At 73.1% G+C, this 185,996-nt stretch carries 185 protein-coding genes, 1 tRNA gene, 2 rRNA genes, 3 pseudogenes and 1 riboswitch (1 of these 192 running past the window's edge); of the genes and pseudogenes, 88 read left to right on the top strand and 103 right to left on the bottom strand.

Going from position 1 to position 185,996, the window contains the following annotated elements; genetic code table 11:
- From D7318_RS12300 to serC, 3 genes are all read left to right on the top strand, one after another.
- Nucleotides 1–1,170, top strand: the 3' portion of a protein-coding gene (locus D7318_RS12300) for a cytochrome P450 (RefSeq protein WP_230423669.1). The gene continues 141 nt to the left of window position 1, outside the view; the window shows 1,170 of its 1,311 coding nt (coding positions 142–1,311); its start codon lies off the left edge, out of view; it ends in the stop codon at nt 1,168–1,170.
- On the top strand, nt 1,167–2,390 hold the full coding sequence (locus D7318_RS12305) for a cytochrome P450 family protein (RefSeq protein WP_120696977.1): 1,224 nt from the start codon (nt 1,167–1,169) through the stop codon (nt 2,388–2,390). Before D7318_RS12300 ends, D7318_RS12305 begins: the two co-directional genes overlap by 4 nt.
- Before the next feature lie 68 nt (nt 2,391–2,458).
- Nucleotides 2,459–3,586, top strand: a complete 1,128-nt coding sequence (gene serC, locus D7318_RS12310; protein WP_120696978.1) for a phosphoserine transaminase — start codon at nt 2,459–2,461, stop codon at nt 3,584–3,586.
- Nucleotides 3,587–3,745: 159 nt separating this feature from the next.
- Here serC and D7318_RS12315 read toward each other — a convergent pair whose 3' ends face one another.
- Nucleotides 3,746–4,576, bottom strand: a complete 831-nt coding sequence (locus tag D7318_RS12315) for an ABC transporter permease (protein ID WP_120696979.1) — start codon at nt 4,574–4,576, stop codon at nt 3,746–3,748.
- Nucleotides 4,573–5,529, bottom strand: a complete 957-nt coding sequence (locus D7318_RS12320; protein ID WP_120696980.1) for an ATP-binding cassette domain-containing protein — start codon at nt 5,527–5,529, stop codon at nt 4,573–4,575. Before D7318_RS12320 ends, D7318_RS12315 begins: the two co-directional genes overlap by 4 nt.
- Before the next feature lie 101 nt (nt 5,530–5,630).
- On the opposite strand from D7318_RS12320, the gene D7318_RS12325 reads away from it, so the two are divergent.
- Nucleotides 5,631–6,419, top strand: coding sequence for a TetR/AcrR family transcriptional regulator (locus D7318_RS12325; protein WP_120696981.1), 789 nt, complete (start codon nt 5,631–5,633; stop codon nt 6,417–6,419).
- A gap of 49 nt (nt 6,420–6,468) precedes the next feature.
- Here the strand turns inward: D7318_RS12325 and D7318_RS12330 are convergent, their stop codons facing one another.
- Nucleotides 6,469–6,861 (bottom strand): DUF6188 family protein, encoded by a 393-nt coding sequence (locus D7318_RS12330; protein ID WP_147437672.1) that lies wholly within the window; start codon nt 6,859–6,861, stop codon nt 6,469–6,471.
- Between the two features lie 19 nt (nt 6,862–6,880).
- A complete protein-coding gene (locus tag D7318_RS12335) occupies nt 6,881–7,927 on the bottom strand; it encodes a hypothetical protein (protein WP_408055484.1) in 1,047 nt (348 codons plus the stop codon).
- Between the two features lie 304 nt (nt 7,928–8,231).
- On the opposite strand from D7318_RS12335, the gene D7318_RS12340 reads away from it, so the two are divergent.
- The 8 genes from D7318_RS12340 to D7318_RS12375 all read left to right on the top strand — a co-directional run bounded on the left by D7318_RS12340 (nt 8,232) and on the right by D7318_RS12375 (nt 13,105).
- On the top strand, nt 8,232–8,660 hold the full coding sequence (locus tag D7318_RS12340; RefSeq protein ID WP_120696983.1) for a hypothetical protein: 429 nt from the start codon (nt 8,232–8,234) through the stop codon (nt 8,658–8,660).
- Nucleotides 8,661–8,750: 90 nt separating this feature from the next.
- A complete protein-coding gene (locus D7318_RS12345; RefSeq protein WP_120696984.1) occupies nt 8,751–9,737 on the top strand; it encodes an aldo/keto reductase in 987 nt (328 codons plus the stop codon).
- A gap of 156 nt (nt 9,738–9,893) precedes the next feature.
- Nucleotides 9,894–10,418 (top strand): DUF6879 family protein, encoded by a 525-nt coding sequence (locus D7318_RS12350; protein WP_120696985.1) that lies wholly within the window; start codon nt 9,894–9,896, stop codon nt 10,416–10,418.
- A 170-nt stretch (nt 10,419–10,588) separates the two neighbouring features.
- Complete coding sequence (locus tag D7318_RS12355; protein ID WP_120696986.1) at nt 10,589–10,822, top strand: hypothetical protein; 234 nt, start codon at nt 10,589–10,591, stop codon at nt 10,820–10,822.
- Nucleotides 10,803–11,327 carry a DUF6879 family protein gene (locus D7318_RS12360; RefSeq protein ID WP_120696987.1) on the top strand — a complete coding sequence of 175 codons (525 nt, stop codon included), beginning with the start codon at nt 10,803–10,805 and terminating at the stop codon, nt 11,325–11,327. Before D7318_RS12355 ends, D7318_RS12360 begins: the two co-directional genes overlap by 20 nt.
- Nucleotides 11,328–11,345: 18 nt before the next feature.
- Nucleotides 11,346–12,194, top strand: a complete 849-nt coding sequence (locus D7318_RS12365; RefSeq protein WP_120696988.1) for a helix-turn-helix domain-containing protein — start codon at nt 11,346–11,348, stop codon at nt 12,192–12,194.
- A 142-nt stretch (nt 12,195–12,336) separates the two neighbouring features.
- Nucleotides 12,337–12,561 carry a DUF397 domain-containing protein gene (locus D7318_RS12370; protein ID WP_120696989.1) on the top strand — a complete coding sequence of 75 codons (225 nt, stop codon included), beginning with the start codon at nt 12,337–12,339 and terminating at the stop codon, nt 12,559–12,561.
- 79 nt (nt 12,562–12,640) lie between these two features.
- The gene (locus D7318_RS12375) at nt 12,641–13,105 is read left to right on the top strand and encodes a hypothetical protein (protein ID WP_120696990.1); all 465 of its coding nucleotides are present in this window, start codon (nt 12,641–12,643) and stop codon (nt 13,103–13,105) included.
- Between the two features lie 134 nt (nt 13,106–13,239).
- Here the strand turns inward: D7318_RS12375 and thpR are convergent, their stop codons facing one another.
- The 3 genes from thpR to D7318_RS12390 form a co-directional block, all read right to left on the bottom strand.
- Nucleotides 13,240–13,767 carry an RNA 2',3'-cyclic phosphodiesterase gene (gene thpR / locus D7318_RS12380; protein WP_120696991.1) on the bottom strand — a complete coding sequence of 176 codons (528 nt, stop codon included), beginning with the start codon at nt 13,765–13,767 and terminating at the stop codon, nt 13,240–13,242.
- A 125-nt stretch (nt 13,768–13,892) separates the two neighbouring features.
- Nucleotides 13,893–15,227 carry an MFS transporter gene (locus tag D7318_RS12385; protein WP_120696992.1) on the bottom strand — a complete coding sequence of 445 codons (1,335 nt, stop codon included), beginning with the start codon at nt 15,225–15,227 and terminating at the stop codon, nt 13,893–13,895.
- 104 nt (nt 15,228–15,331) lie between these two features.
- Nucleotides 15,332–15,817 carry a MarR family winged helix-turn-helix transcriptional regulator gene (locus D7318_RS12390; protein WP_120696993.1) on the bottom strand — a complete coding sequence of 162 codons (486 nt, stop codon included), beginning with the start codon at nt 15,815–15,817 and terminating at the stop codon, nt 15,332–15,334.
- 134 nt (nt 15,818–15,951) lie between these two features.
- Here D7318_RS12390 and D7318_RS12395 point away from each other — a divergent pair, with 134 nt between their 5' ends.
- Nucleotides 15,952–16,218, top strand: a complete 267-nt coding sequence (locus D7318_RS12395) for a DUF2530 domain-containing protein (RefSeq protein ID WP_120696994.1) — start codon at nt 15,952–15,954, stop codon at nt 16,216–16,218.
- A gap of 46 nt (nt 16,219–16,264) precedes the next feature.
- Here D7318_RS12395 and D7318_RS12400 read toward each other — a convergent pair whose 3' ends face one another.
- Nucleotides 16,265–19,414 carry a sacsin N-terminal ATP-binding-like domain-containing protein gene (locus D7318_RS12400; protein WP_408055479.1) on the bottom strand — a complete coding sequence of 1,050 codons (3,150 nt, stop codon included), beginning with the start codon at nt 19,412–19,414 and terminating at the stop codon, nt 16,265–16,267.
- A gap of 78 nt (nt 19,415–19,492) precedes the next feature.
- Entirely contained in the window at nt 19,493–20,200 is a 708-nt protein-coding gene (locus D7318_RS12405) for a DUF3027 domain-containing protein (protein ID WP_230423690.1), read from the bottom strand.
- A gap of 484 nt (nt 20,201–20,684) precedes the next feature.
- On the opposite strand from D7318_RS12405, the gene D7318_RS12410 reads away from it, so the two are divergent.
- From D7318_RS12410 to D7318_RS12425, 4 genes are read left to right on the top strand one after another with little or no spacing between them, the layout of a single operon-like run.
- Nucleotides 20,685–22,034, top strand: coding sequence for an MFS transporter (locus D7318_RS12410; protein ID WP_120696995.1), 1,350 nt, complete (start codon nt 20,685–20,687; stop codon nt 22,032–22,034).
- A 44-nt stretch (nt 22,035–22,078) separates the two neighbouring features.
- Nucleotides 22,079–22,675 (top strand): hypothetical protein, encoded by a 597-nt coding sequence (locus tag D7318_RS12415; RefSeq protein WP_120696996.1) that lies wholly within the window; start codon nt 22,079–22,081, stop codon nt 22,673–22,675.
- Nucleotides 22,676–22,689: 14 nt separating this feature from the next.
- Nucleotides 22,690–23,406 carry a futalosine hydrolase gene (locus D7318_RS12420; protein WP_120696997.1) on the top strand — a complete coding sequence of 239 codons (717 nt, stop codon included), beginning with the start codon at nt 22,690–22,692 and terminating at the stop codon, nt 23,404–23,406.
- Entirely contained in the window at nt 23,399–24,232 is an 834-nt protein-coding gene (locus D7318_RS12425; protein WP_120696998.1) for a 1,4-dihydroxy-6-naphthoate synthase, read from the top strand. The genes D7318_RS12420 and D7318_RS12425 overlap by 8 nt, the downstream gene beginning before the upstream one ends.
- Before the next feature lie 37 nt (nt 24,233–24,269).
- Here D7318_RS12425 and D7318_RS34785 read toward each other — a convergent pair whose 3' ends face one another.
- On the bottom strand, nt 24,270–24,653 hold the full coding sequence (locus D7318_RS34785; protein ID WP_113687260.1) for a cold-shock protein: 384 nt from the start codon (nt 24,651–24,653) through the stop codon (nt 24,270–24,272).
- A 158-nt stretch (nt 24,654–24,811) separates the two neighbouring features.
- Between D7318_RS34785 and D7318_RS12435 the strand changes: the two genes are divergently transcribed.
- Complete coding sequence (locus D7318_RS12435) at nt 24,812–25,105, top strand: hypothetical protein (protein WP_120696999.1); 294 nt, start codon at nt 24,812–24,814, stop codon at nt 25,103–25,105.
- Here D7318_RS12435 and D7318_RS12440 read toward each other — a convergent pair.
- The 7 genes from D7318_RS12440 to D7318_RS12470 form a co-directional block, all read right to left on the bottom strand.
- Entirely contained in the window at nt 25,090–25,719 is a 630-nt protein-coding gene (locus D7318_RS12440; protein WP_120697000.1) for an HAD family hydrolase, read from the bottom strand. The two genes, D7318_RS12435 and D7318_RS12440, sit on opposite strands and share 16 nt — an antisense overlap.
- Before the next feature lie 33 nt (nt 25,720–25,752).
- Entirely contained in the window at nt 25,753–26,841 is a 1,089-nt protein-coding gene (pstS, locus tag D7318_RS12445; RefSeq protein WP_120697001.1) for a phosphate ABC transporter substrate-binding protein PstS, read from the bottom strand.
- 9 nt (nt 26,842–26,850) lie between these two features.
- Nucleotides 26,851–27,630, bottom strand: a complete 780-nt coding sequence (gene pstB, locus D7318_RS12450) for a phosphate ABC transporter ATP-binding protein PstB (RefSeq protein ID WP_120697002.1) — start codon at nt 27,628–27,630, stop codon at nt 26,851–26,853.
- Nucleotides 27,631–27,659: 29 nt separating this feature from the next.
- Nucleotides 27,660–28,748, bottom strand: coding sequence for a phosphate ABC transporter permease PstA (gene pstA / locus D7318_RS12455; RefSeq protein ID WP_120697003.1), 1,089 nt, complete (start codon nt 28,746–28,748; stop codon nt 27,660–27,662).
- On the bottom strand, nt 28,748–29,725 hold the full coding sequence (gene pstC, locus D7318_RS12460) for a phosphate ABC transporter permease subunit PstC (protein WP_120697004.1): 978 nt from the start codon (nt 29,723–29,725) through the stop codon (nt 28,748–28,750). Before pstC (D7318_RS12460) ends, pstA (D7318_RS12455) begins: the two co-directional genes overlap by 1 nt.
- A 149-nt stretch (nt 29,726–29,874) precedes the next feature.
- Nucleotides 29,875–30,993, bottom strand: a complete 1,119-nt coding sequence (gene pstS / locus D7318_RS12465; RefSeq protein WP_120697005.1) for a phosphate ABC transporter substrate-binding protein PstS — start codon at nt 30,991–30,993, stop codon at nt 29,875–29,877.
- 228 nt (nt 30,994–31,221) lie between these two features.
- Nucleotides 31,222–32,007, bottom strand: coding sequence for a response regulator transcription factor (locus D7318_RS12470; protein ID WP_230423672.1), 786 nt, complete (start codon nt 32,005–32,007; stop codon nt 31,222–31,224).
- A 319-nt stretch (nt 32,008–32,326) separates the two neighbouring features.
- Here D7318_RS12470 and D7318_RS12475 point away from each other — a divergent pair, with 319 nt between their 5' ends.
- Nucleotides 32,327–33,265: a hypothetical protein gene (locus D7318_RS12475; RefSeq protein ID WP_120697139.1), complete on the top strand. Its 939-nt coding sequence runs from the start codon at nt 32,327–32,329 to the stop codon at nt 33,263–33,265.
- Between the two features lie 153 nt (nt 33,266–33,418).
- Here D7318_RS12475 and D7318_RS12480 read toward each other — a convergent pair whose 3' ends face one another.
- A complete protein-coding gene (locus D7318_RS12480) occupies nt 33,419–34,303 on the bottom strand; it encodes a helix-turn-helix domain-containing protein (RefSeq protein WP_329604574.1) in 885 nt (294 codons plus the stop codon).
- A gap of 152 nt (nt 34,304–34,455) precedes the next feature.
- Here D7318_RS12480 and D7318_RS12485 point away from each other — a divergent pair, with 152 nt between their 5' ends.
- Nucleotides 34,456–36,843 carry a helicase-associated domain-containing protein gene (locus tag D7318_RS12485; RefSeq protein WP_120697007.1) on the top strand — a complete coding sequence of 796 codons (2,388 nt, stop codon included), beginning with the start codon at nt 34,456–34,458 and terminating at the stop codon, nt 36,841–36,843.
- 22 nt (nt 36,844–36,865) lie between these two features.
- Here the strand turns inward: D7318_RS12485 and argS are convergent, their stop codons facing one another.
- Entirely contained in the window at nt 36,866–38,653 is a 1,788-nt protein-coding gene (gene argS, locus D7318_RS12490) for an arginine--tRNA ligase (RefSeq protein WP_120697008.1), read from the bottom strand.
- Nucleotides 38,654–38,962: 309 nt separating this feature from the next.
- Here argS and D7318_RS32810 point away from each other — a divergent pair, with 309 nt between their 5' ends.
- Together D7318_RS32810 and D7318_RS12495 are read left to right on the top strand one after the other, a co-directional pair.
- Nucleotides 38,963–39,127, top strand: coding sequence for a hypothetical protein (locus tag D7318_RS32810; protein WP_183091392.1), 165 nt, complete (start codon nt 38,963–38,965; stop codon nt 39,125–39,127).
- 76 nt (nt 39,128–39,203) lie between these two features.
- On the top strand, nt 39,204–40,850 hold the full coding sequence (locus D7318_RS12495; protein ID WP_120697009.1) for a DNA repair helicase XPB: 1,647 nt from the start codon (nt 39,204–39,206) through the stop codon (nt 40,848–40,850).
- Here D7318_RS12495 and D7318_RS12500 read toward each other — a convergent pair.
- Nucleotides 40,805–41,044, bottom strand: coding sequence for a hypothetical protein (locus D7318_RS12500; protein WP_147437674.1), 240 nt, complete (start codon nt 41,042–41,044; stop codon nt 40,805–40,807). The two genes, D7318_RS12495 and D7318_RS12500, sit on opposite strands and share 46 nt — an antisense overlap.
- A 453-nt stretch (nt 41,045–41,497) precedes the next feature.
- Here D7318_RS12500 and D7318_RS12505 point away from each other — a divergent pair, with 453 nt between their 5' ends.
- From D7318_RS12505 to D7318_RS12530, 6 genes are all read left to right on the top strand, one after another.
- Nucleotides 41,498–41,767: a hypothetical protein gene (locus tag D7318_RS12505; protein WP_120697011.1), complete on the top strand. Its 270-nt coding sequence runs from the start codon at nt 41,498–41,500 to the stop codon at nt 41,765–41,767.
- Nucleotides 41,760–42,389, top strand: a complete 630-nt coding sequence (locus D7318_RS12510) for a DUF6879 family protein (protein ID WP_120697012.1) — start codon at nt 41,760–41,762, stop codon at nt 42,387–42,389. The genes D7318_RS12505 and D7318_RS12510 overlap by 8 nt, the downstream gene beginning before the upstream one ends.
- A gap of 504 nt (nt 42,390–42,893) precedes the next feature.
- On the top strand, nt 42,894–44,753 hold the full coding sequence (locus D7318_RS12515) for a tetratricopeptide repeat protein (RefSeq protein ID WP_230423692.1): 1,860 nt from the start codon (nt 42,894–42,896) through the stop codon (nt 44,751–44,753).
- A gap of 166 nt (nt 44,754–44,919) precedes the next feature.
- Nucleotides 44,920–46,965, top strand: coding sequence for a HelD family protein (locus tag D7318_RS12520; protein WP_230423675.1), 2,046 nt, complete (start codon nt 44,920–44,922; stop codon nt 46,963–46,965).
- 41 nt (nt 46,966–47,006) lie between these two features.
- A complete protein-coding gene (locus tag D7318_RS12525; RefSeq protein ID WP_120697141.1) occupies nt 47,007–47,402 on the top strand; it encodes a RidA family protein in 396 nt (131 codons plus the stop codon).
- A gap of 73 nt (nt 47,403–47,475) precedes the next feature.
- Complete coding sequence (locus D7318_RS12530) at nt 47,476–48,090, top strand: HD domain-containing protein (protein ID WP_329604576.1); 615 nt, start codon at nt 47,476–47,478, stop codon at nt 48,088–48,090.
- On the opposite strand, the gene D7318_RS12535 is transcribed toward D7318_RS12530, so the two are convergent.
- The 3 genes from D7318_RS12535 to D7318_RS12545 form a co-directional block, all read right to left on the bottom strand.
- Nucleotides 48,018–49,280, bottom strand: coding sequence for a Cmx/CmrA family chloramphenicol efflux MFS transporter (locus D7318_RS12535; protein ID WP_230423694.1), 1,263 nt, complete (start codon nt 49,278–49,280; stop codon nt 48,018–48,020). The genes D7318_RS12530 and D7318_RS12535 overlap by 73 nt on opposite strands.
- A 90-nt stretch (nt 49,281–49,370) precedes the next feature.
- Nucleotides 49,371–49,631, bottom strand: a complete 261-nt coding sequence (locus tag D7318_RS12540) for a DUF4031 domain-containing protein (protein WP_120697016.1) — start codon at nt 49,629–49,631, stop codon at nt 49,371–49,373.
- Entirely contained in the window at nt 49,628–49,996 is a 369-nt protein-coding gene (locus D7318_RS12545; protein ID WP_120697142.1) for a hypothetical protein, read from the bottom strand. Before D7318_RS12545 ends, D7318_RS12540 begins: the two co-directional genes overlap by 4 nt.
- A gap of 108 nt (nt 49,997–50,104) precedes the next feature.
- On the opposite strand from D7318_RS12545, the gene D7318_RS12550 reads away from it, so the two are divergent.
- Both D7318_RS12550 and murQ read left to right on the top strand, forming a co-directional pair.
- Entirely contained in the window at nt 50,105–51,049 is a 945-nt protein-coding gene (locus D7318_RS12550; protein ID WP_230423676.1) for a MurR/RpiR family transcriptional regulator, read from the top strand.
- Between the two features lie 47 nt (nt 51,050–51,096).
- A complete protein-coding gene (murQ, locus tag D7318_RS12555) occupies nt 51,097–52,005 on the top strand; it encodes an N-acetylmuramic acid 6-phosphate etherase (protein WP_120697018.1) in 909 nt (302 codons plus the stop codon).
- A gap of 34 nt (nt 52,006–52,039) precedes the next feature.
- Here murQ and D7318_RS12560 read toward each other — a convergent pair whose 3' ends face one another.
- From D7318_RS12560 to thrC, 5 genes are all read right to left on the bottom strand, one after another.
- A complete protein-coding gene (locus tag D7318_RS12560; RefSeq protein WP_120697019.1) occupies nt 52,040–52,525 on the bottom strand; it encodes a hypothetical protein in 486 nt (161 codons plus the stop codon).
- A gap of 163 nt (nt 52,526–52,688) precedes the next feature.
- A complete protein-coding gene (gene groL, locus D7318_RS12565) occupies nt 52,689–54,317 on the bottom strand; it encodes a chaperonin GroEL (RefSeq protein WP_120697020.1) in 1,629 nt (542 codons plus the stop codon).
- A 334-nt stretch (nt 54,318–54,651) separates the two neighbouring features.
- Nucleotides 54,652–54,855 (bottom strand): cold-shock protein, encoded by a 204-nt coding sequence (locus tag D7318_RS12570; RefSeq protein WP_004986573.1) that lies wholly within the window; start codon nt 54,853–54,855, stop codon nt 54,652–54,654.
- Between the two features lie 439 nt (nt 54,856–55,294).
- Entirely contained in the window at nt 55,295–55,570 is a 276-nt protein-coding gene (locus D7318_RS12575) for a MoaD/ThiS family protein (RefSeq protein WP_120697021.1), read from the bottom strand.
- The gene (gene thrC / locus D7318_RS12580; protein ID WP_120697022.1) at nt 55,567–56,880 is read right to left on the bottom strand and encodes a threonine synthase; all 1,314 of its coding nucleotides are present in this window, start codon (nt 56,878–56,880) and stop codon (nt 55,567–55,569) included. Before thrC ends, D7318_RS12575 begins: the two co-directional genes overlap by 4 nt.
- A gap of 16 nt (nt 56,881–56,896) precedes the next feature.
- Nucleotides 56,897–57,061: riboswitch (SAM riboswitch) on the bottom strand.
- A 243-nt stretch (nt 57,062–57,304) separates the two neighbouring features.
- Here thrC and D7318_RS12585 point away from each other — a divergent pair.
- Together D7318_RS12585 and D7318_RS12590 are read left to right on the top strand one after the other, a co-directional pair.
- On the top strand, nt 57,305–58,270 hold the full coding sequence (locus tag D7318_RS12585; RefSeq protein ID WP_120697023.1) for a glucosyl-3-phosphoglycerate synthase: 966 nt from the start codon (nt 57,305–57,307) through the stop codon (nt 58,268–58,270).
- A gap of 89 nt (nt 58,271–58,359) precedes the next feature.
- Entirely contained in the window at nt 58,360–59,781 is a 1,422-nt protein-coding gene (locus D7318_RS12590) for an alpha,alpha-trehalose-phosphate synthase (UDP-forming) (protein WP_120697024.1), read from the top strand.
- A gap of 15 nt (nt 59,782–59,796) precedes the next feature.
- Here D7318_RS12590 and otsB read toward each other — a convergent pair whose 3' ends face one another.
- Nucleotides 59,797–60,618, bottom strand: a complete 822-nt coding sequence (otsB, locus tag D7318_RS12595; protein WP_120697143.1) for a trehalose-phosphatase — start codon at nt 60,616–60,618, stop codon at nt 59,797–59,799.
- 10 nt (nt 60,619–60,628) lie between these two features.
- Entirely contained in the window at nt 60,629–60,898 is a 270-nt protein-coding gene (locus D7318_RS12600; protein WP_120697025.1) for a DUF3263 domain-containing protein, read from the bottom strand.
- 23 nt (nt 60,899–60,921) lie between these two features.
- On the opposite strand from D7318_RS12600, the gene D7318_RS12605 reads away from it, so the two are divergent.
- From D7318_RS12605 to D7318_RS12620, 4 genes are all read left to right on the top strand, one after another.
- Nucleotides 60,922–61,860 (top strand): SIS domain-containing protein, encoded by a 939-nt coding sequence (locus tag D7318_RS12605; protein WP_120697026.1) that lies wholly within the window; start codon nt 60,922–60,924, stop codon nt 61,858–61,860.
- Nucleotides 61,861–61,934: 74 nt separating this feature from the next.
- Entirely contained in the window at nt 61,935–62,930 is a 996-nt protein-coding gene (locus tag D7318_RS12610; RefSeq protein WP_230423678.1) for an ROK family protein, read from the top strand.
- Nucleotides 62,927–64,084, top strand: a complete 1,158-nt coding sequence (gene nagA, locus D7318_RS12615; RefSeq protein WP_120697027.1) for an N-acetylglucosamine-6-phosphate deacetylase — start codon at nt 62,927–62,929, stop codon at nt 64,082–64,084. The genes D7318_RS12610 and nagA overlap by 4 nt, the downstream gene beginning before the upstream one ends.
- The gene (locus D7318_RS12620; RefSeq protein ID WP_120697028.1) at nt 64,081–64,950 is read left to right on the top strand and encodes a class II fructose-bisphosphate aldolase; all 870 of its coding nucleotides are present in this window, start codon (nt 64,081–64,083) and stop codon (nt 64,948–64,950) included. Before nagA ends, D7318_RS12620 begins: the two co-directional genes overlap by 4 nt.
- Here D7318_RS12620 and D7318_RS12625 read toward each other — a convergent pair.
- Both D7318_RS12625 and cdgB read right to left on the bottom strand, forming a co-directional pair.
- Entirely contained in the window at nt 64,931–65,887 is a 957-nt protein-coding gene (locus D7318_RS12625; protein WP_120697029.1) for a carbohydrate-binding protein, read from the bottom strand. The two genes, D7318_RS12620 and D7318_RS12625, sit on opposite strands and share 20 nt — an antisense overlap.
- 98 nt (nt 65,888–65,985) lie before the next feature.
- Complete coding sequence (gene cdgB / locus D7318_RS12630) at nt 65,986–67,605, bottom strand: diguanylate cyclase CdgB (RefSeq protein WP_120697030.1); 1,620 nt, start codon at nt 67,603–67,605, stop codon at nt 65,986–65,988.
- Nucleotides 67,606–67,865: 260 nt separating this feature from the next.
- Between cdgB and D7318_RS12635 the strand changes: the two genes are divergently transcribed.
- Nucleotides 67,866–68,366: a flavin reductase family protein gene (locus D7318_RS12635; RefSeq protein ID WP_408055480.1), complete on the top strand. Its 501-nt coding sequence runs from the start codon at nt 67,866–67,868 to the stop codon at nt 68,364–68,366.
- Between the two features lie 29 nt (nt 68,367–68,395).
- Here the strand turns inward: D7318_RS12635 and arfB are convergent, their stop codons facing one another.
- Nucleotides 68,396–68,836, bottom strand: coding sequence for an alternative ribosome rescue aminoacyl-tRNA hydrolase ArfB (gene arfB, locus D7318_RS12640; RefSeq protein ID WP_120697145.1), 441 nt, complete (start codon nt 68,834–68,836; stop codon nt 68,396–68,398).
- A gap of 142 nt (nt 68,837–68,978) precedes the next feature.
- Here arfB and D7318_RS12645 point away from each other — a divergent pair, with 142 nt between their 5' ends.
- Nucleotides 68,979–69,554, top strand: coding sequence for a TerD family protein (locus tag D7318_RS12645; protein WP_113687296.1), 576 nt, complete (start codon nt 68,979–68,981; stop codon nt 69,552–69,554).
- A 61-nt stretch (nt 69,555–69,615) separates the two neighbouring features.
- Here the strand turns inward: D7318_RS12645 and D7318_RS12650 are convergent, their stop codons facing one another.
- A complete protein-coding gene (locus D7318_RS12650; RefSeq protein WP_120697032.1) occupies nt 69,616–70,281 on the bottom strand; it encodes a pentapeptide repeat-containing protein in 666 nt (221 codons plus the stop codon).
- Nucleotides 70,282–70,388: 107 nt separating this feature from the next.
- Here D7318_RS12650 and D7318_RS12655 point away from each other — a divergent pair, with 107 nt between their 5' ends.
- The gene (locus tag D7318_RS12655) at nt 70,389–71,393 is read left to right on the top strand and encodes a zinc-binding dehydrogenase (RefSeq protein WP_120697033.1); all 1,005 of its coding nucleotides are present in this window, start codon (nt 70,389–70,391) and stop codon (nt 71,391–71,393) included.
- Nucleotides 71,394–71,467: 74 nt separating this feature from the next.
- Here D7318_RS12655 and D7318_RS12660 read toward each other — a convergent pair whose 3' ends face one another.
- Both D7318_RS12660 and D7318_RS12665 read right to left on the bottom strand, forming a co-directional pair.
- Complete coding sequence (locus tag D7318_RS12660; protein ID WP_120697034.1) at nt 71,468–73,606, bottom strand: alpha-galactosidase; 2,139 nt, start codon at nt 73,604–73,606, stop codon at nt 71,468–71,470.
- Between the two features lie 182 nt (nt 73,607–73,788).
- Nucleotides 73,789–73,865 (bottom strand) — tRNA-Thr (locus D7318_RS12665).
- 211 nt (nt 73,866–74,076) lie between these two features.
- Between D7318_RS12665 and D7318_RS12670 the strand changes: the two genes are divergently transcribed.
- From D7318_RS12670 to D7318_RS12680, 3 genes are all read left to right on the top strand, one after another.
- Entirely contained in the window at nt 74,077–75,216 is a 1,140-nt protein-coding gene (locus D7318_RS12670) for an ABC transporter ATP-binding protein (protein WP_120697035.1), read from the top strand.
- A gap of 199 nt (nt 75,217–75,415) precedes the next feature.
- Entirely contained in the window at nt 75,416–75,817 is a 402-nt protein-coding gene (locus D7318_RS12675) for a hypothetical protein (RefSeq protein ID WP_120697036.1), read from the top strand.
- Nucleotides 75,818–75,869: 52 nt separating this feature from the next.
- On the top strand, nt 75,870–76,619 hold the full coding sequence (locus D7318_RS12680) for a nucleotidyltransferase family protein (protein WP_120697037.1): 750 nt from the start codon (nt 75,870–75,872) through the stop codon (nt 76,617–76,619).
- 284 nt (nt 76,620–76,903) lie between these two features.
- Here D7318_RS12680 and D7318_RS12690 read toward each other — a convergent pair whose 3' ends face one another.
- From D7318_RS12690 to D7318_RS12720, 7 genes are all read right to left on the bottom strand, one after another.
- Nucleotides 76,904–78,541 (bottom strand): DoxX family membrane protein, encoded by a 1,638-nt coding sequence (locus D7318_RS12690; RefSeq protein WP_120697038.1) that lies wholly within the window; start codon nt 78,539–78,541, stop codon nt 76,904–76,906.
- Between the two features lie 86 nt (nt 78,542–78,627).
- On the bottom strand, nt 78,628–79,578 hold the full coding sequence (gene rlmB / locus D7318_RS12695; protein ID WP_120697039.1) for a 23S rRNA (guanosine(2251)-2'-O)-methyltransferase RlmB: 951 nt from the start codon (nt 79,576–79,578) through the stop codon (nt 78,628–78,630).
- 17 nt (nt 79,579–79,595) lie between these two features.
- Complete coding sequence (gene cysS / locus D7318_RS12700) at nt 79,596–80,987, bottom strand: cysteine--tRNA ligase (RefSeq protein WP_120697040.1); 1,392 nt, start codon at nt 80,985–80,987, stop codon at nt 79,596–79,598.
- Nucleotides 80,988–81,085: 98 nt separating this feature from the next.
- Nucleotides 81,086–81,496 carry a PPOX class F420-dependent oxidoreductase gene (locus D7318_RS12705; protein WP_120697041.1) on the bottom strand — a complete coding sequence of 137 codons (411 nt, stop codon included), beginning with the start codon at nt 81,494–81,496 and terminating at the stop codon, nt 81,086–81,088.
- A gap of 62 nt (nt 81,497–81,558) precedes the next feature.
- Nucleotides 81,559–82,131, bottom strand: a complete 573-nt coding sequence (ispF, locus tag D7318_RS12710; protein WP_120697042.1) for a 2-C-methyl-D-erythritol 2,4-cyclodiphosphate synthase — start codon at nt 82,129–82,131, stop codon at nt 81,559–81,561.
- Nucleotides 82,121–82,888 carry a 2-C-methyl-D-erythritol 4-phosphate cytidylyltransferase gene (ispD, locus tag D7318_RS12715; protein ID WP_120697043.1) on the bottom strand — a complete coding sequence of 256 codons (768 nt, stop codon included), beginning with the start codon at nt 82,886–82,888 and terminating at the stop codon, nt 82,121–82,123. Before ispD ends, ispF begins: the two co-directional genes overlap by 11 nt.
- 294 nt (nt 82,889–83,182) lie before the next feature.
- On the bottom strand, nt 83,183–83,665 hold the full coding sequence (locus D7318_RS12720) for a CarD family transcriptional regulator (protein ID WP_049563928.1): 483 nt from the start codon (nt 83,663–83,665) through the stop codon (nt 83,183–83,185).
- A 473-nt stretch (nt 83,666–84,138) separates the two neighbouring features.
- Between D7318_RS12720 and D7318_RS12725 the strand changes: the two genes are divergently transcribed.
- On the top strand, nt 84,139–84,882 hold the full coding sequence (locus D7318_RS12725; protein WP_120697044.1) for a prolipoprotein diacylglyceryl transferase: 744 nt from the start codon (nt 84,139–84,141) through the stop codon (nt 84,880–84,882).
- A 62-nt stretch (nt 84,883–84,944) separates the two neighbouring features.
- Here the strand turns inward: D7318_RS12725 and D7318_RS12730 are convergent, their stop codons facing one another.
- Nucleotides 84,945–85,625 (bottom strand): response regulator transcription factor, encoded by a 681-nt coding sequence (locus D7318_RS12730; protein WP_113687309.1) that lies wholly within the window; start codon nt 85,623–85,625, stop codon nt 84,945–84,947.
- Entirely contained in the window at nt 85,622–86,932 is a 1,311-nt protein-coding gene (locus D7318_RS12735) for a sensor histidine kinase (protein ID WP_120697045.1), read from the bottom strand. The genes D7318_RS12730 and D7318_RS12735 overlap by 4 nt, the downstream gene beginning before the upstream one ends.
- Before the next feature lie 195 nt (nt 86,933–87,127).
- Between D7318_RS12735 and phoU the strand changes: the two genes are divergently transcribed.
- Complete coding sequence (phoU, locus tag D7318_RS12740; protein ID WP_113687311.1) at nt 87,128–87,802, top strand: phosphate signaling complex protein PhoU; 675 nt, start codon at nt 87,128–87,130, stop codon at nt 87,800–87,802.
- A gap of 99 nt (nt 87,803–87,901) precedes the next feature.
- Nucleotides 87,902–88,060, top strand: a complete 159-nt coding sequence (locus D7318_RS32815; RefSeq protein WP_183091393.1) for a hypothetical protein — start codon at nt 87,902–87,904, stop codon at nt 88,058–88,060.
- A gap of 87 nt (nt 88,061–88,147) precedes the next feature.
- Here the strand turns inward: D7318_RS32815 and D7318_RS12745 are convergent, their stop codons facing one another.
- Together D7318_RS12745 and D7318_RS12750 are read right to left on the bottom strand one after the other, a co-directional pair.
- Complete coding sequence (locus D7318_RS12745) at nt 88,148–89,452, bottom strand: sensor histidine kinase (RefSeq protein ID WP_120697046.1); 1,305 nt, start codon at nt 89,450–89,452, stop codon at nt 88,148–88,150.
- A gap of 18 nt (nt 89,453–89,470) precedes the next feature.
- Entirely contained in the window at nt 89,471–90,229 is a 759-nt protein-coding gene (locus D7318_RS12750) for a phosphoglyceromutase (protein ID WP_120697047.1), read from the bottom strand.
- 73 nt (nt 90,230–90,302) lie between these two features.
- Between D7318_RS12750 and D7318_RS12755 the strand changes: the two genes are divergently transcribed.
- Nucleotides 90,303–92,996, top strand: a complete 2,694-nt coding sequence (locus D7318_RS12755; RefSeq protein WP_230423680.1) for a SpoIIE family protein phosphatase/ATP-binding protein — start codon at nt 90,303–90,305, stop codon at nt 92,994–92,996.
- Here D7318_RS12755 and D7318_RS12760 read toward each other — a convergent pair.
- Together D7318_RS12760 and mshA are read right to left on the bottom strand one after the other, a co-directional pair.
- On the bottom strand, nt 92,953–93,465 hold the full coding sequence (locus D7318_RS12760) for a type III secretion system chaperone family protein (RefSeq protein ID WP_120697048.1): 513 nt from the start codon (nt 93,463–93,465) through the stop codon (nt 92,953–92,955). The genes D7318_RS12755 and D7318_RS12760 overlap by 44 nt on opposite strands.
- Nucleotides 93,458–94,726 carry a D-inositol-3-phosphate glycosyltransferase gene (mshA, locus tag D7318_RS12765; RefSeq protein WP_120697147.1) on the bottom strand — a complete coding sequence of 423 codons (1,269 nt, stop codon included), beginning with the start codon at nt 94,724–94,726 and terminating at the stop codon, nt 93,458–93,460. The genes D7318_RS12760 and mshA overlap by 8 nt, the downstream gene beginning before the upstream one ends.
- A 183-nt stretch (nt 94,727–94,909) precedes the next feature.
- Between mshA and D7318_RS12770 the strand changes: the two genes are divergently transcribed.
- Nucleotides 94,910–95,695 carry a class I SAM-dependent methyltransferase gene (locus D7318_RS12770; RefSeq protein ID WP_120697049.1) on the top strand — a complete coding sequence of 262 codons (786 nt, stop codon included), beginning with the start codon at nt 94,910–94,912 and terminating at the stop codon, nt 95,693–95,695.
- Here the strand turns inward: D7318_RS12770 and D7318_RS12775 are convergent.
- The 4 genes and pseudogenes from D7318_RS12775 to mshD all read right to left on the bottom strand — a co-directional run bounded on the left by D7318_RS12775 (nt 95,655) and on the right by mshD (nt 99,582).
- Complete coding sequence (locus tag D7318_RS12775; RefSeq protein ID WP_230423681.1) at nt 95,655–96,134, bottom strand: NUDIX hydrolase; 480 nt, start codon at nt 96,132–96,134, stop codon at nt 95,655–95,657. The two genes, D7318_RS12770 and D7318_RS12775, sit on opposite strands and share 41 nt — an antisense overlap.
- The gene (locus tag D7318_RS12780; RefSeq protein ID WP_183091400.1) at nt 96,127–98,379 is read right to left on the bottom strand and encodes an RNA degradosome polyphosphate kinase; all 2,253 of its coding nucleotides are present in this window, start codon (nt 98,377–98,379) and stop codon (nt 96,127–96,129) included. Before D7318_RS12780 ends, D7318_RS12775 begins: the two co-directional genes overlap by 8 nt.
- A 45-nt stretch (nt 98,380–98,424) precedes the next feature.
- Nucleotides 98,425–98,616 (bottom strand): annotated as a pseudogene (locus D7318_RS32820) (helix-turn-helix domain-containing protein); the annotation flags it as partial.
- Between the two features lie 63 nt (nt 98,617–98,679).
- Nucleotides 98,680–99,582, bottom strand: a complete 903-nt coding sequence (gene mshD, locus D7318_RS12785; RefSeq protein WP_120697052.1) for a mycothiol synthase — start codon at nt 99,580–99,582, stop codon at nt 98,680–98,682.
- A 102-nt stretch (nt 99,583–99,684) separates the two neighbouring features.
- Between mshD and D7318_RS12790 the strand changes: the two genes are divergently transcribed.
- Complete coding sequence (locus D7318_RS12790) at nt 99,685–101,478, top strand: bifunctional metallophosphatase/5'-nucleotidase (RefSeq protein WP_183091394.1); 1,794 nt, start codon at nt 99,685–99,687, stop codon at nt 101,476–101,478.
- A 66-nt stretch (nt 101,479–101,544) separates the two neighbouring features.
- Here the strand turns inward: D7318_RS12790 and D7318_RS33890 are convergent, their stop codons facing one another.
- Both D7318_RS33890 and D7318_RS33895 read right to left on the bottom strand, forming a co-directional pair.
- Complete coding sequence (locus tag D7318_RS33890; RefSeq protein ID WP_120697149.1) at nt 101,545–102,213, bottom strand: 4'-phosphopantetheinyl transferase family protein; 669 nt, start codon at nt 102,211–102,213, stop codon at nt 101,545–101,547.
- A 44-nt stretch (nt 102,214–102,257) separates the two neighbouring features.
- Entirely contained in the window at nt 102,258–103,106 is an 849-nt protein-coding gene (locus D7318_RS33895; protein WP_120697053.1) for a metallophosphoesterase family protein, read from the bottom strand.
- 88 nt (nt 103,107–103,194) lie between these two features.
- Between D7318_RS33895 and soxR the strand changes: the two genes are divergently transcribed.
- On the top strand, nt 103,195–103,743 hold the full coding sequence (soxR, locus tag D7318_RS12805; RefSeq protein WP_120697054.1) for a redox-sensitive transcriptional activator SoxR: 549 nt from the start codon (nt 103,195–103,197) through the stop codon (nt 103,741–103,743).
- Here the strand turns inward: soxR and D7318_RS12810 are convergent.
- The 5 genes from D7318_RS12810 to D7318_RS12830 all read right to left on the bottom strand — a co-directional run bounded on the left by D7318_RS12810 (nt 103,740) and on the right by D7318_RS12830 (nt 108,910).
- Nucleotides 103,740–105,242, bottom strand: a complete 1,503-nt coding sequence (locus tag D7318_RS12810; RefSeq protein WP_120697055.1) for a sensor histidine kinase — start codon at nt 105,240–105,242, stop codon at nt 103,740–103,742. The two genes, soxR and D7318_RS12810, sit on opposite strands and share 4 nt — an antisense overlap.
- Entirely contained in the window at nt 105,239–105,928 is a 690-nt protein-coding gene (locus tag D7318_RS12815; protein WP_120697056.1) for a response regulator transcription factor, read from the bottom strand. The genes D7318_RS12810 and D7318_RS12815 overlap by 4 nt, the downstream gene beginning before the upstream one ends.
- A 15-nt stretch (nt 105,929–105,943) precedes the next feature.
- The gene (locus D7318_RS12820) at nt 105,944–106,795 is read right to left on the bottom strand and encodes a S1C family serine protease (protein ID WP_120697057.1); all 852 of its coding nucleotides are present in this window, start codon (nt 106,793–106,795) and stop codon (nt 105,944–105,946) included.
- A 234-nt stretch (nt 106,796–107,029) separates the two neighbouring features.
- Complete coding sequence (locus tag D7318_RS12825; RefSeq protein WP_120697058.1) at nt 107,030–108,052, bottom strand: LacI family DNA-binding transcriptional regulator; 1,023 nt, start codon at nt 108,050–108,052, stop codon at nt 107,030–107,032.
- A gap of 102 nt (nt 108,053–108,154) precedes the next feature.
- A complete protein-coding gene (locus D7318_RS12830; protein ID WP_113687323.1) occupies nt 108,155–108,910 on the bottom strand; it encodes a winged helix-turn-helix transcriptional regulator in 756 nt (251 codons plus the stop codon).
- A gap of 213 nt (nt 108,911–109,123) precedes the next feature.
- Between D7318_RS12830 and D7318_RS12835 the strand changes: the two genes are divergently transcribed.
- From D7318_RS12835 to D7318_RS12855, 6 genes are all read left to right on the top strand, one after another.
- Nucleotides 109,124–109,390, top strand: coding sequence for a MoaD/ThiS family protein (locus D7318_RS12835; RefSeq protein WP_120697059.1), 267 nt, complete (start codon nt 109,124–109,126; stop codon nt 109,388–109,390).
- Complete coding sequence (locus D7318_RS12840) at nt 109,387–110,175, top strand: hypothetical protein (RefSeq protein ID WP_120697060.1); 789 nt, start codon at nt 109,387–109,389, stop codon at nt 110,173–110,175. The genes D7318_RS12835 and D7318_RS12840 overlap by 4 nt, the downstream gene beginning before the upstream one ends.
- A 155-nt stretch (nt 110,176–110,330) precedes the next feature.
- Nucleotides 110,331–111,050 carry an LmeA family phospholipid-binding protein gene (locus tag D7318_RS12845; protein WP_120697061.1) on the top strand — a complete coding sequence of 240 codons (720 nt, stop codon included), beginning with the start codon at nt 110,331–110,333 and terminating at the stop codon, nt 111,048–111,050.
- Nucleotides 111,051–111,154: 104 nt separating this feature from the next.
- Nucleotides 111,155–111,253, top strand: a complete 99-nt coding sequence (locus D7318_RS34945; RefSeq protein ID WP_369008271.1) for a putative leader peptide — start codon at nt 111,155–111,157, stop codon at nt 111,251–111,253.
- A gap of 113 nt (nt 111,254–111,366) precedes the next feature.
- On the top strand, nt 111,367–112,206 hold the full coding sequence (locus D7318_RS12850; protein WP_120697062.1) for a sulfurtransferase: 840 nt from the start codon (nt 111,367–111,369) through the stop codon (nt 112,204–112,206).
- 56 nt (nt 112,207–112,262) lie between these two features.
- Nucleotides 112,263–112,550, top strand: coding sequence for a DUF1416 domain-containing protein (locus tag D7318_RS12855; protein WP_120697063.1), 288 nt, complete (start codon nt 112,263–112,265; stop codon nt 112,548–112,550).
- Between the two features lie 130 nt (nt 112,551–112,680).
- Here the strand turns inward: D7318_RS12855 and D7318_RS12860 are convergent, their stop codons facing one another.
- On the bottom strand, nt 112,681–113,043 hold the full coding sequence (locus D7318_RS12860; protein ID WP_120697064.1) for a DsrE family protein: 363 nt from the start codon (nt 113,041–113,043) through the stop codon (nt 112,681–112,683).
- Between the two features lie 410 nt (nt 113,044–113,453).
- Here D7318_RS12860 and D7318_RS12865 point away from each other — a divergent pair, with 410 nt between their 5' ends.
- Nucleotides 113,454–114,008, top strand: a complete 555-nt coding sequence (locus D7318_RS12865) for an FABP family protein (protein WP_120697065.1) — start codon at nt 113,454–113,456, stop codon at nt 114,006–114,008.
- Nucleotides 114,009–114,418: 410 nt separating this feature from the next.
- On the opposite strand, the gene D7318_RS12870 is transcribed toward D7318_RS12865, so the two are convergent.
- Complete coding sequence (locus tag D7318_RS12870) at nt 114,419–115,174, bottom strand: SDR family oxidoreductase (RefSeq protein ID WP_120697150.1); 756 nt, start codon at nt 115,172–115,174, stop codon at nt 114,419–114,421.
- Nucleotides 115,175–115,397: 223 nt separating this feature from the next.
- On the opposite strand from D7318_RS12870, the gene D7318_RS12875 reads away from it, so the two are divergent.
- Nucleotides 115,398–115,847, top strand: coding sequence for a Fur family transcriptional regulator (locus D7318_RS12875; RefSeq protein WP_120697066.1), 450 nt, complete (start codon nt 115,398–115,400; stop codon nt 115,845–115,847).
- Nucleotides 115,848–115,856: 9 nt separating this feature from the next.
- The gene (gene ygfZ, locus D7318_RS12880; RefSeq protein ID WP_120697067.1) at nt 115,857–116,831 is read left to right on the top strand and encodes a CAF17-like 4Fe-4S cluster assembly/insertion protein YgfZ; all 975 of its coding nucleotides are present in this window, start codon (nt 115,857–115,859) and stop codon (nt 116,829–116,831) included.
- Between the two features lie 44 nt (nt 116,832–116,875).
- On the opposite strand, the gene dtd is transcribed toward ygfZ, so the two are convergent.
- On the bottom strand, nt 116,876–117,301 hold the full coding sequence (gene dtd / locus D7318_RS12885; RefSeq protein ID WP_120697151.1) for a D-aminoacyl-tRNA deacylase: 426 nt from the start codon (nt 117,299–117,301) through the stop codon (nt 116,876–116,878).
- A 155-nt stretch (nt 117,302–117,456) separates the two neighbouring features.
- Between dtd and D7318_RS12890 the strand changes: the two genes are divergently transcribed.
- The 4 genes from D7318_RS12890 (at nt 117,457) to D7318_RS12905 (ending at nt 120,520) form a co-directional block, all read left to right on the top strand.
- Complete coding sequence (locus tag D7318_RS12890) at nt 117,457–117,981, top strand: RsiG family protein (protein ID WP_120697068.1); 525 nt, start codon at nt 117,457–117,459, stop codon at nt 117,979–117,981.
- An 18-nt stretch (nt 117,982–117,999) separates the two neighbouring features.
- Complete coding sequence (locus tag D7318_RS12895; protein ID WP_120697069.1) at nt 118,000–118,887, top strand: asparaginase; 888 nt, start codon at nt 118,000–118,002, stop codon at nt 118,885–118,887.
- 99 nt (nt 118,888–118,986) lie between these two features.
- A complete protein-coding gene (locus D7318_RS12900; protein WP_147437676.1) occupies nt 118,987–119,211 on the top strand; it encodes a hypothetical protein in 225 nt (74 codons plus the stop codon).
- Between the two features lie 61 nt (nt 119,212–119,272).
- Nucleotides 119,273–120,520 (top strand): GNAT family N-acetyltransferase, encoded by a 1,248-nt coding sequence (locus D7318_RS12905; RefSeq protein ID WP_120697071.1) that lies wholly within the window; start codon nt 119,273–119,275, stop codon nt 120,518–120,520.
- Nucleotides 120,521–120,624: 104 nt separating this feature from the next.
- On the opposite strand, the gene D7318_RS12910 is transcribed toward D7318_RS12905, so the two are convergent.
- The gene (locus D7318_RS12910) at nt 120,625–120,810 is read right to left on the bottom strand and encodes a hypothetical protein (protein WP_113687337.1); all 186 of its coding nucleotides are present in this window, start codon (nt 120,808–120,810) and stop codon (nt 120,625–120,627) included.
- Nucleotides 120,811–120,965: 155 nt separating this feature from the next.
- Here D7318_RS12910 and D7318_RS12915 point away from each other — a divergent pair, with 155 nt between their 5' ends.
- The 3 genes and pseudogenes from D7318_RS12915 to D7318_RS33900 all read left to right on the top strand — a co-directional run.
- A complete protein-coding gene (locus D7318_RS12915; RefSeq protein WP_230423686.1) occupies nt 120,966–121,832 on the top strand; it encodes a winged helix-turn-helix domain-containing protein in 867 nt (288 codons plus the stop codon).
- Nucleotides 121,833–122,540, top strand: coding sequence for an HAD family hydrolase (locus D7318_RS12920; protein WP_120697072.1), 708 nt, complete (start codon nt 121,833–121,835; stop codon nt 122,538–122,540).
- Between the two features lie 74 nt (nt 122,541–122,614).
- Nucleotides 122,615–123,361 (top strand): annotated as a pseudogene (locus D7318_RS33900) (phosphotransferase family protein); the annotation flags it as partial.
- A 274-nt stretch (nt 123,362–123,635) separates the two neighbouring features.
- Here the strand turns inward: D7318_RS33900 and D7318_RS12930 are convergent.
- From D7318_RS12930 to D7318_RS12940, 3 genes are all read right to left on the bottom strand, one after another.
- Entirely contained in the window at nt 123,636–125,843 is a 2,208-nt protein-coding gene (locus D7318_RS12930) for an MMPL family transporter (protein ID WP_120697074.1), read from the bottom strand.
- A gap of 361 nt (nt 125,844–126,204) precedes the next feature.
- Entirely contained in the window at nt 126,205–126,879 is a 675-nt protein-coding gene (locus D7318_RS12935; RefSeq protein ID WP_120697075.1) for a response regulator, read from the bottom strand.
- Nucleotides 126,880–127,085: 206 nt separating this feature from the next.
- Nucleotides 127,086–128,297 carry a sensor histidine kinase gene (locus D7318_RS12940; RefSeq protein ID WP_220729627.1) on the bottom strand — a complete coding sequence of 404 codons (1,212 nt, stop codon included), beginning with the start codon at nt 128,295–128,297 and terminating at the stop codon, nt 127,086–127,088.
- Between the two features lie 55 nt (nt 128,298–128,352).
- Here D7318_RS12940 and D7318_RS12945 point away from each other — a divergent pair, with 55 nt between their 5' ends.
- A complete protein-coding gene (locus tag D7318_RS12945) occupies nt 128,353–128,772 on the top strand; it encodes an ankyrin repeat domain-containing protein (RefSeq protein WP_120697077.1) in 420 nt (139 codons plus the stop codon).
- A 1,637-nt stretch (nt 128,773–130,409) separates the two neighbouring features.
- On the opposite strand, the gene D7318_RS32830 is transcribed toward D7318_RS12945, so the two are convergent.
- The 3 genes from D7318_RS32830 to D7318_RS12955 all read right to left on the bottom strand — a co-directional run bounded on the left by D7318_RS32830 (nt 130,410) and on the right by D7318_RS12955 (nt 133,106).
- Nucleotides 130,410–130,553 (bottom strand): hypothetical protein, encoded by a 144-nt coding sequence (locus D7318_RS32830; protein WP_183091395.1) that lies wholly within the window; start codon nt 130,551–130,553, stop codon nt 130,410–130,412.
- Nucleotides 130,550–131,509: an NADP-dependent oxidoreductase gene (locus D7318_RS12950; RefSeq protein WP_220729629.1), complete on the bottom strand. Its 960-nt coding sequence runs from the start codon at nt 131,507–131,509 to the stop codon at nt 130,550–130,552. The genes D7318_RS32830 and D7318_RS12950 overlap by 4 nt, the downstream gene beginning before the upstream one ends.
- A gap of 82 nt (nt 131,510–131,591) precedes the next feature.
- Nucleotides 131,592–133,106 carry an MDR family MFS transporter gene (locus D7318_RS12955; RefSeq protein WP_120697154.1) on the bottom strand — a complete coding sequence of 505 codons (1,515 nt, stop codon included), beginning with the start codon at nt 133,104–133,106 and terminating at the stop codon, nt 131,592–131,594.
- A gap of 174 nt (nt 133,107–133,280) precedes the next feature.
- On the opposite strand from D7318_RS12955, the gene D7318_RS12960 reads away from it, so the two are divergent.
- From D7318_RS12960 to D7318_RS12975, 4 genes are all read left to right on the top strand, one after another.
- The gene (locus D7318_RS12960) at nt 133,281–133,886 is read left to right on the top strand and encodes a TetR/AcrR family transcriptional regulator (RefSeq protein ID WP_120697078.1); all 606 of its coding nucleotides are present in this window, start codon (nt 133,281–133,283) and stop codon (nt 133,884–133,886) included.
- A gap of 123 nt (nt 133,887–134,009) precedes the next feature.
- The gene (locus tag D7318_RS12965; protein WP_120697079.1) at nt 134,010–135,830 is read left to right on the top strand and encodes an FAD-dependent monooxygenase; all 1,821 of its coding nucleotides are present in this window, start codon (nt 134,010–134,012) and stop codon (nt 135,828–135,830) included.
- A gap of 10 nt (nt 135,831–135,840) precedes the next feature.
- On the top strand, nt 135,841–136,500 hold the full coding sequence (locus D7318_RS12970; protein ID WP_120697080.1) for a TetR/AcrR family transcriptional regulator: 660 nt from the start codon (nt 135,841–135,843) through the stop codon (nt 136,498–136,500).
- Between the two features lie 30 nt (nt 136,501–136,530).
- Nucleotides 136,531–137,025: a GyrI-like domain-containing protein gene (locus D7318_RS12975; RefSeq protein ID WP_120697081.1), complete on the top strand. Its 495-nt coding sequence runs from the start codon at nt 136,531–136,533 to the stop codon at nt 137,023–137,025.
- 413 nt (nt 137,026–137,438) lie between these two features.
- Here D7318_RS12975 and D7318_RS12980 read toward each other — a convergent pair whose 3' ends face one another.
- Both D7318_RS12980 and D7318_RS33905 read right to left on the bottom strand, forming a co-directional pair.
- On the bottom strand, nt 137,439–137,774 hold the full coding sequence (locus D7318_RS12980) for a deoxyxylulose-5-phosphate synthase (RefSeq protein ID WP_120697082.1): 336 nt from the start codon (nt 137,772–137,774) through the stop codon (nt 137,439–137,441).
- A gap of 9 nt (nt 137,775–137,783) precedes the next feature.
- Nucleotides 137,784–138,098: pseudogene (locus D7318_RS33905) on the bottom strand (hypothetical protein); the annotation flags it as partial.
- A 175-nt stretch (nt 138,099–138,273) separates the two neighbouring features.
- On the opposite strand from D7318_RS33905, the gene D7318_RS12990 reads away from it, so the two are divergent.
- From D7318_RS12990 to D7318_RS13015, 6 genes are all read left to right on the top strand, one after another.
- Nucleotides 138,274–138,633 carry a helix-turn-helix domain-containing protein gene (locus D7318_RS12990; protein WP_120697084.1) on the top strand — a complete coding sequence of 120 codons (360 nt, stop codon included), beginning with the start codon at nt 138,274–138,276 and terminating at the stop codon, nt 138,631–138,633.
- A complete protein-coding gene (locus tag D7318_RS12995) occupies nt 138,633–139,133 on the top strand; it encodes a superantigen-like protein SSL4 (protein ID WP_120697085.1) in 501 nt (166 codons plus the stop codon). Before D7318_RS12990 ends, D7318_RS12995 begins: the two co-directional genes overlap by 1 nt.
- A 102-nt stretch (nt 139,134–139,235) precedes the next feature.
- On the top strand, nt 139,236–139,574 hold the full coding sequence (locus D7318_RS13000) for a DUF2516 family protein (protein ID WP_120697086.1): 339 nt from the start codon (nt 139,236–139,238) through the stop codon (nt 139,572–139,574).
- 108 nt (nt 139,575–139,682) lie between these two features.
- Nucleotides 139,683–140,303 (top strand): DUF47 domain-containing protein, encoded by a 621-nt coding sequence (locus D7318_RS13005; RefSeq protein WP_120697087.1) that lies wholly within the window; start codon nt 139,683–139,685, stop codon nt 140,301–140,303.
- 7 nt (nt 140,304–140,310) lie between these two features.
- A complete protein-coding gene (locus tag D7318_RS13010; RefSeq protein WP_120697088.1) occupies nt 140,311–141,309 on the top strand; it encodes an inorganic phosphate transporter in 999 nt (332 codons plus the stop codon).
- A 144-nt stretch (nt 141,310–141,453) separates the two neighbouring features.
- Nucleotides 141,454–144,852 carry a S8 family serine peptidase gene (locus D7318_RS13015; RefSeq protein WP_230423688.1) on the top strand — a complete coding sequence of 1,133 codons (3,399 nt, stop codon included), beginning with the start codon at nt 141,454–141,456 and terminating at the stop codon, nt 144,850–144,852.
- Between the two features lie 79 nt (nt 144,853–144,931).
- Here D7318_RS13015 and pstB (D7318_RS13020) read toward each other — a convergent pair whose 3' ends face one another.
- The 4 genes from pstB (D7318_RS13020) to pstS (D7318_RS13035) all read right to left on the bottom strand — a co-directional run bounded on the left by pstB (D7318_RS13020) (nt 144,932) and on the right by pstS (D7318_RS13035) (nt 148,987).
- Nucleotides 144,932–145,711 carry a phosphate ABC transporter ATP-binding protein PstB gene (gene pstB / locus D7318_RS13020; protein ID WP_120697089.1) on the bottom strand — a complete coding sequence of 260 codons (780 nt, stop codon included), beginning with the start codon at nt 145,709–145,711 and terminating at the stop codon, nt 144,932–144,934.
- A gap of 83 nt (nt 145,712–145,794) precedes the next feature.
- Nucleotides 145,795–146,880, bottom strand: a complete 1,086-nt coding sequence (gene pstA / locus D7318_RS13025; RefSeq protein WP_120697090.1) for a phosphate ABC transporter permease PstA — start codon at nt 146,878–146,880, stop codon at nt 145,795–145,797.
- Nucleotides 146,877–147,824, bottom strand: a complete 948-nt coding sequence (gene pstC, locus D7318_RS13030; RefSeq protein ID WP_230423696.1) for a phosphate ABC transporter permease subunit PstC — start codon at nt 147,822–147,824, stop codon at nt 146,877–146,879. The genes pstA (D7318_RS13025) and pstC (D7318_RS13030) overlap by 4 nt, the downstream gene beginning before the upstream one ends.
- Nucleotides 147,825–147,886: 62 nt before the next feature.
- On the bottom strand, nt 147,887–148,987 hold the full coding sequence (pstS, locus tag D7318_RS13035; protein ID WP_120697092.1) for a phosphate ABC transporter substrate-binding protein PstS: 1,101 nt from the start codon (nt 148,985–148,987) through the stop codon (nt 147,887–147,889).
- 194 nt (nt 148,988–149,181) lie between these two features.
- Between pstS (D7318_RS13035) and D7318_RS13040 the strand changes: the two genes are divergently transcribed.
- Nucleotides 149,182–149,538: a metal-sensitive transcriptional regulator gene (locus D7318_RS13040; RefSeq protein ID WP_120697093.1), complete on the top strand. Its 357-nt coding sequence runs from the start codon at nt 149,182–149,184 to the stop codon at nt 149,536–149,538.
- 25 nt (nt 149,539–149,563) lie between these two features.
- On the opposite strand, the gene D7318_RS13045 is transcribed toward D7318_RS13040, so the two are convergent.
- Nucleotides 149,564–150,349 (bottom strand): hypothetical protein, encoded by a 786-nt coding sequence (locus D7318_RS13045; protein ID WP_120697094.1) that lies wholly within the window; start codon nt 150,347–150,349, stop codon nt 149,564–149,566.
- A gap of 82 nt (nt 150,350–150,431) precedes the next feature.
- Here D7318_RS13045 and D7318_RS13050 point away from each other — a divergent pair, with 82 nt between their 5' ends.
- The gene (locus D7318_RS13050; protein ID WP_120697095.1) at nt 150,432–150,644 is read left to right on the top strand and encodes a hypothetical protein; all 213 of its coding nucleotides are present in this window, start codon (nt 150,432–150,434) and stop codon (nt 150,642–150,644) included.
- Between the two features lie 20 nt (nt 150,645–150,664).
- On the opposite strand, the gene D7318_RS13055 is transcribed toward D7318_RS13050, so the two are convergent.
- Complete coding sequence (locus D7318_RS13055; protein WP_120697096.1) at nt 150,665–151,348, bottom strand: phosphatase PAP2 family protein; 684 nt, start codon at nt 151,346–151,348, stop codon at nt 150,665–150,667.
- A 207-nt stretch (nt 151,349–151,555) separates the two neighbouring features.
- The gene (locus D7318_RS13060; RefSeq protein ID WP_120697097.1) at nt 151,556–152,539 is read right to left on the bottom strand and encodes a C40 family peptidase; all 984 of its coding nucleotides are present in this window, start codon (nt 152,537–152,539) and stop codon (nt 151,556–151,558) included.
- A gap of 207 nt (nt 152,540–152,746) precedes the next feature.
- On the opposite strand from D7318_RS13060, the gene D7318_RS13065 reads away from it, so the two are divergent.
- Nucleotides 152,747–153,058, top strand: a complete 312-nt coding sequence (locus tag D7318_RS13065) for a hypothetical protein (RefSeq protein WP_120697098.1) — start codon at nt 152,747–152,749, stop codon at nt 153,056–153,058.
- Nucleotides 153,059–153,105: 47 nt separating this feature from the next.
- Entirely contained in the window at nt 153,106–154,182 is a 1,077-nt protein-coding gene (locus tag D7318_RS13070; protein WP_120697099.1) for a PQQ-dependent sugar dehydrogenase, read from the top strand.
- Nucleotides 154,183–154,251: 69 nt separating this feature from the next.
- Here D7318_RS13070 and mqnP read toward each other — a convergent pair whose 3' ends face one another.
- Both mqnP and D7318_RS13080 read right to left on the bottom strand, forming a co-directional pair.
- Nucleotides 154,252–155,175: a menaquinone biosynthesis prenyltransferase MqnP gene (mqnP, locus tag D7318_RS13075; RefSeq protein ID WP_120697100.1), complete on the bottom strand. Its 924-nt coding sequence runs from the start codon at nt 155,173–155,175 to the stop codon at nt 154,252–154,254.
- The gene (locus D7318_RS13080) at nt 155,172–156,623 is read right to left on the bottom strand and encodes a menaquinone biosynthesis decarboxylase (protein ID WP_120697101.1); all 1,452 of its coding nucleotides are present in this window, start codon (nt 156,621–156,623) and stop codon (nt 155,172–155,174) included. The genes mqnP and D7318_RS13080 overlap by 4 nt, the downstream gene beginning before the upstream one ends.
- 85 nt (nt 156,624–156,708) lie before the next feature.
- On the opposite strand from D7318_RS13080, the gene D7318_RS13085 reads away from it, so the two are divergent.
- Nucleotides 156,709–157,149 carry a PLD nuclease N-terminal domain-containing protein gene (locus D7318_RS13085; RefSeq protein WP_120697102.1) on the top strand — a complete coding sequence of 147 codons (441 nt, stop codon included), beginning with the start codon at nt 156,709–156,711 and terminating at the stop codon, nt 157,147–157,149.
- An 85-nt stretch (nt 157,150–157,234) separates the two neighbouring features.
- Here the strand turns inward: D7318_RS13085 and ccsB are convergent, their stop codons facing one another.
- The 6 genes from ccsB to hemL all read right to left on the bottom strand — a co-directional run bounded on the left by ccsB (nt 157,235) and on the right by hemL (nt 163,756).
- Nucleotides 157,235–158,329 (bottom strand): c-type cytochrome biogenesis protein CcsB, encoded by a 1,095-nt coding sequence (ccsB, locus tag D7318_RS13090; protein WP_120697103.1) that lies wholly within the window; start codon nt 158,327–158,329, stop codon nt 157,235–157,237.
- Nucleotides 158,326–160,188 carry a cytochrome c biogenesis protein ResB gene (resB, locus tag D7318_RS13095; protein WP_120697104.1) on the bottom strand — a complete coding sequence of 621 codons (1,863 nt, stop codon included), beginning with the start codon at nt 160,186–160,188 and terminating at the stop codon, nt 158,326–158,328. The genes ccsB and resB overlap by 4 nt, the downstream gene beginning before the upstream one ends.
- A 7-nt stretch (nt 160,189–160,195) precedes the next feature.
- The gene (locus D7318_RS13100; protein WP_120697105.1) at nt 160,196–160,939 is read right to left on the bottom strand and encodes a cytochrome c biogenesis CcdA family protein; all 744 of its coding nucleotides are present in this window, start codon (nt 160,937–160,939) and stop codon (nt 160,196–160,198) included.
- 7 nt (nt 160,940–160,946) lie between these two features.
- Nucleotides 160,947–161,540, bottom strand: coding sequence for a TlpA family protein disulfide reductase (locus D7318_RS13105; RefSeq protein ID WP_120697106.1), 594 nt, complete (start codon nt 161,538–161,540; stop codon nt 160,947–160,949).
- A gap of 78 nt (nt 161,541–161,618) precedes the next feature.
- On the bottom strand, nt 161,619–162,296 hold the full coding sequence (locus D7318_RS13110) for a histidine phosphatase family protein (protein ID WP_120697107.1): 678 nt from the start codon (nt 162,294–162,296) through the stop codon (nt 161,619–161,621).
- 74 nt (nt 162,297–162,370) lie between these two features.
- Nucleotides 162,371–163,756, bottom strand: coding sequence for a glutamate-1-semialdehyde 2,1-aminomutase (gene hemL / locus D7318_RS13115; protein WP_120697108.1), 1,386 nt, complete (start codon nt 163,754–163,756; stop codon nt 162,371–162,373).
- 118 nt (nt 163,757–163,874) lie between these two features.
- Here hemL and D7318_RS13120 point away from each other — a divergent pair, with 118 nt between their 5' ends.
- The 4 genes from D7318_RS13120 to D7318_RS13140 all read left to right on the top strand — a co-directional run bounded on the left by D7318_RS13120 (nt 163,875) and on the right by D7318_RS13140 (nt 167,567).
- Nucleotides 163,875–164,450, top strand: coding sequence for a hypothetical protein (locus tag D7318_RS13120; RefSeq protein WP_120697109.1), 576 nt, complete (start codon nt 163,875–163,877; stop codon nt 164,448–164,450).
- 119 nt (nt 164,451–164,569) lie between these two features.
- On the top strand, nt 164,570–165,280 hold the full coding sequence (locus D7318_RS32840) for a DUF3558 domain-containing protein (protein WP_183091397.1): 711 nt from the start codon (nt 164,570–164,572) through the stop codon (nt 165,278–165,280).
- An 81-nt stretch (nt 165,281–165,361) separates the two neighbouring features.
- Nucleotides 165,362–166,153: a DUF3558 domain-containing protein gene (locus D7318_RS13135; protein WP_120697111.1), complete on the top strand. Its 792-nt coding sequence runs from the start codon at nt 165,362–165,364 to the stop codon at nt 166,151–166,153.
- Between the two features lie 136 nt (nt 166,154–166,289).
- On the top strand, nt 166,290–167,567 hold the full coding sequence (locus D7318_RS13140) for a DUF2637 domain-containing protein (RefSeq protein WP_120697112.1): 1,278 nt from the start codon (nt 166,290–166,292) through the stop codon (nt 167,565–167,567).
- An 11-nt stretch (nt 167,568–167,578) separates the two neighbouring features.
- Here the strand turns inward: D7318_RS13140 and lysS are convergent, their stop codons facing one another.
- The 9 genes from lysS to D7318_RS13185 form a co-directional block, all read right to left on the bottom strand.
- On the bottom strand, nt 167,579–169,348 hold the full coding sequence (gene lysS / locus D7318_RS13145; protein WP_183091398.1) for a lysine--tRNA ligase: 1,770 nt from the start codon (nt 169,346–169,348) through the stop codon (nt 167,579–167,581).
- A gap of 48 nt (nt 169,349–169,396) precedes the next feature.
- On the bottom strand, nt 169,397–170,548 hold the full coding sequence (locus D7318_RS13150) for a serine hydrolase domain-containing protein (protein WP_120697114.1): 1,152 nt from the start codon (nt 170,546–170,548) through the stop codon (nt 169,397–169,399).
- Nucleotides 170,545–171,303, bottom strand: coding sequence for an SDR family NAD(P)-dependent oxidoreductase (locus tag D7318_RS13155; RefSeq protein ID WP_120697115.1), 759 nt, complete (start codon nt 171,301–171,303; stop codon nt 170,545–170,547). Before D7318_RS13155 ends, D7318_RS13150 begins: the two co-directional genes overlap by 4 nt.
- A 112-nt stretch (nt 171,304–171,415) precedes the next feature.
- The gene (gene hemB, locus D7318_RS13160) at nt 171,416–172,423 is read right to left on the bottom strand and encodes a porphobilinogen synthase (protein ID WP_408055481.1); all 1,008 of its coding nucleotides are present in this window, start codon (nt 172,421–172,423) and stop codon (nt 171,416–171,418) included.
- On the bottom strand, nt 172,420–173,991 hold the full coding sequence (locus D7318_RS13165) for a bifunctional uroporphyrinogen-III C-methyltransferase/uroporphyrinogen-III synthase (RefSeq protein WP_230423700.1): 1,572 nt from the start codon (nt 173,989–173,991) through the stop codon (nt 172,420–172,422). Before D7318_RS13165 ends, hemB begins: the two co-directional genes overlap by 4 nt.
- 104 nt (nt 173,992–174,095) lie before the next feature.
- Nucleotides 174,096–175,058, bottom strand: coding sequence for a hydroxymethylbilane synthase (gene hemC, locus D7318_RS13170; protein ID WP_120697117.1), 963 nt, complete (start codon nt 175,056–175,058; stop codon nt 174,096–174,098).
- A complete protein-coding gene (locus tag D7318_RS13175; protein ID WP_120697118.1) occupies nt 175,055–176,422 on the bottom strand; it encodes a glutamyl-tRNA reductase in 1,368 nt (455 codons plus the stop codon). Before D7318_RS13175 ends, hemC begins: the two co-directional genes overlap by 4 nt.
- Complete coding sequence (locus D7318_RS13180) at nt 176,419–177,174, bottom strand: redox-sensing transcriptional repressor Rex (protein ID WP_120697119.1); 756 nt, start codon at nt 177,172–177,174, stop codon at nt 176,419–176,421. The genes D7318_RS13175 and D7318_RS13180 overlap by 4 nt, the downstream gene beginning before the upstream one ends.
- 230 nt (nt 177,175–177,404) lie before the next feature.
- Nucleotides 177,405–177,746, bottom strand: coding sequence for a glutaredoxin family protein (locus D7318_RS13185; protein WP_408055482.1), 342 nt, complete (start codon nt 177,744–177,746; stop codon nt 177,405–177,407).
- Nucleotides 177,747–177,820: 74 nt separating this feature from the next.
- On the opposite strand from D7318_RS13185, the gene D7318_RS13190 reads away from it, so the two are divergent.
- The 3 genes from D7318_RS13190 to D7318_RS13200 all read left to right on the top strand — a co-directional run bounded on the left by D7318_RS13190 (nt 177,821) and on the right by D7318_RS13200 (nt 181,362).
- Entirely contained in the window at nt 177,821–178,783 is a 963-nt protein-coding gene (locus tag D7318_RS13190) for an HAD family hydrolase (RefSeq protein ID WP_120697120.1), read from the top strand.
- A 250-nt stretch (nt 178,784–179,033) separates the two neighbouring features.
- Entirely contained in the window at nt 179,034–179,822 is a 789-nt protein-coding gene (locus D7318_RS13195; protein ID WP_120697121.1) for an ECF subfamily RNA polymerase sigma factor, BldN family, read from the top strand.
- A gap of 271 nt (nt 179,823–180,093) precedes the next feature.
- Nucleotides 180,094–181,362 (top strand): DUF5667 domain-containing protein, encoded by a 1,269-nt coding sequence (locus tag D7318_RS13200; RefSeq protein ID WP_120697122.1) that lies wholly within the window; start codon nt 180,094–180,096, stop codon nt 181,360–181,362.
- 13 nt (nt 181,363–181,375) lie between these two features.
- Here D7318_RS13200 and D7318_RS13205 read toward each other — a convergent pair whose 3' ends face one another.
- The 7 genes from D7318_RS13205 to D7318_RS13235 all read right to left on the bottom strand — a co-directional run.
- Nucleotides 181,376–182,332 carry a lysophospholipid acyltransferase family protein gene (locus D7318_RS13205; RefSeq protein WP_120697123.1) on the bottom strand — a complete coding sequence of 319 codons (957 nt, stop codon included), beginning with the start codon at nt 182,330–182,332 and terminating at the stop codon, nt 181,376–181,378.
- Nucleotides 182,325–183,362 carry an NAD-dependent epimerase/dehydratase family protein gene (locus D7318_RS13210; protein WP_120697124.1) on the bottom strand — a complete coding sequence of 346 codons (1,038 nt, stop codon included), beginning with the start codon at nt 183,360–183,362 and terminating at the stop codon, nt 182,325–182,327. The genes D7318_RS13205 and D7318_RS13210 overlap by 8 nt, the downstream gene beginning before the upstream one ends.
- Before the next feature lie 69 nt (nt 183,363–183,431).
- Nucleotides 183,432–183,530: a 30S ribosomal protein bS22 gene (locus tag D7318_RS13215; protein WP_003948845.1), complete on the bottom strand. Its 99-nt coding sequence runs from the start codon at nt 183,528–183,530 to the stop codon at nt 183,432–183,434.
- Nucleotides 183,531–183,658: 128 nt separating this feature from the next.
- On the bottom strand, nt 183,659–183,868 hold the full coding sequence (locus D7318_RS13220; protein WP_113687414.1) for a helix-turn-helix domain-containing protein: 210 nt from the start codon (nt 183,866–183,868) through the stop codon (nt 183,659–183,661).
- A gap of 607 nt (nt 183,869–184,475) precedes the next feature.
- Entirely contained in the window at nt 184,476–185,645 is a 1,170-nt protein-coding gene (locus D7318_RS13225; protein WP_120697125.1) for an acetoin utilization protein AcuC, read from the bottom strand.
- A 74-nt stretch (nt 185,646–185,719) separates the two neighbouring features.
- A 5S ribosomal RNA gene (gene rrf, locus D7318_RS13230) occupies nt 185,720–185,836 on the bottom strand.
- Between the two features lie 57 nt (nt 185,837–185,893).
- Nucleotides 185,894–185,996: ribosomal RNA gene (locus D7318_RS13235) — 23S ribosomal RNA — on the bottom strand; the annotation flags it as partial.

Below are 185,996 nucleotides of genomic sequence, written 5' to 3' on the forward strand. Positions count from 1 at the left end.
GTGCCCGTCGTGCTGCCGGGCGACGTCCCCGCCTGGCTCGTCATCGGCTACCGCGAGCTGCACCATGTGACGGGCGACACCAGCCTGTTCACGCGCGACATGGGCCTGTGGAACCAGTGGCCCAGGATCCCCGACGACTGGCCGCTGCTGCCCATGGTCAACCGCCGCCAGCCGTCGATCTACTACACGGTCGGCGAGGAGCACCAGCGCCATGTCGCCATGGTGGGACCGGCGTTGGAGGGCGTCGACGCGTTCGAGCTGCGCCGCAACGCCGAGCAGATCGCGGACGACCTGATCGACCGGTTCTGCGGCCAGGGCGAGGCCGAACTCATCGGCGACTACGCCAAGTTGCTGCCGATCCTGGTGCTCGGCCGCATCCTCGGCTTCCCCGACGACGAGGGCCCGGAGCTGGCCCGCGCGATCAACGCCCTCGCCGACGGCGGCGAGGACGCGATCACCAGCCACCAGTACCTCACCGCGGCGATGACGCGCCTGGTGGCCACCAAGCGCGAACGCCCTGGCGCCGATGTCACCTCCCGCATGCTGGCGCACCCGGTCCCGTTCACCGACGAGGAGTACGTCCTCGACCTCCAGGCCATCACCGCGGCGGGCCACCTCCCCACGTCGGACTGGATCGGCAACTCGCTGCGGCTGATGCTCACCGACGACCGGTTCGCCGCCTCGCTCTCCGGCGGCCGCAACAGCGTCGGCGAGGCCATGAACGAGGTCCTGTGGGAGGACACCCCCACCCAGATCCTCGCCGGGCGCTGGACCTCCCGCGACACCCACCTCGGCGGCCAGCACATCAGGGCGGGCGACATGCTGCTGCTCGGCCTCCAGGGCGCCCATGGCGACCCGCAGGTCAGCCAGAGCCCCCACGGCGGGTACGTGGGCGGGAACAACGCGCACTTCTCGTTCAGCCACGGCGAGTTCAGGTGCCCGTTCCCCGCGCAGGAGATCGCCGAGGTCATCGCGAGGACCGGGATCGAGGTGCTGCTCGACCGGCTCCCCGACACGGATCTCGCCATCCCCGCGGAGTCGCTGGTCCGCCGCCCCTCGCCGTTCCTGCGCGGCATGACCGAGCTGCCGGTCCACTTCTCCCCCACCCCCACCGTAGGAAAGACCACAGGAAGCACCGCCGGAAGACCCCCCGCTGGAGGCCCGAGATGAGCAGATGCCCCGTCCTCGCGCTCGACCCGCTGGTACGCGACCGGATCGGCGAGACCCGCCGGCTGGTCGAGGGCCCGCCGTTGACGCGCATCGAGCTGCCGGGTGAGGTCCCGGTCTGGACGGTCACCAAGCACGCCGAGGCCAGGCGCCTGCTGACCGACCCCCGCCTGGTCAAGGACATCAACCGCTGGGACCTGTGGCAGCGCGGGGTCGTCACCCGGCAGTGGCCGCTGATCGGGATGGTGGACGCGGGGCGTTCGATGTTCACCGTGGACGGCGCCGAGCACCGGCGGCTGCGCACCAAGACGGCGCAGGCGATCACCGCGCGGCGCGTGGAGTCGATGCGCCCGGTGATCGAGTCGATCACCCGCCGGCTGCTCGACGCGCTGGCGGCCGAGGGCAAGGACGGCTCGCCCGTCGACCTCAAGGCCGTCTTCGCGCTGCCGCTGCCCATGGCCGTGGTGAGCGAGCTGATGGGCGTCGACCCCGCCGAACACCCCAGGCTGCACCGGCTGTACAAGGCGTTCTTCTCGATGCTCACCCCGCAGGACGAGCGCCTGGCCGTCATCGCCGAGCTCGACGAGATCTTCGTGGCGATGGTCGCCGCCAGGAAGGCCGCCCCAGGGGACGACCTCACCAGCGCGCTCATCCTGGCCGACGAGGGCGGCGAGCCGCTGACCGACGAGGAGGTCGTCGGGAACCTCAAGGCCATGGTCGCCGCCGGGCACGAGACGACCATCAGCCTGATCTGCCACGCGGTGCGCGGCCTGCTGAACGCCCCCGACCAGCTCGCGCGCGTCCGCGCGGGCGAGATCCCGTGGGAGACGGTGGTCGAGGAGACGCTGCGCTGGTCGTCGCCGGCGACGCACCTGCTGCTGCGGTTCGCCACCGAGGACATCGACGTCGACGGCACGGTCATCGCCAAGGGCGAGGGCCTCGCCATCTCCTACTCGGCGATCGGCTGGGACCCCGAGCAGCACGGCGAGAACGCCGACCGCTTCGACGTGACGCGGCCGACCCCGATCCGGCACATCAGCTTCGGGCACGGCCCGCACATCTGCCCCGGCGCCTCGCTCTCGCGCCTCGAGGCCCGCATCGCGCTGCCCGCCCTCTTCGCGCGCTTCCCCCGCCTGTCGCTCGCCGTGGACGACTCCGAGCTGCGCAATCTTCCCATCGTCACCCAGAACGACCTGGCCGAACTCCCCGTCCGCCTGGCCTGACGCCGCACGCCGTCCGCGCCACGGCCCTGATGTGCGATACCCCCGCCCGAGGGGCTACGCTCCGGCTCGTGGCCGATATCCAGATTCCCGCTGACATCAAGCCCGCCGACGGCCGGTTCGGCTCTGGCCCGTCCAAGGTCCGCACCGAGGCGCTCGACGCCCTGGTCGCGACCGGTGGCTCCCTGCTCGGCACGTCCCATCGCCAGGCCCCCGTGCGGGACCTGGTCGGCCGGGTCCGCGAGGGCGTCTCCGCGCTGCTCTCCCTCCCCGAGGGGTACGAGGTCGTCCTGGGGAACGGCGGCTCCACGGCGTTCTGGGACGTCGCGACCCACGGGCTGATCGAGGCCAAGTCACAGCACCTGTCGTTCGGCGAGTTCTCCTCCAAGTTCGCCAAGGCGGCCAGCAAGGCGCCATGGCTGGACGAGCCCACGGTCATCACCGCGAACCCCGGCTCCCACCCCGTCCCGCGCGCGGAGCGCGGCGCCGACACCTACGCCCTGACGCACAACGAGACCTCCACCGGCGTCGCCGCGCCGATCCACCGCGTCCCCGGCGCGGACGAGGGCGCGCTCGTCCTGGTGGACGCCACGTCGGGCGCGGGCGGCCTGCCGGTGGACATCGCCGAGACCGACGTCTACTACTTCGCCCCGCAGAAGTCGTTCGCGTCGGACGGCGGCCTGTGGGTGGCGGTGTTCTCCCCCGCCGCCGTGGAGCGGGCCGAGCGGATCGCCGCGTCGGGGCGGCACATCCCTGAGTTCTTCTCGCTGCCCACCGCCATCGACAACTCCAGGAAGAACCAGACGTACAACACCCCGGCCGTCTCGACGCTGTTCCTGCTGGCCGAGCAGCTGGACTGGATCAACGGGCACGGCGGCCTCGACTGGGCCGTCGAGCGCACCGCCGACTCGGCGGCGCGGCTGTACGGCTGGGCGGACAAGGCGGAGTACGCGACGCCGTTCGTGACCGACCCGGAGCAGCGGTCGCAGGTCGTCGGCACGATCGACTTCACCGAGGGCGAGGGCGGCGTGGACGCGTCGGCCGTGGCGAAGGCCCTGCGGGCCAACGGCGTGGTGGACACCGAGCCCTACCGCAAGCTCGGCAGGAACCAACTCCGCGTCGCGATGTACCCCGCGGTGGCCCCCGACGACGTCGAGGCGCTGACGCGCTGCGTGGACTACGTGATCGAACGCCTCTGAGCCCCCGCACGGCTCGCGGCGACGCCGAGGGCCCCGCGCTCCCGTCTTGAGTTCTCGTGGTCGTCGCAACACCCCAGCTTGGGGTTTGCGGGCGGCCGCCTGGCCGGTGGTCGGTTGCGGTGGCGAACCGGACCGGGGGCCCCGCCCGGCCAGGGGGCCCTAACGCGCCAGCCGCTGGTAGCGGCGGACCGCGAGGGGGAGGAAGACCAGTGTGAGGGCGAGCGGCCAGGCGAACGCGAGCAGCATGGCGTTCTCCTCCACCCAACTGCCGCCCGTGGGCAGGGGGTTGCCGAAGAGCTCGCGGATGGCGTTGGCCGTGGAGGAGACGGGGTTCCACATGGCGATCGCGCCGAGCCAGTCGGGCATGAGCGACGGCGGCGTGAAGACGGAGCTGACCATGCCGAAGGGGAAGGCGACCGCGAAGAGGTTCCCCGCGGCCTCCTGGTTGGGGGTGACAAGGCCGATCCAGACGCCCACCCAGATGAGCGCGAACCGCAGCCACAGCAGCAGCGCGAACGCCGTCAGCGTCTCGGGCAGCGAGCCGTCCGACCGCCAGCCGATGACGAGCGCGATGGACGCCATGACCGCCAGGTCCACGCCCGCCTGAAGCACGTCGGAGACCCCGCGCCCCGCCACCACGGCCGATGGCGCCATGGGCATCGAGCGGAACCGGTCGATGACGCCGCGCTCCTTCTCGATGACCACGCCCATCGCGGTGTTCATGAAGCCGAAGGCCATCGTCATCGCGAACATGCCCGGCATCGCGAAGTCCTTGTAGTCGAGCCCTTCGCCGACGTCCATGGCGCTGCCGAAGACATAGACGAACAGCAGCACCGAGACGATCGGGAAGCCGAGCTGCCACGCGATGAGCGAGGGCTGCTTGACCAGGTGCGTCAGGTCGCGCCTGACGATCGTCCCGCAGTCGATCAACGCCCAGTACGCGCGGCGTTCGGGACCCTCTGCGTCGATGGCGATCGGTGCGGCGTTCACGCGTTCTCCTTTCCGGTCATCCGCAGGAAGACCTCGTCCAACGTGGGCCTGCGCAGCCCTATGTCGTCCACGCTCGCGCCCGCCTCCTGGAGGGCGCGCGCCACATCCGTGAGCGCCGTGACCCCGTCGGTGACGGGCCCGTGCACGCTGAGCCGTTCCTCGTCGGTCTCGGGCCCGACCCCGCGCGTCACGCGGGCCACCGCCTTGACGGCCAGCGGCAGATCGGCCGGGTCGGAGAGCACGACCTCGAGGCGGTCCCCGCCGACGGCCCGCTTGAGCGCGGCCGGGGTGTCCTCGGTGATCCTGCGCCCGTGGTCGATCAGCACGATCCGGTCGGAGAGCTTGTCCGCCTCGTCCAGGTAGTGCGTGGTCAGCAGCACGGTGGTGCCCACCGCGGCCAGCCCCCTGACGGCCTCCCACACCTCGGCCCTGCCGCGCGGGTCGAGCCCGGTGGTGGGCTCGTCGAGGAACAGCACCTCGGGCGCCAGGATCATGCTGGCCGCGAGGTCGAGGCGCCGCCGCATGCCGCCGCTGAACGTCTTGACCTGCTGGTCGGCGGCCTCCCTCAGGCTGAAGCTCTCCAGCAGCTCCTCGGCCCGCCGCCGCGCGGTCGCGCGGTCGAGGTGGAAGAGCCTGGCGAACATCCTGAGGTTCTGCCGGGCCGAGAGGATCTCGTCGACGGCCGCGGCCTGCCCGGTCATGCCGATGCGCCGCCGCACCTTGCGCGGCTCGCGCCGCACGTCGAACCCCGCCACCTCGGCCCTGCCGCCGTCCGCGCGCAGCAGCGTCGCCAGGATCCGCACCGACGTCGTCTTGCCCGCGCCGTTCGGCCCGAGCAGCCCGCACACCGTGCCGCGCCTGACGGCCAGGTCGAGCCCTTCGAGCGCCTTCTTGTCGCCGAAGGACTTGGTCAGCCCCTCGGCCACGACCGAGAACTCCGTTCGCGATGTCATGCGCCCCTCCTCCCCACAACTGAGTACGCTGTACCGAGTACACCGTACCCGACACCGCGTACGCCGTACACAGTCGTTCGCGACCCTAGGATGGGCGCACCATGAGCTCGGCACACAGTGGCGGTGACATCAGCCGCAGCCTCGAATTGATGTGGCGGGGACGGGAGCGCGCGGCCCGAGGGCCCAAGCCCGCGCTCACGCTCGAGCGCATCGTGACGGCCGCCGTCACCCTCGCCGACCGCGAGGGCCTCGCCGCGCTCTCGATGCGCCGGGTCGCCGCCGAGCTCGGCGTGGGCACGATGTCCCTGTACCGCTACGTCCCCGGCAAGGGCGAGCTGATCGACCTGATGCTCGACCACCTGGCCGCGCCCGAGGACGAGGAGGAGCGGGCGCTGCGCGAGGCGGAGTGGCGGCCCGCGTTGGAGATCATCGCGTGGTCCACCTACCGCCACTACCACGACCACCCCTGGCTGCTCCAGGTCAACCAGGCCCGTCCGCTGCTCGGCCCCAACGCGCTGCGCGGCTTCGACGTCTCGCTCGCCGTGCTCGACGGCCTCGGGCTCAGCTCCCCCGACAAGATCAGCATCATCTCGGCCGTCGACTCCTACATCACGGGCCTCGCGCGCCACTACGTCCTGCTGCGCCAGGCCAACGAGGAGTCGGGCATCACCGACGAGGAGTTCTGGGCGGCCCAGGGGCCCATCATGGCGACGGCGATGAACACCGGGGACTTCCCCCATGTCTTCGCCCTCGACGACACGGCGTTCTCCCGGAGCGCCGAGGAGTCCATCCGCTTCGGCCTCGACCGCCTGCTCGACGGCATCGAGGCGTATGTGGCGGCCAAGCACGACGACCCGGCGTATCCGCCGCCGGGCGGCTCCTGCGCCTAGCTGGCCCTGTCCGGGGGATCAGGGGCGGAACGGGGGCCGCGGGGAACGTTCAGTTCAGCAGGCGCACCGTCAGTCCGCCGCCGGGGCGGGGCGCGAAGAACGCGGTGCCCCTGACCGCGAGGGACCACGCGACGCGTTCAGCCGCCGACGGCGCGGCGAGGCGCGCGCCATCGGCGAAGCCGACGCGCAGGACGCCCTCGTCGAGGACGCGCACCCCGGCGACCACGCGGCGCAGCAGCCCGGGCGCCATGCCGAGCTCCACGGCGACCGCCGCCCCCTCCCCCGCGCCCTCGACCGCGCCCTCGACCAGCTCGGCCCCCGGCGGGCGCAGCTCGATCTCGTGCGACCCGACGCGGAGCCTGATCCGGTCGTCGAGGACCAACTGCCCCACGCCGACGCCGTTCAGCGCGGTGATGTGCCAGCCGTTCCCGGTGCGTGCCACGCCGTACGACACGGCGCGTTCAGCCGCCCTTCGCGCCGCGCAGCAGGCGGCGGACGCCGAGGACGATCAGGGCGCCGACGACCAGGGTGGTCGCGAGGCCCGCCGAGATGGTCACGTCGTCGTCCCCTTCGTCCTCGGCGGCGTCCCCGCCGTTCCCCTCCGAGGGGTCGCCCGCGGCGTCCACCTCCTCGTTCTCGCCGTCCTCGTCGGGCGCCGCGCTCTCCGGCAGCAGCTCGCCGCGCAGCTCCACCGGGTCGACCGAGCTGGCCGCGCCCTCGGCGCCGAACATGAGCGTCGCCCCATCCGGCGTGAACGTCACCGACTCGCCCTGGAGTTGACCGCCCGGCGGGATCACGCGGCGGGACAGCGGCTCGGGCAGGCCCGTCTCCGCGTCCCAGCGGTACATCCGCGCCGAGAGGTAGCCGCGCAGCAGCAGCCGCGTGCCGTCGGGCGAGAACGCCCCGTCCGTGACCCACTGGTCGATGTCGGCGACGCGCTCGAAGACGTTCGCCCCGGCGTCCGTGAGGGCCGCGGGACCCGCGTAGAGCGCGGCGCCGCCGTCCCGCTTCTTGGAGACGATGTACACGCGGCCCGTCTCCGGATGCACCATCAACGCCTCGGCGTCGCGCGGCCCGTCATCGTAGCGGACGGGGTAGACGGTCGGCGTCACGGTGGCGTCGGCCAGCTCGGCGGGCTCGGGCAGCCGGTAGATCCAGACCTCGTCCCAGCCGCCGTCGTAGTTGTCGCCGATGTCGCCCACGTAGAGGTCGCCCTCGGGACCCGCCGAGATGGCCTCGAGGTCGCGGCCCGCCACCCCGGCCAGGGTGATCGTGGCCAGCGTCTCGCCGCTCGCGCCGTCGATGGCGTAGAGGTTGGGCGCGGTGTCCTGGTCGTTGTGCGTCCAGTACACGCCCGGGTGCTGACGGCTGGCCTGGAGGCCGCTCGACTCCGTGATGCGCGGGTCGCTGATGGTGAACGACGGCGGCGTCTCGGCGACGGCCACCCCCGCGGGCGCGAGGGCGAGCAGCGCGGCCGCGCCGCCCGCCACGACACGGCGCGGCGTCATCAGGGTCGGCATCCGGGGCGACGTCCAGGTCGGCATCCAGGTCGGCATGGTGCCAAGACTGCCACCCCGGCCCTCCGGCTCGGGCCCGGAAATGAGAGATCCGCTTCCCGATGAGAACGCTTCGGGGAGGTTCACATAGGCGAAGCGAAGAAAAATGGGCTCATGTTGTCCATAGCGGGCAACGGCGTTGCCGTCGGAATCGTTGATTCCTACCTTCCTCGCCATGAGTACAAACCATCTTTCGAATCCCGCTGTGGTGCCCGCGGGGGGCTCCACAGCCGATTCTGCCGTCAAGGCGCCTCTCATGGCCGCCATCGCCGGGTCCGCGCTCGCGGTCATCGGCTCGTTCCTCCCCTGGGCCGAGGCCACCCTCGGCGAAATGACCGAGTCATCGGGCGGCATGCAGGGCGACGGCATCGTCACCCTGGTGTTCGGCGGCCTGGCGGCCGTCTTCATGGTCGTCGGCCTGGTGGCCAGGAAGGGCTGGGCACCGCTCGTTGGGGCTGTCATGGCCCTGCTGACCCTGGTGGTCGTCGCGATCAACATCGACCCGGAGCGTCAGGTCCGCGCGGACCTGGAGGGCCAGGGCCTGGCCAGCGGCGTCGAACTCGACGCCGCGGTCGCCTCCCTGGAGATGTCGACCGGCATCGGCGTCTGGATCGTCCTGGTCGGCGCGCTGGTGGCGGCGGGCGCGGGGGTGTTCGCCTTCGTCAAGGGGCGCAAGGCTGCCTGACACACAGCTGACCCGAGGGGGTGGCGCCGTTCCGGCGGGCGGCGCATCCCCTCTTGACATGGACCGCACTCCACGTCGTTGGCTTGGGCCATGGAGTACACACAGCTGGGACGCACGGGACTCAAGGTCAGCCGGATCGTTCTCGGGACCATGAACTTCGGCATGCACACCGAGGAAGCCGACAGCCACGCGATCATGGACGCGGCGCTGGCCGACGGCATCAACTTCTTCGACACCGCGAACGTGTACGGGGGCGACGCGGGCAGGGGCAGGACCGAGGAGATCGTCGGCAGCTGGTTCGCCCGCGGCGGGGGCCGCAGGGACAAGGTGGTGCTGGCCACCAAGGTATACGGCAGCATGGAGGCGGGCGGCACCCCGGCCTGGCCGAACCACGACCGCCTCTCCGCCGCCAGCATCCGGCGCGCGGTGGAGGGCAGCCTCACGCGGCTCGGCACCGACCACATCGACGTGTACCAGTTCCACCACATCGACAGGAACACCCCGTTCGACGAGATCTGGCAGGCCATCGACGTGCTGGTGCAGCAGGGCAAGATCCTGTACGCCGGTTCGTCCAACTTCGGCGGCTGGCACATCGCCAAGGCCAACGAGGCGGCGGCGCGCCGCGGTTCGCTCGGCCTGGTGAGCGAGCAGTGCCTCTACAACCTGATCGAGCGCCGGGCCGAGGCGGAGGTGATCCCCGCCTCGCGGGACTACGGCCTCGGCGTCATCCCGTGGTCGCCGCTGGCCAGCGGCCTGCTCGGCGGCGTTCTGCGCAAGGAGGCCGAGGGCGGCGACGTGAAGCGCTCGGCCCGCGCCCTAGCCGACAGCACGCTGCGCGAGCGGATCCAGGCCTACGAGGACCTGGTGGCCAAGCACGACCTGGACCCCGGCGAGGCGGCCCTCGCCTGGCTCCTGAGCCGCCCCGGCATCACGGGCCCGATCATCGGCCCCCGCGTCCAGGCCCAACTCGACGCGGCGGTACGGGCGACGAGCCTGAGCCTGAGCGAGGACCTGCTGTCGTCCCTGGACGAGATCTTCCCTCCGGTGGGTCCCTCCCCTGAGTCGTTCGCCTGGTGACACCCCTCGCCGCGCCCCTCGCCCACTCGGGCGGGGGCGCCGCTTTATGCGACAAGGCGAATATGCCCGATGCCGCATGGACGCCACCCCGCGCCCTCTCGTACGGTCATGGTCGACGGCCGAAAGGGCCGTCGGGACATCAGAAGGAGGCCGTCCATGTTCTTGGATGGTGACGAATGGGCCGCCCGATTCAAGAACTTCCGGCATGAAGCATGGCGACTTGAGGCCCTGCCGCAGTACCTCATGCCGCAGGAGGAGGAAGAGCTCCGGGCCTTCAGGGCGGGAAAGCGGATCGACCCTCACACGGTCACGAGTTCGTACGCCGATCGGCTGCGCCGACAGGCCGCGGAGGGTCGGCCCCAGGGGCGCGTACACATCGTGACGCGCCCGCTCTCGGAGTACCTGCGGTTCGAGTTCTCCCGGTACTACACGGTCCACGCGCTGGCCGGTGAGAACATCCGGATCCTCGATGTGACCGAAGGGCCGAATCCGTTGGCCGGGGTCCAGGACTTCTGGATGTTCGACCGTTCGGAAGTGGTGCTCATGAACTACGAGCCGGACGGTCGGCAGATCAACCGCCAGGTGTACGAGGGCGATCCGGCGCCGTTCATCGAGTACCAACGCATCGCCGTTGAGGCGTCCGTGCCCTTCGAGGAGTACGTGAAGGGCATTGACGTTTGAGCCGGAGAGGCTGGTCCGGTCACGTTCGGACCTGGCGGAAGTGTTGAAGGATCGACGCCAACGCGTCGATTGTCGCGTGTGACCGACGCCGACGCGGGGAAGTTCCGGGAAGTCAGCTTCAGGCGGGCTCACCAAGGGCCCGGCCGATGGCTCCGACCAGCGGAGGACAGATGACGTTACGGTTCGTCGGCAAGGACCCGGAGTCCGGCGATCACGGCTCACCGGCCGCATGGGTGGACGAGTCCACCTCCGATCTGCTGTTCCAGGGACTGAGGGTCGACGAGGAGACTGCGGCCGCCTGCGGCGGGGACGTGGCCCTGCCGACACATGAGACGATCGTAAGGATTCCACGGCGGCTGATCCCCTTGCTCAGGGAGGCACTGGATGTCGCAGAGCATCGATGACTTCGCCGCGTTGTTGCGCTCGACGAAGCACTCGGCCGCACACCTCGAGCTCCGGGACGTGTACGACATCGGCAACGAGACCGAGGGCTTCAGGGCGTGGAGAGACGGCCACCGGCTCGACCCCGGGGACCGGGCACGTTGGTGGCGCCCCTGGCTCGACCTCGTCCAGGAAGTCACCGGGCAGGGAGTGTCGCTTCGCCGGGCCCGGGTCGTGTCCGAGCCGCCATCCGAATACATTCGGTATGAGCACAGCTTCACGTTCACCAACGTGGTCGCCGGTGAGGACGTTCGCTGGCTCCCGCGTCGGGAGTCTTCCGACCTGCTGCTCCCCGGGAACGACTTCTGGCTGTTCGACGACCGGCTCCTCCAGTTCAACGTCTTTGACGGAGAAGGTCGTTGGACTTCCACGGAGCAGACGGACGACCCCGCCGTCGTGAACGCCTGCGCCACCGCCTTCGAGACGGTGTGGAAGCGGGCCGTCCCGCACGCGGAGTACCACATCTAGCCGACTGCCAGCCAGGTCATGCCCTCGTCGCCCCTCTCCACCGCCCAGGCAGCACGCGCCGAGATCGCGCGGCGCCTGGACCAGCTGCGGCAGGACGCCGGTCTGACGGGACTCGACCTGGCTGTTCGCTGCGGGTGGTCGAAATCCAAGTCCTCGCGGATCGGCCGCGGGATCACGACGCCGTCGGACGACGACATCAGGGCGTGGTGCGTCGCCTGCGACTCGGCCGACCAGGCGGACGACATCATCGTCGCCGCCCGGTCGGCCGAGTCGATGTATACGCACTGGCGACAGCTCCACCGCCGCGGGATGCGCCACGTGCACCGCAAGACGACACCGCTGTATCAAGACACCCGACTCTTCCGGGTCTACACGTCGAACCTCATCCCCGGGATGCTCCAAACCCGCGGATACGCAACGGGCGTCCTACGCGCCATCACGGATTTCCAGCAGACGCCCGACGACGTCGACCAAGCCGTCGAGGCGCGACTCACCCGGTCACGCGTCCTCTACGAGGGAGACCACCGGTTCGCTCTGCTGATCGAGGAGAGCGTTCTTCATCACCTCGTCTGTGAAGAGTCGGAAATGGTCGAGCAGTTGACCACGCTCATGTCGGTGATGAGGCGTCCGAATGTTTCCCTGGGAATCATGCCCATGCGTAAACGGCGTCCCGTCTGGCCTCTCGAAGCCTTCTACATCTTCGACGACTCTCTCGTCGCCGTGGAAACACTGACGGCCGAGATCAACGTCAAGGCCCCCGGCGAAATCCGCGCCTACCAGAGGGCGTTCGCCCAACTCTCGGAAGGAGCGGTCCGCGGCGCCCAGGCACGAGCTCTCATCTCGGAGGCGATTCGCCTCCTCGGCTGAGACCGTGCAACCGTGTGCAACATTCCTGGCTCACCGTTCCGAAGCGGCTCTACGTTGATATCCGGCGCCGGATACCCCGGAAAAGCCGAAGGGGGCCCATGACGGCCCCTCTCGGCCGTCGAGCAGATCAGGAAGGACGACGATGAGCGACCTGTACGCGCTGGACATCGACGACGCCTCTTTCTTTCCCGCGTGCGGTGGCAACACCCACCCCGACGGCGAGGCGTGCGTGACGCTCGCCGCCATCGGCCCCGGTGTCTGGGCCATGGGTGACAGCAAGCGGCCCGAGGCGGAGCCGCTGAGGTTCACCACCGCCGAGCTGGACGCGGCCGGTGTCGACCCGGCGCGGTTCGGCCTCTCCGCGTAGCCCGTACGACACCAGAGCCGACGGCCCTGCCCCGTACGCCGAGGTCAGGGCCGTCGCCATCCTCCTGAGCGGAGCGGCAGTGCACATCCACGGCTACGAATGGCTCGGCGAGAAGGCCACGTTCGACAGGGAGGGCACCCGCAGGCCGGTGGAACGGGAGCCGACGCCCCAGAGTCCGCAGGACGTCATCGAACGGTACCGCCGCGCCGCGGCCGAGTTCCCCACCAGCGAGGTGCCCCCGCTGGAGACGGCGCTCTGGCTCATGAAGCCCACCGCCGTCATCCGCGGAACGTGGACCGAGCCGAAGGAGGCGGGAGAGTGGCTTGATCTCCGGCTCGCCGAGCTCGCCCCCAGGTACGCCTCCGCGGGCGACCGGGACGCGACGCGCCTGACCGCCCGCGTGAAGGCCGCCGTGGAACGGCTGGCCCGGGGCGGTGACGTGTCGCTCGGCCACTACGTCAAGGGCACCGTCTTCCACTCCGTCGCCCTGGTGACGTGCTCCCCCAACCACACCCGCCCCACCCTGCCCTGCCCTGCCAGGTAGGCCACCCGCGCCCGGCCGTCGCCCCGTGCCGTCGCCCCGTGCCTCAGCCCAGTGCCGCGCCCAGCGCGACCGCGGCCAGGAGCAGGACGAACGCCGCCGTCACGATGCGGGTCCTCGTCTTCGCGTTCACCCCCTCACCGTACGCCCAGCTCCCACGCGCCGTGCTCGGTGTACCGCCCGTTCTCGCTGCGCATCAGCACGATCCGCTCCACCGGCCACCCCGCGCCCGAGAAGCCGGAGAGCAGCGCGGCGAACGGCGCCAGCGGGACCGGGGGGCGCGGCGCGCGGGCCAGGGTCAGGTGCGGGCGGTACTCGTCGTGCGCCTCCACGCCGGGGCCCACCGCCGCGGCCAGGCCCGCCAGGGCGACCGTCTGGCCGCCCAGCCCCACCCACAGCGTGCTGTCGCCGAACGTGCCGCCCCCCGCGAGCCGCAGCCCGAACGGCTCGCTCTCCCGCGCCACTTCCGCGAGCCGCCCCGTCAACGCCAGCACCTGGTCCGCCGCCAGGTCGCCGTAGAACGCCAGCGTCACATGCCATCCGGCGCGTTCCCGCCACCGCAGCCGCTCCGCGCCCGGCACCGCGAGCAGCGCGTCGGCCGCGCGCGCGACCTCGGCCATCGCCCCCCGCGGGGGCAGCACCGCGGCGAACAGTCTGTGTCCCATACACTCCCCAAAGCGACGATCAGACCGGCGGGCACGCTCACCCTCACGCCCCGCCCCACACCCTAGGGGGCGCCCGGCGACGGGCCCGAGATGTCCACGCACCGTCCCCGTCACCGACCGCCGCCTCACGCCGTGGCCGTCAGCTCCTCCGGGTCCCGCGGCACGAGCGCGACGCCGCGCTGCCCGGGCCGCAGGCTGATCCGCAGCCGCAGGCCGCCGATCCTGGCCAGGACGAGCGCCACCCCGAGCGAGGCCAGGGCGCACACCGACCCGCCGAAGAGCAGCCCGACCCGGGCGCCGAACTCGTCGCACAGCCAGCCCATGAGCGGCCCGCCGATGGGCGTTCCGCCGACGAAGACCATCATCATCAGGCTGAGCACGCGGCCGCGCATCGTCGGGTCGCTGTTGATCTGGAGCCCGGTGTTCGCGGTCACCTGGAACGTCATCCCGGCCAGCCCGACCACCGGCATCAGCGCCGCGAACAGCAGGAACGTCGGCGCCACCGCCGAGAGCAGCAGCATCGCGGCGAACATCCCGGCCGCGGCCACCGTGAACCGCATCCTGCGGCTGCCGCGGCGGGCGGCGAGCAGCGCGCCGACGACGGAGCCGATGGCCATGAGCGAGTTCAGCAGGCCGTAGGTGCCCGCGTCCGCGTGGAAGACGCCGTCGGTGAAGGCGACGAGCCAGATCGGGAAGTTGTAGCCGAACGTGCCGATGAACCCCATGAGCACGATAGGCCACAGCAGCTCGGGTCGGCTGCCGACGTAGCGCAGGCCCTCGCGCAGCTGTCCCTTGTGCCGGGGGGCCCGTTCGGTCGGCGTGAACTCGGAGGCGCGCATCATCAGCAGCCCGGTGATCGGGGCGATGAACGAGAGCCCGTTGTAGAGGAACGCCCACCCGCTGCCGACGGTGGTGATCACGACGCCCGCGACGGCGGGGCCGATCAGGCGGGCGGACTGGAAGTTGGCGGAGTTCAGCGAGACGGCGTTGCGCAGCAGGGCGGGGCCGACGATCTCGGAGACCATCGCCTGCCGCGCGGGGTTGTCGACGACCGTCGCCAGGCCGACGACGAGCGAGAGGGCGTACACGTGGTAGACGTTCACCACGTCGCTGAACGTGAGGACGGCCAGGGTCAGTCCGGCGAGGCCGATGACGGCCTGCGTCCCGAGCAGCAGCTTCCGCTTGTCGAGGCGGTCGGCGAGCACGCCGCCGTAGAGGCCGAACAGCAGCATCGGCAGGAACTGCAACGCCGTGGTGATGCCGACGGCGGCGGCGGAGCCGGTCAGCTCGTGGACCAGCCAGTCCTGGGCTATGCGCTGCATCCATGTGCCGATGTTCGACACGGACGAGCCGAAGAAGTGCAACCGGTAGTTGCGAACCCTGAAGGAGCTGAAGGTGGATATGGCGTCGGTCGTGGTCAGGGATGCGGGTGCGGAGTCAGCTCCGGGTCCCGGACTCAAGGGTGACTCTCCTTTGCGCGGTCTTGTCCTGTCTTTCGCATGGGTCCCCGTGGGGACGGCTCGAGGGGGTTTACGGGAAGCTCGAGGGGTTTATGGGAAGGAAGCTAGAGATGGGCGAGCTTGTGCAGCACGGGAGCGGCGGCGCGCAGCGCGGCCCACTCCTCCTCGTCGAGCTGGCCGACGAGCTGCGCCAGCCACTCGTTGCGCTGGGCCCTGCTCGCCCGCAGCATGGCCTCGGCCTCGTCCGTGGCGCCGACGACCTTCTGCCGCCGATCGCCGGGGTGGGCCTCCATGGCGACCAGGCCACGCTCCTGGAGCAGCGCGATGATGCGGGTCATCGACGGCGGCTGCACATGCTCCTTGCGGGCCAGCTCGCCCGGGGTCATCGGACCGCACCGGGCGAGGGTGCCGAGCGCGGACAGCTCGGCGAGGCTCAGCGCGCGGTCCCCGCTGATGTGCCGCATGCGACGCGAGAGCCTGAGCACGCCGATGCGCAGCGTGTTGACCGCGTCGTCATCGCCGTCGTCGCCGTCATCGGCACCGTCGACCTCGTCGACCTCGGCACCGGCGACATCGTCATCGTGGGGCATCGGGGACCGCCATCGCTCGTTAGCTTTCCTAACGAAATATAGCCGAAGATACGACGATGTACATTCCCGCTTGCGCGTTGGAGTGAACCGGAACGGGCCACGCCCGCCGCACGAGCCGCCGGTAGGCTGCGAGGATGCGCTGGGGTGACCTGACAAGCGGCAAGCGGGAGGCCCCCGAGCCTCTCGAGGGCGACGTCCCGACCACGATCCTGGTGGGGACGACCGTGTGGGCGGTGCTGTTCGTCGTCCAGATCCCGTTCTACGGCTGGTTCGCGGACCGCGGGCACACGTGGTGGCTGTGGACGTGCCTGGCGGGGGCCGCGCTCGGGCTCCTCGGCCTGGTGTATGTGCGCCGCCGCGAGGCGGCCATCGCGGCGGCGCGCGGCGAGGCGGCGGACTGATCCCCGGGGTCGCCCCCGGAGTCGCGACGTCGGTCCGCGGCGGCGCTCAGTCGAACCAGCGCGCCGTTTCCAGCTCCTCCGCCCGCGACGGGTCCTCCAGGAGCGCGGCCAGCTCGAAGCGGCGGGGCCACTGGCCCGTCGCCCAGGCGAGGCCCGCCGCCAGGCCCTCGAACGTCGCCGCGTGCAGCACGCCGCTCCGCGGCAGGCGCCAGTCGAGCTCGACGCCGTCGACGACCAGCTCGTCGTGCTCGACATAACGCGTCGGCGTGCCGGGCCCGAGCAGCTCGCGCGCCGCCTCCGGCACGTCGCGCTCGGTCCCGTCGCCCGGCGGCTCGGCCGCGAGCGCCGCGCCCAGCGGGCGGACGTCGAGCACCGTGGCGAGCGCGGCGGCCAGCGCGGGCGGCACGGGCAGCAACGCGCGCCCCGTCGCGAGCGGCAGCAGGTCGGGCGCGTCCGCGACGAGCGCCTCCGACGCGTCCACCACGCGCGGCTCGCCGTCCACCACCGCCCGCACCTGGTCGGGCAGCGTGACCTCATCGGGGTCCAGCTCGGCCAACAGGGCGTACAGGCCGTGGAGTTGGGCCGGGGTCACCGGAAGCTCGGGGTCGGCGAGGCGGCCGAGCAGGTCGGCGGCGCCCCCCGGCTCGGCGAGCAGCGCGCGCGCCGTGGTGCGCACGCCGAGCGCGTGCAGCACCTCGGCGTCCACCTCGGCGGTGTCCGCCTCCTCGTAGAGCCCGGCGAGCAGCGGGTCGCCCGAGGCGGAGCGCAGCCCCGCGGGGCGGCGCCCGTCGAGCACGGGCGCGCTCCGCAGCCACCACGCGGTGTAGGGGCGGGCGCGTTCCACCGTGCCGTCGGGCATCCGCACCCGCACGGGCGCGGTCAGCGCCTCGCGCAGCGCGGGCCGCGACAGCAGGGCGAGCACGCGCGGCCACTGGTCGTCGTCCACCAGCTCGAGGTCGCGCACGGCCACCACCTCGGCGGCCACCGGCGGCAGCGGCGCCTCGGGCAGGGCGTCGAGGGTGTCCTCGCACCACGCGTCCACGCCGTAGAGCAGCCCCACGTCGTCCGGCTCGGCCCAGTCGGTGTCGCGCGGCTCCAACTCGTCGGGGTCGAGCACCACATCGGCGGCGGTTATCAGCGCGAAGTCGGCCTGCACGCCCACGGCGGCCAGCGGCCCCTCGCCCCAGCGGGCGGCGAACTCCGGGTCGCACACGGCCAGCTCGCCCTCGCGGATGACCTCTTCGAAGACGCTGCCGGGGAAGACCAGCTCGCCCGCGGGGACCAGGTCGCCGTCCTCGTCGGGCAGCACGAGCGCGGCGAGCCACGGCTCGTCGCCCGGCTCCAACCCCGCGTCGCGGACCAGCGCGATGACCGTCTCGGCCAGCTCCGCCGCCGGGATCGCGTCCTCGTCCCACACCTCCACGTCGTCCGACGCGGCCACGGCGGAACGCACCTGCGGCGTCGAGAGCACCGCGCGCGGCGTCGCGGGCTGCGCGCCCAGCTTCTCGAGCAGCGGATGGGCGGCGTCCGGGTGCGCCACCTTCAGGCCGAGGCGGCCCAGGCCCTCGGGCTCGGTGCCCGGCGCGGGCAGCAGGACGCGGCGCGGGCCGATCGTCGTGCGCCCGTCGGCCAACGGCACGGGAAGGCCCGTCAGCAGCTCGGGGTCGACGCCTGACAGCGACTCGTAGAGGCGCCACCACCACGCGGCGGGCCTTTCGACCCCGGCGAGCCGGTCGACGATCTCGCCGAGCGAGACCCGGGACACCTCCAACACCCGTAGCTCGGCCCGGCGTTCGAGCCCGGCGGGCAGCAGCACGGGGAACAGCTCGGCCAGCACGTCCACGGTCTCGGCCCCGGCGCGTTCCACCAGCTCCGCCTCCGTGGGGCGCAGCGCGGCGGGGATCTCGCTCTCCGGCTCCTCGGGGCCCGGCGCGGCGGCGGCGCTCGGCAGGAACGCCGTGCCCGGCAGCAGGTCGAGCAGCAGGGCGCGCAGCGCGCCGTCGAGCTCGCCACGGCCCAGCGGCCCCGGCACCAGGTCGAGGATGTCGCTCGTCACCGGGCGCCACTCGGCGAGCAGCGCGGCATAGGTCTCGGCGGCGCGGGCCAGCAGGAAGTCGGTCAGCGGGCCAGGGGCGACATGGCGGCGGGTGGGCTCGAGGGGGAAGCTGGCGATCAGCAGCGCGGGCAGGCCGAGCGCGTCGTCGGTCGGGGTGGGCGCGTGCACCACGGGCGGGCTCGCGGGCGCCGCGGGCGCGCCCTCGGCGTCGACAGGGACGGCCCAGGTGACCGACCAGTGGCGGCGCTCCCGCTCCTCGATGGGCCGGTCGGCCAGCAGCGCGGGCTCCGCCTCGCCCTCGGCCGTGGCCACCCGCCAGCGCGTGGAGCGCACGGCGAGCCCGGCGGGCCCCGGCTCCTCGGTGATCTGCGTGTACGAGCCGAACTGCCGCCGCGCGAGCGAACGCGTCCCGCCCGCCGTGACGACCGTGACCTCGGTCAGCCCCGGCAGCGTCAGCAGCAACGTGTCGTCCACCGCGTCGAGCAGCCGCGTCGCCAGGTCCTCGGCTGCCGCGTCGCGCAACGGCAGGACGACCGCCGTGTCATAGCCGTCGGGCACGGTGGCGTCCGCGAGCGGCAGCGGCAGCCGCAGCAGCGGAACGGCGTGCCTGTGCCCCGACCTGCGCTCCAACTCGCCGAGCAGCCCGGCGTTCTCCGCGCCCGCGGCCCTGGCGAGATCGGTGGCCTCGGCGAGCGACCAGCGCACGCCCCCCGCGACCCCGACGATCGCCGGCTCGTCGCTGACGGCGAGCACGGCCGCGAAGCCGACGCCGAACCGCCCGACGGTGGCCTCGCCCTCACGCTTGGCCGAGGCGCGCAGCGTGGACAGCGACTCGACGCCCGCGGCGTCGAGCGGCTTGCCCGTGTTGGCCACGGTCAGCACGCCGTCCCGCAGCGCGAGCAGCAGCCGCCCCTGGCAGTCGGCGCGGGCCGCGGCGTCGGCGGCGTTCTGCGCCAACTCGACGACGAGGCGGTCACGGTAGCCGCCCCGCGCGAGATCCTCCTCGGCGTTGGCGTCCTCCCTGAACCGGGCGGGGGACGCGGTCCACGCGGTCAGCACGGCGCGCCGCAGCCGCCCGGTCTCGAAGAGGTCGCCCGGGCCGTCCGTGTCGCCCGCGTCGCCTGAGTCGTGGATGCTCACGGGTGCGACAGTACCGGGTGCCGCGGGGGCCGCCCGCCGTCGGATGCGCCCGATGACGGGCGGGGCACGGAGGAACCGTTACAGCGGGTCGGCGCCCAGGTGGTCGATCACCGGCGGGGCCGGGACCTGGGGCTCGGGCATGACCGCCGCCTCCGAGTGACCGCCGCAGCCGTAGGCGAGGGACACCACGTGCCCGTCGGCGGGCGAGAACTCGTTGGCGCACACGCCGAACGCCTGCCGCAGCGCCCCCGCCATCGGCAGCAGGAACCCACAGCTCACACAGGACGCCGGGGCGGCCTGCGCCATCGGCGTGCGCGGCCCGTAGTGCTCCTCCCAGCGGTCCGCCGCGTCCTGGAGCCCGACCCACGCGAGCACCCTCGGCCGCCCGAGCCCCAGCTCGGACGCGACCTCCGCGGGCTCGGTCTCGGGGGCGTCCGACACGAACCCCGCCTCGAGGCGCGGGTCGTCGCCCTCGGTGGGCAGCAGGTCGCCAGGGCCCATGTCGCCGGGCCGCAGCCGCTTGCTCCACGGCACCCAGTCGGGAGCGAGCAACGCGTCGGGCCCCGGCGTCAGCGCGACCTCGTCGACCGTGACATAACGCGCCCGCGCCGCGCGCGTGACCGTGACCCCCCAGCGCCAGCCCGGGTAGCCGGGCTCGCGGCTCTCGAAGAGGTGGGTGACCAGCCGGTCCGCCTCGGTGACCAGGCCCAGATACGCGCCGAGCGGATGCGGGTGCGCGGCCTGCTCGGCGGCCTCGCGCGCCAACTCGACGGCCTCGGCGCACAACCGGTCGGGCGCCGCCCGCCCCCGGGACGGCTGCTCGGCCCCCGTCTGTTCCTGCGGCCCGTCCGCCGCACGCCCGTCGCTCGCCGTGCCTTCTCGCTCGCTGCTCCGGCCGCGCGGCGCGGCAGCGCCTTCGATCTCATCCTGCGGCCCGGCTGCCGCGCGCCCGTCGCTCACAAACCCTCACTCCTACGCCGTTAGTCCGGTGCGGGCGCCTGGAGGCGAACGGAGCCGACGGAGCGGACACGGGACCGCTGCGAACGTCGCGCTGAACGAGGCAAGGCGCACCGTTCGCCCACGCTACCGCAACCGGAGTGGCGCCCGCCGCGTGGCCCGCGCCCGCGGGGAAGCGCCGACGAACGCCGGTGGAGGGGCCCGCGTCCGACGACGCCGACTTGTCCTCGGAGATCGCCCTGACAGGGCCTAGGCTTGCGCCGTGGCTGCTGGCAGCTCGTCGGACGCGAAGAAAGGATCCGGCTCCGGGGTCATGCTCCGGACAGTCCGGGCGGCCGGTCGTGCCCTGCCCGCCATCCCGCTGGCCGTCGGGCGCCGGATCCGCAGGGCCACGCACGCGCACGGCGCCGGGGAGTCGGGCCTGGCCAAGCTGATCGAGCTGCACGCCGTGCACTCGATGGGCGACGCGCTCATCACGCTGGCGCTCGCCTCCACCATCTTCTTCTCCGTCCCCACCGACGAGGCCCGCGGCCGGGTCGCGCTCTACCTGGCCGTGACGATGGCGCCTTTCATCCTGCTCGCGCCCGTCATCGGCCCCCTGCTCGACCGGCTCCCGCACGGCCGCCGCGCCGCGATGGCCGGGGCGCTGCTGGCGCGCGGCGGGCTCGCGCTCGTCATCGCGGGCGCCGTGACCACCGACAGCATCGGGCTCTACCCGGCCGCGCTCGGCGTCATGGTGTGCTCCAAGGCGTACAACATCGTCAGATCCGCCGTCGTCCCCCGCCTCCTGCCGCAGCGCGTCTCGCTCGTGAAGGCCAACGCCCGCATCACGCTCACCGGGCTCATCTCCGCGGGCGCCGCCGCGCCCATCGGCCTCGGCCTCAACGCCATCGGCGAGCGCTGGCCGCTCTACGGGGCGTGTGTGATCACAGTGATCGGCGCGTTCATGTCGTTCAGGCTGCCGGGCCAGGTCGACCTGGCGCGCGGCGAGCGGCGCGTGCACCTCGCCGAGCTGGCCGAGGCGCGGGCCGCGGCGGCGAGCACCAAGGAGGACGGCGGCCGCGGCGGGGTGCTGCGGGCGGTGGACTCGCCGGTGCTCAAGGCGCTGCTCGCCAACGCCTCGCTCCGCGGCCTCTCCGGCTTCCTGCTGTTCTTCCTCGCCTTCCTCCTGCGCAACGAGCCGCTCGGCGCGCTCACCGCCGCGTTCTCCCTCGGCGTGGTCGGCGTCGCCGCGGGCACGGGCAACGCCCTGGGCAACGTCATGGGGAACTGGATCCGCGACCGCGCGCCCGAGCTGATCCTGCTGATCGTGCTGCTGATCGCGCTGGGGCTCACCATCACCGCCGCGGCCAGCTATCTGACCGTCACCGTGGTGGCGGTGTGCGCGGCCGCGGGGTTCTGCCAGGCGCTGGGGAAGCTGTCGCTCGACGCGATGATCCAGCGTGACGTGCCCGAGGTGGTGCGCACGTCGGCGTTCGCCCGCTCCGAGACATCGCTCCAGATGGCGTGGGTCGCGGGCGGTGCCATAGGGATCTCGCTGCCGCTCAACGGCACGCTCGGCATGTCCGCCGCCGCGTGCGTCGTGGCCCTCGGGACCGTGCTGTCGCTGCGCGGCCTGGTGTCCGCCGCGCGGCGCGGCTCGCCGACCCCCCGCGTCAGGTGACCCCGGCGGCGAAACGGCCCGCACACCCGGGTTAACCTGCCGCTATGACCGCGTTCGCCACGCACCTCGGCCGCCGCAGGGCCTTCCGCGCCGCCGTCGCCCTCGGCGCCGTCCCGCTGGGCCTCGCGGTCCTGGTGGGCTGCCAGAAGCCCAGCCCCATCGCCCACTTCACGCTCGGCTCACGCACCGCGTCCACCGAGGCCCCCGACGACTGCTGGGGGCACGGCGGCGACACGCTGACCCCCGAGCGCGGCAGGGAGTGCAGGGCGGAGGCGAAGGGCGCGCCGTCGTTCACGGTCGAGCCGGGCGACACGTTCCGCGTGGGGGTCGACCGGGAGGTCGCGGACAGCGGCTGGCTCCTGCTGGTCAACGGGGTCCTGCACGAGGTGATCCCCTACACCTCGACCTATCAGACGTTCGACGTGGACGACCTCGCGGGGACGCCGATGCGGGCCGAGACATCGGTGAGCCCCGTGGCCTCGCCCGAGCCGCTGCTGATCTCGGTCGCGCAGGTCAGCGACGACTTCGACGCCGAGCGGCTCTTCGCGTCGACCACTCAGGCGGAGCTGGACGAGCGGCTGTTCGGGACGTTCAGGGGCGTGTGGAACGCCGAGCTGACGCCCGGTTCGGCCGGGGACTGACGGGGTCCGCCGCCATGCCGAAGCGCGTCCTGGTGGTCACCGCGGTCCCGGCAGAGCGCGACGCGGTGCGGGGGGCCGCCGCCTCCGTGCCCTCGCCGCTGCGCGGCGGGCTGGTCCCGCACCGCTTCGCCCCCGCGGGAACGGGCCTCGCCGTGGACGCGCTGGCCGCCGGCGTCGGCCCCTCGCTCGCCGCCGCGGGGACCGCGACGGCGCTCGCGCTCGCCGCCGACCCCTACGACCTGGTGATCTCCGCGGGCATCGCGGGCGGCTTCGCGCCCGCCGCGCCCGTCGGGTCCACCGTGGTGGCCTCGTCGATGGTGGCCGCCGACCTGGGCGGCGAGACCGGCGAGGGCTTCGCCGACGCGGCGGCCCTCGGCTTCGGCCTGGTGGTCCGTCAGCCGCCCGAGGCGCTGGCCCGCGCCGTCGCCGCCGCCACGGGATCCGCGCACGGGCCCGTGCTCTCCGTCTCCACCGTGACCGGCACCGCCGACCGCGCCGCCGAGCTCGCGGGGCGTCATGTGGGCGCCGTGGCCGAGGCGATGGAGGGGTTCGGGGTGGCGAGCGCCGCCGCGCTGCACGGCGTTCCCGCCCTCGAGGTGCGGGCCGTCTCCAACGCGGTGGGCCCGCGCGACCGCTCCGCCTGGCGCGTCCCCGAGGCACTGGCGGCGCTCACGGAGGCGTGCGCCGCGCTCTGGCCCGTTGTCGACTCCTGGGAGGAACGCCGTGGCTGACCCGCTCGGCATCGCCTACTCGCCCTGCCCCAACGACACCTTCGTCTTCCACGCCTGGGCCCACGGCCTGGTGCCCGGCGCCCCGCCGGTGGACGTGACGTTCGCCGACATCGACATCACCAACGGCCTCGCCGAGCGCGGCGACGGCGACCTGCTCAAGGTCTCCTACGCCGTGCTGCCCTATGTCCTCGACACCTACGCGCTGCTGCCGTGCGGCGGCGCGCTGGGCCGGGGCTGCGGGCCGCTCGTGCTCACCGCCGGGGAGGTCGAGGCGTCCGATCTCGCGGGGAGGACCGTGGCCGTGCCCGCCGAGCGGTCCACGGCCTATCTGCTGTTCCGGCTCTGGGTCGCCGACCATGTCCCCGGCGGGGTGGGCGAGGTGCGGGTGATGCCGTTCCACGAGATCATGCCCGCCGTGCGGGACGGGCGCGTGGACGCGGGGCTCGTCATCCACGAGGCGCGTTTCACGTTCCGGCGCTACGGGCTGACGCGCCTGGCCGACCTCGGGGAGTTCTGGGAGGGGACCACGGGGCACCCCATCCCGCTGGGCGCGATCGTCGCCAGGCGGTCGCTGGGCGAGCGGCGGATCGCCGAGGTCACCGACGCCATCCGCGCCTCGGTGCGGCACGCGTGGGCGGACCCGGCGGCCAGCCGGGACTATGTGCTCGCCCACGCCCAGGAGATGGAGCCATCCGTGGCCCAGGCCCACATCGACCTGTATGTCAACGAGTTCACCGAGGACCTGGGCGCGGCGGGCCACGCGGCGGTCGGGGAGCTGCTGACGAGGGCGGCCGATGTGGGCCTGGTGCCACGGGTCACGCTGTGAGGCGGCGGGAGGGGCGTCCGGGGCTCGGCGGGGGCGGTCAGACGTCGAGCTGGTCGGCGACGGCCCTGAGCATCCCGGCGATCTTCCTGCCGCTGGCCTTCTCGGGGTAACGTCCGCGCTCCAGCTGCTGGGAGACGCCGTCGAGCAGGGTGGTGAGGTCCTGGACGATCGACGCCAGCTCGTCCGGCTTGCGCCGCTGGGCCGCGGCGACCGAGGGCACGGGGTCGAGCAACGTCACGGAGAGCGCCTGGTCACCGCGCTGGCCCGCCACCACGCCGAACTCGACGCGCTGCCCTGGGCGCAGCGCCTCGACTCCGCTGGGCAGGGCCGATGAGTGCACGAAGACATCGCCGCCGTCGTCACGGGAAAGGAAGCCGAAGCCCTTCTCGCTGTTGAACCACTTGACCTTGCCGGTAGGCACGTGTCCTCGTCCTCGCACTCGTTTCCATAACAATGAGGCGGACCTGGGAATCTTTCGAAGAACCAGCCCCGCCGCCTCCCAGGCTAATCGCCCCGGGCCCGGTGACAAGATGCCGCCGGGCCGTTTCGGAGGATCACTGCCCCCCGGTCAGCGCGAGTATGCGCGCCTGCGACCCTGGAGGGGTGAGCGAGAGCGACGTGTCGAATCCGGGGGACGCGCTGGTGCGCGTCGGCGGCGTGGTGTTCGGCGTGGGCGCGGTGGCGACGCTGGCGACGGTGGTGCCGCTGTTCGTCGGCGCGGAGCCGCTGCCCACCGCGGCCTATCTGGTGTCGATGCTGATGGGCGTCGGCTTCGCGATCGCGGGGGCGGGCCTCGGCCGTTCCGTGGTCCACCAGCGGCGCCGCGACCGGGCGGCGATGCGGGAGCGGGCCGGCGCTCAGGCGGCGAGGTAGGCGTCGAGCCAGGCGGGGAAGCCCATGAGGTCGGGCATCACCGTGTCGGCGCCCGCCTCGCGCAGCTCGTCGGCGGGGCAGGGCCCGGTGGCCACGGCGACCGAGACCGCGCCCGCGGCCCGCGCGCCGCGCACGTCCCCGACGTGGTCGCCGACGTAGACCGCGGCGTCGTGCGCGCGCAGCGCCTCGCCCTTGGCCTCGGCCCACAGCGAGCCGACGACCGCGTCGGGGGCGAGGCCGAGGTGCTCCATGTGCAGCTTGGCGTTGGGCTGGTGCTTGGCGGTGACCACTATCGCCCGGGCGCCGGCCGCGTGCACCGCGGCGATCGCCTCGCGCGCGCCCGGCAGCGCGGGGGTCGCGGCGATGGCGTGCGTCACATACATGGCGCGGTAACGGTCGCCCACGTCCGCGATGCGCTCCGCCGGGAACCAGTGCGCCAACTCCTGCTCGAGCGGCGGCCCCAGACGGGTCACCGCCAGGTCGGCGTCGATGGGGACGCCCGTCTCGGCCGAGAGGGCGAGATAGGTCGCCCTGATGCCGGGGCGCGAGTCGATGAGCGTCATGTCGAGGTCGAATCCGACGGTCAGGGCCTGGCGGTGCGGGGTGTGGCGCATACGGCCATGGTGCCAGGCCCTGACCCGGCGGCCTCAGCGGGAGTTGACACGGGCGATCTCGCGGATCACGCGCTCCTTGAGGTCACGGCCCATGGGCGCGTAGCCCAACTCCGCGGCGAAACGATCCGCCTGGGTGTCCTCGAGGGCCCAGGTCCAGAAGTCCCGCAGCAGCGCGGCCGTTTCGTCGTCGTAGCCGCACTCGTAGGCGAAGATCCAGTTGGCGCCGGTGATGGGGTAGCCATCGCCGCCGATGTCGTCGATGGTGAACTGGAAGTCGTCGGGGATCTCGGCCTCTTCGGACGCCGCCGTGGTGGCGGCCAGGGTGGGCTCGATCGGCACGCCGTCCTCGTTGACCACGCGGGCCGTGGCGAGCCCGGCGCTCAGGGCGTAGGACTGGTTGACATAGCCGAGGCCGCCCGGGTTCTCCGTGACGCCGCGCGCCACGCCCTCGTTGCCCTCGCCGCCCAGGGTGTCGGCGTGCCAGTCGATGTCCGTGCCCTCGGCGTACTCCTCGGCCCAGAAGCCGACCTCGGTGGTCAGATAGCGGGTGAAGACATACGTCGTGCCCGAGCCGTCCGAGCGGTGCACGGGGACGATCTCCTCGTGCGGGAGCTCCATGCCGGGGTTGAGTGCGGCGATCGCCGGGTCGTCGTAGTGCGTGATCTGCCGGTCGTAGACCCGCGCGATCACCTCGGAGGTGAGGATCAGGCCGTCGAGCGCGTCGTCGTTCAGCGCGATGACCACCGCGCCGAAGACGACGGGGAACTGGACGGCCGCGCAGCCGCGCACGTCGCCCGCCACCGTCAGCTCGCTCTCCTGGAGGTAGCGCTCGGACGAGCCGAAGTCCACGGTGTCCGAGAGGAACTGCTCGATGCCGCCGCCCGAGCCGACGGCGTGGTAGTCGATGGAGACCCGGGTCTCGATCGACTCGCTGTAGTAGGACATCCACTCCTGGAACAGCGGGTCGGGGAACGTCGCCCCCGAGCCCGTGAGCTCGCCGGTGAGCGTGCCCCGGGTGACGGTGCCTTCACCGTCACCGCCCCCGGAGCACCCGGCGCACATGGCGAGCAGAACGGCGGCCGCCGCGGCGGGCGCGGCGGCGCGGACGAGCCGGTTGCGCATGGCAGGTGCTCAGCCGAAGCGGCCCGAGACATAGTCCTCGGTGGACTGGTTCGCCGGGTTGGTGAAGATCTTGGTCGTGGTGTCGATCTCCACGAGCCCGCCGGGCTCGCCGATGGCCTTGAGGTTGAAGAAGCCGGTGACGTCGCTGACCCGCTGCGCCTGCTGCATGTTGTGGGTCACGATGACGATCGTGTACTGCTCCTTCAGCTCGGTGATCAGGTCCTCGATCGCCTGCGTGGAGATGGGGTCGAGCGCGGAGCACGGCTCGTCCATCAGCAGCACGTCGGGCGCCACCGCGATCGCGCGGGCGATGCACAGGCGCTGCTGCTGGCCGCCAGAGAGGCCCGAACCCGGCTTGGGCAGCCGGTCCTTGACCTCCTCCCACAGGTTGGCCGAGCGCAGCGAGCGCTCCACCAGGGCGTCGAGGTCGGCCTTCTTGATGCGCTTGTTGTTCAGCTTCAGCCCGGCCGCGACGTTGTCGTAGATCGACATGGTCGGGAACGGGTTGGGCCGCTGGAACACCATGCCGATGTGGCGGCGGACGCCGACGGGGTCGACGCCCGCGCCGTAGAGGTCCTGCTCGTCCATGAGGACCTTGCCCTCGACGCGCGCCTTGGGCACCAGCTCGTGCATGCGGTTGAGGGTGCGCAGGAACGTCGACTTGCCGCAGCCCGAGGGGCCGATGAGGGCCGTGACCGAGCGCGGCTCGATCGTCATCGTGACGCCCTGCACGGCGAGGAACTTGTCGTAGTAGATGTCGAGGCCCTTGACCTCGATGCGCTTGGCCACTGTGCTTCGCTTCCTTTGGCTGGTGACCGCTAGCTGCGGGTCTTCGGGGCGAACAGGCGGGCGATCAGGCGCGCCACGAGGTTCAGCGCCATCACGATGAGGATCAGGGTGAGCGCGGCGGCCCACGCCCGGTCCACGAACGCCTCGCGCGCGAAGCCCGGGGCGTTCTGGTACTGCGTGTAGGAGTAGACCGAGAGGGTCGCCATCCGCTCGTTGAACGGGTCGAAGTTGTCGCCGCGCGTGATGCCCACGGTGATCAGCAGCGGGGCGGTCTCGCCGATGACGCGCGCGATGGCCAGCGTGACGCCGGTGGCGATGCCCGCGATCGCGGTGGGGAGCACGACCTTGAGGATCGTGCGCCACTTGGGCACGGCCAGCGCGTAGGAGGCCTCGCGCAGCTCGTTGGGCACGAGCTTGAGCATCTCCTCGGTGGAGCGCACCACCACGGGGATCATGAGCACGCTCAGCGCGACCGAGCCCATGAAGCCCATGCGGATGCCCGGCCCGTAGAACAGCTCGAACAGCGCGTAGACGAACAGGCCCGCCACGATCGAGGGGATGCCGGTCATCACGTCGACGAAGAACGTGATGTAACGGGCCAGGCGCCCGCGGCCGTACTCGATGAGGTAGATCGCGGTCATCATGCCGATCGGCACGGACATCAGGGCGGCGATGCCGGTGATGATGAGCGTGCCGGTCACGGCGTGGCTGGCGCCGCCGCCCTCGTTGACGACGCCGAGCATCGAGTTGTTGAAGAACTCGGAGTCGAAGCGTTCGAGGCCCCGGTCGACGACCGTGGTGAGCACGGAGACCAGGGGCAGCAGCGCCAGGACGAACGCCGACGAGACGATCGCCGTGACCAGCCGGTCGAACGCGCCCCGCGGGCCCTCGACCGCGCGGGACCAGGCGTAGATCACGACGGAGTAGCCGAGGGCGGCCCCGATCCCGCACACCGCGGGGTTGGCGTCGGCAAGCTGCCACAGCGCCGCGGCCACGACGACGAAGGCGAGCAGGACGCCGGGCGCGGCGCCCCGGGGGAGCGACCCGCGGGAGAGCGGCACCGGCGGGAGCACGTCCGGGGGCGGCGGGGTCTTGTCCAGGGTGGTCTCAGTGGACATCAGTTGGCTCCCGAGAATTCACGGCGCCGGTTGATCACCGCGCGGGCCCCCATGTTGACCAGCAGGGTGACGGCGAAGAGGACCAGGCCCGAGGCGATCAGCGTGTTGACGTCGAGCCCTGAGGACTCCGGGAACGACAGCGCGATGTTGGCCGCGATCGTCGAGGAGTTGGCGCTGCTGATCAGGTCGAAGCTGACGATGTCGCGGTTGGCGGAGAGCACGATGGCCACGGCCATGGTCTCGCCGAGCGCGCGCCCGAGGCCGAGCATCGAGCCGCCGATGATCGCCGAGCGGCCGAACGGGAGCACCGCCATCCGGATCATCTCCCAGCGGGTGGCGCCGAGGGCGAGCGACGCCTCCTCGTGCAGCCTGGGCGTCTGGAGGAACGCCTCGCGGATCACGGCCGTGGCGATCGGGAGGATCATCACGGCGAGCACGATGACGGCCACCAGCATCGTGCGGCCCGTGGCGGACGCGGGGCCGTCGAAGAGCGGGATGAAGCCGAGGTTGTCCGCGAGCCACTCGGTGGGCCCCACGGTCATCGGCGCCAGCTCGGCGACGCCCCACAGGCCGAAGATGATGCTGGGCACCGCGGCGAGCAGGTCGATCACATAGCCGAGCAGCGAGGCGACGCGGCGCGGCGCGTAGTGCGAGATGAACAGCGCGATGGCCACCGCCAGCGGGGTGGCGATGACCAGGGCGAACGCGGCGGAGATGAGCGTGCCGAACAGCACGGGCCAGATGTAGAGGACGATGCCGTCGCCGCCCGTGACGTCCTCGGAGTCGGCCCACAGGGCGGGCCACGCCTCGGCGATCAGGAACGCGGCGACGCCGGCGAGGATGACCAGGATCAGCACGCCGGCGCCGGTGGAGGCGCCGGAGAAGACGCGGTCGCCCAGGCGTTGGGGCGTTCCCCTGGGGCGGCCGCCCTCGGCCGCGGGAGGCCGGTCGCGCTTGCTCTCCTTGGTGGGAGGCACAGTCTCTCCCTTTCTGAAGTCGGCGGTCTTCGATGAGCGGTGGGGGCCCGACCGGCCGGGGGACCTGGGCGGCCCGGGGCCGGAATGCCCAAGGCCGGGCGGCCTCCTCGATGGGGGCCGCCCGGACCGTTGGGCGATCGGGCGCTCGATCAGGCGGCGGAGATCGCGTCCACCGCGGCCTGGAACTCGGTGCGGAGCTCGTCGGAGAGCGGGGCCGAACCGGCCTCGGCGGCGGCGGCCTCCTGGCCCTCGGCGCTGATCATGTAGCCGAGGAACGCCTGGACCAGCTCGGCCGTGGCGGCGTCGTCGTAGGTGGCGCAGGCCATGGCGTACGAGACCAGGACGATCGGGTAGGTGCCCGCCTCGGTGGTGTCGCGGGCCAGGTCGTAGGCGAAGTCGTACTGACCGCGGCCCTCGACGCGCTCCGACACCGCGAGGACGGAGGCGGCGGCCTCGGGCGAGTACGGCACGAACTCCTCGCCGACACCCACGTTGACGGAGCCGAGCTCGCTGGCCTGGCTGGCGTCGATGTAGCCGATGGTGCCGTTGCCGCCGGAGATGGCCTGGCTGACACCGGAGGTGCCCTGCGCGGCCTCGCCGCCGGAGACCGGCCACTCGTCGCCGACCTCGTGCGGCCAGTCCTCGGGGGCGGCGGCGGCCAGGTACTCGACGAAGTTCTCGGTGGTGCCCGAGGGGTCGGAGCGGTTCACCACGGTGATCGCGGAGTCGGGCAGCTCGACGTCGGGGTTGTCGGCGGCGATCGCCTCGTCGTTCCAGGTGGTGATCTGCTGGTTGAAGATCTGGGCGATGACCGAGGGGCTCAGGTTGAGGGAGTCGACGCCCTCGAGGTTGAACGCGACCGCGATCGGCGAGACGTAGACGGGGATCTCGACGACCTCGCCGCAGCGCTCGGTCGCGCCCTCGAGCTCGCCCTCCTCCTCGGAGAAGTAGGCGTCGGTGCCGCCGAAGTCGGTGCCGCCCGCGAGGAACTGCTCGCGGCCCGCGCCGGAGCCCGAGGGGTCGTACTCGACCGTGACATCGGGGTGGAGGGCGTTGAACCCGGCCATCCAGGCGCCCATCGCGGCCTCCTGCGAGCTGGCGCCCGCTCCGGCGATGGTGCCGGACAGCTCCGAGGTCTCCTCGCCGCCGTTCCCGCCGGTGTCGCCGTCGCCGTTGCCGTTGTCCTCGTTGTCGCTGCTACAGGCCGTGACCAGGGCCAGGGCGGACACCGCGGCTATCGCGGCGGACTTTGCGCGCCAGTTGCGCATGGCCGTTGCTCCTTGTTCAAAGCCCAGCCGGTCCGGCCGGGTGCAGATGACTTGAAAGTGTCGAGGAGAACGTAGGAGCGGCCAGCGAAGGCGTGAGGGCCAGAAGGTGAACAGAAAGATAGGTTCAACGGAACCGGTAGTTTCACAAAAAGAGTTGGAATCGTTAAGGAACGGACCTCCCCGCCGAGACCCGTACGGCCATGGCGGAAGGCCCGTCGAACGCCTGACTCAGCTCGTGGGCGGCACCAGCCGGTAGCCGACGCCGCGGACGGTCTGGATGATCTCCGGGTGGTGCGGGTCGTCACCGAGCCGCTCGCGAAGGCGCCGAATGTGAACGGTGATGGTGTTCGACCGGCGGGCTCCCTCGCCCCACAGCTCGGCCCTGATCCGGTCCCTGGTGATGACCTTCTCGGCGTTGAGCATGAGCAGGTGAAGCAGCTGGAACTCCCGCAGCGGCAGCCTGGCCGTCGGAACGCCGTGCATCCGCACCTCGTACGTGCTCGGGTCGAGCGTCAACGGGCCGCACACCAGCGGCTGGTCCCAGCCGCGGTTGCCCCGGTCGGCCAGGCTGAGCAGCTGCGCGACCTCGCGGGGGCGGTAGGGGCGCGCGACACAGGCGCTCGCGCCCGCGGCGAGCGCGGGGGCCACCTGGGCGGTGTCCTCGGGGCCCACGCCGAGCACGACGGGGATGGACAGCCTGCGGCGCACCAGGCGCAGCACGGTGGCGCCGTCGATCACGGGCAGGTCGGCCGACACGAGCAGCACGTCGGGCTTGCGCAGCCCGGCCTCGAGCAGCGCGGCGGCGCCGTCGGCGCAGTGGACCACGGACACCTGGTACTTGGCGAGCTGGGCCGTGAGCCCCTGTCTGATGCGCTCGTCGGAGTCCGCGAGCAGGACGACGGGGTCGGTCCCGAGCGGGATGCGGGTCGAGGGGGGCAGCGGCTCGTCCATGCCGTCCTCCGGCGCGCTCGCGGGCGACCTGCGGGGATGCGTCGTGCTCAACCAGGCGCCCATGGCGCTCTCCCTCGCTGTCGTTGTCGGCAGTGAAGAACGCGGTGCGTGCGGTCTTCGGACCCGGGCCCTCGCGGCGCCGACGCGGGGCGTTCACCATGTAACGAGCTGTGGGTAGCGGGTTGTACGGCGTTCGGTGAACCCACGATGAACAACGGCGTTCCCTCAGGTTCTCGGCCGCCACACCGCTTCATCTGCGCAGGTGCCGGGGGCCGCCGCGGGGCGCGGCGGGGCGCCGCGTCCGGCGCCGTGGACCGATCCTCGAAGTCCGCCGGGACAGGGCCTAGCATTCTCTGCATCGTCGGGGAGCACAGGGGCAGTGGTGGGAATCGAAAGCGAACAGCTCGTCTACGACTATCTGAGCCGCGTCGGCGACCTGGCCCACGGCACCAGCATGTCGGCCGCGCAGCGCGCCTCGCTGGTCAACCGGGTGCGGGACGAGATCGGGCGCGAACGGGCCGCCGCGGGGGGCGCGGAGAGCCGGTCGGCGGTCAAGCGGATCCTGGGCCGGATGGGCCCGCCCGAGGACATCGTCGCGGCGGCGGCGCACGCGGCACCCGCGCCCGCTCCCTCGCCCCCCGCCACGCCCCCTTCCGCGCCTTCCGCTCCCGCGCGCGCCCCTGAGGATGCGCCCGTGCCGCCGCCGCGGGAGGCCGAAGGGCCCGTTCGGCTCGACAAGCGGCCGGGGCACTGGCCCGACGGGCAGATCGGCCGGTTCTTCGGCGGGATCGAGATCCCCGAGCTGCTGCGCCCGCCCCTCGACGGCGACCCCGAGGAGGCCGACGAGCGGGCCGACGAGGACCCCGAGGCGGCTCCCGACACGGCGGCTCCCCAAGAGCAGCCCGAGGCGCCGCCCGCCGCGCAACGCCCCTCGCGCCGACGGAGGTTGGCCCACTCCGCGCTGGCGGGCAAGCGGGTCGGCGGCCCCGTCGAGCTGCTCGGCGTCGCGGTGCTCGTGGCCGGGACGGCCATCGGCTCGGTGGTCGCGCTGGGCGCGGGCTGGCTCATCGCGTACTGGTCGCCGCGGCTGAGCCGCAGGGAGGCGCAGTGGGCGACGTTCGGCATGCCCGCGCTGGTCGCGGGCGGCTACGCGACCTGGCTGCTCGGCCGCGCGGGCGGGTACTGGGGCGCGGCGCTGGCCGAGGGCGACGCGGAGGCGGCGTTCGCCGACCACTGGCCCCTGCTGCTGCGCGGCGCGGCCCTGGCGACGGCGGCGTTCCTCCTCTACCGCGCCCGTCGCAGGGTCCCTGCCGGAGGCTGACCCGCGGCACGCCGGGGCGCCGGGTGTGCCGACACGTCACGCGCCGAACGGCAGCGGACGCCCCAGCCCGGGGGCAAGGCCCCCCGGCCCCCCAACCACCGCCGCCCCGCACCCGATCGTTCGCCGCCAAGGGCCCGACCCGGCCAGGTCACCTCACAATTCCCTGGCGATGTGGTGGATCAGCTGGCGGGACTCGTCCGGGTCGAGGGACACCTTGCGCGCGCGGGTGAAGAAGGCGCGATAGGCGACGAGTTCGGCCTCGGCGTCCAGGAACGCGCCGCCGATCGGGGTGTCGATCTGGAGCGTGTCGAGCTGCGGGACCACGCCGTTGGCGTAGAGCACCGGCTGGATCGCCTCGAAGAAGTCCTCGTTGGTGAACGGGATGACATGCACCGTGATCCCCGGCCGCTCCGACGCCTCCATCAGGTACTCGAGCTGCCGCCGCACCACCTGCCGCCCGCCGAACCGCATGCGCAGCGCCGCCTCGTGGATGAACGCCTCGAACGGCGGCGGCTCTTCGCGCTCCAGCACCACCTTGCGCCGCATCCGGAACTCCGTGCGGGTCTCGATCTCCTCGCCCGGCAGCTCCCCCACCCCGGCGCGGAACAACGCCCGTGTGTAGTCCGGGATCTGGAGCAGCCCGGGGACGGCGACCATGTGCACGATGCGCATCCCCACCGAGTGGTGCTCCAGCTCGGCCACATTCAGAGGGTCGGGAGCAACCATGCCACGGTACGCGTCCCACCAGAATTGGCCCCGCCGCTCACGGGCGATGGCGCACAGCGCCTCGAGCAGCGCCTGATCGGTGCAGCAGTAGAACGTGGCCAGCTTCTTGATCCGCTCCTCGCTGACGCCGATCCTGCCGGACTCTATGTGGCTGATCTTGCCCTGGTCGGTCCCGAGCATGCCCGCGGCCTCACGGGCCGTTCGACCGGCCCGCTCGCGCAGCTTCCTCAACTCCGCGCCGAGGCGCGCCTGTCGAGCGGTGGGATTCTCCCTCGGCGGCATCGTGTCCTGGCCCTTCCGTCGTCTGCCCACCGAAGTCTGCCGCCCCCTCACCCCCTGAGTCCACTCGCCTACGCAACTCGCCCCTCCTCACCGTTGCCACGGGGCAACCTTCCAACGCGCCCGCCGATGATCGCGGGACGGGCCCCGTGCGCCCCACCCCTCGGGCCGCTACCGTTGGCCGGATGACCGGCACCAGCCCTCGTACCCTCGCCGACGAGCTGCGATCTCGCTCCGACGCCGAGCTGGCCGGGCTGCTGCGCGCCAGGGCCGACCTGCTGTCGCCGCTGCCCGGCGATCTCTCCCAGCTCGCCACCCGCGCCGGGACCCGCGCCTCCGTGCTCCGCGCGATCGAGCGGCTCGACGCGTTCACGCTCCAGGCCGCCGAGGCGCTGGTCGTCGCGCCGCAGCCCTGCTCGTTCCCCGCCCTGGCCGCGCTGCTGCCGGGCGGCGAGGACCGCCTGCCCGACGCGCTCGCGACCCTGCGCGCCCGCGCGCTCCTGTGGGGCAGGCCCGACGCGATGCGCCTGGTGCGCACGGCGCAGGAGCTGCTCGCGCCCACGGCCGCGCGCCCCAGCTCCACGGGCCTCGGCCCCTCACTCGCCGAGACGGCCGCGGGCATCTCGCCCAGCCGCATGCAGGACCTGCTCACCCACGCCGGGCTGCCGCCCACCCACGACCCGGTGAGCGCGCTCGCGGCGCTGACCACGCTGTTCGCCGACCAGGAACGGCTGGCCACGCTGCTCGACGAGGCGCCGCAGGGCGCCCTCGGCGCGCTCGACCGGCTCACCTGGGGGCCGCCCTACGGCGAGGTCTCCGCCCACCCCGCGCCCCATCTGCGCTGGCTGCTCGACCGCGGCCTGCTCATGCCGACGGGCCCTGGCACCGTCGTGCTGCCGCGCGAGGTCGCCCTCCATCTGCGGGGCGGACGGGCGCATCGGGAGTTGCGCGCCCACCCGCCCGCGCCCCTCCTGCGCTTCGAGCACTCCCCCGACGCCGCGGACGCCGCCGCGGCGGGCGCCGTCCATGCCGCGCTGACGGTGGTCGAGGAGCTGCTGACCGCGTGGGAGACCGAGACGCCCGCCGTGCTGCGCGCGGGCGGCCTGGGCGTGCGCGAGCTGAAACGTGCCGCCGTCACCCTCGACGTCGCCGAGCCCGAGGCCGCGTTCTGGCTCGAACTCTCCTACGCCGCAGGCCTCCTGGCGGGCGACGGCGCCGCGGACGAGCGGTACGCGCCCACCCCCGCGTACGACGACTGGCTCGCCATGGCGCCCGAGCGCCGCTGGCTGCGCCTCGTCGCCGCGTGGCTCACCACGACCCGCGTCCCCGGGCTCGTCGGCGCCCGTGACGGCAAGGGCCGCCTGCTGGCCGCGCTCGGCCCAGGCCTCGACCGCGGCCCCACCGCCGAGCTGCGCCGGGCAACGTTGCGCCTCCTCTCCGCGCTCCCGCCGGGCGCCGCGCCCGAGCCCACGTGGGTGCTCGAGCGGATGCGCTGGGAGCTGCCGCGCCGCGTTCCCGACGAGACGCGCGCGACGCTGTGCCGGGCGGCGCTCGCCGAGGCCGAGCGCCTCGGCGTCACCGGGCGCGGCGCGCTCACGTCGTTCGCCAGGCCGCTGCTCGCCGAGCCGCCCGGGGCCGCTGACCCCGAGCGGGCCGCGGCGCTGCTCGCGCCGTTCCTGCCCGAGCCGCTCGACCACTTCCTGCTCCAGGCCGACCTGACCGCCGTCGCGCCAGGGCCGCTCCGCCGCGACCTGCGGCAGGCCATGGCCGTGGCCGCCGACATCGAGTCGCGCGGGGGCGCGACCGTCTACCGGTTCACGCCCGACTCGGTGCGCCGCGCGCTCGACGCGGGCTGGTCGGCGGCCGAGCTGCACGCGTTCCTCGCCGCCCGCTCGCGCACGCCCGTTCCACAGCCGCTCTCCTACCTCGTGGACGACGTCGCGCGGCGGTACGGCAGGCTGCGGGTCGGGGCGGCGGCCAGCTATCTGCTGTGCGACGACGAGTCGTTGCTCACCCAGGTTGTCGCCGACCGGCGCGCCGAGGGGCTGCGGCTGCGCCGGATCGCGCCCACGGTGGTGATCTCGGGCGCCCCGCCCGGCACCCTGCTCGAGCGGCTGCGGGAGTACGGCTACGCGCCCGCGGCCGAGTCGGCGGACGGCGCGGTCGTGACGCTGCCGAGCGAGCCGCACCGCACGCCGGCGCGCACGCTGCCCGAGCCCGCCCCCGACTCACCACCGGCCGCCGACGATTCGCTCCTGAGCGCCGCCGTGCGCGCCATCCGCGCCGGGGACCACGCCGCGGGCGCCGCGCCGCGCACCCCCGCGGGGCGCGTTCCCGACCCGGCCGGGCCACCGCCGCGCACGTCGTCGGCCGACACGCTGGCCGCCCTGCGGGTGGCGGCGGCCGACGGGGCGCTCGTGCGGATCGGCTACGTCGGCGCGGACGGGATGGCCACGCAGCGGATCCTGTCCCCGGTGCGGGTCGAGGGCGGCTTCGTCACCGCCTTCGACCACACCGCCGACGAGGTGCGCACCTACCCCCTGCACCGCATCACGGGCACCGCGGGCCTGTGAGGTCCCGCGGCCCCGTGAGCCGTCACATCCGCTCGGGCGCCGCGATCCCCAGCAGGTGCAGGCCCTGGGCCAGGGTCGCCCTGGTCAGCTCGCAGAACGCCAGGCGGTTCGCCCTGACCTCGTCCGGCACATCGCTCCGCAGCACGGGACACGACTCGTAGAACGCCGTGAACGCCCGTGCCAGCGCGTACAGATACCCCGCGAGCTGGTGCGGCTCGAGCGTCTCGGCCACCGCGTCCAGGGTCGCGCCGAACTCGTCGAGCACCAGCGCGAGGGCGCGCTCCGCGGGCTCGAGCGCGAGCCCGGGCGCGAACCCCCCGCGCCCCGCGCCCGTCTCCCCCGCCTTGCGCAGGATCGAGGCGATCCGGGTGTGCGTGTACTGGAGGTAGACGCCGGTCTGGCCGTTGAAGCTGACCATGCGCTCGACGTCGAACGAGTAGTCCTTCGTCCGCGACGTCGAGAGCTCCGCGTACTTCACCGCGCCCACGCTCGCCAGGTGCGCGACGTCGTCGAGCTCGTCGGGCGACAGGTCCGGGTCCTTCTCGGCGACCACCTCGCGCGCCCGGCGCAGCGCGTCATCGAGCAGGTCGGCGAGGCGGACGGTGCCGCCCGCCCTGGTCTTGAACGGGCGCCCGTCGGGGCCGTTGATCGTCCCGTTCGCGGCGTGCACCGCCACCAGGTCCTCGGTCAGCCAGCCCGCCCTGCGCGCCGTGCGGAACACCATCTCGAAGTGCTGCGACTGCCGGGCGTCCACGATGTAGATCATCCGCGTGCCACGCAGGTCCTTGATGCTGTGCCTGATGGTGGCCAGGTCGGTCGCCGCGTAGCCGAAGCCGCCGTCGCTCTTCCGCACGAGCATCGGCACCGGCTTGTCCTCGGGGCCGCGGATGTCGTCGAAGAAGACGACCTGGGCGCCGTTGCTGTCCTCCAGGATCCCCTTGTCGCGCAGCTCGTCGACGACGTCGTGCAGCCAGGGGTTGTAGAACGACTCGCCCTTGGTGTCCTCCTGCGTCAGCAGCACGCCGAGCCGCCGGTAGACCTGCTGGAACGCCTCCTCCGACTCGGCGACGATCTCCCGCCAGGCCGAGACGGTCTCCTCGTCGCCCGACTGGAGCGCGACCACCCTCCGCTGCGCCCGCTCCTTGAACGCGGGGTCGGCGTCGAACTCCGCGCGCGCGGTCCTGTAGAGCGCGTCGAGGGCCGAGACCGCACCGGCCCTGCCCTCGTCGCCCGCGTCGCCCGCCGCCAGGTCCTTGCTGCGCCAGGCCGCCTCGGGGTGCTCGAAGAGGTACTGGATGAGCATGCCGAACTGCGTGCCCCAGTCCCCGATGTGGTTCTGCCGGATCACCGTGGCGCCGAGGAAGCCGAGGACGCGGGTCAGCGCGTCGCCGATGAGCGTGGACCGCAGGTGGCCGACGTGCATCTCCTTGGCGACGTTGGGCGCGGAGTAGTCGACGACGTCCGTCTCGCCCTTCCTGCTCGGCTCGACCCCGAGCCTGGGGTCGGCAAGCCGCTCGGCGAGGCGGCCGAGGAGCCTGGAGTCGGCGAGCGAGATGTTGAGGAAGCCGGGGCCCGAGACCTCGACGTCCGTCAGCCAGTCCAGGTCGGCCAGGCCCGCCCGCAGCTCGGCGGCCAGCTCGCGCGGGGGGCGGCCGAGGCGCTTGCCCAGGGAGAGGGCGACGTTGGACTGGAAGTCCGCGTGGTCGGAACGTCGCACCAGCGGGTCCGCGGGGACGAGCCCCGCCCCGGCCATCGCCGCCGAGACAGCCGCTTCCACATCGCCGGCCAGGGACCGTACCCGTTCCGCCATGGTCGCTCGCATCCTCCTCGTGAGCCGCGGCGGGCGTCGCGCCCACCGGCACCCACCAGCATGACAGGTGCGGAGGACCGCACGTTCCCCCATTTCCCCGCACGCGCACGTGGGCGACGGCACGGTGATCCCGGACTGTCGGCGCCCGCCCCGCGGGTCAACCGCGCGCCCCTTGGGCCCACCCTTTCCGGTGACCGTATGGTCGTATGCGGAATCGCGCCTCGTGCTCGCGTCCATACTCAGCGCCATGGGAGCAGTGATGACCGTCGAACGGCCTGCGCGGGCGACTCCGTCCCCTACTACTGGCGCGTGGAGCGCGAGCGCGACGACGGTATCGCCGTGCACGAATACTGGCCGCACCACGAGACCCGCAGCTACATCCCCGCGCCCCAGCACCCCGTGCACCGGGGCACGTTGATCACCGAGGTGCCCTTCCCCGTCGAGATCGACCTGAGCGCCCTGACCGATTTCTGAGCGCATCCGGCAGACTGGAGTCTTGGCCGGAATCGCCCGGCCAGACCCATGCGGAGCGGCGGAGGCGAGACCTGGCGTGACTGGACCCCTCATCGTGCAGAGCGACAAGACGCTGCTCCTCGAAGTCGATCACGAGCAGGCCGAGGACTGTCGCCGGGCCGTCGCGCCGTTCGCCGAGCTGGAGCGGGCGCCCGAGCACATCCACACGTATCGCGTGACGCCGCTCGGGCTGTGGAACGCGCGGGCCGCCGGGCACGACGCCGAGCAGGTCGTCGACGCGCTGGTCACATACTCGCGCTATCCCGTGCCGCAGTCGCTCCTCGTCGACGTGGCCGAGATCATGGCGCGTTACGGCAGGCTCTCGCTCGTCAAGCACCCCGCCCACGGCCTCGTCCTCCAGAGCACCGATCCGCCGGTGCTCGAGGAGGTGCTGCGCTCCAAGCGCATCAAGCCGCTGATCGGGGCGCGGATCGATCCCGACACCGTCGTCGTGCACCCCTCCGAGCGCGGCCAGATCAAGCAGGCGCTGCTGCGGCTCGGCTGGCCCGCCGAGGACCTGGCTGGCTATGTGGACGGCGAGGCGCACCCCATCGCGCTGCGCGAGAGCGACTGGGAGCTGCGCCCGTACCAGCGGCAGGCCATCTCGGGCTTCTGGCACGGGGGTTCGGGCGTCGTGGTGCTGCCGTGCGGGGCGGGGAAGACGCTGGTGGGCGCCGGGGCGATGGCCGAGGCGCGCTCGACCACGCTGATCCTGGTCACCAACACCGTCTCGGCCCGGCAGTGGAAGTCCGAGCTGGTCCGCCGCACGTCGCTGACCGAGGACGAGATCGGCGAGTACAGCGGCACGCGCAAGGAGATCCGGCCGGTCACGATCGCGACCTACCAGGTGCTCACGACGCGGCGCAAGGGCGTGTATCCGCACCTGGAGCTGTTCGACTCGCGCGACTGGGGGTTGATCGTCTACGACGAGGTGCATCTGCTGCCCGCGCCGGTGTTCAAGTTCACGGCCGACCTCCAGGCGCGGCGGCGGCTCGGGCTCACGGCGACGCTGGTGCGGGAGGACGGCCGCGAGTCGGACGTGTTCTCGCTGATCGGGCCCAAGCGGTTCGACGCGCCGTGGAAGGAGATCGAGGCGCAGGGGTACATCGCGCCCGCCGACTGCGTGGAGGTCAGGGTGGACCTGACCGAGTCGGAGCGGCTCGCGTACGCGATGGCGGAGCCGGAGGAACGTTACCGCTTCTGTGCCACGACCGACTCCAAGCGGCGGGTGACCGAGACGCTGGTGCGGCGGCACGCGGGCGAGCAGACGCTGGTCATCGGGCAGTACATCGACCAGCTCGACGAGCTGGGCGAGCGCCTGAACGCCCCGGTGATCAAGGGCGACACGAGCAACACGCAGCGGGAGAAGCTGTTCAACGCCTTCCGCGCGGGCGAGATCCCCGTGCTCGTGGTGTCGAAGGTGGCGAACTTCTCGATCGACCTGCCGGAGGCGACGGTCGCCATCCAGGTGTCGGGGACGTTCGGCTCGCGGCAGGAGGAGGCGCAGCGCCTCGGGCGGGTGCTGCGACCCAAGGCGGACGGGCACGAGGCACGCTTCTACTCGGTCGTCGCGCGGGACACGGTGGACCAGGAGTTCGCCGCGCACCGGCAGCGCTTCCTGGCCGAGCAGGGGTACGCCTACCGGATCATGGACGCGGGCGAGCTGCTCGCGGGCGACGCCTGACGGGCGCGGAGGTCGCCGCCGACGCCGCCGACGCCGGATTCGGCCTCGGCGCGCTCGGCCTCGGCGCGGCCCAGGATGACGACGTCGAAGACGGCGCCCGCCACGACCCGGACGGCGTGAAAGGCGCGCAACGCGCCCCCCAACAGGTGGTGGGACGGGGCTGTGGCGGTGGTGGGAACGGTCGCGGTACTCATGTCCTTCAGCCTGCCCGCCCGCGCCCCGCGCCACATCACCCCCCGGACGGAACCCCTGACCTGCGCCGCTCCGCCTCAGGAGCGAGCCGCCCCACCCCACCCCCTAGGGAACGCCAGCCCACGCCTCAGGGGTGGGACCCGGTGCCCCTCGGTCCTCCGGCCGTTACGCCATGGTCCCGGGCGGGTAGCCGACGATCGCGTCGCGGTCGCGCGTGAGGCACACGACGCGCTCGGTCATCCGATCGCGCCCGCGCGGGGGCGGCCGTGCGTCTCCGGGGTGGACCCGCCGATCGCCGAGGTGCTCGTCGTACCGGCGGCGGCCGTTGTCGCGGCGCTCGGCGGCGCCCGGCGGGGGCCGGCGGGGGCCGGCGGGGGCCGCTCGGAGGCGTGGCCTGTTGTCACGGCCCGATCTACAGTGGGTAGCGGTGAGCACACCTCTCGAAGGAGGCGGACATGACCAGGGCGTGGGAGGCTGACCCCTCGGCGTTATTCGCGCGGCGGCTGGGGAGAACGGCGGCCGAGCTGGGGAATTCGAAGGACAAGGACGACTGCCCCGACATCTGGCAGCTCGACAACGGCGATGTCGCGGTGATAGGCCGCGACCTCACGGCCGCCTACGGCGCACGCCTTCCGGAGGGCGTCACCCTGGCCCCGGACGAGCGGCTGGTCGTCATCCCAGGGAACATGCTCAGTGCCGCGAAGGAAGACATCCCCGATGCTTGACCTCACCGTCCCCTCCCTCGATCTCTCACAGGGCGAAAGGCTCATCAGCCCTGACTACAAGGCCGACTTCCGCAGGCAGGACGCCGAGATCCGCGGCAGGAGCTCCTGGAAGCTCGAACGCCTCCAGCACTTCGAGGAGCGGAACGACCCCAGCAGGGACGCGCTCCGCCGGGGGGACTGGGATGCGGCCCTGCGGCTCCTGGAGGAGGAGCGCGAGGGCCTCCTGGAGTCCACACGGCAGGACGAGGAGAGGGACAACCCCTTCCACCGGGTCCGGGTGGTCGAGGAGCCGCTGACCGCGTATGTCCAATGGGAGTTGCACGCCCTGCGGATCCAGGCGGAGTGCGGTCGGCCGATCCGGGTCGTGGACGCCCGTGAGGTCGCGGCACTCGAGGCCGAGGGGCCGCTCCCCGAAGTGGTGATCCTGGGCGGGGAGACGCTGTATCGCGTGCACTACACCCACGAGGGAGTGCCCGACGGGGCGACCCGCTTCACCGACCGCGACACCATCGCCCCCTGGGAGGCGCTCATCGAGGCGCTCTACGCGGGCGGCGAGGACGTGATCCCCTATGTCCAACGCCGTGTGGAGCCGCTCCCGCCCCCACGGCTGACCGGGAGGTAGGCCGTCAGAGAGCGCGGCGAGGACGACGAACACCCCGGCGGCACGCGTTCGGAGCTGTCGGGGTCCTCCCGTGACGTCGTGCAGGCGGGAAGCATCAGCGGGGGCGTCCACTTCCACCGGCGGGGCGACTCCCCGGCCCACACGCCCCGGCAATTACCGGGCGATGTCCGGGGCTTCGTGAACCGGGAGGCCGAGCTCCAGCGGCTCGACGCCATCCTCACCGGTGCGCACGGGGACCCGCGCATGATCTCCGTCTGCGTCATCGCGGGAACGCCGGGCGCGGGCAAGACCTCACTGGCCCTGCGCTGGGCCCACCAGGCACAGGACCGGTTCCCCGACGGACAGCTCCATGTGAACCTGCGCGGGTACGACCCGGGCGAGCCGGTCGCGGCGGAGGAGGCGCTGCACCGGTTCCTGACGGCCCTCGGCGTCCCGCCGGGGGCCATCCCCCGCGACGCGGACGCGGCGGCGGCCCTCTACCGGTCCCTGCTGTCCGACCGCAGGATGCTGGTCCTCCTGGACAACGCCGCCACCGTCGCCCAGGTGCGCCCCCTGCTGCCGGGCAAGGGCCGGTGCCTGGCCATCGTGACCAGCCGAAGCCGCCTGTCCAGCCTGGCCGTTCGGGACGGCGCGCAGCGGATCACCCTGGGCACGCTCGCCGAACCCGAGGCCGTCGCCCTGCTGCGCGCCGTCACCGAGGGGCGGACCGCGGACGACGCGGACAAGCTGGCCGAGCTGGCCCGGCTCTGCGCCAGGTTGCCGCTGGCCCTGCGGATCGCGGGTGAAAGGGCCGTCAGCGACCCGCACGCGGGGCTGGACGACCTGATCGCCGACCTGCGCGACGAGTCCGTGCTGTGGGACGCGCTGAGCACGGGCGACGAGGCGGACGCCGACGCGGTCAGGACCGTGTTCGCCTGGTCCTACCGGGCGTTGCCCGAGGACGCCGCCCGCCTGTTCCGGCTGCTCGGGCTCCATCCCGGGCCGACGTTCGGGCCGCACGCGGCGGCCGCGCTCGCCGGGGCGCCGCCGCGCAGGACACGGCAGCTGCTCGACACCCTCGTCGGCGCGCACCTCCTGGACCAACCGGCCTCGCACCGTTACGAGTTCCACGACCTGCTGAGGGCGTACGCCACCGCGCAGGCCCGGCAGGAGGAGCCACCCGCCGAGCGGCAGGCGGCCCTGCGCCGGGTCCTCGACTGGTACCTCCACACCGCCGACGCCGCGCAGGAGTGGCTCGCCCCCGGCGGGGACCGCCTGCCGCTCGATCCTCCGGACGAGGCCGTGACGCCCATGGCCTTCCGGGACTACGACCAGGCCGTGGACTGGTCGGAGCGGGAGCACGCCAACTTCCTCCCGGCCGTGCGCGCGGCCGAGGCCGCCGGGCTCGTCCCTCACACATGGCGGCTCGCGGCCGTTCTGTGGCACGCCCAGGCCCCCTCGGCCTCCGGCGCCGACTGGCTACCGGTGGGCGAGCTGGGGCTCAGGGCCGCTCGCCACCTCGGCGACCGCCCCGCGGAGGCGTTGCTCATGGAACGCGTGGGCATGGGCCACGCACGCGTCGGCCGCCTGGCCGAGAGCGCGGAGTGCCACCGTGAAGCCCTCGCCATCCGGGGGGAGTTGGGCGATCGGGAGGGGGTGGCCGAGTCCACCAACCTCCTGGGCGTCGTCGCCCTGCGCGGGCGGCGCCTCGCCGAGGCGGAACGGCGGTTCACCGAGGCGATGGCCGTCTTCACCGAGCTGGGCCGGGAACGCGCGGCCACGATCGCCCGCGCCAACCTCGCCGTCGTGCGGTTCCAGGCGGGACGCCCCGATGAGGCCGAACCCGACGCCCGCGCGATCGAGGCCCTGCACCGCGAGCGCGGCGACAAGGCCCGTCTCGGCAACATCCTGCGGCTCCTCAGCGCCATCGAGTTGGAGACCGGTCGGCCGGAGGAGGCGCTGCGCACGGCCGCGGAGGCCGTCGAGCATGCGCTCGACCTCAGGGACCACACGTTGGAGGGCTACTGGCTCCTCGCCCTGGGCGCCGCGCAGCACGCGACGGGGCTGCCGGGTGACGCGCTCGTCTCGTTCCAGCGCTCGGCCGTGCTGCATCGGCGGCTGGGGAATCGCGGCCGGGAGGCGCTGGCCTGGCAGGGGGCCGGGGAGGTGTATGCCGCGCTCGGGCGGGACGAGGAGGCCGCCGCGTTCCTCCGGCGCGCCGCCGCCGCACACCGCGAGCTGAGGGACCGGTGGAACGAGGCCCTCGCCCTCGAGGCGCTCGGCGGCCCCGGTGACCGCGAGCGGGCCCTGACGTTGATCGCGTCCGACGACGACCCCCGCGCCGCCGCGCTCCGCGCGCGGCTCCACGCCGCGTCCCGGGAGTGACGGCGGCACAAATGATTTGCGCCGGGTCCTCCCGCTGCCTATGCTCCCGTGCTCTGCCTCCACCCGAGCCGCCGTCACCGGCGCGGGGCTGGAGCCGTCCGGACGGCAACCGGACGGCGTCCCCTTCCTCACCCACCCGCCGCCGACGAGCGATGGAGGCTCAGCCGTGCCCGCCCGCACCCCCCTGGACGACGAACGCGACCATCTCGCCGCCTCGCGCGCCGCCCTGCGCGCCATGCGCAGCGACGTCGAGGCGCTCGACATCAGCGACGTCACCGCGAACTGGGTCAACGCCGAGGTGCTCGCCTCCGAGATCGCGGCGCGGATCAGGTCCCTTGCCGACCTCGCGGGGACGCCGCTGTTCTTCGGCCGCCTCGACTACGAGGAGTCGCTCGACGAGGACGGTGAGAGCGGCCACCGCTTCTACATCGGCCGCCGCCATGTCCACGACGCGAGCGGCGACCCGATGGTCATCGACTGGCGCGCGCCCGTGTCGCAGCCGTTCTACCGGGCGTCCAAGCGGGACCCGTTGGGGGTCGCGCTGCGGCGGAGGTTCGGCTACGAGGGCGGGGACCTCACCGCGTACGAGGACGAGCACCTCACCGACCCCGCCGAGGCCGCCACCGGCAGCGCGCTGCTCCAGCGCGAGATCGAGCGGCCCCGCGTCGGCCCCATGCGCGACATCGTCGCCACGATCCAGCCCGAGCAGGACGAGATCGTGCGCGCCGGGCTCGGCGGAACGGTGTGTGTGCAGGGGGCGCCGGGCACGGGCAAGACGGCGGTCGGCCTGCACCGGGTCGCGTACCTGCTGTACACGCACCGCGAGCGGCTCGCCCGGAGCGGCACCCTGGTCATCGGCCCGAACCGCTCGTTCCTGCGCTACATCGAGCAGGTGCTGCCCGCGCTGGGCGAGATGGAGGTCAAGCAGGCCACCGTGGACGAGCTGGTGGCGCGGGTCGAGGTGCGGGGCGCGGACGGCGCGGAGGCGGCGCGTATCAAGGGAGACGCGCGGATGGCCGAGGTGTTGCGCCGGGCGGTGCGCTCCGGCGTGCGGATGCCGAGCGAGCCGGTGATGGTGGTGCGCGGCTCGCGGCGCTGGCGCGTTCCCGCCCATGAACTGGAGGAGATCGTACGGGAGTTGGCGAGCCGGGACCTGCGGTACGGCTCGGCGCGCGAGGCGCTGCCGCAGCGCGTCGCGCACGCGGTGCTGGTGCGGATGGAGCAGGCGGGCGAGGCGCCCGACGACCGGGTGCAGAACGCCGTGGCGCGCACGCCCGCGGTCAAGGCGGTGGTGAAGGAGTGCTGGCCGCAGGTCGACCCGGCGAAGCTGGTGCTGCGGCTGCTCTCGGACGCCGACTTCCTCGCGGAGCAGGCGGAGGGGATCCTCACGCCCGACGAGCAGAAGGCGATCCTGTGGGAGCGCCCGCCGCGTTCGGTGAAGTCGGCGCGCTGGTCCCCGGCCGACGCCGTTCTCGTCGACGAGGCCCACGACCTGGTGGAACGCACCGGGTCGCTCGGCCATGTGGTGCTCGACGAGGCGCAGGACCTGTCGCCGATGCAGTACCGGGCTGTGGGGCGGCGGTGCAGCACGGGGTCGGCCACGATCCTGGGCGACATCGCGCAGGGGACGACGCCATGGGCGACGGAGAGCTGGGCGGCCGCGCTCGCGCACCTGGGCAAGGGGCGCGCGGGCGAGGCGGTGATCGAGGAGCTGACGCAGGGCTTCCGCGTGCCGCGCGACGTCATCGCGTACGCCTCACGGCTGCTGCCCGCGATCGCGCCCGAGCTGAACGAGGCCACCTCGATCCGCGAGTCCGCGGGCTCGCTCGCCATCGGGCGGGTGGCGCGTGACGATCTCGACGAGGCGGTCGTGCTCGCGTGCCGCACGGCGCTCGAGAACGAGGGCTCGATCGGCCTGATCGCCGCCGACGCCCGCGTTCCCGCGCTGGCCGCGGCCCTCGCGGCGGGCGGGCTCTCCCACCTGGCCCCCGGCGACGAGACGTCGCGCGAGGCGCGCCTGACGCTGGTCCCCGCCTCGTTGGCCAAGGGCCTCGAGTACGACCATGTGGTCCTGGACGAGCCCGCCGCCGTGGTGAGCGGCGAGCCGGACGAGCGCACCGGCCTCCGCCGCCTGTATGTGGCGCTGACCAGGGCCGTTTCGGGGCTTGCCGTGGTGCACGCGGCGCCCCTGCCGGGGCCGCTCGCCGACTGAGGCGGCGCGCGCGTGACAATGCCGTGGTGAACGACAACGGCATGAGCCGACTGACCCACATCCCCGCGCCCGACGGCGTCGTGCCGGGGAACGGATACACGCACGTGGTCACCGGGCGCGGGCGCCTGGTCGCGATCTCGGGGCAGATCGCGCTGGACGAACGCGGGGAGCTGGTCGGGCCAGGGGACGCGGGGGCGCAGGCGCGGCAGGTGTTCCTCAACCTGAGCCGTTGCCTGGTGGCGGCCGGGGCGACGTTCGACGACGTGGTCAAGCTGACCTACTACGTGACCGACATCGACGACCTGCCCGCGGTCCGCGCCGCGCGCGACGCGTATGTCGACACCGCGCGCCCCCCGGCGAGCAGCGCGGTGCGGGTGGCCGGGCTGATCCGCCCTGATCTGCTGCTCGAGGTCGAGGCGTTCGCGCTCGTCCCGTGAGCGCGGGAGCGCGGGCGCTCCGTGAACGCGGGAGCGCGGGCGCCCCCGGCGCGCGCCGGGGACAATGGGGCGCATGGACGAGAACGCCGCGCTGCTCGACCGGTTCGCCGCCCTGCCCGACGCGCCGGGGACCGGCGTGGGGGAGGCGTTGCTGCGCTGCTGGTCGGAGCCGCACCGGCGCTACCACACGCGGGCGCACCTCGCGGCGGTGCTCGACCGGCTCGACGAGCTGACCGCGGCGGGCGAGGGCGGGCGCGTCAGGCCCGTCGCGCTGGCGGCGTGGTGCCACGACGCGGTGTACGACCCGCGCGCCCCCGACAACGAGGAGCGCTCCGCCCGGCTCGCCGAGGCGCTGCTCGACGCCGACCCCGACCGGGACGAGGTGGCCCGCCTCGTCCGGCTGACGGCGGACCACGCGCCCGCCGAAGGGGACGCCAACGGCGCGGCGCTGTGCGACGCCGACCTGGCCGTGCTCGCGGGCCCGCCCGAGGCGTACGCCGCCTACGCGGCCGAGGTGCGCCAGGAGTACGGCTTCGTGCCCGACGCGGACTTCCGCGCGGGCCGCGCGGAGATCCTGCGCCAACTCCTGGTCGCGCCCCGGCTGTTCAGGACGGACTACGGCGCAGGACGCTGGGAGTCCACCGCCCGGTTCAACGTCCGCTCCGAGCTGCGCCTGCTGACCGGCTGACTCACCGGACGCGCCGGGCTCACCGCCACGACCTGGCCCGCGCGCCCGGCGCGCGACTGGAGCCACGCGCCGACGAGCGCGCCGAGCACGAGCAGGGCGCCGACCCACGCGGTGGCGGCGTAGCCGAGCCCGGCGCTGATGACCAGGCCGCCGATCCAGGGGCCCAGGGTGTTCCCGGTGTTGAACGCCGAGGTCACGGTGGCCCCGGCGAGGGTGGGGGCGTCGGCGGTGGCGACGTTGAAGATGCGGGCGTTGAGGCCCGGCGCGCACAGGAACGACGCGAGGCCGAGCAGCCCGGACAGCGTCACGGCCGCCACGGCGTTGTGCGCGGTGAAGGCGGCGAGCGCGAGGACCGCGGCGGCGGCGGTGAGCCCGACGTAGAGCGTGCCGAACATGTGCGCGTCGGCAAGCCGCCCGCCCGCGACGGTGCCGATGAGCGCGCCGACGCCGTAGAGCACGAGCACGACCGGCACCCAGCCCTCGTCGAGACCCGTCACCTCGGTGAGCAGCGGCGCGAGGTAGGAGAAGAAGCAGAACGTCCCCGCCGCGAACAGCGCGGTCGTGGCGATCGCGAGCCACACCAGGGGATCTCGGTAGATGCGCAACTCCGAACGCAGCGGCGGCCGTTCGTCCGCCTCGGGCTCGGCGGCACGCGGCACGAGGAGCAGCACCCCGACCAGCCCCGCCACGGTCAGCAGGGCCACGGCCCAGAACGCCGAACGCCAGCCCAGGCTCTGCCCGAGCACGGCGCCACCCGGCACCCCGGCGATGTTGGCGATGCTCAGCCCGCCGATCATCACGGCCATCGCGCGCGCCCGCGCGTGCACCGGCACGAGCGAGATGGCGACCGCGGCGCCCACGGCCCAGAATCCGGCGCACGCGAGCGCGCTCACCACCCGGCAGAGGAAGAGCACCCAGTACGCGGGCGCGAGCGCCCCCACCACATGCCCCACGGCGAAGACGGCGAGCAGCCACACGAGCGTGAGCCGCCTCGGCAGCCGCTGCGTGGCCGCGGCGAGCAGGGGCGCGCCGACGACCATGCCGATCGCGAACGCCGAGATCAGCAGCCCGGCGGTGGGGATGGACACGTCGAGGTCGTCGGCGACCTCGGGCAGCAGCCCGGACAGCATGAACTCAGACGTCCCAAGCGCAAACACAGCGGCACCGAGAACGAGCACCGCGACGGGCAGCCTGGCGCTCGGCGCGGGCGATGACGGCACACCTACGGACGCTTCGGCCACGCCCCGCTCAACACCCCTCCACCCCGCCCCCATTCCCCCTCAACCCCGCTTTCTGCGCCGCAGGCCCGCCGCGGTCAGGCGGCTCACCAGCTCCCTGCTGTCCACCTCGACCGCCCCCAGCGCCACCGCGTCCGCGTAGCGCTCGGCCGGGACGTCGTAGTGGTCGCGCTCGAACGCCCGCCGCGGGGTGCCGAGGCGCTCGGCGAACGCGTGCAGCTCGCCGAACGACGCGTCGCTGACCAGGTGCGACCACATCCGCCCGTGCCCCGGCCAGGTCGGCGGGTCGATGTACACGGTCACCCGCGCACCCCGGCGAGCGAGCCGACGGCGGCCACCGCGCGCCCCGTGACGAGGCACACCCAGTGCGGGTCCTCCCCCAACTCCGGCTCCACGTCGAGCGCGTGCGGCTCCTCGGCCAGGTCGCACTCCTGGCACAGCGGCCACCTGCCGTGCCGCGCCAGCAGCGCGTCCTGGATGTCCTGCGCGAGCAGCCCGGTGACGAACACCGCGCCCGCGGGCCACTGGTCGCACCACCAGCGGCGGTGGGAGACTGCCTCCTCCAGCATGGAGACCTCCTCAGGCCCCGCCACCCCGTCCGCGACGAGGTCGGCCAGCACCAGCGCCCTGCCCCGGTGCAGGGCCTCTTCCGAAGTCGGCTGCTCCATGCCGACCATTGCACCAGAGTCGCGGCCGTTTTCCGACCCGTCCGAGCGCCCCGGAGGTCTTGACGGACCGCTCGGCTCGAAAATACGTTTCACCCTGTGAGGAATGCGATGAAGGAAAATTTCGTCCGCCGGGCCGGAAGACCCCGACCCGTCGCCGTGACGCCCCGACCCGCGCCTCCCGAGCCGGGCGCCCTGGCCGCGAAGGTGCGCACCATGGCCCCCTCGATGACGCGCTCCATGCAGCGCGTGGCGGAGACGGTCGCGGGTGACCCCGCGGGCTGCGCCGCGTTGACGGTCACCGGGCTCGCCGAGCGGACCGGCACGAGCGAGGCGACCGTCGTCCGCACCGCGCGGCTGCTCGGTTACCCCGGGTACCGGGACCTCCGCCTGGCCCTGGCCGGGCTCGCCGCCCAGCAGGCGTCGGGCGCCGCCCCCGCGGTGACGGCCGACATCTCCGTGGACGACCCGCTGAGCGAGGTCGTCGCCAAGCTCACGCAGGACGAGCGGCAGACGCTGTCCGACACGGCGGGCGCCCTCGACCTGGGTCAGCTCGAGGCGTCCGTCGCGGCGCTGGCCACCGCCCGCCGCATCGACGTCTACGGCATCGGCGCGTCCTCGCTCGTCGCCCAGGACCTGGCGCAGAAGCTCCTGCGCATCGGGCTGATAGCCCACGCCCACTCCGACCCGCACCTGGCCGTGACCAACGCGGTGCAGCTGCGCGCCGGGGACGTCGCCGTCGCCATCACCCACTCGGGCCGGACGGTGGACGTGATCGAGCCGCTCCAGGCCGCGTTCGACCACGGCGCCACCACCGTGGCGATCACCGGGCGCCCCGACGGCGAGGTCACCCACTACGCCGACCACGTGCTCACCACGTCCACCGCACGGGAGAGCGAGCTGCGCCCCGCCGCCATGTCGAGCCGGACCAGCCAGCTGCTCGTGGTGGACTGCCTGTTCATCGGCGTCGCCCAGCGCACCTACGAGTCGGCGGCGCCGGCGCTGCACGCCAGCTACGAGGCGCTGGCCCACCGCCACTCGCCCCGCGAGCGCTGACGGCGCGCGCCACCGCCGCCCCCTTCCTCCCGGAGAGCCGCTCCCGCATGTCCACCGAGTTCGATTCGCTGACCACCGAGGCGTACCGGCCCGAGCTGGCGGAGATCGACCAGCTGCCCACGCTCGACATCGCCCGCACCATGAACGCCGGGGACGCGACGGTCCCAGGGGCCGTCGCCGCGCAGCTGCCGCGCATCGCCGCCGCGATCGACGCGGCCGCCGCGCGCATGGCCAGCGGCGGCCGCCTGCTCTACCTGGGCGCGGGAACGGCGGGGCGCCTCGGCGTGCTCGACGCGAGCGAGTGCCCGCCGACGTTCAACACCGACCCCGGCGAGGTCGTCGGCCTCATCGCGGGCGGCCCGCCCGCGCTCGTCTCCGCCGTCGAGGGCGCCGAGGACAGCAAGGACCTCGCGGCCGCCGACCTGCGTGCCCGGGGCCTCACCCCTGACGACGTGGTGGTGGGCGTCTCGGCCTCGGGCCGCACGCCGTACGCCGTCGGCGCGGTCGAGCACGCGAGGGCGGAGGGGGCGCTGACGATCGGCCTCTCGTGCAACGCGGGCTCGCCGCTCGCCGCGGCGGCCGAGTTCGGCATCGAGATCGTGGTGGGGCCCGAGCTGATCACCGGCTCGACCCGCCTCAAGGCGGGCACCGCGCAGAAGCTCGTGCTCAACATGATCTCGACGATCAGCATGATCAGGCTCGGCAAGACCTATGGGAACCTGATGGTCGACGTCAGGGCGTCCAACGAGAAGCTGCGCGCCCGTTCGCGCCGCATCGTCGAGCTGGCCACCGGCGCGCCCGCCGAGGCGATCGAGTCCGCGCTCACCGCCACGGGCGGCGAGGTCAAGCACGCGATCCTGACGATCCTCGGGGACGTGGACGCGCCGACCGCCGACCGCCTGCTGAGCGAGTCCCGCGGCCATCTGCGGGCCGCCCTCGCGGCGGCCCGCGGGTGAACGCGCGGGTGGACCCGCGAGTGAACGCGCCCGCTCAGGCGGCCCGGCGCCGCAGCAGCCCGCGCCTTGCGGGCATCGCCTCGTAGGCCATGGCGGTGGTCGCGCCGTAGACCAGGTGCGGCACGATGTCCGACACCCAGCCGCGCGTGCCCCAGCTGGTCGGCCTGGTCACGCCGAGCGACGCCGCGGGCACGTCGCTGCCCGCCATCGCCGCGGCCCCCAGCGCGGGCCCGGCCAGCCAACGCGGCATCCGCCCGCCGCGGTCCCGCATCGCCCCGTACGCGGCGCCCACGGCGAGGCCCGTCGCGTAGCCGAACAGCGCGCCCATGGCCGTCTCCCGGTTGGGCCCGTGCTTGGGGTCGCCCGGGCTGATCCCCGTCCGGTACGCCAGCTCGCCGACGACCTCGTCGGGGGTGCCGCTCGCGGGCCTGCCGCGGATCAGCATGTCGCCGTACGTGGTGATGTTCAGGGCCGTCGTCCCGGCCGCACCGGCCAGCAGACCCTTGGTGATCGCGTGCATGGACTTTCCTCCAGGAACCCCCGTGTCCCCCCACCTGTCACGCGCCCCGAGTACCCGCACGCCCCGCCGGGACACGCCCCCGCGCCCGGGCACGCCGAAGGGCGGCACCCCCGAGGGGGTACCGCCCTTGAGCCGTGCCAGGCGGCGGCAGGGGCAGGGGGACTCAGAAGTCCATCCCGCCGCCCATGCCGCCCGCCGCGTCGCCGGCGCCGGCGGCGGCCTTCTCCGGCTTGTCGGCGATGACGGCCTCGGTGGTGAGGAACAGCGCCGCGATGGAGGCGGCGTTCTGGAGCGCGGAACGGGTGACCTTGGTCGGGTCGGGGATGCCCGCGGCCAGCAGGTCGACGTACTCGCCGGTGGCGGCGTTCAGGCCGTGGCCCTGGGGAAGGTTGCGCACCTTCTCCACCACGACGCCGCCCTCGAGACCGGCGTTGACCGCGATCTGCTTCAGCGGGGCCTCGAGCGCGAGCCTGACGGCGGCCGCGCCGGTCGCCTCGTCGCCCTCGAGGTCCAGCTTCTCGAGCGCCGAACCGGCCTGGAGCAGGGCCACGCCACCACCGGCGACGATGCCCTCCTCGACGGCGGCCTTGGCGTTGCGCACCGCGTCCTCGATGCGGTGCTTGCGCTCCTTGAGCTCCACCTCGGTGGCGGCACCGGCCTTGATGACGGCCACGCCGCCGGCCAGCTTCGCCAGGCGCTCCTGGAGCTTCTCGCGGTCGTAGTCCGAGTCGGACGCCTCGATCTCGGCGCGGATCTGGTTGACCCGGCCCTCGACCGACGCGCTCTCGCCCGAGCCGTCCACGATGGTGGTCTCGTCCTTGGTGATGACGACCTTGCGGGCGCGGCCCAGGAGGTCCAGGGTCGCGTTCTCCAGCTTGAGGCCGACCTCCTCGGAGATCACCTGGCCGCCGGTGAGGATCGCGATGTCGCCCAGCATGGCCTTGCGGCGGTCGCCGAAGCCAGGGGCCTTGACGGCGACGGACTTGAAGGTGCCGCGGATCTTGTTCACGACCAGGGTGGACAGGGCCTCGCCCTCGACGTCCTCGGCGATGATCAGCAGCGGCTTGCCGGACTGCATGACCTTCTCCAGCAGCGGAAGGAGGTCCTTCACGTTGCTGACCTTGGAGTTGACGATGAGGATGTACGGGTCCTCGAGCTCCGCCTCCATGCGCTCCATGTCGGTCGCGAAGTAGGCCGAGATGTAGCCCTTGTCGAAGCGCATGCCCTCGGTGAGCTCCAGCTCGAGCCCGAAGGTCTGCGACTCCTCGACGGTGATGACGCCTTCCTTGCCGACCTTGTCCATCGCCTCGGCGATCAGCTCGCCGATCTGCGTGTCGCCCGCGGAGATGGAGGCGGTGGAGGCGATCTGCTCCTTGGTCTCGACCTCCTTGGCCTGGTTCAGCAGGGCCTCGGAGACCTTCTCGACGGCGGCCTCGATGCCCCGCTTGAGGGCCATCGGGTTGGCGCCGGCCGCGACGTTGCGCAGGCCCTCGCGGACCAGCGCCTGGGCCAGCACGGTCGCCGTGGTCGTGCCGTCACCGGCCACGTCGTCCGTCTTCTTCGCGACCTCCTTGACGAGCTCGGCGCCGATCTTCTCGTAGGAGTCCTCGAGCTCGATCTCCTTGGCGATCGACACACCGTCGTTGGTGATGGTGGGGGCGCCCCACTTCTTCTCCAGCACGACGTTCCGGCCCTTGGGGCCGAGCGTGACCTTGACGGCGTCGGCGAGCTGGTTCATCCCGCGCTCAAGGCCGCGCCGCGCCTCCTCGTTGAACGCGATGATCTTGGCCATGTGAAGTGGTCCTCCCAGGACTGGGGTGGATTGCTCCGGACCGCGCTGGCGCCCGCGACGGACGGCCCCGGACCCGGCGGCTCCTTGCGCCACCCAGCCCCCGGACCTCACCGAACCGGTCCTTGCTTGTCACTCTCACCTTCAGAGTGCTAACGCCATGATTAGCACTCTCCCCCCGCGAGTGCAAGCGTGACCGAGTGGTCCGGGAGGAGATTGGGGGCACCTCCCGGACGAAGTCTGGGGGGACCCCCAGCAGCGCCCTCGCATGCCGCAGGGCCCGCGCCCCCGTGACGGGGGTGCGGGCCCTGCGTGACGCCGCGGTACGGTCGGCGGTTCAGGCGGTCACTCGGACCATGTCGGCCTGTGGACCTTTCTGTCCCTGCGAGATCTCGAACTCGACCCGCTGCCCCTCTTCCAGAGTGCGGTAGCCGTCCATCTGAATCGCGCTGTAGTGGACGAACACGTCCGCACCACCGTCTACCGCGATGAAGCCGTAGCCCTTCTCCGCGTTGAACCACTTGACGGTGCCCTGAGCCATTCCTAACTCCCCATTTTGCTGGCCCTTTCACGAGACCGCACTTCGCGGGCCCGGGTCAGACCTCTCAGACCCCACCCCCGGGCGGTCGGGGGGTGTGTGCCGGAACGCGTCGACCGCCGCTGAATGTATCTGGACGGACGCCCAGTGCAACAGGCCATTCGAGGGAGAATTCTTGGAGCCACAGAACGGGCAAAAGGCTCAAAATACATGAAAGTTGAATCTTTTCCCGCGCCCCAAAAGTGCCAACCCGACAATTGGTGCACCCAATCCGAGCATATTCTTTGCGTCGCTGTCGCGAATTCACATGCGAGTGGCACGGGCGCGGGGCGCCGCGGGGAGGGAACGGGCCGCCGGGCGGCCCCGCCACTCTAGCGCCCCGGCGGGGCCCCGCCGCCCCCGAAGGCCCGAAGGCTCGGCGGGGCGGCGGGCCCGCGGAACGTCAGCCTCCGGCGACCGCCGGGATGATCGAGACCCCCGCCCCGTCGGGCGTGGCCGTGCCGAGGCCCTCGGCGAAACGGACGTCGTCGTCGTTCACGTACACGTTCACGAAACGGCGCAGCTTGCCCTCGTCGTCGAGCACCCGCGCGGCGATCCCCTTGTGGTGCGCCTCCAGGTCGGCGAGCACCTCGCCGAGCGTCGCGCCCTCGGCGGAGACCTCCGCCTGACCGTCGGTGTAGGTGCGCAGGATGGTCGGTATGCGGACAGTTACGCTCATGATGCGAGGCCAGCCTCTCGGAACGAGTCGAGGTTCGGTCGGATGATGGCGGTGGGGCCGGTGGTCGGGGCCACCGCGTCCAGGGTCTTGAGGCCGTCACCCGTGTTGAGGACGACCGTCGTGAGCGACGGGTCGAGCGCGCCCGCCTCGATCAGCTTGCGCGTCACGCCCACGGTCACCCCGCCCGCGGTCTCCGCGAAGATGCCCTCGGTGCGGGCGAGCAGCTTGATCGCGTCGACGATCTCGGGGTCGCTCACGTCCTCGACCGCGCCCCCGGTGCGCCGGGCGATGTCCAGCACATAGGGCCCGTCCGCGGGGTTGCCGATCGCGAGCGACTTGGCGATGGTGTCGGGACGAACGGGCCTGACCACCTCATGACCGGCCTTGAACGCCTGGGACACCGGCGAGCAGCCCGCGGCCTGGGCGCCGAAGATCTTGTAGGGCTTCTCCTCGACGAGGCCCGTGGCGATCAGCTCGCGCAGTCCCTTGTCGATCTTGGTGAGCTGGGACCCCGAGGCGATCGGCACCACGAGCTGGTCGGGCAGCCGCCAGCCGAGCTGCTCGCAGATCTCGTACGCCAGCGTCTTGGAGCCCTCGGCGTAGTACGGGCGGAGGTTGACGTTGACGAAGCCCCAGCCCTCGCCCGCGGGGTCGCCGATGAGCTCGCTGCAAAAGCGGTTGACGTCGTCGTAGGTGCCCTCGATGCCGACCACGTCGCCGCCGTAGACGGCCGCCATGACGACCTTGCCCTGCTCGAGGTCGTGCGGGATGAAGACGCAGGAGCGCAGCCCCGCCCGCGCGGCGGCGGCGCCGACGGCGCCCGCGAGGTTGCCGGTGGACGAACAGGAGAGCGTGGTGAAGCCGAAGGCGCGGGCGGCCTCGACGGCGTTGGCGACCACGCGGTCCTTGAACGAGTGCGTGGGGTTCCCCGAGTCGTCCTTGACATACAGGCCGCCCGTCACGCCGAGCTCGGCGGCGAGCCGGTCGGCCTTGACGAGCTGGGTCCAGCCGGGGGCGAGGTTGGGCTTGTCGGCGACGTCGGCGGGCACGGGGAGCAGCGGCGCGTAACGCCAGATGCTCGCGGGACCCGCCTCGATGCGGCGGCGCAGGCCCTCGGGGTCGCCGAGCGGGAGGTCGTAGGCCGCTTCGAGCGGCCCGAAACAGCTCGTACACGCGAAGGCGGGGGCGAGGGGGAAGCGCTCCCCGCACTCGCGGCACGAGAGCGCCGACGCGGGCCCCAGGTCGACGACCGCGGATGTGTCGGGGGTGGGCGTACCGGGGGTGGAAGCGGCTTCTGACAGGACAGGCATGGGTGCGAGGCCCCTCTCCTCATCTTCCCCGCGACGTCTCTCGCCGCAGGCCGGAATTGGCACCTTCCCCACCGGTGGTCGCGCGATGGACGGTCTGACGCGACCGTCTCGGATGGCGAGATCCGGCGGAAGGGTTGCCGGGGCTTCAACGGGCCGTTCCCTCTGCCCCTCTGGATGAGCTGTATGAAGTTGTCCACTGCCGGGCCCGGGCATCGGCCCCCCGATATGCGGAGGACACCTGGGCTGTTCAAGACTGTAACGGACGGCCCGCACAATGGCCCGGGCCGTCCGATCCGCGAGACAGCGCGGGAGACCACGGGAATCGACGCAGAAACCTGCCAGCGTTGGGTTCGGACTCCGCCAGGAAGGGGCAGATACGGCCATACAGGTTAAATGTGGCCGAACGCGAACAGGAGCGACATTCGTGCTGGAAGAGGCTAAGGAGTGGCTGAGCCGCCGGTCCTGGGAAGCCGCTGACCGCCCGCTGCCGCAGCTGTTGGACGCGAAGCGGGCAGCTGGAGCGGCCGGCAGTATCAGCGTGGTCCTCCCCGCGCTGAACGAAGAGGCGACCGTGGGCGCCATCGTGGAAACGCTCCGGCGTGACCTGATGGAGGACGTGCCACTGATCGACGAACTGATGGTGGTGGACTCCGGGTCCACCGACCGCACATCGGAGGTGGCCGCGGCGGCGGGCGCGAAGGTCGTCCACCGCGACGAGATCCTGCCGAGAGTGCCGACCGTGCAGGGCAAGGGCGAGGTGCTGTGGCGTTCGCTGCTGGCCACCAGCGGCGAGATCGTCTGCTTCGTGGACGCGGACCTGCGTGACTTCGAGTCACGGTTCGTCTACGGGATCCTCGGCCCGCTGCTCACCGAGCCCGACGTGCAGCTGGTCAAGGCGATGTACGACCGCCCGCTCGGCGACAACCCCGGAGGTGCCCGCCAGGGCGGCCGGGTCACCGAGCTGGTCGCGCGCCCCCTGCTGAACCTCCACTGGCCCCAGCTGGCCGGGGTGGTCCAGCCGCTCGGCGGGGAGTACGCGGGCCGCCGCTCGCTCCTCGAGCGGCTGCCGTTCCCCGTCGGGTACGGCGTGGAGCTCGGCATGCTGATCGACACGCTGCACCTCGCGGGCCTCGACGCCGTCGGCCAGGTCGACGTGGGGGTGCGCAAGCACCGCCACCAGGACGGCCAGGCGCTCGGCAGGATGGCCGCGGCGATCCTGCGGACCGCCCAGAGCAGGCTGCCGGGGTCCGTCATGCCCATCCGTCTCGGGCTGACCCAGTTCGAGCGGACGGACGACGGCGGGTTCGCGCCGCAGACGCACCCGATCGACGCGGACGAACGCCCGCCGATGGCCACCGTTCCCGAGTACGCCGTGCGCAGGGCGGCCTGAATGGGCGAGCTGGCCCGATTCGGTGAAACGTGTGTCCGCTGTGACGAGGCACACGTTTCGTGCCGCGTGGGATTGGCTAGCCTCCGCGCGTGACGGGACAGGTGCTGGTCGCGTCGAACCGCGGCCCCGTGAGTTACACGCTCGGCGACGACGGCTCGCTCACCGCCAAGCGCGGCGGCGGCGGCCTGGTCTCGGGGCTGAGCGCGCTCGGCCCCGGCGCCGGGACATGGGTGTGCGCCGCGCTCGGCGACGGCGACCGGGAGGCCGCCCGCCGCGCAGGGCCCCGCCTCGACCTCGCCGACACGGGCGGTCAGGCGGTCCGGATGCTCGACATCCCGCCCCTCACCTTCGACGCCGCGTACAACGGCATCGCCAACTCCGTGCTGTGGTTCGTCCATCACCTGCTGTACCAGACGCCGTTCGAGCCGGTCTTCGACGCCGACTTCGAGGCGCGCTGGGCGGACTACCGCGCGTACAACGCCGCCTTCGCCGAGGCGCTCGCCGACGAGGCGGCGCCGGGGGCGGCCGTCCTGGTGCAGGACTACCATCTCTCGCTCGTCCCCTGGCTGCTGCGGGAGCGGCGGCCGGACGTGCGGGTGGGCCACTTCTCGCACACGCCATGGGCGCCGCCCGAGCTGTTCCGTGTGCTGCCCGACGTGGTGGCGTGCGAGGTGCTGCTCGGCATCCTGGGCGCCGACCGCGCGGCGTTCCTGACCCGGCGCTGGGCGGACGCGTTCGCCGCCTGCTGCGCCGACCTGCTCGGCGCCGAGGTCACCGACGAGGGCGTGACGTTCGAAGGGCGCACCACGCGCCTCGGGGTCCACGGGCTCGGCGCCGACGGCGACTTCCTGCGGGAGCGGGCGTTCCGTCCCGACGTGGACGAGCGCCTCGCCGCGCTGCGCGAGCAGGTCGGGGACCGCAGGACGATCGTGCGCGTGGACCGCACGGAGCTGTCGAAGAACATCGTGCGCGGCCTGCTGGCCTATCGGCGCCTGCTGACCGACAGGCCGTGGTGGCGGGGGCGCGTGACGCACGTGGCGTTCGCCTACCCCTCGCGCCAGGACCTGGCCGTCTACCGCGACTACACCGCCGAGGTCTCGCGGGTCGCCGACGAGATCAACGCCGCGTTCGGCGCGGAGGGTTGGACGCCCGTGGTGCTGCATGTGAAGGACGACTTCGCGCGTTCGCTGGCCGCCTACCGGATGGCTGACGTGGCCCTGGTGAACCCCATCCGCGACGGCATGAACCTCGTCGCCAAGGAGGTCCCCGTCGTCTCCGAGCGCGGCTGCGCGCTCGTCCTGTCGCGCGAGGCGGGCGCGGCGGCGGAGCTGGGCGACGACGCCCTCATGGTGAACCCGTACGACATCGCGGGGACCGCCGAGGCGCTGCACATGGCGCTCTCGCTCTCGGACCAGGAGCGGGAGGAGCGCGGCAAGCGGCTGGCCGCCGCCGCCACGGCCCTCCCGCCCCGGGCGTGGTTCCTGGACCAGCTCGAGGCCCTGCGGGCGTAGGCCCGCCCTGGCTTCTCAGCCGAAACGTTCGGCCAGGGCCGTCAGGAGATCGGCGATCCCCTCGGGGCCCTCCACCGTGACATCCGTCGCCGCGGCCAGCTCCGCGACCTCGGCGCTGCCGCTGCACACGCGCAGGCCCGCGACGCCGCGCTCGCGCAGCGCGGCCACCGCGGCGAACGCCGCCAGGTCGCCCAGGTCGTCGCCCCCGTAGAGCACCGCGCGGGCGTCCGTCTCGCGGGCGAGGGCCTTCAGGGCGGCGCCCTTGTCGCTGCCCGGCGGGCGCAGCTCGATGACGAGGCGGCCAGGCTCCACCGCGAGGCCGTGGCGGGCGGCGAGCGCGGCGAGCGGCTCGCGCAACGCGGCGAACGCGCCCGCGGGGTCGGGGGCGCGGCGGGTGTGGACGGCGAGCGCGTTGCCCTTGTCCTCGACGAACGCGCCCGACTCGGCGACCAGGCCGGGGAGTTCGGCGCGCGCGGCGATGACGCCCTCGTGCGGGGGCGGGGTGCTCAGCTCGCCGGTGGCCGCGTCCCAGCGCTCCGCGCCGTAGGCGCCGAGCACGACGAGGCCCGCGAGCTCGGGGTGCCCTTCGAAGCCGCCGAGGCGCACGGCGACCTCGGCGGGGCGGCCCGTGACGATCGCGACCACCGCGACCCGCCCGGCCACGCGCGCGAGCGCGGGCACGGCGGCGGGGTGGGGTCGCGCCTGTTCGGGGTCGGGGACGATGGGAGCGAGCGTGCCGTCGAAGTCGAGGGCGATCAGCGCGCGTTCCGGCTGGTCGAGGAGAGCGGAGAGTCCGGCGCGGCCGGCGTCCGTGGTGGGTACGGGAAGGCTGCCCATGTACATGACCTTACCGGCGGCGGCGCCTCGCCTCCCTGAGCCTCCGCAGGCGGTTCACCGTCACGGGGTCGTGCGCCAGCGCGCGCGGGTCGTCGAGCAGGGCGTTGAGCAGCTGGTAGTACCGCGTGGGCGAGATGCCGAGGCGGTCCCTGATCGCGCGCTCCTTGGCGCCGGGGCCCGGCCATGGGGCGCGTTCGACCGCGAGGACGGCCCGCTCCCGCTCGGACAGGCCCCCCTCGTGACGCTGGTCGCGCTCCCCGCGCTCACTGCCGCCGGTCACGGCGGAAGTCTAGGCTGCGGGGCATGTCGACGAGAGAGCCGCGTTCCCCGTTTCCCGAAGGTCCCCGTACCGCCGTCGAGTTGGCGACCCAGCCGGAGTGCTGGCGCCGCGCGCTCGGGGAGCGGTCCGCGTATGCCGATGTCCTGCCGCGCCCAGGGGAGCGGGTCGCGGTGACCGGGTGCGGGACGTCGTGGTTCATGGCGCAGGCGTACGCGGCGCTGCGCGAGGCGGCCGGTGAGGGCGAGACGGACGCGTTCGCCGCGTCGGAGTTCCCGGTGGGGCGCGCGTACGACCGGGTGGTGGCGATCACGCGCTCCGGCACGACGACGGAGGTGCTCGACCTGCTCGGCGCGCTGCGCGCGGCCGGGTCGGGCGCGAGGGTGGTGGCGTTGACCGCGGACCAGGACTCGCCCGTGGTCGGAGCGGCGGGGCACGTCGCGGTGCTCGCGTGGGCGGACGAGGAGTCGGTGGTGCAGACGCGCTTCGCCACGACGGCGCTCGCGCTGCTGCGCGCGGGCCTGCCGGGCGGCGAACGCGCCGTGGCGGCCGCGGCGGTCGACGCGGAGGCGGCGCTCGGCGCGGAGCCGGTGCCCGAGCTGCTCGCGGCGGATCAGTGGACGTTCCTCGGCACGGGCTGGGGGTACGGCCTCGCGCTCGAGGCCGCGTTGAAGATGCGGGAGGCGGCCGGGGCGTGGACGGAGGCGTATCCGGCGATGGAGTACCGGCACGGGCCCGTGTCGATCGCGGCGCCCGGGCGCGCGGTGTGGGTGTTCGGGGCGGCGCCCGACGGGCTGGCCGACGATGTCGCGGCCACGGGCGCGACGTTGGCAGAGGAGCCCGCCGCCGACCCGATGGCGCGGCTCGTGGCGGCCCAGCGCCTCGCGGTCGCGGTGGCCATGGCGCGGGGTCTCGACCCGGACCGGCCGCGCCATCTGACGCGTTCGGTCGTCCTGCCGGGCTGATCCGCCGTTCCCGGAACGCGATCTCCGTGTAGTGGACTAGACCTCTTCCCCCGTCAGGGGCGAGACTTGCGCCTGTGAGTGACAACTATGTGATCGCCCTCGATGTGGGCGGCACCGTGTTCAAGGCCGCCCTCACCGCACCGGACAACGAGCCGCTGTACGAGGCCCGTCGGCCCACCGGCGGGACGAGCTCGGTGGCGGAGGCGATCCTCGACTTCGCCACCGAGCTGTACGCGACGGGCGTGGAGCGCTTCGGCCGCCCGCCGTCCGCCGCGGGCGTGGTGGTGCCGGGGATCGTGGACGAGAGGGCGGGCGTCGCCGTGTACTCCGCGAACCTCGGCTGGCGCGACCTGCCGCTGCGCCGCCTGCTCACCGAGCGACTCGACGGGATCCCGGTGGCGCTCGGCCACGATGTGCGCGCCGGAGGGCTCGCGGAGGGGCGCCTCGGCGCGGGCGCGGGGTATGAGCGTTTCCTGTTCATCGCGCTCGGCACCGGCATCGCCGGGGCCATCGGCATCGAAGGGCGCGTCGAGCCGGGGGCGCACGGGGGCGCGGGGGAGATCGGCCATGTCATCGTGCGCCCCCGGGGCGCGCGCTGCGGCTGCGGCCAGCACGGCTGCCTCGAAACGGTGGCATCCGCCGCCGCGATAGGGCGCGCCTGGGCCACCGCGTCCGAAACGCCGGGCGCCACCGCCGCCGACGCGGCCCGCGCCGTCGTGGCGGGCGACGCGCGCGCCGCGTCGCTGTGGCGGGACGCCGTGGACGGGCTCGCCGACGGCCTGCTGACGGGCGTTCGGCTGCTCGACCCCGGCCTGGTCGTCGTGGGCGGCGGGCTCGCCGAGGCGGGCGAGACGCTGCTCGCGCCGCTGCGCACCGCGCTGGCCGCCAGGACGACGTTCCAGCGGGCCCCCGAGATCCTCCCCGCGGCGCTCGGCGACGCCGCGGGCTGCCTGGGCGCGGGCCTCCTCGCCTGGGACCTCGCCCGGCACCTCGCCCCGGCCGAGCGCGAACCCCGCGCCCCGCTCGCAGGACTCCCCGAACTCCCCACATCAGCGGAGGTTTCCCCGTGACCAAGCGCACCGTGCTCTCCGGCGCGAAGGTGGTGCGGCCCACCGGGGTCGTGGACGGCGGCCGGGTGACCGTCGAGGACGGCCGCATCGCCGCGGGGCGGCGCGACGAGCCGGAAGGCGCGGGGGACGAGGTCGAGGTGGTCGACCTGGCGGGCCACTGGGTGCTGCCCGGCTTCGTCGACATCCATGTGCACGGCGGCGGGGGCGCGTCGTTCTCCGCGGGCACCGCCGACGAGGCGCTGCGGGTGATCGAGACGCACCGCGCGCACGGCACCACGACGATGCTCGCCTCGACCGTGACCGGCGACCTGGGCGACCTCGCCTGGCAGGCGGCCGCGCTGTCCGAGCTGGTCGAGCAGGGCGACCTCGCGGGGCTCCACTTCGAGGGCCCGTTCATCTCGGCCCTGCGCTGCGGCGCGCACGAGCCCGCGCTGCTGCGCGACCCCGACCCCGCGGCGGTGCGCAAGCTGATCGACGCGGCGCGCGGCACGGCGCGCATGCTCACGCTCGCGCCCGAACTCCCCGGCGGCATCGACTCGGTGCGGCTGCTGAGCGAGCACGGCGTGCTCGCCGCCGTCGGCCACACCGACGCCCCGTACGAGACCGTGCGCGAGGCGGTGGACGCGGGCGCGACGGTGGCGACGCACCTGTTCAACGCGATGCCGCAACTGGGCCACCGCTCCCCGGGGCCGATCGCGGCGCTGCTCGAGGACGAGCGGGTCACCGTCGAGCTGATCAACGACGGAACGCACCTGCACCCGGCCGTGCTCGAGCTGGCCTTCCGCTGCGCGGGTCCCGACCGGGTCGCGTTCATCACCGACGCGATGGGCGCGGCCGGGATGGGCGACGGGCTCTACCCGCTCGGCCCGATGAAGGTCGAGGTGCGCGACGGCGTGGCCAGGCTGACCGAGGGCGGCGCGATCGCGGGCTCGACGCTGACCCTCGACCTGGCGTTCCGGCGGGCGGTGACGGTCGACGGGATCGCCGTCACCGACGCGGTGCGGGCGCTGTGCGCGACACCGGCGCGGCTGCTCGGCCTTTCCGACCGGGTGGGCTCGATCGAGGAGGGCAAGGACGCCGATCTCGTGGTGCTCGACGGCGACTTCGCGCTGACCGGGGTGCTGCGCAAGGGCGAGTGGCTGGTGCGCCCGTGACCCTTGTGCCCTGTGCGGGACTGCTCGACGAGGCGCGCGCGGAGAGGCGCGCGCTGGTGGCGTTCAACGTCATCACGCTCGAACACGCCCAGGCCGTCGCCGCGGGCGCCGGCACGGTGGGGGCGCCCGCCGTGCTCGCCGTGTCGCAGAACGCCGTGGCGCACCACGGCGGGCGCCTCGCCCCGCTCGCCGCCGCGCTGGTGGCGCTCGCGCGCGACGCGCCGGTGCCGCTCGCGCTGCACCTCGACCATGTGACCGACGAGGCCCTGCTGCGGCAGGCGCCCGCCGCGGGGTTCGGCTCGGTGATGTTCGACGGCTCGCGCCTGCCCTACGGCGAGAACGTCGCGGCCACGGTGCGCGCGGCCCGCTTCGGGCGGGCCAACGGGCTGCTGGTGGAGGCGGAGCTCGGCCGGATCGGCGGCAAGCCGGGCGACGCGCACCTGCCGGGGGTGCGCACGGACCCCGACGAGGCGGTGGGGTTCGTGACCGCGACCGGCGTGGACGCGCTCGCGGTCGCGGTGGGCAGCAGCCACGCGATGACGGCGCGCACCGCGGCCCTCGACCACGCGCTGATACGGCGGCTGCGGACGGCCGTCACGGTGCCGCTCGTGCTGCACGGCTCGTCGGGGGTGCCCGATGGGGAGCTGCGGCGCGGGGTGGCGGCCGGGCTCACCAAGGTGAACGTGGGCACCGCGCTCAACGCCGCGCTCACCGACGCGGTGCGCGAGGGCCTCGCCGCCGACCCGTCGGGGGTGGACCCGCGCCCGTGGCTCGCGGCGGGCCGGGCGGCGATGACGACCGTGGTGGAACGTTTCCTGCGGGCGCTGTGCCCCCCGCGGGGCGGCGTCAGCCCTGGTGCTCGGTGATGGCCAGGCCGTCGATCAGCACGTCGCACTGGGCGGTGCAGGTGAGCTGGACGGTGTTCTCGCCCTCGGCCAGGTCGACCAGGTTGTAGGTGTCGAACCAGCTGTTCTCCCACTCGCTGATGTCGCCGTTCCAGTCCCTCAGGTTGACGGGGTCCTCACGAGGGGTCCCATTGATCGAGAAGGACATGGTCTGATCGTCGGCGACCGCCGCGTAGTAGGTGGTGAGCCGGTACTGACCGGGCTCGCCCTGGAAGTCGAACGTCCAGGTGATCGTGGAGTTCTGCTGGTTCTGGACCCTGACATAGGCGCCGTCATCGGAGCGCGCGCCCTCCACATCGGCCTGGAAGCCGATGCCGCCCGCCAGCTCGAGCTCGGTCACGGCGGCGGCGGGCAGCCCCTCGGGCTCCGCCTCCTCGTCGCTCGGCTCGTCCGACGGCTCGTCGCCGCCCTCGTCGTCCCCCGAGCCGCCCGTGGGCTCCGACGTCGACCCGTCGCCCGCGGCGTCCCCGTCCTCGCCGCCGCTGAACAGGATCGCCGCGCCCACGCCGAGCACCACCGCGAGCACCACGGCGATCGCGCCGATCAGCAGCCCGTTGCGCCGGGGCTCGGGATCGACCCTGCGGCGGTCGGGCCGACCGCCGTCCGGCGGCCCGCCCACCTGCGTCTCGGGGGCGGCGTAGTACGCGTCGGGGCGGTGCTGCTGCGGCTGCTGGTACGCCGAGGGAGAGGCCTGCGTCGCGTAGGAGCCGCCCGCCTGCTGCCGGTGGCCCTGCTGGCCGCCGAACGTCCGCTCCCCCACCGGGCGGACCTGGTGGTACGAAGGCTGCCGCGGCTGCTGGGGCTGCGGCTCGCCGCCCTCCGGGCGATACAGGTACGCGAAGGGGTCGTCGCCGCCCTCGTCGGGCGTACCCCTGCCGCCGGTGTGCCCCGCGCTCATCGGCTTCCGCTCCTTACGTGACGCACTGTCCCCCGTATGTCTCCGCGCGAGCCTACCCCTTTCGGGGGAAGCACCCCGAACTCTCGGCCCCGCCGGGATCAGCCCGCGCGGCGCCTGCCCTGCGAGCGCGAGCGCTTCTCGACGTACATGCGCTGGTCGGCCGACTCCAGGACCTCCTCGGTGGTCATCCCGCAGGCCGCCCAGCCGATCCCGAAGCTCGCCCCGACCCGCACCGCGCGGCCCTCCACGCGGATGGGCGGGATGATGCCGTTGCGCAGCCGCACCGCCAGGTCGGACGCCTCAGCGGGGCCCAACCCCTCGGCCAGCACGACGAACTCGTCGCCGCCGAGCCGGGCGACGGTGTCGTTGTCGCGCACGCCCTGCTCGAGGCGCCTGGCGACCTCGATCAGCACCGCGTCGCCACAGACGTGCCCGAACCGGTCGTTGATTGACTTGAATCCATCGAGATCACAGAAGAGAACGGCCAAACCCTTGCCGTCCCCGCCAGGTTCGTCCGGCGCGACCACGTGCTCGTGGTGGTCGTAGAGGCGGCGGCGCGGCGTGCCGAAGCCCTCGAACGCGTCGGCCGCGCCCGCCGCGGGGAGCCCGTGCACGCCCGCGTGCCCGAACGGGTCGGGCGCCCGGTCGCAGATCCGGCCGCCCAGGCGGGCCTTGAGCTCCGCGCTGTTGGGCAGCCCGGTCAGCGAGTCGTGGCTCGCCCGGTGCGCGAGCGCCAGCTCGTGGCGCTTGCGCTCCTCGATGTCCTCGACGTGCGTCAGCTGCACCTGCGGCCCGTCGGCCGCGTCCGCCACCACGGAGTTGCGCAGGGAGACCCACACGTACGAGCCGTCCCTGCGCGCCAGCCGCAGCTCGGCCCGCCCGCCCTCGGCCGACGTGCGCAGCAGCACGCCCGTGTCCTCGGGGTGCACGAGATCGGCGAAGCTGTAGCGCCGCAGCACCGCGCCAGGGCGGCCGAGCAGCCGGCACAGCGCGTCGTTGACCTTGATCAGCCGACCGTTGGCCTCGCCGCCCACCTCGGCGATGGCCATGCCGCTGGGCGCGTACTCGAACGCCTGTCTGAAGCTCTCCTCGCTCGCGCGCAGCGCCTGCTGGTCGCGCTCGAGGCGGACGAGCGCCCGCTGCATGTTGCCGCGCAGCCTGGCGTTGCTGACCGCTATGGCCGCCTGCGACGCGTACAGCTGGAGCGCCTCGCGCCCCCAGGGCCCGGGGCGGCGGCCGTCGCGCGGCCTGTCCACCTCGAGAACGGCGAGCAGCTCGCCGTCGAGCGCGTACATCGGCGCGAACAGGCGGTCCATCGGGTGCCACTCGTCGGGGTAGCGCGGCGCGGGTCCCGTGATGTGCCACTGCGGCACGTCGTCGTGGTCGAGGACCCAGCCCTCGGTGTAGGGGATGAAGCGGAGCTCGCCCCAGTGTTCGCCCATGTCGAGGCGCCGCTCCCAGGACTCACGGGAGCCGGTGCGCCCGGCGATGGCGGCCTCGGCGTCGTCGTTGCCCGCGACGGCGGCCACCATGAGGTCGCCGTCGGGCTTGACCAGGTTGACGGCGGCGAGCTGGAAGCCGAGGGCGGCGTCGACCGCACCGTCGGCGATGGTCTGCAAGGTGTCCGCCATGCTGCGGGCGGTGTTGAGCTTTGCGACGACCTGGTGCAACTCTCGCAGTGAGGCGAGGCGCACATAAGGCTCCGTCTCCGTTTCCATCACTCCCCCGGCGCGAAATGCACGTGCAGATACACAGGCCACTGAATCACAGGGAGCTGCCCGCTAGGTACACAGGGTCAGCAATTAGTTGCCTACTGTGATTCATGTCACAGTGCGAAAGTGCTCGGTCGCGGGATGTAGGACGACGTAGGTCTCGCACTGGTTCCTTGGTCCGATGCACGCCCGGGGCGTGGGGAGTTACGGTGTGCGCCGTGTCCCTACCTGCCCGAGAGCACCGGACCGTGCCCCATTCTGGGGGAGTGAGCGACGAGGAGTTCCGCGGCGCCCTCTCCCGGCTCGCCGCCGGGGTCGTGCTGGTGACCGCGCACGACGACGAGGACGGGCCGCACGGCGCCCCCGCGGGCATGACGGCGACCGCGTTCATGTCGGTCTCCCTCGACCCGCCGCTCGTGCTGGTCGGCGTGCGCACGGGCTCGCGCATGGACGAGGTGCTCGAACGCCGACCGCTGTGGGCGGCGTCCCTGCTCGGGGACTCCCACCGCGCGACGGCGGGCCGGTTCGCGATGAAGGGGCGGCTCAGCGACCGGCTGGTCTTCCGGGACGTGCCGCACCGGCTCGGCGAGGTCACGGGGGCGCCCCTGCTGACCGACGCGCTGGCCACCGTCGAGTGCGCGACCGAGCAGCGCGTGGCCGCGGGCGACCACACCCTGGTGATCGGCCGCGTGCTGGCCGCCGAGCTGCCCGCGACGGGCGCGGGGCCCCTGCTCTACTACCGGTCGTCCTACCGCTCGTTGGGCTGAGGGCGCACGCCCCCGGCGCGCGACCCCGATCACTCCCAGCCGCCCCCGCGCGACCGGCCGCGCTTCACCTCGGCGCGGTGGCGCTTGTCGGCGAGGCGGCGCTCGGTCACCCGGCGCGGCGTGCCACGGGGCCTGCGGGCCCGGGGCGGCGGCGCGGACGCCTCGGCGAGGAGCGAGGCGAGGCGGCGCGCGGCCGTCTCGCGGTTGCGCCACTGCGAGCGGTGCTCGCTCGCGCGGACCGCGAGGACGCCGTTGTGCAGCCGCCCGGCGAGCCGGTCGAGGGCGCGCTCCTTCCACACGTCGGGGAGCGCGCGCGTGGCGCCGAGGTCGAAGAGGACCTCGACCTGGCTGTCGCTCGTGTTGACGTGCTGCCCACCCGGCCCCGACGACCTGGAGAAACGCCAGCGGAGCTCGGACTCGGGGAGGGAGACGGAGCCGCGGATGACATAGGGACCGGACATGCGTTCCATGGTCCCCCGCTCGGCCGCGCCTCGCACGCCGGTTTTTCCCGAAACCCGCGTGGAACCCTCCTCCCCCCTGACATCGTTGGGGACAGTGAGAGTAACGTCATCGCAAAGGCGACCCTGAGCGACATGGAATAAGGGGATCTACATGGGTGTGAGCCTGTCCAAGGGCGGCAACGTCTCGCTGAGCAAGGAGGCCCCCGGCCTGACAGCCGTCACCGTCGGTCTCGGCTGGGACGTCCGCACCACGACCGGTGCCGACTTCGACCTGGACGCGAGCGCCCTCGGCGTGAACGCGGCGGGCAAGATCGTGTCGGACCAGCACTTCATCTTCTACAACAACTTGAAGTCGCCCGACGGCACGATCGAGCACACCGGCGACAACCTGACGGGTGAGGGCGAGGGCGACGACGAGCAGATCAAGGTCAACCTCGCGGGGCTGCCCGCCGAGGTCGACAAGATCGTGTTCCCGGTGTCGATCCACGACGCCGACAACCGCGGCCAGAACTTCGGCCAGGTGCGCAACGCGTTCATCCGCGTGGAGAACCAGTCGGGCGGCGTCGAGCTGGCGCGTTACGACCTGACCGAGGACGCCTCCACCGAGACCGCCATGGTCTTCGGCGAGCTGTACCGCAGCGGCGCCGAGTGGAAGTTCCGCGCGGTCGGCCAGGGCTACGCCTCCGGACTCGCGGGCATCGCCCAGGACTTCGGCGTCAACGTCTGAGCCGCCGCCACAGGCGACCAAGGCCCCCCGGCCCGCCGGGGGGCCTTCCGCGTCCCCGGGGTCAGTCGGCCACCCGCACGCCGAGCTCCGCCGCCAGGTGCGGGGCCAGGTCGAGCAGCTGACCCGGCGTGATCACCGCCCCCCTGAGCCGGTCCGCGCCGCGCAGCAGGCTCAGGCCGACCGCGCCGCGCAGATCCGTGTCCTTGCACGTCGCCGCCGTCAGATCGACGTCGCGCAGGTCGCAGCCGTCGAACGAGACGCGCTCGAGGCGTGCGCCCGCGAAGTCCGGCTCGACCAGGACGCAGTCACGGAAGGTGACATCGGTGAGCGTGGCCTGGCGGAGGTTCAGGTAGTCGATCTTGCCGCCCTCGATCAGCACGCGGGTGAGCGTGGCGCCGCTGAGCTGTATACCACCGAGCCTGGCGTCCCTGATCTCCACGTCACGCAGCGAGGCCTCGGAAAGGGCCGTGCCGACGCCGCGCACATCCGTCAGCAGCGTGTCGACGAACCGGGCGCGCTTCATCCCGGCCGCGTCGAGCACGCACCGCCGCAGCGCGCAGTCGAGGAAGCTCGCCCCCGGCGCCGCCGCGTCCGTCAGGTCGAGCCCGTCGAACTCCACCTCGTCGTAGTCCCCCGAGGGCTCGAGGCGCTCGCCGTCGAACGGGCGCAGCTCGGCGAGGGTCACATCGGGGCGCCGTGGGGGCTTGACCAGGTCTCGTTCCGCCATGGCCCCATCCTGCCGCCCGCCACTGACAACGCCCCCTCCTCTTGACTTCAAGGGCACTTGAGGTAGCAAGCTGGCCCCTCGCGGGACCACCGAGAGGGAGAGCGCCCATGCACGCCGTCCGTCTGCACGCCTTCGGGCCGCCGGAGAACCTCCGTTACGAGGAGGTGCCCGACCCCGAGCCAGGGCCGGGCCAGGTGCGGATCGCCGTGGCGGCGGCCGGGGTCCATGTCGTGGACACGGCGCTGCGGGCGGGGCCGCTCGGCGGGAGCTTCCCGGTGCCCGATCTGCCCACCGTCCCGGGCCGCGAGGTCGCGGGCACCGTGGACGCGGTGGGCGAGGGCACCGACGCGTCGTGGCTCGGCCGCCGTGTGGTGGCGCACCTCGGCATGGTCCCCGGCGGCTACGCGGAGCTCGCCGTCACCGGCGCGGACCGGCTGCACGCGCTCCCCGACGAGGTGGCGGAGAGCCACGCCGTCGCCATGGTCGGCACGGGGCGCATGACGATGGGCATCCTGCGCTTCGCCGACCCGGGCCCAGGCGACACCGTGCTCGTGCTGGCCGCCGCAGGGGGCATCGGGGCGCTCCTGGTGCAGCACGCGAAGCGGCGCGGCGCGGCCGTGATCGGGGCGGCGGGCGGCCGGGCCAAGACCGCGGCGGTCGCCGACCTGGGGGCCGACCTGGCCGTCGACCACACGCGCGAGGGCTGGGCCGACCGGGTGCGGGCGGCCTATGGCGACCGGCCCGTGAGCCTGCTCTACGAGGGCGTGGGCGGCGCGAACGCCAGGGCGGCGCTGCGGCTGCTCGGGCCCGGGGGCGTCCATGTCACCTATGGCTCGTTCTCGGCCGAGCCGGGCGCCGACGCGACGGCCGCCCTGCCCGAACGGGAGGCGGCGGAGCGGGAGATCGTCTCGCGCCCGGTGCTCGGGCAGCCGCTGTTCGACAAGATCGGCGGCCCGGAGAACCTGCCGGTGCTCGAGCGCGAGTCCCTGGCCGCGCTGGCCTCGGGCGCCCTCACGCCCCTGACACACCACTTCGCGCTGTCCGACGCGGCCGGGGCCCATCGGGCGATCGAGACCCGGGCCACCATCGGCAAGGTCGTGCTGGTTCCCTGACCGTACGGGGGCGGTCAGGGAACCAGCGGCCACCGACGTCGAACGATCAACGCCGAATGTTCAAGGCCGAACGATCAGACCCGGACGGCCTCGATCAGCACCAGTCGCTCGGGCCACTGGATGGGGGCGCGCACCCCGACCGTCGCCAGGGCGCGCCCCGGCAGCGTCACGCCCTCGTTCCACCAGGGCAGCCTCCCAGGGCGCGACCCCACGAGCCGGTCGCCGGGGGCCAGCGGCGCGACCCGGTAGGTGGCGTCGGGGTCCAGCCCCGGCAGCGTCACGCGCCCGGGCGGCGATACCGCGCTCGTCGCCATCTGCACCCACGCGTAGACGGCGCGCGAACGGTCCTCTGCCACCACGCCGTGCGTCCACAGCGCCGGGTCGGGGTGGTCGCCGCGCACCACGGCGCCGCCGTGCAGCAGCGGGCGCAGCCGCTTGTACAGCGCGATCCACTCGATGAGCGCCGCCCGGTCCTCCGGGGTCGAACGGGTCAGGTCCCACTCGATGCCGAAGTGCCCGAAGAGCGCGGTCCCCGCCCTGAAGCCCAGGGCGTGCGTGCGCCCCGTGGTGTGCGCCGTGGGCGCCCCGACGTGCGCGCCCATCAGCTCGGGCGGGAGCAGCAGGCCGGTGAAGCGCTGGATCTGCTGGCGTTCGACCGCGTCGATGCAGTCGCTCGTCCACACGCGGTCGGTGCGCTCGAGGATGCCCAGGTCGACGCGGCCTCCGCCGGACGAGCAGGACTCGATCTCCAGGTCGGGGTGGCGCGCGCGCAGCTCGTCGAGCAGCCGGTAGACGGCCTCGGTCTGGGCGTGCACGCCGGCGCGCCCCGTGGGGCTGTGGCCCGCGTCGACCAGGTCGCGGTTGTGGTCCCACTTGAGATAGGTCAGCGCGTACTCGGTGACCAGCGCGTCGAGGCGCTCCAGGATGTAGGCGTACGCGCCGGCGTGGCCGAGGTCGAGGACCTGCTGGTTGCGCGACTCGGGCGGCAGCCGGTCGCCCGTGGCCAGGATCCACTCGGGGTGCGCGCGGGCCAGGTCGGAGTCGGGGTTGACCATCTCGGGCTCGACCCACAGGCCGAACTCGATGCCGAGCGACCGCACATGGCGGGCCAGCGGGTGCAGCCCCTCGGGCCACACGCCCTCGTCCACGTACCAGTCGCCCAGGCCCGCGTGGTCGTCGCGCCGCCCCCTGAACCACCCGTCGTCCAGCACGAACCGCTCCGCGCCCACCTCGGCCGCGAGGTCGGCGAGCTCGGTGAGCTTGCCGAGGTCGTGGTCGAAGTAGACGGCCTCCCAGACGTTGAGCGTCACAGGCCGTGGCGTGCGCGGATGGCGCTCGCGCCCGCGCAGATAGCCGTGGAAGCGGGCGGCCAGCTCATCGAGGCCGCGCCCCCAACTGCCGTAGACCCAGGGGGTCGTATACGACTCGCCCGCGCCGAGCGCCAGCTCGCCCGCGAGCAGCAGCTCGCCGCCGCCCAGGATCGCGGCCCCGGTGTGGGTGCGTTCGGCCAGCGAGCGTTGGTTCCCGCTCCAGGCCACGTGCACGCCCCAGACCTCGCCCGACCTGAAGCCGAAGCCGCGCTCGCCCGCGACGTGCACGGTCGCCGCGTCGGTGCCGGTGCGGCCCTTGCGGTTCTCGCGCAGATGCGTCCCGATGGTGAACGCGTGCCGCTGCGGGGTGCGTTCGCGCAGGTGCCGCCCTGTCATGTCGAGTATCTCGGTGGCGCGCTCGGGCACGGGCAGGGTGAGGAGCACCCCGGAGAGGGTGAACGGGGCGCGGTCGGCCGCCGCCGTGCTGCTCACGGTGGCGCGCTGGCGCACGAGGCCGCTCGCGGTCAGCTCGATCTCCAGGCGGAGTTCGAGCGCGGCCGTGCCGTCCTTCGCGGTCACCGTGAGTGCCCGCCCTGTGGCCTCGGCCGACGTGACGGCGAAGGCCGTGGAGAAGTCGGCGCCCGCACGGTGCCCCGTCAGGCCCGGGGTGCCGAGCCAGCCCGCCGCATGCTCGGGCAGCACGGCGACCGGGACGACGACATCCACGTTGTTGGAGGCGGTCTGCGGCACCTCGGCGCGGGCGAGCGCGGCGAGAACGCCCTGGTCGAGCCCGTCTCCCAGGTCCTCCCCCCAGTGCAGGACCCGGGGCAGCCCGGTACCGGTGCAGTCCAGCACGAGGCTGGTGCCCGCGGAACGGAGGTGGACGAGGGTCCCGTCGCGCATCTGTCATCCCCTGATCGATCCTGTTGAGACATGCGCGATATTTCTATGGTCGGACATCGAGGCCCGTCAAGGGAGATCCCGGGCACGAGGGGAGCACGACAGGAGCACGACGGAGGCCGACGAGGGCCGCGGGGAGGCGTGAACGGGCCCGGCGCGGGCCCGCGCCGGGGACGCGGAGAGTGTGGAGCCGCCTGTCGGATTCGAACCGACGACCTGCTGTTTACAAGACAGCTGCTCTGGCCGACTGAGCTAAGGCGGCGACGGCTGATCCAGGGTACACGGGCGCGAACAGCCGGTCGGCGGACGCGTACGACGTCCCACCGATCATGCGATCACTATTTTTGCGCACCGGCTACTGACTTTCCCACCCGTTTCGAGTTAGGTTCACTCAGCGTCCATTTACATGGCCGTCACACCTTCCTACTCGGATCGTCCGGCACGTTCCTGCCGGTAGAAGGAGACAGAGAGACATGGCTACGGTCACCTATGACAAGGCCACCCGGATCTACCCCGGGTCCGAGGTCCCCGCCGTCGACCAGCTCGACATCGAGATCGCGGACGGCGAGTTCCTCGTGCTGGTCGGCCCCTCCGGCTGCGGCAAGTCCACCTCCCTGCGCATGCTCGCGGGTCTCGAGGACGTCAACGGAGGCTCCATCCACATCGGTGACCGTGACGTCACCCACCTTCCGCCGAAGGACCGGGACATCGCGATGGTGTTCCAGAACTACGCGCTGTACCCGCACATGACCGTGGCCCAGAACATGGGCTTCGCGCTCAAGATCGCCGGCGTCAACAAGACGGACATCCGCGCGAAGGTCGAGGAGGCCGCCAAGATCCTCGACCTCACCGAGTACCTGGACCGCAAGCCCAAGGCGCTCTCCGGTGGTCAGCGGCAGCGTGTCGCGATGGGCCGCGCGATCGTGCGTGAGCCGCAGGTGTTCCTCATGGACGAGCCGCTGTCGAACCTCGACGCCAAGCTCCGCGTCCAGACCCGTACGCAGATCGCGGGGCTCCAGCGTCGCCTCGGCGTCACCACGGTCTATGTCACCCACGACCAGGTCGAGGCCATGACCATGGGCGACCGGGTCGCGGTCCTCAAGGACGGCCTGCTCCAGCAGGTGGACACCCCGCGCAACATGTACGACAAGCCCGCGAACCTCTTTGTCGCCGGATTCATCGGCTCCCCCGCCATGAACCTCGTCGAGGTCCCGATCGCCGACGGCGGCGTCAAGTTCGGCAACAGCGTGGTCCCCATCGAGCGCGCGGCGCTCAGCGAGGCCCAGTCGAAGGGCGACACCAACGTCGTCGTCGGCTGCCGCCCCGAGCACTTCGTCGTGGTCAACGGCGAGAGCGACGGCGCCGCTTCGGGGCTGACCAAGGCGGACGAGAAGAAGGAGGCGGGCCTCGCCGTCACCGTCAACGTCGTCGAGGAGACCGGCGCCGACGCGTACGTGTACGGCACCGCCGAGTTCGGCGGCGAGATCAAGGACCTGGTCATCCGCGTCGACAGCCGCGACGTCCCCGAGAAGGGCGCCAAGCTGAACGTCGTGCCGCGCCCCGGCGAGACCCACGTGTTCGCCGCGGGCTCCGGTGAGCGCCTGAGCGACTGACCCCAGGCGGCTCTCCGAGCCGCCCACGGCACCAGGGCCGTGTCCCCGCAGCGTGGCGGGGGCACGGCCCTTCGCCTGTCGGCGGGCCGATCGAAAACCCCGGGACAGCGTCACCCACGAGGGTGGCGGGATGTATCCACGTCACTACTCCTCGCTACCATTCTCCAAGCCCGTCACCGTCTCGCGAGGAAGACCTCAAGTGAATCAGGCACTCCGACACATCGGCAGAAGTCTCGCCATCGCCCTCCCGGCCGTCCTGGTGCTCTCCGGGACCCTCGCCGTCACCCATGTCCCCTGGGCGGGCACGCCCAGCGGGACGCAGATGCTGACCGCGTCGGCCGAGCAGCAACGGCAGGCGCCGGAGGACGTGCTGCGCGACCAGTTGGTCACCACGCTGCGCGCGCAGGACCCGGGCGTCGCGCTGACCGAGCTCCAGCGGGCCGTCGACCGCGACCCGGCCCTCGCGCCGCACTGCCAGGACATCGCGCGGGCGCTCGGCGAGGCGGCCGTGGAGAAGTACGGAAGCCCCCAGCGCGCCCAGCAGCACGCGCGCCCCGTGTGCGACACCGCGTACGCCTCGGGCGTCGCGGCCGCCAACTGAAGGGCGGCACCCGGCCGTTCTCCGCGCTCACCGCACCGCATAGGCTGCCCGCATGACGCAAGCCCCGCTCGACGCCCCGCAGCCGACGCAGGCCGTGGTCCTGGCCGGGGGCCAGGGCTCGCGGCTGCGCCCGTACACCGACGACCGGCCGAAGCCGATGGTGGAGATCCCCGGCACCGGGGTGCCGATCATCGGCCACCAGCTCGCCTGGCTCGCCGCCGAGGGCGTCACGGACGCCGTCGTCTCCTGCGGGCACCTCGCCGAAGTCCTCCAGGAGTGGCTGGACTCGGCCGATCTGCCGCTGCGCGTCACCACCGTCGTGGAGAGCGAGCCACTGGGCCGCGGCGGCGGCCTCAAGCACGCCGCCGCCGCGCTGCCGCGCCCCCACGAGCCGTGGTTCGCCACCAACGGCGACATCTGGACCCGCTTCTCGCTGCGCGAGATGTCCGAGTTCCACGAGGAGCGCGACGCGTTGGCCACCCTCGCGCTCGCCCGCCCGCGGATCCCCTGGGGCGTGGTCGAGACCGACGAGTTCGGCCATGTCCTCGACTTCATCGAGGCCCCGCCCTCGCCCTATCTGATCAACGCCGGCATCTATGTCTTCGCCGCCGAGTTCACCAAGCTGCTGCCTGACCGCGGCGACCACGAGCGCACCACGTTCCCCCGCCTCGCGAGGGAACGCAGGCTGGCGGGCTTCCCGTTGCCGCAGGGCGCGTACTGGCGGGCCATCGACACCGCCAAGGACCTGACCCAGGCCGCGCGCGACCTGGCTGCTCCGCAGGCTCCCCCGTCTCGTCCGTGACCTCGCGCGCGACGACCGCCGAGCCATCGAACACCGTGCCCGACGGGTGGAAGAAGCCGTCCTCGACCCGCTCGGAGCGGGCGCCCAGGTAGGCGCCCGTGTCCTCGTCGGAACGGATCGTGCCGACCCGCACGCCGAGCGCCTCCGCCGCCTCGGCGTAGCTCAGCCTCGACCACACGCACAGCACCGCGGCACGGCGCGCCGCGGCGCGCACGGGGGCGTGCAGGGAATGGCTCACCCCAGGTGATGATCCGTCACACCATGTCAATCACCGAGTAGCTCACCTAGCCGAGCAGCCCGCCGATAGGGCTGAGGCTGCTCCCGTCCCCCCCTTCCTCGGTGGACGGGCTCTCGTCGACGGACTCCCCGGCGTCGCCCGCGTCCGGCGACGAGGGCGCCGCGGGCTCCTCGGGAACGTACGGGTCGGGCGCGGCGGGCTGCTGCTGCGGCGCGGGAACGGTCTGCTCGGCGCTCGGGGAGCTCTCCCCCGGCGCGTCCGCGCCGGGCGCCCCCGTGTCGCCGCCGTCCTGGCCGCGTGGGCTCTCCTCGTCGGCCTGGCCGCCCCGTTCGTCGGGCGACGCCGACTCCTCGGGCGAGGCGCCGCGCTCCTCGCTCCGCTCGGACGTCTCGCCGTCCCGCTCGGGCGCCTCGTCCTCGGGCAGCGGCTCGCCCGGCAGGTGGTTGCGCGGCGGCTGGCCGGGCCCCGGCAGCGTCGGGAAGCGGTCGGAGCGCACCGCGCTGCCGAGCAGCGAGCCGATCAGCAGCGCGAGCCCGATCAGCAGCGTGGCCAGGGCCGCGCCCCTGCGCAGCACCCGGTGGCGCAGATCGGCGAGCGGGACGCGCGGGCCTAGCCTGCGCCACGCCTCGCTCGCCAGGCGCGCGTCGAGCGAGTAGACGGGCGCGCCCGCGATCAGCAGCGGCGACCAGGCGGCGGCGAGGAACAGGTCGGGGGTGTCGTACGCGGGCCCGCTCCGCCAGCTGACGGTCACGAGCAACGCGAGCGACAGCAGGACGCCGATCCCCGCGGCCAGCCGCTGCCAGAGCCCGAAGACGGTGAGCACGCCGATGATGATCTGGGTGAACGCCACGGTCAGCCCCGCGCCCACCGGGTGGGAGAGCGCCCACTGGTGCAGCGGGTCGGCCGCGCCCCACGGGTGGAGGGACGCGAGCCACGCGTTGAGCGACCCTCGCTCGCCGCCGTCGAAGTAGACGGGGTTGGTGAGCTTGCCCATCCCGGCGTAGATCGCCATGAAGCCGAGCAGCAGCCGCAGCGGCAACAGCACGACGCCCAGGCTGAGATGGCGCCCCGGGTAGTACGCCTGCCGCGCGTCGGCGCGGTGCTGGCGGGGCTCGGGGCGGGCGGCCGGCCCCGGCCCCGCGCCGCCGTCCCCTCCTGCCCCTTCGGCGTACGCGTCGTGGACACCGTCGTGGACCCCGTCGCGGGCTCCGTCGCGGCCTCCGTCGTCGGCTCCCCGGTGAACGCCGTGGTGGACACCGTCGAACGCGCCCTCGCCGCCACGCGCCGCGGGCAGCAGCCGCGTCGACTCGGAGGGCTGCGGCGCGCGGGGCCCGACCACGGGCGGGCGCGCGCCCGTGGTGACGCGCGGGAGCACCCGGGTCGCGCTCTCGGCGCGCGCGTCCCCCGCCTCGCGCACGGCGCGCAACAGCGTGCTCGCGCCCGCGTCCCCCGGCGCGCTGCGCCCCGACCACACCAGCGGGCGGCGGCGCCCCGCCGCGGGGATCCGGGGCAGCTCCGCGGTGTCGGGCACCGCGATGCTCACCGGCGGCGGGGTGGCGAGCCGCACCCGGAAACTGGCGTGGTTGACGACGACCTGGGCCGGATCGGACGGCACCTTGACCGTGCTGAGCACCGGCTCGTCCAGCGTGAGGCCGCCGCGGGGTGTTCTGGTGTCCACACTCATCTAACCGAGTGACACACGTAGAAGACACTGCCTTGACTCAGACAGGACCGAACTCTGTCCGCGACCCTTCAAGCGCGCCGCCGAGGTCAACGGCGGCGGGCGGCCTCGTACAGCACGATCCCGGCCGCCACACCGGCGTTGAGGCTCTCGGCGCCGCCCGGCATCGGGATGCGCGCGCGGATGTCGCACGTCTCCCCGACGAGCCGGGACAGGCCCTTACCCTCGCTGCCGACCACGATGACCACGGGCCCGCCGAGCGCGTCGACGTCGCCGAGCTCCATCTCGCCGTCCGCCGCGAGGCCGACCACGGTCAGCCCGGCCTTCTGGTAACTCTTCAGCGTGCGCGTGAGGTTGGTGGCGCGGGCGACCGGCGTGCGCGCCGCGGTGCCCGCCGAGGTCTTCCACGCCCCCGCCGTCATCCCGGCCGCGCGCCGCTCGGGCACGACGACGCCATGGCCGCCGAACGCGCTGGCCGAGCGGACGACCGCGCCGAGGTTCCGCGGGTCGGTGACCCCGTCGAGCGCCACGATCAGCGGCTCCTGGCCCACGTCGGCCGCCGCGTCCGTCAGGTCGTCGGGGTGGGCGTACTCGTACGGCGGGACCTGGAGGACCAGGCCCTGGTGGTTCAGCCCGCCGGTGATGCGGTCGAGCTCGGGGCGCGGCGCCTCGAGCAGGTGCACGTCGCCCCGCTCCATGGCGAGCTTGACGGCGTCGGTGACGCGGTCGTCGCTCTCCAGGAACTGCTGCACGTACAGCGTGGCCGCGGGAACGCCGCCGCGCAGCGCCTCGACCACCGGATTCCGGCCGACGACCAGCTCGGACGGCGACGTGCCGCCGCGCCGCGCCGCGGCCTTGCGGCCCGCGTCCTTGCGCGCGCGCAGCTCGGCCGCGCGCTTCTTGGGGTGGCCGGTGCGGGCCTCGGCGGGGGGCGTGGGCCCCTTGCCCTTGAGGCCGCGGCGGCGCTGGCCGCCGCTGCCGATCTGCGGCCCCTTCTTCTGGGTCGTACGGCGGTTGCGGCGCTCGCTGTTGCCTGGCATGGGTCGTCCGGTCCTTCTCAGCTGAGGTCCCAGCGGGGACCGTCGGGGGTGTCCTCGATCACCAGGCCGGCCGAGGTCAGCTCGTCCCTGATGGCGTCCGCGGTGGCGTAGTCCTTGCGCTCGCGGGCGGCCTGCCGCTGGCTCAGCACGAGGCCGACGAGCGTGTCGACCACCCCGGCGAGCTGGTCGCCGCGGCCGCCCGCGCCCGTCCATGGCGCGGCGAGCGGGTCGAGGCCGAGCACGCCGAGCATGGCCCTGACCTGGCCCGCGAGCGACGCGACGGACTCCTTGTCGCCCTCGGCGAGCGCGGCGTTGCCCTGCCTGACGGTGGTGTGCACGGCGGCGAGCGCCTGGGGAACGCCCAGGTCGTCGTCCATCGCGGCGGCGAAGTCGGCGGGCACGGCTGCGGCCGGGGCGATGTCGCCGACCTGCTCGACCGCGCGGTCGATGAAGCCCTCGACGCGCGCGAACCCGGCGTCGGCCTCGGCCAGCGCGGCCTCGCTGTACTCGATCATCGAGCGGTAGTGGGGGGTGCCCAGGTAGTACCGCAGGACGATGGGCCGCCAGCGCTTGACCATCTCGCCGACCAGCACGGAGTTCCCGAGCGACTTGCTCATCTTCTCGCCGCTCATGGTGACCCAGGCGTTGTGCGTCCAGTACCGCGCGAACGTGTCGCCCGCGGCCTTCGACTGCGCGATCTCGTTCTCGTGGTGGGGGAAGATCAGGTCGATCCCGCCGCCGTGGATGTCGAACGCCTCGCCGAGGTAGGTGTGGGCCATGGCCGAGCACTCCAGGTGCCAGCCGGGGCGGCCCGGGCCCCAGGGGGTCTCCCACGTGGGCTCGCCCGGCTTGGCGGCCTTCCACAGCGCGAAGTCGCGCGGGTCGCGCTTGCCCGCCTCGCCCTCGCCGCCCGGCTGGAGGAGCTGGTCGAGCTCCTGGTTCGACAGCTGGAGGTAGCCGGGGAAGGAGCGCACGTCGAAGTAGACGCTGCCGCCCGCGGGATAGGCGTGACCACGGTCGATCAGGGTGCGCATCAACGCGATCATCTCCGGGACATGACCGGTCGCGCGTGGCTGGTAGGTGGGCGGGAGGCAGCCGAGCGCGGCATAGGCGTCGTCGAACGCCCGCTCGTTCTCGTAGCTCAGGGACCACCACGGGCGCCCCTGGTCCGCGCTCTTCGCCAGGATCTTGTCCTCGATGTCCGTGACGTTGCGGATGAAGACGACCCGATATCCGCGGTAGGCGAACCAGCGGCGCATGATGTCGAAGTTCACGCCGGACCTGACGTGCCCGATGTGCGGGGCGGCCTGCACGGTGGCGCCACAGAGGTAGATCGAGACACAGCCCGGGGTGAGCGGGACGAAGTCACGGATCTGCCGGGCACTGGTGTCGTACAGCCGAATGGTCACGCGTCAAGAGTAGTGGGAGGAGGGTGACCCCCGCGCCGTCGCGTGGCGCGGGGGGTCGTGAACGCGTCATGTACACGCCGCGTTCGCCGCGGCGCGGCTCAGACGATGCCCTGACCGACGATACGCTCCGCCGTGACGCGCACGACGACCCGGGGGGCGTCCTGCGCGGCCGAGGGGTTGAACTCGGCGTACTTCGCGCCGACATACTTCAGGGCCAGGTCGTCGATCAGCTCCTGACCGCCCTCGGTCGTCAGCTCGGCCGTGCCGTAGACGGTGGCGTAGCTGTAGGGCGCCTCGGCGGGGAGCACCTGCACGGTGACGCGCGGGTCACGGCGCAGGTTGCGCTCCTTGCTGCGCCCCACGGTGGTGGAGATCAGCAGGTCGTCCCCGTCCCGCTTGACCCAGACCGGAGTGAGCTGGGGACTGCCGTCCCGCTGGATGGTCGCGACGGTGACGAACACCTTGCCGTCGAGCACCGCCTTGAGTCCCTCGGGGAGCGTGACTGCCACGGTGACACCTTTCTCGAGGTTCCTTCCGAGCCGTTGAATCTGGCACAACATCCTCGGCGGCGCTAGACCGTCTCCCCAGGCCCCCGGGTCGCCCGGGGCGCGGGGAGCACCAGGGCGGTGGCGATCGCGGCCAGGCCCTCGCCGCGCCCGGTCAGCCCGAGGCCGTCGGTCGTGGTGCCCGAGACGGAGACGGGCGCGCCCCCGAGCGCGTCGGAGAGCGCGCGCTGCGCCTCCGCGCGCCGCTTGCCGACGCGGGGGCGGACGCCGATGACCTGGATGGCGACGTTGCCGATCTCGAACCCGGCGGCCCGCACGATCCTGGCCGTCTCGCCCAGCAGGGCGACGCCCGAGGCGCCCGACCACTCGGGGCGGTCAGTGCCGAAGTGCTCGCCCAGGTCACCGGCGCCCGAGGCGGAGAACAGCGCGTCGCACGCGGCGTGCGCCGCCACGTCGCCGTCGGAGTGCCCCGCGAGCCCGAACTCCGCGTCCGGCCAGTGCAGTCCGGCGCACCACAGCGCGCGCCCCGGCGCGAAGGCGTGCACGTCGGTGCCGATCCCCACGCGTGGCGCTCCCAACGCCCCCAACGCGCCGTACGCTCCGAAATCTGTCTCATGCGCGGCCGTCTCAGAAGCCATCGTTGAGCCTCCGGCGGGCGAGCACGGCCTCGGCGAGGACCAGGTCGAGCGGGCGGGTCACCTTGAACGCCTCCTCATGGCCGGGGACCAGGACGACCGGCACCCCGAGCCGTTCGACGAGCCCGGCGTCGTCGGTCACGGCGGCCTCCGCGTCATCGACCAGCCGGTCGTGCGCCTTGACCAGGGTGGCGCGGTCGAACCCCTGGGGCGTCTGCACCGCGCGCAGCAGCGAACGGTCGGGGGTCGCGACGACCGGCTCGGGCGCGCCGTCGGCGGTGGGGGCGGCGATCCGCTTGACGGTGTCGGTCACCGGCAGGGCGGGGACGACGGCGGGGGCCCCCGCGTGGACGGCGGCGGCGACCGCGTCCACGGTGTCCACGGGAACGAGGGGGCGGGCCGCGTCGTGCACGAGCACCGCCTCGATGTCCTCGGGAAGCGCGTCGAGCCCGAGCCTCACGGACTCCTGCCGGGTGGCCCCGCCCGCCACGACCACCTGGTCCACGCCGGGTGGCGGGGGGTGCTCGTCGAGCAGGGAGCGGACGGCCTCGGTCTCGGCGGCCGGGGCCACGACGACGACGAGGACGACGGCCCGGGCCCTGGCCATGGCGTGGGCGGCGTGCACCAGCATCGGGGTGCCGCCGAGCGGGCGCAGTGCCTTGGGGGCGCCGGGGCCGAGGCGGACCCCGCTGCCCGCCGCGGGGATGACGGCCGCGGTGCGCGGCAGCGGGGCGCGGGCTTCAGGTGTGGTGTCTGTCATTGGGTGACGGGTGCAGGTTTGTTTGCAGGGTGGTGTTGGGTATGGCCTGAGCGTGCCGGGCACCACACGACCGGACCCTTCCGTGACAGCCGGTCGGCGGAGCTTCACGGGCCCGGCACATCGTTCGAACGATCCGTACATGCGGCAGCGCCCGTATGGCACAGGGGATGCCTCCGGGCGCTGCGGCACGTTCGTTGTCGCACGCGAAGCGGTTCGGGTCGCCGCCTTGAGTCGCTGCCATGGGTCGCGAGGCCCGCGTGGGTCGATGGGGAAAGGTGGGTGGGCCCACGACCGTCAGGAGGCGAGGACCTCGTCGAGCAGGGACTCGGCCTTGTCCTCGTTCGTCGCCTCGGCGAGAGCCAGCTCGCTGACCAGGATCTGCCGGGCCTTGGCGAGCATGCGCTTCTCACCGGCGGAGAGGCCGCGCTCACGCTCACGGCGCCACAGGTCGCGCACGACCTCGGCGACCTTGATGACGTCGCCGGACGCCAGCTTCTCCAGGTTCGCCTTGTACCGCCGGGACCAGTTGGTGGGCTCCTCGGCATACGGCGCGCGGAGCACCTCGAAGACCCGGTCCAGCCCGTCCTGGCCTACCACGTCGCGGACACCGACCAGCTCGGCATTTTCCGCCGGGACACGCACTTCCAGGTCACCCTGGGCGACCTTCAGCACCAAGTAGGTCTTGTCCACGCCTTTAATCTGGCGAGTTTCGATGGCCTCGATCAGCGCGGCCCCGTGATGGGGATAGACCACGGTGTCGCCAACCTTGAACGTCATGTGACAGGTACCCCTTCCGTGGCTCTCCATGCTAACACGGGAAGAGGCCCCTTTGAATGACGTTTTCCCAGGTCAGGACACATCTCGGGGGTTGACAAGCGCCCCGGTGGCGTGCTTCGGCGGGCCGGACGCGGCGGGTATCCGCAGGTGAGGGGGGCGATTGCGGCGTGGGGCAGTTCGTCGATCTACGTCCGAAAGAAGACAAGAAAGTTCGGTTGACCATGGAAAGGTGTCCGTTATGTCCGAGTTGGCGGAAAGTGATCGGCGGGCCCCCGCGCGCCGGGTGAATTGAGCGCGGGCGCGCGGGGGGAACGCGGCGGGAACACCCCTGTAAAGAGGGCCTGTCGGCGAATTCACGGGGGTTCACCCACGTTCACTTCAGGGGTCGCCCGAGGCGGCCGAAAAGCGCTTGGGTACCCTGTGCCCGATAGATCACCAGGATCACCAGCACCGTCCGAGGAGATGCCGCCGCCGTGAGCAGCAGCCTTCGACGCGGCGTCGCCGCCGCCTTCTTCGCGTTCTCCACCGCGGCCGCGCTGTCGGCCTGCGGGGCGGGCAACGACGCCGAGACCGGCAAGACCAGGCCGGACAACGCCAGCGCCCAGGTCGACGACATCAAGGTGCAGAGCATCAACGTCGTCCTGCCCGAGGGGCGCGAGAGCCCGGGGGGCGTCACCGGGCGGGTGTTCAACGAGGGCACATCCGACCAGGTCCTCGAGGCCATCGCGCTCCCCGACTCCGATCAGCGGGTCGAGCTGATCCCGGCCGAGGGCGAGAGCGAGGTCGTCGTCCCGGCCCGCGGCTCGGTCGCGCTGGGCGGCGAGGGCAACGTCACGGCGCTGATCGCCGACCCGGCGGCGGGCGGCATCGCGCTCGGCGACGCCGAGCAGCTGGTCTTCGTGCTGAGCGAGACGGGCGAGATCCCTCTTTCGGCGCGCGTGGTGCCGGACAACGGCACATTCGAGCACTTCGAGGACTGGGCCCCCACGGCCCCGCCCGAGCCCGACCCGAGCGAGACGCCCGGTGAGCCCGAGGGCCCCGAGGACGGCGCCATCGGGGAGACGGGCGAGACCGGCGACCTCGAGAACCCCGAGACACCCGAGACACCCGAGACCGGTGAGGTGGAGGGCGGTGGCGCAACCGACGACGAGGGCACCGTGGACGGCACGACGGACGGCGGCGTCGCCGAAGGGACCGTCGACGGCACGGTCGGCTGAAGCCCCACGCGCGGAACGCCGGTGCCCCGACGTCATGACGTCGGGGCACCGGCGTTCCGCCGTCACGGCTCGAACTTGTAGCCGAGGCCGCGGACGGTGACCAGGTAGCGCGGCGCGCCGGGGTCGGGCTCGATCTTGGCGCGCAGCCGCTTCACGTGGACGTCGAGCGTCTTGGTGTCGCCGACGTAGTCCGCGCCCCAGACCCGGTCGATGAGCTGCATGCGGGTCAGCACGCGGCCCGCGTTGCGCAGGAGCATCGCCAGCAGGTCGAACTCCTTGAGCGGCAGGTCGACCTTGCGGCCCGAGACGGTGACCACGTGCCGGTCGACGTCCATCCTGACCGGGCCCGCCTCGAGGGCGGCCGGGCTCTCCTCCTCCGACTCCCCGCGGCGGCGGAGCACCGCGCGGATGCGGGCGACCAGCTCCCGCGAGGAGAACGGCTTGGTCACATAGTCGTCGGCCCCTATTTCCAGGCCGACGACCTTGTCGATCTCACTGTCCTTGGCGGTCACCATGATGACCGGGACGTTGGAGCGGCCCCGCAGCTGGCGGCAGACCTCGGTGCCGGGCAGCCCGGGCAGCATGAGGTCGAGCAGGACCAGATCGGCGCCGTTGCGCTCGAACTCGTCCAGTCCCTCGGGCCCCGTGGCCGCGGTGGCGACCTCGAAGCCCTCCTTGCGGAGCATGTACGAAAGGACGTCGCTGAACGACTCTTCGTCCTCGACGACGAGCACTCGGGTCACGGGAGGACCTCCCGGGCAGTTTCGTTGGTGCGGGTGGAGTGTGGCTCCGGTCCGGCGACGGCTTCCGGGCTGTCGAGGAACTCGGCCGGTTCATGCAGGGTGCCACCGAGGCCGTCCCGCTTCTTGCGGGCGGCGAGGTGGCGGTCCCGCGCGCTGCTGGGTTCCGGCAGCCGCAGGGTGAAGGTGGAGCCCTGGCCTTCGGCGCTCCACACCTGGACCTCCCCGCCGTGCGAGGCGGCCACGTGTTTGACGATGGCAAGGCCGAGGCCCGTGCCTCCGGTCGCCCGGGAGCGGGCGGGGTCGACGCGGTAGAAGCGCTCGAAGACGCGTTCGCGGTCGGTCTCGGGGATGCCGATGCCCTGGTCGGTCACGGCGATCTCGATCAGCTCGCCGCCCTGGACGCGCAGCCGGGATCCGGCGATCGCGACGCGGGTGTGGGGCGGGCTGTAGTTGACGGCGTTCTCCACCAGGTTGCCGAGGGCCGCGGCGAGCTGCGCCCGGTTCCCCCAGACGCTCAGGTCGTCAACGCCCCCCGAGGCGATGGTGATGTGCTTGCTGTCGGCCTGCTGGCGGCAGCGCTCCAACGCCTCGGTGACGAGGTCGGCGGCCGGGACGAGCTCGGCGTTGGACAGCATGTCGTTGTCCTGGACCCTGGAGAGGTCGATCAGCTCCTGGATCAGGTTGGTCAGCCGGGTCGCCTCGTACTGCATGCGGCCCGCGAAGCGGCTGACCGCCTCGGGGTCGTCCGCGGCGTCGAGCACCGCCTCGGAGAGCAGGGAGAGGGCGCCCGCGGGGGTCTTCAGCTCGTGGCTGACGTTGGCGACGAAGTCGCGGCGGACCGCCTCGATGCGGCGGGCCTCGGTCAGGTCCTCGACGAGCAGGAGCACGAGGCGGGAGCCGAGGGGCGCGGCGCGGGCCGAGACGGCCAGCACGTCGGCCCTTCCCAGGCCCCGGCCGCGGCGCGGCAGGTCCAGCTCCATCTCCCGGATCTCCCCGTCCCGCCGGGTGTCACGCGCCATCGTGAGCATGGGCTCGACGGCAAGCCTGCCGCCGCGCACCAGGCCGAGAGCGTACGCGGCCGAGCTGGCCTTGACCACACCGTCCCCGTCGTCGAGGACGACGGCGGAGGAGCGCAGCACGGACAGGACGGTGTCGACGCCCGGGGGCAGGGTGGCCTCGGTGGTGGGGGGTGCGCCATGGGAACGCGTGCGCTCGCGTTCGCTCAGACGGAATGCCAGCATGGCGACCACGCCGGTGCAGAGACCGGCTATCGCCGCCACGGCGGCGACCGCCGCGTTCACGTCCATATCCTCAGATTAGGCGTGGGGGGCAAGGGGGCCACAGATGTGACTGAAGATGCTCGTCAGCCTGCCCGCGAGAGTTCACCTTGCCGACAGCGATGATTCACTTGACGGGACGGAATCGGCCGCCTTCCGGGCAGAGCTTGGGACGATACAGAAGAGGAATGGCCGCGGAGCAGTCGAGGAAGGACAAGATCAGTCATGCGTGACGCGTATCACGAGGAGCTCGACGCGATCAGCGACAGCCTGGTGGAGATGGCGCGCTTCGTGGGGTCGGCCATCGGCCGGGCCACGACGGCGATGCTCGACGCCGACCTGAAGCTCGCCGAGAGCGTGATCGCCGCCGACGAGCGGGTCGACGACATGCAGCGGAGCCTGGAGGCGTCGGCCGTCGCCCTGCTGGCCCGCCAGCAGCCGGTGGCGACCGATCTGCGGATCGTCGTGATGTCGCTGCGGATGAGCGCCGACCTGGAGCGCTGCGGCGACCTCGCCCAGCACGTGGCCAAGGTGGCCAGGCTGCGCTTCCCCGACTCCGCGGTGCCGAGGGACCTCACCGCGACGATCCTGGAGATGGGGCAGCTGGCCCAGCGGCTGATGGCCAAGGCGACCGAGGTGCTGATCACCAAGGACGTCGACCTGGCGATGCAGCTCGAGCAGGACGACGACGAGATGGACTCGCTGCACCGCACCCTCTTCAGCCACCTGCTGGACGAGCGGTGGAACCACGGCATAGAGACCGCCGTCGACGTGACGCTGCTCGGGCGCTACTACGAGCGGTTCGCCGACCACGCCGTGTCGATCGCGCGGCGCGTGGTCTACCTGGTCACCGGGGAGCACGCGGATGAGTTCACGCCGGAGCCGGAAGCTACCGTCTGAGCCGTTTCACCACCGCGCGCCGGTTGTGCGCCGTTGACGGTCGGGGGAGGGGCGGGCGTCCAATGTGGGGGGACATCCGCCGAACGAGGAGAGGGATCCATGGCCGCCTCACCCGCCTCACCCGCCCCGATATCCCAGCCCGCCCCCAAGACCCCGCGCCGCCCACTGCCGCTGCTCGCCGGCTGTGGCTGCGGCTCCGGCTGCTCCTGCGGCTGCCAGTCCGGCTCGTCCTGCCAGTGCGGCGGGAACTGCGGCTGAGATCCCCCACGCCGCCCCCACGGGCGGCGCTGCCCCGGGGCCGCCCTGTGCGCGCCCGGCGCGTTCACGGTCGGCCCGCGCTCACGGTCAGGGTCGGCCCCAGGGCAGCTCGGCGGTCAGCTCGAACGACGTGCCGCTGACGCGGTGGGTCAGGGTGCCGCCGTCGAGCGCGGCGCGTTCCTCCAGGCCCGCGAGTCCCGCGCCCGCGCCCGGGATGGCCGACGCGCCCCCGGGTGCGCCGGCGGGCAGCTCGTTCGCGACGGTCACGGTGAGCCCCTCGCCGGGGCCGCCGGTCACCGTCACGGTCACCTCGCGCCCCGGGGCGTGCTTGCGCGCGTTGGTCAGGCCCTCCTGGACCACGCGGTAGACGGTGCGCCGCGCCTGGCCGCGCGGCCCAGCGGCCGGGTCCTCGGCCGCGGCGGCGTCGTACGCGGCGACCAGGGTCACGCGCTGGCCCGCGTTCCGCGCGTCCGCGACCAGGTCCGCGATGTCGGCGAGCCCGGGCTGCGGCGACTCGCCCACCGCGTCGGTGCCGCGCAGCACGGTCAGCACGTCGCGCAGCTCCTCGAGTGCCTGGTGGGCGGTGTCCCTGATGAGCTGGGCGCTGTCGCTGATCTCGCCGGACGAGAGCGCGGTCGCGGGGGCGTCCTTGCCGGTGCGGTACGCCAGCGCGCCGGCGTGCACGGAGAGCAGCGATACGCGGTGCGCGAGGACGTCGTGCATCTCCCTGGCGATGGCCTCGCGTTCGGCCCTGCGGGCGTCGGCGAGGCGGCGGGCGTGCTCGGCCCTCTCCCGCCTGGCCTCCGCCCTGGCCTCGTCGGAGAGCCGCAGCACGGTCTGCCGCCGCAGCCGCATCCAGGCGCCCCACGAGAAGAACGACAGGTAGTACGCGGGATAGAACGCGAACGTGGCCCAGCCGCCCTCGTTCGGGACGGCGTAGACGAGCGTGTAGGGCAGCGCCGTCAGCGCGTGCAGGGCCAGGACCGCGGCGCCGGTGCGCCAGGGGGCGCGCAGCCCGAGGTTGAGGATGGCGACGGTGAGCGGGCCGAACGACGTGCTGGTCCACGCGCCCGGCACGATCAGCACGACGGCGAGCAGGACGGGGTGGCGGCGGCGGAACCAGATGGCGAGGCAGCCGAGCGCCCCGATGGGCGGGTCGGCGGCCCGCATCCAGCCGGGGACATAGGCGGGGAGGTTGGCGGCGAACAGCAGCCATATCCCCACCGCCCACGCGAAGAGCAGCGAGTCGACGAGCCAGTCGCGGCCCGAGCGGCGGAGGCGGCGCGGGTCCGTGGCGGGGGCCTGGTCAGGGTCGGCGCGCAGCCGGTCCCGCAGCTCGGCGGGCAGCAGCCAGCGGTGCTCCCATGTCTCCCCGGCCCCCGTCTCCGTCATGCGGTCCGCGTGCCCCCGCTACTTCTTGCCCTGGTTCTTCACGGCCTCGATCGCGGCCTTCGCGGCCTCGGGGTCGAGGTAGGTGCCGCCGCGGACGACCGGGTGGAAGTCGGCGTCGAGCTCGTAGAGCAGCGGGATGCCGGTGGGGATGTTGAGGCCCACGATGTCCTCGTCGGAGACGCCGTCGAGGTGCTTGACCAGGGCGCGCAGGCTGTTGCCGTGCGCGGTGACGAGCACGGTGCGCCCGGCGTTCAGGTCGGGGACGATGCCGTCGTACCAGTACGGCAGCATGCGCACGACGACGTCCTCGAGGCACTCGGTGCGCGGGCGCAGCTCGCTGGGGATCGCGGCGTAGCGCGGGTCGTCGCTCTGCGACCACTCGGCGCCGTCGGCCAGCTCGGGCGGCGGGGTGTCGTAGGAGCGGCGCCACTTCATGAACTGCTCCTCGCCGAACTCCGCGAGGGTGGCGGCCTTGTCCTTGCCCTGGAGCGCGCCGTAGTGGCGTTCGTTCAGGCGCCAGCTGCGGCGCACCGGGATCCAGGCGCGGTCGGCGGCGTCGAGCGCGAGGTTGGCGGTGCGGATGGCGCGCTTGAGCGTCGAGGTGTGCAGCACGTCGGGGAGCAGGCCGGCGTCCTTCAGCAGCTCGCCGCCGCGGACGGCCTCCTTCTCGCCCTTCTCGGTCAGGTTGACGTCCACCCAGCCGGTGAAGAGATTCTTCGCGTTCCACTCGCTCTCGCCGTGGCGGAGCAGGATCAGCTTGTTCGGTGCGTCGGCCATGCCCCGAGACTAGACGAGCCCGCGTGGGCGGCCGGATGCGGCCTGGAGTTGGCTGAGGGTACAAAGTGGAAGAATGACGACCATTCTGCGGCGCTGGCGAAGGCACCGGCATTCGGTGCTCAGCGTCCGCAGTGTCGTGGGCCAGATGTTCATCCTGCTGATCGGCCTCGTTCTGCTGCTGGTCGCCGCGTCCGTGCTGATCCTCTACCTCCACGTCCGGCACGGCGCCAAGGACGGCGCGGCCACGCGCTCCCTCGTCACCGCCCAGACCTTCGCCAACGCGCCCGGCACGGCCGAGGCCATCCGCTCCTCCGATCCGACCGCCGAGCTCCAGCCGCGCGCCGAGGAGGTCCGCGAGCGCACGCACACCGACTTCGTCGTCGTGCTGAACCGCGAGGGCATCCGCTTCACCCACCCCGACCCCGACCGCATCGGCGAGCGGTTCATCGGCACCTTCGAGCCGGCCAGGGAGGGCAAGGTGGTCAGGGAGACGACCGAGGGCACCCTCGGCCCCTCGGTGCGCTCGGTCGTGCCGGTGCGCGACGAGGACGGCGAGGTCATCGGCATGGTGGCGGCCGGGGTGACCCTCGAGCGGATCGACCTCGCCGCCATCAACGAGCTGCCGCTGCTCCTCGGCGCGGGCGCGGCCGTCGTCGTTCTCGCCACGGGCGCCGCGGGGCTGGTCAGCCGCAGGCTGCTGCGCCAGACCAGGGGCATGGGCCCGGCCGAGATCACCCGCATGTACGAGCAGCACGACGCGGTCTTGCACGCGGTCCGCGAGGGCATGGTGATCGTGGACGACAGGCGGCGGCTGCTGCTCATGAACGAGGAGGCCAAGCGGCTGCTCGGGCTCCCCGACGACGCCACGGGCCGGGACATCGACGACCTCGGCCTCGACCGGGCGACCGTCGCGCTGCTGTCGTCCGAGGACGCGGTCACCGACGAGGTGCACATGGCGGGCGGGCGGCTCCTCACCGTCAACCACCGGCTGACCGTCCCGCCCGGCCGCCCCGGCAGCACGGTGACCACGCTGCGCGACACCACCGAGCTGCGGGCGGCCTCGGGGCGCGCGGAGGCGGCGCAGAAGCGGCTCGAGCTGCTGTACGCGGCGGGCATCGCCATCGGCACCACGCTCGATGTCATCCGCACCGCGGAGGAGCTCACGGAGGTGGCCGTCCCCGAGTTCGCCGACTACGTCACCGTCGACCTGGTCGAGCCGGTGTTCCGCGGCGGCGACAGCAACGGCGCCGAGAACCGCATGCGCAGGGCCGCCACCGGAGGCGGCACCCCTGGCCACCCGGTGCGAGGGCCGCACACCACGCTGCGCCTCAACGCCGACATCCCGCAGGTGCGCGCCCTGGCCGCGGGGCGGGCCGTGGTCGAGAACGACCTGCACGGCACCGACTGGTGGCAGGCCGGGGACGAGGAGTACGCCGCGAGCCTGATGCGCCACGGCTTCCACGCCACCATCTGCGCCCCCCTGCACGCCAGGGGCGTGGTGCTCGGCGTCGCGGGCTTCTGGCGCGCCGAGCGGCAGGAGCCGTTCGACGGCGAGGACCTGTCGCTGGCCGAGGAGCTGGCGGCGCGCACGGCGGTGTGCGTCGACAACGCGCGCCGTTACGCCCGCGAGCACGAGATGGCCGCGACGCTCCAGCGCAGCCTGCTGCCCCGGGGGCTGCCCGAGCAGAACGCCGTGGAGACGGCGTACCGCTACCGGCCCGCCGAGGCGGTCGGCGGCGACTTCTTCGACGTCATCCCGCTCTCGGGCGCCCGCGTCGCGCTCGTGGTCGGCGACGTCGTCGGGCACGGGCTGCACGCCGCGGCGACCATGGGGCGGCTGCGGACGGCCGTGCACAACTTCGCCGCGCTCGACCTGCCGCCCGACGAGCTGCTCGGGCGCCTCGACGAGCTGGCCGACCGCGACGACCGGGACAGCGACGGCCGGGAAGGGCAGGACGGCCTCGACGCCGACGGGACCGGCGCGGTCACCGGCGCGACGTGCCTGTACGCGATCTACGACCCGGTGGAGCGGCTGTGCACGCTGGCCACCGCTGGGCACCTGCCGCCCGTGCTCGTGCACCCCGACGGCACGGTGGAGTTCCCCGAGCTGACCGCGCACCCGCCGCTCGGCGTGGCGGGGATGCCGTTCGAGCCGACCGAGCTGCGGCTGGCCGAGGGCACCAGGATCGTGCTCTACACCGACGGGCTGATCGAGGCCCGCGACCGGGACATCGACGTGGGGCTCGGGCTGCTGCGCGACGCGCTGACCGGCGCGCCCGACGATCCCGACGCGGCGTGCGACCGCGTGCTCGAGGCGCTGCTGCCCGAGCGGCCGACCGACGACGTGGCCGTGCTGATCGCCCGCACCAAGGCGTTGGCGCCGCAGCAGGTCGCGTCGTGGGACGTGCCGTTCACGCCGTCCGCGGTGGCCGAGGGGCGGGCGGCGGCGGGGCGGCAGCTGGCGGCGTGGGGGCTGACGGAGATCGTGTTCATCACCGAGCTGATCCTGTCCGAGATGATCACCAACGCCCTGGTGCACGGCTCGGGCCCGATCCGGGTCAGGCTGCTGCGGGACCGCACGCTCATCTGCGAGGTCTCCGACGGCAGCAGCACGTCGCCGCACCCGCGGAACGCCGCCGCGACCGACGAGGGCGGGCGCGGGCTCTTCCTGGTCGCGCAGTACGCCGACCGCTGGGGCACCCGCTACACGGCGGAGGGCAAGGTCATCTGGGCGGAGCAGCGCCTGCCCCACCGTCCGCGCCGGTGACGCGGGAGAACGCGTCCAGGTTCCGCGTGGACTCGCCGCGGGCGGTGCGCCACGCGTACTCCTTGCGGATGGCCTCGGCGAAGCCCAGCTCGAGCAGGGTGTTGAACGAGCTGTCCGCCGTCTCGAGCACCGCGCCGAGCAGCCGGTCGATCTCGTCGGCGGTCACCGCGGCCAGCGGCAGGCGGCCCACCAGGTAGATGTCGCCGAGGCCGTCGACGGCGAACGCGACGCCGTGCAGCCTGGGGTTGCGGCCGAGCAGCCAGCGGTGCACGGCCTCGTGGTTCTCGTCGGGGCGGCGGACGACGAACGCGTTCACCGAGAGGGAGTGGCGGCCCAGCACGAGCGAGCACGTCGTGGAGAGCTTGCGGGTGCCCGGCAGGGTCACGACATAACGCCCGTCCCCCGGTGACTCCCACGCCACGCCCATGTCGGTCAGCGCGCCCTCGATCACCCGCCGCGGATCAGCCATGGCCCCGAGACCAAGCCCTGGCGCGCTGCCGGGCCGGGGCGCGGGCCGCCAGGGCCTCGCGGTAGACGGCGAGGGTGTCGGTCGCGGTGGCCGACCAGCCGAAGCGCCGCGCGTGGAGCGCCGCCGCGCCGCCGAGCGCCTCGGACAGCTCGGGCCGTTCGGCGAAGCGGCGCAGGGCGTCCGCGTAGTGCACCGGGTCGTGCCCTTCGATCAGGAAGCCGGTGACCCCGTCCCGCACCACCACGGGCAGCCCGCCCACCGCGGCGGCGACCACGGGCGTCCCGCACGCCTGCGCCTCGGCGGCCACCAGGCCGAACGACTCGCTGTAGGACGGCATGACCAGGACGTTCGCCGCCCGGTACCAGTCGGCGAGCGCGTCCTGGCCGACCGGCGGGTGGAACCGCACCAGGTCGGCGACGCCGAGGCGGGCCGCGAGCTTCTGCATCCGCTCGGGCCTGGCCAGGCCGCTGCCGCTCGGCCCGCCGACGATGGGCACCACGAGGCGCGAGCGCAGCGACGGGTCGGCGTCGAGCAGCTCGCGGACGGCGTACAGCAGGATGTCGGGCGCCTTGAGCGGCTGGATCCGCCCGGCGAACAGCGGGACGAACGCCTCCCGCGGCAGCCCGAGTCGGGCGCGCGCGGCGGCCCGCCCCGCGCCGGGCGTGAAACGCGTGAGGTTCACGCCGGGGTGCACGACGGCCGTGCGCGGCGGGTCGGCGTCGTAGTACCGGACGAGCTGGGCCGCCTCCTCCGTCGTGTTGGCGATCAGCCGGTCGGCCGCGCGGACGATCTGGGTCTCGCCGATGACGCGGGCGGCGGGCTCGGGGGTGTCGCCCGCGGCGAGGGCGGCGTTCTTCACCTTGGCCATGGTGTGCATCGCGTGCACGAGCGGCACGCCCCAGCGCTGGGAGGCGAGCCAGCCGACGTGCCCCGAGAGCCAGTAGTGCGAGTGGACCACGTCGAAGTAGCCCGGGTGGTGCCCGGCCCAGATCTGCATCACGCCATGGGTGAACGCGCACAGCTGCGCGGGCAGCTCCTCCTTGCTCAGGCCCTCGTAGGGCCCGGCGTCCACGTGCCGCACCAGCACGCCGGGGGCCAGCTCGCAGACGGGCTCGCGCGTGCCCGATGTGGCGCGGGTGAAGATCTCGACCTCGATGCCGAGCGCGGCCAGCTCCCGCGACAGCTCCACCATGTAGACGTTCATCCCCCCGGCGTCCCCGGTGCCCGGCTGGTCAAGCGGTGAGGTGTGCACACTCAGCATGGCGACCCGGCGGATGTGTCGCACCACGCCTCCTGTCGACGTCGGCTCGGCTTTACGGGACGGGTGACCCGTCGTGTCCTGTCGTGCAACCGCGCACGGTCCGTACGTGTTCCCCCGTGGCGGCCCGTTACGCGCGAACGGCGCCGTCCGCGCCCCCGCGCACGCGCCGTTACGCTCGACCGCATGGCGGAGGGGAGGGTCACCAGGGGCACCACGGGGCGGAACAGACTGCGGCGCATGGACCGCTGGATCGCCGCCGCGCACGCCCCCGCGCTGCGCCGGGCGCGCGCCGCGCCGCTGGCCGTCGACCTGGGGTACGGGGCCGAGCCCTGGACCGCCGTCGAGCTGCTGACCCGGCTGCGCGCGGTCCGCGCCGACGCCCGGGTGACCGGGGTGGAGATCGCCCCGGAGCGGGTGGCCGCCGCGCTCCCGCACGAGCGCCCCGGGCTGCGCTTCGTCCGCGGCGGCTTCGAGCTGCCGCTGCCCGGCGGGGAACGCCCCCTGCTGATCAGGGCGGCCAACGTGCTGCGGCAGTACGCCGAGGACGAGGTGCCGGGGGCGTGGGCGCTGCTGTGCGCGCGCCTCGCGCCCGGCGGCCTGCTGGTCGAGGGCACGTGCGACGAGGTGGGGCGGCGCCATGTGTGGGTGGCGCTCGGCGAGGCCGGGCCGCTGACCGTGACGTTCGCCGCGCGCCTCGGCTCGCTCGCCACCCCGTCGGACCTGGCCGAGCGGCTGCCCAAGGCGTTGATCCACCGCAACGTCCCCGGCGAGCCGGTGCACGCGTTCCTGCGGGACTTCGACCGGGCCTGGGCGGCCGCGGCGCCCTATGGCCCGCTGGGGGCGCGCCAGCGCTGGGCGCACGCCGTGCGCGCGCTGGCCGCCGACTGGCCGCTGGCCGACGGGCCGCGCCGCTGGCGGCAGGGCGAGGTCACCGTCCGCTGGGCGGCCCTGGCGCCCCTGCGGTGGTGATGCCCAACGCGTGCAGCGCCTGGTCGAGCAGCGCGCGGTTGGCGGGGTGGGTCAGCTCGGCCCTCGCGTCCGAGGGCGGCAGCCAACGCACCTGGTCCACCTCGGAGTTGGGCTCGAACTCGCCCGCGACCGCCTCGGCCACCCAGTAGACGACCTCCTTGGGCCGCCCCTTGGCGCGGTAGCGGGCGGTGGGCAGCGGGGCGCCGAGCACGCACACGGCCCCCGTCTCCTCCCTGATCTCGCGGCGCGCCGCGTCCGCCGCCGACTCGCCCTCGTCGAGCTTGCCCTTGGGGTGCGACCAGTCGTCGTACCTGGGCCGGTGGACCAGCGCCACCTCGATCCCCTCGGGGGCGCCGGGCGCCGCGCGCCACAGCACGCAGCCGGCGGCGCGCACCCACTCCTCGCCCTCCCCCACCCCCAGGGGCCCGGTCTCAGTCACCGTTGCCCCTGCGCTTCCTGCGGGCCTCGATCAGCGCCTCCTGGAGGTTGCGCAGCCGTCTGCCCTCGGCGTCCGTCGCGTGCCGCGTCCACCGCCCGTCGGGGCCGAGGTGCCAGGACTCGGTCGCGTCCGACGTGCCCGAGGTGACCAGCCTGATGAGCGACGAGCGGTGCCCCGGGTCGGTCACGCGCACGATGGCCTCGATGCGCCGGTCGAGGTTGCGGTGCATCAGGTCGGTGGACCCGATCCACGCCTCGCTCTCCCCGCCGTTGGCGAAGGCGTAGACGCGCGAGTGCTCGAGGAAGCGCCCGAGGACGCTGCGCACCCTGATGTTCTCGGAGAGCCCCGGCACCCCGGGCCGCAGCGCGCAGATGCCGCGCACCCAGACGTCCACCGGCACGCCCGCCTGGGAGGCGCGGTAGAGGCCGTCGATGATCGACTCGTCGACGATCGAGTTGACCTTGATCCGCACCCAGGCGGGGCGGCCCTCCTTGTGGTGCTCGATCTCGCGGCGGATCCGGGTCAGCAGCCCCTCGCGCAGCGAGCGCGGCGCCACCAGCAGGCGGCGGTAGCTGTCGCGGCGCGAGTAGCCGGAGAGCCGGTTGAACAGGTCGGAGAGGTCGGCGCCCACCTCGGCGTCGGCGGTCAGCAGGCCCAGGTCCTCGTAGCGGCGGGCGGTCTTGGGGTGGTAGTTCCCGGTGCCGACGTGGGCGTAGCGCCGCAGCTCCTCGCCCTCCTGGCGGACCACGAGCGACAGCTTGCAGTGGGTCTTGAGGCCCACCAGGCCGTAGACGACGTGGCAGCCCGCCTCCTCCAGCTTTCTGGCCCACTTGATGTTCGCGTGCTCGTCGAACCTGGCCTTGATCTCGACCAGCACCAGCACCTGCTTGCCCGACGCGGCCGCGTCGATGAGCGCGTCCACGATCGGGGAGTCGCCCGAGGTGCGGTAGAGCGTCTGCTTGATGGCGAGCACGTCGGGGTCGCCCGCGGCCTGTTCGAGGAACGCCTGGACCGAGGTGGAGAACGAGTCGTACGGGTGGTGCAGCAGCACGTCGCGGTGGCGCAGCGCCGCGAAGATGTCGGGCGGCGTGGCCGACTCGACCTCGGCCAGGTCCCGGTGGGTGCCCGCGACGAACTTGGGGTACTTGAGCTCGGGCCGGTCGAGCGCGGCGATCGAGGAGAGCCCGGTGAGGTCGAGCGGGCCCGGCAGCGAGAAGACCTCGTCGCGGTTGGAGACCACCTCGTCGCGGTTGGTCATCAGCTCCTTGACCAGCCGGTCGAGGACCTCGGGGTCCATCGACTCCTCGACCTCGAGGCGCACCGGGGGGCCGAAGCGGCGCCGCAGCAGCTCCTTCTCCAGCGCCTGGAGGAGGTTCTCCGCGTCGTCCTCCTCGACCTCGAGGTCTTCGTTCCTGGTGACGCGGAAGACGTAGTGCCCCAGCACCTCCATCCCCCGGAACAGCTCCTCCAGGTGCGCCGCGATCACGTCCTCGACGGGGACGTAGCGCTGCGGCGACGCCTCGAGGAAGCGGGAGAGCAGCGGGGGCACCTTGACGCGGGCGAAGTGCTCGTTGCCGCTCGCGGGGTTCCGCACGCGGACGGCCAGGTTGAGCGAGAGCCCCGATATGTAGGGGAACGGGTGGGCGGGGTCGACGGCGAGCGGCGTGAGGACGGGGAAGATCTTCTTGCGGAAGAGCGTGAACAGCCGCGTCTGCTCCTGCTCGGTCAGGTCGGGCCAGCGCAGCAGGTGGATGCCCTCGTCGGCGAGCTGCGGCAGGACCGTCTTCTGGAAGCAGGCCGCGTGCCGCGTCATCTGCTCCCTGGCCAGCGCGAGGATCGTCTCCAGGACCGCCTGCGGCGACTGGCCCGTGACCGAGCGGTTCGCGACGCCTGCCGCGATGCGCCGCTTGAGCCCGGCGACGCGCACCATGAAGAACTCGTCCAGGTTGCTCGCGAAGATCGACAGGAAGTTGGCCCGCTCGAGCAGCGGCGTCTGCGGGTCCTCGGCCAGCTCGAGCACCCGCTCGTTGAACGCGAGCCAGCTGCGTTCGCGGTCGAGGAAACGGTCGCCCGGCAGCTCGGGCAGGGCGGGGTGCCCGGGGTGTCCGGGGTGGGAGACCTCGACGGCGGGGGGCTCGATGGCGGAAGGGGAGGCGTTCTCGGGCGGATCGGCGCGCTCGCTCGGCTCCGCGGGCCCCGGGACGGTGTACGGGCGGTCCTGGCGGATGCTCGTCTCCTGGCTCATGCCTCCATTCTCACGCCTTGGGGACGAACGGGGCACGTCAGCGAGGTGAACGGGCGCACCGGAGCGCACTCCCGCCACACCGTGCGCCCGGTACCGGTCGGCCCAGCGCTTGGCCGTCCTCGGCGAGACGCCGAACCGCTCGGCCGCGCGCCGCAGCGACCAGCCGTCGTCGAGCACCGCGCGGGCCAGCCGCAGCCGGTCGGCCTCGGTCAGGGGTGGTCGGCTGCCGCTGCTCATGGAACGGACAGTACCCGCGGCCCTGCGTTCGCACCGCGCGGGGCGGGCGCTGGGCCGAGCGGGTCAGCGCTCCGTCCGGTACATGAGGTCGGTCTCATGGGTGCGGAAGCCGAGGCTCTCGTAGACGCGGAGCGCGGCGGCGTTGTCGGCGTCCACGTAGAGCATCGCGGTGTCGAGCACGGGGTCGGCGGCCAGGTGGCGCAGCCCGATCGTGGTCAGCGCCCGGCCGAGCCCGAGCCCCTGGGCCTCGGGCGTGACGCCGACGACATACACCTCGCCGAGGCCCTCGGCGGCGTGCGCCTTGGTCCAGTGGAAGCCGAGGATCGTCCCTTCCGCCTCGCGCACCGCGAGGAAGAACCCCGCCGGGTCGAACCACGGCTCGGCCTCGCGCGCCGCCAGGTCGTCGAGGGTCAACGCGCCCTGCTCGGGGTGGTGCGCGAACGCTGCCGCGTTCGCCGCGAGCCACGCCTCCTCGTCCGCCCCGCGCGCGAAGGTCCGCACGGCCACCCCGTCGGGCAGCACCGGGTCGGGCAGCGCGAGCCCGGTCAACGTGCGGCGCATCTGCCGCAGTTCGCGGAAGAGCGTGAGCCCGAGCAGCCGCGCCAGGTGCCGCGCGGCGGGGAGGCCGCCATGGGCCCACAGCCGCAGCCGGTGCCCCGACTCGGCCAGCAGCGCCTCGCCGAGCGCGCGCCCGTGCCGCCGCCCGCGGTGCGCGGGGTGCACGACCAGCTCGGCCGACGGCGCCTCGACCGGGTCCGTGCCGTCCAGCTGGGCATAGCCGACCAGCGTGCCGTCCACGCGCAGCAGCAGATGGCGCACGCCGGCGCGCTCCCCGGCGCGCAGCAGCAGCATGCCCTGCTCGGAGACGGCGGCCCGCCCGTCGGCAGCCGCCGCGGCGGCGATGAGCCCGGCGGCGTCCCGCCGTTCGTCCTCGGACACCCGTTCCCGCACAACGACGTCAGTCATGGGGCGACCGTACCCATCGTTTCCCCTCTTGTTACACAGCCCCTCCTGACGGCTACGCGCGTAACCCATAGGGTGCGGGCGGACTGAAGGAGTGATCCGCTCATGCACGCACGGATGTTCAGGCTGACCGCCGGGGCGGCCCTACTCGCGGCGGCGGGGGCGCTCGCCGTCGCCCTCCCGGCCGCGCAGGCCGCGCCCGACCGGGGAGGCCGCGACGGCTGGGTGCCGGTGGACGGGATGAAGGTCGACCTCCAGGTGCTGGCCATCAACGACCTGCACGGCGCCCTGGAACCGCCCACCGGCTCGAACGGCGAGCTGACCCACGAGAACGAGGACGGCACCACCGAGACCATCACCGCGGGTGGCGTCGAGTACCTGGCCACCGGGCTGCGCGAGGCCCGCGAGGGCGAACGGCGCTCGGTGACCGTCGCGGCGGGTGACCTGATCGGCGCGACGCCGCTGCTCTCGGGCCTCTTCCACGACGAGCCGACGATCGAGGCGCTCAACGAGCTCGAGATGGACGTCGCGGGCGTCGGCAACCACGAGTTCGACGAGGGCTGGGAGGAGCTGATCCGCCTCCAGGAGGGCGGCTGCCACCCCGAGGACGGCTGCTACGCGGAGGACCGCGAGTTCGAGGGCTCGAACTTCCCCTACCTCGCGGCCAACGTGGTCGACGAGGACACGGGCGAGCCGATCCTCGAGCCCTACGCGATCGAGAACCTCAACGGGATCAAGGTCGGCTTCATCGGCGTCACGCTGGAGGGCACGGCCGACATCGTGACCCAGGAGGGCATCGAGGGCCTGGAGTTCCTCGACGAGGTCGAGACGATCAACCACTACACCGATGAGCTCGCGGACCGGGGCGTCAACGCGGTCATCGCGCTCATCCACGAGGGCGGCTATCCCGCCTCGCCCGCGTACAACGCCGACTGCGGCACGGACGGCGCCAACCTGTCGGGCCCGATCACCGAGATCGCCGCGAACACCGACGCGCGCGTGGACGCGCTGGTCACGGGCCACACCCACCAGCCGTATGTGTGCAGCGTCCCCGACCCGGCGGGCAACGACCGCCTGGTGACGTCGGCCGCGTCCAACGGCCGCCTGTTCACCGAGCTGAACATGACCTACGACCGCCGCGTCAAGGACATCGTGCGCACCTCGGTCGAGGGCACCAACCAGGTCGTGGACCGCGAGCAGGAGCCCGCCGCCGACCTGACCGAGCTGCTCGACCGCTGGAACGAGCTGGCGGCGCCGGTCGCCGACGCGCCCATCGGCTGGATCTCCGAGGACATCACGGGCCGAGGCACCGGGACCCCCGAGTTCCCGCTGGGCGACCTGATCGCCGACGCGCAGCTGGCGCACGCGCTCGAGCTCGATCCCGAGGCCGATCTGGCCCTGATGAACCCGGGCGGCGTCCGCGCCGACCTCACGTACGCGGCCTCGGGCGACGAGGGCGACGGCGTCGTCACCTATGGCGAGGGCTTCACGGTCCAGCCGTTCTCCAACACGGTCAACCTGGTGGATCTCACCGGCGAGCAGCTGCTCGCGGTGCTGCACGAGCAGGTCACCGGCGTCAACGAGGCATCGCCCAAGATCCTCCAGCCGTCCGCCGGGCTGGCCTACACGCTGGACCTGACGCGTTCGGGCGCGGACCGGATCGTGGCCGACACGGTCACGGTGGGCGGCGAGCCGCTCGACCCCGCGGCGACCTACCGGGTGGCGGTCAACTCGTTCCTCGCGGGCGGCGGCGACGGCTTCGCCACGCTGGCCGAGGGCGGGAACCCGCTGGTCGGCGACGACGACATGGCGGTGCTCGGCGCGTATCTGACGGCCAACTCGAGCGAGGGCTCCCCGCTCTCGGCCCCGGCCGCCGACCGCATCACCGTGGTCGAGTAGCCGCGGCGGGACGGACGAAGCGCGCGGCGCCCGGGAGTCCCCGGGCGCCGCGTTCGTATACAAGCCTCAGGAGGAGTGCGGCACCGCGATCGCCGTGACCACCAGGCCGCGCTCGGCGAGGAACCGCCCGGAGAACGCGGGCAGCCGCACCCCGCCCACCACGGGCCCAGGCACGAGCAGCGTCGCGGTGAACGTCCCGCCCTCCGGGTCGATGTCGATCCGCGCCTCCTCGAAGTCGAGCCACTTCCGCGTCAGCGGGAACCACGCCTTGTAGACGCTCTCCTTGGCGCTGAAGAGGAGCCGGTCCCATGAGACGCCGGGGCGCGCGGCGTTCAGCCGGGGCAGCGCCGCCCGCTCGGCGGGCAGCGCGATCGTCTCGAGCAGGCCCTCGTTGGGCAGCGGCTCGTCGGGCTCCGCGTCGATCCCGACGCTGGCCAGCTCCCCGGCGCGCGCCACGGCCGCGCCTCGGTAGCCGCGGCAGTGCGTCATGCTGCCCACGAACCCGTCGGGCCACCCCGGCGCGCCGCGCTCGCCCGGCAGCAGCGGGACGCGCGGCCCGCCGAGCGACGCGAGCGCGTCGCGCGCGCACCCGCGCACGGTGGCGAACTCCGCGCGCCGTGACTCGACGGCGCGCGCGACGTGCGCGGCCTCCTCGGGGAAGAGCGCCGGGGGCTCCGCCGCGTCGGCGAACGCCTCGACCACCGCGGCCGAAGGCGGCAGCAGCCCGCCGAGCAGCGTGCTCCCGACCGTTCCGCCGACCTGTTCGCTCACCGTGTCGCTCAACGCTCCACCGCCGTCCTCTCCTTGGGCAGGACGGGCACGAGCCGTCCCGGGTCCTTGAGCCACCGCTGCCACTCGCGCGGGTAGCCGAGCGACACCTCGTGGTGCGGCACCCCGTCGTGGTGGGTCAGCCGGTGGATGTGCAGATGGCCGTAGACGACGCTGGCCGCGTGGAACCGCAGCGGCCAGTCGGCCGTGGCCTCGGTGCCGCACCACAGCGCGAACTCGGGGTAGCGCAGCACCCGGGTGGGCTCGCGCACCAGGGGGTAGTGGTTGACGAGCACGGTCGGCACGCCGGGCGGCAGCTCGGCGGCGAGCCTGGCCTCGGTGGCCGCGACGCGCGCCCGTGACCACGCCTCGCGGCTGGGGTACGGGTCGTGCTTGAGCATGAACTCGTCCGTGCAGATCACTCCGGCGTTCTCCGCGACCTCGAGGGCCTCGGCCTTGGTGCGGGTCCCGGCCGGCCGGAACGAGTAGTCGTACAGCAGGAACAGCGGCACGATCACCGCGGGGCCGCCCTCGCCCTCCCACACGGGGTAGGGGTCCTCCGGCGTCACGATGCCGAGGCGCCGGCACAGGTCGACGAGCCAGCGGTAACGCGCCTCGCCCGTCAGCCGCAGCGGGTCGTCCGGCGGGGTCCACAGCTCGTGGTTCCCCGGGACCCAGATCACCTTGGCGAACCGCTCGGCGAGCAGGGTCAACGCCCACTCGATGTCCTCCGACATCTCGCCGACGTCGCCCGCGACCAGCAGCCAGTCGTCCTCGTCGGCGGGCCGCAGCCGTTCCGTGATCTGCCGGTTCTCCTCGTACCGCACATGCAGATCGCTGATGGCCACCAGCTTCCCCATACGCCCACTCCCCTCCCATGCGCGGACCAGCCCGCCACCTTACCGCATGGACCTCAAGGCTCCTTTAAGTCCCGATAACATAGGGGGTATGCCGCCTCACACGCCGCCTCAGCAGATCGCCAAGGAACTCACGATCGGCCAGCTCGCCCGGCGCAGCGGCGTCGCGACCTCCGCGCTCCGCTTCTACGAGGACCAGGGGCTGATCAGCAGCCGCCGCACCTCGGGCAACCAGCGCCGTTACGCGCGGGACACGCTGCGCCGGGTGGCGTTCATCCGCGTCTCGCAGAACGTCGGGATGCCGTTGACGGCGATCCGCGAGGCCCTGACCAGGCTGCCCGAGGGCCGCACGCCCAACCGCGAGGACTGGGCGGAGGTCTCGTCGTACTGGCGGGCCGATCTTGACGCCAGGATCCGGCAGTTGACGCGGCTGCGGGACAACCTGACCGAGTGCATCGGCTGCGGCTGCCTGTCCCTGGAGAGCTGCATGCTGGCCAACCCGTACGACATCTGCGGCGAGTCGGGCTGCGGCCCACGGCGGCTGCTCGACGACCCGGAGGGCGCCGAGGCCGCCGAGGGCGGCGGCAAGGGCAGCGGCTCCTGCGGTCCCACGCCGGTGGAGCGCGTGCCGGTCGCCTAGGGCCTGTCCTCCGGGGCGTCCTTCGGAGCGCCCTTCGGAGCGCCCTTCGGAGCGTCCGGCAGGGGCGGCGGCGGGCCCTGGGCGCCCGGCAGGGTCAGCAGCGCCTCCGTGCCGCCCCCTGGCGCGGGGCGGAGCGCGACGGCGCCGCCGTTCTCGCGCACGGTCCTGGCCACGATCGAGAGCCCGAGCCCCGAGCCGGGCAGGGCCCGCGCGCTCGGCGCCCGCCAGAAGCGCTCGAACACGTGCGGCAGCTCGTCCTGCGGGATCCCAGGGCCGTGGTCCCTGATCGACAGCGTGCCCCCGGCCAGCGCCACGCGCACGCCGCGCGGATCCCCCGCGCCGAACTTGACGGCGTTGTCCAGCAGGTTGACCACCGCGCGCTCGAGCGGCGCGGGCTCCGCGCGCACGAACCACGGCTCGAGCTCCGCGTCGATCGGCAGCCCCCCGGCGCGCAGGCGCGCCCGCCCGACCGCGCGCCCCGCGATCTCGTGCAGCGCCACCACCTCGCGCCGCGCGCCCCCGCCCACCGCCTCGGGCCTCGACAGCTCCTGGAGGTCGCCGATCAACGCGCCCAGCTCGATCAGCTGCGCCTTCACCGACGCGAGCAGCCGCCGCCGGTCGTCGTCCGGCAGCGGGCGGCCCGTCTCCTCGCTGCGCACCAGCAGCTCGACGTTGGTCCGCAGCGACGTCAGCGGGGTGCGCAGCTCGTGCCCCGCGTCGGCGATGAGCTGCTGCTGGAGCTCGCGCGACGAGGCGAGCGCCTCGGTCATCGCGTTGAACGAGCGCGAGAGCCGCGCGATCTCGTCGTCCCCCGTCACGGGGATGCGCACGGACAGGTCCTCGGTGCGCGCGATGTGCTCGGCCGCGTCCGTGAGCCGGTCCACCGGGCGCAGCCCCGCGCGGGCCAGGGCCACCCCGATCCCGGCGGCGCCCACCGCGCCCGCCGCCGCGACGAGCGCGAGGACGAAGGCGAGCGACCGCAGCGGCTCGTTCACCTCGCCCAGCGGGCGGGCCACGGTGACGGCGGTGCCGTTGCCGCCGAGGCGCGTGTCGAGGGGGCGCGTGATGACGCGGTAGGTGGTGCCGTCGGACGCCGTCGCGTCGTGCAGCGCCTCGGGCAGCCGCCCCTGCGCGACGGCCGCGTCCGCGTCGGCGACGTCGAGGGCGACGGGCCCCGCGAGAACGCAGCGCTCCCCGCGGGCGTCCACCACCTGGATCGTGTAGTCCACCAGCTCGGGCACCGCGCCGGGGCGCTCGGGCGGCGCCCCGCAGTCCTGGAAGTCCGACGCGCTGCGCTGGGCGAGCACCGCCTCGACGGCCGCGGGGTCGGCCCTGGTCTCGCGCAGCGCGTCGTCGAGCGACGAACGCAGCTGGCCGCGCACCAGGAACCATGCCGCCCCGGCGCACACGGCCACCGCGAGCGCCACCGCGAGCGCCGTGAGCAGCGCGAGCCGGGAGCGCAGCGGCAGCCCGGCGAGCCTGCGGCGGGTGCCGTTCACCGCAGGACGTAGCCGACGCCGCGGACGGTGTGCACCAGGCGCGGCTCGCCACCCGCCTCGGTCTTGCGCCGCAGATACATGACGTACACGTCGAGGGAGTTGGACGCGGGCTCCTGCTCGAAGCCCCACACCGCGCGCAGGATCTGCTCGCGCGTGAGGACCTGGCGGGGGTGGGCCAGCAGCAGCTCGAGCAGGGTGTACTCGGTCCTGGTCAGCTCGACGGGCCGCCCGCCCCTGACCACCTCCCTGGTGGCCTGGTCCATCCGCAGGTCGCCGAAGACCAGCTGCCGCGCGGGCTCGGCGGCGTACGCGCCCCGGCGCAGCAGCGCGCGGAGCCGCGCGAGCAGCTCGTCGAGCTCGAACGGCTTGACCAGGTAGTCGTCGGCGCCCGCGTCCAGGCCGCTGACCCGGTCCCCCACGGTGTCGCGCGCGGTCAGCATGAGGATGGGCACCCTGTTCCCGGCGGCGCGCAGCCGCCTGGCCGCGGTGAGGCCGTCCATGCGGGGCATCAGCACGTCGAGGAGCACCGCGTCGGGGGCGAGCTCGTCGATCAGGGCCAGCGCCTGGGCGCCGTCCCCCGCGGTCTCGGCGCGGTACCCCTCGAAGGCGAGCCCGCGTTGCAACGCCTCGCGCACGGCGGGCTCGTCGTCAACGATCAACACGAGGGGTCCGCTGCCGTCCTTCATGCGGCCAGTCTGGCATCACGCCTGAACTCCTAGCCCACCGAGCACGTCCCGCACGGTGTTGCTGGGGATGGCGAACCCCAGGCCCGCGCTCCCCGAGTCCGCCGACGGGCTGTACATGGCGGAGTTGATGCCGATGATCTCCCCCGCCATGTTGACCAGGGCGCCCCCCGAGTTGCCCTGGTTGAGGGAGGCGTCGGTCTGGATCGCGTCGTACGTGGTCGTGGAGCCACGGCCGCCGAACGGGCCCCCCGAGTCCGCCGAGCCGACGGTGACCTCGCGGTCGAGCGCCGAGACGATGCCGCTGGTGACGGTGCCGGTCAGGCCCTCGGGGGAGCCGATGGCCACCACCTCGTCGCCGACCGCTACGTCGTCGGAGTCGCCGAGCGTGGCGGCGGGCAGGTCCTCGCGGCCCTGCGCCTGGATCACGGCCAGGTCGGACTCCGGGTCGGTCCCCGTGACCTCGGCCCGCGCGGTGCTGCCGTCGTGGAACGTCACCTCGACGGTGCTCGCGCCCGCGACGACGTGGTTGTTGGTGAGGATCCGGCCGTCCGACGACAGGATCACGCCCGAGCCGGTCGCGTTGCCCGTGGTGATCTCCACCACGCTCGGCGAGACGGCCGCGGCGACCGAGGCGACGGTGCCGTCCGTCTCGGCGGAGACGGTGGTGGCGCCCGTGGAGCCCGAGCCGCTCGCGCCTGACCCGGAGCCGCGGTCGAGCAGCGCGGCCGTGCCGCCGCCCGCGGCCCCCGCGACGATGGCGACCGCGGCGATCAGCGCCAGCGGGCCACGGGCCCTGCGCCGGTGCTTCGGGGGCGGGGCGGGAACGTACCACTGGGGCTGAGGTGCCTGTGCCTGGTAATCGCTCATGCCCCCGACGGTGCGCCCGAAAGATGAGAATTCCCTTGGGCCGGGCTCAGAATCCCCTACGAACGTCGCTCCCCGCGGGGCATCAACGACGGCCACGGCCCGCTCCCGTCCCCGCGTCGTGGCCGAAGCGCGCCCCGGACTTCGTCCGGGGCGCTGGGACCGGGCAGAACCCGCCGCGCGGCCGCCCGGGCGGAGCCCGACGTGCTCAGCGGGCTGGGGACGCCCGGCAAGGGCCTACGCCGGACAACCGCACGAGCGCCTGATGCGCAGCGTCGACGGGAACTGCCGCAGGCGGTCGGAAGGGGCGCCGCCGTTCTCCGAGTCGCCTATGGCCAGGTCGACCGCCGCGCGGGCCATCGCCTCGCGGTCCGAGCCCACGGTGGTGAGCGGCGGGTCGGTCAGACCCGCTTCCTTCACGTCGTCGAAGCCCGCCACGGCCAACTCGCCCGGCACGTCGATCCGCAGCTCGCGCGCGGCCCGCAGCACGCCGATCGCCTGGTCGTCCGTGGCGCACATGATCGCGGGCGGGCGGTCGGGCCCGGCCAGCAGCTCAAGCGCGACCTTGTAGGCGTCGTACCGGTTGTAAGGGGCCTTGAACAGCCGCCCCTCGGTGGAGAGTCCGGCCTCGGCCATCGCCCTGCGCCAGCCGGTGACATGGTCGGTGACCGGGTCGCCCGACTCGGGCGTGGAGTCCACCCCGCCGAGGCACGCGACATACGCGTGACCGTGGCCGAGCAGGTGCGCGGTGATGCGTTGCGCGCCCCCGATGTCGTCGAGCACGACCGCCACGTCGTCGATCGCGTCGGGCCGCCGGTGCAGCAGCACCACGCGGGCGTCCCACGCGTCGATCTCGGTCGCCGCGTGCTCGCTCGGGCCCTGGCTGATCAGGATCAGCCCCGAGACCCGCATCCCGAGGAACGCCCGCAGGTAGTGGACCTCGCGCTCGTCGGCGTAGTCGGAGTTCCCGACCAGGACCATCTTGCCGCGCTCGGCCGCCGCCTGCTCGACGGCGTGCGCCATCTCCGCGAAGAACGGCTGGCGCGCGTCCGGCACGATCAGACCTATGAGGTCCGTGCGTTGCGACGCCATCGCCTGCGCGACGCGGTCGGGCCGGTACCCCAGCTCCTTGATGGCGTTGAGCACACGCTCGCGCGTGCCCGCGGCCACCGGTCGGGGGCCGTTGTTGATGACATAGCTGACGACGGCGGTCGACGTACCCGCCAGTCGCGCCACATCGTCCCGCGTCACCTTGGCCACGGCGCGTAGTCTACGCGCGCAACCGGCTCCCCCGATACGGGGTGAACGTCCGGGATACGGGAGTGAACGTCTCAGCCCCGGGCCCGGCGCCGATGCCCTGGCTCAGGCGCGGCGGGCCGCGGCCTCCTTGACGACCTGCTCGGCCTCGCGCGTGATCGCGCGCGCCTGGTGGTCCTCTGCCTTCTCCTTCTCGGGCACCACGAAGCGGTAACCGACGTTCCGCACCGTGCCGATGAGCGACTCGTGCTCGGGGCCGAGCTTGGCGCGCAGCCGCCGGACGTGCACGTCCACGGTCCGGGTGCCGCCGAAGTAGTCGTAGCCCCACACCTCCTGGAGCAGCTGGGCGCGGGTGAAGACCCGACCCGGGTGCTGCGCCAGGTACTTGAGCAGCTCGAACTCCTTGAACGTCAGGTCGAGCACGCGGCCCTTGAGCTTGGCGCTGTACGTCGCCTCGTCCACGGAGAGATCGCCGTTGCGGATCTCCATCGGGCTGTCGTCGGCGGACAGTTGCTGGCGCCCGGTGGCCAACCGCAGCCTGGCCTCCACCTCGGCGGGCCCCGCGGTGTCGAGCACCACGTCGTCCACGCCCCAGTCGGCGGTGACGGCGGCGAGGCCGCCCTCGGTCACGATCAGCACGAGCGGACAGCCGGGACCCGTGGAGCGGAGCAGCTGGCAGAGCGAACGCACCTGCGGGAGGTCCTTGCGGCCGTCGATGAGGATGACGTCCGCGCTCGGCGCGTCCACCAGCGCGGGCCCCTCGGCGGGCGCCACCCGTACGTTGTGCAGGAGAAGCTCAAGCGCGGGGAGCACCTGGGACGACGGCTGGAGGGCGTTGGTCAGGAGAAGCAGCGAGCTCATCAGGGGGCGTTCCTTCCTCAGTCCTGGCGAGTGGACGATTCGAGCGGCTCTGCCCAGAAAGCGCGAAAGGACCCGGTGCGGCAACAGTGCCCGGATCCTTACATCGCCAGCAGCATAGCCGAAACAATTCACCTGGCGCAGGGGCGCGGGTCACACTTCTGTCTCCGCTGGGGCCATGATGGGGGCGGCAGGACCGGGAGGAGAGGCGGGCGGATGGCGAGGGGCACGATCCGTTACTGGGCGGCGGCGAAGGCCGCGGCGGGGACGGCGGAGGAGGCGTACGAGGCCACCACGCTGGCCGCCGCGCTGAGCGAGGCGCGCGGCAGGCACGCGGACAGCCCGGAGTTCGAACGGGTGCTGGTGCGCTGCTCGTTCCTGGTCGACGGGCAGCAGGTCGGCAAGCGCGGCCATGACACGGTGACGCTCCCCGAGGGCGGCACGGTCGAGGTGCTGCCGCCGTTCGCGGGGGGTGCCGCGTGAGCGCCACGCCCGCGCCCGCCGCCGCGCCGCCCGGGCCACGGCACCGCGCGCGTTCGCCGATCATCCCGCCGGGGATCAAGCCCGCCGCGCTGACCGCGGCGCTGGCCGCGCTGCTCGCCGCGGGCGCCTCCGTGGGCCAGCTCGCCGCGCTGCCCGCGGTCGTGGTGCTCCAGGCGGTGACGGCCGCCGGCTGGTTCAGGCTGAACGGGATGTGGCCCGCGCGGCAGGGCATCGCGCTCGCGTTCGCGGGCGGGCTCGCGGCGGACGCCGCCGTAGTGCTCGCCGATCCCGACCGGGCGCCCGAGGCGGTGCTCGGCGTGCTCGGGGTGTGGTTCGTGCTGGTGCTCGTGCTCCAGCTGCGCCACCGCGGCTCGGCCGACGAGCGCCTCGACTCGCTGACGGCCACGGCCGCCGCCACGCTGCTGACCGTCGCCGCCACGGGGCACCTGGCCGCGGTGGACGTCTCGGGCGCCGCGGTGGCCGTGACGGCGTGCGCGGTCGGCGTGGCCGCGCTCGGCCGCGGGGTGCCTGGGCCCGGGGTGGTCTCGCTCGCGCTCGCGCTGCTGCTGGCCGCCGGGGTGGGCCTGGTGGCGGGCGACCGCGTGCACGGCATGGGCTCGGAAGGGCTCGCCCTGGCGCTGGCTGGCGGGGTGTGCGCGCTGATCGGGCTGCGGGTGGCCAGCTACGACTTCCCTTCCCGCTTCGTGCACTTCACCGCGGGGGTCGCGCTGCCCCTGACCGCCGCGGCGCCCGCCGTGTACCCGCTGGCGCGCACGCTGTTCTGACCCGGGTCCCGACGCGGGTCGTGAGCCGACCCCGTGCGCCCCGTGTGACCCCTCTGTAACGGGCCTGCTGCAAGCGCGCCCCCGGCGGGCGGCGGCGCCGTACAGCGGGTTACGCTCGCGACGCTTTTCTTGACCACACAGGGGGAACACACCCGATGCGCGCACTGCGAATAAGCCTGATCGTCGTCGGCGTCCTGCTGCTTCTCGGCATCGCCGCCGACCGGGTCGCCGTGTGGGTGGCGCAGAACGAAGTGGCGTCGCGGGCGCGCAGCACGCTCGACCTCTCCGCCGAGCCCGACGTCACGATCCAGGGCTTCCCCTTCCTCACGCAGGTGTTCAACACCCGCCTCGACCACGTCGACCTCGGCCTCGACTCCTACGAGGCGTCCGTGGACGACCAGACGCTGACCGTCGAGGACCTCGAGGTCGAGCTGCGGAACGTCGAGGTGTCGGGCGACTTCTCGGGCGCCACCGCCGAGACGGCCGACGGCGGGGGCGTGGTCTCGTACGAGGAGCTGAGCCGGGCCTACGGGGAGCTGCTCGCGGTCGCCGGGAACGGCTTCGCCGTGGAGTTCGGGTACGCGGGCGACGGGCGGCTGCTGCTGACGCTCCAGGCGAGCGTCATGGGGCAGAACGTCGACGTGGGCGAGGCCCCGGGCGACATCGTGCTCGAGGACGGCGTGGTCACCCTGAGCGTCGACGAGGCGGACATCCCCGACACCGGGCGCCCCGAGCTCCAGGAGGCGGTCCAGGAGCAGCTCGACCAGGAGCGCACCATCAGCGGCCTGCCCGAAGGGCTCGAGCTCGACTCGCTGACCCCGACCGAGGAAGGGCTCGCGCTGACGATCTCCGGGAGCCAGGTCTCGGTCGGCTGACGGCCGCCCCCACGAGGGCTCATCTCGGATAACGGACAACAACATCTCACCATGCGGGCGGCCGGTGACACGGGCGTGCCCATTTCCGTACGATCGCGCTCATGATGCGACAGGCTGCGGGCACCCCGACCGGGGGACTCACGAAGCGGCGGGCGGTCGACCTGTGCCGCGTTGCCGCCATGCTCTGTCCCCGCGTCGGCTGACGACCACGCCTCATCTTCCGCGCGCCGACGCCGCGCGCGCACTCTCCGTAACGGAACGCCCACGCGCCTCCGGGCGTCCCACCACCCTGCCCGATCGCCGAAGGAGAAAGAGCATGAGCCGCAGTGACGTCCTGGTGGACGCCGACTGGGTCCAGGAGCACCTCGATGACGCCGGTGTCGTCATCGTGGAGGTCGACGAGGACACGAGCGCCTACGACAAGAACCACATCAAGAACGCCGTTCGCATCGACTGGAAGAAGGAGTTGCAGGACCCGGTCCGCCGCGACTTCGTCGACCAGGCAGGCTTCGAGAAGCTGCTCTCGGAGAAGGGCATCGGCAACGACGACACCGTCGTGCTGTACGGCGGCAACAACAACTGGTTCGCCGCCTACGCCTACTGGTACTTCAAGCTGTACGGCCACGGCGACGTCCGCCTGCTCGACGGTGGCCGCAAGAAGTGGGAGCTGGACGCCCGCGAGCTGGTCGAGGAGGTCCCCACGCGCGCCGCCACGCAGTACACGGCGCAGCCGCAGGACCTGTCGATCCGGGCGTTCCGCGACGAGGTCGTGGCCGCGATCGGCACCCAGAACCTGGTCGACGTGCGCTCCCCCGACGAGTTCAGCGGCAAGCTCCTGGCCCCGGCGCACCTGCCGCAGGAGCAGTCGCAGGTCGGCGGGCACATCCCGAGCGCCCGCAACATCCCCTGGTCCAAGTCGGCCAACGACGACGGGACGTTCCGTTCCGACGAGGAGCTGACCGAGCTGTACCAGGGCGAGGGCGTGGACCTGTCGAAGGACACCATCGCCTACTGCCGCATCGGCGAGCGCTCCGCGCACTCGTGGTTCGTGCTGCACGAGCTGCTCGGCGTGGACAACGTCAAGAACTACGACGGCTCGTGGACGGAGTACGGCTCCCTGGTGGGCGTGCCCGTCGAGACCGGCCCGGCCAAGTAGCCGCGGCCACAACGGTCACAACGGCCGACCCAGGCCACGAAGGAGAGGAACGCGCCATGTGCGGAGCGAAGCCGGGCGGTCCTGACGCCGCCTCGATCAAGCAGGGCGAGACGACGATCCAGGGCGCGGTGACCCGGGACGGCGAGCCCGCCACGGGCTATGTCCGACTGCTGGACAGCACAGGGGAGTTCACCGCCGAGGTGCCGACCTCGGCGACCGGGCAGTTCCGCTTCTACGCGGCCGAGGGCACCTGGACGGTGCGGGCCCTGGTGCCCGGCGCGACCGCCGACCGCACGGTGGTCGCGCGGCACGGCGGGCTGACCGAGGTCACGATCGCCGTCTGAACGGCGCCGTGCCGAACACGCGTCGGGCACGCGTCAAGGGCCGTGCTCCCCGGGCAGGGGAGCACGGCCCCTTCGCTGGACCCCGTTGCGCGTGGTGATCTCGTGACAGGTGGTCGGTGGTCCGGTCGGTTCAGTAGACGAGCGCCTGTACGCCGTCGGGCATGATCTCGCTCACGAAGACCTGGGCCCCGGCGATGCGCACGCCGTCGATGACGTCCTCCTCCTCGATCCCCCGCCGGGCGGCACACTGTGTGCACAGCGTGAGCTGCCCCCCGGTCATGATTCCGTCGATCAGGTCGGGCAGCGGTGCCGCGTGCGGCAGCTGGAACTCGGCGGCCCTCCCCGGGAGCGCGAACCACGCGGACTCCCCGGTGAGCCAGAGCGAGACCTCCACGCCACCGGCGACGGCGACGGCCGCCACCGTGAACGCCTGCGAGCACCTCTCGGGGGCGTCGGCCCCCGCCGTGACCTTGATGACAAGCTTGTGGGACATGGCACAACCGTAGTCAGCGGGGCAACGCTGCTACCGCGTGGTACCGCAGGTGCCGCAGACCCAGTCGCCTCGCGGGCCCTGGTGCATCATCCCACCACAGTTCGGACAACTCATGATCACACCCTTTCCACGCGCTTAGACGCATCCTGGCCCAAACGCGTTCAGTCGCAGTGATCACAAAACGGTCAAGGCCGCCCGGAAGCCCCGCCTCCGGACGTCCCCCTCAGTCAGATGCCCGCAATGCCGAGGACTAGACTCGGCCGGGTCCGATTTCACATCTCAAGCCGTCTCCGGGAGGAGCAACACTGTGCTCGAAGCGTTCTTCATCACCTTGATGGCGCTGGTCGTCCTGGGCAGCGGGGCCTTTGCCGCGCTGGTCGTGATGAAGCTCTACCAGGGGCAGCGCTGAGATGATCGAGATCCCCTCCGACCTGCACCCCGACCTCGTTCCGCTGGCCTGGCTGCTCGGCACGTGGCAGGGCGCGGGCGTGGCCGAGCTCGACACGTCGTGCAACTTCGGGCAGGAGGCGTCGTTCACCCACGACGGCCGCGACTTCCTCGCGTACGCGTCGCGCACCTGGGTGCTCGACGCCGAGGGACAGCGGCAGCGCCCGCTCGAGTCCGAGCACGGCTTCTGGCGCCTCAGCGAGCGCCAGGTCGAGGCCGTCATGATCCGCGACGACGGCGTGGCCGAGGTCTGGTACGGCGAGCTGGCCGAGGGCAAGCCGCAGATCGACCTGGTCACGGACGCGGTGGCGCGCACCCAGCGCTCGGCCCCCTACTCCGGCGGCAAGCGGCTCTACGGCTATGTGAACGGCGACCTGCTGTGGGTCGGCGAGAAGGCGACACCGTCGACGCCGCTCAAGCCCTACATGTCGGCGCACCTGAAGAAGACGGTGGACCCCAGGGAGTGGGTCGCCGACCTCAAGGACCTACCCGACGACGGAATCGCATTCTTCCGCTGACCCACGCTGCCGCTGTGGCTCAGCAGCCCCGCGCAGCGGGAAACCCGGCAACCGGCCAACGCCACCCGGCGCAGCAGCCATAGGCCGCCCAGCGGCACAGCCACCCCCGCGCAGCGAGAAGCGGACCCACCGCAGGTCACCGAAGCAACGCCGGGCGCAGCCCGGCAACCGGCCAACGCCACGCAGCGCCGCACCGTCACGGCACAGCAGCCCCGCGCAGCGGAAACTTCACCGACCCCAGCCGCCAACCACGGCCCGGCACAACCCCGTTACAACGCAGCAGCCCCCGCGCAGCGGACAACCCGGCGACGGGCCAGCGGCGCGGCTCCGCGCAGCGGAAATCTCACCGGCCCCCCGAACAACCGCACCATGCAAACCGTGGCCAGCCACAACGTCGGTCCCCCGGAGGGTCACAGCGTGCGGAGCGCCCCGCCGTCGACCGGGATCAGCGTGCCGGTGACATAGCTCGCCGCGGGCGAGAGCAGGAACGCCGCCACCCCGCCGAACTCCTCCGGCCGCCCGTAGCGTCCCAGCGGGATCGACGCGAGCGTGCGGGCGCGCGTCTCCTCGTCGCTCGAAGCGTCGAGCTCCCTGGTGCGGTCGGTCAGCACCCGCCCCGGCAGCAGCCCGAAGACCCGCACGCCGCGCGGGCCCACCTCGTCGGCCAGGTCCTTGGCCGCCATCGCGAGCCCGGGGCGCAGGCCGTTGGAGATGCCGAGGCCCCGGATCGGGGAACGGGCCGAGCTCGAGAGCACCAGGCCGACCGCGCCCCCGTCGCCGAGCCTGCCGACCAGCGTGCGGGCGGCGCGCACCGCGCCGAGGAAGACCGTTTCGAACGCCGCCCGCCACTGCTCGTCCGTCGCCGCGGCGACCGAGCCCGACGGGGGTCCGCCCACCGAGAGCAGCCCGCCGTCGAGGCGGCCGAAGCCCGAAAGCGCCGTCTCCACCAGCCGTTCGGCCGTGTCGGGCGCCCCGAGGTCCGCCGCTGTGCCGATCGCCCGGTCCGCGCCGCCGAGTTGGGCGACCGCCGAGGTCACCTTCTCCTCATGGCGCGACGAGATCACCACGCGCGCCCCCTCGTCCACCAACGCGCGGGCCGTTGCCAGTCCGAGCCCCCCGCTGCCGCCCGTCACCACATAGACCCGATCCGCGAGTCCCAGATCCATCGCGTCGCTCCCTTCCGCACGCCCGTCCCCGACGGCGTCCATCCTCCCAGCGGCCTCCCTGGCGACTCACAGGGGACGCCGCGCGGCGAGGCTCGCGCCCACGGCGGCACTTACGGCGCTTTGACACCCGAGGCCCCAGGATGGGGCTTGCCTCCTCGCACGGACCCCGTCGCGTCCCCTCGGGCGGGGTCCGTGCCCTTCGTCTGCTCTTACACTGGGCCACGTGGTGAGCACTGACTGGCAGACCGACCTGCGGAACCGCGGCTATCGCCTGACGCCTCAGCGGCAGCTGGTGCTCGAGGCTGTCGAGAAGCTCGACCACTCCACGCCCGAGGACATCCTCACCGAGGTCCGCAGGACCGCGGGCGGGGTGAACATCTCGACGGTCTACCGCACGTTGGAGCTCCTGGAGGAGCTCGGCCTGGTGTCGCACACGCACCTGGGCCACGGCGCCCCGACGTACCACCTGGCCGAGCGGCACGACCATCTGCACCTGATGTGCCGGGACTGCGAGGCGGTGATCGAGGCGGACCTCGAGGTGGCCGCGCCGTTCGCCGACGAGCTGCGCCGCCGCTTCGGCTTCGAGACCGACCTGCGGCACTTCGCCATCTTCGGCCGCTGCGGGGACTGCTCCGCCGCCGTCCCCGACCGGGGTTCCGCCGACGAGTCGTAGGCTGGCGGTATGCCGTCGTATGCGAGCCCACTGCTCTCCCTGCCAGGAGCCGTCGCCGCCGATGCCCCGGACGCCGGGGTCGCCGCGCACTACGGGGACCTCTTCAAGGAGCAACGGGCGCTTGCCGCAGGGGAGGGCTTCGTCGACCTGTCGCACCGCGAGGTCGTGACGGTCTCGGGCCCCGACCGGCTCTCCTGGCTGCATCTGCTGCTCACCCAGCACGTCTCCGAGCTGGCCCCCGGGCACGCCACCGAGGCGTTGATCCTCTCCGCCAAGGGCCACATCGAGCACGCGCTCTACCTCGTGGACGACGGCGGGACGGTGTGGCTGCACACCGAGCCGGGGCAGGCGGAGTCCCTGATCGCGTACCTGGAGAGCATGAAATTCTTCTACCGGGTCGATGTCGCGGACCGCACGGGCGAGTTCGCCGTGGTGCACCTGCCCGCGGGGTCGATCAGGCCCGCGCCCGAAGGGACGGTGGTGCGCGAGACGCCGCACGGCCGCGACCTCTTCGTGCCGCGCGGCGAGCTGGCCGCGTTCGCCGGGGGCGGCGACCCGGCCATCGGCGTGCTGGCGTACGAGGCGCTGCGCGTCGAGGCGCACCGGCCCCGGCTCGGCCGGGAGACCGACCACCGCACGATCCCGCACGAGCTGGGCTGGCTCGACTCCGCGGTGCACCTCCAGAAGGGCTGCTACCGGGGCCAGGAGACGGTGGCCCGTGTGCAGAACCTCGGCCGTCCGCCGCGCCGCCTGGTCTTTCTGCACCTGGACGGCAGCGAGGTCACGCTGCCCGAGCACGGCGCCGAGGTGCGGCTGGCCGCCGAAGGCGGCGACGGCCGCGTGCTCGGCTTCGTCACCACGTCGGCCCGCCACCACGAGCTGGGCCCGATCGCGCTCGCCCTCGTCAAGCGGAACGTCCCCGAGGACGCCGGGCTGCTGGCCGGGGGCACCCCGGCGGCGCAGGAGGTCATCGTCGCGGCCTGACGCCGCTGAGATCCACGGGGCGGATCCCGGCCCTGACGCCCGGCTCAGATCTCCAGGAGAACGGTGAACGGCCCATCGTTGGTCAGCGAGACGCGCATCGACGCGCCGAAGCGGCCCGTCTCTACCGTGGCGCCGAGATCCCGCAGCCGCTCGACCACCAACTCCACGAGCGGCTCGGCGACTTCGCCCGGCGCGGCGGCGCTCCACGTGGGGCGGCGCCCCTTTCGGGCGTCACCGTAGAGAGTGAACTGGGAGACGATGAGAAGCGGCGCGTTGACGTCCGAGCACGATTTCTCGCCGTCGAGCACCCGCAGGGTCCACAGCTTGCGGGCGAGCGCGGCGGCCGTTTCCCCGGTGTCCCCATGGGTGGCGCCCACCAGCACACACAGGCCCTGGCCCACGATCTCACCGACGGTCTCGCCGTCCACCTCGACGGCCGCGCCGTCCACCCGCTGCACCACAGCTCGCATGCGGGCCATGATGCCGGAACGTTCGTGCGCGCCGCGCGCGCCCGCCGGATGGGTGCCGGATCGCTGCGGTGGCCCGGCGCGCGGTGACACGATGCGTGGCACGGGGTACGTACCGCGCTACCGCACCGAAACGGGGACGAGGGGACTAAAACCGCATGATCACACCGGGTTCCGGTACGCGCAGCGCTCCGTGGGACGCCACGCGGCCCGAGCTGGCCGAGCTCTCCCTGCCCGAGCTGCGCATGCTGCGCCGCGCGGCGCAGCGCGAGGAGGCCGATCTGAGCTTTGTGCGGCGGCTGTTGCAGGGGCGCATCGACATCCTCGAGGCCGAGCGGCGCAGGCGCGTCACACAGGAGCCGGGACCGCTCGACCAGCTGCCGCGCATCCTGGCCGACGGCCCCTCGCGGCACCGCTCGTCGGCGCGGCATGTGACGTTGGGCACGCCGCTGAGCGAGGAGTACCGGCAGCTGACCGAGGAGATGCTGGGCGAGGTCGAGCTGTCGGACCTGACGGCGCTCGACGACGACGAGCTGATGGACGCGCTGGGGCGGCTCGCCCGGTGGGAGGCGCGGGTCTCGCGGCGGCGGCAGGCGCTGCACCGGAGGGCGGACGACTGCGGGGCCGAGATCGCCCGCAGGTACCGTGAGGGCGAGGCGCAGGTCGACGACCTGCTGTCCTGACCGAAAGGCTGGTGCGTCATGTCCGTCCCCTCGCCCGTGCTCGCGGAGGTGGTCCGTTCGGGCTTCGTCGAGGGGCGGCACCATGGCTCGCTCGTGGTGCTCGCGGCCGACGGCTCGGTGGAACGGGCCCTGGGCGACGTGGAGTCGCCGGTCTTCCCGCGCTCGAGCAACAAGCCGATGCAGGCGGCCGGGATGCTGAGGACCGGGCTCGACCTGTCGGGGGCCAGGCTGGCGATCGCGGCGGGGAGCCACGCGGGCGAGGACTTCCACCGCGAGCTGGTGACCGAGATGCTGGCCGAACGCGGGCTGACGGAGGAGGCGCTGCGCTGCCCGCCCGACCCGACGCCCACCGCGATGAACTGCTCGGGCAAGCACGCGGGGATGCTCGCGGCCTGCGTGGTCAACGGCTGGCCCGTGGACAGCTACCCCGACCCCGGGCACCCGCTCCAGGTCGCGCTGCGGGAGGCGGTCGAGGCGGCCACGGGGGAGACGGTCGCGCACACCGGCGTGGACGGCTGTGGCGCGCCCCTGTTCGCGCTGTCGCTCACGGGGCTCGCGCGGGCGTTCCGGGCGTTCGTGCTGGCCGAGCCGGGCAGCGCGGAGCGGCGTGTGGCGGACGCGATGCGCGCGCACCCCGCGTATGTGGCGGGCACGGGCCGCCCGGACACGCTGCTGATGACCGAGGTGCCCGGGCTGCTGGCCAAGGGCGGGGCCGAGGGCGTGCAGGCGGTGGCGCTGCCGGACGGGCGGGCGCTCGCCCTCAAGATCGACGACGGCGCGCCACGGGCCAGGGTCCCGGTCGTGGCGGCCGCCCTCGCGAGCCTCGGCGTCCGCGCCGACGGCCTTCCCGATGAGGCCATATACGGCGGCGGCCGACGCGTGGGCGAGGTTCGCGCGGTCATCTGAAACGCGGCGCCCCCGGCGAACGCCGCGGCCCCGGGATTCGATCGCGTCCACACGCGGACCTTATGGGCGGCTTCGTACGCTGAGGGGGTGAGCAGGGAAGTGACACAGACAGAAGAGATGAAGGAGACGGAGAAGACGGGGGAGACGGGGGTGTCCGGGGGCGGGACCGCGGGGACGGGCGCGGGCTTCGACCGGGTGCACGGGCGGCTCGAGGCGCTCGACACGGACATCGCGCAGCTCAGGGAGTCGATCGCGGAGCTGCGGCGGACGATCGACAGCCATCAGCAGGAGGTCACGGCCGCGCTGTCGGGCCGTCGGGGGTGAGGGGGGCGGGATGGGCGAAATGGCATGGCTTGCCACCGGGGGAAGCCCGTAGCCTGCGGACATGCATCCGCACATACGTTCTGTGGCCGGGAGTCGCGTCGATTCCGAGGCATGGCTCCGGGCCGTTTTCACCGGCTTTCTCCATCCCCCGGACAGCTTGGCCGAGACGATGGAGCTGCGTCTGGCCAAGCAGGACTTCGAGCGGGCGATCGGCGCGTTCGACGGGGACCGTTGCGTGGCGACGTTCCGCAGCTTCGACCAGGAGCTGACCCTCCCCGGCGGGGCGCTCACCACGGCGAACGCCGTCTCCGGGGTGACCGTCACCGCGACGCACCGGCGGCGTGGGCTGCTCAGCCGGATGATGGCGCGGGACCTGGCCGCCGCGAAGGAGCGCGGGCACGCGGTGGCCACGCTGGTCGCCGCCGAGTTCGGGATCTATGGGCGGTTCGGCTTCGGCCCCGCCGCCGGGTTCACCCAGTGGCGGATCCTGAAGAGCCGCGCGGGCCTCGACCCCCGCTGGTCGCTGCCCGAGGGCGAGGGCACCCTGGCGTTCATCGACGGGGCCGAGGTGCGCAAGCTCGGGCCAGAGCTGCACGATCGTTTCCGGAAGGGGCAGGCGGGGGCGATCCATCGCCCGCCGCTGTTCTGGGAGCGGGCCACCGGCGAGGTCAGGCTCGACCCCGGGCCCTGGCGGGAGCCGTTCCACGCGCTGTACCGGGACGCCGCTGGGGTGCCGCAGGGCCTTGTCACCTTCACCACCGATGACACATGGGAGGCCGGTCTGCCCGAGGTGACGGCGACCGTCTCGTCGTTGTTCGCCACGACGCCCGCCGCCGAGAGCGCCCTGTGGCGCTTCCTGCTGGCCATCGACTGGGTGGCGGCCGTGGACACCGGTCGGGCGCCGACCGACTCGATCCTGCCGCTGCTGCTGCCCGACCCGCGCGCCGCGCTGGTCAAGGAGTACGGCGACTTCCTGTGGCTGCGCCCGCTCGACGTGCCGGGGCTGCTGGGCGAGCGGGGCTATGCCACCGCGGGGCGGCTGGTCATCGAGGTGACGGATCCCGCGGGCCTGGCCCATGGCCGTTTCCTGCTCGACGCCTCGCCCGAGGGCGCCACCGTAGCGGCGACGGCGCGGGCCGCCGATCTGACGCTCGACGCGGGGACGTTGGCCCGGCTCTCGCTGGGCGAGGAGTCGGCCGCGCGGCTCGTGGCCGGGGGCCTGGTGGACGAGGAAACGCCGGGGGCGGCGGCCCGCGCGGATCTCCTCTTCCGCACGAGCCGCCGCCCTTGGTGCCCCGACATCTTCTGATTTTCCGACCGGACGCACGCCGGACCGCTGACCGGAAACCCGCCCGGCTCCGAGACCTGAGGTGATCGGAGCCGGCGGCGCGTCCGTTCAGGGGCGAACGTCTTTCAGAGGTTTCCGACCAACAGTGTCACCAACACTGTCGAGCCGACGCAGACGCAGGTGTAGTTGCGCGTGCGCACCCCCGTCCGCAGGATCATCAGGCCGATCAGGCCCGGCAGACCGAACTGAATCTCTACCATCCGTTCCACCGCGATGCCGAAGGCAGCCACGGCGATGGTGGTGACAAGCATGACTCCTCCTCACATCACGTCAAGTACGCCGAACTTCCCTATAGTTGGCTAAGTTGTCCACCAACTATACGCTTGTTTTCCCCAGTTGGCGGGCACTCGGAAACGTCCTCATATGAACGTTCCGGATCTGTCCGAAAGTTGTATGGTGGTGAGCCGTGAGTCAGGAGACGGCCCCGGACGGCGACAGCCCGCAGCACGCCGATGACCTGGTCTCTCCCGACCACCTCGCCGGTGTCCTGCGTGACCGCATACGCTCGGGAGAGCTGCCGCGGCACGCCCGATTGCCCACGCAGCGCGCTCTGGTCGAGGAGTTCGGCGTGAACCGGACGACGGTCCGGCAGGCGCTGTCCGTCCTGGAGCGCGAGGGCTACATCAGCGCCCGAGGGCGCGGGGCGCCCGCCGTCGTCAGCTCTCCCGCCGAGGACAGCCCACGCCCCGCCGGCGTCGAGGTGGCCGACCGCATCGCGCTGGCGTTCCAGGCCGACGACATCTCCATCGACGCGTTCTGCCTCACCACGGAAACACTCAACGCCGCGCTCGCCGCCCCGTTGATCGCCATCTCCACCGGCGAACTGACGCCCGAGTCCATCTCCATTCGGGTGATGCTCCCCAATCCGGATGAGCCACTGGCATATCCACGCCTGATTTCCGACCCTGCCGACCGGCGCCCGCTCGCCCGCCTCAGACAGCTCACGCGCACCTTCTCCACGTCCCTGCGCCACCAGCTGACATCGCTCGCGGAGATGGGTCTTGTCCCCAAGGTGAGCGTGGAAATCCGCAGTGTCCCGATCACACCGGTGCAAAAGGTCTATCTGCTCAACGGCTTCGAGGTGCTGACGGCCTATTACCAGGTTCTGCCGCGCACCGTGGAGTACCAGGAGGAGCAGCTCGAGATCTACGACGTGCTCGGGCTGAACTCAAAGGTATTCCGCTCCTCCTCCGACACCGCCTTTGTGGAGGAGTCACACCAGTGGTTCGAGTCCCTCTGGTCAACGCTTGCCCAACCGCTCACACTCGGTTAGATGAGGGAACTCATCAGTGATGCGGAGTGTGTTCTCTTCGACTTCGACGGTCCCGTCTGTCGCCTCTTCGCCGTGCACACCGCGGAATCCATCGCGCGACTGCTGCGCGAGCTCGCCGCGGAGCTGTCGCTCTCGGCGTTGCTCTCGGCCGATTTACGCGCCTCGCCCGATCCGCACAGTGTGCTGCGCGGGATCGCGGGTCAACGGCCGGGGCCAGGAGTCGTGGAGCGGTTCGAGGCGGCCCTGACGCGTGAGGAGATCACCGCGGCCGCGAGCGCGCGGCCCACACCGTACGCGGCCACGCTGATCGCCGCGCTCTCCACGCGCGGCAGACAGGTGGCCATCGCCACGAACAACTCCCCCCTGGCGGCCCAGCATTACCTCGACCGCCAGCAGCTCTCCGGCTATGTGGGCGGCCGGGTGCACGGCAGGACGGCGGACATCGCCCTGCTCAAGCCCCACCCCGACTCCCTGCACCGGGCGTTGGCCTCGGCGCGGACGCGGCCCGAGCGGGCGTTGATGATCGGCGACAGCGTGTCCGACCTGCGGGCGGCGGAGGCGGCGGGCGTACCGTTCCTGGGGTACGCGGACGACGGCGCCGGTGCCGAGGCGTTGCGGGGGGCGGGCGCGCGTCATGTGGTGCGCTCTCTCGAGCACGTGCTCACCGCGCTGATCACCCCCACATTCGGTCCAGACGCACCCTTTTGAGCCATCGGAATCGGCTCGCCCGCGGCGTACCGTGTCGCTACTCACCACCCACTCGCCGCCGGAAGGCCACCACCATGAGCCAGCCGCCGCCCCGGACTTCGCTGCGCGGTCACCACCGCGTCTGGCAAGTCCTGCGCGCGGAGGGCGAATTCGCTTCCCTGGGGCGGCTCAAGGCCGGTAGGCCCCGCCCCGGGGTGCAGCGTTTCGACCCTCGTTGCTTCCTCCACGAGGAGGATCTTCTCGTCCGTCTCGCGCGGCTCGGCGTGCCGCGCATCGCCCCCGTGTACCTGCTCGGCCCCGGCACCACGCGGGTCCACGGGTACATCGAGGGCGAGCCACTCTCGGCGCTGCGCCCGCCCGGCACCGCGCTCGCCGACCGGGAGATCGCCCAACTGACGGATCTCTTCGGCACGTTGGCTGGCATCCCGCCCGCCGCCGTCGAGGCCGTCCACCGCTGCCCCGCGGCGCTGCGGCCGCGCACCAGCCGCGACTTCCTGCGCGGCCTGGTGCGCTTCACCCGGCGCCGCGTCCACACGGTGCACCGCCCGGCGCTCGGCGGCCTGTTCACCGCGCTGCGCGTCGACCCCGTGGTGCTCTCGCCCACCGGGCCGCTGGCCAGGGACGCCACGCTGCTGACCGACCGGCCGTTCTGCCTGCTCCACGGCGACCTGCACCGGGACAACCTGATCAACGCCGAGGCCGACGGCCTGCTGTGGACGATCGACTGGGAGCTCGCGCTGGTCGGCGACCCGCTCTACGACCTGGCGACGCACCTCCACCTGATGCGCTACCCGCCCGCGCAGGAACACGACCTGCTGTCGCGCTGGGCGCGGGAGATGGAGGCCCGGCTGCCGGGCGCGGCGGCCGGGCTCTCGCGCGATCTGCCGCGTTATCTCGCCTACAAGCGCGTGCAGTCGGTGTTCACCGACGTCACACGGCAGGCCGACGCGGTGCGGGCCGCGCCACCCGAGGAGCTGGACGAGCGCATCGCCCACGCAGGGGCGGTCGTCTCGACCGCGCTGCGCCGGGCGGCGCGGACCCTGGGCCTCGCCCTGGTGCCGGGGCCCAGGGCGGTGGAGGCGGTCTATGCCGCGTTCAACGCCGGGCTCGGCGCGGCTCCCGCGCTTCCTCCGGCCCCGTCGTCGCAGCCGCCTCCCGGCGCTCGAGCCGCAGGGACGGTAGTGCCCGCGCAAGCGGCGCCGGGAGCCACCAGGCGCGGCGGCCCATCAGCTGCATGGCGGCGGGAACGATCAGGCAGCGGATGATCACCGCGTCCACGAAGATCGCCACGGCCATGCCGAACCCCATCTGCTGGAGCATCCGGTCGGGGCTCGCGACGAACGCGCCGAAGACCACGATCATGATGGCGCCCGCCGCGGTGATGACCGAGCCGGTGCGCGCAAGACCCTCCCGCACGGAGTGGGCGGCGTCGCCGGTGCGTTCCCACTCCTCGTGGATACGGGAGACCAGGAAGATCTCGTAGTCCATCGAGAGCCCGAAGACGATCGCGAAGATCATCACGGGCAGGAACGCCTCGATCGGGCCGCCGTCGACGCCGAACGCGCCCTCCTGGAAGACCAGGGTCATCGCGCCGAGCGCGGCGCCGATGGAGAGCAGGTTGAGCGCCGCGGCCTTGAGCGGGATCAGCACCGAGCGGAAGACGGCCATCAGCAGCAGGAGCGAGAGGCCGACGACGATGGCGAGGAAGAGCGGCATGCGCTCGGCGACCTTGTCGGCGTAGTCCTCGGTGGCCGCGGTGGCGCCGCCGACGAGGTGGTCGGCGCCCGTCTCCGCGGCGAGCGCGGGAAGGACGTCGCCGCGCAGCGCCTCGACCAGCTCGGATGTGGCCTCGTCCTGCGGCGCGGAGTCGGGGAACACGAGCACCGTGGCGACCTCGCCGTCCTCGGTGGGGATCGGCGGGGTCGCGGTGGCGACGCCCTCGGTGCCGCCGAGCGCGGCGGTCGCCGCCTCCCCCGCGGCCAGGGCCCCCGCGTCCCCGCCGTCGACGACCACGACGAGCGGGCCGTTGAAGCCTGGCCCGAAGCCCTCGGACAGCAGGTCGTACGCCTCCCGACTCGTGGACCCCGCCGGGTCGTTGCCCGCGTCGGCGAAGCCGAGCCGCAGCGAGAGCGCGGGGGCGGCCAGCGCGCCGAGCGCCACGACGGCGACCACGAGCGCGGCCAGCGGCCTGCGTTGCACCGCGCCGCCGAGCCGCCGCCAGAACGCGCCATCGGGCGCCCGGCCCTTGGCGGCGCGCCTGGCGGCGCGGGCCGTGAACTGCCGGGCGAAACGCGCCCCGAACACGCCGAGCAGCGCGGGCAGCAGGGTCAGCGACGCGACCATCGTGACCAGCACGGTCAACGCGACGGAGAGCGCGAGGCCCTGGAGCGAGCCGAGGCCGAGCACCACCAGGCCGAGCAGCGCCAGGATCACCGTGCATCCGGCGAAGAACACCGTGCGCCCCGCCGCGTCCATCGCCCGGGTCGTCGCCTCGGCGGGCGTGGCACCGGCGACCAGCTCCTGGCGGTAGCGGGCGAAGCTCAGCAGCGCGTAGTCGATGCCGACGCCGAGGCCGACGAGCATCATCACATAGGGCGTGTGGTCGGCGATCGTGAAGGCGTGGGAGAGCAGGATGATCAGCCCGATCGTCGAGCCGACGGCGAACAGCGCGGTGATGACCGGCAGTCCCGCGGCGACGACCGTGCCGAACATGAAGACGAGGATCACCAGCGCGGCCATGATGCCCAGGCCCTCGGCCGCGCCGCCCTCGCCCTCGGCGAGCACGCGGGCCGCGTCGCCGCCGAGCTCGACGGTGAGCCCGTCGCCCCGCGCCTCGCGCGCGGTGTCGAAGACGCGCTCGGTGTCCTCGGGCAGCATCTGCTCGGACGGCACGTCGAGCACGACGGTGGCGTAGCCGATGGTGCCGTCGCCCGAGAGCGGGGCGCCGTCCTCGTAGAGGCTCACCACCCCGGCGACGGCGGGGAGTTCGGCGACATCGGCCAGCATCGACTCCACGCGGTCGCGGATGGCCGGGTCCTCGAGCCCGCCGTCGTGCGCCATGACGATGCCGAGGGTGTCCCCCGCGCGGTCGGAGCCGTGCGCGGCCAGCAGGTCGGCGGCCTCCTGCGACTCGGTGCCGGGGATGGCGTAGTCCTCGCGGTAGTCGTTCCCCGCGGCGGACGCGCCCGCCCAGACGCCGATCAGCACGGCGAGCCACAGGCCGATGGCGAGCCATCTGCGGCGGTGGGCCCAGCCCGCGACGCGGGCGAGGACGCCTCCTCTGGCGGGGGGTCGGGTGGTCATGTCGGTTCTCCCGTCGGGTCGTTGCCGGTGTGGGACGCGGCGTGCGGCGAGGGCGGCGGGGCCCCGACGGCGAACGGCGCGGGCGCGCACGTGCCGCCCCGAGCGGGCGGGGGCGCACGGCCGAGCAGCGGCACGGCGATGAACGCCACCTGATCAACGCCCCACGATCAACGCCGCGTTCGGGCGCCGCGTCCGTTCCGCGTCCACCTCGCAACGGTGGCCCACGGAGGGCGCGCGCACGTCGGCCCGTGGAGGTCACCCGCGCTACCCCAGCGGTTGCGCCCCCGCCGGGCGGCATACACCCGTGGTCGTCAGGGCCGCCCCTAGGGGGTCGCGCCCCGGCCCCCGAGACGGCTCGGGGTCAGCTCATCCAGCCGGGGGTGATCATGCCCGTCTCATAGGCCAGGATGACGAGTTGGGCCCGGTCGCGGACGTCGAGCTTGGTCATGATCCGGCTGACATGGGTCTTCGCGGTGGCCGGGCTCAGCACCAGCCGCCTGGCGATCTCGTCGTTGGTCAGGCCCGCGCCCACCAGGCCCATCACCTCGCGCTCGCGCTCGGTCAGGGCGCCGAGCCTGGGGCTCGGGTCGGGCTGGCGGGCCCGGCCCGCGAACTCGGCGATCAGCCGCCGCGTCACCGCGGGCGCGATCAGCGCGTCGCCGCGCGCGCAGACCCTGATGCCGTGCAGCAGCTCCATGGGCTCGGTGTCCTTGACGAGAAACCCGGACGCGCCCGCGCGCAGCGCCCCGTACACGTAGTCGTCCACGTCGAACGTCGTGAGGATGACGACCCTGACCCCGGCCAGGCGCTCGTCGGCGACGATCCTGCGGGTGGCGGCGAGGCCGTCCTCCTCGGGCATCCTGATGTCCATCAGCACGACGTCGGGGCGCAGTTGACGCGCGAGCGCGACCGCCTCGGTGCCGGTGGACGCCTCGCCGACGACCTCGATGTCGTCCTCGTCCTCGAGGATCGAGCGGAAGCCCGCCCTGACCAGCTTCTGGTCATCGGCGAGCAGCACGGAGATGCGGGCGGCCATGCCGTTCAGCGTAGCCCTGGGCGGGCGGCCTCACCGGCGCGCGGAGCCCGTCGAGCCCGTTGAGCCCGCGGTGCGGCACGACCCCGCCGATACCGACGGCCAGCCGTCCACGGCACGCGATCGGCGAAACGGCGCGCCGGGGGCCGCCGTTCGCTCGGGCGCCGCGCCGTCGGGGTCGTCGGGTTCCGTGTTCGGACGCTCCGGGATCACCGCTCCCCGGCCGGGGCGACGCCCTCCGACCGCCGGGGCAGCGGAAGGCGGGCGGCGACGCGGAAGCCGGTCGCGGTGGTGCGCGCGGTCAGCTCGCCGCCCAGGGCCCTGGCGCGCTCCCGCATGCCCGCGATGCCGCTGCCCTCGGGGGCGTCGGCCGCGCCGCGCCCGTCGTCCTCGACGGTGACCCGCAGCTCGCCCGGCGCGTAGTCCACGGTGATGGCGGCGCCCTCGGCACCGGCGTGGCGCGTGACGTTGGTGAGCGACTCCTGAACGATCCGGTACGCCGCGAGCGAGATCTGCGGGGGCACGACCGGCGGGGCGCCGCTGGTGTCCACGCGGACGTCGAGCCCGGTGGCGGCGGCCCGGTCGGCCAGCTCCCCGAGGCGTTCGAGCCCGGCGGGCGCGGGCGCGGTGGGGGCGTCCTCGTCCACCTGGCGCAGCACGCCGAGGGTCGCGCGCAGCTCGCGCAGCGCCTCCTTGCTCGCGTCGCGCACGAACTCGAGGGCGGCGACCAGCTCCTCGGTCTGCCCCGGGCGCTTGGTGCTGCGGTGCAGGGCGGCGGCGGCCTGGACGTTGATGAGCGAGATGTTGTGGCCGAGGACGTCGTGCAACTCGCGGGCGAGCCTGAGCCGTTCCTCGGTCGCGGACTGGCGGGCGCGCACGTCGCGCTCGCGCTCGGCGGCGCGCACGCGCTGCTCGGTCTCGTTCAGATACGCCCGGCGCACGCGCATGGCGTGCCCGAACGCGATCGCGCTGAGAAGCCAGCCGCCGATCAGCGCGATCGCCATGTTGTCGACCTCGCGCTTGCCGCGGTCGTCGGCGAGGACGAACTCGGCATAGCCGATGGCCAGCATGGCCGTCACGAAGAGCGTGATGACGGCGGCCGGTCGCCCCGCCCTGGCGACGGTGTAGACGGCGACCATGAAGCAGGCGAGCGGCGTCGCGCCGTCGACCGCGGACAGTGGGAAGAACGCCGCGCCGCACACCAGGATCGCGGCGGCCACCGGCACGGGCCACCGCCGCCTGAACGCCAGCGCCACCCAGCACGCGATCAGCAGCGCCCGGCCGCCGAGCGCCACCTCCCAGCCGCCGCGCTCGGGCTCGAAGAGGAGGGTGCCGATGTCGAAGAGCAGCACGAGCCCCGTCAGCGGCAGCACCGGCTCCCGGCGAACCGCGCGCGCGAAAGAGGCAAGCGAGGCGAGCACGGCGTCCAGAGTACGTAGGCTGGTACGACCCAGCGCTACCCAGGAGGACGTCCCCATGACCGGCCCCGCTCCGGAGAGCAACGAGCCCGCGCACGACCCGGAGGTGCTTCAGCTGGCGGCGAAGATCTTCGATCTGGCCCGCCAGGGGGACACCGCGACGGTGGCAGCCTACGTGGACGCGGGCGTTCCGCCGAACCTCAGCAACGACAAGGGCGACACGCTGCTGATGCTCGCGGCGTACCACGGGCACGCGGACACGGTCAGGGTGCTGCTCGAGCGCGGCGCGGCGCCGGGCCGGGGCAACGACAAGGGCCAGACCCCGATCGCGGGCGCGGTGTTCAAGGGCTCGGTCGAGGTGGTCCGCGTCCTGCTCGAAGCGGGCGCGGACCCGGCGGCGGGCCAGCCGTCGGCGATCGACACGGCGAGGATGTTCGGCAGAACGGAACTCCTGGCCCTGTTCGACGCAAGCCGCTAGCCGCGGACCGACCCGCGCCCCCACGGGTTCCCCTGCGGGGAGCGAAGCCGTCGGGGCGGGGGATGAGTGGGTCCCCTGCGGGGAGCGGCGGCCGCTGCCGCGGGGGCGCAGGTTCCCTGCGGGGAGCGGAGCCACTGGGGCGCGGGATGTGGTCGGTCCCCTACGGGAAGCGAAGCCGCTCGCACGGCGGCACAGGGTCCCCTGCGGGGAGCGGCGGCCGCTGGGGCGGCGGCACAGGTTCCGCTGCGGGAAGCAACCCCGCTCGCGCGGAGGCGCAGGTTCCCTGTGGGAAGCGAAGCCGCTGACGCGGCGACGCCGGGTGCCCTGCGGGAAGCAACCCCGCTCGCACGGAGGCACAGGTTCCCCGCGGGAAGCGGGGCCGTCGGGGCGGGGGATATGTCGGTCCCCTACGGGAAGCGAAGCCGCTCGCACGGCGGCACAGGTCCCCTGCGAGGAGCGGCGGCCGCTGGGGCGGCGGCACAGGTTCCGCTGCGGGAAGCAACCCCGCTCGCGCGGCGGCGCAGGGTCCCTGTGGGAAGCGAAGCCGCTGACGCGGCGACGCCGGGTGCCCTGAGGGGAGCAACCCCGCTCGCGCGGAGGCGCAGGTTCCCCGCGGGGAGCGGGGCCGCCGGGGCGGGGGATGTGTCGGTCCCCCGCGGGAAGCGAAGCCGCTCGCACGGCGGCACAGGGTCCCCTGCGGGAAGCGAAGCCGCTGGCGCGGGGGCGCCGGGTGCCCTGAGGGGAGCAACCCCAATCGCACGGAGGCGCAGGGTCCCTGCGGGGAGCGGCGGCCGCTGGGGCGCGGGATGTGTCGGTCCCCTACGGGAAGCGAAGCCGCTCGCACGGCGGCACAGGGTCCCCTGCGGGGAGCGGAGCCACTGGGGCGCGGGATGTGTCGGTCCCCTGCGGGGAACGAAGCCGCTGACGCGACGGCACAGGTCCCTGCGGGGAACAACCCGGCTCGCACAGGCGGCGCAGAGTCCCCTGCGGGGAACAGCCCCGCTCACACGCGCGACACAGCGTCCCCTGCGGGAAGCAACCCCAATCGCGCGCGCGGCACAGGCTCCCCTGCGGGGAGCAACCCCAATCGCACGGGCGGCGCGGGGTCCTGCGGGAAGCAGAGCCGCTCGGGCGGCGGCGTGCCAACGGCGGCCGAGGGCGGCACCCATGCGGACGCACCTGGCACGGAAACCCTCGCCCAGCCCAAGGCCCACCCGCAACCATCCCCCGGAGGGCACCCGCCCCCGCCGAAGGCGGCGCCGCTGGGGCGGCGGCACAGGTTCCGCTGCGGGACGCAGAGCCGCTCGCGCGGCGGCGGGCTCCCCTGCGGGGAGCGGGATCGTTTGCGCCACCGCGCGCCGACCCCCGCCTTCCGTGGACGGGACCGCCGCACCGCCATCACCACGCGCACCCGTCGAGCACGAGAATCCCCTGCGGGGAGCAGCCCTCCTCGGGTGGCGGCGCGCCAGCGCCTCGACGCCGGACGGCCCCCGCCGGAACGGACCCGTTCGCACAACCGCGCGCCGACGGCCCCGAAGGGGCACCCTCATCCCGCCGAAGGCGGGACCGCCGCGGAACCGGTCCCCCCCGCGGAGCGAATCCGCGTGGGAGCGAATCCGCGCGGAGGCCGGGGCCGTTCAGGGGTGGGTGGGTGGGGCCAACGCCTCGGACAGCCGCGACGCGTTGCGCCGCCGCCAGCGTTCGACCACCGCGCCCCGGCGCACGACCGCGCCCGCGTTGTCCATCCCCCCGGCGAGCACCTCCGCCCCCTCGTCGCTCATGGCGTCAGCACGACCTTGCCCGTGGTGTGGTGGGACTCGAGCAGGCGGTGGGCCTCGGGGGCCTCGGCGAGGGGGAGGACGTCGGCGATCTCGGCGGTGAGGGCGCCCGACTCGGCGAGGCGGGCCAGCTCGACGAGCCCGGCGTGGTCGGGCTCGACCATGAACGCCGTGGTGCGCAGGCCCTGTTCGGCGGCCTCGTCCGCGACCGCGGGGTCCACGCCGCCCGGCACGCCGACCAGCAGCCCGCCGGGGCGCAGGGTGCGCAGCGAACGCCGTTGGGTGTCGGGGGTGCCGACGAGGTCGACGACCACGTCGACGTCCCTGATCACGTCCTCGAACGGGACGGCCGTGTAGTCCACGGGCTGGTCGACGCCGATGCGGCGCAGGAAGTCGTGCTTGGCGGCGCTCGCCGTCCCGCTCACGCGGGCGCCACGCGCCTTGGCGATCTGCACGGCCAGGTGCCCCACGCCCCCCGCGGCGGCGTGCACCAGCACGTGGCGGCCCGGGCCGACCCCCGCGGTGTCCACCAGGACCTGCCACGCGGTCAGCCCGGCCAGCGGGAGCGAGGCGGCCTCGACATGGCCGAGCCCCGCGGGCTTGACGGCGAAGTGCCGCGAGGGCGCGGCGACATACTCGGCGTACGCGCCCGCCTGGCGCGGGAAGAGCGGCATGCCGTAGACCTCGTCGCCAGGCGCGAAGAGCGTGACGCCGAGGCCGACCGCCTCGACCGTGCCGGAGACGTCCCAGCCGACGACGATCGGCGGGGCGCCGAGCACGGGGGCAATGCCGGAGCCCGCGCGGGTCTTGGCGTCCACCCGGTTGACCCCGGCGGCCCGCACCCTGACCAGCACCTCGGTCGGCACAGGGCGGGGTCGAGCCATCTCGGTCATGGTCAGCACCTCGGGCGGTCCATAACGGTCAAGACTGATCGCCCGCATGGTGCCGTTCTCGCTCATACACCCATGCTGACGCGCGCGCCGCGCCCCCGCCACAGCAACGACGGGGGCGCGGCGCGGGGAGCGCGGGCGGCGCGGCGGATCAGCCGCTGACCGCGACGGGCTCGCCCGACGCCTCGGCGCGGTCGCCCCGGGGGCTCGCCTCAGGGCCGCCGCGCAGCGGCACCTCCTTGACCAGCAGCGCCAGCAGGAACGCGAGCACCGCCACGCACGCGCCGAGCAGGAACGCCTGGTGCGTGCCCGAGGCCACCGCCTGCTGATACGCCTCGCGGACCGCGGCGGGCAGCGCGGCCAGGCTCTCCGCGTCGAGCTGCGCGGACTGCTCGGCGGTCCCCGCGGCGGCGGCCCCGCCGCGCTCGCCCATGACGTCGGTGACCCGCCCGGTGAACAGTGCCCCCATGAGCGCCACGCCGAACGAGCTGCCGAGCGTGCGGGCGAGCGTGCTGGTGGACGAGGCGACGCCCATGTCCTTGAGCTCGACGCTGTTCTGCGCGATCAGCATGGTGATCTGCATCAGGAAGCCCATTCCGGCGCCCAGCACCGCCATGTACACGCCCGCGGTCAGCCTCGAGGTGCCGGTGTCCATCTGGGACAGCAGGAACAGGCCGATCACCATGAGCGCGCCACCCGCGATGGGGAACATCCGGTAGCGCCCCGTGCGGGTCGTGGCGCGGCCCGCGACGAGCGAGACGGCCATCATCGACAGCAGCATCGGCATCAGCAGCAGCCCGGAGTTGGTGGCCGAGGCGTTCTGCACCGCCTGCTGGAACAGCGGCAGGTAGAGCGTCGCGCCGAACATCACGAAGCCGGTGACGAAGCCGATGGCGGCCATCAACGTGAAGTTCCGGTTCCGGAAGATGTGCAGCGGCACGATCGGCTCGGCGACCCTGGTCTGGGAGAACAGGAACGCGGCGAGCGCGGCCACGCCCAGCGCGGCAAGGCCGACGATCGTGGCCGAGCCCCACGCGTACTCGGTGCCGCCCCACGTGGTGACCAGCACGATCGCGGTGATCCCGACGGTGAGCAGCGCCGCGCCGAGGTAGTCGATGCGGGCCTGCGGCCTCGGCTTCTTCGGCAGGTGCAGCACGGCGGTGACCATGGCGAGGGCGAGGGCGCCGAGCGGCAGGTTGATGTAGAACGTCCAACGCCAGCCCAGGTGGTCGGTGATCACGCCGCCGAGGGCGGGCCCGCCGATCATGGCGAGCGCCATGACGCCCGCGATCATGCCCTGGTATCTGCCGCGCTCCCTCGGCGGTATCAGGTCGCCGATGATCGCCATCACGCCCACCATCAGGCCACCGGCGCCGAGGCCCTGGACGGCGCGGAAGGCGATGAGCTGCGTCATGTCCTGGGCGACGCCGGAAAGGACGGAACCGATCAGGAAGATGATGATCGAGGCCAGAAACGCGCCCTTCCGGCCATACATGTCCCCGATCTTGCCCCACAGGGGGGTCGAGGCGGCGGTGGCCAGTGTGTACGCGGTGACGACCCACGAGAGATGGGCCGCGCCGCCGAGCTCGCCCACGATGGTCGGCATGGCGGTGCCGATGATCATGTTGTCGAGCATCGCCAGCATGATGGCGACCATCAGGGCCATCAGCACGACACGCACGCTGCGCTGGCGCGGCTGGGCCGCGGGCTCCACCGCCTCCGTCGTGTGGTGGGACACCGTTCCCCGCTTTCCCGGCTTACTTGCCGACCGGCTAGTTCAGTACTCTGGAGACGGTAAGAGGGTCACTAGCCGGTCGTCAAGTAAGTTTGGAGTAAAGCGATGAGCAGCAGCACCCGCCCGCGCAGGTCGGACACCCGGCAGCGCATCCAGGACGTCGCCCTGGAGATGTTCGCGGAGCGGGGCTACGAGAAGACGTCGCTGCGCGAGATCGCCGAGCGCCTCGAGGTGACCAAGGCCGCGCTGTACTACCACTTCAGGACCAAGGAGGACATCCTCGTCAGCCTCTTCGACGACCTGACCAGGCCCCTTGACGCGGTGGTCGACTGGGCGCGCGACCAGCCGCGCACGCTGGAGTCCAAGCGGGAGGCGCTGGCGCGCTACAGCGCCGCGCTGCGCGACGCGGCGCCCCTCTTCCGCTTCCTCCAGGAGAACCAGGCGTCGCTGCGCGAGCTCCGCACCGGCGTGGACATCAAGCAGCGCACGATGGCGCTGGTCGACCTGATGGAGCCGGTCGACGCCACCCTCACCGACCGGATGCGCTGCACGAGCGCGCTGTTCACGCTGCACGCCGGGATGTTCGCGCTGCGCGACGTCGACGCCGACCGCGAGGAGAAGCGGCTCGCGGCCCTCGAGGTGGCCACCGAGCTGATCACGGCGGCGCACGCCGGGCACGCGGAGGAGCCGCGCGCCGCCCGCCGCGCCTGAGCGCCACCCCGCACGCCCCCTCGGAAGGGGCTGTCTTGACGGTGCTGCCATCACGTTTGATGATTTCATCACTTCGGTTGTGCCGTGCCACCGGCGTTGTCGCGCCCCGCTGGGAGGCGTCCCGTGACGAACGACATCGATGTCCCCGTCCTCATCGTCGGCGGCGGCGCCGGAGGGCTGACCGCCGCCCTCCTGCTCGCCCGCATGGAGATCCCGTTCCTGCTGGTCGACGCCGCGCCAGGGGCGTCACCGCTGCCCAGGGCCCATGTGCTCAACCAGCGCGCGATGGAGATCCTGCGCGACGTGGGCCTGGCCGAAGCGGTGTACGCAGCGGGCACCCCGGCCGAGCAGATGGCCTACTCCGGCTGGTACGTCGGGCTCTCGGGCGACGGCGCTCGTGACGGCGACGGCGACGGGGCCGACCATGGCCGTCGCGTCGCGCTCCTGGAGTCCTGGGGCGGCGGCGGCCGCTCCCCCGACTGGCTCGCGGCCAGCCCCGAGCGCCAGGCCAACCTCCCGCAGCACCGGCTCGAACCCCTGCTCAGGGCGCGCGCCGAGCGGCTCGCGCCCCCGGGAGCGCTCCGTTTCCCTCACGAGCTGACGGCGTTGCGCGACGACGGCGACGCCGTGACCGCGGCCGTGACCGACCTGGGCACCGGGGCGGCGTACCGCGTGCGGGCGCGCTACCTGCTGGGGTGCGACGGGGGGCGCACGGTGGGTCCCGCGCTCGGGGTGGCGCACCGGGGGGCGCGCGACGTCGCGCGCATGGTGTCGTTCCACTTCAGCGCCGATCTCTCGCGCTGGGCGCGCGACCCCGAGGTGCTGATCCGCTGGCTGTGGCTGCCCGACCTGGGCACCGGCGGAGTGCTCGTGCCGATGGGCCCGGGGTGCTGGGGGCCCGCGTCCGAGGAGTGGGTGTTCCACCTGCACTACCCCGCCGATGAGCCGCGCGCCCTGGACGACGCCGCGGTGCTCGCCGATCTGCGCGCCGCGCTCGGCCCCGCGGTCGAGGGCGCGACGGTGCACGGGCTCTCGCGCTGGGCGGTGCAGGGGGCGCTCGCCGACCGGTTCCGCGCCGGGCGCGTGCTGCTGACCGGCGACGCGGCCCACCGCCACCCGCCGACCGGCGGCCTCGGCCTGACCTCCGCGATGCATGACGCGCAGAACGTCACATGGAAGCTGGCCGCCGTGCTGCGCGGCCACGCCGACGACGCGCTTCTCGACAGCTACGAGGCCGAGCGCCGCCCGGTCGCCGCCGCAGGCGTGCGCAGGGCGCTCGCCAGCGCCCGCAACCAGCTGGCGATCAGCGCCCACTTCGGCGGCGGCCCCGGCATGGACCCCGCCGAGAACTGGCGGCTGGCCCGCCGCCTGTGGGGCACATCGCCCGAGGACCGCGACGCGCGCCGGGCGTTCCTGCGGACGGTGGCCGCGCAGTCGATGGAGTTCAACGAGCTGGGCGTGGAGTTCGGCTACACCTATGAAACCGGCGCGGTCGTCCCCGACGGCACGCCCCCCGCGCACAACCCCGACCCCGTGCGCATACACCAGCCCTCCGCGCGCCCTGGCCATCCGCTGCCGCACGCCTGGCTGACCGACCTGGACGGCAACGCGCTGCCGGTCGCCCGGCTCATACGCCCCGGCGCGTTCCTGCTGATCGCGGGCGAGGAGGGGCGGGAGTGGTGCGAGGCGGCCGAGAAGGTCGCGGCCCGCACCGGGCTGCCGCTGACGGCCGTGCGCATCGGCCACCTCGACGGCGACTACCGCGATCCGCGCTCCACCTGGACGCGCTGGCGCGGCCACGGCCCCGAGGGTGCCGTGCTCGTGCGCCCCGACCGCTTCATCGGGTGGCGCGCGCCCGGCGCGGCGCCCGACCCGCACGCCCGGCTCGCGGCGGCCGTTGACGCGCTGCTCGGCCGGTCGCCCGGGGCGCCGGGCGTGGTGTGATGATGGGCGCATGCCCGAGCAGCGGACCGGACGGTCGACGGCGCAGGCGCCCAACCGCTTCGAGCGCCGCCGCGCCGCGACCCGGCGGGCCCTGGTGGACGCCGCCCGGCGGATTCTCGCGGAGCGGGGCGCGGGCGACATCAGCATCCAGCGGATCGCGGAGCGCGCGGACGTCGGCTTCGGCTCGTTCTACAACCACTTCTCGTCCAAGGCCGAGCTGTTCAACGCCGCCGTGGCCGAGGCCCTCGACGACTACGGCGGGGAGCTGGACGCGGTGGTCGGGTCGCTGTCCGACCCGGCCGAGCGGTTCGCGGCCAGCGTCCGGCTGACCATCGCCATGGTGGAGTCGCACCCCGAGCTGATGCGGGTGCTGCGCCACAGCGGCCTCGGCCAGGTTCCGCGCGGCGACGGCCTCGCGCCGCGCGTCCTGCGGGACATCGAACGGGGCGTGGACGCGGGCCGTTTCGCCGTGGACGACCCGGCGGTGGCGCTGGCCGCCGCGTGCGGGGCGCTGCTCGGCCTGGTCGATCTGCGCCTGCGCGACCCCGCGGGCGCGGGACCTGGCGACGGCGAACGGATGGCGGCGCTGCTGCTGCGGATGCTGGGCGTTCCGCCGGACGAGGCGGCCGAGCTGTCCCGGCGGCCGCTGCCCGCGCCCGCCGGGCGATGAGTTCGGGCGGGCCACGCGGTCTGCACGGTCATGGCTACCATCACCGAACGGCCCGAGCGCCCGTATGTCGCGATCAGGGCCCGGGTCACCATGGACACGATCCCTTCGATCGCCGACCGCGTCCCCGAGGTCATCGGCTGGCTCGCGGGCCGGGGCGTCGCGCCGGAGGGCGCGCCGTTCCTCAGGTACCGCGTGATCGACATGGAACGGTTCCTGGACATCGAGGCGGGCGTCCCGGTGGCCCGCGTCCTCGACCCCGACCCCGAAGCGGAGATCGTCTCCGGCACCCTCCCCGCGGGGCGCTACGCCACGGTGACCCACACCGGCCCCTTCGACGAACTGGTCGGCGCCACCAAGACGTTGCTGGGCTGGGCCGACGCGAAGGGCTTGCGCTGGGACGTGCGCGACGGCCCCGAGGGGCAGGTGTGGGGGTGTCGCCTCGAGGAGTACGAGACGAATCCGGCCGCCGAGCCGGATCCCGCGAAGTGGGTGACACGGCTGGCCTTTCGGCTGGCCGCGGCGTAGATCGGTGTGGGCGACCGACGGCTACGGAGGGTCCGGTGGCGCGGGCCGCCTGCCGCTGTGGCTTGTTTCGTGGTGGGTGCGGGTCAGGGCTGGCACCTACGGGAGGGAGGGCGTCGGGTGACCGGCCGCCTCGGTCACCGATCTCTGTTTGATTGCCTGGGACCGTTCGCCGAACGGTCCCAGCCAGCAACGAAACAGCCCGGTGACCGAGACGGCCGCACACCCGACACCCCTCCCCCGTGGGTGCCGATCAGTGACCCGCACCGCCACAACACCGGACACCGCGGCCGACGGCAGCAACCACCGGACCCTCCGTAGCCGCCGACCACGGCCCGCAGACCGCCACCCACCGACCCGCCGAACCCGCGCCCCCGCGCCCAAGCCGCCCGCAGGGCACCACCCCTACGGCACATCTACGGCACATCCGGCCGCGTCAGCGCCCGCCGGAACGACTCGCCCGAGCGGCGCGCATGCGTCAGCCGCTCGCGCACCTCGCGCGGGGTGCGAGGGCGGAAGCCCGGGCCGTCGCAGCAGCTCTTGTGGAACCGCACCCCCGCGTTCAGCAGAACCGAGAGCGCCCGCCAGGCCGCCACGTCACGCCGCCTGGGCGCGGCGAAGGCCGAGCCCACGTGGATCAGCGACCCGGCGCAGCGCGGACAGACGCGCGCCGGGTCGCCGAGCCGGGGATACCGCTGCTTGTACGCGGCCCGGCACGGCAGGCAGACAAACGACGTCTTGGCGTGCGACATACCCCCAGGCTAGGCCGCCCCGTCCAGGACCGGTATCAATTTCCGTTCCTCGTGGTCGAGATGGCGGTTCAGCTCGGCCATGAGCCGGTCCTCGATCGCCGGGGCGAGTTCGGGGCGCTGCGCCTCGATGCCAGGCAGCATCCCGTTGTCCTCCATCGTGTGATGGTGATGCAGCCCGGCGCAGAACGTCAGGCAGTTGACGCGGAGTTGCGCCCCCACGGCGGGGCCGCCCGCCGCCGCCTCGGTGAGCGCGACGACGGGGACCGTGCGGGCGGTCCTGGCCTGGTACTCGGCCCGGCCGGGATCCGCCTCGGCGGCGCGGGCGCGGTGGTGTGCCGGGCGCCGGAAAGCGCCCCCTTCGTGGTCAGGAGGGACCCAAGGCCGACCCGGCAGTCACGGAGGCAGCCTGACGCCCCACGCGCGCACGGCGGAAGCCCCGTGCGGCCTGCCGCAAGCAGCCTCGCTTGCAATTGCTAGCACGCCGGTGCACCCTGGGGACATGGCTTCACTGGGTGTCGGCGATCTGGGCGCGTTCCTGCGGGAGCAGCGCCGACAGGCCAAGCTGTCCCTGCGGCAGCTGGCCGACGCGGCCGGGGTGTCCAATCCGTATCTCAGCCAGATCGAGCGCGGGCTGCGCAAGCCGAGCGCCGAGATCCTCCAGCAGATCGCCAAGGGTCTGCGGATCTCCGCCGAGACGCTGTACGTGCGGGCCGGGATCCTCGACGAGCGGGCGCAGGACGCCGACGCCGGGAAGCCGCCGGGGGTGCGGGAGGCGATCGCCGCCGACCCGGGCCTCACCGAGCAGCAGAAGCAGTCGCTGCTGCACATCTATGAGTCATTCCGCAAGGAGAACCCCTGATGCCCCTGACCGATGACCTCCGCAGGACGCTGTCGAGCTCGACCCCGCTCTACGTGGCCGCCGGGACCGCCGACCTGGCCGCGCAGAAGCTGCGCGAGCTGCCCGCGACGTTCGACCGGCTGCGCGCCGAGGCGCCCGAGCGGCTGCCCAAGCTGCGTGAGCGCGCCCAGCACGCCGCGCTCCAGGGCGTCGGCATCGCGCTCGAGTACGCGGTGCGGGCGCGGGAGACGTATGACGGGCTCGCCGAGCGCGGCAAGACCGTGGTCGAGCGCCGCAGGGCCGAGGGCGCCCCGGCGGACGGGACCGACGTGACCGTGGAGCGGGCCGAGCAGCCGCCCTTCACGGAGCCCGAGGCGCGGAAGCCCGCGCAGGAGCCGGTGACCGAGCCGGTGACCGAGCCCGTCGCCGAGGAGCCCGCGCCCAAGCCGCGGACCGCGCGGACCGCGAAGAAGACCGCGCCCCGCAAGGGCGCCCCGAAGAAGATGCCCCCCAAGGACTGAGGGGCCGAAGCGCGCACGGCCGGGCCGCGAGCATTACGCGCTCCGGCTCCCGGCCGGTAGCGTGGTAAGGGACGGCAGGGCTATGGACGGAGTGTGGACAGCATGCTGTTGCAAGGCTTTGGCTCCCTGGTGAGCTATCTGTTCCTGGGGCTGCTGGTCATGAGCGGGTTCGCCCTGGTGCACGCGGCGCTCCAGCGCGAGGACGCGTTCCGGGCCGCCGACAAGCAGACCAAGTCGTTCTGGCTGATCATCCTCGGCGTCGCGGTGGCCGTGCAGGCCCTGCTCGGCGGGATCCTCTTCCTCCTCGTGGGCACGATCGCCACGATCGTCTACCTCGTGGACGTCCGCCCCGCGCTGCGCCTGGTCTCGGGCGGCGGTGGCAGGGGTGGCGGCCGGAGCAGCAGCGACGGCCCCTACGGGCCGTGGAACGGGAATCGATAACGAATCGACGGGCGCTTGGCCGATCCACCGGCACAGGGTTAGCCCCGCCCTGCTTCTGCCCTTAGCATCGGCGGGGACACCCGCATGATGAACGGCAGAGGAATTGCAGTGCGCTTTCGCCTGACTCCCCGGGAGACAAGCTTCTACGAGCTGTTCGCCACCGCTGCCGACAACGTTCTGAGTGGCTCGAAGCTGCTGATGGAGCTGCTGGGGGCCGATGCCGCTACGCGCGTGGACCTGGCCGAGCGCATGCGGGCCGCCGAGCACGCGGGGGACGACGCGACGCACGCGATCTTCCACCAGCTGAACTCCTCGTTCATCACCCCGTTCGACCGCGAGGACATCTACCGTCTCGCCTCGCGGCTCGACGACATCATGGACTTCATGGAGGAGGCCGTCGACCTCGTGGTCCTCTACGGGATCGACGAGCTGCCCAAGGGCGTCGACCAGCAGATCGAGGTGCTGTTCAGGGCCGCCGAGCTGACCGCCGATGCCATGCCGCGGCTGCGCACCATGCGGAACCTCGACGAGTACTGGATCGAGGTCAACCGCCTGGAGAACCAGGCCGACCAGATCCATCGCAAGCTCCTGGCCCACCTCTTCAACGGCAGCTACGAGGCCATCGAGGTCATGAAGCTCAAGCAGATCGTCGACGTGCTCGAAGAGGCCGCCGACGCGTTCGAGTCCGTCGCCAACACGGTGGAGACGATCGTGGTCAAGGAGTCCTGAGACCACCGTGGAGACCCTCGCCCTGGTCGTCGTCGTCGGCGCGGCGCTTCTCTTCACCTACACCAACGGCTTCCACGACGCGGCCAACGCCGTCGCCACCTCGATCTCCACGCGGGCGCTGACCCCGCGGATCGCGGTCGCGATGGCCGCGTTCATGAACCTGGTGGGCGCGTTCCTCGGCCAGGGCGTCGCCGAGACCGTCGCCGAGGGGCTGATCGAGGCGCCCACCGGCGAACGCGGCATGATCATCCTGTTCTCCGCGCTCGTCGGCGCCATCACCTGGAACCTGGTCGCGTGGTGGTACGGCCTGCCGTCCTCCTCGTCCCAGGCGCTGGTCGGCGGCCTGGTCGGCGGCGCGCTCGCCGGGGCCTCGACCGTGCACTGGGGCGGGGTGCTGACCAAGGTCGTGCTGCCCATGGTCCTCTCGCCGATCATCGGGCTGCTGCTCGGCTTCCTGGTGATGGTCGCCATCCTGTGGCTCTTCCGCCGCGCCCATCCGCACCGCGCGCAGCGCGGCTTCCGCATGGCGCAGACGGTGTCGGCGGCGGGCATGGCGCTCGGACACGGGCTCCAGGACGCGCAGAAGACCATGGGCGTGGTGACCATGGCGCTGGTGATCGCCGAGGTCTCCGACGAGGGCGACGGCATCCCGGCCTGGGTGACGGTCGTCTGCGCGCTGATGCTGTCGCTCGGGACCTACGCGGGCGGCTGGCGGATCATGCGGACGCTGGGGCGGCGGATCATCGAGCTCGACCCGCCGCGCGGCTTCGCGTCGGAGTCGACGGCCGCGTCCGTGCTGTACGCGGCGTCGTACGTGTTCAACGCGCCCGTCTCGACGACGCATGTGATCACCGCGGCGATCATGGGCTCGGGCGCGACGCGCCGGATCAGCGCGGTGCGCTGGGGGGTCGCGAAGAACATCGTGGCGGGCTGGTTCGTGACGATGCCAGCGGCCGGGGCGGTGGCCGCGCTCTGCTACGCCCTGGTGAGCCTGGCGATCCCGTAGGGCCCGGCGGCGCCACGAACACCCACGGGTTCACAGGACCCTCACCCATCCCCCGCCGGTGACCCGGGTCCCGGTCCGGGATCTCGGACAGGATTTCTCGGGGGCTGGACGAACCCCGCCCAATTCCTGTCACCAGGGGGACAGTTGAGGAACAAACGAGAACATGGACCGAGCGCGGGTCGGCGCTCCATACGCCCGCCGCGCCTGGGCGCGGCCACCGCCGCGGCGGCCGTCGCGGCCGCGTTGCTCGCGGGCTCCACGGGCCCTGCCACCGCCCAGGCCGCGCACGGGAGCGGGCACGGCAGCGGGCACGGGACCCTCGGCGACGCCCAGGGCGGCGCGCCCGGGTCGTCGCGCGTGCCGCTGATCACCGGGGACCAGGTGGTCCTCGACGCCGAGGGCCGCCCCAGCGGGCTGATCCGCGCCGAGGGCCGTGAGGCGGTGCCGTTCCGCGTCCTGCCGTCGGCCGACGGCGCGTCGACGCATGTGATCCCCGCGGACGTCGTGCCGCTGATCGCGGACGGCACGCTCGACCGGCGCCTGTTCGACGTGGCGCAGCTGGCCCGCGCGCCCTATCGCGCGGCCGGGGGGCTGCCGTTGATCGTCGGGTACGACGGCGAACGGCCGCGCGCGCAGGGCGAGGGGCCGCTCGCCGACGCCGGGGGCACCGACCTCGCCGCGATCGACGCCGAGGCCGTGACCGTCCCCGGCGACGAGATCGCCGCCGTGTGGGCCGCGTTGACCGAGGAGGCGGCGGGCGAGCGGCCGCTGGCCGCCGCACCAGGCATCGCCACGATCGCGCTCGACGGCATCGTGGAGAAGACGCTCGCCGAGAGCGTTCCGCAGATCGGCGCCCCCGAGGCGTGGGAGGCCGGGTACGACGGCACCGGCACCACGATCGCCGTGCTCGACACGGGCGTCGACGACGAACACCCCGACCTCGCGGGCAAGGTGGTCGCCGAGCAGAACTTCTCGGAGTCCCCCGACGCCCACGACCGCGACGGCCACGGCACGCACGTCGCGTCCACGGCCGCGGGCACGGGCGCGCACGGCGGCGGCGCCTACACGGGCGTCGCGCCCGGCGCCTCGATCATCAACGGCAAGGTCCTGGACGACTTCGGCTCGGGCTTCGAGTCGGACATCATCGCGGGTATGGAGTGGGCCGTCGCCCAGGGCGCCGACGTGGTCAGCATGAGCCTGGGCGGCGCGGCGGGGCCCCAGATCGACCCGATGGAGGAGGCGGTCAACACCCTGTCCGCCGAGTCCGACGCCCTGTTCGTCATCGCCGCGGGGAACAGCGGCCCCGCGGCGGGCTCCATCGGCTCCCCCGGCACGGCCGACGCCGCGCTGACCCTGGGCGCGGTCGACAAGTCCGACGCCCTGGCCGACTTCTCGTCCGTCGGGCCGCGCACCAGGGACGGCGCGGTGAAGCCCGATGTCACCGCCCCCGGGGTGGCGATCGCCGCCGCCGGGGCCGAGGGCGCGGCGATCTGGGACTACGGAACGCCCGTCGCCGACGGCTATGTCGCGATCGATGGCACATCCATGGCGACGCCACACGCCTCGGGCGCCGCCGCGCTGCTCGCGCAGGCGGACCCCGAGCTGACCGGCGAGGAGATCAAGGCCGCGCTGACCGCCTCCGCCGTGCCCGGCGAGGGGTACAGCGCGTTCCAGCAGGGCGCGGGCCGCATCGACGTGCCCGCCGCGCTGGAGCAGACGGTCACAGCGGAGCCGGTCTCGATCGGCTTCGGCTCGGTGCCGTGGCCGCACGAGGACGCCGAGCCGATCACGCGCGACCTCACCTACGGCAACGCGGGCGAGCAGGACCTCACCCTCGCGCTGACCAGCACGGGCACGGGCCCCGACGGCGACGCCGCGCCCGAGGGCATGTTCACGCTCAGCGCCGACGAGGTCACCGTTCCCGCGGGCGGCACCGCGACCGTGGAGGTCACGGCCGACACCACCCACGGCGGCGAGGTCTACGGCGCGTACACGTCGTATGTCACGGCCACCGCGGAGGACGGGCAGACGGTGCGCACCGCGGGCGCTGTCGTCCGCGAGGAGCAGCTGTTCGAGGTCACGGTCGACGTCACGGGCCGCGACGGCGCGCCCGCCACCGACTGGTGGGGCATGGTGATCGACCTGGAGACGCTCGAGTTCCACGACGTGGTGGCCGACCCGGAGACCGGCACGGGGTCGATCCGGCTGCCCGAGGGCGCGTACCAGGTCGACACGAGCGTCTTCCGCGCCACCGAGGACGGGGCCGAGCTGCTCGGCGTCGACTGGCTGCTCACGCCGTACATCGCGCTCACCGAGGACACCACGGTGGCCGCCGACGCCTCGGCGGCCGGGGCGATCGACTTCACGATGCCGGTCGACGACGCCACCCAGACCGACCTGACCGTGGGGTACCAGCTCGCGCGGGACGGGCAGACGACGTTCGACTCGGCGTGGAGCGCGGGCGGCCTGCCCGAGGGCCTGCGCACCGCGCAGCTGGGCGAGTTGGGCGACGGCTGGTCCATCTCGGGCTACGCGGGCACCACATGGGCGGCCGAGGGCGCCGAGTACCACGGGGCGCACCAGCAGGAGGGCACGTTCTACACGGGTCTGGAGAAGGAGACCGAGGAGTCGGCGCTCGCGCGCGTCACCACCGAGGAGGGCGCCTCGCTCGACGGCGTCACCGGCGTGCTGTTCACCGTCAACTCCCTGCTCTCCATGGCCTCGGCGGCCGAGCACGCGCTGCCGCGCACCACCGAGGTGTTCGTGGAGGCGGGCGTGGGGACGTGGACGCAGGAGTTCCTCCAGACCGACCCCGACGTCTTCGCGGCCGCGGGCGCCGTGACCGAGCCCACCGAGTACGCGGCGGGCGAGTCGTACCGGGAGCGTTTCAACGTCGGGGTGTTCGGGCCGAGGATCGGCGAGGAGGGCGGCCTGTTCCGGCTGGGGAACGACCTCTACGGCGCGATCAACCCCTTCTCCGACGGCGCGGACCACTCCGGCTTCAGCCAGTACGACGCCGCGACCACGACGCTCCTGCTGGACGGCGAGGAGCTGGCGGTGGTCGATGACCTCCTCGACGCGGCGGTGTTCGAGCTGCCCGCGGACGAGGGCGCGTACGAGCTGGTCAGCACGGTCACGCGGGGCGGCGATGGCGGCGTGCCGACCGCGTCCGTCTCGACGGAGATCACCACGGCGTTCACCTTCACATCGGCCGCGGGGCCCGAGGACGGTCCCGTCCCCGTGCCGGTGTCGGTGGTGCGGCTGACGCCCGAGCTCGCGCTCGACAGCACGGCCCCCGCGGGCCGGGCGCAGTCGGTGCCGCTGACGGTGCAGGGCGCGGCGGCCGGGGGCAACGTCGCCTCGCTGACCGCCGAGGTCTCCACGGACGGCGGCGCGACCTGGGCGGAGGCGGCGGTCGATGGCGACGCCTTCGAGGTCACCAACCCCGAGGCGGGCGGCACCGTGTCGTTCCGCGTCTCGCTCGAGGACGGCCGGGGCAACACGACGGTCCAGACGATCGTCGACGCCTACCGCACGGCCTGAGGCCCACGCGCGCGACGGGCGGCCCGCCTTCCCCGCACGGGGGGGGGCGGGCCGTTCCCGTTCCTCTTCTCCCGGCCGGTCAGCCGAAGCGGCCCGAGATGTAGTCCTCGGTGGCCTGCACGGACGGGTTGGAGAAGATCTTCTCCGTCGCGTCGACCTCGATCAGCCGCCCGGGCTCGCCGATGGCCGCCAGGTTGAAGAACGCGGTGCGGTCGGAGACGCGGGCCGCCTGCTGCATGTTGTGGGTGACGATGACGATCGTGTACTCGGTCTTGAGCTTGTCGATCAGGTCCTCGATCGCGAGCGTGGAGATGGGGTCGAGCGCCGAGCAGGGCTCGTCCATCAGCAGCACATCGGGCTCCACGGCGGTGGCCCGCGCGATGCAGAGACGTTGCTGCTGGCCGCCCGAGAGGCCGGACCCCGGCCGTCCGAGCCGGTCCTTGACCTCGTTCCACAGGTTGGCGCCGCGCAGGTTCTTCTCGACGATGTCGTCGAGCTCGGACCTGCGGTACTTGATGCCGTTGAGCTTGAGCCCGGCCGCCACGTTGTCGTAGATGGACATCGTCGGGAACGGGTTGGGCCGCTGGAACACCATGCCCACCGTGCGGCGCACCGAGACCGGGTCCACGCCCTGGCCGTAGAGGTCCTCGTTGTCGAGCAGCACCTTGCCCTCGACCCGGCCGCCGGGGGTGACCTCGTGCATGCGGTTGAGGGTGCGCAGAAAGGTGGACTTGCCGCAGCCTGACGGGCCGATGAACGCCGTCACCGATGCGGGCTCCACGTGCAGGGTGATCCCGTCGATCGCCTTGTGCGCCCCGTAGTACGCGGTCAGCGCGCTGACGTCGATCCGTTTGGCCATGGGGTTCGTCTTCTCCTTCTCTTTCTCGGCGTCCGTTCTTCTCGACGGCCGTTCTTCTCGGCGTCCGTTCTTCTCGGCGGACCTCAGCGTCCGCCGCTTGGCGCCTTCCAGCGGGCGATGCCGCGGGCCACCAGGTTGAGGATCATGACGAACGCGATCAGCACGGCCGCCGCGGCCCAGGCGCGGTCGAACGCCTGCTCGGTGCCGAAGCCCCACTGCTCGTAGACGTAGAGCGGGAGGGACGACTGGGCGCCCTCGAAGGGGTTGCCGTTGATCATGTTGTTGCCGAAGACCAGCAGGATGATGGGGGCGGTCTCGCCCGCGATGCGGGCCAGGGCGAGCATCACGCCGGTGGTGATCCCGCCGATCGCGGTGGGCAGCACGACCTTGAGGATCGTGCGCCACTTGGGGACGCCCATCGCGAGCGATGCCTCGCGCAGCTCGTTCGGGACCAGCTTGAGCATCTCCTCGGTGGAGCGGACCACGATCGGCACCATGAGGATGGCGAGCGCCATCGCCCCGGCGAAGCCGGAGTAGCCGAAGTCCAGCATCATGATCCACAGGCTGAGGACGAAGAGCCCTGCCACGATCGAGGGGATGCCGGTCATCACGTCCACGAAGAACGTGATCGCCCTGGCCAGCCGCCCGCGCCCGTACTCCACCAGGTAGACGGCGGTCAGCAGGCCGAGCGGGATCGCGATCACCGAGGCGAGCAGCACCTGTTCGACGGTGCCGAGGATGGCGTGGTAGATGCCGCCGCCCTCCTGCCAGCTGAGCACGCCGTTCATCGAGTGGGTCAGGAAGTACCAGCTCACGCCGGGGATGCCACGCGCGACGGTCTCCCACACGAGCGAGGCGAGCGGGACCATGGCCACGATGAAGCACGCCCACACGAGGACCGCGGCCAGCCGGTCGACGGCGTGGCGGCGGCCCTCGACGGAGGCGGAGAGGGCGAACGTGGCGCCGACGAAGACGAGCGCGGCGATCAGGCCCCACTGGCCGCGGCTGTCCAGGCGCGCGACCAGCCCGACGCCCGTGCCCACGGCGACCGAGCCGAGCGCCAGGGCGGCGAGCGACCAGCCCGGCAGGCGGGGCCTGCGCAGCGCGACCCGGCCGACGGCGGGTCCCCTGCTCGCCTCCTCGTCGGCGGGGACGGTGGTTCCGCTCATGCGTTCGCTCCCGAGTACTCCTTGCGGCGGGCGATGATCAGCCGGGCGGCGCCGTTGACCAGCAGGGTGAGGAGGAAGAGGACGAGGCCCGAGGCGATCAGCGCGTCCCGGCCCATGGATCCGGCCTCCTTGAACTGGCTGGCGATGTTCTGCGCGAACGTGCCGCCGCCCGACTCGAGCAGGCTGGCGTTGATCAGGAAGCTCGGCGAGAGAACGGTGGCCACCGCCATCGTCTCGCCCAGCGCGCGCCCGAGACCGAGCATGGACGCGCTGATCACGCCCGAGCGCCCGAAGGGCAGCACGGTCATGCGGATGACCTCCCAGCGCGTGGCGCCGAGCGCGAGGGCGGCCTCCTGGTTGGCCTTGGGCGTCTGGAGGAACACCTCGCGCGTGACGCTCGTGATGATCGGCAGGATCATCACGGCGAGCAGCAGGCCCACGGTCATCAGGGAGCGGGCCGGGGTGCCGTCGTAGGCGAAGACCCCGGTCCAGCCGAGGACGTCGTCGAGCCACTGGAACGGGCCCGTCATGCGCGGCACCAGGTAGAGGGCGCCCCACAGGCCGTAGACGATGCTGGGCACGGCGGCCAGCAGGTCGACGACGTAGGCGAGCGGGGTGGCGAGGCGGCGCGGCGCGTAGTGCGAGATGAACAGCGCGATCCCGACGGCGACCGGCACGGCGAGCACCATCGCGATGACCGAGCTGACGACCGTGCCGAACAGCAGGACGGCGATGCCGAAGCGCGGCGGGTCGGCGTTGGCGTCCCACTCGAACGTGGTCAGGAAGTTGCCTTCGTCGGCGGCGATCGCGATGCCCGCGCGGATGGCCAGGAAGACGGCGATCGCGGCCATGATCACCAGCAGCGCGATGCCTGAGCCCTTGGACAGGCCGCTGAAGATCCGGTCGCCCAGGCGCGTGGTGCTCCGGGCCCCGGCCTCCTTCATCGGCGACGGCGGGGACGGGGTCGGGGGCGGGGCTGAGGGAGAGGACATGGTGCTTCCGGTCGTCAGGCCATGGCGTCGACGCGCTGGCGGACCTGCTGGATGATGTCGCCCGAGATCGGCGCGTAGTCGATCTCGCCGAGCGCCCGCTGCCCGTCCTCACCGGCCATGTAGGCGAGGAACGCCCTGGTCAGGTCGAGGGTCTCGGGGGCGTTGCCCCGGTCGCAGGCGATCTCGTAGGTGACCAGGACGATGGGGTAGACGCCCTCCTCGCGGGTCGCGTAGTCGAGCTGGAGCGCGAGGTCGCCCTCGGTCCCCGTGACCTCGGCCTCGGCGATGGCGTTCGAGGAGTTCTCCACGGTCGCCTCGACCGGCTCGCTCGCGCCGGTGTCGACGCGGACGGTGCTGATGTCGTTCTGGTGGGCGTAGGACAGCTCGAAGTAGGCGATGGCGCCGACGTTCTGCTGGACCATGCCGACAAGCCCTGAGGAGCCGTCGGCGGACTGGCCGCCGTGGCCCTTCCACGCCTTGTCGGGCTCGTGCGGCCAGGCGTCGGGCGCGGAGGCGTGCAGATACGACGTGAAGTTGTCGGTCGTGCCCGAGCCGTCGGAGCGGTGGAACGGCGTGATCGGCACGTCGGGCAGGTCGGCGTCGGGGTTGAGCTCGGCGATGGCGGGGTCGTTCCAGCGGGCGACGCGGGAGTCGAAGATCAGCGCCAGGGTGGGGGCGTCGAGGACGAGGTCGTCGACGCCGGGGAGGTTGAAGCCGATGGCCACGGGCCCGGCGACCATGGGGAGGTGGATGGCGCGCCCGCCGTCCCGGCACACCGAGCGCGACTCCTCGATCTCGGAGTCGGTCAGCAGCGAGTCGGAGCCCGCGAAGGCCGTGGTGCCCTGGAGGAACTCCTGCACCCCGGCGCCCGAGCCCGTCGCCTTGTAGTTGATCTGGCTGTCTTCACAGTTGGCCTGGTAGGTGTTCACCCAGACCTCCATCGCGTTGGCCTGGGCGCTCGACCCCGAGGCCAGCAGCGTGCCGGTCCGACCGCAGTGAAGACCGTCGAGCGAGAAGTCCACCGCGCCCGGCAGGCCCGAGTTGTCGTCGGTGCCGCAGGCGGTCACGAGGACCAGCGCGCCACAGGCCAGCACCGCGCCGAGGCGTGTCTTCACTGTCGTTCAGTCCCTTCCGTCGCCGCTCCGCTCTGACGGTAGGTTGATCAGGTGAATCGATTGATGGTTATAAGTGAATGGAAGATGAACCCGTCCGGGTAGCCGAGCCCCGGAGACCGCACGATACTGGGTGCGCCGTCCACCGTTCGTTACGCTATACCCGACAGGGGTATAAGAGTCACAGGAGGGCGGAAATGGTCACAAGTGAGACGGTCGCGGCGAACGACACCCACAGGGACACCGGGCACCACGCGACCGGCGGCGCGGGCCCGCATGGCTACAGCAAGGACAAGGACTCCCACCTCAAGCGGCTGCGCCGCATCGAGGGCCAGGTGCGCGGGCTCCAGCGGATGGTCGACGAGGACGTCTACTGCATCGACATACTGACCCAGGTCTCGGCCTCCACGAAGGCGCTCCAGTCGTTCGCGCTCCAGCTCCTCGAGGAGCACCTGAGGCACTGCGTGGCCCGCGCCGCCGAGCAGGGCGGCCCCGAGATCGACGCCAAGGTCGAGGAGGCCACCGCGGCCATCGCCCGCCTGCTCCGCACCTGACCGCCGGCGCCCGCACGCCCCGCCCTCACACCACGGCCCCGTTGAAGACCTCACCGTCCCCGGGGAGCACGACGTCCACCGGCGCGCCGAAGTCGTACAGCTCGACCGTCGACGTCACATCGATCCCCCGCTCCCCGAAGCGGAAGCGGTGGGTGATCTCCCGCGGCAGCCCCCGGTCGTCGAGGAACGCGTCGAACGGCACCTCCGTCTCCGCGAACCCGCCCACGGCGGCGGCCAGTTGATCGCCCACCCGCCCCGGCGCCGCGTCCGCCGCCGCCGCGATGTCGGTCACCCCCCTGAAGTGCCGCAGCGTCTCGCCGCCCACCTCCGCCTCCCCCAGGTCCTCGACGGCCACGAGCCCGCCGAGCAGCGCGGCGGCGGCCAGCGGATCCGTCGCCCCGCCGGTCACGAGGTTCCCGTCGGCCAGCGACGAGACGTCGACCACGACCCACTTGTCGGGGGGAACGCCCGCGCCCCGGTTCTTCATGTAGAGCCGCCCCGGGACGAACAGCTCCGTCACCGGCTCGCCGTCGGGCAGCGTCACGAGCAGCTCGCCGCTGCGCGCCCCGTAGTCGAAGCCGCCGCGGCCGCTCAGCGTGATCCGCGTGCCGCCCGAGGCCATCTCCATCGCGGTGCGCGCCCGCGAGCTGCCCGAGTCGGCCAGCCGCTCCACCGCACCGCGGAGGGCCTCGCGCGCGTCGCCCTCGGCCGCCGCCCCCGTGCCGGAACAGCCGGTCGCGGCGGTCAGCAGCGCCAGCGCGGACAGCGCGCCGACCAGCTCGTTGACGCGCGTACGCCGCCGTAGCGCCATGGCCTGCCGACACCCCCAGCAACCGTCGTCCCGGATTCGTAACCGCCTAACGAGGGGCCCCGGCGGCCGTTACGGTGGTGGGGTGCGCGACCAGGGTGAAGACGAGGCGTCCCGGGTGGAGCCGAAGGACCCCGAAGACCCGGGGGGCGGGCCCTTGCACCGGGTCGTCCTCACCGAGCGGGGCCCGTTCGTCGCCCCACGCTGCGTCTGCGGCTGGTACGGCCCGGCGCGCCGCTCCCGGCCGCTGGCGCGCGACGAGGCCGCCGCGCACATGGCGGCGAGCGCGGCGGGGTAGCCGCCGGGCGCGCCGGAGTCTCAGGCGGCCAGGCGGCTCTGCTGCTCGGTCAGGTCGGTCGCGCGGGCGGCGGGGCGGGGCGCGCCCGGGGGGCGCGCGATCCAGCCCAGGCTCCGGCGCGTGCCGCACCGGCGCACAAGCGGGGTCAACGCGGCGAGCGCGAGCGGCGCGAGCAGCAGCGCGACCGCGGTGCCCAGGGCGTATCCGCCGATGACGTCGCTGGGGTAGTGCACCCCGAGCAGCACACGGGCAAAGCCCTGGAGGAGCGCGAACGCGAACGCGACGGCCCCGAGGACGCGATGCACCAGGAACAGCGCGACGGCGATCGCCATGGCGACGCTCGCGTGGTCGCTGACGAACGAGTACCCGTCCTTGCCCGACACCAGCACCGCGACATCCGGGTGGTCGACGAACGGGCGGGGGCGGGCCACGAAGTCACGGATCGGGGCGTTGGCCAGGAACGCGAGACCGGCGGCGAGTCCCGCCCAGGCCGTGCCCGCCACCGCCTGATGGGCGTCGGCCCTGCGCCTGACGAGGAACCAGGCGGCGACGACCAGCAGCGCCAGGGCCACGGGGATCCCGTGCTCCCCCACGAGACTGACGGCACGTCGGCCCCAGCCGGGAAGCGATTCGCCGAGGCCGTTGACGCCGTAGAGCACATCCAGCTCGATGTCTGGATTGTCGAATTGATCGAGACCAGCCATGTGCCGTTGTGGCCCCTTCTGAAGTGGGGGACCCTGCCGAGGCAGGCAGGGAGGAGGAGCCCCTGTTCCGGTACAGGTAACGCCATGTACTTCCCCCGGAGTGCCGAGGTCCATCGAATGACGGCCTCAGCGTTATCGAACAGCAACGCGTCGCCGCAGTTCAGCGAGGAATCGTTGGCCAGAACCTCACTGGACGTAGAAGGGCGCTCACGCCGCCGAGGGGCGGGTGGCCCCAAAGTAATCCGGGGAATCAATGGGGTCAAAACGGATCGTGGCCCCCGTGTACGGGGCGTTGATCATGTATCCGCCGCCGACGTAGAGGCCGACGTGGTGGATGCTCCGAGGGTCGTCGAGATCATACGCGAAGAACACCAGGTCGCCGGGCAGGAGTTCGTCCCGCGAGGGGTGGGGACCCGCGTTCCACTGGTCGTTGGCGACGCGCGGCAGCTCGATCCCGACGTCCTCGTAGGCGGCCTTGGTCAGCCCCGAGCAGTCGAACCGCCCGCCGTCCTCGGCCGTCCCTTCGCCACCCCACTGGTACGGCGTCCCGAGCTTCTCCTGCGCGTAGTGCACGGCGCCCGCCGCCGCCTCGAGCGCGGGCAGCGGCTCCTCATCGGGCGGCGCGGCGAAGCTGGCCTCGGCGGAGCGGATGATGCGGACGTAGTTCCGCGTCTCCTCGTAGGGCGGGACGCCGTTGTACCGGATCACGGCGTAGGGGCCCGCGTTGTACGCCGCCAGCATGTTGTCCACCGGGTCGCCCGGCACGTCGTCCACATAGCCCGCGAGCGAGCAGTCGTAGCGGGCGGCCGAGGGGATGGCGTCCTGCGGGTCCCACACGTTGGCCACGCCGTCGCCGTTGGCGTCGATGCCGTGGGTCGCCCACGTGCTCGGGATGAACTGCGCGATCCCCTGCGCCTCGGCGTGGCTCTGCACATCGGGCTGCCAGCCGCTCTCCTGGCTGAGCTGGGCGGCGAGTATGGCGGGCGAGAGGGTCTCGCAGTAGTTCCCCCACTCGGCGACCAGCTGCTCGTACTCCTCGGGCACGGTGTCACGCGCCAGCTGCCCACCGCCGCCGCCTCCACCCCCGCCGGGCAGATCGGACGCGGCACCGTAGACCCCGACGACGAGAAACGCCATGAACCCGCCGAGCCCCCCGACCCCGGCCCCCACGGCCAGAACGATCCTCCGCATCCCTCAACTCTCCCCAATACGAGGCCACATACGCGGCGACATACGCGGCGACCTGACCAGCACTATGGCACGCGAGGGACATCACAGCGGGGCGATCTCCCGCAACGGCGCCTGACGCGGGATCACTTCCGGTTCCCCCTCTGTCACCCGGGCGTGGCACAATCCGAAGGGAGTGCCGTACGAGAGCCAGTTGGGTGGTGAGTTCCCGTGGACGAGAACGAGGAAGAGCCGGATGGCATCGACAACATCATCGGTGGTATCGCCCCGGATTGGGGCCCGTTCGCCGCGGTGGGCAACCAGGCGCGGACGATGGTGCAGGTGATCATGGCGCTGGCCATCCTCATCTGTCTGGGCATCGCCATCTGGGGCGCGGCCAAGCAGCGCATCGGGTCCACCGCCATGCGGGACTCGTTCAGCGCGGAGCAGGGCAAGGGCCTGATCGTCGCCGGGCTGACCGGCGTCTTCATCATCGGCTCGCTCGGCACGCTGTTCACCATCATCTACGGCATGTCGATCTAGGCCGGGAGAGTCAGCTGCCCATGCGGGGAAGGCGCGTTGCGCGACACGTGGCGGCCGTCGCCACGCTGGGCGCGCTGGCCGTCGGCTGTGCCGTCGGCCCTGCGGCGAACCGCGGGGGGAGCGGGGACCCTTCGGCCGAGGAGGAGCAACGCCCCGGCGGCGGCGGGGACGACGAGGGCCCGCCGCCCCTCTCCCCCGACGACCCGTCGGAGGACGAGCCGGAGCCGGGCCCCACCTCCGCGCCCGCCACGGGGAGCGCCACGGCGGCGTCCGATCCGGTCATCGACGAGGTCGGTGACGCCTGTTGCCTGGCCCAGGTCCCCGACAGCGAGGACCTGCTGATCGCCTCCGGCGACACCGTGTTCCTCCACGAGGCCGAAGGCGACGGGGAGTTGACCCCGCTCGGGGACATCCCCGGCGATGTTCTCGGCCTGGCCGTGCCCCGCAGCGCGACGGGCAGCTTCGTCAGTGTCGTGGTCTCCTACGCGTCGGCGAGCGGCCTCCGCGTCGACAGCTACACGTACTTCCCCGCGCAGGAGTGGGCTCCGTGGGGACCCAGCTCGGCGCCGCTGCTCGACGATCCGATCCCCCTGGCAGGGGACGGCACGCGCGGCGGCGGCGCCCTGGCGTTCGGCCCCGGCGGGGCGCTGTTCCTCGGCACGGGGGACGCCGGGGACCCCGCCCTGGCCGAGGACGAGGACTCCCTCGCGGGCAAGATCCTGGAGCTCGACCCCAACGGCAGCGATCCGCCCGTCGTCCACTCCCCCGGCCCCTACGCCGACGTGCGCGGGATCGCGTGGGATCAGGATCGGATGTGGGTCGTGGACGCCGCCGACGACGGCGGCGCGCGGCTGTTCTCCGTCGTGCCCGAGGGCGACCCCGTCGACGTGCGCGAGCTGCCTGGCGAGGTGCCCATGGGGCTCGCGGCCAGCGAGGGCTCGCTGTGGATGCCGGGCGGCGCCGAGGGCACGCTGTGGCGCATCCCGCTCCACGGCACCCGGCTGGTGGCCGACCCCGCCGCCGTGCTCGACCTCGCCGCGCCGGGGGCGTTGCTCACCGACGCGGGCTCGACGGACCTGCTCGCCCTGGGCGACGGCGGCGTGCTCCGCCTCACCGTGGAGTGACCGGGCGGCCCCGCTCGAACGGTGTCAGCCCGAACGGTGTCGGCCCGAACGGTGTCAGCCCGAACGGTGTCAGCCCGCCCCGAGGCCCCTGACCGCCAGGTCGAGCAGCGCGAAGGCGAAGAGGCTGATGCCGACGAAGCCGTTGACCGTGAAGAACGCCCGGTTCAGGCGGCTCAGATCCCGCGGCGTCACGATCGCGTGCTCGTAGGCGAACGCCGCCGCCACCACCGCGACCCCGGCCCACAGGAACGGCCCGCCCTCCGTGGCCATCGCGTACCACGCGAGCAGCCCGAGCGTCAGCACATGGCACGCGCGCGCCCCGTACAGCGCCCCCGCGATCCCGAAGCGCGCGGGCACCGAACGCACGCCCCCCGCGCGGTCGGACGCCACGTCCTGGCACGCGTAGATCAGGTCGAACCCCCCGATCCACAGCCCCACCGCGAGGCCCAGGAGCGCCGCGTCCCACGACCACGCGCCCGTCACCGCGAGCCAGCCGCCCACCGGGCCCATGGCCTGGGCGATCCCGAGGATCGCGTGCGGGAAGTCCGTGAACCGCTTGCCGTACGGATAGACCACCATCGGCACCACGGCCACCGGCGCGAGCGCGAGGCAGAGGGGGTTGAGCAGCGCGGCGGCGCCGAGGAAGACGGCGAGCGCCACGAGCGCGCCGCTCCACGCCGCGCGCACGGAGACGGCGCCCGTGACGAGTTCGCGCCCTGCCGTGCGCGGGTTGCGCGCGTCGATCTCGCGGTCGATGATCCGGTTGGCCGCCATGGCGAACGTCCGCAGCCCGACCATCGCGAGCGTCACGAGCAGCAGCGTCCACCAGTCCACGGACCCCTCGTCCAGGAACATGGCGGTGAGCGTCGCGGTGTAGGCGAAGGGCAGCGCGAAGACCGAGTGCTCAATCATCACCAGCCGCAGGAACGCCCTGACGTGGCCCGCTCCCTGCCCTGGACCCGGCGTTCCGAGGGCGGACGCCTCGGCCGTCACAGCCCGTACTCCTTCCAGCGGCGGCTGACGCGCTCGGCGACCTCGGGGTCCGACACGATCATCGGCGGCCAGCCGCCGTCGCGCGTGTATCCCTCCTCCGGCCACTTCGCCGTGGCGTCGATGCCCGCCTTGCCGCCCCAGAACTGCTGGTACGACGCGTGGTCGAGATGGTCGACCGGGCCCTGCGTGAGCAGCAGGTCGCGCGCGTAGTCGACGTTGCCGAGCGCCCGCCAGGCGACCTCGTGCAGGTCGTGCACGTCGCAGTCGGAGTCCACGACGACGATCAGCTTGGTCAGCGACATCATGTGGGCGCCCCACACGGCCGACATCACCTTCTGGGCGTGCTTGGGGTACTTCTTGTCGATCGACAGGATCGCGCAGTTGTGGAAGCCGCCCGCCTCGGGCAGGTGGTAGTCCACGATGTCCGGGATGATGATCTTGAGCAGCGGCAGGAAGAACCGCTCCGTCGCGCGCCCGAGCGGCCCGTCCTCGGTGGGCGGGCGCCCCACGACGATCGACTGGAACAGCGGCTTGCGCCGCATCGTGACGCAGTCGATCGTCAGCGCCGGGAACGGCTCCCGCGGCGTGTAGAAGCCGGTGTGGTCGCCGAACGGGCCCTCAGGCATGGTGCGTCCCGGCTCGAGCCAGCCCTCGAGCACGACCTCGGCGTTGGCCGGGACCTGGAGCGGCACCGTCTGGCAGTCCACCAGCTCGATCCGCCTGCCCTGCACGAACCCCGCGAAGAGGTACTCGTCGATGTCGCCTGGCAGCGGCGCGGTCGAGGCGTAGGTCACGGCGGGCGGGCAGCCGAACGCTATCGCCACCGGCAGCCGTTCCCCGCGCCGCGCGGCCACCTGGTAGTGGTTGCGGCTGTCCTTGTGGATCTGCCAGTGCATGCCGATCGTGCGCGCGTCGTGGCGCTGGAGCCGGTAGAGGCCGAGGTTGCGGATCCCGGTCTCGGGGTCCTTCGTGTGCGTCAGCCCGAGGTTGAAGAACGACCCGCCGTCCTCCGGCCAGGTGAACAGCGCGGGAAGGCGGTCGAGATCGACGTCGTCGCCCTTGAGGACGACCTCCTGCACCGGCGCGCTCTTCACCTTCTTCGGCGGCACGTGCGACATCGCGCCGAGCTTCCCGAACGCCTCGCGGATGCCGACGAACCCGTGCGGCAGCTCGGGCTTGAGCAGGCCGCCGATCTTCTCGCCGATGTCCTCGTACGAGCGCAGCCCGAGCGCCTTGAGCAGCCGGCGGTCGGTCCCGAAGACGTTCATGGCCAGGGGGAGGTCGGAGCCCTTGACGTTCTCGAAGAGCAACGCCGGGCCCCCCGCCTTGTTCACCCGGTCGGTGATCTCGCCCACTTCGAGGTGGGGATCGACCTCCGCCTTCACCCGCTTGAGGTCGCCGTCGCGTTCGAGCGCCTTCAGCAGGGCACGGAGGTCGTCGTATGCCATGCCGCTCAGTATTGCCGACGCATTACCCTGGCCTTGTCAGGGGGCCTCGCGAGCGGCCCGGTGTCATCTAGCGGAGGGGGCTACCATGCTGAGGGTGCTGCTGATTCTCGTGCCGCTGGCGCTGGTCATCTACGCCCTGGTCGACTGCATCACGTCCGACGACGAGGACATCAAGCACCTGCCGAAGCTGGTGTGGATCCTGCTCATCGTCCTCGGCTGGGTGGTCGGCCCCGTAGCTTGGATTCTCGTCGGCCGCAAGCGCGGAGCGCCGCGCGCGGGCGGCTTCGGCCGCAGGGGCGCCGGTGGCGGCTGGGTCGCGCCCGACGACAACCCCGAGTTCCTCCGCTCCCTGGGCGACGACCGCGCCCGTGAGGAGAGCGAGCGCGAGGAGAAGGACCGCGAGGAGAAGGACAAGGACAAGGAGCTCCTGGAGAGCTGGGAAGAGGATCTGCGCCGGCGCGAGGAGGAGATGCGCCGGGGCGAGGGCGAGGACGACACCCCGCCCGGCAGCGGCAAGGACCGCTGACCCCGCGACCCCGGCGCGTCCGCTCCGCCCGGGCTCGGAGCCCAAGATCTCAGGATCCCCAAGATCTCAGGATCGGAGCCCGGGCTCAGACGCCGCCGTAGGAGTGCAGGCTGTCGAAGAAGATGTTGACGCCGTAGTAGTTGATCAGGAAGCACACGAAGCCGACGATCGCCAGATACGCCGCCTTCCGCCCCTTCCACCCGGCCGTCGCGCGCGCGTGCAGGTAGGCGGCGTAGGCGACCCATGTGATGAACGCCCAGACCTCCTTGGGGTCCCAGCCCCAGTAGCGGCCCCACGCGTTCTCCGCCCAGATGGCCCCGGCGATGATCGTGAACGTCCACACCGGGAAGACGGCCGCGTTGATCCGGTACGCGAACTTGTCGAGCGAGACCGACGAAGGCAGCCGCTCGAGCACCGACGCGCTCCACCCCTTGACCTCCTCGCCCGCCGCGACCTTCGCCTCGTGCCGGTCGCGCAGCAGGAACAGGCCGCTGGAGATCGCCCCCACGTAGAACAGCCCGCCGCAGACGATCGCGAGCGGGACATGGATCCACATCCAGATCGAGTCGAGCGCGGGCACCAGCTGGGCGCTCTCGGTGTACAGCACGGTCACGGCCAGGCCGAGGTCGAGCAGGACGGTGGTGACCAGCGGCAGCCCGAGCCAGCGGACGTTCTTCCGCGCGGCCAGGAACGCCAGGAACGCGCCGGTGACCGTCATGGAGAACGCCGTGGAGAACTCGTACATGTTGCCCCAGGGCCCGCGCTCCACCGACACCGCGCGCACGACGACCGCGCCGAGGTGCAGCAGGAACGCCAGCACGGTGAGCGAGACCGCGATGCGCCCGTAGGTGTCGCCCCGGACGTCGCCGCCCGACGCGCCAGGGCCGTCGGGGACGTCGTCGCGCCCCGGGGCGCCGGAGCGCGTGACGATCCTGGGGCGTTCGAGCACCGAGGTGGTGCCGCCCTTGGTGACGGTCACCACGGGCGAGGCCTGGGCGGGGACGGCGGCCGCGGCGTCGCCCTCGCCCGTCAGCGCGGCCGCCGTGCGGGCGACCTTGCTGCGGCTGCCGAGGATCCACTCGGCGACGAAGGCGAGGAACGCGATGGCGTAGACGGCCATCGCCGAGTAGACCAGCGTGTTGCTGAGGTCGGCGAGCTCCTCGCCGGCGGCGAGAATCATGGGCGTGCTCCTTCCGCGGCAGCGGATTCGGCGGATTCGGCGGGCTCTGCGGGGTCTGCTGTCTCGTCGGCTGGCGTGGCGGCCTCGTCGGGCACGAGCGGCGCGTCCGGTCGCAGCCGCTCCGCGAGATCGGCCAGCTCCTCGGGGACCTTGGCGGACTCGGTGCGGCCGAGGGACGCCATCTCGACCACCGTGTGCCCGTCGTCCCCCGTGAACGCGCGCACCCACACGCGGCGGCGTTGCAGCAGCAGCGACGCGGCCAGGCCGCCGACCGCGGCGAGCGAGCTGGCCAGCGCCCACTCGTTGCCCGCCTTGGTGGTGATCTGGAAGCTGGCCCACTGCTCGAGCCGGTCGAACGTGAGCGTCCCCATCCCGTCGGGCAGCTCGATCGACTGGCCGGGCACCAGGTTGAAGCGGAACAGGTCGCCGGTCTCCTCGTCGCGCAGCTGCTCCATGTCGGAGGTGTCCAGCTGGTAGACGTTCTGCGGGAGCCCCGAGTTGACGCCGAGGTCGCCGTGGAAGGCGTTCAGGGTGAGGACCGGGAGATCGGGCTCGGGGAACGTGGAGTGCGGGCCGCGCTCGGCGTCGATGTTGTACGTGGGGTTGAAGAAGCCCTGGAAGCCCAGCTGGTCGGGCTCGCCGTCGGGGCCCGTGTAGGTGCTGACCTTGATCACGCCGGTGGAGGTCAGCGTGGTGTCCTGCGGCAGGAACGGCACGGGCCCGTGGAACGCCAGCTCGCCCTGCGCGTCCATGACCGTGACCACGGGGGCGTAGCCGTGGCCGAGGAGGCGGACGCGGGAGTCGCCCACGTGCAGCGGGTCGTTGACCTCGATCTCCGCCTCGCGCTCGGCGCCCTCCTGGTCCCACCACGTCACATCCGCGCGGAACAGGGTCGGCGTGCCGAGGTCGACCGTCTCGCGCGAGAAGTCCGAGTGGAACTCGTCGAGCCTGAAGCCGAACGGCTCGAGCTCGTTGACGTCGAAGAGGGTGCCCGACTCGAAGTCGTCGTACTGCGTGAGGGTGTTGGAGAAGCCCTCGCCCTGCACGACCAGCTTGCCGCCCTCCGAGTACCACAGGCGGCCCGCGGCGAAGGCGACCAGCATGACGATGAGCGCCAGGTGGAACGCCAGGTTCCCGGCCTCGCGCAGATAGCCCTTCTCCGCGGCCACATGCGCGCCCCCCGGCCCGTCCTCGCGCAGGTCCGCGCGGAACCGCCGTCGCCTCAGCCGCCGTTGGGCCGCCGCGAGCACCTCGTCCGGCGGGGTGTCGGTGCGCCACGTCGTGTAGGCGGGCATCCGGTTCAGGCGGCGCGGGGCGCGCGGCGGGCGGGCGCGCAGCTGGCCCACGAACTGCCATGTGCGCGGCACGATGCAGCCGATGAGCGAGATGAAGAGCAGCAGATAGATCGCCGAGAACCACACCGACGAGTACACGTCGAACAGCTGGAACGCCTCGTAGAACTCGGACAGCGCCTCGTTGCGCTCCCTGAAGTCCTCGGCGAGCGGGGCGTTGACGTTGTCCTGCGGGATCATCGAGCCGGGGATGGACGCGAGCGCCAGCAGGAAGAGCAGGATCAGCGCGACCCGCATCGAGGTCAGCTGCCGCCAGAACCACCGCGCCCACCCGGCGCACTCACGGCCGAGCCACGCGAGCGCGCCGCGCGCCCCCGGCTCGCGCCGTCCGCCGAACGACCCCGCGCCCGCCCCCGCCGCGCCCTCGCCGCCCTGGGCGTCGTCCGCCTCATCGACGGGCGCGGTGGACAGCCCGGCCAGGGCCGCGGCGTCGTCGGACCGCTCGGCGTCCCGCCGGGCCCCGGCCCCCGCCGCCTTCGCCTCTGCCTGCTGTGTGTCGTCCGTCATGTGGCTGTCAGATCCCAACGGTGAATTCGGCGGACCAGACCTGCATCTCGTAGACGAGATCGGCCCACACGCCGGTGACGAGCAGCAGCCCCGTGGCGATCAGCATGCCGCCGCCGAGCCGCATCACCCACACATGGTGCCGTTTGACCCAGGCGAACGCGCCCAGGGTCCTGCGGAACGCGAGCGCCGCGACGATGAACGGCAGCCCGAGCCCCAGACAGTACGCCAGGGTCAGCAGCGCGCCGCGCGTCGCGGTCGCCTCGCTGATCGCCAGGAACTGCACGGCGGCGAGCGTCGGCCCGATGCAGGGCGTCCAGCCGATCCCGAAGACGACGCCCAGCATGGGCGCCCCGGCGAGGCCGACCCCTGGCCGCTTGTGCAGGCGGAACTCCCGCCCGCCGAGCCGCGGGATCAACCCCGTGAACACGAGTCCGAGCACGATCGTCAGCACGCCGAAGATCCGGGTCAGCAGCTCCTGGTGAACGAGCAGCTCGGCGCCGAGACCGCCGAACAGCGCCCCCGTGGAGACGAAGACCGCGGAGAAGCCGAGCACGAACAGCAGCGCGCCGAGGAACATCCGGCCGCGCCGCGCCTGGTCGAGGTCGGCGCCGCCGACGCCCGTCACATACGAGAGATAGCCGGGGACGAGCGGCAGCACGCAGGGGGAGAAGAACGACACGAGACCGCCGAGCAGCGCCACGGGCAACGCCAGCAGCAGCGCCCCGCTCAGAACGGTCTGGTTGTATCCCATGCCCCGCTCACCCCTCCTCGGCCATCACCGGGTCGAGCGCGGCGCGCAGCTCCTCCTCGGTGAGCGCCTTGAGCGCCCGCGCCGCGATGCGGCCCTCGCGGTCGATGACCAGCGTGGAGGGGATGGCCTGGGGGTTGAGGCTGCCCCGCGGGAACTCCAGGAGCAGCCGCCCGTCCGGGTCGTAGAGGCTGGGGTAGGGCACCCCGTGCTCGCGCTCGAACGCCTGGGCGTTCTCCCGCGTGCGGTCCCTGGTGTTGATCCCGATGAACTGCACGCCGTCGTCCGCGGTGTCCTCGGCGACCCGCACGAAGTTGTCCGCCTCGGCGATGCAGGGCGGGCACCAGGAGCCCCAGATGTTGAGCACCACGACCTGGCCGCGGTAGTCGGAGAGCGCGAGCTGGTCCCCGTCGACGGTGTCCCCCGCGAGGTCCGGGGCCTCCTGCCGGTCGGCCACGGGCACCGTGGTGATCTCCCCCGTGCCCTGGACGTAGTTGCTGTCACCGCCGGAGGGCCCCGCCTGGTCGGCGCCGCACCCCGTGAGGAGCAGCCCTCCGGCGAAGACACCGGCCAGGGCCGCTCTGACGCTCCGGAGCTGGATCATGTGAAAAGTTTCCCATGCGCCCCTGAATGATCTTCCGCACCCCCCTACAGGGGGAAACGCGACGGTCCGCGGGCCCGCTCAGGCCCCGAATCCACCGGCCCCGCGCACCGGCTTGGCGCCGGCCCGCAGATGGACGGGGACCAGGTCGAGCGCCGGCTCGTCATAGGTGATCGAGACCAGCTCGTCGCCGTCGAACGCGAAGCTCGTGAGCGACGCGAGCGTGCACTGCCGGCGCCGTGGGTCGTGCCACAGCCTGCGGCGTTCCGCGTGGCTGCGCAGCACCCAGATCGGCAGCTGGTGGCTCACGGCGACCGCCTCGTGACCGCGCGCCGCGTCCCGCGCGGCGGCGAGCGCGGCGGTCATGCGCACCACCTGGTCCACATAGGGCTCGCCCCACGACGGCTTGAACGGGTTGCGCAGCAGCGGCCAGTTGGCGGGCTTGCGCAGGGCGCCGTCGCCGACGCCGAACGCCTTGCCCTGGAACGCGTTGGCCGCCTCGATCAGCCGCTCGTCCGTCGCCGTGGGCAGGTCGTGCGCCGCGGCGATGGGCTCGGCGGTCTCCTGGGCCCGTTCGAGCGGCGAGGCCACGACGTGCGTGATGTCGCGCTCCGCCAGGTGTCGTGCCACGCGCTCGGCCATGCGCCGCCCGAGATCCGAGAGGTGGTAGCCGGGCAGGCGGCCGTAGAGCACCCCGTCGGGGTTGGCCACCTCCCCGTGCCGCACCAGGTGCACCACGGTCCGTTCCTCGCCGCTCATGTTCCCGTTCCCGCCCGCCGTCTCGCCGCCCGCTATCCCGCTTCGCCCCATGCCCCGTCGCACCCTGTCGCGCCTCATGACCCGTCGGGCCCAGGCCCAGGCTCCAGCTCGGCCTCCGCGCCTGGCGCCCGGCCGGTGCCACCGTCCGCCTCCGCCGCCGCGCGCGCCGCCGCGGGCAGCGCCTCGGCGATCCGCTCGAGCGCCTCGTCGTCGTGCGCGGTCGACACGAACCACGTCTCGAACGCCGAAGGCGGCAGGTGCACGCCGCCGTCGAGCATCGCGTGGAAGAACGCCGCGTAGCGGAACGCGTCCTGCCGCCGCGCCGAAGCGAAGTCGACCACGTCATCGTCGGCGCCGGTGAAGAACACCGAGAACATGCTGCCTGCCGCGTTGATCCGGTGCGCCACGCCCTCCTTGGCGAGCGCGGCCCCGACCAGCCCGCGCAGCTCGGCCGCCGCGGCGTCGACGCGCGCGTACGCGGCGTCGTCGAGCAGCCGCAGCTGCGCCAGACCCGCCGCGGTGGCCACCGGGTTCCCCGACAGCGTGCCCGCCTGGTACACGGGCCCGGCGGGCGCGAGCCGGTCCATCACGTCCGCGCGCCCGCCGAACGCCGCGGCGGGGAAGCCGCCGCCCATCACCTTGCCGAAGGTCATCAGGTCGGGCGCCACGCCCTCGATGCCGAACCAGCCCGCCCGGCTCAGCCGGAAGCCCGTCATCACCTCGTCGGAGATCAGCAGCGCCCCGTGCGCCCGACACAGGTCGGCCAGGCCCTGGTTGAAGCCCTCGCGCGGCGGGACCAGGCCCATGTTCCCCGGCACCGCCTCGGTGATCACACACGCGATCTCGCCCTGGTGCGCCTCGAACGCCGCGCGCACCGCGTCCAGATCGTTGTACGGCAGCACCACGGTCTCCCCGGCCTGCGCGCCCGTGACCCCCGGGGTGTCGGGCAGCCCGAACGTCGCCACCCCCGAGCCCGCCGCGGCGAGCAGCGCGTCCACGTGACCGTGGTAACACCCCGCGAACTTGATCACCTTGGCCCGCCCCGTGAAGCCCCTGGCGAGCCGGATCGCGGACATCGTGGCCTCGGTGCCCGACGAGACGAGCCTGACCCGTTCCACCGGGGCGACGCGGGAGCAGATCTCCTCGGCCAGCTCGACCTCGCCCGGCGTGGGCGTGCCGAACGACGTGCCGCGCCCGACGGCCTCCCGCACCGCCTCGACCACCGCGGGGTGGGCGTGCCCGAGGATCATCGGCCCCCACGAGCACACCAGATCCACATATTCCCGGCCGTCCACGTCCGTGAGATAGGCCCCGGCCCCCGACCCCATGAAACGGGGCGTCCCCCCCACCGCGCCGAACGCGCGCACCGGCGAGTTGACCCCGCCGGGGGTGACGCGGGCGGCGCGGGCGAAGAGCGTCTGCGAGACTGTGGCTTCGTAGGATTGAGTCACGCGGTCCATGGTGACATTCAGCCCCTTACAGCTCGGTGTCAGGGCGTTTCACAGCCGTCTGGCGGGGGAGGTGTCTGAAACGATGATCGGGTTGTGCGGCGGGGGTCGCGAGTAGTCAGGTGGTGACATGCAGCGCGGTGGCGAAGTCGGCGAGGGCACCGGGGGCCTCGGACCGGAGCCCGCGCCGCGTGCGCGCTCCCGCAGGGGGCGGCACCGCCGGAAGGCGGCGGAGAGCGGGGAGTTCGACCTCAGGGGCAGGGCCGGTCGCATGGCCGTGACCTACAAGTACTTCGGCGCGCCCGACGGGGCCACCGCGGCCCGCGTCCCGCTGTCGATGCGCCCCGAGGAGCTGGGCGGCGACGAGCTGGGCCAGGGGATGTTCACCCGCATCAAGCCGGAGACGATGGCGGCCATGGTGCTCACCGGCATCGAGGGGATACCCCTGCACCGGGTGCCCCCGCTGGAGCTGGTCGTCCTCCACCCCGACTACGCGGTGGTCAAGCTGCCGACCACCGTGGTGGATCCGCTGCGCGGCATCGGCGACGAGACGGTCGGCGCGGCCGCGTTCATCTGGTCGACGGTCCCCGACCGCAGCGGCCCGAGCGACGCGTTCGGCGTCTACAAGCTGCTCAACGAGTGGCAGGACTTCTCCCGCCGCCTGCACGAGGCGGGCCACCAGCCGTACTGCCTCGTCTGGCCCTGACCCCCGGAACACAGGACGAACTGCCCATTCCGGCGCCCGACTACCTTTCGCCCGCGTCCCTGCGGTAGACATGACCTCCAGCGACTTGCGCGGCACGCGAACGCGAAGGGGGACCGCACGTGCGGCTCGGGACCATCGCCAGAAGTCTCGCTCCGGTCGCCGCGGCCCTCGTCGGCCTCGGCGTCCTCACGGGCTGCTCGGGCGACCTGTCGGGTGAGGACGACCCGTCGGCCAACCCCAGGAGCGGCACGGCGGGTTCGGCCCAGCCCGGCCGGTACTCCGGGCTCCCCGAGCCCTGTGGCGCGGTCGGCGACGACACCCTCCGCGAGCTGCTGCCCGGCGGCGACCCCGAGGTGTACGCGGGCGAGCCGATGGTGACGTACGACACGGGCCGCCGCGTCGGCTGCTCCTGGCACCTGGGCGCCGAGACCGGCACGCATCAGCTCTCCGTCGACCTGCAACGCGTCATCTCCTACGACCCGGGCGTGAGCGACGACGACCAGGCCGAGCTGGACTTCGAGGAGCGGGCCGGCGACGCGGGCGTCCCCGTCGGCGAGGCGGCCGGGGGCTCGCCGCCGCCGAGCGACGACCCGTTGGCGCCAAGGCCCCTCGACGGCATCGGCGACGTGGCGTTCATCGACGACCGGCTGACGAGCACCAACCCGGGCGAACGCCGCGCCGTCACCCTGGCGTTCCGCAATGCGAACGTCCTGGTCACCGTCCAGTACACGGTCTCCACGACCCTCGTGGACGAGGACCTCGACAGCGGCAGCCTCCAGCAGCGCGCGCAGACCGTGGCACGTCAGCTCGCCGAGGGCTTCGACGAGTAGCACGCGAGTCGGCGGCGGGCCCCGGCGAGGGGTCGGCGTACCGTGTCCTGGAATGTCACCCGTCACCGGAGCGAAGGAACCATGGACCGTACCGTCTCGCGGCCCCTCTCGCGGCTCGCGCTGAGAACCCTGGGCTTGGCCACCCTGTCCGCGCTGCTCGTGGCAGGCTGCACCTCCGACTCCGGCGAGGACACCACCGACGACGAGCCCCCGGCGTCCTCGTCGCCGACGCCGGAGCCCGTGCGGTTCGCGGCCCTGCCCGAGCCGTGCGCCACGCTGGGCGAGGACACGATCGACGAGGCGGTGCCCGAGGCCGACCCGGCAGGCGGCGAGACCCTCAGCTCCAACGACACCGCGACGTCCGCCGCCTGCCTGTGGAGCGGCCTCGACGCGTACCAGTTCCGCTCCCTCACCGTGGCGCTGCGCCGCTTCGAGTCGGACACGGCCATCGGCAGCGGCGACGACCGCGCCGGGGAGTACGTCCGGCAGATGGCCGAGGAGGTCACAGGCGACGACGCCAACGGCGAGGTCGACTCGGCCGAGCTGGGCGACACCGGCGACCAGGCCGTCACCCTCGGCTACAGCACCACGATGGAGACCGAGGAGCAGGGTGAGCAGGAGTACCGCCAGCACCGCGTGATCGTCCGCACGGGCAACGTGGTCATCACCCTCGACTACGCGGGCGCCGGATTCGAGGGCGACGACATGCCGGGCGCCGACACCATCAGGGAGAACGCCGAGGCCGCCGCCCGCGCCGCCCTCGAAGCCGTCGACGCGAGCGAGGGCGAGCAGCCCGAAGAGGGCCAGGAAGAGGGCGCGGATGAGGGCGCCGATGAGGGCGAGGAGCCCCCGTCCCAGGACGCGCGCGACTGACCCCCGCCCTCACGGGCGCCGGGAAGTTGAATGACCCTCAGGTCGCTGTCCGGGGGCTCGGCGCGTACATGATCCGACAAGTGTGCGAGTCTTGGGCGCGCGAGAGCTTTCTCAGTCGAGCCCTGGAGGGACCGCGGTGGCCGCGATCAAGCTCACACGCTCACACCGCATACTCGTCGTCATCGTGCTCGCGGGCGCCGTGGTCATCGCGGCCATCGGCTTCGCAGGCTCCTATGCCTCGGTCCGCGACCTCGCCGAGCGCAAGGGATTCGGCGACTTCGCGCCGTTCTTCCCCATAGGCATCGACGCGGGCATCGTCGTCCTCCTGGCGCTCGACCTGCTGCTGACGTGGCTGCGCATCCCGTTCCCGATGCTGCGTCAGTGCGCCTGGCTGCTGACCGCCGCCACCATCGCGTTCAACGGCGCGTCCGCGTGGGGCGACCCGCTCGCCGTGAGCATGCACGGCATCATCCCGGTGCTCTTCGTCATCACCGTGGAGGCCGCGAGGCACGCGATCGGGCGGGTCGCCGACATCACCGCCGACAAGCACATGGAGGGGGTGCGGATGTGGCGGTGGTTCCTGTCGCCCATCCCCACCTTCCGGCTGTGGCGGCGCATGAAGCTGTGGGAGCTGCGCTCCTACGAGGAGGTCATCGGCATGGAGCGCGACCGCCTCGTCTACCAGGCGAGGCTGCGCGCCGACTACGGGCGCGCGTGGCGCCGCAGGGCGCCCGTCGAGGCCAGGATGCCGCTCAAGCTCGCCCGCTACGGCGTTCCGCTGCGCGAGACCGCGCCCGCGGGCCTCGCCGCGGCCGGGCTGCCCGTGGCGGAGCTGCCCCCGCGCGCCCCCGAGCCCGACCCGGACCCGGCGCGCGCGCCGGAGCGCGCCGCACCGCCCACGCCCGAGCCCACGCCCGCGCCGCAACCCGAGCCCGCGCCCCCGGCGTTCGCCGAGCAGGCGTGGTTCACCGCCGAGCCGCAGCCGCCCGCGCCCGGCGCGCAGGAGCAGCCGCCCGCGCCCGCGGTCACCGTGCCCGTCGTCGGCCCAGGGGGCCGCCGCCGCTCCCTCGGCAGCGCCCCCGCCAACGGCTATCCGGTCCCCCAGCAGCGCCAACTCCTCGTCGAGAGCCCGCCGGACGAGCCCGAGCCCGTGCCCACGCCCGCGCCCGAGCCGCTGCCCGACCCCGTCGGCCCGGCCGAGGGGCTGCCCTCGGGCGATGACCTCTACCCCGCCTACCGCGAGTACATCCTGGAGCAGGGCGCCCACCCCAACGCCCGCCAGCTCTCCCGCTTCCTGCACTCCCGCTACGGCACGACCGACGCCGACGGCTCGCTGCTGAGCGAGCCGTACCTCCGCGAGTTCACCCGGCAGTTCAGGCAGCGGTACAACGCCGAGATGGGCACCAACGGCTGACCGACCGCCCGTCAGCCGCCGAGCAGCTCGCGCACCCGGTCGGCGCCCACGGCGAGCAGCAGCGTCGGCAGCCTGGGCCCGGTGTCGCGGCCGACCAGCAGCCCGTACAGCAGCGCGAAGAACGCCCGTTGCGCGGTCCTGAGCTCCGGGGTGGGCTTCGCGTCGAGCGGGAGACCGGCCCGCATCTTGGGCACCCCGTAGACCAGCGACGTCAGCCCGTCGAGCGACCAGTGCCCGTCGAGCTCGTCGAGCAGCAGCCGCAACGACGCGCGCGCCTCGTCGTCGAGCGACGCGAGCAGCTCGGCGTCCGGCTCGTCGCGCACCCGCGTGCGCTGCTCCTCCGGCATCCGCGTCGCGACCCAGCACGCCGCCCTGTCCAGGCGCGGCCTGGTCTCGTCGAGCGAGCGGATCGGGTGCTCGGGGTCCAGGTCGCTCAGGATCCGCAGCGTCTGCTCCTCGTCCCCCGTGGTGATGTCCACCACCGAGGCCAGCATCCGGTACGGCAGCGGCCTCGGCGTCGCGGGCAGCGGCCCCGACGCGGTGCCCACCGCGCGGCTGTGCGCGGCGGCGTCGGCGGGCTGGACGGCGCCATCGGCGACCTTGCGCGCCAGCGCGTCCCACTCGTCGTAGGTCCGCTGCAACTCGGCGTCGAAGGCGACCTTGAACGACTGGTTCGGGCGGCGCCTGGCGTACAGCCAGCGCAGCACCGGAGCCTCCATGATCTCCAACGCCTCGGCGGGGATGGGCACTCCACCCCTGGAGCTGGACATCTTCGACATGCCGGTGATGCCGACGAACGCGTACATCGGGCCGATGGGGCGCGTTCCGCCGAAGATCTCCGACACCAGCCGTCCGCCCACGACCCAGGACGACCCCGGCGAGTGGTGGTCGACGCCGGCGGGCTCGAAGACGACGCCCTCGTAGACCCAGCGCATGGGCCAGTCGACCTTCCACACCAGCTTGCCGCGGTCGAACTCCGACAGCTTGACGGTCTCTTCATGACCGCACTCGCACACATAACGAAGCTCGGTGGTCTCGTCGTCATACGAGGTGATCGTGGTCGTGTCACGGCCGCACGCGCCGCAGTACGGCTTGTACGGGTAGTACCCGGCGCCGCCCGCGCCGCCGTCGTCCTCGCTCGCCGCGCCCGAGCCCTCGACGGCCGCGCGCTCGGCCTCGTCGTCCTCCCCCACACCGGGCTCGGGGCCCTGCTCGGCCTGCTTGGTGCGGTAGCGCTCGAGGACCCCGTCGATACGGCGCCGCTCGCGCATCGCGAACAGGATCTGCTCGCGGTACGCGCCCGACGTGTACTGCTCGGTCTGGCTGATCGCGCGGACCTCGACGCCGAGCGCGTCCAACGCCTCCACCATGGGCGCCTTGAAGTGCTCGGCCCAGCTGGCGTGCGGGCTGCCGGGCGGGGCGGGCACCGAGGTGAGCGGCTTGCCGATGTGCTCGCTCCACGAGGGGTCGACCCCGGCCGGTACCTTGCGGAACCGGTCGTAGTCGTCCCAGGAGAGGACGTGCTCGCACGGGATGCCGCGCCGCTTGATCTCGTCGGCCACCAGGTGCGGCACCATCACCTCGCGGAGGTTCCCGAGGTGGATCGGCCCTGACGGGCTCAGGCCCGACGCGCACACGACGGGTTTCCCCGGGGCGCGGCGCTCCGCCTCGGCGATGACCTCGTCGGCGAGTCGGGAGACCCAGTCGGTCTCCGCGCTGGTCTGAGCCACTGTTCCGCACTTCCTCTTGATGACGGCGGTCGATGATGCCGCTCCCGCCATTCTTTCACCGGCGGGACGGGCGTCCGCACCCGGAATTCCCCGGGGCGGTCACCGCACCGCACGCGCCAGCTCGCGCGCCGGGGCGCGGCGCCACGCGTGCCCCGTGCCATGCGCCCGCGTGGGGTGCACGCGGTTGGTCAGCAGGACGAGCAGCACCCCGGTGGCCGGGTCGGCGACCAGGCCGGTGCCGGTGAACCCGGTGTGCCCGAACGCCGTGGGCGAGGCCAACTCGCCCATCCAGTCCGGCTGGTCGAGCTGCCAGCCGAGGCCGCGCGCCGCCCCGGGGCCGAGCCCGCGCCCGGCGTTGTGGTCGGTCAGCATGTCCCGCACGGACGCGGGCGCGAGCAGCCGCGTTCCGCCGAACTCCCCGCCGTTCAGCAGCGTCTGGGCCAGCACGGCCAGGTCGCGGGCCGTGGAGAACAGGCCCGCGTGCCCGGCGACGCCGCCGAGGTGGTGGGCGTTCTCGTCGTGGACCGCCCCGCGCACCATCCCGCGCCCGGTCCACGGCTGGTACTCGGTCGCCGCGATCCGCGGCAGGCGCTCCCGCGGCGGCAGATAGCCGGTGTCGGCGAGCCCGAGCGGCTCCGTGACCAGCTCGGCGACCAGCGCGTCGAGCGGGCGGCCCGCCGCCGCCTCGGCCGCCGCGCCCACCGCGATCGGGCCGAGGTCGGAGTAGCGGTACCCGGGCGGCCCGGGGGGCGCGGCGCCCACGGCCGCGAGCCGCGCCGCCCGGTCGGGGTGGGGGCCGAGGTCGATCTCGGCGGGCAGCCCGCCGGTGTGGGTCAGCAGCGTGCGGGGCGACAGCTCGGAGAAGCCCGGCAGGTGCGCCGAGACGGGCGCGTCGAGGTCGAGCACGCCGCGCTCGGCCAGCCGCAGCGCCACCAGCGCGGTGAACACCTTGGTGAGCGACGCCACATCGAAGACGGTGTCGGGGGCCATGGGAACGCGCTTGTGCGCCGGGAGCGCGAAGGGGCGCCCGTCGCGTTCCCCATGGGAGAGCGCCCACCCGCGCGCCGCGTGCTCCACGATCACGCCATGGCGCGCGGCCAGCAGCACACACCCCGGGTACGCGCCCCCGGCCCCGGCGCCCCCGTCATCCCCGTCGAGGAACGCCTCCGCGGCGGGGACGAGACGCGCCACCCGCCGCGCGTCGAGCCCCGCCTCGGCGGGCGTTCCGTGCCGCAGCGGTCGGTGGCTCACCGCTCGCGGTGCACCTTGTAGTTGGACGCCTGCGCCCGCGGCCTGATGACCAGCAGGTCGACGTTGACATGGGGCGGGCGCGTGACCGCCCACGTGATCGTGTCCGCGATGTCGTCGGCGGTCAGCGGCTCGGCCACGCCCTCGTACACCTTGGCCGCCCGTTCCGCGTCGCCGCCGAAGCGCGTCAGCGAGAACTCCTCCGTCCGCACCATCCCCGGCGCGATCTCGATGACCCGCACCGGCTCGGCCACGATCTCCAACCGCAGCGTCTGCGCCAGCACATGGGCCCCGTGCTTGGCGGCCACATACCCGCCGCCGCCCTCGTACGTCGCGTGCCCGGCCGTCGACGAGACCACCAGCACCGTCCCCGCGCCCGAGGCGACCAGCAGGGGCAGCAGCTCCTGCGTCATGTGGAGGGTGCCGAGGACGTTCGTCTCGTACATCGCGCGCCAGTCGTCGGGGTCGGCGTCGGCGACGGTGTCCATGCCGAACGCGCCCCCCGCGTTGTTGACCAGCACGTCGCAGCGGTCGAGCGACGCGGCGAAACGCCGCACCGCGTCCCGGTCGCTCACGTCGAGCGCGTACGGCACCGCGTCGTTGCCGAGCCCGCCCAGGTGGTCGGCCAGCTCCCGCAGCCGCTCCTCGCGCCGGGCGGTGACCACCACCCGGTACCCGGCCGCGGCGAGCCGCTTCGCGGTCGCCGCCCCGATCCCGCTGCTCGCCCCGGTGACGACGGCGATGGGAGTGGTGCTCACGGTGCCTCCTGCGTACGAGGGTCGAACGGTCGGCCGCGGGACGTCAGCCGCCGCGCGGCACGTCCATGATGACCGCGCCCGCGGCCGCGCGGATCACCGCCCCGCCCGGCGCTCAGGCGCGCTCGCGCCCCCAGCGCTGGGCGAACTCCGTGGCCCAGTACGTGAGGATCACATCGGCGCCCGCCCGCTTGAACGACGTCAGCGTCTCCTCGATCGCCCGCTCCCTGTCGAGCCAGCCGCGCTCCGCCGCCGCCTCGACCATCGCGTACTCGCCCGAGATCTGGTACGCCCCCACCGGCACGGGCGAGGCGTCCACGACCTGCCGCAGCACGTCCAGATAGGGCAGCCCCGGCTTCACCATCACCATGTCCGCGCCCTCGGCCAGGTCCTGCGCCAGCTCGCGCAGCGCCTCCCTGGCGTTCGGCGGGTCCTGCTGATACGCCTTGCGGTCGCCGGTCAGCGAGGAGTTGACCGCCTCGCGGAACGGCCCGTAGAACGCCGACGCGAACTTCGCCGTGTACGCGAGCAGCGCCACATCCGTGTGCCCCGCCGCGTCGAGCGCCGCGCGGACGTGCCCGACCTGGCCGTCCATCATCCCGCTCGGCCCCAGCACATGCGCCCCGGCCTCGGCCTGCACCCGCGCCATCTCGGCGTAACGGGCGAGCGTCGCGTCGTTGTCGACCCGCCCTTCGGCGTCGAGCACGCCGCAGTGCCCGTGGTCGGTCACCTCGTCGAGGCACAGGTCGGACATCACCACGAGCGCGTCCCCGACCTCGGCGCGCACCGCGCGCAGCGCGCGCTGGAGGATGCCGTCGGGGTCGGTACCGGGCGAGCCGATCGCGTCCTTCTTCGCCTCATCGGGCACGCCGAACAGCATGATCCCCGAGACCCCGGCCTCCGCCGCCTCGCCCGCGGCCTTGCGCAGCGAGTCGAGCGAGTGCTGTGCCACGCCCGGCATCGACCCCAGCGGCACCGGGTCGTCGACGCCCTCCCTGACGAACGCCGGCAGGATCAGATCGGCCGGGTGCACCCGGTGCTCGGCGACCATGCGCCGCATCGCGGCCGTGGTCCGCAGCCGCCGGGGCCGTACGGCGGGGAACGTCCCCGCGTTGTCGATCACGGTGTGCGCGCCCTCCTGCGCTGCGGCCGCTTCTCGCTCGGCCGCTTCAGAACCTCGCCCGCGTCGAGCGCCGCCGCCCGCCGCTCCGCCCCGAACTGGGCGAGCGCCTCGGCCAGCTTGTGCACCGACGGCTCGGGCGCCATCACATCGACCCGCAGCCCGTGCTCCTCCGCCGTGCGGGCGGTGGCGGGGCCGATACAGGCGATGACCGTCACGTTGTGCGGCTTGCCCGCGATGCCCACCAGGTTCCGCACGGTGGACGACGACGTGAACAGCACCGCGTCGAAGCCGCCGCCCTTGATCGCCTCGCGCGTGGTGGCGGGCGGCGGCGACGCGCGCACCGTCCGGTACGCCGTCACGTCGTCCACCTCCCAGCCCAGCTCCACCAGGCCCGCCACCAGCGTCTCGGTGGCGATGTCGGCGCGCGGTAGGAAGACCCGGTCGATCGGGTCGAACACCGGGTCGTAGGGCGGCCAGTCCTCGAGCAGCCCCGCGGCCGACTGCTCGCCGCTCGGCACCAGGTCGGGCCGCACGCCGAAGCGCAGCAGCGCGCGCGCCGTCTGCTCGCCGACCGCCGCGACCTTGATCCCGGCGAACGCCCGCGCGTCCAGGCCGTACTCCTCGAACTTCTCCCTGATGGCGCGCACGGCGTTGACCGATGTGAACGCGATCCACTCGTACCGCCCGGTGACCAGGCCCTTGACGGCCCGGTCCATCTGCTGCGGGGTGCGCGGCGGCTCCACCGCGATGGTCGGCACCTCGCTGGGCACCGCGCCGTAGGAGCGCAGCTGCTCGGAGAGCGACGCCGCCTGCTCCTTGGTGCGCGGCACCAGGACCTTCCAGCCGAACAGCGGCTTGGACTCGAACCAGGCCAGCTGCTCGCGCTGGGCGGGCGCGCTGCGTTCGCCGACGACGGCTATCACCGACCGGTCGCCCTCGCCCGTGGGCAGCACCTTCGCGGACTTCAGGGTCCGCTCGACGGTGCCGAGCGTCGCCGTCCATGTGCGCTGGCGCGTGGTGGTGCCCGCGACGGTGACCGAGAGCGGGGTGTCGGGCTTGCGGCCCGCGGCGATCAGCCGCCCCGCGGAGACCGCGACGGACTCGAGCGTCGTGGACAGCACGACCGTCGCGTCGCTCGCGCCGACCTCGGTCCAGCAACGCTCGTCCGCGGTCGGCCCGTTGACGAACCTGACGTCGCCGCCCTCCGGGTCGCGCAGCGGCACGCCCGCGTAGGCGGCCACGCCGACGGCGTGCGCGATGCCGGGCACGACCTCGAACGTGATGCCCTCCGCGGCGAGCGCCAGCATGTCCGCGGTGGTGTCGGTGTCCATGCCCGGGTCGCCCGCGACGGCACGGACGACCCGCTTGCCGCGGTGTGCGGCCCGCATGACAAGATCGGCCACATCGTCGGCCGTGGCGAACGCGCCGGGGTCCTTGTCGTCCCCCGCGCGCTGGAGCGGGGTCTCCGTCCCCGGTCTGATGTGCTCGCGCACGACCTCGAACGCCTCGGGGTCCGCGATCAGCACATCGGCCTGCGCCAGGACGTCGACCGCGCGCAAGGTCAGCAGACCCGGGTCACCGGGTCCGGCTCCGAGGAAGGTGACGTGTCCGAGGGAGACGCCGGACGGCCGCGCGCGTGCGGGGGCGGGTGTGGGGTGTGTGGTGGTGGGGCTCAATGTGCTCGCTCCCCCATTAGACCGGCCGCGCCCTTGGCGAGCATCTCGTCGGCGAGCCTGCGGCCCGTCGCCGCCGCCTCGTCGGCGGACCCCGGTACGGGGCCGGTGGTGGACAGCTGCACCAGCGCTGATCCGTCGATGGTGCCGACGGCGCCGCGCAGGCGCATTTCGGTGACGGTCTGCCCGTCTTCCAACAGGTCGGCGAACGCGCCCACCGGGGCGCTGCAACCGGCCTCCAAGGCGGCGAGCAGACTGCGCTCGGCGGTCACGGCGACCCGGGTGTGCGGGTCGTCGAGCTCTCCGAGCCGGGCGGCGAGTGCCGCGTTCGATGCGGCGCACTCGACCGCGAGTGCCCCCTGCCCTGGGGCGGGCAGGACGATGTCGGGGGCGAGGAGATCGGTGATCTCCCCCTCCCTGCCGAGGCGGCGCAGCCCGGCGGCGGCGAGGACGACGGCGTCAAGCTCGCCGTCGCGGACGTACCCGATCCGGGTATCGACGTTCCCCCGGATCGCGACGGTCTCGATCTCGCAGCCGAGCGCGCGCGCCCAGGCGTTGAGCTGCGCCATGCGGCGCGGTGAGCCGGTGCCGACGCGGGCCCTGCCCCTGGCCACGGCGAGTCCTTCGAAGCTCAGCCCGTCCCTGGCGACGAGCGCGTCCCTGGGGTCCTCGCGGCGCGGCACGGCGGCGAGCGCCAGCTCGGGCGGCTGCGCGGTGGGCAGGTCCTTGAGCGAGTGGACGGCGAAGTCGATCCGGCCTTCGAGCACGGCATCGCGCAGCGCGGAGACGAACACTCCGGTGCCGCCGATGCGGGCGAGGGCCTCGCGCGAGACGTCGCCGTAGGTGGTGATCTCCACCAGCTCGACGGGCCGCCCGGTCAGCCGGGTGACGCGCTCGGCGATGCCGCGGGACTGCGCCATGGCGAGCTGGCTGCGCCGCGTTCCGAGCCGCAGGGCATTCATGACCGCTCCTGTTCGCGAGTGCGGACGGCGGCGGCCGTTCGCGGGTCGAGGTCGAAGAGCTGCCGCAGGGCGGCAGCGTAGTGGTCGCCGCCGGGCTCCCCGGCCAGCTCCTTCACGCGCACGGTCGGCGCGTGCAGCAGCTTGTCGACCACCCGCCGCACGGTCCTGGTGATCTCGGCCCGCTCCTTGTCGTCGAGGTCGGGCAGCCGCCCCTGGAGCCGGGCCAGCTCGGCGGCGACGACGTCGGACGCCATCGCGCGCAGCGCGACCACGGTGGGCGTGATGTGGGCGGCCCGCCGGGCGGCGCCCAGCGCCTCCGCCTCGTCGTCGACGATGCGCCGCACGGCGTCCACGTCGGCGGCCATGGGGGCGTCGGCCGACGCGGCGGCGAGGGATTCGATGTCCGCGAGCCTGGCGCCGGGCAGCCGGTGCACGGCGGCGTCGATGTCGCGTGGCATGGCCAGGTCGAGCAACGCGAGCGGCTCGCCATGTCCTCGCAGCCGTTCGCGCTCGCGCAGCGCCGAGGCGACGGCTCCGGCCGTCAGTACGAGCCCCGACGCGCCGGTACAGGAGACGACGAGGTCGGCCAGGGCCAGCTCGGCGGTGATGGAGATGGCGTTGATCGGAACGGCGCGCGCCTTGCCGCCGTCCCTGCCGAGCCCGGCCGCGAGCCGCTCGGCGCGCTCCAGCGTCCGGTTGGCGATCACCAGTTCGGCGACGCCGGTGCGGGCCAGCGTGGCGGCCGCGAGCGACGACATCGACCCGGCGCCGATCACCAACGCGCGCCTGCCGCGCACCCAGTCGGCCACGTCAGGTCCCTCGGCGAGCTGCTCGAGCCCGAAGGTGACCAACGACTGTCCCGCCCGGTCGATACCGGTCTCGCTGTGCGCCCGCTTGCCCACCCGCAGCGCCTGCTGGAACAGCTCGTTGAGCAGCCGCCCCGCCGCGTGCTCGTCCTGCGCGTGGGCCAGCGCCCCCTTGATCTGGCCGAGGATCTGGCCCTCGCCCACGACCATGGAGTCCAGCCCGCAGGCCACCGAGAACAGGTGGCGCACCGCGCGGTCCTCGTGGTGCGCGTAGAGGAACGGCTTCAGCTCCTCCAGGTCGACGCCGCTGTGCCTGGCCAGCAGCGTGGACAGCTCGGAGACCCCGGCGTGGAAGCGGTCCACCTCGGCGTACAGCTCGATCCGGTTGCACGTGGAGAGCACCGCCGCCTCGGCGACCACCGCGCCCTCGACCACCGGGTCGGCCGCGGCGAGCACGTCGCGCAGCAGCTTGCCGCGGGCGTCGGGGGCGAGCGCGGCGCGTTCCAGCAGGCTGACGGGCGCGCTGCGGTGGCTGAGACCGAGCACGAGCAGGGTCATGCGGGCATCACCGCCGGGATGTCGCCCTCGGGGCCCTGGTCGTCGGGCGGCGCGCCCGAGGGCCCGGGGCCGCCGTTGCGCGCGAGCTCGTCCGTGGCCTTGCGCTGCTCGTGGAAGGCGAGGATCTGCAACTCGATGGAGAGGTCCACCTTGCGCACGTCCACGCCATCGGGCACGGAGAGCACGGTCGGCGCGAAGTTGAGGATCGACGTGATCCCGGCGCCCACGAGCCGGTCGCACACCTGCTGCGCGGCGCTGCCCGGGGTCGTGATGACGCCGATCGAGACGCCGTTGGTGCGGATGATCGTCTCCAGGTCGTCGACGTGCTGCACCGGGAGGCCCGCGACCTGCGCGCCGGTCATCGCGTGGTCGGCGTCGATCAGGGCCGCGACACGGAAGCCGCGGGAGGCGAATCCGCCGTAGTTGGCGAGGGCCGCGCCCAGGTTGCCGATGCCGACGATGACGACCGGCCAGTCCTGGGTGAGCCCGAGCTCGCGCGAGATCTGGTAGACGAGATACTCGACGTCGTAGCCGACGCCACGCGTGCCGTAGCTGCCGAGGTAGGAGAAGTCCTTGCGCAGCTTCGCGGAGTTGACCCCGGCCGCGCTGGCCAGCTCCTCGGATGAGACCGTGGGCACCGAGCGCTCCGAAAGCGCGGTCAGCGCCCGCAGGTACAGCGGAAGCCGGGCGACGGTCGCCTCGGGGATTCCTCGGCTACGGGTCGCCGGTCGGTGGTTTCGGCCAGTTGCCACGGTGCTCCTGCCGTTCGGGCCAAGCGGAGGGCGGCTGTGCGCGGCGGGGACGCCGGAGCCGCTCCGTCGCGGCCAGGCTATGCCTTTGTGAACGCGTGCACAAAGACGGTGTCCGTTTTGTCCGGGCAAAGTGACCGGTGCCACATGCAACAACAGGGACACCCGGCCACGCTCCTCACGTATGCGTCCTCGCGCGGAGAAAACGGCCTCGTATCGTAATCCACAACGCCTCAAGCTCCCAACGCCCGCTTCAGACGCCCCGCGTCCACGCGCCAGAAGTCGTGCTGCGCGCCGTCGATCAGCACCACGGGGATCTGCTCCTGGTAGAGCCGGTGCAGCTCCGCGTCACGCGTGATGTCCCTCTCCTCCCAGGCGGCCCCCACCTCGTCGCACACCGCGGCGACCACGCGCCGCGCGTCGTCGCACAGGTGGCACCCTGGCTTGCCGATCAGCGTCACCAGGCGCTCGGACGGGGGGCGTTCACCCGCGGCGGCCCGCGCGCGCCCGGTCCTGCGCCCGCCCTCGCCGCGATCCCTGTCCGGCCTGCGGAGCAACGGAGTCATGGCGCCCATTGTGCCGCGCCCGGCCACCCCCGCGTCACGCCCGCGCAACCGGGATCCCGCCCTCGGGTGGCTATGCTCGCCCCATGGCCAGGTCTCGTTCCACCGAACGTTCTTCCGGGCGTTCGCCCGAGCCCGTACCCCCCGCCGCGACATCGCGCCTGGCCTGGCTCACCCCGCGTCGCAAAGCCGCCACGGAGCGCACCAGGCTCGCGGGCGAGGCGGCCGCCGAGGCCGCGCGCGGGACGGTCGCCGAGCCGGAGTTCCCGGCCCACGGCGACGCGAAGGCTGCGGCGTTCTTCGACCTCGACAACACCGTGATGCAGGGCGCCGCGATCTTCCACCTCGGCCGCGGCCTCTACAAGCGGAAGTTCTTCCAGAAGCGGGAGTTGCTCAAGTTCGCCTGGCAGCAGGCGTACTTCCGCATGGCGGGCGCGGAGAACGCCGGGCACATGGCCGACGCCAGGGACAGCGCGCTCTCGATCGTGCGCGGGCACCGCGTCGCCGAGCTGACGGCCATCGGCGAGGAGATCTACGACGAGTACATGGCCGACCGCATCTGGCCAGGCACCCGCGCGCTCGCCCAGGCCCACCTGGACGCGGGCCAACGGGTCTGGCTCGTCACCGCCGCACCCGTGGAGACCGCGGCCATCATCGCCCGCCGCCTCGGCCTGACCGGCGCCCTCGGCACGGTCGCCGAGTCGGTCGGCGGCGTCTACACCGGCAGGCTCGTCGGGGAGCCACTGCACGGGCCCGCGAAGGCCGTTGCCGTCGAGGCGCTCGCCGAGGCGGAGGGCCTGGACCTGGAGCGCTGCGCCGCGTACAGCGACTCGGCCAACGACATCCCGCTGCTCTCGCTTGTCGGTTACCCGTATGCGATCAATCCCGACCGCAGGCTGCGTGCGCACGCCAGGGAAATGGGCTGGCGCCTGCGCGACTACCGAACGGGCCGCAAAGCGGTGCGCGTCGGCGTTCCCGCGGCCGCGGGAGCGGGCGCCGTCGCAGGTGGGGCCGTTGCGGCCGTCGCGCTCCAGCGCCGCCGCCGCTAGCCGGGACCCCGCCTTCCCCAACACCCCGACTGATCAAACTCGGTCAGAACTTCAGCACATCAGCAGCCGATGCGATCAGGTATGCCCTGGCGTTTACGTGGCGCGGCGAACACAACCGGTAACTCTTCAAACCTAATCGGCGATTTTCGCAACTAGGCGTAGCGTCGTCAGCACGAAGCGTTATTCTCCTCAGACGCATGTGACGGATCCGCCACTGCACGTGTTGGAAGCTAACGCCTCTGGGAGTCCCGTGTACCCACACGTCGGGGTTGACGCCTCGGGCCTGGCTACGCTGCGCACGACGGTCGCCGACCGGCTGCGCACCCTCGTCCCCTCCGCGTACGCCGTCCCCACCCTCGCCACACCTGTCCCCGCCCGCCCCCCCGGCCCCGCCTACACGGTCGTGGACGGAGCCGCCGCGGCGACCGTCGGCAGACGAGCCCGCTCCGGAGCAGCCGGCGCCTCGACCGCACGCCCCGCCGTCCCCAGCGACAGCCGCCGCATGATGGACCTCGTCGAGCGCGCCCAGGGCGGCGAGGCGGAGGCGTTCGGCCGCCTCTACGACCACTACTCGGACACGGTCTACCGGTACATCTACTACCGCGTCGGCGGCCGTGCCACGGCCGAGGACCTCACCAGCGAGACGTTCCTGCGCGCGCTGCGCCGCATCGGCACCTTCACCTGGCAGGGCCGCGACTTCGGGGCATGGCTGGTCACCATCGCCCGGAATCTGGTCGCCGACCACTTCAAGTCGAGCCGTTTCCGCCTCGAGGTGACCACGGGCGAGATGCTCGACGCCAACGAAGTGGAGCGCAGCCCCGAGGAGTCCGTCCTCGAGTCCCTGGCGAACTCCGCGCTGCTCGACGCCGTCCGCAAGCTCAACCCCCAGCAGCAGGAGTGCGTCACGCTGCGGTTCCTCCAGGGCCTCTCCGTCGCGGAGACCGCCCGCGTCATGGGGAAGAACGAAGGCGCGATCAAGACCCTCCAGTACCGGGCGGTCCGCACCCTGGCCCGGCTGCTGCCCGACGACGCCCGCTGAGCCGCGGGCGCCCGACGGGCCGGGGAGCCCCCGCGCTCCGGCGCACCGACCACGGAATGTGAGCGGTGAACGCCCAGCAGTCACATAATCTGTCAGCCGTAACCCGAGTGCCTGTCCGCTCGTTGTCGCCAATTGGAAACGCACCGCGGACTCCCCACCGCCCCACCGCCGCGCTCCGACCAGGCGTCACCTCTTCGGGTGCACATGGCCGAAGCCGGCAACTTCTGTCCGTCAGGGGGAGTCATTCCTGTGACGAGAGGAGGTGCCGCCCGTGATCGGATCCATGTCGGCCCATCGCCGGGCCAACGCCTTCGCCCATCTCCTCGATGAGTCGCGGCTCGACAGGCCGGGACTCGACGAGGAGGAGACGGCGGCCCCGGGGGCCCCCGGGCGTGAGGCCCCGGAGGACCGGCGGGAGCACGCAGCCCTGCTGGCGGTCGTGGAGAGGCTGGCGGCCCTGCCGGGGCCCGAGCTCTCCCCCGGGACCAGGACGGCCCAGCGGGCGCGGCTGGTCGCCGCGATGGAGTCGGCGTTCGCCGAGGGCCTGGACCCCGCCGAGAGCCCGAGCGCCGGTCGCGTGCCGGGCCAGCGCCGCGCGCGCGGCACGAAGGGCGCGCACCGCGCCGCCCAGGGCGGCGTCCTGGCCAGGCTCAAGCCCACCACACGTCTCACCAAGGGGCTCGCGGCCGGCGGCCTCACCGTGGGCGTGGCCGCGGGCGCGTTCGGCGGCGTCGCCGCCGCGAGCACCGACGCCCTGCCTGGCGACACGCTCTACGGCTTCAAGCGCGGCATGGAGGACCTGCGGCTCGACTTCGCCGACGGCGACATGGACCGCGGCCAGCTCTACCTCGACCACGCCTCCCGGCGGATGGGCGAGGCGAGACGCCTCCTCGAGCGCGGCAGATCGGGCCCGCTCGACCACGAGGACCTCGACGCCATCCGCAGGGCCCTCGCCAGCATGCGCGACGACGCCGCCGAGGGCCACCGGCTCCTCACCCGCGTCTACGAGGCGGACGGCTCCATCGACCCGATCCGCTCGCTCTCCGCCTTCGCCGACGACCACCGCGACACCTGGACCCACCTCCGCGGCAGGCTCCCCGCCCCGCTGTGGGACGTCGGCGTCGAGGTCACCGACGTCTTCGACGCCATGGAGGAGGAGATCGGCCCGCTCCAGTCACTCCTGCCCGAGCGCACCGAGAGCACCTCGTCGGCCGACGGCTCGGGCGGCGGCGCCTCCGCGTCCCAGCGCCCTGGCGGCCACGCGTCCGAGCACCCCGCCACACGCCCCGACCCCGGCACCACCCACGACCAGCACGACGACGACCACGACCACACGGGCGCGGACGAGTCCGAGCCACCGGGCGACGGGCTGCTCGACGGCGGCCTCCTCACCCCCGAGGGCCGCGAGTCGGGACCCGAGGCAAGCTCCCCACCCGGCGACACCGAGCCGGGCCGGCTGCTCCCCGAGCCCGATGTCACCATCCCGCCCCTGGTGGAAGACCTGCTCCCCGACCTCGGCCTCGACCCCGAGGAGCCCTAGGCTCCAGGACCCCTTAGAAGAACACCGACCGCCGCGCCACCAGCAGCTTGTACAGCGTGTGCTGGATGGTCTCCCGCACCTGATCGGTCAGCTGGAACATCAGCATGGGGTCCTCCGCCGCCTCGGGCGGCTGGTCCCTGGTCTCGATCGGCTCACCGAACTGGATGGTCCACTTCGTGGGCAGCGGGATCGCGCCCAGCGGCCCCAGCCAGGGGAACGTCGGAGTCAGCGGGAAGTACGGCAGGTTCAGCAGGCGGGCGAGGGTGCGCGCGTTGCCCACCATGGGGTGGATCTCCTCGGCACCCACGATCGAGCAGGGCACGATCGGCACCCGCGCCCGCAGCGCCGTCGCCACGAAGCCGCCGCGCCCGAAGCGTTGCAGCTTGTACCGCTCGGAGAACGGCTTGCCTATGCCCTTGAAGCCCTCGGGCATCACCCCGACCAACTCACCCCGGGCGAGCAGCTCCTGGGCGTCCTCCGCACACGCGAGCGTGTGCCCGGCCTTGCGCGCCAGCTCGTTGATCACCGGCAGCTGGAAGACCAGATCGGCGGCGAGCAGCCGCAGATGACGGTCGGCCGGGTGCCGGTCCCTCACCGCCACCTGAAGCATGAGCCCGTCCCACGGAAGCGTGCCGGAGTGGTTCGCGACGACAAGCGCGCCCCCCTCGTCCGGCACGTTCTCCATGCCGCGCACCTCGACCCTGAAGTACTTCTCGAAGACGGGCCGAAGCAGCGTCAGCAGCACCTCGTCCGTGAGGTCCTGGTCATAGCCGAAGTCGTCGACCTCGTACTCCCCCGTCAGCCGCCGCCGCAGAAACGCGAACCCCCGCGCCAGCGCCTCGTCGAGGCCGTCCCCGGGGCTCTCCTCCGGCTCCGCCCGCTCCTCAGGGGCGTCGTCGAGCGGTGGCCGCGCGCGCCCTCGCCCGCGGCGCTCCCCCTCGTCGAACGGGATCACCTTGGCGTCACCCACGGCGCAGCACCTCCTCGATGCGGTCGACCCACTGGCCCACCGCGTCCGGCGGCAGCGCGCCGGGCCCATGGGTCGCGACGAACGCCGCGAAGGTCTCCGGCGTCGTGTAGGCCAGCGGCCCACCCATCGCCTCGGTCAGCCGCGCGGTGCGCACGACCCGCCCATGGGTGAGCGAACGCAGCTGCTCGGCCGATATCCCCCTGATCCCGAGGGCGCCCAACGCCGAGCCGAGCCACGGCGCCAGGGGATGCGCCACGGGAACGGTCGGCCGCCCGATCCGCCGGGCGGCCTGGGACAGCAGCAGCACGCCGTCGCCCGCCACGTTGAACGTCCCGGCCCCCAGCGCCTCCTGGCTCCCCGGCTCGGCGATCGCGCGGGTCAGCACCTCGAGCACGTCGTCCTCATGGACGAGTTGGAGCCGCGGGTCGTAGCCGAGCAGCGTCGGCAGCACGGGCAGCCTGAAGTACGCGGCGAGCCGCGAGTCGGCGGCGGGCCCCAGTACGTGCGCGAACCGCAGCACGGTGACGGCCACATCGGGGCAGCGCCGCTCGAAGCCCCTGGCATACGCCTCGATCTCGGCGACATCGCGCGGGAATCCCCCGGCGGCTGGCGCCCGGGGCGGGGTGTTCTCGTCGAAGACGGCGGGGTCGCGCGCCGCGGTGCCGTAGATCTGCGTGCTCGACTTGATCACGACCCGGCGCAGTCCCGGCACTTTCTGGCAGGCGCCGAGCAGTTGGAGGGTGCCGAGGACATTGACCTCCTTCACCCCCGCGCGGCCGCCCCCCGAAGGCCCGGGAGTGCCGTGCACATCGAGGTGGACGACCGTGTCCACGGCGTGCTCGGCAAGCACCGTCACGATCGACGGCTGCCGGATGTCCGCCCTGACGAACTCGGCCTCGCCGAGCGGGTGCACGGGGGACCTGCTGTCGACGCCGACGACCCGGTCGACGTCCGGATCCCTGAGGATGTGACGCATGAAGCGCCCGCTGAGCTGTCGAGCGGCGCCGGTCACGAGCACGGTCCTGCCCATGCCTCTCCCCTGCCGTGCGGAGGCCCTCCCGTCGCGGTACGGACGGGAGGGCCGTTCAGCGGCGCTCGCTCACTTCTTGTTGCGGCGCTGGACGCGCGTGCGCTTCAGCAACTTGCGGTGCTTCTTCTTCGCCATCCGCTTGCGCCGCTTCTTGATGACAGAGCCCACGACTACCCTCGCTCACTTCGCTTACCCGGTGCGGGGCGTCCGAGCCCACACGACCTACATGTCGCTCAGCCTACCGTTCACCGAGTGATACGGGTTAATCGAGGGGGGTCGACGGGCCCGCTTCGTCGTTACGCGCTCTCCGCTCCCACGAACGACTCTCGGAGGTACTCATGGACGGCCTGCTCGGGAACCCGGAAGGACCTTCCCACCCGGATCGCGGGCAGATGACCGGCGTGCACCAGGCGGTACACAGTCATCTTGGAGACTCGCATCACCGCGGCGACTTCCGCCACGGTCAGGAACTTGGCCTCGCTCAGAAGCCTTTCACCAGTAGCCATGTCACACCTGACCTTCCGCACATGTCGGACACCGGCTTCCCCTCCGGTGACTCCCTCTCGCATGTGCGCTCATCCCCAGAGTAGGGGCGGGTGATGCGAGTGGGGAAGAGGTGCCTCAACCGGCCTTTTACAACGAGCCTGGTCTTACCGTGACGAAGAAGACCGATTGAGACATAGCGCCGAAGCGCCCCGTAGCACCACGGGCGCATGGCGTCAGCACGCGACGTTTCCGCCCCGACCGCAAACGCCTTCGCGCCGACCGGTCGCCGAGGCCGCGGGCCCGGCGGGCACCTGGGGCGTCGCCCCGTGGCTGACCTGCGCGGCAACGCCGGTCGGCCCCCTCGGACACCCCTCTGCCCCGGGCCCCAACGCCCGTGCGGACGCGCGGAGGTGAGGGGGCGCGAACGCGGGATGTGAACGATGACGCCGCGGCGCCATACCCGGACTTCCGCCCCCCGGCGCGAGCCGGGGTCGCACGGTGGCGTAGAGGGAATCGGGTCGTTTTGTCGATAGATCCCCCCTGCGCTGATGTGAGATGGGCGCAGCATGTCGACGCCCCACGGCCCGTCAACCGGGCGTAGGCGGTGGCCAGTCGGCGGGTGGCGGGTCAGGGGAGCAGGCCGTGGTGGGGGTAGACGGCGCGGCGGGTGGCGAGGATGGCCCGGTCGACGGTGTCGGCGGGATCGTAGCCGTCGGCCCAGTCGCGCCAACGCGGGGCCCTGCCGTCGGTCATGCGGCGGGGGCCGCTCTGCCGGGTCAGCGCGTAGACGGCTTTCAGCCAGCTGTCGGGGGTGGCCGCGGTGGGGTCGACGGGGGCGTGGGCGGCGATGGCGACGAGGTGGGTCCAGAGGCGGGGGACGACGTCGATGACGGCGTACCCACCGCCGCCGAGCGCCAGCCATCGGCCTTCGGCGTGCTGGTGGGCCCAGTCGTGGCAGGACTCGGCGGCCAGGCGCTGGGCGTCGAGGCTGAGCGCGAGATGGGCGAGGGGGTCTTCGAAGTGTCCGTCGGCGCCGTGCTGGCTGACGACGACCTGGGGGCGGAAGGCGGCGAGGAGCTCGGGGACGACGGCGTGGAGGGCACGGAGCCACTCCTGGTCGGATGTCCCGGCGGGGAGCGGGATGTTGACGGCGCCGCCGGGGGCGGCCTCGCCGCCGGTCTCCTCGGGGAGCCCGGTGCCAGGGAAGAGGGTGCGGGGGTGTTCGTGGAGCGAGATGGTGAGGACGCGGGGGTCGTCCCAGAACGCGTCCTGGACGCCGTCGCCGTGGTGCACATCGGTGTCGATGTAGGCGACGCGCTCGGCGCCCAGCTCCAGGAGGCGGGCGATGGCGAGGGCGGCGTCGTTGTAGACGCAGAAGCCGGAGGCCGCGGCGGGCATGGCGTGGTGGAGACCGCCCGAGAAGTTGACGGCGTGCTGGACGTCGCCGCGCCAGATGTCGTCGGCGCCCGCGACGGACTGCCCGGCGATGAGGGCGGACACCTCGTGCATGCCGGGGAACGCGGGGGTGTCGTCGGTGCCGAGCCCGAGCCGCTGGTCGGCCTCCCAGGGGTGGAGAGAGGCGTGCCGGACGGCGTCGAGGTAGGGGGTTCGGTGGACGAGAGCGAGGGTGGAGTCCCCTGCGGGGCTCGCGGCGACGACGTCGATGCGCCGGTCGAGGCCGAACGCCTCCACGAGCCGCATGGTCAGGGTCAGCCGCACGGGGTCCATCGGGTGTGCGGGGCCGAAGTCGTATCCGGCGACACCCTCGTCCCACATCAGTCGTGCCTCACCACTCATGGTGACACGGTAGCGGAACGCAAGTAGGCCCTGCCGACGAAATCCCTGTCGGCAAGGCCCACTTATGAAGAATTGTCCGGCGGTGTCCTACTCTCCCACACGGTCCCCCATGCAGTACCATCGGCGCAGGGAGGCTTAGCTTCCGGGTTCGGAATGTAACCGGGCGTTTCCCTCCCGCCATGACCACCGGAACACTGCGAGAACACAGTCTCCGGCCGGTCAAGAATTCACAGTGGACGCGAGCATCTGCGGACAAGCCCTCGGCCTATTAGTACCGGTCAACTCCACCCGTCACCAGGCTTCCATCTCCGGCCTATCAACCCCGTCGTCTACAGGGAGCCTTACCCCATC

Origin of the sequence: Streptomyces radicis (genome assembly GCF_003626575.1) — a bacterium.
In the GTDB taxonomy this organism is placed as follows: Bacteria; Actinomycetota; Actinomycetes; order Streptomycetales; family Streptomycetaceae; genus Streptomyces; species Streptomyces radicis.

Excerpts from the sequence above, each read along its gene's own strand:
- D7318_RS12305 (WP_120696977.1), top strand. The coding sequence starts at position 1,167 with ATGAGCAGATGCCCCGTCCTCGCGCTCGACCCGCTGGTACGCGACCGG.
- D7318_RS12320 (WP_120696980.1), bottom strand. The coding sequence starts at position 5,529 with ATGACATCGCGAACGGAGTTCTCGGTCGTGGCCGAGGGGCTGACCAAG.
- D7318_RS12325 (WP_120696981.1), top strand. The coding sequence starts at position 5,631 with ATGAGCTCGGCACACAGTGGCGGTGACATCAGCCGCAGCCTCGAATTG.
- D7318_RS12335 (WP_408055484.1), bottom strand. The coding sequence starts at position 7,927 with ATGACGCCGCGCCGTGTCGTGGCGGGCGGCGCGGCCGCGCTGCTCGCC.
- D7318_RS12340 (WP_120696983.1), top strand. The coding sequence starts at position 8,232 with ATGGCCGCCATCGCCGGGTCCGCGCTCGCGGTCATCGGCTCGTTCCTC.
- D7318_RS12345 (WP_120696984.1), top strand. The coding sequence starts at position 8,751 with ATGGAGTACACACAGCTGGGACGCACGGGACTCAAGGTCAGCCGGATC.
- D7318_RS12350 (WP_120696985.1), top strand. The coding sequence starts at position 9,894 with ATGTTCTTGGATGGTGACGAATGGGCCGCCCGATTCAAGAACTTCCGG.
- D7318_RS12355 (WP_120696986.1), top strand. The coding sequence starts at position 10,589 with ATGACGTTACGGTTCGTCGGCAAGGACCCGGAGTCCGGCGATCACGGC.
- D7318_RS12360 (WP_120696987.1), top strand. The coding sequence starts at position 10,803 with ATGTCGCAGAGCATCGATGACTTCGCCGCGTTGTTGCGCTCGACGAAG.
- D7318_RS12365 (WP_120696988.1), top strand. The coding sequence starts at position 11,346 with ATGCCCTCGTCGCCCCTCTCCACCGCCCAGGCAGCACGCGCCGAGATC.
- D7318_RS12370 (WP_120696989.1), top strand. The coding sequence starts at position 12,337 with ATGAGCGACCTGTACGCGCTGGACATCGACGACGCCTCTTTCTTTCCC.
- thpR (WP_120696991.1), bottom strand. The coding sequence starts at position 13,767 with ATGGGACACAGACTGTTCGCCGCGGTGCTGCCCCCGCGGGGGGCGATG.
- D7318_RS12390 (WP_120696993.1), bottom strand. The coding sequence starts at position 15,817 with ATGCCCCACGATGACGATGTCGCCGGTGCCGAGGTCGACGAGGTCGAC.
- D7318_RS12395 (WP_120696994.1), top strand. The coding sequence starts at position 15,952 with ATGCGCTGGGGTGACCTGACAAGCGGCAAGCGGGAGGCCCCCGAGCCT.
- D7318_RS12410 (WP_120696995.1), top strand. The coding sequence starts at position 20,685 with ATGCTCCGGACAGTCCGGGCGGCCGGTCGTGCCCTGCCCGCCATCCCG.
- D7318_RS12415 (WP_120696996.1), top strand. The coding sequence starts at position 22,079 with ATGACCGCGTTCGCCACGCACCTCGGCCGCCGCAGGGCCTTCCGCGCC.
- D7318_RS12420 (WP_120696997.1), top strand. The coding sequence starts at position 22,690 with ATGCCGAAGCGCGTCCTGGTGGTCACCGCGGTCCCGGCAGAGCGCGAC.
- D7318_RS12435 (WP_120696999.1), top strand. The coding sequence starts at position 24,812 with ATGCGCGCCTGCGACCCTGGAGGGGTGAGCGAGAGCGACGTGTCGAAT.
- D7318_RS12440 (WP_120697000.1), bottom strand. The coding sequence starts at position 25,719 with ATGCGCCACACCCCGCACCGCCAGGCCCTGACCGTCGGATTCGACCTC.
- pstS (WP_120697001.1), bottom strand. The coding sequence starts at position 26,841 with ATGCGCAACCGGCTCGTCCGCGCCGCCGCGCCCGCCGCGGCGGCCGCC.
- pstA (WP_120697003.1), bottom strand. The coding sequence starts at position 28,748 with ATGTCCACTGAGACCACCCTGGACAAGACCCCGCCGCCCCCGGACGTG.
- pstS (WP_120697005.1), bottom strand. The coding sequence starts at position 30,993 with ATGCGCAACTGGCGCGCAAAGTCCGCCGCGATAGCCGCGGTGTCCGCC.
- D7318_RS12470 (WP_230423672.1), bottom strand. The coding sequence starts at position 32,007 with ATGGGCGCCTGGTTGAGCACGACGCATCCCCGCAGGTCGCCCGCGAGC.
- D7318_RS12485 (WP_120697007.1), top strand. The coding sequence starts at position 34,456 with ATGACCGGCACCAGCCCTCGTACCCTCGCCGACGAGCTGCGATCTCGC.
- argS (WP_120697008.1), bottom strand. The coding sequence starts at position 38,653 with ATGGCGGAACGGGTACGGTCCCTGGCCGGCGATGTGGAAGCGGCTGTC.
- D7318_RS12500 (WP_147437674.1), bottom strand. The coding sequence starts at position 41,044 with ATGAGTACCGCGACCGTTCCCACCACCGCCACAGCCCCGTCCCACCAC.
- D7318_RS12505 (WP_120697011.1), top strand. The coding sequence starts at position 41,498 with ATGACCAGGGCGTGGGAGGCTGACCCCTCGGCGTTATTCGCGCGGCGG.
- D7318_RS12510 (WP_120697012.1), top strand. The coding sequence starts at position 41,760 with ATGCTTGACCTCACCGTCCCCTCCCTCGATCTCTCACAGGGCGAAAGG.
- D7318_RS12515 (WP_230423692.1), top strand. The coding sequence starts at position 42,894 with ATGCTGGTCCTCCTGGACAACGCCGCCACCGTCGCCCAGGTGCGCCCC.
- D7318_RS12525 (WP_120697141.1), top strand. The coding sequence starts at position 47,007 with ATGAGCCGACTGACCCACATCCCCGCGCCCGACGGCGTCGTGCCGGGG.
- D7318_RS12530 (WP_329604576.1), top strand. The coding sequence starts at position 47,476 with ATGGACGAGAACGCCGCGCTGCTCGACCGGTTCGCCGCCCTGCCCGAC.
- D7318_RS12545 (WP_120697142.1), bottom strand. The coding sequence starts at position 49,996 with ATGGAGCAGCCGACTTCGGAAGAGGCCCTGCACCGGGGCAGGGCGCTG.
- D7318_RS12550 (WP_230423676.1), top strand. The coding sequence starts at position 50,105 with ATGAAGGAAAATTTCGTCCGCCGGGCCGGAAGACCCCGACCCGTCGCC.
- murQ (WP_120697018.1), top strand. The coding sequence starts at position 51,097 with ATGTCCACCGAGTTCGATTCGCTGACCACCGAGGCGTACCGGCCCGAG.
- D7318_RS12560 (WP_120697019.1), bottom strand. The coding sequence starts at position 52,525 with ATGCACGCGATCACCAAGGGTCTGCTGGCCGGTGCGGCCGGGACGACG.
- groL (WP_120697020.1), bottom strand. The coding sequence starts at position 54,317 with ATGGCCAAGATCATCGCGTTCAACGAGGAGGCGCGGCGCGGCCTTGAG.
- D7318_RS12570 (WP_004986573.1), bottom strand. The coding sequence starts at position 54,855 with ATGGCTCAGGGCACCGTCAAGTGGTTCAACGCGGAGAAGGGCTACGGC.
- D7318_RS12575 (WP_120697021.1), bottom strand. The coding sequence starts at position 55,570 with ATGAGCGTAACTGTCCGCATACCGACCATCCTGCGCACCTACACCGAC.
- thrC (WP_120697022.1), bottom strand. The coding sequence starts at position 56,880 with ATGCCTGTCCTGTCAGAAGCCGCTTCCACCCCCGGTACGCCCACCCCC.
- otsB (WP_120697143.1), bottom strand. The coding sequence starts at position 60,618 with ATGGGCAGCCTTCCCGTACCCACCACGGACGCCGGCCGCGCCGGACTC.
- D7318_RS12605 (WP_120697026.1), top strand. The coding sequence starts at position 60,922 with ATGTCGACGAGAGAGCCGCGTTCCCCGTTTCCCGAAGGTCCCCGTACC.
- D7318_RS12625 (WP_120697029.1), bottom strand. The coding sequence starts at position 65,887 with ATGAGCGCGGGGCACACCGGCGGCAGGGGTACGCCCGACGAGGGCGGC.
- cdgB (WP_120697030.1), bottom strand. The coding sequence starts at position 67,605 with ATGGAAACGGAGACGGAGCCTTATGTGCGCCTCGCCTCACTGCGAGAG.
- arfB (WP_120697145.1), bottom strand. The coding sequence starts at position 68,836 with ATGGAACGCATGTCCGGTCCCTATGTCATCCGCGGCTCCGTCTCCCTC.
- D7318_RS12645 (WP_113687296.1), top strand. The coding sequence starts at position 68,979 with ATGGGTGTGAGCCTGTCCAAGGGCGGCAACGTCTCGCTGAGCAAGGAG.
- D7318_RS12650 (WP_120697032.1), bottom strand. The coding sequence starts at position 70,281 with ATGGCGGAACGAGACCTGGTCAAGCCCCCACGGCGCCCCGATGTGACC.
- D7318_RS12655 (WP_120697033.1), top strand. The coding sequence starts at position 70,389 with ATGCACGCCGTCCGTCTGCACGCCTTCGGGCCGCCGGAGAACCTCCGT.
- D7318_RS12660 (WP_120697034.1), bottom strand. The coding sequence starts at position 73,606 with ATGCGCGACGGGACCCTCGTCCACCTCCGTTCCGCGGGCACCAGCCTC.
- D7318_RS12670 (WP_120697035.1), top strand. The coding sequence starts at position 74,077 with ATGGCTACGGTCACCTATGACAAGGCCACCCGGATCTACCCCGGGTCC.
- D7318_RS12680 (WP_120697037.1), top strand. The coding sequence starts at position 75,870 with ATGACGCAAGCCCCGCTCGACGCCCCGCAGCCGACGCAGGCCGTGGTC.
- D7318_RS12690 (WP_120697038.1), bottom strand. The coding sequence starts at position 78,541 with ATGAGTGTGGACACCAGAACACCCCGCGGCGGCCTCACGCTGGACGAG.
- rlmB (WP_120697039.1), bottom strand. The coding sequence starts at position 79,578 with ATGCCAGGCAACAGCGAGCGCCGCAACCGCCGTACGACCCAGAAGAAG.
- ispF (WP_120697042.1), bottom strand. The coding sequence starts at position 82,131 with ATGGCTTCTGAGACGGCCGCGCATGAGACAGATTTCGGAGCGTACGGC.
- ispD (WP_120697043.1), bottom strand. The coding sequence starts at position 82,888 with ATGACAGACACCACACCTGAAGCCCGCGCCCCGCTGCCGCGCACCGCG.
- D7318_RS12720 (WP_049563928.1), bottom strand. The coding sequence starts at position 83,665 with ATGACGTTCAAGGTTGGCGACACCGTGGTCTATCCCCATCACGGGGCC.
- D7318_RS12735 (WP_120697045.1), bottom strand. The coding sequence starts at position 86,932 with ATGGACGTGAACGCGGCGGTCGCCGCCGTGGCGGCGATAGCCGGTCTC.
- phoU (WP_113687311.1), top strand. The coding sequence starts at position 87,128 with ATGCGTGACGCGTATCACGAGGAGCTCGACGCGATCAGCGACAGCCTG.
- D7318_RS32815 (WP_183091393.1), top strand. The coding sequence starts at position 87,902 with ATGGCCGCCTCACCCGCCTCACCCGCCCCGATATCCCAGCCCGCCCCC.
- D7318_RS12745 (WP_120697046.1), bottom strand. The coding sequence starts at position 89,452 with ATGACGGAGACGGGGGCCGGGGAGACATGGGAGCACCGCTGGCTGCTG.
- D7318_RS12750 (WP_120697047.1), bottom strand. The coding sequence starts at position 90,229 with ATGGCCGACGCACCGAACAAGCTGATCCTGCTCCGCCACGGCGAGAGC.
- D7318_RS12755 (WP_230423680.1), top strand. The coding sequence starts at position 90,303 with ATGACGACCATTCTGCGGCGCTGGCGAAGGCACCGGCATTCGGTGCTC.
- D7318_RS12760 (WP_120697048.1), bottom strand. The coding sequence starts at position 93,465 with ATGGCTGATCCGCGGCGGGTGATCGAGGGCGCGCTGACCGACATGGGC.
- mshA (WP_120697147.1), bottom strand. The coding sequence starts at position 94,726 with ATGCTGAGTGTGCACACCTCACCGCTTGACCAGCCGGGCACCGGGGAC.
- D7318_RS12770 (WP_120697049.1), top strand. The coding sequence starts at position 94,910 with ATGGCGGAGGGGAGGGTCACCAGGGGCACCACGGGGCGGAACAGACTG.
- D7318_RS12780 (WP_183091400.1), bottom strand. The coding sequence starts at position 98,379 with ATGAGCCAGGAGACGAGCATCCGCCAGGACCGCCCGTACACCGTCCCG.
- mshD (WP_120697052.1), bottom strand. The coding sequence starts at position 99,582 with ATGACTGACGTCGTTGTGCGGGAACGGGTGTCCGAGGACGAACGGCGG.
- D7318_RS12790 (WP_183091394.1), top strand. The coding sequence starts at position 99,685 with ATGCACGCACGGATGTTCAGGCTGACCGCCGGGGCGGCCCTACTCGCG.
- D7318_RS33895 (WP_120697053.1), bottom strand. The coding sequence starts at position 103,106 with ATGGGGAAGCTGGTGGCCATCAGCGATCTGCATGTGCGGTACGAGGAG.
- soxR (WP_120697054.1), top strand. The coding sequence starts at position 103,195 with ATGCCGCCTCACACGCCGCCTCAGCAGATCGCCAAGGAACTCACGATC.
- D7318_RS12815 (WP_120697056.1), bottom strand. The coding sequence starts at position 105,928 with ATGAAGGACGGCAGCGGACCCCTCGTGTTGATCGTTGACGACGAGCCC.
- D7318_RS12820 (WP_120697057.1), bottom strand. The coding sequence starts at position 106,795 with ATGAGCGATTACCAGGCACAGGCACCTCAGCCCCAGTGGTACGTTCCC.
- D7318_RS12830 (WP_113687323.1), bottom strand. The coding sequence starts at position 108,910 with ATGAGCTCGCTGCTTCTCCTGACCAACGCCCTCCAGCCGTCGTCCCAG.
- D7318_RS12835 (WP_120697059.1), top strand. The coding sequence starts at position 109,124 with ATGGCGAGGGGCACGATCCGTTACTGGGCGGCGGCGAAGGCCGCGGCG.
- D7318_RS12845 (WP_120697061.1), top strand. The coding sequence starts at position 110,331 with ATGCGCGCACTGCGAATAAGCCTGATCGTCGTCGGCGTCCTGCTGCTT.
- D7318_RS34945 (WP_369008271.1), top strand. The coding sequence starts at position 111,155 with ATGCGACAGGCTGCGGGCACCCCGACCGGGGGACTCACGAAGCGGCGG.
- D7318_RS12850 (WP_120697062.1), top strand. The coding sequence starts at position 111,367 with ATGAGCCGCAGTGACGTCCTGGTGGACGCCGACTGGGTCCAGGAGCAC.
- D7318_RS12855 (WP_120697063.1), top strand. The coding sequence starts at position 112,263 with ATGTGCGGAGCGAAGCCGGGCGGTCCTGACGCCGCCTCGATCAAGCAG.
- D7318_RS12860 (WP_120697064.1), bottom strand. The coding sequence starts at position 113,043 with ATGTCCCACAAGCTTGTCATCAAGGTCACGGCGGGGGCCGACGCCCCC.
- D7318_RS12865 (WP_120697065.1), top strand. The coding sequence starts at position 113,454 with ATGATCGAGATCCCCTCCGACCTGCACCCCGACCTCGTTCCGCTGGCC.
- D7318_RS12870 (WP_120697150.1), bottom strand. The coding sequence starts at position 115,174 with ATGGATCTGGGACTCGCGGATCGGGTCTATGTGGTGACGGGCGGCAGC.
- ygfZ (WP_120697067.1), top strand. The coding sequence starts at position 115,857 with ATGCCGTCGTATGCGAGCCCACTGCTCTCCCTGCCAGGAGCCGTCGCC.
- dtd (WP_120697151.1), bottom strand. The coding sequence starts at position 117,301 with ATGCGAGCTGTGGTGCAGCGGGTGGACGGCGCGGCCGTCGAGGTGGAC.
- D7318_RS12890 (WP_120697068.1), top strand. The coding sequence starts at position 117,457 with ATGATCACACCGGGTTCCGGTACGCGCAGCGCTCCGTGGGACGCCACG.
- D7318_RS12895 (WP_120697069.1), top strand. The coding sequence starts at position 118,000 with ATGTCCGTCCCCTCGCCCGTGCTCGCGGAGGTGGTCCGTTCGGGCTTC.
- D7318_RS12905 (WP_120697071.1), top strand. The coding sequence starts at position 119,273 with ATGCATCCGCACATACGTTCTGTGGCCGGGAGTCGCGTCGATTCCGAG.
- D7318_RS12910 (WP_113687337.1), bottom strand. The coding sequence starts at position 120,810 with ATGCTTGTCACCACCATCGCCGTGGCTGCCTTCGGCATCGCGGTGGAA.
- D7318_RS12920 (WP_120697072.1), top strand. The coding sequence starts at position 121,833 with ATGAGGGAACTCATCAGTGATGCGGAGTGTGTTCTCTTCGACTTCGAC.
- D7318_RS12930 (WP_120697074.1), bottom strand. The coding sequence starts at position 125,843 with ATGACCACCCGACCCCCCGCCAGAGGAGGCGTCCTCGCCCGCGTCGCG.
- D7318_RS12935 (WP_120697075.1), bottom strand. The coding sequence starts at position 126,879 with ATGGCCGCCCGCATCTCCGTGCTGCTCGCCGATGACCAGAAGCTGGTC.
- D7318_RS12945 (WP_120697077.1), top strand. The coding sequence starts at position 128,353 with ATGACCGGCCCCGCTCCGGAGAGCAACGAGCCCGCGCACGACCCGGAG.
- D7318_RS32830 (WP_183091395.1), bottom strand. The coding sequence starts at position 130,553 with ATGAGCGACGAGGGGGCGGAGGTGCTCGCCGGGGGGATGGACAACGCG.
- D7318_RS12950 (WP_220729629.1), bottom strand. The coding sequence starts at position 131,509 with ATGAGCGAGAACGGCACCATGCGGGCGATCAGTCTTGACCGTTATGGA.
- D7318_RS12955 (WP_120697154.1), bottom strand. The coding sequence starts at position 133,106 with ATGGCCCTGATGGTCGCCATCATGCTGGCGATGCTCGACAACATGATC.
- D7318_RS12960 (WP_120697078.1), top strand. The coding sequence starts at position 133,281 with ATGAGCAGCAGCACCCGCCCGCGCAGGTCGGACACCCGGCAGCGCATC.
- D7318_RS12970 (WP_120697080.1), top strand. The coding sequence starts at position 135,841 with ATGCCCGAGCAGCGGACCGGACGGTCGACGGCGCAGGCGCCCAACCGC.
- D7318_RS12975 (WP_120697081.1), top strand. The coding sequence starts at position 136,531 with ATGGCTACCATCACCGAACGGCCCGAGCGCCCGTATGTCGCGATCAGG.
- D7318_RS12980 (WP_120697082.1), bottom strand. The coding sequence starts at position 137,774 with ATGTCGCACGCCAAGACGTCGTTTGTCTGCCTGCCGTGCCGGGCCGCG.
- D7318_RS12990 (WP_120697084.1), top strand. The coding sequence starts at position 138,274 with ATGGCTTCACTGGGTGTCGGCGATCTGGGCGCGTTCCTGCGGGAGCAG.
- D7318_RS12995 (WP_120697085.1), top strand. The coding sequence starts at position 138,633 with ATGCCCCTGACCGATGACCTCCGCAGGACGCTGTCGAGCTCGACCCCG.
- D7318_RS13000 (WP_120697086.1), top strand. The coding sequence starts at position 139,236 with ATGCTGTTGCAAGGCTTTGGCTCCCTGGTGAGCTATCTGTTCCTGGGG.
- pstB (WP_120697089.1), bottom strand. The coding sequence starts at position 145,711 with ATGGCCAAACGGATCGACGTCAGCGCGCTGACCGCGTACTACGGGGCG.
- pstA (WP_120697090.1), bottom strand. The coding sequence starts at position 146,880 with ATGAGCGGAACCACCGTCCCCGCCGACGAGGAGGCGAGCAGGGGACCC.
- pstC (WP_230423696.1), bottom strand. The coding sequence starts at position 147,824 with ATGAAGGAGGCCGGGGCCCGGAGCACCACGCGCCTGGGCGACCGGATC.
- D7318_RS13040 (WP_120697093.1), top strand. The coding sequence starts at position 149,182 with ATGGTCACAAGTGAGACGGTCGCGGCGAACGACACCCACAGGGACACC.
- D7318_RS13045 (WP_120697094.1), bottom strand. The coding sequence starts at position 150,349 with ATGGCGCTACGGCGGCGTACGCGCGTCAACGAGCTGGTCGGCGCGCTG.
- D7318_RS13055 (WP_120697096.1), bottom strand. The coding sequence starts at position 151,348 with ATGGCTGGTCTCGATCAATTCGACAATCCAGACATCGAGCTGGATGTG.
- D7318_RS13060 (WP_120697097.1), bottom strand. The coding sequence starts at position 152,539 with ATGCGGAGGATCGTTCTGGCCGTGGGGGCCGGGGTCGGGGGGCTCGGC.
- D7318_RS13080 (WP_120697101.1), bottom strand. The coding sequence starts at position 156,623 with ATGGCATACGACGACCTCCGTGCCCTGCTGAAGGCGCTCGAACGCGAC.
- D7318_RS13085 (WP_120697102.1), top strand. The coding sequence starts at position 156,709 with ATGCTGAGGGTGCTGCTGATTCTCGTGCCGCTGGCGCTGGTCATCTAC.
- ccsB (WP_120697103.1), bottom strand. The coding sequence starts at position 158,329 with ATGATTCTCGCCGCCGGCGAGGAGCTCGCCGACCTCAGCAACACGCTG.
- resB (WP_120697104.1), bottom strand. The coding sequence starts at position 160,188 with ATGACGGACGACACACAGCAGGCAGAGGCGAAGGCGGCGGGGGCCGGG.
- D7318_RS13100 (WP_120697105.1), bottom strand. The coding sequence starts at position 160,939 with ATGGGATACAACCAGACCGTTCTGAGCGGGGCGCTGCTGCTGGCGTTG.
- D7318_RS13105 (WP_120697106.1), bottom strand. The coding sequence starts at position 161,540 with ATGATCCAGCTCCGGAGCGTCAGAGCGGCCCTGGCCGGTGTCTTCGCC.
- D7318_RS13110 (WP_120697107.1), bottom strand. The coding sequence starts at position 162,296 with ATGAGCGGCGAGGAACGGACCGTGGTGCACCTGGTGCGGCACGGGGAG.
- hemL (WP_120697108.1), bottom strand. The coding sequence starts at position 163,756 with ATGGACCGCGTGACTCAATCCTACGAAGCCACAGTCTCGCAGACGCTC.
- D7318_RS13120 (WP_120697109.1), top strand. The coding sequence starts at position 163,875 with ATGCAGCGCGGTGGCGAAGTCGGCGAGGGCACCGGGGGCCTCGGACCG.
- D7318_RS13135 (WP_120697111.1), top strand. The coding sequence starts at position 165,362 with ATGGACCGTACCGTCTCGCGGCCCCTCTCGCGGCTCGCGCTGAGAACC.
- lysS (WP_183091398.1), bottom strand. The coding sequence starts at position 169,348 with ATGGCGGGAGCGGCATCATCGACCGCCGTCATCAAGAGGAAGTGCGGA.
- hemC (WP_120697117.1), bottom strand. The coding sequence starts at position 175,058 with ATGAATGCCCTGCGGCTCGGAACGCGGCGCAGCCAGCTCGCCATGGCG.
- D7318_RS13175 (WP_120697118.1), bottom strand. The coding sequence starts at position 176,422 with ATGACCCTGCTCGTGCTCGGTCTCAGCCACCGCAGCGCGCCCGTCAGC.
- D7318_RS13185 (WP_408055482.1), bottom strand. The coding sequence starts at position 177,746 with ATGGGCGCCATGACTCCGTTGCTCCGCAGGCCGGACAGGGATCGCGGC.
- D7318_RS13190 (WP_120697120.1), top strand. The coding sequence starts at position 177,821 with ATGGCCAGGTCTCGTTCCACCGAACGTTCTTCCGGGCGTTCGCCCGAG.
- D7318_RS13210 (WP_120697124.1), bottom strand. The coding sequence starts at position 183,362 with ATGGGCAGGACCGTGCTCGTGACCGGCGCCGCTCGACAGCTCAGCGGG.
- D7318_RS13220 (WP_113687414.1), bottom strand. The coding sequence starts at position 183,868 with ATGGCTACTGGTGAAAGGCTTCTGAGCGAGGCCAAGTTCCTGACCGTG.
- D7318_RS13225 (WP_120697125.1), bottom strand. The coding sequence starts at position 185,645 with ATGAGTGGTGAGGCACGACTGATGTGGGACGAGGGTGTCGCCGGATAC.